Genomic DNA, 229,325 nt, shown 5'->3' with positions numbered 1-229,325 from the left:
GTGCTGCGGTTCAGGCCCTGACCCCGGGCACGGCGAAGGGCCCGCTCCGGTGTTTCCCGGGGCGGGCCCATCCGCGTACGTCGCCGGGCGGGGCCGGGTCAGTTGTGGCTGTGCAGCACCTCGTTGAGCCCGCCCCACACCGCATTGTTCGGCCGGCCCTCGACCTTCCCCGTCAGGGAGTTGCGGCGGAAGAGGATGTTCGAGGCGCCGTTCAGTTCGCGGGCCTTGACGACCTCGCCGTCGGGGAGGGTGACCAGGGTGCCGGCGGTGAGGTAGAGGCCGGCCTCGACCACGCACTCGTCGCCGAGGGCGATGCCCACGCCCGCCTCGGCGCCGATCAGGCAGCGTTCGCCGAGGGAGATGCGGACGTTGCCGCCGCCGGAGAGGGTGCCCATGGTGGAGGCGCCGCCGCCGATGTCGGAGCCGTCGCCGACGACGACGCCGGCCGAGATGCGGCCCTCGACCATGGAGGTGCCGAGGGTGCCGGCGTTGAAGTTGACGAAGCCCTCGTGCATCACGGTGGTGCCCTCGGCGAGGTGGGCGCCGAGGCGGACGCGGTCGGCGTCGGCGATGCGGACGCCCTTGGGGGCCACGTAGTCGGTCATCCGGGGGAACTTGTCCACCGAGGTGACCTGGAGGTGCAGGCCGGCGGCGCGGGCGTTGAGGCGGGCCTGCTCCAGGTAGTCGACCGGGACCGGGCCGAGCGAGGTCCACGCGACGTTGGCGAGGTGGGCGAAGATGCCGTCCAGGTTCTGGCCGTGCGGGCGGACCAGGCGGTGGCTGAGCAGGTGGAGCCGCAGGTAGACGTCATGGGCGTCGAGCGGCTTGTCGTCGAGCGAGGCGATGACCGTGCGCACCGCGACGATCTCCACCCCGCGGCGCGGGTCCTCGCCCAGCGCCTGGGCCGCGGCCTCGCCGAGGAATTCGGCGGCCTGCGTCGCGGTGAGCCGTTCGGTGCCGGCCGGCCCGGGGGTCTCGGTCAGTTCGGGCGCCGGGAACCAGGTGTCGAGCACCACGCCGTCGGCGGAGAGCGTGGCCAGGCCGGCGGCGACGGCGCCGGTGGTGCGAGTAGCAGTCGAGTCGGTCATGAGGGCAACCTAACCGGCCCCACCCCGCCCGGGCCAACCGAGCCAGGGACCCGGACGAAAAGGCGGGGTCCACCGGCCGTGACCGGTGGACCCCGCCTCCCGCGGACGCGCCGTGGCGCGCCCGGAACTCAGACGTTGAAGCCCAGTGCCCGCAGCTGCTCGCGCCCGTCGTCGGTGATCTTGTCGGGACCCCACGGCGGCATCCAGACCCAGTTGATCCGCAGCTCACTGACGATGCCGTCGGTGGCCGACTTGGCCTGGTCCTCGATGACGTCGGTCAGCGGGCAGGCCGCCGAGGTCAGGGTCATGTCGATGGTCGCGATGTTCGCGTCGTCGACGTGGACCCCGTAGATCAGGCCCAGGTTGACGACGTCGATCCCCAGCTCGGGGTCGACGACGTCCAGCAGCGCCTCGCGGACCTCCTCCTCGGAGGCGGGCTTCAGAGTGGCCTCCGCGTTCTCGCTCATGCCGTCCTCCTCGCAGTCGTGTCGCTCGCGTCCTCGCCCAGGGCCTGGGCGGTCGCGTCCTTCCACGCCATCCAGCTCAGCAGCGCGCACTTGACGCGTGCCGGGTACTTGGAGACGCCGGCGAACGCGACCGCGTCCTCCAGCACCTCCTCCATGGCGTCGTCCGGCTCGATCTGGCCCTTGGACTGCATCAGCTCCAGGAAGGTGCCCTGGATCTTCCGCGCCTCGGCCAGTTCCTTGCCGACCAGCAGGTCGTTCAGCACCGAGGCGCTGGCCTGGCTGATGGAACAGCCCTGCCCCTCGTAGCTGACGTCGGCGATGCGCTCGCCGTCGTACTTGACCCGCAGGGTGATCTCGTCCCCGCACGTGGGGTTGACGTGGTGCACCTCGGCGTCGCCGTCGCGCAGCCCCCGCCCGTGCGGGTTCTTGTAGTGGTCCAGGATCACGTCCTGGTACATCGAATCCAGCTTCACGACACGTCCCTCAGCCGAAGAAGTTCCGTACGTGCTCCAGACCGTTCACCAGGGCGTCGACCTCGGCGGGCGTGGAGTACAGATAGAACGACGCCCGCGTGGTCGCGGGAATTCCGTACCGCAGGCAGACGGGGCGCGCGCAGTGGTGTCCCACGCGGACCGCGATGCCCTGTTCGTCGAGGACCTGCCCGACGTCGTGCGGATGGATGTCGCCCAGCGTGAAGGAGATCGCCGCACCCCGGTCCTCGGCCGAGGCCGGGCCGATGATGCGCAGGTCGGGGACCTGGAGCAGCCGCTCGACGGCGTACTCGGTGATCGCGTGCTCGTGGGCGGCGATCTTCTCCATGCCGATGGAGCTGAGGTAGTCCACCGCCGCGCCCAGGCCGATGGCCTGGGAGATGGGCGGCGTGCCGGCCTCGAACTTGTGCGGCGCGGGAGCGTACGTCGAGGAGTGCATCGAGACGGTCTCGATCATCTCGCCGCCGCCGAGGAAGGGCGGCAGGTCCTCCAGCAGCTCCTGGCGGCCCCACAGGACGCCGATGCCGGTCGGCCCGCACATCTTGTGGCCGGTGAAGGCCACGAAGTCGGCCTGGAGCGCCTGGACGTCCAGGGGCATGTGCGGGGCGGCCTGCGAGGCGTCGATGAGGACCAGGGCGCCGACCTGCTGGGCGCGCCGGACGATCTTCTCGACCGGGTTGACCGTGCCCAGCAGGTTGGAGACGAGGGTGAAGGAGACGATCTTCGTCTTCTCGGTGATGATCTCGTCGATGTCGGAGAGGTCGAGGCGGCCGTCGTCGGTCAGCCCGAACCACTTCAGCTTCGCGCCGGTGCGCTGCGAGAGCAGCTGCCACGGCACGATGTTGGAGTGGTGCTCCATCTCCGTGATGACGATCTCGGTGTCGGCGTCGACGCGGTAGGGCTCGTCGGCCCAGCCCAGCATGTTCGCGACGAGGTTGAGCGACTCGGAGGCGTTCTTGGTGAAGATCACCTCGTCGCGGCTCGGGGCGTTGATGAAGGCGGCGACCTTGTCGCGGGAACCCTCGTACAGCGCCGTTGCCTCCTCGGCGAGCACGTGCACGCCGCGGTGGACGTTGGCGTTGTGCTGCTCGTAGTACTCGCTGAGCACGTCGAGCACCTGGCGGGGCGTCTGGGAGGTCGCCGCGTTGTCCAGGTAGACGAGTTTCCTGCCGTCGTGGATCTCCCGGTGGAGGATCGGGAAGTCCTTGCGGATCGCCTCGGTGTCGAGGAGGCCGGAGAGCCCCTGATGGGCCACAGTCACGCGGATGCGCCACCCTTCACGTAGGACTCGTAGCCCTCCGCCTCCAGCTTGTCGGCCAGCTCCGCGCCGCCGGACTCGGCGATGCGGCCGCCCGCGAAGACGTGGACGTGGTCGGGCTTGATGTACCGCAGGATGCGGGTGTAGTGCGTGATCAGCAGGGTGCCGACCTCGCCGCCCTCACGGACGCGGTTGACGCCCTCGGAGACGACGCGCAGGGCGTCGACGTCGAGGCCGGAGTCGGTCTCGTCGAGGATGGCGACCTTGGGCTTGAGCAGCTCCAGCTGAAGGATCTCGTGGCGCTTCTTCTCACCGCCGGAGAAGCCCTCGTTGACGTTGCGCTCGGCGAAGGCGGGGTCCATGTGGAGACGCTCCATGGCCTCCTTGACCTCCTTCACCCAGGTACGCAGCTTGGGGGCCTCGCCGCGCACGGCGGTGGCCGAGGTGCGCAGGAAGTTGGAGACGGAGACGCCGGGGACCTCGACCGGGTACTGCATGGCGAGGAAGAGGCCGGCGCGGGCCCGCTCGTCGACGGACATCTCCAGGACGTCCTCGCCGTCGAGGGTGACGGTGCCGCCGGTGATCGTGTACTTGGGGTGGCCTGCCAGCGAGTAGGCGAGCGTCGACTTGCCGGAGCCGTTCGGGCCCATGATGGCGTGCGTCTCGCCCTGCTTCACGGTCAGGTCGACGCCCTTGAGGATCTCCTTCGTGGCGTTGTCGGCCTCGACGGTGACGTGCAGGTCGCGGATTTCAAGCGTTGCCATGGTGCCTCAGGACTCCTGGGTGAGGGAGACGAGCACGTCGTCCCCTTCGATCTTTACGGGGTATACGGGGACGGGGCGCGTGGCCGGCAGCCCGGAGGGCTTGCCGGTGCGCAGGTCGAAGGCGGAGCCGTGGAGCCAGCACTCGATCTGGCAGTCCTCGACCTCGCCCTCGGAGAGCGAGACGTTGGCGTGCGAGCAGATGTCGTTGATCGCGAACACCTCGCCCTCCGTGCGCACCACGGAGACCGGCGTGCCGTCGAGTTCCACCCGCTTGGGGGTGTCCTCCTCCAGCTCGCTGAGCCCGCACGCCCTCACGTACGCGATGGCCATCAGACCGCGGCCTCCAGTTCGGCCTCGATCTTGGCGAGCAGCCGCTCCTCGACGTCGGGCAGGCCGATCTGCTGGACCAGCTCGGCGAAGAAGCCGCGGACCACCAGGCGGCGGGCGTCGGCCTCGGGGATGCCGCGGGCCATCAGGTAGAAGAGCTGCTCGTCGTCGAAGCGGCCGGTCGCCGAGGCGTGGCCGGCGCCGACGATCTCGCCGGTCTCGATCTCGAGGTTCGGCACCGAGTCGACCCGCGCGCCGTCGGTGAGGACGAGGTTGCGGTTCATCTCGTAGGTGTCGGTGCCCTCGGCGGCGGCCTCGATGAGGACGTCGCCGATCCAGACGGCGTGCGCGTCGTCGCCCTGGAGCGCGCCCTTGTAGACGACGTTCGAGGTGCAGTGCGGCTGGTTGTGGTCGACCAGCAGACGGTGCTCCTGGTGCTGGCCCCGGTCGGTGAAGTACAGGCCGATCAGCTCGGCCGAACCACCGGTGGACGCGTAGGTGACGCGCGGGTGCAGCCGGACCAGGTCGCCGCCGAAGGTGACGACGACGGACTTGAACGAGGCGTCGCGGCCGACCAGCGTGTTGTGCTGGGCGACGTGGACTGCGCGGTCGTCCCAGTCCTGGACGGCGACGACGGTCAGCTTGGCGCCGTCACCGAGGACGTAGTCGACGTTGGCGGCGAGGACCGCGTCACCGGTGTGGTCGATGACCACGACGGCCTCGGCGAAGGCGCCGAGCTCGATCACCTGGTGGGCGTAGGCGGTGCCGCCCTCGCCGTGCACGGTGATCCGGATCGGCTCCTCGGGGCGCGCTTCCTTGGGCACGGTGACGACCGACGCCTTCTCGAAGGCGCTGTACGCCTGGGCGGCGACGCGGTCGACGGGCTTGCCGGCCCGGCCGACGCGGGCGTCGTCACGGCCGACGGTCTCCTGGGTGACCCCGTCCGGGGTGGAGATCTCGACGCGGATGCCGCCGTCGGCGACGGCGCTGCCGTCGTGCAGGCCGCGCAGCCGCTCCAGCGGCGTGAACCGCCACTCCTCCTCGCGGCCGTGCGGGACCGGGAAGTCCGCCACGTCGTACGAGGGGGGCGCGCTCATGCGCGTGGCGACGGTCGACTCGGCGGCCACCGCGATCTGACCGGCGGTGGTGGAACCCGTCGGCACGGTGCCCCCCTGGACGGGGGCGTTCTGGGCCTCAGCCATGGCTGTCGTGGTGCTCTCTCTCTGCGTCGGACTCAGCGAACCGAGCCGGAGGACTTCGTGTGCTGCGGGCTCGGCGTCAGCCGACGGAGCCTTCCATCTGGAGCTCGATCAGCCGGTTGAGTTCCAGGGCGTACTCCATGGGGAGCTCCTTGGCGATCGGCTCGACGAAGCCGCGCACGATCATCGCCATCGCCTCGAACTCGGTGAGGCCGCGGCTCATCAGGTAGAAGAGCTGGTCCTCGGAGACCTTGGAGACGGTCGCCTCGTGGCCCATGGACACGTCGTCCTCGCGGACGTCCACGTAGGGGTAGGTGTCCGAGCGGGAGATGGTGTCGACCAGCAGCGCGTCGCACAGGACGTTCGACTTGGCGCCCGGGGCACCCTCGCCGATCTCGATGAGACCGCGGTAGGAGGTGCGGCCGCCGCCTCGCGCCACCGACTTGGAGACGATGTTGGAGGAGGTGTTGGGGGCCATGTGGACCATCTTGGCGCCCGCGTCCTGGTGCTGGCCCTCGCCGGCGAAGGCGATGGAGAGCGTCTCGCCCTTGGCGTGCTCGCCCATCAGGTAGACGGCCGGGTACTTCATGGTGACCTTGGAACCGATGTTGCCGTCGATCCACTCCATGGTCGCGCCCTCGTACGCCACGGCGCGCTTGGTGACCAGGTTGTAGACGTTGTTCGACCAGTTCTGGATGGTCGTGTAGCGGCAGCGGCCGCCCTTCTTGACGATGATCTCGACGACCGCGGAGTGCAGCGAGTCGGTCTTGTAGATCGGCGCGGTGCAGCCCTCGACGTAGTGGACGTAGGCGTCCTCGTCGACGATGATCAGCGTCCGCTCGAACTGGCCCATGTTCTCGGTGTTGATCCGGAAGTAGGCCTGGAGCGGGATCTCGACGTGCACGCCCTTCGGCACGTAGATGAAGGAGCCGCCGGACCACACGGCCGTGTTGAGCGCGGCGAACTTGTTGTCACCGGCGGGGATGACGGTGCCGAAGTACTCCTGGAAGAGCTCCGGGTGCTCCTTCAGCGCGGTGTCGGTGTCGAGGAAGATGACGCCCTGCTCCTCCAGGTCCTCGCGGATCTGGTGGTAGACGACCTCCGACTCGTACTGCGCGGCGACGCCGGCGACGAGGCGCTGCTTCTCCGCCTCGGGGATGCCGAGCTTGTCGTACGTGTTCTTGATGTCCTCCGGCAGGTCCTCCCAGGACTCGGCCTGCTTCTCGGTGGACCGCACGAAGTACTTGATGTTGTCGAAGTCGATGCCGGAGAGGTCCGAGCCCCAGTTCGGCATGGGCTTCTTGCCGAAGAGCTTCAGGCCCTTGAGGCGGAGCTTGGTCATCCACTCCGGCTCGTCCTTCTTGGCCGAGATGTCGCGGACGACGTCCTCGCCGATGCCACGCCGGGCGGAGGCTCCGGCCGCGTCGGAGTCGGCCCAGCCGTACTCGTACGTACCCAGGCCCTCGAGTTCGGGGTGGGCAGTCTCCGTGGGGAGCGTCATGCGGGGTTCCTCCCGGCCGTGCTTGCTGATGTGTCGGTGGACTGATGTGCCGTGGTCTGCGGGGTGGCGCGCGGGATGAACGTCGTGCAGACGCCGTCTCCGTGCGCGATGGTCGCGAGGCGCTGGACGTGGGTGCCCAGGAGCTGGGAGAAGACCTCGGTCTCCGCCTCGCAGAGCTGTGGGAACTGCTCGGCCACGTGCGCGACCGGGCAGTGGTGCTGACAGAGCTGTTCGCCCTGCTGCGGCTCGGGGGCGCTACGCGCCGTAGCAGCGTACCCGTCGGCGCTCAGCGCCTTCGCCAGCGCGTGGGCGCGGTCCGCCGGGTCCGCGTCGTCCATGGCGGCGCGGTACTGCTCCGCCTGGGCGGCCACCCTGGCGCGGGCGAAGGCGGCCACCGCGTCGGGTCCTGCCGTCTCCGCGATCCAGCGCAGCGCGTCGGCGGCGAGGGAGTCGTAGGACTGGTCGAAGGCGTCGCGTCCGCAGTCGGTGAGGGCGAAGACCTTGGCGGGCCTGCCCCTGGTCCGGGCGCCGTAGACGCGCTGTTCGCGGGGTTCGACGACGCCGTCGGCGCCGAGGGCGTCGAGGTGCCTGCGGACGGCGGCCTGGGTGAGCCCGAGCCGCTTCGCGAGGGCGGCGACCGTGGAGGGGCCGTGGTCCAGGATGGAGCGCGCGACACGGTTGCGGGTGGACCGCTCACCGGTCGCGAGTTCCTCCTGCGGAGCCTCGCCAGCCTTTTTCACAACGCCATTGTTGCGTAATTCGTCCGGGAGCGACAACCGCCCAGGTGGCAGCCTCAGGGTGGCATCAATCACTTAGGGTTACCTAACCGAGCGTGCTGTGGTAGTGGCCCCAGGGGCCTCGCGGGCCCCGGGAGACTCGGCCCGTGTGCCGGTGTGCGGCGGCCCGTCCCTAGACTCTCCGGTATGCGCAGCACCCCACCGGGCGAGATCCCCCGGCCCACCCCGCCGGAGCCCGTTCTCCAGGTGCGGGGCCTGATCAAGCGGTACGGCACCAAGACGGCCGTCGACGGCCTCGACCTCACCGCCCGGGCCGGCGTCACCGCCGTCCTCGGCCCCAACGGCGCCGGCAAGACCACCACGGTCGAGACCTGCGAGGGGTACCGCAGGCCCGACGCCGGCACCGTCCGGGTCCTCGGCCTCGACCCGGTCCGCGAGGCGGCCGCGCTGCGCCCGAGGATCGGCGTGATGCTCCAGTCGGGTGGCGTCTACTCCGGCGCCCGCGCCGACGAGATGCTCCGCCACATGGCGAAGCTGCACGCCCACCCGCTGGACGTGGACGGGCTTGTCGAGCGCCTCGGCCTCGGCTCCTGCGGCCGCACCACCTACCGGCGCCTCTCCGGCGGGCAGCAGCAGCGGCTCGCGCTCGCCATGGCCGTGGTGGGCCGTCCCGAACTGGTCTTCCTCGACGAGCCGACCGCCGGGCTCGACCCGCAGGCCCGCCGCTCCACCTGGGAGCTGGTGCGCGAGCTGCGCGCCGACGGCGTCAGCGTGGTGCTGACCACCCACGCGATGGACGAGGCCGAACAGCTCGCCGACGACGTGGCGATCATCGACGCCGGGCGTGTCGTGGCCCAGGGCAGCCCCGAGGAGCTGTGCCGGGGCGGCGCGGAGAACACCCTGCGCTTCACCGGCCGCTCCGGCCTGGACCTGGCCTCGTTGCTGAAGGCACTGCCCGCGGAGACCGCCGCCGTCGAGCTGGCCCCCGGCTCGTACCGGCTGACCGGCACCGTCGACCCGCAGCTGCTGGCCACCGTCACCTCCTGGTGCGCCCAGCACGGGGTCATGCCCGACCAGCTCTCGGTGGAGCGCCACACCCTGGAGGACGTCTTCCTCGAACTGACCGGCAAGGAGCTGCGCGCATGAGGACCGGTACCTACGCCCCGAAGCCCGGGGCGGCGCCGGTGGGCCGCATGATCGCCGCCCAGGCCGCCTTCGAGACCAAGCTGCTGCTGCGCAACGGCGAGCAGCTGCTGCTCACCGTGATCATCCCCTCGCTGCTCCTGGTGCTCTTCTCGACGGTCGACGTCGTCGACACCGGCGAGGGCGAGCCGGTCGACTTCCTCGCCCCGGGCGTCCTCGCGCTGGCGGTGATGTCGACCGCCTTCACCGGCCAGGCCATCGCCACCGGCTTCGAGCGCCGCTACGGCGTCCTCAAGCGGCTCGGCGCCTCCCCGCTCCCCCGCTGGGCGCTGATGACCGCGAAGACGCTGGCGGTGCTGGTGACCGAGGTGCTCCAGGTGGTGCTGCTGGCGGTGATCGCGCTGGCCCTCGGCTGGTCCCCGCACGGCAACCCCTTTGCCGTGCTCCTGCTGCTGGCGCTCGGTACGGCTGCCTTCTCCGGGCTCGGCCTGCTGATGGCGGGCACGCTGAAGGCGGAGGCGACGCTGGCCGCCGCCAACCTGGTCTTCCTGCTGCTGCTGGTCGGCGGCGGGGTGGTCGTGCCGCTGTCGAAGTTCCCCGACCCGGTGGGCGCGGCGCTGGGCTGGCTGCCGATCTCGGCGCTCTCCGAGGGGCTGCGGGCCGTCCTCCAGGACGGTGCCGGGCTGCCTCTCGCGCAGGTCGGCATCCTCGCGGTGTGGGCGGTGGCCGCGCTGGCGGCGGCGGGGCGTCTCTTCCGCTGGGAGTGAGCCGCCGACCCGCCGGCACCCCAAGTGAAACCGTGCACAAGCTTCCGCCTAGCATGTCCTCCGTGCCTGAGAAGACCCGTGCCAGCGCCGTCGAGGCCGCACGCAACCCGCTCGCCTTCATCGCCGCCCGGTGGACCCCGTCCCCCGGGATCGTCCGCCGGGCGGCGCTCACCGCCCTCGTGATGGCGGTGGTCATCGTGGTCACCGGCGGCGCCGTCCGCCTGACCGGCTCGGGCCTGGGCTGCCCGACCTGGCCCAAGTGCACCGAGGACTCGCTGACCTCCACGCGCGAGATGGGGCTGCACGGCGCCATCGAGTTCGGCAACCGGATGCTGGCCTACGTGCTCTGCGCCGCCGTCGGCTGGGCCATCATCGCCGCCCGCGCGGCCAAGCCCCGCCGCCGCGCCCTCACCCGGCTCGGCTGGGCGCAGTTCTGGGTGGTCATGGGCAACGCGGTCCTCGGCGGCATCGTCGTCCTGGTCGGCCTCAACCCGTACACCGTCGCCGCGCACTTCCTGCTCTCCACCGTGCTGATCGCGGTGGCGACCGTGATGTGGCAGCGGACCAAGGAGGGCGACGAGCCGGCCCGGCCGCTGGTCGGCAAGCCGCTGCGCCAGCTGGTCCAGGTGATGGTCGGGGTGACCGCCCTGCTGATCGCGGTGGGCACCGTGGTGACCGGCGCCGGTCCGCACGCGGGCGACTCCAGCGACGTCCCCCGGATGCCGCTCGACTGGGAGATGGTCAGCCGCGTGCACGCGGTGCTGGCCTGGGTCGTGGTGGCGCTCGCCTTCGCCCTGTGGTTCGTCCTCAAGGCCGTCGACGCGCCCTCCGGTCCGCTGGCCCGCACCCGCGAGTTCTTCGTGATCCTGCTCCTCCAGGGCGCCATCGGCTACGTCCAGTACCTCACCGACCTGCCGGAGATCCTGGTCGGACTGCACATGCTGGGCTCGTGCCTGGTGTGGATCGGGGTCGTGCGCCTCCTGCTCTCCCTGCGCGAGCGCCCGTACGCCACGCCCGGGCAGGTCCCGGCCCAGCCGGAGAACCCGGTCGCGGCAGCCCGCTGAACCCCGCTTTCGGCGCCCCCGTTCCCCGTCCGTGGGTGCGGGGGCGCCACCGTGTCCGGGCTCCTTCAGCCGAGCCCGTAGACCCGCCGCGCGTTCTCGGCGGCGATCATCCGGGCGACCCGGCGGCCGTCCCGCGCGGACCAGGCGCCCTGGGCGACCTTGCCGCCGATCACCTCGTCGAGCGCCTGGTGGAACTCGCGGGCGGCCACCACGTGCAGCTCCGGCAGGCCGCCCGCGCCGCTGGCGTACATCAGCTTGCCGAAGGGGGCCCGCTCCAGCGCACCGGCCAGCGCGTCACGCACCGGCGGCCCGCCGTACGGGTCCACCGGGCCGATCCCCGCGTAGACGTGCGGGTGGAGGGCGGCGAGCCGCGCGGTGTGGTCGTGCGGCCCGCCGCCGCCCAGCAGGACCACGTCGGTGCCGAGCCCGGCCGTGGCTTCGGCGAAGGCGGTGAGCGCGGCGGCCCGGCGCGGCCCGGGCAGCGCGTGCAGCTGGAGCGGCCGGCCGGTGGTCAGCGCGACCCAGCACAGATGGGCGACGAGCACCGGTTCGGCGAGCCGGGCGCCCGCCGCCCGCCCGGCCAGCCAGGTGGCGGCGGCGGCCCGTACGGCGCCGGGGCCGGGCGGGGTGCCCGCGCTCGCGGCGTCCTCGCCGGGCCCGCTGACGCAGGTGAAGGCGGCGGCGGTGGCGGAGACGGCGTGCACCGCCTCGGAGAGGTTGGCGAGGAAGGCCTCGGCGGTGCCGGAGGTGTCGGCCACCTGTTCGGCGAGGTGTTCCAGGCGCACCACCTCGCGCGCCACCGTCCCGCCCGCGGCCGCCAGTTCCGGCGGCCCGGTCAGCTCCTCGGCGGTCCCCGTGTCGACCAGGTGGGCGGCGATCCCGCCGGCCCGCAGCAGGCGCCGGCCGGACTCCAGGACGCCCAGTTCACGGCGGCGGGCCAGGTAGGCGGCGGGCGGGCAGTGCGGGTCCAGGCCGAGCAGGGGCGGGCACCAGCGGCGCACGGCGAAGCCGGTGCGGCTGTCGAAGAAGGTGGTCCCCTGGGCGGGGCTGCCGCGCCCCAGCCGGGCCTCGAAGGTGGCCAGCCCCAGTTCCTCCCGGACGAGTCCGTGGCAGTACTGGTCGACCAGGTGCGGCGTGTCGGCCACCAGGAGCGGCGGTGTGTCGGTCATGGGTTCCCCCCGTCGGCGCGGCGCTGCCGCGGTGCCTAACGGGCGGAGGGGGCCTCAGGTGTCGCCCGGCCCGCCCCGGGAGCGGGGCGGGCCCTCGCCGTCTCAGGCGGCGGAGCGGCCGGGGCGCGGGTGGCTGGGGCTGCCGATCTGGATGCCGGCCATCCGGCTCCACTCGTAGGGGCCGGTGACGACCTTGGCGGCGAACTCGCCGCTGAACTCGTCATGGACGGTGACGCCGGCCTTCTCGGTGGCGGCGCGGGCCACCTCCATGCTGGGCACCACCACGTCGCCCCAGGCGCCGTCGCCGCAGACGAGGACGATGCGGGCGCCCTTCTCTCCGAGGTGGGCGAACTGGGCCTCGGCGCCGCCGTGGGCCGCGGCGAAGGCGGTGATGGACTTGGCGGCCTTGGCCGCGCGGCGCGCGTCGCGGGTGTTCGGCTTGGTGTCGTCCTGCTGTGTGTTGGCCATGGCCAGATGCTACCGAGCGGTAGATCACGCGGCGACGGGCGGGGCGGGTGGCCTTGGCCACGCGCCCCGCCCGTCGGCGAGGGTGCTGAGAGGTGCTGCCGCGCGGGCGGTCAGCGCAGGAACGGGTCGACGGCCACCGCGACGAAGAGCAGCGAGACGTAGGTGATGGACCAGTGGAAGAGGCGCATCTCCTTGAGCTTGGCGCCGGTGGTGCCCTGCCGGGCGCGGTTCTGGAGACCGTGCGCCTCCCAGAGCCACCAGCCGCCGGTGGCCAGCGCGACCGCCGTGTAGAACCAGCCGGTGTAGCCGAGCGGCTGGAGCAGCAGCGAGACACCGACCATGACCCAGCTGTAGATCACGATCTGCCGGGCGACCACCCGGTTGGAGGCGATCACCGGGAGCATCGGCACGCCGACCCGGGCGTAGTCCTCCTTGACCTTCATCGACAGCGGCCAGTAGTGCGGCGGCGTCCAGAAGAAGATGACGAGGAAGAGGATGACGGCGGCCCAGGAGACCGTGTTGGTCACCGCCGACCAGCCGATGAGGACCGGCATGCACCCGGCGATGCCGCCCCAGACGATGTTCTGCGCGGTGCGCCGCTTCAGGATCATCGTGTAGACGACCACGTAGAAGAGGAGGGCGCCCAGCGAGAGCCAGGCGGAGAGCCAGTTGACCAGCAGGCCGAACCAGAGCGTCGAGATCACGGCGAGCGCGAGGCCGAAGACCAGGCCCTCGCGGGGGCTGATCATGCCGGTGACCAGCGGACGCTGCGAGGTCCGCTCCATCAGGGCGTCGATGTCCCGGTCGATGTACATGTTCAGGGCGTTGGCGCCGCCCGCCGAGAGGTAGCCGCCGAGGCAGGTCACCAGGACCAGCGACAGCGAGGGGACTCCCTGCTCGGCGAGGAACATCACCGGGACGGTGGTGATGAGGAGCAGTTCGATGATCCGCGGCTTGGTCATCGCCACGAATGCCTTGGCGCGGGCCCCGAACGGCCGATGGCCTGGGCTGGACCCGAGCGCTCCCGCAGGACGGGATTCAACGGCCGTCACGCACACCCCTGACAGAGACATTTCCAGCAAGTCACCGGCCATAAAGGACCGGTTAGGACTCGCGCCTTCCTGGTCACTTTAGACGTTGCTGTCCCCCGCCCCTCGCGGGGGGTCCGTCGTGTTGGCGCCCGCCCCCGGTGCACGGAGCGTGTCCGGCGGGCGCCCGTACGGGCCCGCGGGCGCCACCCGGTTGACGGAACGTGTTCGTCCGGGCCCGGGCGGGGCGCGCGCCGGAGGTGCCCGGCAGGCGCGCGGCGCCGGGCCCCGGCAAGCTGGTGGAGAGGGCGGGGCGACGGCGGCGGTGAACGGAAGGATCAGCACCTTCCGTCACCGGTAGGCTCGACCGCGTCCGGTGTCCCGACGTCACCGGCGTTCGACATGTGGAGAGGAGCCCTGACCCAGGGTGAGCACCAAGCCGACCACCACAGACTTCGAGTGGACCGCAGAGGACCAGCGGGCCGTCGACACCGTCCGCGTCCTGGCCGCAGACGCCGTACAGAAGGTCGGCAACGGCCATCCCGGTACGGCGATGAGCCTCGCGCCGGCCGCGTACACCCTCTTCCAGAAGGTGATGCGGCACGACCCGGCGGACGCCGACTGGACGGGGCGCGACCGCTTCGTCCTCTCCGTGGGCCACTCGTCCCTGACCCTCTACATCCAGCTCTACCTGGCCGGTTTCGGCCTGGAGCTGGACGACCTGAAGGCCTTCCGCACCTGGGGCTCGAAGACCCCCGGGCACCCGGAGTACGGCCACACCACCGGCGTGGAGACCACCACCGGCCCGCTCGGGCAGGGTGTGGCCAACGCGGTGGGCATGGCCATGGCCGCGCGGTACGAGCGCGGGCTGTTCGACCCGGAGGCCGCCGAGGGCACCTCCCCGTTCGACCACCACATCTACTGCATCGCCGGTGACGGCTGCCTCCAGGAGGGCATCTCCGCCGAGGCCTCCTCCACCGCCGGCCACCAGAAGCTCGGCAACCTGATCATGCTGTGGGACGACAACCACATCTCGATCGAGGGCGACACCGAGACGGCCGTCTCCGAGGACACCCTCAAGCGGTACGAGGCGTACGGCTGGCACGTGCAGCGGGTGGCGCCCAAGGAGAACGGCGACCTGGACCCGGCCGCCCTGTACGCGGCGATCGAGGCGGCGAAGGCGGAGACGGAGCGTCCCTCCTTCATCGCGATGCGCTCGATCATCGCCTGGCCGGCCCCGAACGCGCAGAACACCGAGGCCGCGCACGGCTCGGCCCTCGGCGACGACGAGGTCGCCGCCACCAAGCGCGTCCTCGGCTTCGACCCGGAGAAGAGCTTCGAGGTCTCCGACGAGGTCCTGGCCCACACCCGTGGCGCGCTGGACCGCGGCCGCGAGCTGCGCGCCGAGTGGGAGAAGGGGTACGCCGCCTGGCGCACCGCCAACCCGGAGCACGCCGCGCTCTTCGACCGTGTCGCCGCCGGTGAGCTGCCCGAGGGCTGGGAGGACGCGCTGCCGGTCTTCGAGACCGGCAAGGCCGTCGCCACCCGTGCCGCCTCCGGCAAGATCCTCCAGGCGCTCGGCGCGGTCGTGCCCGAGCTGTGGGGCGGCTCCGCCGACCTGGCCGGCTCGAACAACACGACGATCGACAAGACCTCGTCGTTCCTGCCCGCCGGCAACCCGCTGCCGGAGGCCGACCCGTACGGCCGGACCATCCACTTCGGCATCCGTGAGCACGCGATGGCCGCCGAGATGAACGGCATCCAGCTCCACGGCAACACCCGCATCTACGGCGGCACGTTCCTGGTCTTCTCCGACTACATGCGCAACGCGGTGCGGCTGTCCGCGCTGATGCACCTGCCGGTGACCTACGTGTGGACGCACGACTCGATCGGCCTCGGCGAGGACGGCCCGACCCACCAGCCGGTGGAGCACCTGGCCGCGCTGCGCGCCATCCCGGGCCTCAACCTGGTCCGCCCGGCCGACGCCAACGAAACGGTCGTCGCCTGGCGGGAGATCATGCGCCGGTGGACCAAGGTGTACGGCAAGGGCGCCCCGCACGGTCTGGCGCTGACCCGGCAGGGCGTGCCGACCTACGAGCTGAACGAGAACGCGGCCCGTGGCGGCTACGTCCTCGCGGAGGCCGAGGGCGGCGAGCCGCAGGTCATCCTGATCGGCACCGGCTCCGAGGTGCAGCTGGCCGTGGGCGCCCGCGAGCAGCTCCAGGCGGCCGGCGTGCCCACCCGGGTGGTCTCCGTGCCGTGTGTCGAGTGGTTCGAGGAGCAGGACGAGGCGTACCGCGAGTCGGTGCTGCCGCGTGCCGTGCGCGCGCGGGTGGCGGTCGAGGCCGGCATCGGCCTGACCTGGTACCGCTTCGTGGGCGACGCCGGCCGGATCGTCTCGCTGGAGCACTTCGGTGCCTCGGCGGACGCGAAGGTGCTGTTCCGCGAGTTCGGCTTCACCGCGGACGCGGTCGCCGAGGCCGCCCGGGAATCCCTCGCCGCCGCTCAGCGCTGACGACGGCACACCACTCTGTAGCTGTAGGAGATGTTTTTTCCATGGCAGACGCACTGAAGCGCCTCTCGGACGAGGGCGTGGCGATCTGGCTGGACGACCTGTCGCGCAAGCGCATCACGTCCGGCAACCTCGCCGAGCTCATCGACGAGAGCAACGTCGTCGGGGTCACCACCAACCCGTCGATCTTCCAGAAGGCGATCTCGCAGGGCGACGGCTACGAGTCGCAGCTCGCCGACCTCGCCGCACGGGAGGTCTCGGTCGACGAGGCCGTCCGCATGATCACCACCGCCGACGTCCGCGACGCCGCGGACATCCTGCGGCCGGTCTTCGACGCCACCGACGGCCAGGACGGCCGGGTGTCGATCGAGGTCGACCCGCTGCTGGCGCACAACACCAAGGCCACCGTCGCCGAGGCCAAGCAGCTGGCGTGGCTGGTGGACCGGCCGAACACGCTGGTGAAGATCCCCGCCACCCGCGCCGGCCTGCCCGCCATCACCGAGGTGATCGGCAAGGGCATCAGCGTCAACGTCACGCTGATCTTCTCGCTGGAGCGCTACCGCGAGGTGATGGACGCCTACCTGGCCGGTCTGGAGAAGGCGAAGGCCGCGGGCCTGGACCTCTCGAAGATCCACTCGGTGGCGTCCTTCTTCGTCTCGCGTGTCGACACCGAGATCGACAAGCGGCTCGACGCGATCGGCACCGACGAGGCCAAGGCGCTGAAGGGCCGCTCCGCCCTGGCCAACGCCCGTCTCGCCTACCAGGCGTACGAGAAGGTCTTCGGCTCGCTGGACGGCACCACCCCGGCCTCCGCCCGCTGGGCCGAGCTGGAGAAGGCGCACGCCAACCGGCAGCGCCCGCTCTGGGCCTCGACCGGCGTCAAGGACCCGGCGTACAAGGACACGATGTACGTCGACGACCTGGTCGCGCCGGGCACCGTCAACACGATGCCGGAGGCGACCCTGGAGGCCGCCGCCGACCACGCCGAGATCACCGGGGACGCCGTCTCGGGGACGTACGAGTCGGCGCAGGGCGTGCTCGACGCCGTGGCGAAGCTGGGCATCGGGTACGACGAGGTCGTCCAGCTCCTGGAGGACGAGGGCGTCGACAAGTTCGAGGCGTCCTGGAAGGACCTCCTCACCTCGACCAAGGCCGAGCTGGACCGGCTCGCCTCCTCGGAGGGCTGATCCCCTTGACCGCACTGCACGGAGCGAACCCGCTTCGTGACGCCGCGGACCGACGGCTCCCGCGTATCGCGGGGCCGTCGGGCCTGGTCATCTTCGGCGTCACCGGCGACCTGTCCCGCAAGAAGCTGATGCCCGCCGTCTACGACCTGGCCAACCGCGGCCTCCTGCCCCCGGGCTTCTCCCTGATCGGGTTCGCCCGGCGCGAGTGGCAGGACCAGGACTTCGCCGAGGTCGTCCACGACGCCGTCAAGGAGTACGCCCGTACGCCGTTCCGCGAGGAGGTCTGGCAGCAGCTGGCCCAGGGCATGCGGTTCGTCCAGGGCACCTTCGACGACGACGCGTCGTTCGAGACCCTCAAGGCGACCATGGAGGAGCTGGACAAGGAGCAGGGCACGGGCGGCAACTTCGCCTTCTACCTCTCCGTCCCGCCGAAGTTCTTCCCCAAGGTCGTCCAGCAGCTCAAGAAGCACGGCCTGGCCGACGCCCCCGAGGGCTCCTGGCGCCGCGCCGTCATCGAGAAGCCGTTCGGCCACGACCTGGCCTCGGCCCGCGAGCTCAACGAGATCGTGCACGAGGTGTTCGCCCCGGACCAGGTGTTCCGGATCGACCACTACCTCGGCAAGGAGACCGTCCAGAACATCCTGGCGCTCCGCTTCGCCAACACCATGTTCGAGCCGCTGTGGAACCGGTCGTACGTCGACCACGTGCAGATCACCATGGCGGAGGACATCGGCATCGGCGGCCGGGCCGGCTACTACGACGGCATCGGCGCCGCCCGCGACGTCATCCAGAACCACCTGCTCCAGCTGATGGCGCTGACCGCCATGGAGGAGCCCGCCTCCTTCGAGGCCAACGCGCTGGTGGCCGAGAAGGCCAAGGTCCTCGGCGCCGTCCGGCTCCCCGAGGACCTGGGCAAGGACACGGTCCGCGCGCAGTACTCGGCGGGCTGGCAGGGCGGCGAGAAGGCCGTCGGCTACCTGGAGGAGGAGGGCATCAACCCCCGCTCCAAGACCGACACCTACGCCGCCGTGAAGCTGGAGGTCGACAACCGCCGCTGGGCGGGCGTCCCCTTCTACCTGCGCACCGGCAAGCGGCTGGGCCGCCGGGTCACCGAGATCGCGGTGGTCTTCCAGCGCGCCCCGCACTCCCCGTTCGACACCACGACCACGGAGGAGCTGGGCCACAACGCCCTGGTCATCCGGGTCCAGCCGGACGAGGGCGTGACGGTGCGGTTCGGCTCGAAGGTGCCCGGCACCTCGATGGAGGTCCGGGACGTGTCGATGGACTTCGCCTACGGCGAGTCCTTCACCGAGTCCAGCCCCGAGGCGTACGAGCGGCTCATCCTCGACGTGCTGCTCGGCGACGCCAACCTCTTCCCACGCACCGAGGAGGTCGAACTCTCCTGGCGCATCCTCGACCCGATCGAGGAGTACTGGGACACCCACGGCAAGCCGGCGCAGTACCCGGCCGGCAGCTGGGGGCCCAAGGAGGCGGACGAGATGCTCGCACGAGACGGACGGAGCTGGCGCCGGCCATGAAGATCGATCTGACGGACACCACCTCCAGCAAGATCAACAAGGCGCTGGTGCAGGGTCGCCGGGCGATCGGCACCCCTGCCGTCGGCATGGTGCTGACCCTGGTCATCGTCACCGACGAGGAGAACGCCTACGACGCGCTGAAGTCGGCCAACGAGGCGTCGCGCGAGCACCCCTCGCGCACCCTGGTCGTCATCAAGCGGGTCTCGCGCTCCCCGCGCAACCGCACCACCTCGCGGCTCGACGCCGAGATCCGGGTCGGCGCCGACGCCTCCACCGGCGAGACGGTCATCCTCCGTCTCTACGGCGAGATCGTCGACCACGCCCAGTCGGTGGTGCTGCCGCTGCTCCTGCCCGACGCGCCGGTCGTCGCCTGGTGGCCGGTGAACGGCCCGCTGGACCCGGCCAAGGACGCCCTGGGCGCCCTCGCCCAGCGCCGGGTCACCGACACCTACGCCGGTGAGCAGCCCATCAAGGAGCTGGCCGAGCGGGCCGCCTCCTACACCCCGGGCGACACCGACCTGGCGTGGACGCGGATCACCCCGTGGCGCTCCATGCTGGCCGCCGCGCTCGACCAGGTGGTCTGCCAGGTCACCGCCGTCGAGGTCGAGGGCGAGGAGTTCAACCCCAGCTGCGAGCTGCTCGCCATGTGGCTCGCCGAGCGGCTCCAGGTGCCGGTGGCCCGCAAGGCGTCCCCGGGCCCCGGGCTGACCGGGGTGCGGATGGAGACCGACTGCGGCCCGATCGTCCTGGACCGGGCCGACGGGGCGCTGGCCACCCTCTCCATCGAGGGCCAGCCGAAGCGGGCGGTCGCCCTCAAGCGCCGCGAGACCGCCGAGCTGATCGCCGAGGAGCTGCGCCGCCTCGACCCGGACGACACCTACGCGGCCGCCCTGCGGTTCGGGGTGGAGCGCCTGGACGAGCACGAGGTGCCCCGGGTCGCGGACGCGCCGGACGCCCCGCACCGGGCGGAGGGCCACAAGGACGCGCCGGTGAAGCGGACGACCAAGGCCACGGCCGCGAAGAAGGGCGCCAAGTGACCCGTACGCCGCAGCTGGTGGTCCACCGGGACAAGGAGCTGATGGCCGAGGCGGCCGCCGCCCGGCTGATCACGCACGTGGTCGACGCCCAGGCGGCGCGCGGCCACGCCTCGCTGGTCCTCACCGGCGGCCGCAACGGCAACGGCCTGCTCGCCGCGCTCGCCGCCTCCCCGGCGCGGGACGCGGTGGACTGGCGCCGGGTCGACCTGTGGTGGGGCGACGAGCGGTTCCTGCCCGAGGGCGACCCCGAGCGGAACGTCACCCAGGCCCGTGCGGCCCTGCTCGACGCCGTCCCGCTCGACCCGGGCCGGGTCCATCCGATGCCGGCCTCGGACGGGCCGTGGGGCAATGACCCGGAGGCGGCCGCCGAGGCGTACGCCGCCGAGCTGGCCGCCGCGGCCGGGCACCACGACCACGGCCGGGTGCCCGACTTCGACGTGCTGATGCTCGGCGTCGGGCCGGACACCCATGTCGCCTCGCTCTTCCCGGAGCTGCCGGCGGTGCGGGAGACGGAGCGCACGGTGGTCGCGGTGCACGGCGCGCCCAAGCCGCCGCCGACCCGGGTCACCCTGACGCTCCCGGCGATCCGCGCGGCCCGCGAGGTGTGGCTGCTCGCGGCGGGCGAGGACAAGGCCAACGCCGCGGCCATCGCCCTCTCCGGCGCCGGGGAGATCCAGGCTCCGGCGGCCGGCGCGTACGGCTGGTCGCGGACGCTGTGGCTGCTGGACGGCGCGGCCGCCTCGCAGCTGCCGCGCGAGCTCTACCCGCAGGCGTCCGCCTGAGCCGGGCGGGAGCCGCACGCGCCCGGGCCCGGTCTCCCCGAGGGGAGGCCGGGCCCTGGCGCGTGCCGGGTCAGCGGCCGCGCAGCGCGCGGTAGCGGGCGACGAGGGCGGCGGTGGAGCTGTCCAGGGAGTCGCTGGAGCGCTCGCCGTCCTTGGCGGTCAGCAGCGGCTCGACCTCCTTGGCGAGGACCTTGCCGAGCTCCACGCCCCACTGGTCGAAGGAGTCGATGCCCCAGACGGCGCCCTGCACGAACACCTTGTGCTCGTAGAGGGCGACGAGCTGGCCGAGGACCGAGGGGGTCAGCTCGTCGGCCAGGATGGTGGTGGTGGGCCGGTTGCCGGGGAAGGTGCGGTGCGGCACCAGTTCCTCGGGGACGCCCTCGGCGCGGACCTCCTCGGCGGTCTTGCCGAATGCCAGCGCCTGCGTCTGGGCGAAGAAGTTGGCCATCAGCAGGTCGTGCTGGGCGGCGAGGCCGTCCGGCAGCTCCTCGACGGGCCGGGCGAAGCCGATGAAGTCGGCCGGGATCAGCTTGGTGCCCTGGTGGAGGAGCTGGTAGTAGGCGTGCTGGCCGTTGGTGCCCGGCGTGCCCCAGACCACCGGGCCGGTCTGCCAGGCGACGGGCTCGCCGTCGCGCTGGACGCGCTTGCCGTTGGACTCCATGTCGAGCTGCTGGAGGTAGGCGGCGAAGCGGGAGAGGTAGTGCGAGTAGGGCAGCACCACGTGCGACTGGGCGTCGTGGAAGTTGCCGTACCAGATGCCGAGCAGCCCCAGCAGCAGCGGCACGTTCTCCTCGGGGGGCGCGGTGCGGAAGTGCTCGTCGACCAGGTGGAAGCCGTCGAGCATCTCGCGGAACCGCTCCGGGCCGATGGCGATCATCAGCGAGAGGCCGATGGCCGAGTCGTAGGAGTAGCGGCCGCCGACCCAGTCCCAGAACGCGAACATGTTGGCCGGGTCGATGCCGAACTCGGTGACCTTCTCGGCGTTGGTGGAGAGCGCCACGAAGTGCCGGGCGACGGCCTCGGGGCCCGCGCCGAGGCCGTCGAGTAGCCAACGGCGGGCCGAGGTCGCGTTGGTGACGGTCTCGATGGTGGTGAAGGTCTTGGAGGCGACGATGAAGAGGGTCTCGGCCGGGTCCAGGTCGCGGACCGACTCGTGGAGGTCGGCGCCGTCGACGTTGGAGACGAAACGCACCGTCAGGTCGCGGTCGGAGAAGGCGCGCAGCACCTCGTAGGCCATGGCGGGGCCGAGGTCGGAGCCGCCGATGCCGATGTTGACGATGTTCCGCAGTGGGCGTCCGGTGGCGCCGGTCCACGCGCCGGAGCGCACCTGGTCGGCGAAGTCGGCCATGCGGTCGAGGACTTGGTGGACCTCGGGGACGACGTTCGGGCCGCCGGGCCCGCCGTCCTCGACGACGGCCCCGCGCGGGGCGCGCAGCGCGGTGTGCAGGACGGCGCGGTTCTCGGTGGTGTTGACGCGCTCGCCGCGGTACATCGCGTCGCGCCACCCGGCCACGTCGGTGGCCTCGGCCAGCTCCCGCAGCAGCGTCAGCGTCTCGTCGGTGACGAGCTGCTTGGAGTAGTCGATGTGCAGGTCGCCGACGCGGAGGGTGTACCGCTCACCGCGGTCCGGGTCGTCGGCGAAGAGCTGACGCAGGCTCACCTCGCCGAGCGCCACGCGGTGGTCGGCGAGCGCGGTCCACTGCGGCCGCTGGGACAGCCCGGTTCGGCTTGCTGGGTTCATCGGTGACTTTCCGCCTTCTCTCGTCTGGGCTTGCCCCGCTGCCCCACCAACCTAATTGATGGCGGGGCGCTCGCGGTGGTGCCACAGAGAGGCCGGGAGACGGCCACCGGGACAACGGCCGGTGGCCGGGCGGCGCGCGGCTCAGATCTCGCCGCGGAGCTTGGCCAGGGCCTCGGCGAGGATCGCCTCCCCGTCGGCGTCGGAGCGCCGTTCACGGACGTAGGCGAGGTGCGTCTTGTACGGTTCGGTGCGCGGCGGCGCCGGGGGGTCGTCCCGGTCCTGGCCGGCGGGGAAGCCGCAGCGGGGGCAGTCCCAGGTGTCGGGGACCTGCGCGTCGCTGGCGAAGCTCGGCTGGGTCTCGTGTCCGTTGGCGCACCAGAAGGAGAGCCGCAGGCGCGGTGCGGACTCGCCCCGCTCGGCCTCCCCCATGGGCCCCGCTCCGACCCGGCTGCCGCGGATCGCGTTGCCACTTGCCACAGTCGTCACTCCCTGCGTGATGGTGCCGCGAAGCGTGACCGGCTCCGCCGCGGGCGCACCAGTGTACGGATGCCGCGACGGGCGTCCAGGGAGCGGAGTTGAGGGCTCCGCGGACGCGGCACCCGCCGGGCGCACGCCTCATGATAGGCGGCGCGCCCGGATCGGGACCGGCGTCGACGGTGCCGGGTGGCTCAGTCCAGCTTCATCAGCAGGCCGAGCACCACGATGCAGGCGAACCAGAGCAGGCTGACGACGACCGTGATCCGGTCGAGGTTCCGCTCGGCGACCGAGGAGCCACCCACGGAGGACTGCATGCCGCCACCGAACATGTCGGAGAGGCCGCCGCCCTTTCCCTTGTGCATCAGCACCAGCAGCATCAGCAGCAGGCTGAAGACGATCAGGGCGATCGAGAACCCCATAACCACGGCTGGACCAACTTCCTCGGAACTGGATGGACTGCGGGGGCCGGGTGTCCCCGGCCCCCGCAAGGGTACGACGATTCCGCTCTACCGCATACTCACTGGTCGCGGAAGCGCGGGCTCACTGGTCGCGGAAGCGGACGATCTTGACGAACTCGTCCGTGTCCAGCGCGGCACCGCCCACCAGGGCGCCGTCCACGTCGGGCTGGGCCATGATCGCCGCGACGTTGCCGCCCTTGACGGAGCCGCCGTACTGGATGCGGACCTTGTCGGCCAGCTCCTGGGAGTACAGCTCGGCCAGCCGGCCGCGGATCGCCCCGCAGACCTCCTGGGCGTCCTCGGGCGTGGCGACCTCGCCGGTGCCGATGGCCCACACCGGCTCGTAGGCGATGACGATCGTCTCGGCCTGCTCGGCGGGGACGTCCTTGAGGCCGCCGTCGACCTGGGCGAGGGTGTACGGGACCTGCTCGCCGGCCTTGCGGACGTCGAGGCCCTCGCCGACGCAGAGGATCGGGGTGATGCCGTACTTGAAGGCGGCCTTCACCTTGGCGTTGCAGAGCTCGTCGGTCTCGTGGTGGTACTGACGGCGCTCGGAGTGGCCGACGGCCACGTAGCTGCACTTGAGCTTGGCCAGCATCGGGCCGGAGATCTCACCGGTGTAGGCCCCGGAGTCGTGGGCCGAGATGTCCTGGGCACCGTACTTGATCTTGAGCTTGTCGCCGTCGACCAGGGTCTGGACCGACCGGAGGTCGGTGAAGGGCGGCAGGACCGCGACCTCGACGGCGTCGTAGTCCTTGTCGGACAGGGCGAACGCCAGCTTCTGGACGTGGGCGATGGCCTCCAGGTGGTTGAGGTTCATCTTCCAGTTGCCCGCCATGAGCGGGGTGCGTCCCTGGGTGTCAGTCACGGTGGTTCAGTCCTCCAGTGCGGCGAGGCCGGGGAGCGTCTTGCCCTCGAGGTATTCGAGGCTGGCGCCGCCGCCGGTCGAGATGTGTCCGTATGCGTTTTCGTCGAAGCCCAGCAGCCGGACGGCCGCGGCGGAGTCGCCGCCGCCGACGACCGTGAAGGCCGTGGAGTCGAGCAGGGCCTGGGCCACTGCCCGGGTGCCGCCAGCGTAGTCGGGGTGCTCGAAGACCCCCATCGGCCCGTTCCAGAAGATGGTGCGGGCGTCGGCGAGCTTGGCGGCGTACAGCTCCGCGGTGGCGGGGCCGATGTCCAGGCCCATCTGACCGGCGGGGATGGCGTCGGCGGGGACGGTGTCGGGGTGGGTGGGCTCCTTGGCCTTCAGGTCGGGGAAGCCGCCGGAGACGACCACGTCGACGGGGAGGACGAACTCCACCCCCTTCTCCTCGGCGCGCTTCAGGTACTCCTGGACGACCGGGATCTGGTCCTCCTGGAGCATCGAGGCGCCGACCTCGTACCCCTTGGCCTTGAGGAAGGTGAAGACCATGCCGCCGCCGATCAGGATGCGGTCGGCCTTCTCCAGCAGGTTGTCGATGACGCCGAGCTTGTCGGAGACCTTGGCGCCGCCGAGGACCACCGCGTAGGGGCGCTGGACCTCGTCGGTCAGCTTCTTGAGGACGCCGACCTCGGTGGCGATGAGGTAGCCGGCGTAGTGCGGCAGGCGGGCCGGGAGGTCGTAGACCGAGGCGTGCTTGCGGTGCACGGCGCCGAAGCCGTCGCCCACGTAGACGTCGGCCAGCGCGGCGAGTTCGTCGGCGAAGGTGGCGCGCTCGGCGTCGTCCTTGCTGGTCTCGCCCGGGTTGAAGCGGAGGTTCTCGACGACCGCGACCTGGCCGGGCTCCAGCCCGTCGACGGCGGCGTGGGCGGCGGGGCCGACGGTGTCCTGGGCGAACGCCACCGGCTTGCCGAGGAGTTCACCGAGCCGCTCGGCCGCGGGCAGCAGCGAGAAGGCCGGGTCGGGGGCGCCCTTGGGGCGGCCGAGGTGCGAGGCGACGATCACCTTGGCGCCGGCACCGGCGAGGGCCTCCACGGTGGGCAGGACGGCGCGGATGCGGCCGTCGTCGGTGATCTGCCCGTCGGCGAGGGGGACGTTGAGGTCGGCGCGGACGAAGACCCGCTTGCCGCTCACGCCCTCGGCGAGAAGTTCGTCGATCGTCTTCATGACTGCTCTCCTGGACTCGTGGCTCTGCTCTCGTGCTGCATGGTCGTGGGGGCGGGCGTCCGGCGTGCGACAGGGCCCGGACCGCGCTGCGTCGCGCGGGTCCGGACCCTGTCACTCATCGTGCGGTGCTGCCTGCCGTGCGGGGAGCGGTCAGAGCCGCTCGCCCACGAAGACGGTGAGGTCGACGAGGCGGTTGGAGTAGCCCCACTCGTTGTCGTACCAGCCGATGATCTTGGCCGTGGTGCCCTCGGCCATGGTCAGCAGCGAGTCGAAGGTGCAGGAGGCCGGGGTCGAGACGATGTCCGAGGAGACGATCGGGTCGGCCGTGTAGACCAGCTTGCCCGCGAGCTGCCCCTCCTGGGACGCCTTCTCGAACGCGGCGTTGATCTCGTCCCTGGTGACCTCGCGCTTCAGCTCGACGACCAGGTCGGTCACGGAGCCGGTGGGGACCGGGACGCGCATCGCGATGCCGTCGAGCTTGCCCTTGAGCTGCGGCAGGACCAGCGCGGTGGCCTTGGCGGCGCCCGTGGTGGTCGGGATGATGTTCTCCGCGGCGGCGCGGGCGCGGCGCAGGTCCTTGTGCGGGAAGTCCAGGATGCGCTGGTCGTTGGTGTACGCGTGCACCGTCGTCATCAGACCCTTGACGATGCCGAAGTTCTCGTCCAGAACCTTGGCCATCGGCGCCACGCAGTTGGTGGTGCAGGAGGCGTTGGAGATGACGTTGTCGGTGGCGGGGTCGTACTTGTCCTCGTTGACGCCCATCACGATGGTGATGTCCTCATCCTTGGCCGGAGCCGAGATGATGACCTTCTTGGCGCCGCCCTGGAGGTGCTTCTCCGCGTCGGCCTTCTTGGTGAAGATGCCGGTCGACTCGATGACGATGTCGACGCCCAGCTCACCCCAGGGGATGTCGGCCGGGTTGCGCTCGGAGAGCACCTTGACGGTCTTGTCGCCGACCGTGATGGTGTCCTCGGTGTGCGAGACCTCTTCGGAGAGCTTGCCGAGGATGGTGTCGTACTTCAGCAGGTGTGCGGTGGTCGCGGTGTCACCCAGGTCGTTGACAGCCACGATCTCGATGTCCGCGCCCTGGTCCAGAAGCGCGCGGAAGTAGTTGCGACCGATGCGGCCGAAGCCGTTGATGCCTACGCGGATCGTCACGAGCCGATCTCCTCGTTGGTACGCCGGTTTTCGACGCCGGCGAGCTGTATGGGATGTCCCCGACCGCCTCCGACCCTACCTCTCCGGGGCCCGGGGGGTGACATCGGAGGAGACCGCCCGGGGCTCCCCCGGCGCTACTGTCCGGTAGCCGGTACGGCGGTTGCGCGCACCCCCACGACGGCCCTTCCGTCACGCTCCGTCAACCCGCCGCAGGGTACGCGCGGTTGCCCCCGTCCGCGAGCGGAACGGCCCCGCTCTCCCGTGTCGGGAGGCGGGGCCGGTCGGTGCGTCATCCGTACGGGCGAGCCGGGGCCGCCCGCGTTGACCAGGGGGGTGCGTCAGCCGACGAGGTGGTCGGCCAGGTCCTCGCTGAGACCGGCCTCGGTGCCGGCGATGCCCAGGTCCTGGGCGCGCTTGTCGGCCATGGCCAGCAGGCGCCGGATGCGTCCGGCGACAGCGTCCTTGGTGAGTGGCGGGTCGGCGAGGGCGCCCAGTTCCTCCAGCGACGCCTGCTTGTGCTCCATGCGGAGCCGGCCGGCGGCGGCGAGGTGCTCGGGGACCTCCTCACCCAGGATCTCCAGGGCGCGCTGGACCCGGGCGCCCGCGGCGACGGCGGCCCGCGCCGAGCGGCGGAGGTTGGCGTCGTCGAAGTTGGCGAGGCGGTTGGCGGTGGCGCGCACCTCGCGCCGCATCCGCCGCTCCTCCCAGGCGAGGACCGACTCGTGGGCGCCGAGGCGGGTCAGCAGGGCGCCGATGGCGTCGCCGTCGCGGACCACGACGCGGTCCACGCCGCGCACCTCGCGGGCCTTGGCGGCGATGGAGAGCCTGCGGGCCGCGCCGACCAGGGCGAGGGCCGCCTCAGGACCGGGGCAGGTGACCTCCAGGGAGGAGGACCGGCCGGGCTCGGTGAGCGAGCCGTGGGCGAGGAAGGCGCCCCGCCAGGCGGCCTCGGCGTCGCAGGTGGCGCCGGAGACGACCTGCGGCGGCAGCCCTCTGATCGGGCGGCCCCGGCCGTCGACCAGCCCCGTCTGCCGGGCGAGCTGGTCACCGCCGGCCACCACCCTCACCACGTACCGCGAGCCCCGGCGCAGCCCGCCGGGGGCCATCACGATCAGTTCGGAACTGTGCCCGAAGATCTCCAGGATGTCCCGCTTGAGGCGCCGGGCGGCCATCGCCGTGTCCAGCTCCGCCTCGATCACGATGCGGCCGCTCACCAGGTGCAGCCCACCCGCGAACCGCAGGACCGCGGAGACCTCCGCCTTCCTGCAACAGGTGCGGGTGACGGGAAGCCGGGAGACCTCGTCCTTCACCGCTGCCGTCATCGCCATGGGCCGATCCTTCCATGCATCCGAAAAATACGGTCGTACGCGGCCGCCAGCAGCTCCGGGTCGTGCCGGGGGCTGCCGTCGGGGCGGGCCACGGGCGCCAGCTCGACCGTCGCCCCCAGACGCCGGGCGGCGTCGTCGAGGGAGATGCGGTCGGGCACGGCCGCCTCGTCGGCGAGCACCACGTCCAGGGCGAGTTTAGGGGCGTGTCGGGCCAAAACCTCCAAATGACGCTGCGGGGAGAACCCCTCGGTTTCTCCGGGTTGCGGCGCGAGGTTGAGCGAGAGGACCCGGCGGGCCTTGGTGGAGAGCAGCGCGTCGAGCAGTTCGGGCACCAGCAGGTGCGGGATGACCGAGGAGAACCAGGAGCCCGGACCGAGCACCACCCAGTCCGCGTCGAGGACCGCCTCGACCGCCTCCGGCACGGCCGGCGGGTCGTGCGGCACCAGGTGCACCGACTGGACCTCGCCGGGGGTCAGCGCCACGGTCGCCTGGCCGCGCACCGTGTCCACGTCGTCCGGGCGGGCCGGGTCGTGGCCCCGCACCAGCGCCTGGAGCTCCAGGGGGACGGCGGACATGGGCAGCACCCTGCCGTGCGCGCCGAGCAGGGTGCCGACCAGGTCCAGCGCCTGGACGTGGTCGCCGAGCTGCTCCCAGAGGGCGACGATCAGCAGGTTGCCCACGGCGTGGTCGTGCAGGTCACCGCGGGAGTGGAAGCGGTGCTGGATCACCCGGGACCAGGTCTGGCCCCAGTCGTCGTCCCCGCAGAGCGCGGCCAGCGCCTTGCGCAGGTCACCCGGGGGCAGCACGCCCAGTTCGTCGCGGAGACGGCCGCTGGAGCCGCCGTCGTCGGCGACGGTGACGACGGCGGTCAGGTCCCCGGTGATGCGGCGCAGCGCGGTCAGCGAGGCGGACAGACCCATGCCGCCGCCGAGGGCGACGACCTTGGGCTGGGCGCCGCGGCCACGCGGGCGCGGGCGGGGCGTCCACCCCGGAGGGGTCGCGGGCGGGGTGGTCCGCCGCATCCGCCGCAGGCGCGAGGGGCGGCCGGTCATTCCCGGCCCATGTCGCGGTGGACGACGACGGTCTCGACGCCCTCGGAGGCGAGACGCGAGGCGAGCTTCTCGGACATGGCCACGGAGCGGTGCTTTCCGCCGGTACACCCGACCGCGATCGTCACGTACCGCTTGCCCTCGCGGCGGTACCCGCGGGCGATCAGCTGGAGCAGCTCCGTGTACTGGTCCAGGAACTCCTTGGCGCCGGGGCGGCTGAAGACGTAGTTGGAGACCTCTTCGTTCAGGCCGGTGAAGGGGCGCAGCTCGGGGACCCAGTGCGGGTTGGGCAGGAAGCGGCAGTCGACGACGAGGTCGGCGTCGACGGGCAGGCCGTACTTGTAGCCGAAGGACATCACCGTGGCCCGCAGCTCGGGCTCCTCGTCGCCCGCGAACTGGGCGTCCATCTTGGCGCGCAGCTCGTGGACGTTGAGGCTGGAGGTGTCGATGACCAGGTCGGCGTCGCCGCGCAGCTCGCGCAGCAGGTCGCGCTCGGCGGCGATGCCGTCGACGATGCGGCCGTCGCCCTGGAGGGGGTGCGGGCGGCGCACCGACTCGAAGCGGCGCACCAGCGCGTCGTCGGAGGACTCCAGGAAGACGATCCGCCGGGTGACGTTCTTGACGTCGAGGTCGGCGAGGGACTCGCGGAGGTTGTCGAAGAAGCGGCGGCCGCGCACGTCCACGACGACGGCGATCCGGGCGACGTTCCCCTGGGAGCGGGCGCCCAGCTCCACCATGGTGGGGATGAGGGCGGGCGGCAGGTTGTCCACGACGAACCAGCCGAGGTCCTCCAGGCACTTGGCGGCGGTGCTGCGCCCGGCGCCGGACATCCCGGAGATGATCACCAGCTCGGGGATGGCCGTCTCGGTGGCCTCCACCGTTTCGCCGGTCGTGCCCGTACCCACCTGTGCCTCGTCTCCGTCGTGCTCGGTCATGTCTGCTGCCCCCGGTTCTTCCGTGCGGTCTGCGGCGGCGCCTGGTCAGGTCCGCCGTCCGGTGCTGTCCGGTCGCCCGGCCTCTCCTGCTCGGCCGGGCCGGACACCTCCGGATCTCCAGTCTGTCCCGCCGCACCGCCGTCCGGGGAACCGGCCGCGCGGTGCGGGCCCGGGGAATTGCCGCCCGGCCCGGTCTGGGCGCCCTCGCCCCGGCCCGCTTCCCCCTCGGCGGGCTGCGGAGCCACCCCCTGGATCGGCGCGGCGTCTCCCTCCCCGGGCACCCGCGCGGTCTCGGCGTCGCCCGGCTGAGGCGCGGACGGGGCCGGATGGACGAGCGGACGCGCCTCGCCGTGCGACCGGGGCCCGTCCTGCGGCAGGCCCGGGGTGAGCGGTGCCGGGGCCGACTGACCGGCGCCCTCGTCACCAGGCTCCGCCCCGCCGGGCCCGGCGGGCTCACCGTGCACGGGCTCCGCAGGGCGTCCGTCGCTCCGGCCCGAGCCGTCCGCCGGACTTTCGGTGGCCGGGCCGTCGCTCTCCCCCGGTGTCGCGGGAGCCTCCCCGCTCTCCGGCGTCTCCTCCGTGTCGTCGTCCCCGACGATCTCGCCGGTGGCGGTGTTGACCGCGACCGAGGGGGTGGACCGGGCCAGGGTGGCGGCGACGGCGAGGGCGGTCTTGCGGCCTATGCCGGGGACCTCGCAGATCTGCTCGACGGTGGCGGCCCGGAGTTTGCGGACCGAGCCGAAGTGCTTGACCAGAGCCTGTTTGCGGGTCTCGCCGAGACCGGGGACGTCGTCGAGGGGGCTGGTGCGGATGCGCTTGGAGCGCTTGGCGCGCTGGTAGGTGATGGCGAAGCGGTGGGCCTCGTCGCGGATGCGCTGGAGGAGGTACAGGCCCTCGCTGGTGCGGGGCAGGACGACCGGGTCGTCCTGGCCGGGCACCCAGACCTCCTCCAGGCGCTTGGCGAGGCCGCAGACGGCGATGTCGTCGATGCCCAGCTCGTCCAGGGCCCGCTGCGCGGCGGCGACCTGGGGCTGGCCGCCGTCGACCACGACGAGCTGCGGCGGGTAGGCGAACCGCTTGGGGCGGCCGTCCTCGTCGGTGAGGGAGGCCGTGACCTCGCCGCCCTCCGTGGCGTCCTGCTCCTCGGTCCACTCGCCGGTGCGCTCGCGGTCGCTGAGGTAGCGGCGGAATCGGCGGGTGATCACCTCGTGCATCGAGCGGACATCGTCCTGACCCTGGCCGTGCCAGAGCTGGGTGTCCCCGGCCCGTCCCTTGATCTGGAAGCGGCGGTACTCGCTCTTGCGGGCCAGTCCGTCCTCGAAGACCACCATCGAGGCCACCACGTCGTCGCCCTGGAAGTGCGAGATGTCGTAGCACTCGACGCGCAGCGGGGCGCTCTCCAGCTCCAGCGCCTCGGCGATCTCCTCCAGGGCACGGGAGCGGGTGGTGAGGTCGGAGGCGCGCTTGGTCTTGTGCAGGACCAGGGACTGCTGGGCGTTCCGCTGGACCGTCTCCATCAGGGACTTCTTGTCGCCGCGCTGCGGGATGCGCAGGGAGACCTGGGTGCCGCGCCGGTCGCCGAGCCACTGGGAGACGGCCTCGGTGTTGTCGGGGAGGGCGGGGACCAGGACCTCCTTGGGGACGCCCTCGCCCCGCTCCTCGCCGTAGAGCTGCTGCAGTGCGTGGCCGACGAGGCCGGCGGTGTCGACCGCCTCGACCTTGTCGGTGACCCAGCCGCGCTGGCCCCGGACCCGGCCGCCGCGCACGTGGAAAATCTGGACGGCCGCCTCCAGCTCGTCCTCGGCGACGGCGATGAGGTCGGCGTCGGTGGCGTCGGCGAGGACGACGGCGGACTTCTCCATGGCGCGGCGCAGCGCCTCGATGTCGTCGCGCAGGCGCCCGGCCCGCTCGTACTCCATCTCCTCGGCGGCCTCCTGCATCTGCCGCTCCAGGCGGCGCAGGTACGCCCCGGTGCGGCCGGCCATGAAGTCGCAGAACTCCTCGGCCAGGTCGCGGTGGTCCTCGGGGCTGATGCGGCCGACGCAGGGGGCGGCGCACTTGCCGATGTAGCCCAGCAGGCAGGGGCGGCCGGTGCGGGCGGCGTTCTTGAAGACGCCGGCCGAGCAGGTGCGGACGGGGAAGACCCGCAGCAGCAGGTCGACGGTGTCGCGGATGGCCCAGGCGTGGCCGTACGGGCCGAAGTACCGCACCCCCTTCTTCTTCTGGCCGCGCATGACCTGGACGCGGGGGAACTCCTCGTTCATCGTCACCGCGAGGTACGGGTAGCTCTTGTCGTCGCGGTACTTGACGTTGAACCGGGGGTCGAACTCCTTGATCCAGGTGTACTCCAGCTGGAGCGCCTCGACCTCGGTGGAGACCACCGTCCACTCCACGGAGGAGGCGGTGGTGACCATGGTGCGGGTGCGCGGGTGGAGGCCGGCCAGGTCCTGGAAGTAGCTGGAGAGGCGCTGGCGCAGGCTTTTCGCCTTCCCGACGTAGATCACCCGGCGGTGGTCGTCGCGGAAGCGGTAGACGCCCGGGGAGTCAGGGATCTGCCCCGGCTTCGGACGGTAGCTGGAGGGGTCGGCCATGTCAGACACCCTACTGTCGGCCACCGACACTCCGGCGTCACCCGCAGTGACGGGCCCGGGACGAAGGGCGGGCGGGGTCAGGCGGGCCGGGGGCGGGCGACGAGGCGGCCGCCGTCGGCGGAGACGTCGAGTTCGGTGAGCGGGGCGACGGCGGGGCCTTGCAGCACCTCGCCGGTGGTGACGTCGAACCGGCTGCCGTGGCAGGTGCAGGTGGAGACGGTGCCCTTGATCTTGTGCAGCGGGCAGGACCGGTGGGTGCAGACGGCGCTGAAGGCGCGGTACTCCCCCTCCTCGGAACGGCTCACGACCACGTGGTGCTCGCGGAAGATCTCCGCCCCGCCCTTCGGCACGGCCTCGGCGGCGCCCAGCTCGACCGGCTCGGCGGGCCCCTCGGCGCGCCCGTCGTCCGGCGGGGCGCAGGCCGCCGCGCCGAGCCCCGCGGCCGGGACCAGGGCCGCGCCCCGCAGGACGGTGCGGCGGGAGAGGGGGTGGGCGGACATGGTGCCTCCGCTGAGGTCCGTGGGCGGCTCGGTGCGGTCCCGACCCTAGCCGGGACCTCTCCGGGCCCCGGTCAGTAGGGGGTGTCCCGGGAGGCGATGAAGTCGTGCAGGCGGCGGGTGTCGGCGTCGGTCCAGCCTTCGCGGGGCGCCACCGCCGCCCAGCCGTCCACGGGGCTCGCCCCGTACCGGTGGCCGTGCGGCGCCTGGACGCCGTAGCTGACGGCCATGTCCACGCTGGTCTGCCAGAAGGTGACGAAGGGGAACCAGGTGATCTCGGGGGTGATGTCGGGGCCGAGCGGGTCCTCCAGCCACTCGGGGCGCTGGAGGAGGAGGTCGTAGGACCACCAGACGACGGGGTCGGAGGCGTTCTGGAGGTAGACGACACGTGGCTCCTTCCAGGGCCCGGCGGGGCGGGCGAGGTCCCGGCGGGGGAACTGGGCGAAGCGGAAGTGGCGCCCCTCCTCGTAGAGGGGCCGCCAGACGGGGCTGGACGGGTCGCGGTGGGCGCGGATCTCCCGCGAGATCGGCGAGAAGTTGGGCGAACCGAGCAGCAGGGCCCCGTCGACGTTGTCCAGCAGTTCGCCGGGCCGCTCGTAGGAGGCTTCGACGGCGTACGCGCCGAGGCTCTCGCCGGTGACGACGAGGCGGGGACGCTCGTCCGGCGGCAGGGCGGCCCAGCGGGCGCGCACGGCGTCGACCAGTTCGCGGGTGGCGTGTGCGGCCTTCTCCTTGTCGACGAGGAAGGAGAGCCAGCTCGGCAGGTAGGAGTACTGGAGGGCGACGGTGGCGGTGTTGCCGTCGTGCATGTACTCGAGGGGTTCCACGACGTTGGCGTTGACCCAGCCGGTGCCGGTGGTCCCGGCGATGGCGAGCACGTCCCGCTCGAAGGCGCGGGTCCGGTCCAGCTCCTTCATGGCGAGGTCGACCTGGGCGGCGACCGGGTCCTCGTCGTAGGCGAAGGCTTCCGGGGCGGCCGAGCCGGCGTAGATCCGGACGGGGTCCACGGCGTCCCGCCCGGTCCAGTCGGTGATCTCCTCGCTGGTGAGGACGGAGCCGGCGAAGTTGCGCCCCTGGAAGCCGAGGTCCCGCCAGCGGATGTACGAGCCGGGGCCGCCGGAGACCAGCCGGGAGGTGGGCGGGGTCACGCCCTCCTTGGTGCCGCCGTCGGTGGCCTTGGAGATGCGGTCGGCGACGTCGACCACGCCGCGTTCGAAGACCAGGTCCTGGACGCAGAAGAGGACGGCGAGGCTGGAGAGGAGCAGTCCGAGCCCGACGGCGGCGGGCCGGGGCAGGAGCCGCCCGAGGAGCCGGATGAGGCGGCTGGCACCGAGCCGCACGGCGCGGGCCAGCAGGAGCAGCACCGCCCAGAGCGCGACGGTGATCAGGGCGATCATCGGGGCGTGCCAGGTCAGCGAGGGCGGCAGCCCTTGCAGGACCCGGAGCTGGCGTTGCAGGTGGGCGCTCTCGGAGATCAGCCAGACCGCGCAGACGGGGCTGATCAGGAAGTACGCCTGCCAGGCGTGGGCGCGGACGGCCTGGCTCGGCCGGCGCGCGACCAGGAGCCGGAAGAGCCAGCTGAGGGTCACGCCGAGGGCGTAGCCGATGGCGGCGTTGATGCCGCCGATGAGCCCCTGGAGGAACCAGGGGCGGGGCACCAGCGAGGGGGTCAGGGAGAACCAGAAGAAGACCGTGGCCACGCAGGTCGCGGTCAGGTCCGGCCAGCGGCGGACCAGATGGGCGGGGCCGGGGCGTTGCCAGTAGGGCTTGCGCGCGGCGGCGCCGATGCGCCCGGCCAGGGAGCGGGCGGTACTCCCCATCGCGATCATGAATGTCACATTAGCGGCTGTTCACCCCGCTTCCCGCGGGGCGGCCGGGCAGGCCGCCGCCGCCCCCGCGCCGGTGAGGACGCGGAGGCGGCGGGAGGCGTTGCGCGGACGGGCCGGGGAGCGACGCGGGGTGGTGGTTTCCGGTCACCCCGCCGCTGCTCCCCCGGCCGTCACTTGGTGGTGCGCGGCGCCTTCTTGGCCACGGTCTTCTTGGCAGCCGTCTTCTTCGCGACCGGCTTCTTGGCCGCGACCGCCTTGCGGGTGGCCCCCGTCTTGCGGGCACCGCCGGAGCGGGGCGCGGCCGAGGCCTCGCTGATCCGGTCGGCGCCGAGGACGTCCTGGAGGAACTTGCCGGTGTGGCTGGCGGGGACGGCGGCCACTTCCTCGGGGGTGCCTTCGGCGACGACCAGGCCGCCGCCGTTGCCGCCCTCGGGGCCCATGTCGACGACCCAGTCGGCGGTCTTGATGACGTCGAGGTTGTGCTCGATGACGATGACCGAGTTGCCCTTGTCGACCAGACCGGAGAGGACGGTGATCAGCTTGCTGATGTCCTCGAAGTGCAGGCCGGTGGTGGGCTCGTCCAGGACGTAGACCGTGCGCCCGGTGGAGCGCTTCTGGAGCTCGGCGGCGAGCTTGACGCGCTGCGCCTCGCCGCCGGAGAGGGTGGGCGCGGGCTGTCCGAGGCGGACGTACCCGAGGCCGACCTCGTTGAGCGTGCGCAGGTGGCGGGCGATGGTGGGGACGGCCTCGAAGAAGCCGAGCGCCTCCTCGATGGGCATGTCCAGCACCTCGGCGATGGACTTGCCCTTGTAGTGGACCTCCAGGGTCTCCCGGTTGTAGCGCGCCCCGTGGCAGACCTCGCAGGGGACGTACACGTCGGGCAGGAAGTTCATCTCGATCTTGATGGTGCCGTCGCCGTGGCAGTTCTCGCAGCGGCCGCCCTTGACGTTGAAGGAGAAGCGGCCGGGGAGATACCCGCGGACCTTGGCCTCCATCGTCTCGGCGAAGAGCTTGCGGACGTTGTCGAAGACGCCGGTGTACGTGGCCGGGTTGGAGCGGGGGGTGCGGCCGATCGGCGACTGGTCGACGTGCACGACCTTGTCGACGAGGTCGTCGCCCTCGACCCGGGTGTGGCGGCCGGGGACGCTCTTGGCGCCGTTCAGCTCGCGGGCCAGGTGGGTGTAGAGGATGTCGTTGACCAGCGTCGACTTTCCGGAGCCGGAGACTCCGGTGACGGCGGTGAGGACGCCGAGCGGGAAGGAGACGTCGATGTCGCGGAGGTTGTTCTCCTTGGCACCGATCACCGTCAGCTGCCGCGCCGGGTCGACCGGGCGGCGGATCTCCGGCACCGGGATGGAGCGCTTGCCGGCGAGGTACTGGCCGGTGATCGACTCCTTGTTGGCGAGCAGCTCGTCCAGCGAACCGGAGTGGACGACCTTGCCGCCGTGCTCACCGGCGCCCGGGCCAATGTCCACGATCCAGTCGGCGACCTTGATGGTGTCCTCGTCGTGCTCCACCACGATCAGGGTGTTGCCCATGTCGCGCAGGCGGACCAGGGTCTCGATCAGCCGGTGGTTGTCGCGCTGGTGGAGGCCGATGGAGGGCTCGTCCAGGACGTAGAGCACGCCGACCAGGCCGGAGCCGATCTGGGTGGCCAGCCGGATGCGCTGGGCCTCACCGCCGGAGAGGGAGCCCGCCGGGCGGTTGAGGGAGAGGTAGTCGAGGCCGACGTCGACCAGGAAGCGGAGGCGTTCGTTGACCTCCTTGAGGACGCGCTCGGCGATCTTGAGGTCGCGGCCGGAGAGGGTGAGCTTGTCGAGGAAGTCGGCGCAGTCGGTGATCGACATGGCGGAGACCTCGGCGATGGACTTGCCCATCACCGTGACCGCCAGGACGATCGGCTTGAGCCGGGTCCCCTCGCAGGTCGGGCAGGGGACCTCCCGCATGTACCCCTCGAACCGCTCCCGGCTGGAGTCGCTCTCCGCCTCGGAGTGGCGCCGCTTGACGTACGGCACCGCGCCCTCGAAGGCGGTGGTGTAGACCCGCTCACGGCCGTAGCGGTTGCGGTAGCGGACCTCGATCTGGGTCTTGTGGCCCTGGAGCAGGGCCTTCTTCGCGCGCTGCGGGAGCGCGGCGAAGGGCACGTCGGTGCGGAAGTTCAGCGCGTCGGCGAGGGCGCCGACCAGCCGGCCGAAGTACTCCTTGGTGTGCCCGTGCGACCAGGGGTGGATGGCGCCCTCGTCCAGGGACTTGTCCTCGTCCGGGACGATCAGCTCCGGGTCGACCTCCATGCGGGTGCCGATGCCGGTGCAGTCGGGGCAGGCGCCGAAGGGCGAGTTGAAGGAGAAGGAGCGCGGCTCCAGCTCCTCGAAGGAGAGGTCGTCGTACGGGCAGTAGAGGTGCTCGGAGTACATCCGCTCGCGCTCGGGGTCGTCCTCGGGGAGGTCGACGAAGTCGAGCACGACCATGCCCCCGGAGAGGCCGAGGGCGGTCTCCACGGAGTCGGTCAGGCGGCGCTTGGCGCTCTCCTTGACCGTGAGGCGGTCGACGACCACCTCGATGGTGTGCTTCTCCTGCTTCTTCAGCTTCGGCGGGTCGGAGAGCTGGACCGTGGTGCCGTCGACGCGGGCGCGGCTGTACCCCTTGGTCTGGAGGTCGGCGAAGAGGTCGACGAACTCGCCCTTGCGCTCACGGACCAGCGGGGAGAGCACCTGGAAGCGGCTGCCCTCGGGCAGGCCCAGCACCTTGTCCACGATGGCCTGCGGCGACTGGCGGGAGATCGGGCGGTGGCAGACCGGGCAGTGCGGCTTGCCGATCCGGGCGAAGAGCAGGCGGAGGTAGTCGTAGACCTCGGTGATGGTGCCGACCGTGGAGCGCGGGTTGCGCGAGGTGGACTTCTGGTCGATGGAGACCGCGGGCGAGAGGCCCTCGATGAAGTCGACGTCGGGCTTGTCCATCTGGCCGAGGAACTGCCGGGCGTACGAGGAGAGGGACTCGACGTACCGCCGCTGGCCCTCGGCGAAGATCGTGTCGAACGCGAGCGAGGACTTGCCCGACCCGGAGAGCCCGGTGAAGACGATGAGGGAGTCACGCGGCAGGTCGAGCGAGACATTCCTCAGATTGTGCTCGCGGGCACCACGGACGATGAGACGGTCGGCCACGCCGGTCCGCACCTTTCTGGAGTGAAGCGGGAGCGGAACCCCCGAGAACAACGTACGGGAGTGCCGCGGCAGCGGTGGAGGGGATGAGCGATCGGGGGCGGGGGACTTCGGACCGAGGGCGGCACCGGGCCGTCGTCGGGGGATCGCATCCCGGCTACATCCAGGATGCCTCTTCCGAGAACCGAGCGTATAGCACGTACATTCGATTCCCGGGATTGCGGCGCTCCCTTCACCCGAACGAGTGGACCGATCCGGTGCCGCTAGGGTCGTCCCATGACTGATCCTGTGCGCGATCTCACAAGGCTGGACGAGGCCACCGCCCGGCTCCTCACCGTCGCGGGCACGCTGGACGACGCGGCGCTGGCCGAGCCCTCACGGCTGCCGGGCTGGACCCGCGGCCACGTCCTCAGCCATCTCGCCCGCAACGCCGACGCCCTGCTCAACGTGGTCGCGGGCCGCCCCATGTACGCCAGCGCCGAGGCCCGCGACGCCGACATCGAGGCGGGCGCCACCCTGCCCGCCGAGGCCCTCGCAGAGGAGGTGCGGCTGAGCGCCGCCCGGCTCGCCACCGCCCTGGCCGAGCCCGGCGACTGGGAGCGCGTGGTGGAGCTGCGCAACGGCGTCACCGACCGGCTCGCCCGCGTGCCCTTCCGGCGGCTGGTCGAGGTGGAGCTGCACCAGGTCGACCTGGGCGCCGGGCGCGAGCTGGAGGACCTGTCGACGGAGTTCACCGACGCCGAGAACGCCTTCCTCGCCGACCGCTTCACCGGCCACCCGGACGTACCACCGCTGCTGCTCCGCCCGGCCGGCTCCCCCGCCCTCACCAGCGGCCGCGCCCCCGCCCCCGGCGAGGAGCCGCTCACCGTGACCGGCACCCCGGCCGACCTGCTCGGCTGGCTCGCCGGACGCCGCGCCCCGGACGGCCTGAAGACCGACGGCGGCCCGCTGCCCGCCCTGCCGCCGCTGTGAGCCCCGCGGGAGCCGGGGCGGCGGCACCCGCGTCGGTAGGGTGACGGCCATGACGTACAGCGGAGCGGTGAAGGTCGGCGGACCCGCCGACGTGCACGAACTGACCGGGCTGATGATCTCCAAGGTCGCCGTGGGCCCCATGGACAACAACGCCTACCTGCTGCGCTGCCGGGCCACCGGCGAACAGCTCCTGATCGACGCGGCCGCCGAGCCCGAGACCCTGCTGCGACTGATCGGCCGGGACTCGGTCGTCTCCGTCGTCACCACCCACCGCCACGGCGACCACTGGCAGGCGCTGGCGGAGGTGGTGGCCGCGACCGGGGCGCGGACCCAGGCCGGGCGGTTGGACGCGGAGGGGATTCCGGTTCCCACCGATGTGCTGCTGGACGACGGGGACACCGTGCGGGTCGGGCGGGTGGAGCTGACCGTGCTCCACCTGGTCGGCCACACCCCCGGCTCGATCGCCCTGGTCTACGACGACCCGCACGGCCATCCGCACGTCTTCACCGGGGACTGCCTCTTCCCCGGCGGGGTGGGCAACACCCACCAGGACCCGGATGCCTTCGCCCAGCTGCTGGGCGACGTGGAGACCAAGATCTTCGCTGCGCTGCCGGACGAGACCTGGGTCTACCCCGGGCACGGGGACGACACCACGCTGGGTGCGGAGCGGCCGCAGTTGCCCGCCTGGCGCGAGCGGGGGTGGTGAGCGGCCCTTGGGCCGCGGCCGGCCGCCTCCAGTCCGGCCGGCGTTTGAGGGCGATGAGCCGCCGAGCGGCGAGTCTTCCGCCCGGGCGGTCCGGGTGGCCTCAAGCGCCGGCCGGGCTGCGTTTTGGTGCGGACACGTCCGACCGTGCCGGTCACCGATGGCCTCAAACGCCGGCCGGGCTGGAGGGGGCGGCCCCGGCTGTATGTGGCGGCCCGGCCGGAGGTGGTGGCCCGGCTCAGCTCGGGTCGGCCAGGAGGGTGGCGATGCGGCGGACTGCGAAGGCGTAGCCCTGGACGCCGCAGCCGGCGATGACCCCGTCGGCGCGCAGCGAGACGTAGCTGTGGTGCCGGAACTGTTCGCGGCGGTGGATGTTGGAGATGTGGACCTCGATCACGGGGAGCCCGTCGCAGGTGTGGAGCGCGTCGAGCAGGGCGACGGAGGTGTGCGAGTAGGCGGCGGGGTTGATGACGAGGCCGGCCGCGCCGGTGCGGGCCTCGTGGACCCAGTCGACCAGGACGCCCTCGTGGTTGGACTGGCGCAGGTCGACGGTGCCGCCGAGCGCCGCCGCCTCCTCGGCGCAGAGCCGCTCGACGTCGGCCAGCGTCTCGGACCCGTAGATCTCCGGCTGCCGCTGCCCCAGCAGGTTCAGGTTCGGGCCGTTGAGGATCATGATCGGCGCGGTGGCGAGGGTGTGGGCGGGGCGGGTCATCGCGGTCCTCCGGAAACGGGTGCGCCCGCGCCCCCCGGAGGGGACGCGGGCTCATTCGGCCTGGGCCGACATCTATCACGACGGGCGGGCGGGGCCCGCCGCACCCGTCAGCTCTCGCTGTCCTTGCGGCTGTCGTCCTCGCCGCCGGCACCGGTGACGGCACCGGCCTTCTCGGCCTCCGCCTGCTTCCGCGAGGCGTAGAGGCTGGTGATCGTGGTGACCACCAGGACGGCGCAGATCACGCCCAGCGAGACCGGGATGGAGATCTCCGGGACGTGGACGCCCGACTCGTGCAGCGCGTGCAGCACGAGCTTGACGCCGATGAAGCCGAGGATCACCGACAGGCCGTAGCTGAGGTGGACCAGCTTGCGGAGCAGGCCCCCGAGGAGGAAGTACAGCTGTCGCAGGCCCATCAGGGCGAAGGCGTTGGCGGTGAAGACGATGTACGGGTCCTGGGTCAGGCCGAAGATCGCCGGGATCGAGTCGAGGGCGAAGAGGAGATCGGTGGTGCCGATCGCCAGCATGACGACCAGCATCGGCGTCATGATCTTCTTGCCGTTCTTCTCGATGAACAGCTTCGTGCCGTGGTAGCGGTCGGCCACGCCGAACCGCCGCTCGGCCGCCTTGAGCAGGCGGTTCTCCTCCCAGTCCTCGTCGTCGTCGCCGGCCCTGGCCTCCTGGATGAGCTTCCAGGCGGTGTAGATCAGGAACGCGCCGAAGATGTAGAAGACCCACGAGAAGTTGGCGATGATCGCCGCGCCGGCCGCGATGAAGATCGCGCGCAGGACGAGGGCGATCAGGACGCCGATCAGCAGCACACGCTGCTGATACTGCGAGGGGACCGCGAACTTCGCCATGATCAGCACGAAGACGAAGAGGTTGTCGACGCTCAGCGACTTCTCGGTGATGTAACCGGCGAAGAACTCACCGGCCTGCTGCCCGCCTCCGAAGAAGAGCAGGCCCACGCCGAAGAGGGCGGCCAGGACGATCCAGACGATCGTCCAGATCCCGGCTTCCTTGATGGACACGTCATGGGGCTTGCGCCCGATGAAGAAGTCGGCCCCGATCAGCACGACTAGGCCGACGATGGTGAGGACCCATAGGGTCACGGAAACTTCCACTGCGCCTCCGGCAGTACGTAACGGCATCTCTCAGCGTCATCGCTGCCGGAGGTCTCTTCCACCCGAGGAACCGCGCGAGGCGCGCGGTCATCGGATCGACGGCCCGGGATCGGGCCGGAATATCCGTACCGATCCGTATTGACGGGCTCGCCGCGCCAGGAGTACTCCCCTCCGCACCGGGAAGCGTACGCGAATTGCCAACGGTTGGTAAAGACGGGGCTGAGCGATCAGCAACATCGCAGCTCAGGGCCGTATCGCGACCCATGGGACACAGCCGTGTCAGCGGCTTCCGCGTCGGGCCCGCGCCGTGGCGCCGACCACCGTCTCCAGCACCGCGCTGCCCGTCGGCACACACGGCGGCGTGAATGTCCAGAGGTGGTGGACCCAGGGATCGGCCAGGTGGCCGTCGGGGAGCGGGGTGATCCGCAGCAGCCCGCGCCAGAGCGGGTCGAGCAGCGGGCCGTACGCGGCGGCGTCGTCGCGGTCGGCGACCAGCAGCAGGTGGACGCCGACCGCCGGGCCCTCGTCGGCGAGGTACCGGAGCCGGGTGACGGCCCGGTCGTCGAAGCCGTGCGGGAAGTCGTGGACGACCAGGAGCTGCTCGGCGGTGTCGAGGCCGGGCGGCAGCGCCTCGCGGGCACCGCCGCGCACCGCCATCTGCACCAGGTCGACCCGCCGGGTCAGCCGCTCCAGCACCTCGGCGACCCCGGCCGTCCCGGCGGGCGGCGCGGGCGCCAGCAGCCCGGCGCTCCGCAGCCCGGCGAAGGCGGCCGCGCCGGAGCCCGCCGGGTCGAGCAGGTGGACGGTGAGGCCGCCGGGCGGGTGCACCGCCAGCAGCCGGGTGGTGTGCAGCGCGGCGGAACCGGCGGCGAGCGCCCGCAGCCCGGCGGGCCGGGACTCCCCCTCCCCGTCGCTCAGCCGCCCGGCGTTGATCCACAGCCCACGCTCCAGCGGGAGCCGTACCAGCATCGGGATGCGCAGCTCCGGCGCCTCGGGCAGCCGCAGGTCACCGAGGCGCACCGCGAACGGCGGCTGCTCCGGCGGCCGGTACGCGTGCCAGACGGTGCTCTCCCAGCCCGCCATGGCGGGAGGCAGCGCCGGCTCGACCACCCGGGACTCGGCGGCGAGTTGGGCGAGGTCGCGGTCGAGCGCCTCCTGGGCCCGGGCGACCAGCGTCTCGTACCGCTCGGAGGCCGCCGCGCGGGCGTCCGCCGCTCCCTGGCCGGTACGGGTCCGGGGGTCCTCGAGTACGGCGTCCAGCTCGCGTTCGCGGCGGTCCTCGGCGAACTCGACGGCCCCGCGGTACGCGGCCACGGCGCGGGCCAGGTCCTCGAACATGCCCCAGACCTGGTTGTGGAGCCGCTCCTCCATGCTCCAGCCGGAGGCGTCCCCGGCCACGGGCACGGCCGGGGCGGCGGGCGGCGCGGGGGCGGCCGGTGGCGGTGTGGCGTAAGGATGGCCACCGACCGGGGCGGCGGGGCGGCGGCCCGGGTGGGTGTAGTCCACGCGGCCGCCAAAGGGCGCGGCGGGGCCGGGGCCGGCCGGGGTCGGGGGCGGCTCCGGGTCCGGTCGGGGCGCGGCGGGAACGGGGACGGTGTGGGCCTGCGCGGTGCCGCCGAGGCGCAGGGCGGTCTCGGGGTCGATCCCCCGGTCGGTGAGGAGCGCGGGGACGCCGCCCTGGTAGCCCTGGCCGACGGCGCGGATCTTCCAGACGCCGTTCCTGCGGTACAGCTCGACGGCGACGACCGCCGTCTCCTCGGCGAGCCCGGTGACCGCGAACCCGGCCGCCTGCTCGCCGCCCGGCCCGAGCAGGAGCGCGCGCGGGGCGGCCAGCGCGCCGAAGCGGGCGGGCGCGTCGGGGCCGTCGGGCAGGGCGAGGAAGAGGTCGACGCGGGTGGCGGCGGCGGGCAGCGCGCCGAGGTCGACGGCGAGGCGGTGGGTGCGGGCGGGCGGTCCCGGTGCGGCGAGGCCGGGAGGCGGCGGGGCGCCGGGCAGGGCGACCCCGTCCGCTCCGTCGAGGGCGTGGCCCGCCTCGCCGACGAGTACCGCGCCGAGTGCCAGCGCCCGGTCGGCCTCCACGCCGATCTCCAGCCGGGTCCACGGCAGGGCCTGGTTCTGCCCTCGGACCAGCTCAGCCGTCATCGTCCCCTGTCCCCCTGCTGTGCCCCGGGTGCGTCGCCGGTCCCCGGCTCGTGCGGTGTGCGTGTCTGCGGTGCGCGTGGTGGTGGTGTGGTGCGTGGTAGCCGGGGCGGAGCCGGTGTCCGGTGCCGCCGGTGTCACGGACGGCGGAGGCGGTGCCCTCCCCAGGCCCCGCCTCCGCCTTCGGTGACGTCCGGGTGGGTCAGAGGAGCGGCAGGATCGACGGCATCAGGTCCTGGAAGGTCCGGCCGTTGGCCGGGGTGCCCAGTGCCGTCATGCGCCAGCCGCCGTCGGCCCGGTGGACCTTGGCCATGATCTGGGCGGTGTACTGGCCGCCGCCGTCCAGGGTGTAGCGGGCCAGCTCCTGGCCGTTGGACTCGTCGACCAGGCGGCAGAAGGCGTTCTGCACCTCCTGGAAGGTCTGCCCGGTGAAGGAGTTCACCGTGAAGACGATCTGGTCGATGTGGACGGGCACGCGCTGGAGGTCGACGAGGACCGACTCGTCGTCGCCGCCCTGGCCGGCGCCGCCGACGAGGTTGTCGCCGGTGTGGCGCACGGAGCCGTCGTCGCTGACGAGGTGGCGGAAGAACACCACGTCGACGGGCTGCTTGTCCGCGAAGAGGACCGCGGAGGCGTCGAGGTCGATCTCACGGGTGCGGCTGCCGAAGAGTCCGCGCCGGGGGGCCGCCTGCCAGCCGAGCCCCATGCGTACCGCGGAGAGGACTCCCCCGTCCTTCTTCTCCAGGCTGATGCCCTGGCCCTTGTTCAGGTTGACCGTCACGCGCGTGTCCCCTCTTCTACGCAATCCCCGGCCGCCAGGTCCGGGCGGCCGCCACGTCGCACCCTACGCACCGGTCGGCCGGGGCCCGTCCCCCCGGCCACGCATTGTGTCGGTCTTGCAACACACCCCGGGGCCGGCTCAGGCGAGGCCGGCCTCCTTCATCTGCCGCAGCTCCTTCTTCATCTCGCCCACCTCGTCGCGCAGCCGGGCGGCGACCTCGAACTGGAGGTCGGCGGCGGCGGCCCGCATCCGGTTGGTCATCTCCTCGATCTGCCCGGCCAGCTCGGCCGCCGGGCGGTCGGTGGGCGTGCCGGCGGCCTTCTTGGCCGCCTTCTTGCCGCCCTTGGCCGCCTTCGGGGCCTCGTACCCGCCGCCGAGGTCCGGGACGGGGGCCTTGGCCTTGCCGTCCTTCGTCTGGCGGTAGCCGGTGCCGAGCAGGGCCTCGGTGTCGACGTCCTCGCGGGCGATGGTGGCGACGATGTCGTTGATCTTCTTGCGGAGCGGCTGCGGGTCGATGCCGTTCTCGGTGTTGTAGGCGATCTGCTTCTCGCGGCGCCGGTTGGTCTCGTCGATGGCCTTCTCCATCGCCGGGGTGATCCGGTCCGCGTACATGTGGACCTGGCCCGAGACGTTGCGCGCGGCGCGGCCGATGGTCTGGATCAGGGAGGTGCCCGAGCGCAGGAACCCCTCCTTGTCGGCGTCGAGGATGGCGACCAGGGAGACCTCCGGCAGGTCGAGCCCCTCGCGGAGGAGGTTGATGCCGACCAGGACGTCGTACTCCCCGGCGCGCAGCTCGCGCAGGAGCTCGACGCGGCGCAGGGTGTCGACGTCGCTGTGGAGGTAGCGGACCTGGATGCCGAGTTCCAGGAAGTAGTCCGTGAGGTCCTCGGCCATCTTCTTGGTGAGGGTGGTGACGAGGACCCGCTCGTCCTTCTCGGTGCGGGTGCGGATCTCGTGCACCAGGTCGTCGATCTGGCCCTCGGTGGGCTTGACGACGACCTCCGGGTCGACGAGGCCGGTGGGGCGGATGATCTGCTCGACGAAGCCGTCGGAGCGGGAGAGCTCGTAGTTGCCCGGGGTCGCCGAGAGGTAGACCGTCTGGCCGACCCGCTCCTGGAACTCCTCCCACTTCAGGGGGCGGTTGTCCAGGGCGGAGGGGAGCCGGAAGCCGTGGTCGACGAGGGTCCGCTTGCGGGAGGCGTCGCCCTCGTGCATCGCGCCGATCTGCGGGACGGTGACGTGCGACTCGTCGATGACCAGCAGGAAGTCCTCGGGGAAGTAGTCGAGGAGGGTGTGCGGTGGGGTGCCGGGCTCGCGGCCGTCGAAGTGCATCGAGTAGTTCTCGATGCCGGAGCAGGAGCCGATCTGGCGGAGCATCTCGATGTCGTAGGTGGTGCGCATCCGCAGCCGCTGGGCCTCCAGCAGCTTGCCCTGCTTCTCCAGGACGGTGAGCCGCTCGCCCAGCTCCTGCTCGATGTCGTTGACCGCGCGCTCCATGCGCTCGGGGCCCGCGACGTAGTGCGAGGCGGGGAAGACGTAGAGCTGCTGCTCGTCGCTGATGATCTCGCCGGTGAGCGGGTGGAGCGTGGTGAGCGTCTCGATCTCGTCGCCGAACATCTCGATGCGGACGGCCAGCTCCTCGTAGACCGGGAAGATCTCGATGGTGTCGCCGCGGACGCGGAAGGTGCCGCGGGTGAAGGCGAGGTCGTTGCGGGTGTACTGGATCTCGACGAAGCGGCGCAGCAGGGCGTCGCGGTCGATCTCCTCGCCGACCTTGAGGGGGACCATCCGGTCGACGTACTCCTGCGGCGTGCCCAGGCCGTAGATGCAGGAGACCGAGGCGACCACGACGACGTCGCGGCGGGTGAGCAGGGAGTTGGTCGCGGAGTGGCGCAACCGCTCGACCTCCTCGTTGATCGAGGAGTCCTTCTCGATGTAGGTGTCCGACTGCGGGACGTACGCCTCGGGCTGGTAGTAGTCGTAGTACGAGACGAAGTACTCGACCGCGTTGTTCGGGAGGAGCTCGCGGAACTCGTTGGCGAGCTGGGCGGCGAGGGTCTTGTTGGGAGCCATCACCAGGGTGGGGCGCTGGAGCTTCTCGATCATCCAGGCCGTGGTGGCGGACTTGCCGGTTCCGGTGGCGCCGAGCAGGACGACGTCCTTCTCACCGGCGCGGACCCGGCGGTCCAGGTCGGCGATGGCTGCGGGCTGGTCGCCGCTGGGCTGGTAGGGGCTGACGACCTCGAAGGGCGCCACCGTGCGTTCGATCTTCGATACAGGCCGCATGGAATCCACCGTACGACCCCCCACCGACAACCGTCGGTCTCAGCGCCGCTGCCCGGCGTGCGGGCCCGTCCTGCGCCGGGCGCCGGGGCGGGCCGGGGGCCGGGCGGCGCGGTGGTCGCGGGAGGCGCGGGCGGGCCGCTCGGGGCGGGCGCAGGGCGCGGCGCGGTGGTCCTCAGCGGGTGGCAGGCGGTAGCTGTCGCGGACCGGGACGCGGTAGCCGGGCGGCGAGGGGAGGACGGGGGCGACGGCGCCGCTGACCATGCGGGGGTCGAGCACCACCACGACGCCGGCCAGGAGCAGGAAGAGCAGCGGGCCGATCATGAGCGGGGCGATCAGTCGCCCGGGCGGGTCACCCGCGGTGTCGGCGACCGGGTGAAGATGGACGGTCGCGGCGGCCATCCCGACGTAGTGCATGCCGCTCACGCCGACCCCCATGAGCAGGGCGGCCCCCACGCTCCAGCGGAATCCGCGGACCTGGACGGCGGCCCAGAGGGAGGCGGTGGCGGCGGCGACGGCGATGAGGACGGAGGCCGTCACGAGCGGAATGGAGTACTCCAGGCTACCGTTGAGACGCATTCCGGCCATCCCCAGATAGTGCATGGAGGCAATGCCGAGACCGGTGATCGTGCCGCCCGTGAACAGGGCGGAGCCGGTGGCGCCTCGATAGCCCACGACGAAGATCCCGATGCCGACCATGACGATGGCGACGCCCAGACTGGCGAAGGTCGTCGGTACGTCGTAGCGGACCGGGGTCCCGGTGACGGAGAAGCCCATCATGGCGATGAAGTGCATGGTCCAGATACCGGAGCCGATCGCTCCGGTGCCCAGCGCCAGCCAGCCCGGCCGCCAGGTCCGGGTCACCAGCAGCGACCTGGTGGTGCAGCGCAGCCCGAGCGCCCCGCCCAGGCAGGCCATGAGGTACGCCGCCACGGGCGTCACCAGGCCGTAGCTGAATCCGTCGACCGTCCCCTGCATACCGGTCTGCCTTTCCTCCCCCGTGAGAGATCCTTCCGGTTCCTGTCCACTCCGCGCGACGGCTGCGCGGCGAAGTGTTCGCGCCATCATGCGCCCTGGCCCCGACAGTCCGGCACGGCCCCCCGGCCGCGCGTGTCCCTCCGCATCGTCCCAGGCGGCGGGCGTGGCGTACTGCGGCAGAGAGTATGACGCACAGCGAACGTACGACCGATTTTGCGGCAAAGAATCGCAGCTCCGACACACCTTCATCGCCTCACCGCACCGAGACGCACCACTTTGTTCAACGTGTGGCCATCCCGCACCTGCCCGCAATTGGCCCCCGGCTGTCACTCTCGAGCGGTCCACGATCACATTGAGTGAGGAGTCCCCCCGTGTTCGCTCGCCCCCTCTCCCTCACGGCCGCCCTGCTGATGGCAGGCACCGCGCTGGTCGTCCCCGCCCGCGCCGCGACCGCCGCCACCCCCACCGCCCAGGCGTCCTCCGGGACCCCGGCGAACCCCCGCTTCTCCGTCCGCCCCGTCGCCGCCGCCCCGGACGGCGGCGGCCCCGTGCTGGTGGCGCACCGCGGCGCCTCCGGGCACGCCCCGGAGAACACGCTTGCGGGCGTCGACAAGGCGCGCGAGCTCGGGGTGCGCTGGGTGGAGAACGACGTGCAGCGCACCAAGGACGGGGTCCTGGTGGTGCTGCACGACACGACACTCGCCCGCACCACGGACGTCGAGGAGGTCTTCCCCGACCGCGCGCCGTGGAACGTGAAGGACTTCACCGCCCGGGAGATCGCCCGGCTGGACGCGGGCAGCTGGTTCGGCCCCCAGTTCAAGGGCGCCAAGGTGCCCACCCTCGACGAGTTCCTGAAGCGGATGAGCCGGCACCGCCTCAGCCTCCTGCTGGAGCTGAAGGCGCCCGAGCTGTACCCGGGGATCGAGCGGGAGACGCTGAACGCGCTGCGGCGGGCGGGCTGGCTGGACCGGGGGCACGTGCGGGACCGGCTGGTCGTGCAGAGCTTCGGCGCCGACGCGGTCCGCCGCGTCCACCAGCTGCGGCCCGACGTGAAGACCGGCTTCCTCGGCACCCCGGCCGAGGCCGAGCTGCCCGCGTACGCCGCCTTCGCCGACCAGATCAACCCCACCCACTCGACGGTCACCTCCTCCTACGTGGACGCCGTCCAGGCCCTCAAGGGCCCGCACGGCAAGCGGCTGGAGGTCTACACCTGGACCGTCAACGACGCCGCCACCGCCCGCAAGGTCCGTGACGCCGGGGTCGACGGCGTCATCACCAACTTCCCGGACGTCGTGAAGGACGCGATCGGCTGACCCGGCTGTCGGTGGCCGCCCGTACCGTGGACGCGTGACCGACGACTCCCGGGACCTTCCCGCGCGACGGGCCGACTGGACGGTGCTCGACACCCCGGTCGGCCCGCTCCTGCTCGCCGCGACCGACCGCGGCCTGCTCCAGGTGGCCTTCCACGCCCGGGGGGCGGTGCTCCGGCGCGTCCTCACCCGTCTGGCCGCACACCTGGGCACCGATCCGGTCGAGGCACCGGACGCGCCCTCGCTGGCGGCCCCGCGCGAGCAGCTGGCGGGGTACTTCGCCGGACGGACCCGGGACTTCCGCCTCGACCTGGACTGGTCGCTGACCGAGGGATTCACCCGGGAGGCCCTGCGCCTGCTCGCCACCTCCGTGCCGTACGGCACCGTCACCGGCTACGGCGACCTGGCCCGGCGCGGCGGCCGCCCGGGCGGGGCGCAGGCGGTCGGCGCGGCGATGGGCTCCAATCCGCTGCCGGTGGTGGTCCCCTGCCACCGGGTGGTGGAGAGCGACGGCGGGCTCGGCGGCTTCAGCGGCGGCCTGGAGACCAAGCGCCACCTGCTCGCCCTGGAAGGGGTGCTCCCGGCCCCGCTGTTCTGAGCCGCGACATCGCGTTCCCCTCCGCCGGGAGCACTGCCACACTGCTGCGGTGGACATAGCCGACGGCCTCGCAACCAGCCCGCACCGCCCCGCGCCGCCCGGCCCCGAGGAGCTGGCCGCCCTGCGCCGCCGGACGACCGGGGTCCTGGTGGCCGGGCAGATCCTCGGCGGGCTCGGGGTCGCCGTGGGGGTGGCGCTCTCCCCGCTGCTGGCCAGGCAGGTCGGCGGCACCGAGGCGGTGGCCGGGCTGGCACCGACCGCCACCGTGGCGGGCACGGCCCTGCTCTCGGTCCCGCTGGCCGCGCTGATGACGGCGCGCGGCCGCAGGCCGGGGCTGGTGCTGGGCTATCTGATCGGCGCGGCCGGCGCCGGGGTGGTCGTGGCGGGAGCGGTGCTGGAGCACTTCGCCCTGCTGCTGGCGGGCATGGCCGCCTTCGGCGCCTCGTCCTGCGCCAATCTCCAGTCCCGGTTCGCCGCCGCCGACCTCGCCGAGCCCGGCCGCCGGGCCAGGGCGATCTCACTGGTCGTCTGGGCGACCACGATCGGCGCGGTGCTCGGCCCCAATCTGGCCGCCCCGGCGGGCCGCAGCGTCGCGGGGCTCGGGGTGCCGGAGGCGGCGGGCCCGTTCCTGTGGGCGGGGGTCGTCTTCCTCGCCGCCGCCCTGCTGGTCGCCGTGCTGCTGCGGCCCGATCCGCTGCTGACGGCCCGCGCGCTGGCCCCGGAGGCGGACCGGGCGCCGAAGGGCCGGTCGTTCCGGGCGGCGGCCGCCGCCGTACGCACCTCGCCCCAGGCGCGGCTGGCGCTGGCCGTCATCGCGGTCAGCCACACCGTGATGGTCTCGGTGATGTCGATGACCCCGGTGGAGCTGGGTCACCACGGCGCCGGGATCGAGCTGATCGGCCTGGTGATCAGCGGGCACATCGCGGGGATGTACGCGTTCTCACCGCTGATGGGCCGGCTCGCGGACCGGGGCAGGCTGCCGGTGATCGGGCTCTGCGTGGCCCTGCTGGGCTGCGCGGCCCTGCTGGCGGGGACCGCGGGGGCGAGCCACGGGCGGACGGCGGCCGGGCTGTTCGTGCTGGGGCTCGGCTGGTCGGCCGGGCTGGTCGCGGGGTCGGCGCTGCTCACCGACGCCGTGCCGCAGGCGGTACGCCCGGCGGTGCAGGGCCTGTCGGACCTGACCATGAACGCCTCGGCCGGGATCGGCGGAGCCGTCGCCGGGCTGGTCATGGCGGGAGCCGGGTACGGCGTGCTGAACCTGCTGGCGGCCCTCCTGCTGCTGCCGCTGACGGCGCTCACCCTGTTCACGGCGCTGACCCGGGCCCCCGCCGGGGAGGGCCCCGGGCGCGCCGGCGGCCTGTCCGGACCGGCTCAGGCCCCGGCGTCCTCGCCGGAGGAACCGGCGGCGCCCGGCTCCTCGTCGTAGTGGCGGGCCTCGATCACGTTCCCGTCCGGGTCGCCGAAGTAGAAGCTGCGGGTCGCCGCGCCCCGGGCGCCGAAGGAGCCCCGGCCGGTCTGGGAGACGGGGGCGCCCAGCCGCTCCAGCCGGGCCGCCAGGGCGTCGAACCCGGCGCCGGTGAGGGCGACGCAGAAGTGGTTCAGGGGGTGGCCTGAGCCGGTGTGGGCCCCGGGGAAGACCTCGGTGCGCGGGACCATGGTGTGCGGCATCAGGTCGAGGAGGGTGTCGTCGTTGAGCCGGACCGAGGGGAAGGGGACCTCGCCCGCGGTGAACTCGGCGAGGCGCACGGGCTGGGCGGCGAGCGCCTCCTGGTAGAAGACGGCCGAGGCGGCCGGGTCGGCCACCCACAGCACCAGGTGGTCGAGGCGGGGGCGCGGTCCGGCGGCGGACGGTTCGGTGGTCTGGGACATGGCGCTCAGTCTGGGGCGCCGGGGTGCGCGCCACAAGGCGATTCACCGCGACGTTCGGCCATCAGGCGCCGAAGGGCCACCTCCTGACGTCCGGTCAGCCCGTCCAGGCCGGGCGCTCGGGGTCGTCGAGGCGGACCACGACGTCGGCGGCGGAGGTGGGCTCCGCCTCCTCGGCGTAGCGGGCGAGGGCGGGCAGGGTCCACTGTTCGTCCGCCGGGGTGCGGCGGCGCAGGGCGGCGGGCGTCAGGTGCAGGTGGACGGTGAGGTCGAAGGGGAACCAGCGGCCCAGCAGCATCGGCCCGGACAGCAGCAGGACACCGCCCGGGGGCAGGGCGCGGCGGGCGCTGCGGGTGGCCCGGTCGGTGACGGGGTCCCAGAGGTCGGGCAGGACGGTGCCGCTGCCGCCGGTCTCCAGCGGGCCGAACACCTCACGCCACAGGGCGCCTTCGTCGAACCAGCCGTCGCGGTAGCTGTCCGGGTCGCGGTGGCCGTACTCGTACCGCAGGGAGGCGGGGCGCAGGAAGCCGTGGGCGGGGACGGTGAGGACGGGCCGGCCGCGGGCGCGCAGCCGCTCGGCGAGTTCGGCGGCGAGCCGTCCGGGGTCGGCGGCGTCCGCGCCGTCGACGCCGACCCGGGTGCGGGTGGCGTCCTCGGCGGGGGTCAGGTCGTCCAGGCGGGCGGCGAGGAGGCCGGCGAGGCGGTCCCGGCTGATCGGTTCGAAGCGCACGGTCCCATCCTGCCCCGGCGGGCGACGGGACCCGCCGGGCCCTTGCCGGGGAGAGGCCGGCGGGTGAGGATGCTGAGCCGTCGATCCGAGGCTCCGACAGGGGCCGTCCCACCGAGGAGCCGCCATGTCCGAGGGAACCTTCGCCGCGCTGACCGTGGTCGCCGCGGTGGGCAGCGGCGTGGTGGCGGGGGTCTTCTTCGCCTTCTCGACCTCGGTGATGCGCACGCTCGCCGGGCTGCCCGCGCCGCAGGGCATCGCGGCGATGCAGCGGATCAACGTGGTGATCGTGAAGGGCTGGTTCCTGGCGGCCTTCCTCGGCACGGCGGCGCTCTCGGCGGTGCTGGCCGTGCTGGCGCTGGTCTCCCGCCCGGAGAACGGCCCGGTCGTGACGGTTCTCGGCGCGGCCCTCTACCTGATCGGCGGGTTCGGGGTGACGGTCGCGGCCAACGTCCCGCGCAACGACCGCCTGGCCGCCCTGGACGCCGAGGACCCGGGCAGCGAGGCGCCGTGGCGGGAGTTCGTCGCCGAGTGGACGGTGTGGAACCACGTCCGGGGTGCCGCCTGCGCGGCCGCCTGCGCCTGCTTCGCGGCGGCCCCGCTCGGCTGAGGCACCGCCCGCGCGGCGTGGCGCGGGCGGTCCCTGAGCTACGCGGCCGTCAGGGCTTGCGGGCCACCGCGACCCAGCCCGGGATCGGGTCATCGCCGGTCACCTCGACACGTTCGCCCAGCTCGGGGCGCCATTCGGCGGCGAGCGAGACACCGGGCTCGACCAGCTCCAGCCCGTCGAAGAAGCGGCTGAACTGCTCGCGGGTGCGCGGGGCCAGGGTCAGGCCGCGCTGGGCGTAGAGCTGCCGGGCCTTCTCGGCGCCCTCCGGGTCGAAGTCGGAGGCGACGTGCGAGAGGGCGAGGTGGCTGCCGGGGGCGAGCGGTGCCATCAGGTCGCGGACCAGCTCGTAGGCGCCGTCCTCGTCGGAGACGAAGTGGAGGAGGGCGTTGAGCGAGAGGGCGACCGGCTGCGAGAAGTCGAGGACCTTGGCGGCCTGTTCGATGATGCTGCGGGGCTCCCTGGCGTCGGCCTGGAGGTACTCGGTGACGCCCTCGGGCGTGGAGCGGAGCAGCGCCTCGGCGTGGCGCAGGACGATCGGGTCGTTGTCGGTGTAGACGATCCGCGAGTCGGGGGCGGTCTGCTGGGCGAGCTGGTGGAGGTTGGGCTCGGTGGGGATGCCGGTGCCGATGTCGAGGTACTGGCGCATCCCGCCGGGCCCGGCCAGCCACCGCGTGGAGCGGTGCATGAACGCCCGGTTGGTTCTGGCCATGTCGCGGCCGCGGGCGTCGAGGGTGAGGAGCTGGCGGGCCATCTCCTCGTCGACCGGGTAGTTGTCCTTGCCGCCCAGGAACCAGTCGTAGATGCGTGCCGGGTGGGGCTTCGTGGTGTCGATGTACACGGAGTTCTGGTCCTGCCCGGTCATGCACGCTCCCTGAGGACGAGGATCAACGATCGGACGCGGGCCGGCGGCGGGGCCGGTGCGCAGGAGCCGAGTACACGTGATCGGCCCGGGGACGGCAAGGGCCCTCGGGCACCTGGCCGGTTCACGACGGTGGGTGGCGCACGAGGGCCCGTGGGGGCGAGGAGGACGGGGGTCAGGAGATCAGGAAGTCGGCCTTGCCGGTCTTGGCTCCCTGGATGAAGGCGCTGATCTCGCCGTGGGTGTAGATGAGCGCGGGCCCGTCCGGGTCGGCGGACTGGCGCACCGCGACGCGCCCGTCGTCCAGCCGCATGGCCTCCACGCAGTTGCCGCCGTTGCCGCCGCTCCAAGGCTTGCGCCAACCGGAGGTGCCGAGCTCGCGGGCGGGCATGCCGCTGTATATGGGGGACCGGTCCATTAGTACTCCTTGCGGAGATCCTTGAGGATTTCCTTGGTGCGATGTGCTGTCGCGGCATGCGCCGCCATGCGGTCCATGACCTCCAGGTAGGTGACCACCTCGGCGCGGGCGTCGAGATAGACGGCACCGGTCAGGTACTCGCTGTAGACCATGTCCGGGAGTTCGGGCTCGCCGAACCGGAAGAGGACGAAGGGGCCGTACGTGCCCGGATGGGGTCCGGACGCGAACTCGCTGATCTGCAAGGTGATGTGCGGCCGTTCGGCCACGTCCAGCAGTCGGTCGATCTGGGCCCGCATCACGGCTGGTTCGGCGACGGGCCTGCGCAGCGCCGTCTCGTCCATCACCACCCAGAGCCGGGGCGCGTCCTCGCGCTCCAGCAGGCCCTGCCGCTGCATCCGCAGGGCGACGTGGCGTTCGATGTCGTCCGGGCTGGTCTGCCCGACCGCCCCCGAGACCAGGACGGCCCGGGCGTACTCCTCGGTCTGGAGGAGGCCGGGGACGAAGTGCGGTTCGTAGCTGCGCAGGAGGGTCGCGGCGCCCTCCAGGCTCACGTACATGCTGAACCAGCCGGGCAGGATGTCGTGGTACCGCTGCCACCAGCCGGGGCGGTTGGACTCCTCGGCCAGCGTGATGAAGGCTTCCGCCTCCTCGTCGCCGACGCCGTACGCCTTCAGCAGGAGGTGCAGGTAGGGGATCTTGAGGGCGACCTCGGCGGTCTCCATCCGGCGCACGGTGGCGGGGGCGACGCGCAGGACGCGTGCCGCCTCCTCCCTCTTCAGTCCCGCGCCCTCGCGCAGGTCCTGCAGGCGTCTGCCCAGCACGACCTGGCCGACGGTCGGTGCGGACCGCGGTTCGCTCACGTCGACCTCCACTGACGAGCTGTTAGCGAGCAGTGTGCCATGCGCATCGCCCTCAGGACACTGCACTGTGAACTTTTCAGAGTGACCCTTGCCAAGTGTCTGTGGCGGGGCGATAGTGGCTGTCGTGACTCCGCCCGCCCCCTTAGCTCCCGCCGCCCTTCCCCCGCAGGGCGCCACCGCCGAACGCTGCAGCAGCTTCGACGTGGCCTCCCATCCGCGCTCGGCCTCCGAGGCCCGCAGACTGACCCGCGAGCGACTGGCGGGCTGGCCGGTGTGCCCGGACACCCGCGAGGCGGCCGACCTGGTCGTCTCCGAGCTGGTGACCAACGCGATCGTGCACACCACGAGCCGCCGCATCACCTGCGAACTGCGCAGCCTGCGCGAGGGCGAGTGCCTGCGGATAGCCGTCCGCGACGAGGGGCACGCCGGCTCAGGACCGCGCCCCGCCGAGGGCAGACCGGCCGAGGAGCACGGCCGGGGCCTGCTGCTGGTCGCCGCCCTCTCCACCGCATGGGGGGCGCTGGAGGCGGAGACCGGCACGGGGCTCACCGTCTGGGCGGAACTACCGGCGCGACCGTCGCACGACCTGGGAAGCGGGGCCTGAAACTTGCGGACACTCACATCGCGACGGCTGAGCATGGACACGCTGACGCGGCTCTCCCGGACCCGGCAGAGCGTCCCCCCGCCGCCCCGGCGCCTGGAGCTGCCGCCGGGCATGCGCACCCAGCTGGGCTGCGACGCGGTCGGCATCCCGGAGGACTTCTCGCACCGGATCATGACCCGCCTCCCCCGCGTCGGCTGCGTCTACGCCGACCAGGGCCTGTGGTGGTGGGTGGTCCCCGCCGGCTCGGACGTCGCGCTGGAATGGCCGATGCCCTCGTACTACTCGCCCGGCGCGCTGCTCCCGGAGACCGACGCCGCGCCGGTCCTGCTGCACTGCCCCGACGGTGACGCGCCGTACACCCCACCCATCCCGCTCTACCTGGCGCTCTGCCGGCTCACCGGCACCACCCCCGCGTGGTCGCGGACGGTCGGCGCCGGCCACCTCCCGCCGCCCCGGCGCGGCGAGGACTGACCCACGGGACCCGCGCCCCGAGCGCGGCGGTACGGATGCGAGCATGGCTCCTCGTGACCGAGCAGCTCTCCGCCCGCCAGGACGGCCCCGCCGAGGAGAACGGCTGGGGCGACCGCGCCGGGGACACCGCGCTCACCATCCCGCTCCCGGAGCTGGACCCGCTGGTGACCACCGGCATCCGCGCCCACACCACGGTCCTCTACCCCTTCCTCCCCGTCACCCGCGTCCGCCCCGGCTCGGCGGACCCCGGCGGCACCGACGCGACGCTGCGCACCCTCTTCGCCTCGCACGCCCCCTTCATGCTCCGCTTCGCCGCTTTCCACGAGGAGCCCGGCGTGCTCTTCCTCGCCCCCGAACCCCCAGGACCGCTGGCCGCCCTCACGGGTGCCGTACGCGCCCACTGGCCCGAGGCCGTGCCGTACCGGGGGATCTTCGGGCCCGAGGGGCTGGACCCGCACGTCACGGTGGCCCACGGCGAACAGTTCGACGCGGTCCGGGCGCGGCTGGCCCCGGCCCTGCCCGTCACCTGCCGTGTCACCGGCGTCCGCCTGATCGTCCACGACGGGCACGGCTGGCGGGACCGGGTCACCTATCCGCTCGGGACGCCGGGCAGGGTCAGCTGAGCGCGGCCCCCAGCGCCAGGAACCCGCAGATCAGCACGGCGAGGACGGCGAGCAGGGGCGCGGCGAACCGCAGGTAGCGGTGGTAGCCGACCTTGGCCAGCGCGACCCCGCCGATGGTGACGGCGGTGGTCGGCACCCACAGGTTCATCCAGCCGCTGGCCGACTGCCAGGCGGTGACCACGACGGCCCGGGAGACGCCGGCGAAGTCGGCGAGCGGCGCGAGAATCGGCATCGAGAGCGTGGCGTGGCCCGAGCTGGAGGGGATCAGGAAGGCCAGCGGGAGGTTGACGACGAAGACGATGACCGCGAAGAGCGCCGAGGAGGTGCCGCGCACGGCGCTCTCCACCGAGTGCAGCACGGTGTCGGTGACCCGCGCGTTGTTCATGATCACCGTGACGCCGCGGGCCAGCACGATGACCAGGCCCGGGGAGATGAAGTCCCCGGCGCCCTGGACCAGGGTCGCGCTCAGCCGCTGCTCCCCCATCCGCGCCACCAGCCCCACCAGCACGGCGGCGGCCAGGAAGAGCGCGGCGAGGTGCGGGAAGGACCAGCCGAGTTCGAAGCCGTACGGCTCGGCGTCGGCGTCCCCGGTCAGCGCACTGGACCAGGGCACCACGGAGAAGACCATGAAGGCGAAGACCAGGGCGACCACGACGAGCACGGCCCGGTGCGTCCCGGTCAGTCCCGGCGGCTCCCCCGCCGCCTCGGCCGCCTGCTCGCGGTCGCCGGGCAGGAAGCCGCTGAGCGAGCGGGCCGGGTCGCGCCGTACCCGGCCCGCGTACCGGGCGACGTAGGCGATGGTGACGGCGGTGAGCGCCAGCCACATCGCGGCGCGCAGCACGATGCCGTCGCCCAGCGAGATGCCGGCGGCCGAGGAGGCGACGCCGGTGGCGAAGGGGTTGACCGTGGAGCAGAGCACGCCGACGCCGGAGCCGAGGATGATGGTGCCGGTGGCCACCATCCGGTCGTAGCCGAGGGCCAGCATCAGCGGGACGATCAGGCCGTAGAAGCCGAGGGTCTCCTCGGCCCAGCCCTCGACCGTCCCCAGCAGCGAGAAGATCCCCATGATCCCGGCGATCAGCAGGGTCCCGCGCCGGCGCAGCCGGTGGGCGAGGCGGCTGATGCCCCGGTCGAGGGCGCCGGTGGCGAGGACGACGGTGATGAAGGCGCCGATGGCGAGGACGAAGAGGAAGACGCCCGCGCTGCCGTACAGCTCGCCGCTGAAGTCGGGGCCGACCTCGCCCGAGCCGGCGTCCTGGATGCCGTAGAGGCCGTTGACCGGGGCGAGGAAGAGGTCGTCGAACCGGTCGGTGAGGCTCTGCCCGCTGTCGACCCGCTGGTACGTCCCCTCGACCGGCGCGCCGTCGGCGTCCCGCTCGTACTGGCCGGAGGGGATGAGGAAGGCCAGCAGCCAGACGGCGAGGGTGACGGCGGCCAGCACGGTGATCGCGCTGGGGAAGGTGAACTTCCGCGCGCTCCTGCTCCCCGGTCCCATTCCGCCCCCTCACCGGCCCGCCACCCATGACGGGATTGCCTGCTTCGTCCGGAACAGCCCGCATTATCCGCAGGGGCCCACGGCGGCAGGGGGACGGCACGCCGAGGCCGCCGTTCTATGCTCGACGCATGGCTACGGAGGCTTCGCAGGGCGGCGGTTCGGTACGAGTGGACGCCTGGATCTGGGCGGTGCGGCTGGTCAAGACCCGGTCGGCGGGGGCGGCCGCGTGCCGCGCCGGGCACGTCCGGGTCAACGGCGAGCGCGCCAAGCCCGCCCAGCCGGTCCGCGTCGGCGACGAGGTCGCCCTGCGGTACGGCGGCCGGGACCGCCTGGTGAAGGTGAGCGCCGTGCTGCGCAAGCGGGTCGGCGCCCCGGTCGCCGTCACCGCCTACGTCGACAACAGCCCGCCCCCGCCGCCGCGCGAGGCGGTCGCCCCCGCCGGGGTACGCGACCGGGGCGCGGGCCGCCCCACCAAGCGGGACCGCCGCGAGATGGAACGGCTGCGCGGCATGGACGGCTGAGCCACTCCCGCCACCCCCTCCCCGAGGTGCACCATGGGAAGGGGACGGAGGTGAGAGCGATGCGCACAGGCCGCAGGGGAACCGAACCGACGACGGCACGCAGTCCACTCCGCATGCGCCGGGCCCTCGGCATCTTCGGCGTCGTCTGGACCCTGGCCGGGGTGATCGCCTTCGCCCTCGTCGACGAGCCCCGCTGGGCGGCGCTCTGCGCCATCCTCTGGCTGGTCGCGGTCCTCGACCTCGCGGTGGTCACCCGCCGCATCCGCCACCACACCCAGCCGCCCCAGCTCATCCCGCCGGGCCGCTCGACCCGGCCGCCGGAGAAGCGGCGGGGTGATCGGTGAACGAGGCCCGGCGGTTCCTCCAGCCACCCATCAGCCGTGTGAACAACGCTGCGGCTCAAGACAGCTAGTCGTCGAAGCGGGCCGCCGCCAGGTAGTCGGGCCGGGGGTCGAGGGCGGCGGCGAGGCGGAAGTGGCGGCGGGCCTGTTCGGGGCGGTTGGCGCGTTCGTAGGTGCGGGCGAGGGCGAAGTGGGCGAAGGCGTTGTCCGGCTCGCGCTCCAGCACCACGGTGAACTCCAGCTCCGCCGCGCGCAGCTGCGCCGAGAGGAAGAAGGCCCGGGCGCGCAGCAGCCGGGCCGCCGTGTGCTCGGGATGGCGGGCGATCACCGAGTCCAGCAGCTTCACGGCGCCCCGGGGGTCCCGGGCCGCGAGCAGCTGCTCGGCCGCCCGATAATCGATGACATCCGTCTCCGGACTACCCTCGGCCACCCCGGCCCCTTTCCTCGTCCTTACCCGCGAACACGCCCCCGCGCCGGAATGTTCCCCCCGCCGGGGCGGAGGGTCAGCGGCCGGCCTTGGCCCGGGCGTCGAGCTCGGCCCACACCTCAGCGACCCTCCCCCGCAGCGCGTCGAGCGACACCTCGTTGTCGATCACGATGTCGGCGACGGCGAGCCGCTCCTCGCGTCCGGCCTGCGCGGCCATCCGCGCCCTGGCTTCCTCCTCGCTCATCCCCCGCGCCCGCACCAGCCGCTCCACCTGCGTCTGGGGCGCGACGTCCACCACGATCACCAGGTCGTAGAGCTCGGCCAGCCCGTTCTCGGTGAGGAGCGGTACGTCGTGGACGACCACGCCGTCCTCGGGGGCCTGGCTCTGGAGCTCGGCCGAGCGCGCCCCCACCAGCGGGTGGACGATCCCGTTCAGCACGGCCCGCCGCTCGGGGTCGGCGAAGACGATCTCGCCCAGCCTGGGGCGGTCCAGCGAACCGTCGGCCGCGAGCACCGACTCCCCGAACGCCTCGGCCACGGCGGCCAGGCCCGGCGTCCCGGGCTCCACCACCTCGCGGGCGATCCGGTCCGCGTCCACCAGGTGCGCCCCGTGCTCCACCAGCAGCCGGGACACCTCGCTCTTGCCGGCCCCGATCCCGCCCGTCAGCCCCACGATCAGCACGCCGCGTCTCCTCACGCTCACACGACCCCGCACCGACGGCAGGGCGGGGGCAGCCTAACGTCCGGCCGCGCCTCGCGGGCTACTCCCCCTCGCGCTCCGCGAGGAACTTCTCGAACTCGCGCCCGATCTCGTCGGCGGAGGGCAGGTCGGCGGGCTCGGCCAGCATGTTGCCGCGCGCGCCGGCACCGGCCACCGCGTCGTACTGGTGCTCCAACCCCCGCACCAGCGCGACCAGTTCCTCGTCGCCCTCGCCGACCTGCCGCTCGATCTCGGTCTGGGTGCGCTGCGCCTCGGTGCGCAGGGTGTGCGCGACGGTGGGCAGCACCAGGCCGGTGGCGGCGGTGATCGCCTCCAGGGCGGTCAGCGCGGCGTCCGGGTAGGCGGACCGGGCGACGTAGTGCGGGACGTGGGCGCCGACGCCGAGGACGTCGTGGCCGGTCTGGATGAGGCGGTACTCGATGAGCGCCTCGACGCTGCCGGGCACCTGCGCCTGGTCGAACGGGGTCGGGTGGCCGGGGACCAGATCGGTGCGGTTGCCGTGCGGGGTGAGGCCGACGGGACGGGTGTGCGGGACGCCCATCGGGATGCCGTGGACGCTGACGGTCAGCCGCACCCCGAGCCGCTCGACCACCTGCTGGACGGCGGCGGCGAACCGCTCCCACTCCACGTCCGGTTCGGGTCCGGAGAGCAGCAGGAAGGGGGCGCCGGTGGCGTCCTGCACCAGGTGGAGTTCGAGCGCGGGAACCTCGTAGTCGGTGTAGCGGTCGCGTTTGAAGGTGAGCAGCGGCCGACGGGCGCGGTAGTCGATGAGCCGGTCGTGGTCGAAGCGGGCGACGGGCTGGTGCGGGAGGTTCTCCAGCAGCTCGTCGACGATCTGCTCCCCGGTCTGCCCGGCGTCGATGTATCCCTCGAAGTGGTAGAGCATGACGAGCCCGGCCGACTCCTGGGCCAGCGCGGTGTCCACCGCGGCGAGCCCCTTCGGCTCCCATGCGTACAGATCCTGCGGGTCTCGATCCTGCACTGTGACCGTTCCTCCTCGTGTCCCTAGTGCAGAACGTCCCACAGGGCACCGTCATTCCCGGCCCCGGTCGCCTTTCACCGGGTGAAGGCACCCCGTCCGCCCGGGCATTGGTCCAGACCTTGACAGGGTCACGTCCCGTCCCTAGCGTCACCGCCCGACGCGGCCACCAGCCCCGCACCTCCCCCCGACAGGTCCGACGGAAGGCATCCCCCCATGCGCACCGCCCCTGCCCTGCTGTCCACGGCCCTCGCCTCGGCGGCCCTGCTGATCCCGGGCACCGCGACGGCCGCCCCCGCCGCCGTGACCGAGGTGACCACGACCAAGGAGCTGAAGGCGGCGCTCACCGCCGTCCGCCCCGGCGACACCATCCGCCTCGCCGACGGCACCTACACCGGCAACTTCAAGGCGACCGTCCCCGGCACCGCCGGCGCCCGCATCACCCTGACCGGCTCTCCGCGCGCCGTGCTGACCGCCTCCGGCGGGTACGGGCTCCACCTGAACGGGGCCGCGCACTGGACGGTGGAGAACCTGACCGTCACCGGCGGGCAGAAGGGAATCATGGTGGACGCGGCGGACGGCGTCCTGGTCACCGGGGTCACCGTCCACGGCCTGACCATGGAGGGCGTCCACTTCCGGCAGTCCAGCAGCGACGGCACCCTGCGCGACTCGCGGATCTACGACACCGGACGCGACGGCCGCGGCATGGGCGAGGGCGTCTACGTCGGCACCGCCAACACCCTCACCGACCGCAGCGACCGGATCACCGTCGAGAACAACACCATCGGCCCGGACGTGCGGGGCGAGTCCGTCGACATCAAGGAGGGCACCACCGGCGCCCGCGTCCTGGGCAACACCTTCGACGGGCGGGGCCTGACCGGCGCCAACTACGACGACTCGTGGGTGGATGTGAAGGGCAACGGCGTGCTGGTGGCGGGGAACACCGGCCGCAACACCACCAACAGCGGCTTCGAGACCCACCAGCAGCAGCCCGGCTGGGGCTGCGGCACCGTCTTCCGGGACAACCACAGCGATCTGACCGGCGCCACCGGCCCGCACCAGCTCGCCGTCAACGTCACCCACCGCTCGGCGGAGTGCCCCACCACCGTGCACGCCTCCAACACGGTGACCGGCGGCAAGGGACTCACCAACATCCCCGTCACGCCGTAACCGCCACCGCCTCTCGCCTCCGGAAACGGCGGAAGGCCCGCCCCCCGAGGGGAGCGGGCCTTCCGTGCGGGCTTGTCAGCCGGTCAGAGCGTGATGCTTCAGCTCTGGCCGCCGGCCAGCTTCTCGCGCAGGGCAGCCAGGGCCTCGTCCGACGCCAGGGCGCCGGAGTTGTCCGCGGACTCCGAGGAGTACGAGCCGCCGCCGCCACCGGTGCCACCGGAAGCGACCGGAGCCGCACCAGCGGTGTCGGTGCCCTCGGCCGCCGCCTGGGCGTCGGCCTCGCGGGACTTGATGACCTGGGCCTGGTGCTGCTCGAAGCGCTGCTGCGCCTCGGCGTACTGGGTCTCCCACGCCTCGCGCTGGGTCTCGTAGCCCTCGAGCCAGTCGTTGGTCTCGGGGTCGAAGCCCTCGGGGTAGATGTAGTTGCCCTGGTCGTCGTAGGACGCGGCCATGCCGTACAGGGTCGGGTCGAACTCGACGACCGACGGGTCGGCGCCGAAGGCCTCGTTGGCCTGCTTCAGCGAGAGGCTGATGCGGCGGCGCTCGAGGTCGATGTCGATGACCTTGACGAAGATCTCGTCGTTGACCTGGACGACCTGCTCCGGGATCTCCACGTGGCGCTCGGCCAGCTCGGAGATGTGGACCAGACCCTCGATGCCCTCGTCGACGCGGACGAACGCGCCGAAGGGAACGAGCTTGGTGACCTTGCCGGGAACGACCTGGCCGATCTGGTGCGTCCGGGCGAACTGCTGCCACGGGTCTTCCTGGGTCGCCTTCAGCGACAGGGAGACGCGCTCGCGGTCCATGTCGACATCGAGGACCTCGACGGTGACTTCCTGGCCGACCTCGACAACCTCGGACGGGTGGTCGATGTGCTTCCAGGACAGCTCGGAGACGTGGACCAGACCGTCGACGCCACCCAGGTCCACGAAGGCACCGAAGTTGACGATCGAGGAGACGACGCCGGAACGGACCTGACCCTTCTGGAGGGTCGTGAGGAAGGTCTGGCGGACCTCGGACTGGGTCTGCTCCAGCCAGGCGCGGCGGGACAGGACCACGTTGTTGCGGTTCTTGTCCAGCTCGATGATCTTGGCCTCGAGCTCCTTGCCCACGTAGGGCTGGAGGTCGCGGACGCGGCGCATCTCGACGAGGGAGGCCGGCAGGAAGCCACGGAGGCCGATGTCGAGGATGAGACCACCCTTGACGACCTCGATGACGGTACCGGTGACGATCCCGTCCTCTTCCTTGATCTTCTCGATCGTGCCCCAGGCACGCTCGTACTGAGCGCGCTTCTTGGACAGGATCAGGCGGCCTTCCTTGTCCTCCTTCTGGAGAACCAGGGCCTCGATCTCGTCGCCGACGGCGACGACCTCGTTGGGGTCGACGTCGTGCTTGATCGAGAGCTCGCGGCTCGGGATCACGCCTTCGGTCTTGTAACCAATGTCGAGCAGGACCTCGTCCCGGTCGACCTTCACGATGACGCCGTCGACGATGTCGCCGTCGTTGAAGTACTTGATCGTCTCGTCGATCGCGGCGAGGAAAGCTTCCTCGTTACCGATGTCGTTGACCGCAACCTGCGGGGTGGTGGCGGTGGTCTCGGTGCTGCTCGTCATGTGGGAAAGGGCTCCGGTACGGACATGAAGTCGTAGGTACTGCCGCGCACGGAGCCGGTTTCACTCTGCAGCAGTCGGACAGCCTTCAGAGGCGCGACCTCCGGGAATCCGGGGGCCCTCGCCTCGTACAACCGAGGGGACACACAACAGAAGCGAGCACATCCTGCTAGGTCTGAGGAGCGCAGGCTCGCAGCGCAACTTGTAGCATACGGGGGCAGCCGGACAGGGTCAATGCGCGAAGGCGCACACCCGGGGCGCAAGCCGCAAACCCGGCACAATTCCCGTTGCCTGAGGCCACACGGCCCGTCCCGCGCCCGGCCGCCGCACCGGGGCGCGGCTCCGGTGGAAGTACGGAGAGTACGACGAGGGAGCCGATCATCCAAGAGCCCGTAGCGCCCCGGTCCGCCGCCGACGAGGCCCCGGAACCGGAGGCGACCCGCCGCACCGCCTCCCCCGCCGAGAGCAGCCGGGCCAGCCGCGGCTGGTGGGACGGCAACGCCGACGAGTACCAGCGCGAGCACGGCGCCTTCCTCGGCGACGACCGCTTCGTCTGGGGCCCCGAGGGACTCGACGAGGCCGAGGCCCGCCTGCTCGGCCCCGAGGGGAGCCTGAAGGGGCTGGACGTCCTGGAGATCGGCGCCGGCGCCGCCCAGTGCTCCCGCTGGCTCGCCGCCGAGGGCGCCCGCCCCGTCGCCCTGGACCTCTCGCACCGCCAGCTCCAGCACGCCCTGCGGATCGGCGGCGAGGTGCCGCTCGTCGAGGCGGACGCCGGGGCGCTGCCCTTCGCGGACGGCTCCTTCGACCTCGCCTGCTCCGCCTACGGGGCGCTCCCCTTCGTCGCCGAGCCGGTCGAGGTGGTGCGCGAGGTGCGCCGGGTGCTGCGGCCCGGCGGCCGCTTCGTCTTCTCGGTGACCCACCCGGTCCGCTGGGCCTTCCCCGACGAGCCGGGCCCCGAGGGGCTCTCCGTCGCCGCCTCCTACTTCGACCGCACCCCCTACGTCGAGCAGGACGAGCACGGGCAGGCCGTCTACGTCGAGCACCACCGCACCCTCGGCGACCGGGTGCGCGACGTGGTCGGCGCCGGGATGCGCCTGGTGGACCTGGTCGAGCCGGAGTGGCCGGCCTGGAACACCCAGGAGTGGGGCGGCTGGTCCCCGCTGCGCGGCAACCTGATCCCGGGCACCGCCATCTTCGTCTGCGCCCGCGACTGACCGGCCCGGGCGCCCGTACGAGACTGGGGGCATGATCCGTACCGACGCCCTGGCCCAGTTGCCCGTCCGCTCCGTGCTGCCCGCGCTGCGCGAGGCGCTGGACGGGCCGGGTACGGCCGTGCTGTGCGCGCCACCCGGCACCGGCAAGACGACGCTGGTCCCGCTCGCCCTCGCCGGGCTGCTCGGGGACGGGCCGCCGCGCCGGGTGCTGGTCGCCGAGCCCCGCCGGATCGCCGCGCGGGCCGCCGCCCGGCGGATGGCCTGGCTGCTCGGCGAGGAGCCGGGGCGCAGCGTGGGGCACACCGTGCGCGGCGAGCGGGTGGTCTCGCCGAAGACCCGGGTCGAGGTGGTGACCACGGGGGTGCTGGTCCGCCGCCTCCAGCGGGACCAGGAGCTGCCCGGCGTCGACGTCGTGATCATCGACGAGTGCCACGAGCGGCACCTCGACGCGGACACCGCCGCCGCCTTCCTGCTGGACGTACGCGCGGCGCTGCGGCCGGAGTTGCGGCTGGTGGCGGCGTCGGCGACCACCGACGCCCAGGGGTGGGCGCGGCTGCTGGGCGGGGCGCCGGTGGTGACCGCCGAGGGGGTGAGCCACCCGGTGGAGACGGTGTGGGCGCCGCCGCCCGGGACGGTCAGGCCGCCGCACGGGATGCGGGTCGACCCCGCGCTGCTGAGCCATGTCGCGGCGACGGTGCGGCGGGCGCTGGCCGAACGCGAGGGGGACGTGCTGTGTTTCCTGCCCGGGGTCGGGGAGATCGGGCGGGTGGCCGGGGAGCTGGGGGCCCTGCCGGGGGTGGAGGTGCTCCAGGTGCACGGGCGGGCGCCGGGCGCCGTGCAGGACGCGGTGCTCGCCGGGTCGGCCGGGCGCCGGGTGGTGCTGGCCACCTCGGTCGCCGAGTCGAGCCTGACGGTGCCCGGGGTGCGGGTGGTGGTCGACTCGGGGCTGGCCCGCGAACCGCGTACCGACCACGCGCGCGGCCTCGGCGCGCTGACCACGGTCCGGGCCTCGCAGGCGTCGGGGCGCCAGCGCGCGGGCCGGGCGGGACGGGAGGCGCCGGGGTGGGTGTACCGCTGCTGGGCCGAGGCGGAGGACGCCCGGCTACCGCGCTTCCCGCCGCCGGAGATCAAGGTCGCCGACCTCACCGACTTCGCCCTCCAGGCCGCCTCCTGGGGTGATCCGGACGCCTCGGGCCTGGCCCTGCTCGACGCGCCGCCCGCCGGGGCGATGGCCGCCGCCCGCGAGGTGCTGACCGCCCTCGGCGCGGTGACGGAGCAGGGCGCCGTCACCGCGCGGGGCGAGCGGTTCGCCGGCGTCGGGGTCCACCCCCGGCTGGCCCGGGCGCTGCTCGACGGGGCGCTGGAGGTCGGCGGCGCGCGGGCGGCCGAGCTGGTCGCCCTGCTGAGCGAGGAGCCGCCGCGCGCCTACGGCGACGACCTGGCCGCCGCCTGGCGGACCGCGCGCCGGAGCCAGGACGCGTACGCTGCCCGCTGGCGCCGCGAGGCGAAGCGGCTGGCGTCGTCGGTACGCCGGGCCCCACGCGAGGGCGCGGCCGGTGACGACGCGGCGGCCGGGCTCGTCGCGGCGCTGGCCTTCCCCGAACGGCTGGCGCGGGCCCGCGGCGGCGACGGCTACCTCATGGTCTCGGGCACGGGCGCGGAGCTGGGTCCCGGTTCGGCGCTGCGGGAGAGCCGCTGGCTGGCGGTGGCGGTCGCGGACCGGCCGGTGGACCGGGCGAGGGCCCGGGTGCGGCTGGCGGCCCCGGTCGACGAGGCGACGGCCCGGTGGGCGGCGGCGCCGCTGCACCGGGACGGCGAGGAGATCGGCTGGACCGGCGGCGACGTGGTCGCCCGCCGGGTGGAGCGGCTGGGCGCCGTCGAACTGGCGGTACGGCCGCTGACCGGCACGGGCGGTGCCCGACAGGTCCGGGCGGCGCTGCTGGCGGGCCTGGGACGCGAGGGGCTCGGGCTGCTGCGCTGGAGCAGGGAGGCCGCCGAACTGCGGCAGCGCCTCGCCTTCCTCCACCGGGCGGTGGGCGGCGCCTGGCCGGACGTCACGGAAGAGGCCCTGCTGGCCCGCGCCGAGGAGTGGCTGGAGCCGGAGCTGGGACGGGCCCGGCGCCGCGCCGACCTGGCCCGCGTCGACGCGGGTGCCTGCCTGCGCCGCCTGCTGCCGTGGGCGGGCGGTGAGGCGGGCCGCCTGGACGAACTGGCCCCGGAACGGCTGGAGGTGCCGAGCGGCTCCCGCGTCCGCCTCGACTACACCGACCCGGAACGTCCGGTCCTCGCCGTCAAGCTCCAGGAACTCTTCGGCCTCACCGGGACCCCGGTGGTCGCCGGCGTCCCCGTCCTCGTCCACCTCCTCTCCCCGGCGGGCCGCCCCGCCGCCGTCACCGCCGACCTGGCCTCCTTCTGGGCGGACGGTTACCGCGCGGTCCGCGCCGAACTCCGCGGCCGCTACCCGAAACACCCGTGGCCCGAGAACCCGGCCACGGCCACGGCGACCCGGTACACCAAGGCGCGGGCGGAGCGGGAGGGGCGGGGCGGAGGCTGAGCCCCGGCTGCGACAAACCGGCCGTGCACGAAGGTCCCGCCGGAACAGAGACCGCCCGCTGCTATCGGGGCCGCATGGTCACAGGCCCCCTTCGTGCCCTTCGGCCTGGCCGAACTCGCCCAGGAGGGCCCCCAGCCGTCGGTCGACAGGGTGTCACCGCCGTCGTCGCGGGCCACCGGGACCTCTCCCCCGGTGCGGAAGGCCGCCCGCACGCCGCCGTCCACGGGATTCCTCTGGCCGGCTACGTCACCGACCACGTACGTCCCGAGGTGGCCACCGGCTTCGACGCATGGCTGTACGCGGGGCTGCCGGGATGGCGGGGCCGGGAGTGGGCGGACGGCCGGTTCGCGTGGCCATGCCCTGCCACGGGAACGGGTGGGCCCGTACCGGCAAGGGTACGGGCCCGTTCGCTCAGGCCGCCTCGGTCACCTTCAGTTCCAGCACCACGACCGCCCCGCCCGTCGTCTCCACGCGGAGGCGGAAGGTGCCGGTGGTGTCGTCGGTGTGGAGTTCGGGGAGGAGGAGGTTGCCCTTGGCGTCGGTGGTGAGGGGGAGTTCGCGGGTGCGGCGGTCCTCGGCGGGCTCGTCGCCGGGGGTGAGGAAGTAGGGGCCCTTGTCGGCGGCCTTCTCGCCGTCGGCGGGGTCGGCACCGGCGAGGACGGTGGCGGTGGCGGCGACGCCCGGGGCCGCCTCGCCGTCCCGGGTGGCGGTCAGGGCGATGCGGCCCTCGAAGGTGGTTCCCGCTTCGCAGGTCAGTTCCGTCTCGTCGGTGCGGACCAGCTTGTCGGCGCGGGGAGCGGTGACCTCGCCGCGCAGGCCGAGGGTGACGGGCTTGGTGGTGCCGAGGAGGGTGGCCTTGACGGTGAGGGCGCCGGGCTTGCCGCCGGCGAGCAGGGCGGGGGCCTTGGCGACGCCGTCGGCCTTGGTGGTGACGGTGACGGTGGTGGCCCCGCCCTCGAAGGTGGTGCCGGTCCCCCCGGTGACGGTGAAGCGGACCTTGGCCTGGGCGGCCGGCTTCTTGTCGGCGCGTTCGGCCCGCACGGCGGGGCGGTCGGCGAACCGTTCACCGGCGGGGGCGGTGAACTCGCCGTCGCCGAGGTCGACCAGGCGGGTGGCCGGCGCGGGCGTCGTGGGCGGCGGGGTGGTCGGGGGCGGCGTGGTCGGCGGGGGCGTGGTCGGGGGCGGCGTCGGCTTGGACGAGCCGCCGTCACCGGGCTTGTTGGGCTTGTTGGGCTTGTCGGGCTTGCCCGGCTCGGTGGGTGACGGGCTCGGCGTGCCGGGGCGGCCGGGGCGGACCGGGTCGGGCGACGGGGTCGTGCCGCCGGTGCCGGCCGGGGCGCCCGGGGCGGGCTGGCTGCCGTCGGGGACCTCGTGGGCGTCCTTGCGGTAGTGGTCGTACCAGCGCAGGACCGTCCGCAGGTACTCCTGCGAGCGGTTGTAGCCGAGGATCGCCTGGTGCAGGTCGCGTTCGACGGTCAGGTCGCGGTCGTGGGCGCAGAGGTAGCTGCCGGCGGCGAGGGCGGCGTCGTAGATGTTGTTCGGGTCGCGCCTGCCGTCGCCGTTGCCGTCGCGGCCCCAGCTCTCCCAGGTCTGCGGGATGAACTGCATGGGGCCGACGGCGCGGTCGTGGAGGGTGTCGCCGTCGTAGGCGCCGCCGTCGGTGTCGGAGATGTTGGCGAAGCCGACGCCGTTGAGGACGGGGCCGAGGATCGGGGAGGGCGTGGTGCCGTCGGCGTCGAGGCGGCCGCCGCGGGCGTGGCCGGACTCCACCTTGCCGATGGCGGCGAGGAGTTCCCAGGGCACGCGGCAGCGGGGGTTGCTGGCGGCGAGGGAGGCTTCGGCCTTGCGGTAGGCGTCGAGGACGGTCGCGGGTATCCCGGACTCGGCGGAACCGGTGGTCGGCGTCTCGTCCGGCGGATCGTTCCGCCCCGGGCCCTTCAGGTCCGGCAGCTCGGTGTAGTACGGGGAGTCGCCGGTGATCGACGGGTCCTCCTGGCCGGGCGCACCCGCCGAGGGCCGGTCGGCGGCCGCGGCCGCCGGCTGCTCACTCACGGCCGAGGGGGCTCCGGAGGCGGAGAGAGCCGCCATCGCCGCCGCCGCGACGGCCGTACTGGCCGCTCCCCGCCGCATCCGCCGTCCGAACAGTGCCGCCATTGTCTGGAACCCCTCCCGCATCGACGAACCGTCCCCGGGGCGCCGGCGCCCGGCCGGACGGCTCTGGCGACCCTACGGGACCCTGCCGCGCACAGGCACCCGTCGCTGACCGGTATTCACCACTTGGCCACATGCGCGTGGTCGGCACGTCAGCTACGCACCGGCCGACCCTTTCGACACGGCAGCACACAGGAGGGTTGTACGCGGGCGGGGAACCGGCACGATTCCTCCACCGGACCGGGCCGCGGGAACACCGAAGGGCCGCCCGCCGGGAGCTCCTCCCGGGCGGGCGGCCCTTGGGCACTCTGGCCCACGGCGCGGCCGCGTCAGTGCGCGGCGGCCTCCCAGTTCTGGCCGACGCCGACCGAGACGTCCAGCGGGGCGCGGAGCCGCACCGCGTCCGCCATCTCGCGGCGGACGATCTCCTCGACCCGCTCCCGCTCGCCCGGGGCGATCTCCAGCACGATTTCGTCGTGCACCTGGAGGAGCATCCGGCTGCTGAGCCGGGCCTCGGTCAGGGCGCGGTGGACCCGCAGCATGGCGATCTTGACGATGTCGGCGGCGGTGCCCTGGATCGGGGCGTTGAGCGCCATCCGCTCGGCGGTCTCGCGGCGCTGGCGGTTGTCGCTGTTGAGGTCCGGGAGGTAGCGGCGGCGGCCGAGCATCGTCTCGGTGTACCCCGTGGCGCGGGCCTCGTCCACGGCGTGCCGCAGGTAGTCGCGGACGCCGCCGAACCGCTCGAAGTAGGTGTCCATCAGCGCGCGCGCCTCGCCCGCGTCGATGTTCAGCTGCTGGGAGAGGCCGAAGGCGGAGAGTCCGTACGCCAGGCCGTACGACATGGCCTTGATCTTGCGGCGCATCTCGGCGTCGACGGCGTCCCGCTCGACGCCGAAGACCTGGGAGGCGACCGTGGTGTGCAGGTCCTCACCGGAGGTGAACGCCTCGATGAGGCCCTCGTCCTGGGAGAGGTGGGCCATGACGCGCAGCTCGATCTGGCTGTAGTCGGCCGTCATCAGCGACTCGTACCCCTCGCCGACCACGAAGCCGCGGCGGATGGCGCGGCCCTCGTCGGTGCGGACGGGGATGTTCTGGAGGTTCGGCTCGGTGGAGGAGAGCCGGCCGGTGGCGGCGACGGTCTGGTTGAAGGTGGTGTGGATGCGGCCGTCGGTGGCGATCGACTTGATCAGGCCCTCGACCGTGACGCGGAGCTTGGCCTGCTCGCGGTGGCGCAGCATGATCACCGGCAGCTCGTGGTCGGTCTGCGCGGCGAGCCAGGCGAGGGCGTCGGCGTCGGTGGTGTAACCGGTCTTGGTCTTCTTGGTCTTCGGGAGGTTCAGCTCGCCGAAGAGGACCTCCTGGAGCTGCTTGGGCGAGCCGAGGTTGAACTCGCGGCCGACCGCGTCGTGCGCCTCCTTCACCGCCTGCTGGACGGCGGCGGCGAACTGCTGCTCCATCGCCTCCAGATGGGCCCGGTCGGCGGCGATACCCGCCCGCTCCAGGCCGGCCAGCAGGATCGAGGTGGGCAGCTCGACGTCGGCCAGCAGCCCCGTCGCGCCGACCTGCTCCAGCCGCTCGCCGAAGGCCGCGCCGAGGTCGAGGACGGTGCGGGCCTGCACCATCAGGGCGTGCGCCTCCGCCTCGTCGTCGGCGCCGAGGGTGAGCTGCCCGTCGGCGGTGGCCGGGGCCAGCTCGCGGCCCAGGTACTCCAGGGAGAGGGCGTCCAGCGCGAAGGAGCGGCGGCCCGGCTTGACCAGGTAGGCGGCGAGGGCCGTGTCCATCGTGACGCCTTCGACGCGCCAGCCGTGCTCGGCGAAGACCCGCATGACGCCCTTGGCGTTGTGCAGGATCTTCGGCCGGTCGGCGGCGGCCAGCCACTGGGCGAACGCCTTCTCGTCGGCCTCGTCCAGCCGCGCCGGGTCGAACCAGGCGGCGGCCCCGCCGGGCGCGGCCAGCGCGACCTCCGTGACCGAGCCCTCGCCGAGCTTCCAGGTGTCGACGGTGGCCATGCCGAGCAGCGCCGCGCCGTGCTCGCCGAGCCACGGCTCCAGCTCGCCCGCGCCGAGGACCGTGCCGTCGATCTCCACGGCCGGCTCGGCGGCGGTCTCCTCCTCGGCCGCCCCCGGGTCGACGGCGAGCAGCCGCTCGCGCAGCGAGGGGTTGCGGATCTCCAGGGTGTCCAGGACCAGGGTGAGGGCCTTGCGGTCGTAGGGGGCGCGCTCCAGGTCGGCGACGGTGCGGTCCAGCTCGACGTCGCGGATCATCCCGGTGAGGCGGCGGTTGAGCTTCACCGCCTCCAGGTGGTCGCGGAAGTTCTGCCCGGCCTTGCCCTTGACCTCCTCGGCTCGCTCCACCAGCTCGGCGAAGGAACCGAACTGGTTGATCCACTTCGCGGCGGTCTTCTCGCCGACGCCGGGGATGCCCGGGAGGTTGTCCGAGGGGTCGCCGCGCAGGGCGGCGAAGTCCGGGTACTGGGCGGGGGTCAGCCCGTACTTCTCGAAGACCTTCTCCGGGGTGAAGCGGGTCAGCTCGGAGACGCCCTTGGTCGGGTAGAGCACCGTGGTGTGGTCGCTGATCAGCTGGAAGGAGTCGCGGTCGCCGGTGACGATGAGGACCTCGAAGCCCGCCGCCTCCGCCTGGGTGGCGAGGGTGGCGATGACGTCGTCGGCCTCGAACCCGTCCACCGCGAAGCGCGGGGCGTGCATCGCGTCGAGCAGCTCCCCGATCAGCTCGACCTGGCCCTTGAACTCGTCGGGGGTCTTGGAGCGGTTCGCCTTGTACTCCGTGAACTCCTCGGACCGCCAAGTCTTGCGGGAGACGTCGAAGGCGACGGCGAAATGCGTCGGCTGCTCGTCACGCAGGGTGTTCGCCAGCATGGACGCGAAGCCGTAGATCGCGTTGGTCGGCTGGCCGGTCACGGTCGTGAAGTTCTCCGCGGGCAGCGCGAAGAACGCCCGGTACGCCAGGGAGTGCCCGTCCATGAGCATGAGGCGGGGGCGGTCGGCTGCCGGATCGGCGACCACTGCGGACTTCTTCTTCGATGCTGTCTCTGCCACGCCTCCGATCCTGCCACGCCGCTGTGACAACCGGCCCCGCGCCGCCGCTCCCCGGCCTCCTCACCACAAGCTCACCGCAGGTCACTGACGGCCGCCGGACCGGCATGACAGGATCGTCCACGGTCCAGCACAGAAGGCGCCCGGTCCGGCCCGCGCCGGACCGGCACCACGCTCGAAGGGGAGCGCAGCATGGCAGCCAAGCCGCCCACCGGTGACCCCGTCCAGGACGCCCCCGAGGTCGGGGAGGTCCAGCACGCCGCGGCGGGTCTGCCCGCGGTCGCCCATTCCCTGCGGATGTCCGCCCGGCAGATGGGGGTGCGCCGCACCGCCCTGACCCTGCTCCGGGTCAACCAGAAGGACGGCTTCGACTGCCCGGGCTGCGCCTGGCCCGAGCCGGACAAGCGGCACGCGGCGGAGTTCTGCGAGAACGGCGCGAAGGCCGTCGCCGAGGAGGCCACCCTGCGCCGGGTCACCCCGGCCTTCTTCGCCGAGCACTCCGTCGCCGACCTCGCGGGGCGCAGCGGCTACTGGCTGGGCCAGCAGGGCCGCCTCACCGAACCGATGCACCTGGCCGAGGGTGCCGACCACTACACGCCGGTCAGCTGGGAGCGGGCCTTCGAGCTGATCGCCGGTGAGCTGAAGGCCCTCTCCTCCCCCGACGAGGCCCTCTTCTACACCTCGGGCCGCACCAGCAACGAGGCCGCCTTCCTCTACCAGCTCTTCGCCCGCGAGTTCGGCACCAACAACCTCCCCGACTGCTCGAACATGTGCCACGAGTCGTCCGGCTCCGCGCTGACCGAGACCATCGGCGTCGGCAAGGGCAGCGTGCTCCTGGAGGACCTGTACCAGGCCGACCTGATCATCGTCGCCGGGCAGAACCCGGGCACCAACCATCCCCGGATGCTCTCCGCGCTGGAGAAGGCGAAGCAGGGCGGCGCGAAGATCATCACGGTCAATCCGCTGCCCGAGGCCGGCCTGGAGCGGTTCAAGAACCCGCAGACCGTCAAGGGCATGGCCCGCGGCACCGCGCTGACCGACCTCTTCCTCCAGATCCGCCTCGGCGGCGACCAGGCCCTGTTCCGCCTGCTCAACTCGCTCATCCTGAAGACGCCGGGCGCCGTCGACGAGGAGTTCGTCGCCGCCCACACCCAGGGGTACGAGGAGTTCGCCGCCACCGCCGCCGAGGCCGACTGGGAGGAGACGCTGACCGCGACGGGCCTCCAGCGCGCCGAGGTCGAGGAGGCGCTGCGGATGGTGCTGGCCTCCGAGCGGACCGTCGTCTGCTGGGCGATGGGCCTCACCCAGCACAAGCACTCCGTGCCCACCATCCGCGAAGTGGTCAACTTCCTCCTGCTCCGCGGCAACATAGGCCGCCCCGGCGCCGGCGTCTGCCCCGTCCGCGGCCACTCCAACGTCCAGGGCGACCGCACCATGGGCATCTTCGAGCGCCCCGCCCCCGCCTTCCTGGACGCCCTGGAGCGCGAGTTCGGCTTCACCCCGCCCCGCCACCACGGCTACGACGTGGTCCGCGCCATCCGCGCGCTGCGCGACGGCGAGGCCAAGGTCTTCCTCGCCATGGGCGGCAACTTCGTCGCCGCCTCCCCCGACACCGAGGTCACCGAGGCGGCGATGCGCGGGGCGCGCCTGACCGTCCACGTCTCCACCAAGCTCAACCGCTCGCACGCGGTCACCGGCGCCCACGCCCTGATCCTGCCGACGCTCGGCCGCACCGAGCGGGACGTCCAGGCGGGCGGCGAGCAGTTCGTCACCGTCGAGGACTCGATGGGCATGGTCCACGCCTCCCGCGGCCGCCTGGAGCCGGCCGGGCCCGCGCTGCTCTCCGAGACCGCCATCGTCTGCCGCCTCGCCCGCGCCGTCCTCGGCGAGAAGTCGGCCACCCCGTGGGAGGACTTCGAGGGGGACTACGCCCTGATCCGCGACCGGATCGCCCGCGTCGTCCCCGGCTTCGAGGAGTTCAACGCCAGGGTCGCCGACCCGGCCGGCTTCGCCCTGCCGCACGCCCCGCGCGACGAGCGCCGTTTCCCCACCCCCAGCGGCAAGGCCCACTTCACCGCCGCCCCGGTCGAGCACCCGCACCTCCCCGAGGGCCGCCTGCTGCTCCAGACCCTGCGCTCGCACGACCAGTACAACACCACGATCTACGGCCTCGACGACCGCTACCGCGGCATCCGGGGCGGCCGCCGGGTCGTCCTGGTCCACCCGGACGACGCCCGCGAGCTGGGCTTCGCCGACGGCGCGTACGCCGATCTGGTCGGCGAGTGGAAGGACGGCGTGGAGCGGCGCGCGCCCGGGTTCCGGGTCGTGCACTACCCGACGGCGCGCGGCTGCGCCGCCGCCTACTACCCGGAGACCAACGTCCTGGTGCCGCTGGACTCCACCGCGGACACCTCGAACACCCCGGCCAGCAAGTCGGTGGTGATCCGGCTGGAGCCGTCCGGCAGCTGAGCGCCCGGCCCCGGAGGCCGCCCGGCGGGACCCCCTGCCGCGTCGGCCCTCCGGCGGTTACGGTAGCCGTGAATGAGCGCTTGCTCAGAGCATCTTTCGTGAACGGAGCCGGACCATGGGTGAACAACAGACCGTCAAGTTCCCGCAGGAGGTTCTCGACGAGTACGCGTCGCTCGGCGTCGACCTTCCCGCCCTCTTCTCCGCCGGGCACCTCGGCACCCGGATGGGCGTCCAGATCCTGGAGGCCAGTGCCGACCGCGTCGTCGGCACCATGCCCGTCGAGGGCAACACCCAGCCCTACGGCCTGCTGCACGGCGGCGCCTCCGCCGTCCTCGCCGAGACCCTCGGCTCGGTGGGCGCCATGCTCCACGGCGGCCCCCACAAGCTCGCCGTCGGCGTCGACCTGAACTGCACCCACCACCGCGGCGCCCGCTCCGGCCTGGTCACCGGCGTCGCCACCCCCGTGCACCGCGGCCGCTCCTCCGCCACGTACGAGATCGCCATCACCGACGACCAGGGCAAGCGCCTCTGCTCCGCCCGCCTCACCTGCATGCTCCGCGACGCGGGCGGGGCCGCCCCGCAGAGCTGAGCCGCAACCTCCGCCGGCGGGGGCCGCCCGAAATCGGCGGCACCCCGCCCGGCCGCTTGGGCAGACTCCCGGCCCATGTCCTCACCCGCGCCGGTGACCGGCCCCCTCAACACCCGCGCCTCCCTCGCCGCCGCCCTGCGCGACCTGGGCGTACGGCCGGGCGAGACCCTCCTCGCCCACACCTCCCTCAGCTCCCTCGGCCGGGCCGGCGGCGGCGCCGTCGCCCCCGTCCAGGCCCTGCTCGACGCCCTCGGCGAGGACGGCACCCTGGCCGCCCCACGCATTCCGGCGACAACTCCGGCCCGTCGGGCCGGGGCAACCCGCCCGTCCCCCAGTCCTGGTGGCCCGCGATCCGCGCGACCATGCCGCCGTACGACCCGCGCACCACCCCGAGCCACGGCGTCGGCGTCGTCCCGGAGACCGTCGCACCTGGCCCGGCGCCCTGCGCAGCACCCACCCGCAGACCTCCTTCGCCGCCCGTACTTCCTCGGGGCCGGTCTGGACGACCGTGACCGACACCTCGGTCAGCGACGAGGGGTTCGCCGAGCTGGGGGCCGGCTTCGAGCGGAGCCACCCGGTGGTGCGCGGCACCGCGGGCGGGGCCACGGCACGGCTCTTCCCGCTGGCCGCCGCCGTCGCCCACGCCGAACGGTGGCTGCCCGTGCACCGGCCCCGCGCCGCATGAATCCCGGATTCCGAATACACCTCTCCGGATATCGGACACTCCGCTTCGCCGCCCCGCAAACCTCTATCCGCCCCTCTCCACCCGCCTGCCCCTTTTCTCCGGCGGAGGAAAAGCCCCGCCCACTCCCCATAGGTGCGCATGAGAGCAATTGCGACACAGCGACCCGGAATGCAAGCGTCCATTTTCCGGGTGTAACACTAGGTAACCTCCACGCAATACGGCGCTCCGGAATCCACCTCCCCCGGCAGGACCGAAACGCCCCATTCGCGGACCACCCCCGGGCGGTCCACCCCAACTCCCCGCCCCCGCAAGCCCGTAACCCGGCCCACTCTGCCCGTTCTCATCATCCGGACAAACAGAAGAGGGGGATTTTTCCCTTTACCGCCCTCCCCGGACCTCTCCGCATTACGCCCCCGTCATAACAAGAGAGTCACATCATTGGCCTGACCTCTCCACCATGCCCACCTGCGCGCTTAGAGTCACGGCCAGTCACCGCGCCACCGGATTTCCATTCACTTCGGTCTGCGCAGGACCGGCGTTCCACGACGGAAACGCCGTGTTAGGGGAGAGGACTGATCGTGCGCCACCGTTCCTTGCTCGTCATCACCACCGCCGTCACCGCCGGGGCTCTGACCCTGTCCGCCTGCGGGTCCCGCGACGACAGCGCCGGAGGAGGAGGCGGTGGCGGTGGCAAGCAGACTGTCGTCATCGGCCTCGACGCGCCGCTGACCGGCGACCTGTCCGCGCTCGGCCAGGGCATCAAGAACTCCGCCGAGCTGGCCGTCAAGACGGCCAACAAGAACAACGAGGTCGACGGCGTCACCTTCAAGCTCCAGGCCCTCGACGACGCCGCCCAGGCCGCCACCGGCCAGCAGAACGCCACCAAGTTCATCGCCGACGACAAGGTCCTCGGCGCGGTCGGCCCGCTCAACTCCGACGTCGGCCAGTCCATGCAGAAGGTCTTCGCCGACGCCAACATGGTGCAGGTCTCCCCGGCCAACACCAACCCCGAGCTGACCCAGGGCAAGGACTGGCAGTCCGGCAAGAAGGCCCGGCTGTACGACACGTACTTCCGCACCTCCACCACCGACGCCATCCAGGGCCCGTACGCGGCGAAGTACATGTACGAGGAAGAGGGACTCAAGTCCGTCTTCGTCATCGACGACAAGAAGACCTACGGCGCGGGCCTCGCCGGCACCTTCGCGGCGGAGTTCAAGAAGCTCGGCGGCAAGGTGGTCGGCTCCGACCACATCAACCCCGAGGACCGCGACTTCTCCTCCGTCGCCAGCAAGGTCGCCAAGTCCAAGGCCGACTTCGTCTACTACGGCGGCGAGTACCCGGCCGGCGCCCCGCTGGCCAGCCAGATCAAGAACGCCGGCGCCAAGATCCCCACCGTCGGCGGTGACGCGCTCTTCAGCGGCGAGTACATCAAGCTCGCCAAGAAGAACGCCGAGGGCGACTTCGCCAGCTCCGTCGGCGCCCCCCTCGACACCCTCGACACCGCCAAGGAGTTCATGAAGAACTACAAGGCCGAGGGGTACGAGAACACCTGGGAGGCCTACGGCGGCTACGCCTACGACTCCGCCTGGGCCATCATCCAGGCCGTCAAGGCCGTCGCCGAGAAGAACGACGGCAAGCTCCCCACCGACGCCAAGGACGCCCGCAAGCAGGTCACCGAGGCCATGCAGTCGGTCAAGTTCAGCGGCGTCACCGGCGAGGTCGGCTTCGACGAGTACGGCGACACCACCAACAAGCAGCTCTCCCTCTACCAGGTGACCGACGGGGCCCACAAGCCGGTCAACAGCGGCGAGTACGAGGGCTGATCCTCTCCACACCGCCCCGGAACGAACATCCCTGAACCGCGCGGGGGCGCCACCAGCGCCCCCGCGCGGCCGTATCTGACCACACTCACTCGGAGGCCCCGCGGTGCACGATCTGCCGCAGCAACTTGCCAACGGCCTGCTACTCGGCGCGCTGTACGGACTCATCGCAATCGGTTACACGATGGTCTATGGCATCGTTCAGCTCATCAACTTCGCCCACGGCGAGATATTCATGATCGGAGGCTTCGGAGCCCTCACCGCCTGGCTCTGGCTCCCCGACGGCACCGGCGTCCTCGTCGCCCTCCCCGTCATGATCCTGCTCGGCATGGTCTTCTCCGTCACCGTCGCCATCGGCGCCGAACGGTTCGCCTACCGGCCTCTGCGCGGCGGCCCCCGCCTCGCCCCGCTCATCACCGCGATCGGCCTCTCGCTCGTCCTCCAGCAACTCGTCTGGTCCTTCTACCCCAAGGCCCGGGACGGCGCCCTCAGCTTCCCCCACTTCGAGGGCGGACGCATCGACCTCGGCGCCTTCTCCATCAGCCGCGGCGACCTCTTCCTCCTCATCGCCGCCCCCGTCTGCATGATCGCCCTCGGCGTCTTCGTCTCCAAGACCCGCACCGGCCGGGCCATGCAGGCCACCTCGCAGGACCCCGACACCGCCAAGCTCATGGGCATCAACACCGATCGCATCATCGTCACCGCGTTCGGCATCGGCGCCGCCTTCGCCGCCATCGCCGCGGTCGCCCACGGTCTCAAGTACGGCGAAGTCCAGTTCCGCATGGGCTTCATCGCCGGCCTCAAGGCGTTCACCGCAGCCGTCCTCGGCGGCATCGGCAACATCTACGGCGCCATGATCGGCGGCCTCGTCCTCGGCGTCGCCGAAACCCTCGCCACCGCCTACATGGAGAACGTGCCCGGCATGAGCATGTTCGGCGGCGGGGCCTGGAAGGACGTCTGGGCCTTCGTCCTGCTGATCCTGGTCCTCCTCCTGAGGCCCCAGGGCATCCTCGGCAGCCGCGGCGCGGATCGGGCGTGATACAGATGACCACCCAGACCACCACCGAAACCCAGGCACCCGCCACCCCCAAGGCCCCCAAGGCCCTGAGCTACGCCACCCTCGGCGGCGCCGTCCTCTCCTTCGCCAGCACCTTCCTGGCCTGGACCTGGACCGCCGAGTTCCCCGGCAACCTCACCGTCACCGGCTACCCCGGCGGCCTCCAGCTCCTCACCCTCACCGGCGCCCTGCTCACCGCCGTCCTCGTACTCGGCGGACTCGGCATCCCCGGCCTGCGCTGGGCCACCCCCGGCGGCAAGTACGCCTCCGTCCGCTTCATGGCGCTCGCCACCTTCGCCACCACCTGGTTCACCGTCATCGCCATCGCCGTCGAACTCGGCGGCCTGGTCAACCTCGAACCCGGCGCCTGGCTCGCCGCCGTCGCCACCGCGCTGACCGTGGCCGTCTCCTTCGCCCTCCCCCGCGAGGCCGAACCCACCGGAACCAGCGGCTGGGCCACGTTCGCCGCCCTCTTCAAGGCCCCGGCCCCCGGCCGCGCCAAGGAACTCCCCGGCTGGGCCGAGATCCTCCTCATCGCCGTCGCCTTCGGCATCGGCCTGCTGGCCTTCACCTACGGCATCGGCACGGAAGGCGCCGAGGACTTCCTCGGCTTCCTCCTCCTGATCGGCTTCGGCGTCGCCGCCCTCGCCAAGTCCGGCCTCAGCCGCCGGCTCACCGGCCTCACCGTCAAGCACAAGAACGTGACGGTCACCGCCGCCTTCGTGTCGGCCTTCGCCTTCCCGTTCACCCAGACCAGCGACGCCTACACCAGCGTCGGCACCAACATCCTCATCTTCGCCACCGTCGCCCTCGGCCTCAACATCGTCGTCGGCCTCGCCGGCCTCCTCGACCTCGGTTACGTCGCCTTCCTCGGCGTCGGCGCCTACACCGCGGCCCTGGTCTCCGGCTCCCCCAACTCCCCCTTCGACATCCACGTGCCGTTCTGGGCCGCCGTCCTCCTCGGCGCCCTCGCCTCCCTGATCTTCGGCGTCATCATCGGCGCCCCGACGCTGCGGCTGCACGGCGACTACCTCGCCATCGTCACCCTCGGCTTCGGCGAGATCTTCCGCATCGGCATGCAGAACCTCGACGGCACCAGCGGACCCGACATCACCAACGGGCCCAACGGCATCCCCAACATCCCCGACCTGGAGATGTTCGGCTTCAACTTCGGCGAGAGCCACACCGTCCTCGGCGTGGAACTCGGCAGGTTCTCCAACTACTACCTGCTGATGCTGCTGGTCACCATCGTCGTCGTCCTCGTCTTCCGCCGCAGCGACCAGTCCCGCATCGGCCGCGCCTGGGTCGCCATCCGCGAGGACGAGACCGCCGCCCGCGCCATGGGCATCAACGCCTTCCGGCTCAAGCTCCTCGCCTTCGCCCTCGGCGCCACCCTGGCCGGCCTCGCCGGCACCGTACAGGCCCACGTCACCTACACCGTGACCCCCGCCCAGTACAAGTTCGTCGAGTCGATGCCGCCCAACTCCGCCTTCCTCCTCGCCGCCGTCATCCTCGGCGGCATGGGAACGGTCAGCGGACCGCTCATCGGCGCCGCCCTGCTCTACCTGATCCCGGCCAAGCTCCAGTTCATGGCCGACTACCAGCTGCTCCTCTTCGGCATCGCGCTCGTCCTCCTGATGCGCTTCCGCCCCGAGGGCCTCGTCGCCGACCGGCGCAAGCAGCTGGAGTTCAAGGAGACCGGCCAACTAGACACACCCAAGGGCGATACCGGCCTCAGCAAGGCGGGGGTGTAACCACCATGACCACCAGCACCAATCCGGCACCGGCCACCACCCCGGTCCTCGACGCCAACGGCGTCATCATGCGGTTCGGCGGCCTCACCGCCGTCAACGACGTCTCCCTCCAGGTCAACGCGGGCGAGATCGTCGGCCTCATCGGCCCCAACGGCGCCGGCAAGACCACCTTCTTCAACTGCCTGACCGGGCTCTACGTGCCCACCGAGGGCACCGTCTCCTACAAGGACAAGGTGCTCCCGCCCCGCTCCCACCTGGTCACCCAGGCGGGCATCGCGCGGACCTTCCAGAACATCCGGCTCTTCGCCAACATGACCGTCCTGGAAAACGTCCTCGTCGGCCGCCACACCCGCACCAAGGAGGGCCTCTGGTCGGCCCTCCTGCGCGGCCCCGGCTTCAAGAAGGCCGAACGCGAGTCCCACGAGGCGGCGATGGAACTCCTGGAGTTCACCGGCCTCGCCCACAAGCGCGACCACCTCGCCCGCAACCTCCCCTACGGCGAGCAGCGCAAGCTGGAGATCGCCCGCGCCCTGGCCAGCCAGCCGGGCCTGCTCCTCCTGGACGAGCCCACCGCGGGCATGAACCCCCAGGAGACCCAGGCCGCCCAGGAACTGGTCTTCGCCATCCGCGACCAGGGCATCGCCGTCCTCGTCATCGAGCACGACATGCGGTTCATCTTCAACCTCTGCGACCGCGTCGCCGTCCTCGTCCGCGGCGAGAAGCTCGTCGAGGGCACCCCCGACGTCGTCCAGGCCGACGAACGCGTCGTCGCCGCCTACCTCGGCACCCCCTTCGAGGGCGCCCCCGGCGACGAGGAGGTGGCCGAGGTCCGCGCGGCCGAGGCCAAGGCCGGCGGCGCGACCCCGGCCGACGACGCCGCCAGCACCACCAGCAAGCCCCGCACGGAAGAAGAAGGGGACACCGAATGACCGCCCTGCTGGAGGTCAAGGACCTCAAGGTCGCCTACGGCAAGATCGAGGCCGTCAAGGGCATCTCCTTCTCCGTCCACGCCGGGGAGATCGTCACCCTGATCGGCACCAACGGCGCCGGCAAGACCACCACCCTGCGCACCCTCTCCGGACTCCTCAAGCCGGTCTCCGGCTCCGTCGTCTTCGACGGCGAGGAGATCACCGGGGTCGGCGCCCACAAGGTGGTCGCCAAGGGCCTCGCCCACTCCCCCGAAGGCCGCAGGATCTTCCCGAACCTCACCATCGAGGAGAACCTCAAGCTCGGCGCCTTCCTCCGCAAGGACGCCGACGGCATCGAGCGCGACATCGAGAGCTCCTACGAGCGCTTCCCCATCCTCGGGGAGCGCCGCAGGCAGGCGGCGGGCACCCTCTCCGGCGGTGAGCAGCAGATGCTGGCCATGGGCCGCGCCCTGATGTCCCAGCCCAAGCTGCTGATGCTGGACGAGCCCTCGATGGGCCTCTCCCCGATCATGATGCAGAAGATCATGGAGACCATCGCGGAGCTGAAAGCCCAGGGCACCACGATCCTGCTGGTCGAGCAGAACGCCCAGGCGGCGCTCTCGCTGGCCGACCAGGGCCACGTCATGGAGATCGGCAAGGTCGTCCTCTCCGGGACCGGCGCCGACCTCCTCCACGACGAGTCCGTCCGCAAGGCGTACCTCGGCGAGGACTGACCCCACGGCCGTACGCGAGCGGGCCCGCACCCTCGGGGGTGCGGGCCCGCTCGTCCGCGTACGGCGCCGGGGCTCAGCCCTTGGCGGCGCGCTTCTCCTCGTCGTCCTCGATGACCGCCTCGGCGACCTGCCGCATCGACATGCGGCGGTCCATGGAGGTCTTCTGAATCCACCGGAAGGCGGCCGGCTCGGTCAGCCCGTACTGGGTCTGGAGGATCGACTTGGCCCTGTCCACCAGCTTGCGGGTCTCCAGGCGCTGGGAGAGGTCCTCGACCTCCTTCTCCAGCGTCCGCAGCTCGGTGAAGCGCGAGACGGCCATCTCGATCGCCGGCACCACGTCGCTCTTGCTGAACGGCTTCACCAGGTACGCCATGGCTCCGGCGTCCCGGGCGCGCTCGACCAGGTCGCGCTGGGAGAAGGCGGTGAGCATGAGCACCGGGGCGATGGACTCCTCGGCGATCTTCTCGGCCGCCGAGATGCCGTCCAGCACCGGCATCTTCACGTCGAGGATGACCAGGTCGGGGCGGTGCTCCCGGGCCAGCTCGACCGCCTTGGCCCCGTCACCGGCCTCCCCGACGACGGAGTACCCCTCCTCCTCCAGCATCTCCTTGAGATCGAGCCGGATCAGCGCCTCGTCCTCGGCGATCACCACGCGGGTCGTCAGCGGAGGGACGTGCGACACGTCACCGTCTGAGACGGGCTGGGACTCGGGCTCGGGGACGCTCACGGGGGTGCTCCTTGGCTCAGGGCGGGGGCATGGGGCAAATGCCGGTGCTGCTATGGAGAGCGTACCTAGCTGAGGTAGGCTTAGATGCAGCGGGTCGAGGCAAACCTTCGATTCGTAGGCCCCGGTAGCCCAATCGGCAGGAGGCAATGGATTCAAAACCCATCCAGTGTCGGTTCGAATCCGACCCGGGGCACTTGCCTTAATCTTAAAGGTTCACCAAAAAGCCCACTCTTTCACTCGAAAGGGTGGGCTTTTCGCGCATTCGGCCTCATTCGAAAGCCATGGCGCAAGATCGCTTGCATGTACGACCGCGCCACTCGAACGCACGCCCTCTCCCTCCTCACCACGGGGATGAGTCTCAACAGCGTGAGCAAACAGACAGGTATCGCCCGCGCCACGATCCGCAGCTGGACCGTGCGTGTGGAACCCTTGCCCCACATACGTCCCGCCACCTGCTGCCGTTGTGCGGACGCCCCCGCCCTCCCCGCCGACCAGGCCGCCTACGTCTACCTCCTCGGCCTCTACCTGGGCGACGGCTGCCTCAGCCCGGCCCGGAAGGGCGTCTACGTCCTGCGCATCGCCTGCGCCGACGCCTGGCCGGGGCTCATCGACGCCTGCGCCGATGCCATGGGCAAGGTGCTGCCGAACAATGTCTGGCGAACCCAGTGCCCCGGGTGCGTGGCCGTCTCCAGTTCCAGCAAGCACTGGCGCTGTTTCTTTCCGCAGCACGGGCCGGGGCGTAAGCACGAGCGCTCCATAGTCCTGGAACCCTGGCAGCGACAGCTCGTCGACGCCCACCCCTGGGAGTTCGTGCGCGGTCTCTTCCATTCCGACGGCTGCCGCTTCACCAACTGGACCGAACGCACGCTGGCGAGCGGGGAACGCCGCCGGTACGAATACACGCGGTACTTCTTCACCAACCGCTCGGACGACATCCGCCGCCTCTACAGCGACACGCTGGACGCGCTCGGCGTCGAATGGGGCGTCCTGCGCCACTCGGGCAGGGAGCTCAACATCTCCGTAGCCCGCAAACCCTCCGTAGCCCTCATGGACGCCCACGTGGGGCCGAAGTACTGACCTGTCCCCAGCACCCCGGCCCGTGCGGCGGCGGCCCCGGGTGGGGTCAGGGGCGGGTGGCGGGGGCGGTGTCGTCCTCGCCGATGTGGTGGACGCGGACCAGGTTGGTGGAGCCGGAGACGCCGGGGGGCGAGCCGGCGGTGATGACGACGGTGTCGCCGCGCTGGCAGCGGCCGACCTTCAGGAGATACTCGTCGACCTGGTCGACCATGGCGTCGGTGGAGTCGACGTGCGGCCCGAGGAAGGTCTCGACGCCCCAGGTGAGGTTGAGCTGGGAGCGGGTGGCCGGGTCGGGGGTGAAGGCGAGCAGCGGGATCGGCGAGCGGTAGCGGGAGAGGCGGCGGACGGTGTCGCCGCTCTGCGTGAAGGCCACCAGGAACTTGGCGCCGAGGAAGTCGCCCATCTCGGCGGCGGCCCGGGCCACGGCGCCGCCCTGGGTGCGGGGCTTGTTGACCTCGGTGAGCGGCGGGAGGCCCTTGGCGAGGATGTCGCTCTCGGCGGCCTCGACGATGCGGCCCATGGTGCGGACGGTCTCGACCGGGTACGTGCCGACGCTGGTCTCGCCGGAGAGCATCACGGCGTCGGTGCCGTCGATGACGGCGTTGGCGACGTCGGAGGCCTCGGCGCGGGTGGGCCGGGAGTTGTCGATCATCGAGTCGAGCATCTGGGTGGCGACGATGACCGGCTTGGCGTTGCGCTTGGCGAGCTTGACGGCGCGCTTCTGGACGATCGGCACCTGCTCCAGGGGCATCTCCACGCCGAGGTCGCCACGGGCGACCATGATGCCGTCGAAGGCGGCGACGATGGATTCGATGTTCTCGACGGCCTGGGGCTTCTCGATCTTGGCGATGACGGGGAGGCGGCGGCCCTCCTCGTCCATGATCCGGTGGACGTCCTCGATGTCGCGGCCGCTGCGGACGAAGGAGAGGGCGATGACGTCGGCGCCGGTGCGCAGGGCCCAGCGGAGGTCCTCGATGTCCTTGTCGGAGAGGGCGGGGACGGAGACGGCGACGCCGGGGAGGTTGAGTCCCTTGTGGTCGGAGACCATGCCGCCTTCGACGACGGTGGTGCGGACGCGGGGGCCGTCGACGGCGGTCACTTCAAGAGTGACGCGTCCGTCGTCGACGAGGATGCGTTCGCCGGGGGTGACGTCGGCGGCGAGGCCGGGGTAGGTGGTGCCGCAGCTGTGGCGGTCGCCCTCGGCCTCGGGTTCGACGGTGATGGTGAAGTCGTCGCCGCGTTCGAGGAGTACAGGTCCTTCGGTGAAGCGGCCGAGGCGGATCTTCGGTCCTTGAAGGTCGGCGAGGATGCCGACGCTGCGGCCGGTCTCGTCGGAGGCCTTGCGGACGCGTGCGTAGCGTTCTTCGTGCTCGGCGTGGAGGCCGTGGCTGAGGTTGAGGCGGGCGATGTCCATTCCGGCTTCGACGAGGGCTTTGATCTGCCCGTACGAGTCGGTGGCCGGTCCTAGGGTGCAGACGATTTTTGCTCGGCGCATGGTTCGACCCTAGGGCCTACCGGCGGGTAGACGATTGGCCGCGCATGACTGGTCAACGACCTTTTGGCGAAAGGGTATTGACAACTGTTGAATTGTGCGCGGGCTCGCTCCGATGAGCGTTCCCGGACCGTTCCGCACCCCCTTTCGAGCGAAAGGGCGAAGGTGTGGACGAATGGGTTCCGCGTCACCGGGTGGAAACCTGACAGGGGTGTTGCGGAGGGGGCCTCTGCGCCAGAATCTACGCGCGTTGTCTCAGCGAACGAGGAGTGGATGATGGCGGTCAACCGCAGGGGATTCGTGGGTGGTTCGGCGGCGGTGGGCGCGGGGCTGGCGCTCGGCGCGGGGGCGGGTACGGCCTCGGCGGCGGGCGGTTCGGGGCAGGGCCCGGGCCAGGGCGGGCACGGTCGTGAGCGGCGGCACGCGTTCACCGTGCTGGGCACGACGGACCTGCACGGCAACGTCCTGAACTGGGACTACTTCACCGACGCGGAGTTCGACGACGCGGACCACAACGACGTCGGCCTGGCCAAGATCTCCACGATGGTCGAGGAGATCCGCGAGGAGCGCGGCCACCGCAACACGCTGCTGATCGACGCGGGCGACACGATCCAGGGCACCCAGCTGTCGTACTACTACGCGAAGGTCGACCCGATCACGGAGCGCCGGGGTCCGGTGCATCCGATGGCGCGGGCGATGAACGCGATCGGGTACGACGCGGCGGCGCTCGGCAACCACGAGTTCAACTACGGGATCGAGGTGCTGCGGAAGTTCGAGGAGCAGTGCCGTTTCCCGCTGCTGGGGGCCAACGCGCTGGACGCGAAGTCGCTGCGGCCGGCGTTCGCGCCGTACGTGATCAAGCGGATGCGGACGCCGTTCGGGCGGGACGTGCGGGTGGCGGTGCTGGGGCTGACCAACCCCGGGGTGGCGATCTGGGACAAGGTGAACGTGCAGGGCCGGATGGTCTTCCCGGGGCTGGTGGAGCAGGCGGCGAAGTGGGTGCCGAAGCTGCGGTCGATGGGCGCGGACGTGGTGCTGGTGTCGGCGCACTCGGGGACGAGCGGTACGTCGTCGTGGGGCGACCAGCTGCCGTACGTGGAGAACGCGGCGGCGCAGGTGGCCGAGGAGGTGCCGGGGATCGACGCGATCCTGGTGGGTCACGCGCACCGGGAGATCGCCGAGTACGTGGTGGAGAACAAGGAGTCGGGGCGGCCGGTGGTGCTCTCCGAGCCGCTGAAGTGGGGGCAGCGGCTGACGCTGTTCGACATCGAGGTGGTGTGGGAGCGGGGCCGCTGGGTGGTGGAGCGGGTGGCGTCCGAGGTGCGGAACTCCAACACGGCCGAGGAGGACCCGCGGATCGTGCGGCTGCTGGCCGAGGAGCACAGGAAGGTGGTCGCCTATGTGAACCAGGTGATCGGGACGTCGGTGGAGGAGATGTCGGCGGCCGAGGGTCCGGTGAAGGACGTGCCGATCATCGACCTGATCAACCATGTGCAGACGGAGACGGTGCGGGCGGGTCTCGCGGGCGGTGCGTACGCGGAGCTGCCGGTGGTCTCGCAGGCCTCGTGTTTCTCGCGGACGGCGCGGATGCCGGCGGGTGAGGTGACGATCAAGGACGCGGCGGGGCTGTACCCGTTCGAGAACACGCTGGAGGCGCGGGTGCTGACGGGTGCCCAGCTGAAGGAGTACCTGGAGTTCTCGGCGCGGTACTACGTGCGGACGGCGCCGGGTGCGCCGGTGGACCCGGCGGCGCTGACCAACGCGGACGGGATTCCGGACTACAACTACGACGCGTTGTCGGGGGTGACGTACGAGGTGGATGTGGCGCAGCCGGTGGGTTCGCGGATCGTGGGGCTGGCGTTCGAGGGGGAGCCGGTGGCGGCGGACGCGCGGTTCGTGCTGGCGGTGAACAACTACCGGGCGAGCGGGGGCGGGGCGTTCCCGCACGTGGCGTCGGCGGAGCAGGTGTGGGCGGACCCGGAGGAGATCCGGAACACGATCATCGAGTGGGTGCGGGAGAAGGGGACGGTGGACCCGGCGGAGTTCGCGTCGGTGGGGTGGCGGCTGACGCGGGAGGGTGAGCCGGTGTTCTGAGCCGGGTGAACGGGGGTGCGCGGCCGGGGGCGGGGTCTGCCTCCGGCCGCGTGGCGGTCAGCGGGGTTCGGCGAGGGGGGTGAGGGTGTGCCGGGGGTGGGGTCCGGCGCCGGGGCGTTCCAGGCCGAAGGTGGTGAAGGCGGTGCGGTCGGGGAGGGGGTAGGGCCGGGTGCCGGTGAGGGTGTTGAGGATGGTGGCGGAGCGCCAGGCGGCGAGGCCGAGGTCGGGGGCGCCAACGCCGTGGGTGTGGCGTTCGGCGTTCTGGACGTAGACGGCGCTGCCGGTGCGGCTGATGGCGGGGTCGAGGTGGAGGCGGTAGTGGTCGTCGACGCGGGGGCGTGCGGCGTGGTCGCGGCGGAGGTAGGGGTCGAGGGCGGCGAGGAGGCGGTCGAGGGGGCGTTCGCGGTAGCCGGTGGCGAGGACGACGGCGTCGGTGGTGAGGCGGGTGCGGGTGCCCTGGGTGAGGTGTTCGAGGTGGAGTTCGACCTGGGTGGTGGCGACGCGTCCGGCGGTGCGGACGGCGACGCCGGGGGTGAGGGTGGCGTCGGGCCAGCCGCCGTGGAGGGTGCGGCGGTAGAGCTCGTCGTGGATGGCGGCGATGGTCTCGGTGTCGATGCCCTTGTGGAGCTGCCACTGGCGGGGCAGGAGCTGGTCGCGGGCGGTCTGCGGGAGGGAGTGGAAGTAGCGGGTGTAGTCGGGGGTGAAGTGTTCGAGGCCGAGTTTGGAGTACTCCATGGGGGTGAAGGCCTCGGTGCGGGTGAGCCAGTGGATTTTTTCGCGGCCTTCGGGGCGGGCTCGTAGGAGGTCGAGGAAGATCTCGGCGCCGGACTGGCCGGAGCCGATGACGGTGATGTGGTCGGCGCCGAGGAGCCGTTCGCGGTGGGTGAGGTAGTCGGCGGAGTGGACGACGGGGACGACGGGTGCGTCGGCGAGGGGTTTGAGGGGTTCGGGGATGTGGGGGGCGGTGCCGACGCCGAGGACGAGGTTGCGGGTGTGGACGCGGCCGAGGGCTTCGGCTTCGCCGTCGGCGCCGGTCTGGGTGTAGTCGACTTCGAAGAGGGCGCGTTCGGAGTTCCAGCGGACGGCGTCGACCTGGTGGCCGAAGTGGAGTCCGGGGAGGTTCTCGGCGACCCAGCGGCAGTAGGCGTCGTACTCGGCGCGGTGGATGTGGAAGCGCTCGGCGAAGTAGAAGGGGAAGAGGCGCTGGCGGTGGCGGAGGTAGCTGAGGAAGCTCCAGGGGCTGGCGGGGTCGGCGAGGGTGACGAGGTCGGCGAGGAAGGGGACTTGGAGGGTGGCGCCGTCGATGAGCATGCCGGGGTGCCAGTGGAAGGCGGGGCGTTGTTCGAAGAAGGCGGTGCGGGGGGTGTCGGGGATGCCGTGGGCGAGGGCGGCGAGGGAGAGGTTGAAGGGGCCGATGCCGATGCCGACCAGGTCGTGGGGCTGGTCGTGGTCGGGGGTGTGCTGGGCGGTCATCGGGGGGTGTGTCCTTCCACCATTTTCAGCATCCGGTCGAGGTCGCTGGGTTGGGTGTGCGGGTTGAGCAGGGTGGCTTTGAGCCAGAGGCGGCCCTCCGCGCGGGCGCGGCCGAGGACGGCGTGGCCGTCGTCGAGGAGGGTGCGGCGGACGGCGGCGACCTGGTCGTCGTCGGCGTCGGTGGGGCGGAAGAGCACGGTGCTGAGGGCGGGCCGTGCGTGGAGGGTGAGGGCGGGGTGGTGGTGGATCTTGTCGGCGAGGGTGGCGGCGAGGTCGCAGACCTGGTCGACGAGGGCGCCGAGTCCGTCGCGGCCGAGCGCGCGGAGGGTGACGGCCATCTTGAAGGCGTCGGGGCGGCGGGTGGTGCGCAGGCTGCGGCCGAGGAGGTCGGGGAGGCCGGCTTCGGTGTCGTCGTGGGAGTTGAGGTAGTCGGCGGTGTGCTGGAGGGGGTCGAGGCGGCCGGTGTGGTGGACGGCGAGGATGCCGGCGGCGACGGGTTGCCAGCCGAGTTTGTGCAGGTCGAGGGTGACGGAGTGGGCGCGGTCGAGGCCGTGGAGGGCGTGTTTGCGGCGGTCGCTGAAGAGGAGGGGGCCGCCGTAGGCGGCGTCGACGTGGAGGTCGGCGCCGTGGGCGGCGCAGACGTCGGCGAGGGCGGGGAGGGGGTCGATGGCGCCGGAGTCGGTGGTTCCGGCGGTGACGGCGACGAGGACGGGGTGGCCGGTGAGGGCGGCGAGGGTGTGGTGGAGGGCTTCGGGGTCGAGGGTGCCGGTGGGGGTGGGCACGGTGTGGCTGGCGGGGAGGCCGAGGAGCCAGGCGGCGCGGGGGAGGCTGTGGTGCGCGTTGGCGCCGTGGACGAGGTGGAGGGGGGTGCGGTGGCGTTCGCGGGCGAGGAGGAGGGCGAGCTGGTTGGCCTCGGTGCCGCCGGTGGTGAGGAGGGCGTCGGGTTGGTCGGCGGCGGGGTAGGTCTCGCGGGCGAGGGTGCGGGTGAGTTCGGCTTCGAGGGCGGAGGCGGCGGGGGCCTGGTCCCAGGAGTCGAGGGAGGGGTTGAGGACGGAGGCGGCGAGGTCGGCGGCGGCGGCCAGCGCGAGGGGCGGGGCGTGGAGGTGGGCGGCGCAGAGGGGGTCGGCGGGGTCGGCGGCGCCCTGGGCGAGGGCGTGGACGAGGGGGCCGAGGGCGGCTTCGGGGCCGGTGCCGTGGTCGGGCAGGAGGGGGTGGGCGGCGGTGTGGACGCGGCGGGCGGTGGTGGTGGGGCCGCCGGCGGGGAGGGGCCCGCCGCGGTCGAGGGCGCCGGCGCGCAGGGCGTCGAGGACGGCGGCGAGGAGGGGCGCGAGCGCGTCGGGTCCTGCGGTGCCTCCGGCGAGGGGCGGGGTGTTCATGTTTCTGCTGGTCCTTCAGGCGCGCGCGGGCGGGGAGTTCCAGCTTGTTGGGGGGTGCCGGGCCGTCGGGCGGGGAGTGCGGGGAATGGGTCCGAAAGGGGGATTACGGCGGGGTTGGCGGGCGGGTCGCGGGGTGGGTCTGGTAGGAGGCCGGGCGTACGGAGGAGGGCGGCGGGGTGTGCTTCCCCGCCGCCCTCCTCCGTACCGGTCGTGGGTCAGCCGGTGGCGGCTCCGGCCTGGCGGTCGCGGACGCGCAGGGCGCGGGCGAGGTCGTCGAGCTGGTCGGCGAGGCGGCGGCGGAGGGCGGGGACGAGGTCGTCCTGGGCGAGGGCGGCGCGGCCGAGGGCGAGGGCTTCGTCGTCGACGGCGTACGCGGGGAAGGCGGCGGCGCCGGCGGCGGTGGCGAGGGCGGCGCCGCGGCGGCGGGCGAGGGCGGGGGCTTCCTGGTAGTAGCGGTGGACGTAGGGGCGGACGAGGGCGGTCTGTTCGGGTTGCCAGAAGCCCTGGGCTGTGGCGGTGAAGAGGTAGGTGGAGAGGGTGTCGTCCTCGAACATGGCCTCCCAGGCGCGACGTTTGGCGTCGAGGTCGGGGAGGGCGGCGCGGCAGCGGGCGGCGCCTTCCTGGCCGGTGGCGCTGGGATCGGCGGTGAGTTCGGCGTCGATGGCGGCTTCGTCGACGGCGCCGAGGACGGCGAGGCGGCCCAGGACGCGCCAGCGCAGGGCGGGGTCGAGGGTGGGGCCGCCGGGGACGAGGCCGTCGTCGAGCCAGGCGGTGAGGGTGGCGGGCTGGGTGGCGCTGTCGATGAAGTGGCGGACGGCGACGAGGCGCAGTCCGGGGTGGGCGTCGGTGCGGTGGGCGCCGCCCTGGCCGCGGGTCCAGTCCTCGGTGCTGAGTCCTTCGGTGCGGCGGAGCAGGTCGCGGCAGAGGGCGGTGAGGGTGGCGAGGGCGGCGGGCCGGTCGTCGGGGTGGGTGTAGACGCCTGCGACGTGGCGGGAGGCGAAGCCGAGGACGCCGGTGGTGACGGCGAGGTCGTTCTCGTGCGGGAGGTGGGTGCGGGCGGCGTCGAGGTAGGCGGCGGGGGCCAGTTCGCCGTCGCGGACGAGGTCGCGGGCGGTGTTCCACAGGACGGCGCGGGTGAGGGGGTCCGGGAGGGTGGCGAGGGTGGCCGTCGCGGTGGTCCAGGAGGTGGGGTCGAGGCGGAGTTTGGCGTAGGTGAGGTCCTGGTCGTTGAGGACGACGAGGCCGGGGCGGTGGCCGGGGAGGGTGAGGGGCCGGTCCTGGGGGAGGTCGAGGTCGAGGTGGTCGCGGCGGGTGGGGGGGCCGGTCTCGGGGGTGTGGTCCCAGGTGGTGACGGTGATGCGGTGGGGGCGGGTGCCGTCGCGGTCGACGGTGAGCTGCCAGGTGGGGGCGGCGGGGGTGCCCGTGTCGGTGGCGTGTGCGGTGAGGGTGTCGACGCCGCTGGTGCGCAGCCAGGCGGCGGCCCAGCTGTGGACGTCCCGGTCGGTGGCGGAGGCGAGGTTGTCGAGGAAGTCGGCGAGGGTGGCGTTGGCGAAGCGGTGGCGGGTGAAGTGGCGGTTGATGCCGGCGAGGAAGTCCTTCTCGCCGAGCCAGGCGGTGAGCTGGCGCAGGGCGGCGGCGCCCTTGGCGTAGGAGATGCCGTCGAAGTTGAGGAGGGCGGAGGCGGTGTCGGGGACGGCGTCGGGGTCGGGGGCGACGGGGTGGGTGGTGGGGCGCTGGTCGGCGTCGTAGCCCCAGTCCTTGCGGCCGGCGGCGAAGTCGGTCCAGACGTGGGTCCAGCGGGTGGCTTCGGCGACGGTCTGGTAGCCCATGTACTCGGCGAAGGACTCGTTGAGCCAGATGTCGTCCCACCAGGTGAGGGTGACGAGGTCGCCGAACCACATGTGGGCCATCTCGTGGGCGATGGTGACGGCGCGGGAGCAGCGTTCGGCGTCGGTGACGGCGGAGCGGAAGACGTAGGTGTCGCGGAAGGTGACGAGGCCCGGGTTCTCCATGGCGCCGGCGTTGAACTCGGGGACGAACGCCTGGTCGTAGGAGTCGAAGGGGTAGGGCTCGTCGAACTTCTCGTGGTAGCGGTCGAAGAGGGCGGTGGTGGTGGAGAGGAGTTCGGTGGCGTCGGCGTCGAGGTGGGGGGCGAGGGAGCGGCGGCAGTGGATGCCGAAGGGCAGGCCGCGGTGGTCGGTGCGGACGGTGTGCCAGGGTCCGGCGGCGACGGCGACGAGGTAGGGGGAGATGAGAGGGGTGGTGGTGGCGGTCCAGCGGCCGTCGCCGTGGTGGGTGGTGGTGCCGTTGGCGAGGACGGTCCAGTGCGTCGGGGCGGTGACGGTGAGGTCGAAGTGGGCTTTGAGGTCGGGCTGGTCGAAGGCGGCGAAGACGCGGCGGGCGTCGTCGAGGAAGAGCTGGGTGTAGAGGTACGTCTCGTCGTCGGCGGGGTCGGTGAAGCGGTGCATGCCTTCGCCGGTGCGGGAGTAGGCCATGTCGGCCTCGACGGTGAGTTCGTGGGGGCCGGGGGTGAGGCCGGTGAGGGGGAGGCGGTTGCCCTCCAGGGTGGCGGGGTCGAGGGGGGCGCCGTCGAGGGTGACGGTGTGGAGGCGGGCGGGGTTCAGGTCGATGAAGGTGTCCCCGGCGGCGCGCGCGGTGAAGTGGACGCGGGTGCGGGAGGCGAAGGTGGTGTCGCCGGTGGTGAGGTCCAGGTCGACGGCGTAGCGCTGGACGTCGAGGAGCTGGGATCGGGTCTGCGCTTCGTCGCGCGTCAGGAGGGACATGCGGGCCATGCTGCCCGATGGCGCGGGGCGGGCACAGGGGGGTCCGGCGGGGGCGCGGGGGTACACCCCCGGGGGCCGGCTCCTCCGGGGGCGTGGGGTGGTGCGGGGTGTGGGTTCTGGGGTGTCAGCCGGTTTCGCCGGTGGGGTTGTCGAGGAGGGCGCTGATGGTGCGGACGATTTCGGTCTCGGCGGCTTCGGGGTCGGCGCCGAGGGTGGTGAGGGGGCCGCCACCGCTGAGGTTCTCGTGTTCGAGGAGAGCGAGGAGGAGGTGTTCGGTGCCGATGAAGTTGTGGCCGAGGCGCAGGGCGACGCGGAAGGTGAGTTCGAGGGCCTTGCGGGCGGCGGCGTCGTAGGGGATGAGGTCGGGGAGGGTGTCGGCGGGCGGCTGTTCGCCCGCGGCGACGGCGGTGCGTAGTGCGTCGGCGGTGATGCCCTGGCCGGTCAGGAGGTGGGCGGCGACGGAGTCGGGGTCGGCGAGGAGGCCGAGGGCGAGGTGGCCTGGGGCGATGTGGGACTGGCCGGCGGTGCGGGCGGCTTCCTGGGCGGCGACGACGGCGTTGCGGGCGCGGGGGGTGAAGCGGCTGAAGCCGTCCTTGGGGTCGAGGTCCCCGCTGCCCTTGGGGACGAACCGCTTCTGGGCGGCCTGCTTGGTGACGCCGAGGCCGGTGCCGATCTCGGTCCAGGAGGCGCCGGAGCGGCGGGCCTGGTCGACGAAGTGGCCGATGAGGTGGTCGGCGACGTCACCGAGGTGTTCGGCGACGACGACGGCTCCGGAGAGGCGCTCCAGGGGGTCGGTGTGGCTGCTCTTGATGGCGTCGATGAGGTCGTCGAGGCGTACGGACCGGGAGGGTGCGCTGAATTCGGTCATGCGTCAACCTTAGGTTGACGCATCCTAAATCGTCAACCCTCGGTTGACGATCAAGCCTCCTCGTCCCCCTCCCCCGCCCCGGCGTTGGCGTTGAGGATCAGCCCGGAGAGTTCCAGCAGCCCGCCGATCCGGAAGCCGGGCAGCGCGCGGGCCTCCTCGGACTCCCGGTCGAGCACCGCCCACGGCCCGCGCCGCACCAGCGCGGTACGCAGCCCCGCCTCGGCGGCGGGCCGCACGTCGTACGCCCACCTGTCGCCGACGTGCAGCATCTCCCCCGGCGCGAAGGGCAGCGCCCCGGCCAGCCGCCGGAAGAAGGCCGGGTCCGGCTTGGCCACGCCCCACTCCCCCGAGGCCGCGACCAGCTCCGTCTCCTCGGCGAGCAACCCGCGCAGCACGTCCGCGCCGCGCGCCGTCAGATTGTCCGCGACCCCCACCACCAGCCCGTCGGCCCGGAGCGCCGCGAGCGCGGGCCGGGCGTCGGGGTACAGGTCGGCCTCGGTGTACGTGTCCTCCGGCACGCCCGCCTCGGCGCGGGCCGCCCGCTCCGCCGCCGCGTCGAAGCCGGGCCGGATCGCGGCGCACGCCTCGTCGAAGCCGCCCCCGGCGGCGAGGACGGCACCGAGGACCGCCGAGAAGGTGTGCGGGGAGACGCCCAGCCAGCCGGCCCAGGCCGCGTACCGGCGGGTCTCGTCCACCAGGCACTCACCGACGTCGAGGACCACCGCACGGATCATGGGGTAGAGCGTAGGGGGCCCGTGCGCGGGCGGCCGGGAGCCTCGCCCACGCACCCCGTACGGCGTGGTGGCGGGTACCCGGGCGGCCCGTTCCGCCGTGCGGTGCGGGTCGGGCGACCGCACCCTGGAGGTGGAATGTCCCGCTTGACGAGAGGAAGTCCGCCATGGGCGAGTCCGCGATGGACAAGATGAAGGGCAAGGCCAAGGAGGCCGTCGGCAAGGTCACCGGTGACCGCCGCGCCGAGTCCGAGGGCAAGACGGACCAGGCGAAGGGCGACGCCAAGGACGCCACGGACCAGCTCCGCGAGCGCGCCAAGGGAGTCGGTGACTCCATGAAGCGCGACGACCGCTGACGCCCCTGGCGCACGGACGAGGTGAGGCCGGCCCCCGCTCGGGGACCGGCCTCACCGCTGTGCGGGGGCAGGGGGTCAGCCGGCCGCCTGCGACACCCCGGGGGCGTCGGCGCCCTCACCGGTCACCACCTCGTCCGCGATGCGCTCGTGGTGGCGGATGACCTCGGCCACGATGAAGTTGAGCAGCTTCTCGGCGAAGGCCGGGTCCAGGTGGGCGCTCTCGGCAAGCGCGCGCAGCCGGGCGATCTGCTGGGCCTCGCGGTCCGGGTCGGCGGGGGGCAGCTGGTGCTCGGCCTTGAGGTGGCCGACCTGCTGGGTGCACTTGAACCGCTCGGCGAGCATGTGCACCACGGCGGCGTCGATGTTGTCGATGCTCTCGCGCAGCCGCTGGAGTTCGGCGAGGACAGCCGTGTCGCCCGCGCCGGAGCGGCCCGTTCCGGTGTTGCTGGGGGTCATGGTGGGTCAGCCTACGCGGCCCGCGCCGCCGCCGGAGGGGTGCCCGAGGAGTGGGACGGCGCCTCACCCGTACCGGTCGTGACCAGCGATTGGCGTTGCGGCACCGGCCCGCTGCGGGGATCGTCGCCTTATGGGTGAGACGTACGCGGAACACGGCACGGACCCGGCGAACGCCGCCGCCGAGGAACTCTTCTCGGCGCTGTACGAGGCCGACGAGGACCTGGTGGCCGCGCTGCTCGGCGCCGGGGTGAGTCCCGAGGCCGACGACGGCGGGGGCGGCACGGCGCTGCACAGCGCGGCGGTCGACGGGCGGGCGGCCGTCGTCCGGCTGCTGCTGGCGGCCGGCGCCGACCCGGACCGGCGTACGGCCGAGGGCGAACTGCCGCTCTGCGGCGCCGCCTGCTGGGGCCGCACGGCGGTGGTGCGGGCGCTGCTCGCGGCGGGCGCCGACCCCGGGGGCGCCGACGAGCCGGGGCCCACCGCCCTGGTGTGGGCGGCCCAGGGCGGGCACGCGGGGGCAGCGTCGGCGCTGCTGGAGGCGGGCGCCGAGCCGGTGGCCGAGCGGGGTGATCCGCTGCTGGTGCGGGCGGCGCGGCAGGGCTCGCTGGAGACGGTCCGGGTGCTGCTGGAGCACGGGGCGGACGGCCGGGAGGCGGCGCTGGAGGAGGCGCTGCGGTGGTCGGTGGGGCTGGCGGACCGGCTGCGCGAGGAGCTGGTGGGCGCCGGGGAGGGCGAGGAGGCTGCGGGAGAGGTGGAGGTGGTCGTCCGCGAGGTGCGGCGCGGGTCGACGACGCTGCTGGCGGCGGTGGTCCTGCGCGACGGGGACCCGGGCGAGAGCCAGGAGCGGTTCACCTCGCACGCCGCCGTCGCCACCGTGCTGGAGGAGGAGCTGGGGCGCACCACCTCGTACGAGGAGCTGAGCGCCCGGGCCCTGCGGCGCGGGGAGCCCTGGCACGACGACTGGCGGGAGCCGGTGCGGGTGCTGGGCGCGCGCGGCGACGAGGAGACGTACGCGGCGGCGGCAGCCCGGCTCGGGGAGGCGGCGGACTCCCCGGAGGCGCTCTTCGCGGTGGAGGCGCTGGGGCGGCTCGGCGTCGGGCGGCTGACGCCCCGGGTGGTGCCGCTGCTGCGGGAGCTGGCGCGGGAGGCGGTCGACGCCCAGCTGCTGGCGGCGGTGGTCCGGGGCCTGGGCCATCACGGCGATCCCGGGGCGCTGCCGGAGGTGTACGAGGCGGCCGGCCACTCCTCGGCGGAGGTCCGCGAGGCGGCGGCCCGAGCCCTGTTCGGCCTGGTCCCCGCCGACGACGCGCAGGGCGTCGCGGTACTGGTGGCGCTGTCGGCGGACGCCTGGCCCCGGGTCCGCGAGTGGGCGGTGACCGCGCTGGCCGCCCTGGCCTCGGACACCGAGGAGGTCCGCGAGGCGCTGGCGGCCCGGCTGGCCGACGAGGACCCCGCGACGGTCGCCGAGGCCGCGGCGGGCCTGGTCCGCCGGGGCGCGGGCGCCCGGGCCGAGGAGGCGCTGGGCCTGCTCCTGACGACGGAGCCGGAGGGTTCTCCGGTACGGGAGAAGGCGCTGGAGACGGTGGAGCAGCTCACCGACCCGGCGGTGCGGCGACGGCTGGAGGGGGTCCTGCCGCTGGGGTGACGGGCCTGCGGACACGGTCTCCCGGCGCCGGGTCCGTGCCGCGGAACGCCGACGCCGCCCGGGCCAGGAGCCCGGGCGGCGTCGGCGTCACTCCCCTGCTTACGTCAGGCCGCCGCCCCGGAGCCGCGGCCGCCGCCACGGGCGCGGCGCGGCGCGCCGCCGGTGCCCCGGGCGGGCGGCGCGCCCGGCCGGAGCCGCCGCCCCCGCGTCCCGCCGCGCCACGGCCGGTGCCGCCGGTACGGGCGCCACCGCCGGTACGGGCCGTGCCCGCGCCGGCCGCGGCGCGAGAGCCGGTGCCGGGCTGGGTGGCGGTGCGGCCGGTGGCGGTGGCGGTGGCCGACGGGCGGCCGCCGCCGGAGCGGCCGCGGCGGGAGCGGCCGCCGGACTTGGCCTTGGGCGGGGTGGGCTGCTGCGGGATCTCGACCGTGACGGGCACGCCGGAGGGCTCGCGGGCGCCGGTGAGGCGGGCGAGTTCCTCGTCGCTGGACTTGACCCGGGCGGTCTGCGGCGTGATGCGGGCCGCCGACATCAGGCGGGTCATCTCGCGCTTCTCCTCGGGGAGGACGAGCGTGACGACGCTGCCGGACTCGCCCGCGCGGGCGGTTCGGCCGCCGCGGTGCAGGTAGTCCTTGTGGTCGGTGGGCGGGTCGACGTTGACGACCAGGTCGAGGTCGTCGACGTGGATGCCGCGGGCCGCCACGTTGGTCGCGACCAGGGCGGTGACCTGGCCGTTCTTGAACTGCTCCAGGGTGCGGTTGCGCTGCGGCTGGGAGCGGCCGCCGTGCAGCGCCGAGGCGCGGACGCCGTTGGCGAGGAGCCGCTTGGCGAACCGGTCGGCGGAGCGCTTGGTGTCCACGAACATGATCACGCGGCCGTCGCGGGCGGCGATGCGCAGGGCGACCGCCTTCTTGTCGGTGTCGTCGGCGACGTAGAGCACGTGGTGCTCCATGGTCGTGACGGCGCCCGCCGAGGGGTCGACGGAGTGCACCACCGGGTCGGAGAGGTAGCCGCGCACCAGCCGGTCGATGTTGCGGTCCAGGGTGGCGGAGAAGAGCATCCGCTGCCCGTCGGGGGCGGTGCGGTCCAGCAGGGCGGTGACCTGCGGCATGAAGCCCATGTCGGTCATCTGGTCGGCCTCGTCGAGGACGCTGACCGCCACCTGGTCGAGGCGGCAGTCGCCCCGGTCCAGGAGGTCCTTGAGCCGCCCCGGCGTGGCGACGACGACCTCGGTGCCCCGGCGCAGCGCATTGGCCTGCTTGTTCAGCGAGAGCCCGCCGACGACGGTGGCCATGCGCAGCCCGAGGGCCTTGGCGTACGGCGTGAGGGCGTCGGTGACCTGCTGGGCCAGTTCGCGGGTCGGGACGAGGACCAGGGCGAGCGGCGCCCCGGCCTCGGCGCGGCGTCCGGCGGTGCGGGCCAGCAGGGCGAGGCCGAAGGCGAGGGTCTTGCCGGAGCCGGTGCGGCCCCGGCCGAGGATGTCGCGGCCGGCCAGCGAGTTGGGGAGCGTCGCGGCCTGGATGGGGAACGGCTCGGCCATGCCCTCGGCGGCCAGCGCGGCGAGCAGCGGCTCGGGCAGGTCCAGCTCGGCGAAGGCGGCGACGGCCGGCAGGGCCGGGGTGCGCGTCTCGGGGAGGGCGAAGTCGCCGCCCTGCGGGGCGGCGGGGGTGCGGGAGGTGGTGGGGCGCCCGGTCCGTCGGCCCCCTCGGGAGCGTCCGGGGCGGCTGCCGCCGGAGTCCTGGCCGGGTCGGCGGCCGGTGCGGGCCTGGGGGTTCCCCTGGGCCGCGCGGTTCCCCGCTGCCTGGCGGTCGGGGCGTTCGGATCGAGTCATGGGGCGGTCTCTGCCTTCCTGGGGACAGCACAAACCGGGGCCCGCACCGAGCGTGGTGCGGGCCCCGGTCAGGAGGTACGCGTCGGGGCTGGAATCAGCCGGCGACGATGTTCTCCGCCTGCAGGCCCTTCTGGCCCTGCGTGACGTCGAAGGTGACCTTCTGGCCTTCCAGGAGCTCACGGAAGCCCCGGCCGGCGATGTTGGAGTAGTGGGCGAAGACGTCGGGGCCGCCGCCGTCCTGCTCGATGAAGCCGAAGCCCTTTTCGGCGTTGAACCACTTCACGGTTCCGGTGGCCATATGCACTCCCTGGGGTGTTGAGGGGCCGGTATTCCTTCCGCGGGTCCGCGGGAAGAAGTGTCACAAAAGAGCCCCACACCGGAGAGCCGGCAAGGCCGGAGGGCCGGGAAACAATAATGCGCCTGAGCGAGTTCTCGTCAGGCGCACATAAAGATCATGGGTACCACAACTGCAACGTCCCCCAGCCTAACACGGTCACCCCTGCTCGCGGAGGAGCGCCGGGCGCGGGTACGGGAGGCGGCGGGGCGGCCCGGGAGCGGGGTGCGTACCGGATCGGTCAAGATCACCCGGGGCGGCCGGAGGGGCGGGTGAAGGTCCGTACGCTTGGGCGAATGAAGCGTGTTGGTTGTGTGTTGCTGGCCCTCGCCCCGCTGGCGACGGCGGCCGTCTTCCTCCTCGGTCCGGACCCCGAGGCGGACCGGATACCCGGCGAGTCGGGCCCCTCGTCCTCGGCCGCCGCGGACGGTGCGGCCAGGACCGGCCGGGACGGCGGCCCGGACGACGCCGACCGGGAGACGGAGGAGCGCATCGCGAAGATGCCCGCCGGTCTCGCCGCGCCGGAGAAGAAGGAGCTGGCGCTCCAGCTGGCGGCGAGCGCCGACAACTCGACGCTGAAGTGGCGCACCCTCTACGGCTACATCGAGGACCTGGAGGACGGGCGCGGCTACACGGCCGGCATCGCCGGTTTCTGCACCGGCACCCACGACCTGCTGGGCCTGGTCGAGCGGTACAGCAAGGCCCACCCGGACAACGGCCTGGCCGCGTACCTGCCGGCGCTGCGCGAGGTGGACGGCTCGGACTCCCTGGAGGGGCTGGAGGGCTTCCCCGAGGCGTGGGAGGCGGAGGCGGAGGTCCCGGCGTTCCGCGAGGCGCAGGAGCGGGAGCGGGACGAGCGGTACTTCGACCCGGCGGTGCGGATGGCGAAGATCGACGGCCTGGGCACGCTCGGCCAGTTCGTCTACTACGACGCGATGCTGCTGCACGGCCCCGGCAAGGGCGCCGACAGCTTCTACGGCATCCGCGCGGCCGCGCTGGAGAAGGCGGAGACGAAGGCGGCGGGCGGCGACGAACGGACGTACCTGGAGGCGTTCCTCGACGCGCGGCGGGCGGTGATCCGGGAGGGGAAGCGGTTCCAGCGGGACACCTCGCGTGTCGACTCCGCGCAGCGGGTCTTCCTGCGGAACGGCAACCTCTCCCTGTCGACGCCGCTGACCTGGGAGATCTACGGGGAGCGCTTCCACCTTCCCGGGTGAGGGAAAAGCGCGGCGCCCGCCAGGTGTCCGGTCGGGGACGGGCGGGCGCCGCGTTCAGATCCGTACGCCTTTGTACGGAACAGGTGGGGGCACCGCGAGGGGTGCCTGGGGGAGGCTATCCGGCCCCCGTCGCCGCCGTGGCGGCGGGGGCCGGTCGCGCTCAGACGGTCAGCGACCGGTCGGTCGGGCGGATCGGGGCGTGCAGGGAGCTGGCGCCGGTGAGGAAGCGGTCCACGCCGCGGGCGGCGGAGCGGCCCTCGGCGATGGCCCAGACGATCAGCGACTGGCCGCGGCCGGCGTCGCCGGCGACGAAGACGCCGGGGACGTTGGTCTCGTAGTGGTCGTCCCGGGCGATGTTGCCGCGGGCGTCCAGCTCCAGGCCGAACTGGGAGACGAGGCCGTTCTCCTGGTCGGTGCCGGTGAAGCCCATGGCGAGGGTGACCAGCTGGGCCGGGATCTTCCGCTCGGTGCCGGGCTTCTGCTCGAGCTTGCCGTCCTTGAACTCGACCTCGGCGAGGTGGAGCCACTGGACGTTGCCCTCCTCGTCGCCCTCGAAGTGGGTGGTGGAGACGGAGTAGACCCGCTCGCCGCCCTCCTCGTGGGCCGAGGTGACCTTGTAGAGCATGGGGAAGGTCGGCCAGGGCTGGTTCGCGTTCCGCTCCTCGCCCGGGCGGGGCATGATCTCCAGCTGGGTGACGGAGGCCGCGCCCTGGCGGTGGGCGGTGCCCACGCAGTCGGCGCCGGTGTCGCCGCCGCCGATGACGACGACGTGCTTGCCCTCGGCGGTGATCGGCGGGGTGACGTAGTCGCCCTCCTGCACCTTGTTGGAGAGCGGCAGGTACTCCATCGCCTGGTGGATGCCGTTCAGCTCGCGGCCGGGGACGGGCAGGTCGCGGGCGGTGGTGGCACCGGCGGCGACGACCACCGCGTCGTAGCGGCGGCGCAGGGCGTCGGCGGGCAGGTCGCGGCCGATCTCCACGCCGGTGCGGAACTTGGTGCCCTCCGCGCGCATCTGCTCTATGCGGCGGTTGATGTGCCGCTTCTCCATCTTGAACTCGGGGATGCCGTACCGCAGGAGTCCGCCGACGCGGTCGGCGCGCTCGTAGACGGCGACGGTGTGCCCGGCGCGGGTGAGCTGCTGGGCGGCGGCGAGTCCGGCCGGGCCGGAGCCGATCACGGCGACGGTCTTGCCGGAGAGCCGCTCGGGGGCCTGCGGGAGGACGTTGCCGGTCTCCCACGCCTTGTCGATGATCGAGACTTCGACGTTCTTGATGGTGACGGCCGGCTGGTTGATGCCGAGCACGCACGCCGACTCGCAGGGGGCGGGGCAGAGGCGGCCGGTGAACTCCGGGAAGTTGTTGGTCGCGTGCAGCCGCTCGCCGGCGGCCTGCCAGTCCTCGCGGTAGGCGTAGTCGTTCCACTCGGGGATGAGGTTCCCGAGCGGGCAGCCGTTGTGGCAGAACGGGATGCCGCAGTCCATGCACCTCGACGCCTGCTTGGAGATGATCGGCAGCAGGGAGCCGGGGACGTAGACCTCCTTGAAGTCGCGGACCCGCTCCTCGACGGGACGGGACTGAGCGACCTCGCGGCCGGTGGTGAGAAAGCCCTTCGGGTCAGCCATGGGTCGCCGCCTCCATCATCTTCTCGGTGGTCTCGGTCTCGGTCAGACCGGCCAGCTCGGCGGCGTCCTTGGCGGCGAGCACTGCCTTGTACGTGGTCGGGATGATCTTGCTGAAGCGGGCCAGCGCGTTCTCCCAGTCGGCGAGGAGCTTCCCGGCGACGGTGGAGCCGGTCTCCTCCTGGTGGCGGCGCACCACGTCGTGCAGCCACCGGCGGTCGGTGTCGTCCAGCCCCTCGACGGCCGCGGCGTTGCCCGCGTTGACCCGGTCGGGGTCGAGGTCGATGACGTAGGCGATGCCGCCGGACATGCCGGCCGCGAAGTTGCGGCCGGTCTCGCCGAGGACCACGGCGTGGCCGCCGGTCATGTACTCGCAGCCGTGGTCGCCGACGCCCTCGGAGACGACGGTGGCACCGGAGTTGCGGACGCAGAACCGCTCGCCGGTCCGGCCGCGCAGGTAGATCTCGCCGCCGGTGGCTCCGTAGCCGATGGTGTTGCCGGCGATGGTCGAGTACTCGGCGAGGTGGTCGGCGGCGCGGTCGGGGCGGACCACGATGCGGCCGCCGGAGAGGCCCTTGCCGACGTAGTCGTTGGCGTCGCCCTCCAGGCGCAGGGTGACGCCGCGCGGGACGAAGGCGCCGAAGGACTGGCCGGCGGAGCCGGTGAAGGTGAGGTCGATGGTGTCGTCGGGCAGCCCCGCGCCGCCGAACTTCTTCGTCACCTCGTGGCCGAGCATGGTGCCGACGGTGCGGTTGATGTTGCGGATGGCGACCTGAGCGCGGACCGGCCGGGCGTCCTCGGCGGTGTGTGCGGACAGGGCGTCGGCGGCGAGCTTGATCAGCTCGTTGTCGAGCGCCTTCTCCAGGCCGTGGTCCTGGGTGGTGATCTGGTGCCGGACGGCGCCGTCGGGCAGGTCGGGGACGTGGAAGAGCGGCTCCAGGTCGAGCCCCTCGGCCTTCCAGTGGGCGACGGCCCGCTCGGTGTCGAGGAGTTCGGCGTGGCCGACGGCCTCCTCGACGGAGCGGAAGCCCAGCTCGGCGAGAAGTTCGCGGACTTCTTCGGCGATGAACTCGAAGAAGTTGACGATGAACTCGGCCTTGCCGGAGAACCGCTCGCGCAGCACCGGGTTCTGGGTGGCGATGCCGACCGGGCAGGTGTCCAGGTGGCAGACGCGCATCATGACGCAGCCGGAGACGACCAGCGGCGCGGTGGCGAAGCCGAACTCCTCGGCGCCCAGCAGGGCGGCGACGACCACGTCGCGGCCGGTCTTGAGCTGGCCGTCGGTCTGCACGACGATGCGGTCGCGCAGCCCGTTGAGGAGCAGCGTCTGCTGGGTCTCGGCGAGCCCCAGCTCCCAGGGGCCGCCCGCGTGCTTGAGGGAGGTCAGCGGGGAGGCGCCGGTGCCGCCGTCGTGGCCGGAGACCAGGACGACGTCGGCGTGGGCCTTGGAGACCCCGGCGGCGACGGTGCCGACGCCGACCTCGGAGACCAGCTTCACGTGGATGCGGGCCTGCGGGTTGGCGTTCTTCAGGTCGTGGATCAGCTGGGCGAGATCCTCGATGGAGTAGATGTCGTGGTGCGGGGGCGGCGAGATGAGGCCGACGCCGGGCGTGGAGTGCCGGGTCCTGGCGACCCACGGGTAGACCTTGTGGCCGGGGAGCTGGCCGCCCTCGCCGGGCTTGGCGCCCTGGGCCATCTTGATCTGGATGTCGTCGGCGTTGACCAGGTACTCGCTGGTGACGCCGAAGCGGCCGGAGGCGACCTGCTTGATGGCGGAGCGGCGGGCCGGGTCGTAGAGCCGCTCGGCGTCCTCGCCGCCCTCACCGGTGTTGGACTTGCCGCCCAGCTGGTTCATGGCGATGGCGAGGGTCTCGTGCGCCTCCTGGGAGATGGAGCCGTACGACATGGCGCCGGTGGAGAAGCGCTTGACGATCTCGGAGACCGGCTCGACCTCCTCGACGGGGACCGAGGGACGGTCGCTCTTGATACCGAAGAGGCCGCGGAGCGTCATGAGCCGCTCGGACTGCTCGTTCACCCGGCCGGTGTACTGCTTGAAGATGTCGTAGCGCCGGTTGCGGGTGGCGTGCTGGAGGCGGAAGACGGTGTCCGGGTCGAAGAGGTGCGGCTCGCCCTCGCGGCGCCACTGGTACTCGCCGCCGATCTCCAGCGCGCGGTGGGCGCGGGCGATGCCGGTGGCGGGGTACGCCTTGGCGTGGCGGGCGGCGACCTCGCGGGCGACGACGTCGATGCCGACGCCGCCGATCTTGGAGGTGGTGCCGGAGAAGTAGGTGCGGACGAAGTCGTCCTTCAGGCCGACCGCTTCGAAGACCTGGGCGCCGCGGTAGGAGGCGACGGTGGAGATGCCCATCTTCGACATGACCTTCAGCACGCCCTTGCCGAGGGCGTGGATGAGGTTGCGGATGGCGGTTTCGGCCTCGATGCCGGGCAGGAAGGTGCCGGCCCGGACGAGGTCCTCGACGGACTCCATGGCGAGGTAGGGGTTGACCGCGGCGGCGCCGTAGCCGATGAGCAGCGCGACGTGGTGGACCTCGCGGACGTCTCCGGCCTCGACGAGCAGCCCGACCTGGGTGCGCTGCTTGGTGCCGATGAGGTGGTGGTGGACGGCGGCGGTGAGCAGCAGCGAGGGGATCGGCGCGTGCTCGGCGTCGGAGTGCCGGTCGGAGAGGACGATGAGGCGGGCGCCGGCCTCGATGGCGGCGTCGGCCTCGGCGCGGATCTCCTCGATGCGCTCGGCGAGGGCCTCGCCGCCGCCGGAGACGCGGTAGAGCCCGGAGAGGGTGACGGCCTTCATGCCGGGCATGTCGCCGTCGGCGTTGATGTGGACGAGCTTGGCCAGCTCGTCGTTGTCGATGACCGGGAACGGCAGGGTGACGGAGCGGCAGGAGGCCGCGGTGGGCTCCAGCAGGTTGCCCTGCGGGCCGAGCGTCGAGTACAGCGAGGTGACCAGCTCTTCGCGGATGGCGTCCAGCGGCGGGTTGGTGACCTGCGCGAACAGCTGGGTGAAGTAGTCGAAGAGGAGCCGGGGGCGCTTGGAGAGCGCGGCGATGGGCGTGTCGGTGCCCATGGAGCCGATCGGCTCGGCGCCGACCTTGGCCATCGGGGCGAGGATGACGCGCAGCTCCTCCTCGGTGTACCCGAAGGTCTGCTGGCGGCGGGTGACCGAGGCGTGGGTGTGGACGATGTGCTCGCGCTCGGGCAGGTCGTGCAGCTCGATGGTGCCGGTCTCGAGCCACTCCTCGTAGGGCTGCTCGGTGGCGAGCGTGCCCTTGATCTCGTCGTCCTCGATGATGCGGTGCTCGGCGGTGTCGACGAGGAACATGCGGCCGGGCTGGAGGCGGCCCTTGCGGACGACCTTGGCGGGGTCGATGTCGAGGACGCCGACCTCGGAGCCGAGGACGACGAGGCCGTCGTCGGTGACCCAGTAGCGGCCGGGGCGCAGGCCGTTGCGGTCGAGGACCGCGCCGACCTGGGTGCCGTCGGTGAAGGTGACGCAGGCCGGGCCGTCCCAGGGTTCCATCATCGCCGCGTGGTACTGGTAGAACGCCCGCCGGGAGGCGTCCATGGAGGCGTGGTTCTCCCAGGCCTCGGGGATCATCATGAGCACGCTGTGCGGGAGCGAGCGGCCGCCGAGGTGGAGGAGTTCGAGGACCTCGTCGAAGGAGGCGGAGTCGGAGGCGTCCGGGGTGCAGACCGGGAAGATCCGCGAGAGGTCCTTGTCGCCGCCGCCGAAGAGCTCGGAGGCGAGCTGGGACTCGCGGGCGCGCATCCAGTTGCGGTTGCCCTTGACCGTGTTGATCTCGCCGTTGTGGGCGACGAAGCGGTACGGGTGGGCGAGCGGCCAGCTCGGGAAGGTGTTGGTGGAGAACCGCGAGTGGACCAGGGCGATGGCGCTGGCGAAGCGGCGGTCGGAGAGGTCCGGGAAGAACGGCTCCAGCTGGCCGGTGGTCAGCATGCCCTTGTAGACGAGGGTCCGCGAGGAGAGCGAGGGGAAGTAGACGCCGGCCTCGCGCTCGGCGCGCTTGCGCAGCACGAAGGCGAGGCGGTCCAGCGCGATGCCGGTGGCGTTCTCGGCGGCGACGAAGAGCTGCCGGAAGGCGGGCATGGTGGCGCGGGCGGTGGCGCCGAGCAGGGCGGGGGCGACGGGGACCTCGCGCCAGCCGAGGACGGTCAGGCCCTCCTCGGCGGCGAGGGCGTCGATGCGGGCCGCGGCCTCGTCGGTGCCGGCCTCGGGGAGAAAGGCGATGCCGACGGCGTAGGCGCCGGCCTCGGGCAGCTCGAAGCCGGCGGTCTCGCGGAGGAAGGCGTCGGGGACCTGGGTGAGGATGCCCGCGCCGTCGCCGGAGTCGGGCTCGGAGCCGGTGGCGCCGCGGTGTTCCAGGTTCCGCAGAACGGTGAGTGCCTGGTCGACCAGCGTGTGGCTCGGCTCACCGGTGAGCGTGGCCACGAAGCCGACGCCGCAGGCGTCGTGCTCGTTGCGCGGGTCGTAGAGGCCCTGCGGGGCAGGGCGAGCGTCCATGTGGGACCAGGCGGACTCGGTGGTGGCCGAGTTCACGGAAGCCTGGGACGGCTGGCGCGGCGTACGCATCGGCTCTCCCGTCGTCGTCAGTGGCATATGCAAGGTGCCGAGGGACGACGTTGGCCCTCTGCGAAATTTCCAGCAAGTTACATGATGAAGCGCATCTCGTTAAACGGATAACACGTTCCAGCATGCGGACGCCGGGGGGGGCGGGCGTCCGGGGAGGGACCTGCGCGGCGGTACGACGCCTCGGTCCGGCTGCGAGGGGCTTCGTTGCCCGCGGCGCGTACGGCTCATGCCCCGTCGTCAAACAATTGAAACCGCCGAGTAACGAAATATTATGCGGCCCCCTGTATAGCCATCATCCTAGGCTCGCGCCGAATAGGCCGCCAAGGAGGTACGTCACACCGGCGGCGGCAGCCCCCAGGGCCAGCTGGCGCAAGCCGCTGAACCACCAGCTGCGCGCCGTCACCCGGGCCACCAGCGCCCCGCAGCCGAACAGCCCGGCCAGCGCGAGGGCCACCGACGGCCACAGCGCGTGCGCGCCCAGCAGGTAGGGCAGGACCGGCAGCAGGGCGCCGACCGCGAACGCCCCGAACGAGGAGACGGCGGCCACCGTCGGCGAGGGCAGGTCGCCCGGGTCGACGCCCAGCTCCTCGCGGGCGTGTATCTCCAGCGCCTGCTCCGGGTCGGCCGACAGCTGCCGCGCCACCTCCCGGGCGAGCTTCGGCTCGACGCCGCGCGAGACGTACAGCTCGGCCAGTTCCGCCTCCTCGTCGCGGGGGTGTTTGCGCAGCTCACGGCGTTCCACCGCGACCTCCGCCTCGACCAGCTCCCGCTGGGAGGCGACCGAGGTGTACTCCCCCGCGGCCATCGAGAAGGCGCCCGCCGCGAGCCCCGCGAGGCCGGTCAGCACGATCGTCTGCTGCGCCACCGAGCCGCCCGCGACCCCCGTGATCAGCGCGAGGTTCGAGACCAGGCCGTCCATCGCGCCGAACACCGCGGGACGCAGCCAGCCGCCGTTGACGTCGCGGTGGGTGTGGTTGTCCCGGTGCGCCCCGTGGAGCGGTGCCTCGTTGTCGATGAACGCCACTGCCGTGAGCCCCTCTCTCGCCGGCCGGACGCGCTGTTCGCGACCCGGCCCTCACGGGTGCGAAAGTACGCCCGAAAACCGGCCGCTGCCAGCAAGGAAGGCCGTACTTACCTGCGCTTTCGCACGCTCGGCGAGCAGCCGGTGACCGGCCGTACGCACCCCTGGGAGGGTGTCGAAGGAGTGACAAAACGCCCTGTGGCGCGGCAGCCGGACCGTCCGCGTGGCAGAGATCGCCCGAAGGCCACGAAGCCCGCGTTCCGCGCGCGCCCGCTCCCCGAGTCCGCGCGGCCCGTCCGAGAGAGGCCCGCGATGGCACCGACCCGCCCGACCCTCCCGCTCCCCGCCGCCCTGCGCGAACGCGGCCGGGGCGCCCTGCTCGGCCTCGCCGTCGGCGACGCGCTGGGCGCCCCCGCCGAGAACCTCAAGCCCTCCGAGATCCGCCGCCGCTGGGGCCGCATCACCGGGTACGTCGCCGAGCACCCGGCCGGGACCGACGACACCGAGTACGCGATCTTCTCCGGGCTGCTGCTGGCCCGGTACGGGTCGGGGCTGACGACCGCCCGGGTGGAGGCGGCCTGGCACCGGTGGATCGCCGACCTGGACGAGGGCCCGTTCCGGGGCGCCGGGTTCAGCGAGCGCGGCACGCTGGAGAACCTGCGGCGTGGCCTGACCGCCCCGATCACCGCTCAGCACCGGCACGCCTGGAGCGACGGACTGGCGATGCGCGCGGCCCCGTTCGGCGTCTTCGCGGCGGGGAGCCCCGAGGAGGCGGCCCGGCTGGTCGCGGTCGACGGCACCGTCAGCCACGACGGGGAGGGCATCTACGGCGGCCAGGCCGTCGCCGCCGGGGTCGCCGCGGCGATGGGCGGCGCGCACACCGACGGGGTGGTCGCCGCCGCCCTCTCGGTGATCCCCGCCGACTCCTGGACCGCCCGCTCGCTCAGGCGGGCGGTGGCCGCGGCCGACCGGGGCGAGAAGGCGGTCCGCTCCGCGGTCGTCATCGGCGGCTACCCGTGGACCGACCTCGCCCCCGAGGCGGTCGGCCTCGCCTTCGGGGCGCTGGCCGCCGCCCGCGGGGTCTTCCCGGCCGCCGTACTGACCGCCGTCAACATGGGCCGCGACGCCGACACCACCGCCGCCGTCGCGGGTGCCCTCGCCGGGGCGCTGGGCGGGGAGGGCGCGGTACCCGCCGAGTGGGCGGCGCGCATCGGTCCGGTGCGCGGCTCCTGCCTGCCCTCCATGGCGGGCCTGCACGTCCTGGACGTCGCCGGCCTGCTCACCCCGGACCCGGAGGAACCGGCCCGCCACTCCCCCGCCGGGTACTGCCCCGACCTGCCCGGGGAGACCCCGTCCGATCGGGCCGGCCTGGCGCTGCGACGGCTCGGCGCGAGCGGGCCGCCGGAGTGCGCCGTGGCCGTCCCCGCCGCCCCCGCCGCCGCCTCCGGCCTCGATGCCGCCGGAGCCCGCCGGTGAGCCCGCTGGAGGGGCCCGCCCCCGTCTCCGGGGAGCCCGTGATGACCACCGCCGTCGCCTCGGCGTCCCCGCTCCCCGCCGCCCCGAACCTGGCCGCCCGCGCCGAGGCGATGCTGCTGGGGCTGGCGGCCGGGGACGCGGCGGGGTGGCCCGCCGCCCGGCACCGGGCGGCCCGGATGCCGCGCTGGACCCGGCGGCTCACCCGGGAGCTGGACACCTTCGCGGAGGAGAACGCGACCACCACCCTGCCGGTGCCGATCGCCCTCAACCAGCCGCCCGAACCGCTCCGGCTCGGCCCCTCCGACGACGCCGAATGGGCCGCGTTCACCGCGCTGACCCTGGTGGCCGGGCGGGGGGCGCCCGGCGGGGTGCGGGCCGCCGTCGACGCCGCCTGGCGCCGGCTCGCCGCAGAGGTGGCCGAGGCGTCCGCCGACGCCCCCGAGGTCGAGTCGGCGGTGCTGCCGCTGCGGGCCCGCATCTCGGTCCGCGCCGGGCTCGGCAACCTCGCGGCGGGGCTCGGTCCGCCCGCCACCGGCCACGACAACCCGCACTACTTCGACGACGCCGCCTGTGTGCGGGCCTGTGTCCTCGCCCTGGCCCATCCGGGTGATCCGGCGGCCGCCGCCGGCCTCGCGGAGCTCGACGCCCGCTACACCCAGGACGGCGACGGGGTGCACGGCGCGCGGGCGATGGCGGCGGCACTGGCGGGCGCCCTCGCCGGAGCCGGGCCCGGGGAAGCGGTCCGGCTCGCCCTCGCCCAGCTGCCCGCCGCCACCGAGATCGGCCGCAACGCCCGCCAGGCCCTGCACCTCGCCGAGCGGGCCCGGGACGACGGTGGCGCCTTCGGCCTCGTCCCGCTGCTGGAGCACCGGATCGTCGACCACGTCTACAGCTACGGCATCGCCGCCGCCGAGACGGTGCCGGTGGCGCTCGCCCTCGCGGTGGCGGCCGGCGGCTCGCCCGCCGGGGCGGTCCCGGCAGCGGCCTGCCTCTCCCGGGTGGCCGACTCGGCGCCCGCCCTGACCGGCGCGCTGACCGGGGCGCTCGCGGGCCCGGCGGCCGTGCCGGAGAGCTGGCGGCAGGCGTGCCGGACGCTGTCGGGGTGCGCGCTGCCGTGGCTGGCCGGCACCGATCTGGTGGAACTCGCCGGGCGGCTCGTGCCGGGGGACGGGGGCACCCCGGGGGGATGATTCGGGCATGACGCTCACATCGACCCTGGACGACCGGATCACGGGCAGCCTCCTCGGCGCGGCCGTCGGCGACGCGCTGGGCGGCCCCGTCGAAGGCTGGACGCCCGAGCAGATCAGCCAGCGGTACGGCGGCCGGGTCCACGGCATCGTCGGCCCCTGGCACGAGGAGTGGCGCACCGCCCGGCCCATCGCGCCATACCACAAGGGCGACGGGCACGTCACCGACGACACCTTGATGACCCGTCTGCTGATCGAGGTCTACGAGGAGGTCCGCGACCACCTCGACGCGTATGCCGTCGCCGCGCACCTGGTGCCGCGGATGATCGGCGAACCCCGGTGGATTCCGGAGCTGGAGGCGGAGGCGCTGCCGCTCCAGCGGGTCTTCCTCGCCGAGAAGTGGCTGGTGGCCCGGGTGCACTACGGGCACGTCGACCCGCGCGAGGCGGGCGCGGGCAACATCGTCAACTGCGGGGCGGCGATGTACATGGCGCCGGTCGGGCTGGTCAACGCCGCCCGCCCGGAGGCCGCGTACGCCGAGGCGCTGGAGGTGGCGGCGCCGCACCAGTCCTCGTACGGGCGGGAGGCGGCCGGGGTCTTCGCGGCGGCGGTGGCGGCGGCCTGCGCGCCCGGCGCCACCGTCACCTCGGTGGTCGACACCTGCCTGGCGCTGGCCAAGGACGGCACCCGGGCCGCGATCGAGGCGGTCTGCGAGGTGGCCGCCGCGCACCGGGACTTCGAGACGGCGCTCGCGCCGCTGCGGCGGGCGGTCGCCCCCTTCGACACGGTCGGCCCCGACTACCGCGCCCCTTCGCTCGGCGCGCGGCGCCCCTCCCGGCTGCACGCCATCGAGGAACTGCCCGTCGCGCTCGGCATGCTGGTGGTGGGGGAGGGCGACTACCGGCGCACCGTGCTGGGCTCGGTCAACTACGGGCGGGACTGCGACTCGATCGCCACCATGGGCGGCGCCGTGGCGGGCGCCCTCGGCGGGGCGGCGGCGGTGCCCGGGGAGTGGGCCAAACGGGTCGCCGAGGCGAGCCGGCTCGACCTGCACGGCCCGGCGGCGCGCCTGGCCGAGGTGGCGCGGGAGGTCTTCGCCCGGGACCAGGCCAGGAACCGGGCGCAGGCGGAGGCGTTCGCGGCGCTGGCCGGCGAGGGCCTCGCGGACGGCGGGCCGGAGGCGTGAGCGGGCCGCTGCGGGTCACCTGGACGCAGCCGGAGGACCTGATCGGGCACGAGCTGCGCCAGTGCGACGAGGAGGGCCGCGACACCACCGAGGCGCGGGCCCGCTGGGTGGCGGCGGGCGGGCCCGAGGTGCCCGAGCGGGGCGGCGCCTCCCCGGTGCCGGCCTCGCCGAGGCTGCGGGCGCTCGCCGGTGAACTCCTCGACCAGCTCGACGCGTTGCCCCGCTCGACCGAGACGCGCGAGCCGACCGCCTTCCCCGCGATCCGCGCCGCCTGCCCGCTGTGGCCCGGCGCCTGGGGCCCCGAGCGCGTCGCACCCGGCCTCGGCGACCGGCTGCACGCGGCGTGGCTCGGGCGGGCGGCGGGGTGCCTGCTCGGCAAGCCGGTGGAGAAGCTGGAGCTGTCCGCGATCCGGGCACTGGCCCGGGCCACCGGGAACTGGCCGCTCGCCGGGTACTTCACCGCGCGCGGGCTGCCGCCGGAACTGGCCCGCGCCCACCCGTGGAACCGGCGCAGCGCCGCCACCTCGCTGGCCGAGAACATCGACGGGATGCCGCCCGACGACGACCTGGACCACGCCCTGCTGGCCCTGGTCCTGATCCGGCGCCACGGGCGGGAGTTCACCACCGGAGACCTGGCGCGGCTCTGGCTGGACGAACTGCCCGCCGGGCGGACCTTCACCGCCGAGCGGGTCGCGTACCGCAACCTGCTGTCCGGGGTGGAGCCACCCGACACCGCGCGGCGGCGCAACCCGTTCCGCGAGTGGGTCGGCGCGCAGATCCGGGCCGACGTGCACGGCTGGACCCGGCCGGGCGATCCGGCGGGCGCGGCCGAGCAGGCGCACCGGGACGCGGTCCTCACCCACACCGGCAACGGCGTCTACGGGGCGATGTTCGCGGCGGCGGTGATCGCCGAGGCGGCGGGCGGCCGCAGCGACGTGCACGGCTGCCTCGACGCGGGGCTCGGCGTGGTCCCGCCGGAGTCGCGGCTGGCCCGCGCGGTCCGGCGCGGCCGTGAACTGGCCTCGGCGGAGCGCGACTTCGAGGTGGTGGTGGACCGGCTGCACGAGGAGTACGGGGCGTACCACTGGGTGCACGTGGTGCCGAACGCGGCGCTGGTCGCGGCGGCGCTGACCCATTCCGGCGGCGCCTTCGCCGGGGCGGTGACCCGGGCGGTCTCCGGCGGCTGGGACACCGACTCCAACGGCGCCACCGCCGGTTCGGTGGCCGGGCTGCTCGCCGGGCACCCGGACGCGCTGGGCGAGCGGTGGACCACGCCCCTGAAGAACCGGCTCAGCACGGCCGTCGCCGGATTCGACGGCGTCGGCTTCGACACCCTCGCGGCACTCACCCTCCAGGAGGCCAGGACCGTATGACCCACATCGTGGTGTTCGGCAGTGTGCAGAGGGAACTGGTCACCCACGCGGAGCAGGCGCCCGGCCCCGGACAGGCCGTGTCCGGGCGGGAGTTCCACGCCGTGCCCGGCGGCAGCGGCGGACGCCAGGCGGTGGCGGCGGTCCGCGCGGGAGCGGTGGTCTCGGTGGCGGGGGCCGTGGGCACCGACGCGTACGGGGAGCAGCTGCGGGCCGGGCTGGTGCGGGAGGGCGTCGACGTGGATCTGCTGCGGACGGTGCCGGGTCCCAGCGGTACCGCGCAGGTCACCGTGGACGCCTCGGGCTCCCCCACGGTGGTGGCGGTGCCGGGCGCCAACGCGGCGCTGACCGTGGCGACCCCGGGCGACGTGGCGCTGATCGGCACCGGGGACGCGCTGCTCCTCTCGTCCGGGACGCCGATGTCCGGGGTGACGAGTGCGGCGCTGGCCGCCCGCGAACGCGGGGTGCGGACCGTGCTGGCACCGTCCCAGGCGGGCCCCCTGCCGGACGAACTGCTGGCGGCGACCGGCCTGTTGGTGGTGGACGAGGACGGAGCGGCGGCGCTGACCGGACGGCACGAGCCCTACCGGTCGGTGCGGGCGCTGCTGGAGCTGGTCCCCGAGGCGGTGGTGACGCTGGGGGCGGCGGGGTGTCTGTGGGCGGCGCGCGGCGGGGAGCCGATGGTGGTCCCGGCGCCTCAGGCGGCGGCGGTGGAGAGGACGGGCGCCGGGGACGCCTTCGCGGGCGCGCTCGCGGTGGCGCTCTGCGAGGGGAGGCCCACGGCACGGGCGCTGGAGTGGGCGTCGGCGGCGGCCACGCTGTCGGTGGCCCGGCCGGGCCCGGCCGCCTCGCTGCCGTACCGCTCCGAGATCGACGCGGCCTGCCCGGCGGTGGCCTCGTGACGGCGGCGCCGGGGTGCGGGGAGCGGCCGGCGGGCACGGCGCACGGCCCGCTGACCGGCCTGCGGGTGCTGGACCTGGCCACGCTCTTCGCCGGTCCGCTGGCCGCCACCCTCCTCGGGGACTTCGGCGCGGACGTGGTGAAGGTCGAGCATCCGCGCCGCCCCGACCCCTCCCGCGGCCACGGCCCGGCCAAGGACGGCCAGGGCCTGTGGTGGAAGCTGCTCGGCCGCAACAAGCGCACCCTCACGCTGGACCTGAAGACGGACGGGGGCCGCGAGGCCCTGCTGCGGCTGGTGGCCGGTGCCGACGTGGTGGTGGAGAACTTCCGGCCGGGCACCCTGGAGCGCTGGGGGCTGGGCTGGGAGGAGCTGAGCGCGGCCAACCCGCGGCTGGTGCTGGCCCGGGTGACGGCCTTCGGCCAGTTCGGGCCGTACGCGCACCGGCCGGGGTTCGGGACGCTGGCGGAGGCGATGAGCGGTTTCGCGGCGATCACCGGGGAGGCGGACGGGCCGCCGACGCTGCCGCCGTTCGGTCTCGCCGACTCGATCGCGGGCATCGCCTGCGCCTACGCGGTGATGGCGGCGCTCGCCGGGCGGGACCGCACCGGCGAGGGCCAGGTGGTGGACCTCGCCCTGATCGAGCCGATCCTCACCGCGCTCGGGCCGCACCCCCTCTGGTACGACCAGCTCGGCCACGTCCAGCCGCGGACCGGCAACCGCTCGGTCAACAACGCGCCCCGCAACACCTACCGCACCGCCGACGGCTCCTGGGTGGCCGTCTCCACCTCGGCCCAGTCGGTGGCCGAGCGGGTGATGGCGCTGGTCGGGCGGCCCGAGCTGAGCGCCGAGCCGTGGTTCGCGGACGGCGCGGGCCGGGCGGCGCACGCCGACGAGCTGGACGAGGCGGTCGGCTCGTGGATCGCCCGGCACACCCGGGACGACGTGCTGGCCGCCTTCGACAAGGCGGAGGCGGCCGTGGCGCCGGTGCAGGACGTGCGGGAGGTGATGACCGACCCGCAGTACGCGGCGCTGGGCACCCTCGCCGAGGTGGACGACCCGGAGCTGGGGCCGCTGCGGATGCAGAACGTGATGTTCCGGCTGACCGGCACACCCGGTGCGATCCGCTGGAGCGGCCGGGCGCACGGCGCCGACACCGACGCGGTGCTGGCCGAGGCCGGGTACGCCCCGGCCGAGGTGGCGGCGCTGCGGGCGGCGGGGGCGGTATGAGCACCGGCCCGGCGGAACCCTGGCTGACCTGGCTCTACGCCCCCGGGGACCGGCCCGACACCGTCGCGAAGGCGCTCCGCTCGGGCGCGGACGTGGTCCTCGTCGACCTGGAGGACGCCGTCGCGCCCGGCCGCAAGGAGTACGCCCGCCGGGCCACGGCCGAACTGCTCTCGGCGCCGCAGCCGGTGCCGGTCCACGTCCGCGTCAACCCGCTGGCCGGCGCCTGGGGCCAGGCGGACGTACGGGCGCTGGCCGGGCTGCCGGGGCTGGGCGGGCTCCGGCTGCCGAAGGTCGCCTCGCCGCAGGACGTGGTGGCGTACGCGGAGCTGGCGGCGCTGCCCCGGGAGGCCGACGGGTCGGGCGCCGGTCACCGGGTGCCGCCGCTGTGGGCGCTGCTGGAGTCGGCGCTCGGCGTCGAGCAGGCCTACGCCGTGGCCCGGGCCCATCCGGCGGTGCGCGGGCTGGCGCTGGGCGAGGCCGATCTGCGGGCCGACCTCGGGATGCGGGAGGAGGCGGGGCTGGACTGGGCGCGCGGCCGGGTGGTGGTGGCGTGCCGGGCGGCGGGGCTGGACGCGCCGGTGCAGTCGGTCCACCCGGACGTCCGGGACGAGGCGGGACTCGCGGCCTCCTGCGCGCGGGGGCGGGCGCTGGGTTTCCTGGGGCGGGCGGCGATCCATCCGCGGCAGCTGCCGGTCATCGAGCGGGCGTACCTGCCGCTGCCGGCCGAGGTCGCGGCGGCCGAGGAGATCGTCGCGGCGGCCGCCGCCGAGGCGGGGGCGCAGGCCCTCCCCGACGGCCGGTTCGTGGACGCGGCGGTGGTCGCGGCGGCCCGGCGCACGCTGGCGCTGGGGGCGCGCCGGGGCTGAGCCGGGCGAGCCCCTGCGACGGCGAAGGCCGCCGCTTCCCCGGCGGGGGAGGCGGCGGCCTTCGGCAGGTCGGTCCGGGTCAGTCCTTGCCGGTCTTCCCCGGGCTCTTGCGGAGGCCCTTGCCGCTGCCCGCGCCCGCCCCGGCGGTGTCGGCGGACTCGGTGCCGGCGGAGTCGGCGTCCTGGTCGCCGGAGCCGGTGATCCCGTCGTCCTCGGCGGCGGCCGGCTCGACGATCTCCTCGCGGCCGGGGCGCAGCCGGGCGGAGACCACGAGGTAGGCGACGGCCAGGACGAAGACGATGATCGCCGTCCAGACGTTGAGCCGCAGGCCGAGGATGTGGTGGGCCTCGTCGACGCGCATGTACTCGATCCAGGCGCGCCCGGCGCAGTAGGCGGCGACGTACAGGGCGAAGGCACGGCCGTGGCCGAGCTTGAAGCGGCGGTCGGCCCAGATGACCAGGAGGGCGACGCCGATGCACCACAGCGACTCGTAGAGGAAGGTCGGGTGGTAGGTGCCGGGGACCCGGCCGCCGTCGACGCTGGTGATCTTCACCGCCCAGGGCAGGTCGGTGGCGCGGCCGTAGAGCTCCTGGTTGAACCAGTTGCCCCAGCGGCCGATGGCCTGGGCGAGGGCGATGCCGGGGGCGAGGGCGTCGGCGTAGGCCGGGAGCGGGATGCCGCGGCGGCGGCAGCCGATCCAGGCGCCGACGGCGCCGAGCGCGATGGCGCCCCAGATGCCGAGGCCGCCCTCCCAGATCTTGAAGGCGTCCACCCAGTCGCGGCCCTCACCGAAGTACAGCTGGTAGTCGGTGACGACGTGGTAGAGGCGTCCGCCGACGAGGCCGAAGGGCACCGCCCACACGGCGATGTCGGCGACGGTGCCGGAGCGGCCGCCGCGGGCGACCCACCTCCGGTTGCCGTACCAGACGGCCACGAAGACGCCGATGATGATGCAGAACGCGTAGCCGCGCAACGGTACGGGGCCCAGGTAGAGCACACCGTGCGAGGGGCTGGGGATATAGGCAAGGTCCATGGCAAGACCCGACGCTACCGTGCCCGGCGCGGGGACGGGGTCCCCGGCCGGGCAACGGCTCCATAACGGGACCGGCGCGTCCCCCGTGTGGCGCCGGGGGACACACGTGCCGGTCCCGGGTCAGGCCCCGGCCTTCTCCTCGACGAGCTGCTTGAGCTTGGCGGGGGTCAGCGGGTCCTTCTGGTCGCCGAAGACGCTCTTGCCGTTGAGCAGCACGGTCGGGGTGCCGGGGAAGTTGCCCTTCTGGAACGCCTTGTGGGACTCGGCGACCCAGGCGTCGTGCGCGCCGTCCTCGACGCAGGAGCGGAACTCCGGGGTGACCAGTCCGTCGACCTTGCCCGCCAGCTCCAGGAGCCGGTCGGTGCTGGCGAAGTCGTCCTCGGTCTCCAGCGGCTGGTTGGCGAAGAGGACGTCGTGGTACTCGGGGAACTTCCCGGCGTCCTGGGCGCAGACGGCGGCGTTGGCGGCGCGCTGCGAGCCCTCGCCGCGCATGTTGCCGTCGATGAGGGTGGCGAGGTGGTACTCGACCTTCAGCAGGCCCTTCTCGGTCAGCTCGTGGATGGTCGAGCGGTAGGCGTTCTCGAAGTTGGCGCAGGCCGGGCAGCGGAAGTCCTCCCAGATGACCAGGGTGGACTTGGCGGAGGCGTCGCCGACGGGGACGGCGAGGCCGTCCTCGCCGGCGGCGCCCTTGGGGGCGACGACCGGGCCGGCCTGCTTCTCGGTCTCGCCCGAGTTGGCCGCGATGACGCCGACGGCGGCGGCCAGGGCGAGCACCCCCACCACGGCACCGCCGACCACCAGGCCCCGGCGGCGCTTGGTCCGCGCCTCCTCCTTGGCGCGCTCGGCCTTCAGCCGCTCGCGGGCGGCACGCTTTCCCTCACGGTTCGTCTCACTCACGCCCGGACAAACGACCCGGACCGGCGCGTATGCGCCTGTCCGGGTCGAGGTCCACCCATAAGGGTGAGGGGCGCGCCGGGCGTACGAACGCCCGGCCACCGGTTCAGCCGGTGCGGCGGACGCCCTCGGCCAGCTCGGCGGCGAGCGCGCGGACCGCCTCGACGCCGGCGGCGGCGTCAGGGGCGTCCAGCATCCGCTTGACGAAGGCGGAGCCGACGATGACGCCGTCGGCGAAGTCGGCGACCTCGGCGGCCTGGGCCGCGGTGGAGACGCCGATGCCGACGCAGACCGGCAGCTTCCCGGCGGCCCGGGTCCGCTCCACCAGGGCGCGGGCCTGCTCGCCGACGGAGTCGCGGGTGCCGGTGACGCCCATCAGGGAGGCGGCGTAGACGAAGCCGGAGCCGGCCGCGGTGATCTCCGCGAGCCGGGCGTCGCGGCTGCTGGGGGCGACGACGAAGACGGTGGCGAGCCCGTGCTTGGCCGCGTGCTCCCGCCACAGGTCCGCCTCCTGCACCGGCAGGTCGGGCAGGATGCACCCGGCCCCGCCGGCGTCCGCCAGCTCCTGGGCGAACCGGTCGACGCCGTAGCGGTCGACCGGGTTCCAGTACGTCATGACGAGGACGGGCTTGCCGGTGGCCTGGTGGGCCTCGCGGACGGTGCGGAGCACGTCCGCGATCTTCAGGCCGCCGCGCAGGGCGATGTCGTCGGCGGTCTGGATGACCGGCCCGTCCAGGACCGGGTCGCTGTGCGGCAGCCCGACCTCGACGACGTCGGCGCCCGCGTCGAGGACGGCCTTGATCGCCTCGATGGAGCCCTCGACGGTGGGGAACCCGGCCGGGAGGTAGGCGATGAGGGCGGCGCGGCCCTCCTCGCGGGTCCGGGCCAGGGTGTCGTCCAGCAGCTGGATGTTCCCGCTCACTTGGTGCCCTCCTCGTCGGCCGCGACCTCGGCGTCCACGTCGTACAGCCCGAAGTAGCGGGCGGCGGTGTCCATGTCCTTGTCCCCGCGTCCGGAGAGGTTGACGACGATCACGCCCTCGGGGCCGAGTTCCCGGCCCACGTCGAGGGCGCCGGCGAGGGCGTGGGCGCTCTCGATGGCCGGGATGATGCCCTCGGTGCGCGACAGCAGCCGCAGCGCCTCCATGGCGGCGGCGTCGGTGACGGCCCGGTACTCGCCGCGTCCGGTGTCCTTGAGGTGGGCGTGCTCGGGGCCGATGCCCGGGTAGTCGAGCCCGGCGGAGATCGAGTAGGGCTCGGTGATCTGGCCCTCCTCGTCCTGGAGGACGTAGGAGCGGGAGCCGTGCAGGATGCCGGGCTCGCCGGCGGTGAGGGTGGCGGCGTGCTCGCCGGTCTCCACGCCGTGCCCGGCGGGCTCGCAGCCGATGAGGCGGACGCCGGTGTCGGGCAGGAAGGCGTGGAAGAGGCCGATGGCGTTGGAGCCTCCGCCGACGCAGGCCACCGCGGCGTCGGGCAGCCGCCCGGCGCGCTCCAGGACCTGGCGGCGGGCCTCGACGCCGATGACCCGGTGGAAGTCGCGGACCATGGCGGGGAAGGGGTGCGGCCCGGCGACGGTGCCGAAGAGGTAGTGGGTGGAGTCGACGTTGGCGACCCAGTCGCGGAACGCCTCGTTGATGGCGTCCTTGAGGGTGCGGCTGCCGGACTTCACGGCGACCACCTCGGCGCCGAGCATCCGCATCCGGGCGACGTTGAGCGCCTGGCGCTCGGTGTCGATCTCGCCCATGTAGATGGTGCAGTCCAGTCCGAAGAGGGCGCAGGCCGTGGCGGTGGCCACGCCGTGCTGGCCGGCGCCGGTCTCGGCGATGACGCGGGTCTTGCCCATGCGGCGGGTCAGCAGCGCCTGGCCCAGCACGTTGTTGATCTTGTGGGAGCCGGTGTGGTTGAGGTCCTCGCGCTTGAGGAAGACCCGGGCTCCCCCGGCGTGCTCGGCGAAGCGGCGCACCTCGGTGAGGGGGCTGGGGCGGCCGGTGTAGTGGACGAGCAGGCCGTCCAGTTCGGCGGCGAAGGCCGGGTCGGACTTGGCCTTGTCGTACTCGACGGCGACCTCGTCCACGGCGGCGACCAGCGCCTCCGGGATGAACTTGCCGCCGAAGGGGCCGAAGTAGCCCCGGGCGTCGGGGCTGAGCCCCTCGGGGTCGGGAAGGAAGTACTCGCTGGGCATGACGGAACTCCTGAGCGAGGCGGACGGATCGGTGGGATGCGTGGGACCGCCTCCGGGCGCGCGGCGGCCGGGCGCGCGGGTGCGCCGGGGCCGGAAGAGGGGGGCGGTCGCTGAGCTGTCGCTCAGCGGCACCATCGCATGCCGTTGACCTGTCCGGGCTCGTCCCCGATGACGTACCGCACCCTGCGCCCGTGGACCCGGCGGGCGGGCGCGCGGCAGCCTCGCGGACGGCAGCCGCGCATCAGGCGCGGCGGTCCGCAGGCGGCCGGCGTGGCACGCCGGGGTCGGGCCAGGGGCATGGGGTGGGTCAGCTCCGTCCGTGCCGCAGCGCCGGGTGGGCGCCGGCGGCGACCAGGTCGGCCACGGCGGCCTTCGGGTCGCGGCCGGTGACCAGCGACTCGCCGACCAGGACGGCGTCGGCGCCGGCGTTGGCGTAGGCGATGAGGTCGTGCGGGCCGCGGACGCCCGACTCGGCGATCCGGACGCGGTCGGCGGGGATCTCGGGGGCGACGCGCTCGAAGGTGTCGCGGTCGACCTTGAGGGTCTTGAGGTTGCGGGCGTTGACGCCGATGACGCGGGCGCCGGCCTCCAGGGCGCGCTCGGCCTCCTCCTCGTCGTGCACCTCGACGAGCGGGGTGAGCCCGATGGACTCGGCGCGCTCGATCAGGGAGACCAGCGCGGGCTGGTCGAGGGCGGCGACGATCAGCAGTGCGAGGTCGGCGCCGTACGCGCGGGCCTCCCACAGCTGGTAGGCGGTGACGATGAAGTCCTTGCGCAGGACGGGGATGTCGACCTTGGCGCGGACCGCCTCCAGGTCGGCCAGCGAGCCGCCGAAGCGGCGCTGCTCGGTGAGGACGGAGATGACGGAGGCACCGCCCGCCTCGTAGTCGGCGGCGAGGCCGGCCGGGTCGGCGATGGCGGCCAGCGCGCCCTTGGAGGGGCTGGACCGCTTGACCTCGCAGATGACGCTGACGCCGTCGCCGCGCAGCGCGGCGTAGCCGTCGCGGGCCTGGGGGGCGGCGGCCGCGCGCTCCTTGAGCTCGTCGAGGCTGACGCGCGCCTGCCGCTCCGCGAGGTCGGCACGGACTCCGTCGATGATCTCGTCGAGCACACTCACGCGAGCGGCCCCCTTTCCCGGACGGTAGTGCTGGTGGTCTCGGTGACCCCCCGCCCCGATCCGGACGCGTCCGGTCATGACGCCGCGGAGGGGGAGGCACCTGCGATGGTAACGGCCGGGGGGCGGTAGAGGCGCATCCGGTTGGCTCCGGTCCCACCCCGTGGACAGGCCGGGCGACCGGACCGCACGGTCGCGCCGCAGCTCAGCGGGGGTGTGCCGGGGCGGGTCAGGGGTGCAGCCACGCCCCTTGGGGGAGGTTTCGGGCCACGCCGAAACTGAGCAGGACCACCCCGGCGGCCCAGGCGTGCACCCGCCCGAACACGAGCCGGAAGGGCCGTCCGCGGGCCGCGCTCACCGCCCACACCAGCCAGCCGGCGGCGAAGAGCGCGTACCCGGCGACGGCGAGCGCGTTGGCGGTCAGGGCGGTGGCCAGCTCGCCGTGCCAGACGGCGTGGGCGCTGCGCAGCCCGCCGCAGCCCGGGCACCAGATCCCGGCGTACGTCAGCAGCGGGCAGGCCGGGTAGTGGCCGGGTTCGTTGGGGTCGACGGTGCCCACGTAGGCGAAGGCCGCGACGACGCCGGCCAGCACGCCGGCGGGGACGGCGAGCCTGCGGGCGGGGCCGGGAGGCTTCGGGGCGGTGGGCGGCGGGGCGGCCGGGTCGGCGGGAGCGCTCACGCGGGCATTGTGGCCCGGCGCCTCGCCCGGTGCCCACCGTGCCGCGCCCGACGCTGGGCCGAACGGGCCGGAACGCGCGGGGGCCCCGCCGGACGTACCGGCGGGGCCCCGCTGCGCGTGCGGCGGCCGCTCAGGCGCCGGCGGTCTTCTGCTCGACGGCGGCGCGGCTCATCCGCTTCTGGCCGAGGCCCATCAGGTGCATGATGCCGCCGACGGCGGCACCGGCCACGGTGATGACCATTCCGGCCCAGAAACCGACGACGTTGGCCATCACCATGAAGACACCGGCCACGCAGAAGCCGATGAAGGAGATGATGACGCCGGTCCATGCGGCCAGAGTGTGGCCGTGGCTGCTGCCCGACATGTCTTGCTCCTCGGTTGCTGTAAAGGGTTACGGGGTGAACCCGGCGCCGCGTCGTGACGGCGGGTCCCGGCGCTCATTGTTCCGTACGGCGGCGGGTGCGGCGCGCTCGGGGTGCGGCGCGGCCCGGTCAACTCTCGCGGGTCGGGTCCTCGCCGCGGTCCAGGGCCTTCCACAGGTCCTCGGGCCGGTCGGGGTCGACGGCCGGGGCCGCCTTGCGGGCACGCGGGGAGCCGTCCCGCTCGTAGCGGCCGGACATGGCGGGCCAGCGGCGGCCGAACCAGAGGGCGAGCAGCCCGGCGGCGAGCAGCAGGGCGCCGCCGGCGACGGCCGCGTACGGCCATCCGGTGTGGGTGAGGCCGGTGACGGCGGCGGCGGTGTCGCCGCTGGTCTCGGCGGCCTTCTCGTCCAGGGCGGCGGAGTCGCCGACGCCCAGCAGGGCCGCGGCGACGGTGCCGGCGCCGGAGAGGGCGAGGAGGCCGGAGACCAGGTAGCGGCCGGCGCGGCGGACCGCGAAGACGGCGACGAGCGCGGCCAGGCCGACGACGGCCAGGGCGGCGGGGACGCCGGTGACGTCGCTGCCGGTCGCGGTGAGCGGGAAGTCCCCGCCGGCCACCGCGACGCTGCCGCGCGCCCAGGTCTGGCGGGTGGCGAGCAGGGAGACCGCAGCGCCGACGGCGCCGAGCAGCAGCGCCAGGGCGAGGCTGCGCCGGGCACCGCGGCGTCCGGCGGGCCCGCCGGACGATGCGGCTTCGGTTCGGGGCTGGGGTACGGCTGAAGTCACCCCTCCACTATCCCTCACGCACGCCCCGGCCGGACCGGGCGGGGGCGCGCGGGTGAGGGAGGGGGCCGCTCAGGCCGTGCCGAGCCGGTTGGCGGTGTGCACCGCGCGCAGCACGGCCGCCGCCTTGTTGCGGCACTCGGTGTCCTCGGCGACCGGGTCGGAGTCGGCGACGACCCCGGCCCCGGCCTGGACGTATGCGGTGCCGTCGCGGAGCAGGGCGGTGCGGATGGCGATGGCGGTGTCGGAGTTCCCGGCGAAGTCGAGGTAGCCGACGCAGCCCCCGTACAGGCCGCGCCGGGCCGGCTCCAGCTCGTCGATGATCTGGAGGGCGCGGGGTTTGGGCGCGCCGGAGAGGGTGCCGGCCGGGAAGCAGGCGGTGAGCACGTCGAAGGCGGTGCGGCCGGGCGCGACCTCGCCGGTGACGGTCGAGACGATGTGCATGACGTGGGAGTACTTCTCGACCGACATGAAGTCGACCACCTCGACGCTGCCGGGCGAGCAGACCCGGCCGAGGTCGTTGCGGCCGAGGTCGACGAGCATCAGGTGCTCGGCGCGCTCCTTGGGGTCGGCGAGGAGTTCCTCGGCGAGCGCCTGGTCGGCCTGGGGGGTGGCGCCGCGCGGCCGGGTCCCGGCGATGGGGTGGACCATGGCGCGGCCGTCCTCGACCTTGACCAGCGCCTCCGGGCTGGAGCCGACGATGTCGAAGCCGTCGAGGCGGAAGAGGTACATGTACGGCGAGGGGTTGGTGGCGCGCAGCACCCGGTACACGTCGAGGGCGGAGGCGGTGCAGGGCGTCTCGAACCGCTGCGAGGGGACGACCTGGAACGCCTCCCCGGCCCGGATGCGCTCCTTGATGTCCTCGACGGCGGCCCGGTACGCCTCGCCGCCCCACTCGCCGGTGAAGGCGGGCAGCTCGGACTCGGGCAGGGCCAGCGGCGGCGCCGAAACCGGGCGGGCGAGATCGGCCTCCATCGCGTCGAGCCGGGCGACGGCGTCCGCGTACGCCTCGTCCACGCCGGTGTCGAGGTCGTTGTGGTTGATGGCGTTGGCGATCAGCAGGACCGAGCCGTCCCAGTGATCGAGGACGGCGAGGTCGGAGGTGAGGAGCATGGTCAGCTCGGGGACGCGCAGGTCGTCGCGGCCGCCGTCACCGACCTTCTCCAGGCGGCGGACGATGTCGTAGCCGAGGTAGCCGACCATGCCGCCGGTGAAGGGCGGCAGGCCGGCGGCGAGGTCACCGGGGGTGTGCAGGATCTCGATGGTGGCGCGGAGCGCGGCCAGCGGGTCGCCGTCGGTGGGGACGCCGGCGGGCGGCGCGCCGAGCCAGTGGGCCTCGCCGTCGCGGGCGGTGAGGGTGGCGGCGCTGCGGACCCCGACGAAGGAGTACCGCGACCAGCTCCGGCCGTTCTCGGCGGACTCCAGGAGGAAGGTGCCGGGGCGTTCGGCGGCGAGCTTGCGGTAGAGGCCGACCGGAGTGTCGCCGTCCACCAGGAGCTTGCGGCTGACGGGGATGACCCGGCGGTCCTGGGCGAGCTTGCGGAACGTGTCGAGATCCATGCGCGGAAGGATAGAGGCAACCAGCACACGGTCACGGTGCGTTCCGTGTCGCGGACCGTGCGCACGGTCCCGGGCCGCTAGACATGGTCCATGACTGTTCAGCACTCCCCCGCCTCCGTCCCCGCTCCCTCCACCCCCGGCGCCCGCCGCGCGCTGCCGCTGGTGCGCCGTACGCTCTGCGCGGCCTCGCTGGCGCTGCTGCTGGCCGCGGGGCCCGCCGCCGCCGTGGCGGGCGGGGTGGAGTGGCCGGCGGCGAAGAACACGGCGGCCCAGGTGGAGAAGGCCGGCCTGACGATGCTCGACACGGAGCAGCTGGCCATGCACATCCACACCACGCTGGAGGTGTTCGCCGACGGCGAGCAGGTGACGGTCCCCGCCGACATCGGCATCGACCGCTCGGGTCCCACCCCGCGCTACAGCCCGCTGCACACCCACGACGAGACCGGCACCATCCACGTGGAGTCGGCCGAGTGGCGCGACTTCACCCTCGGCCAGCTCCTCACCGAGTGGGGAACGCCGCGCGAGGACACCCGGTTCGGGGCGCCGCTGGCCTGGGTCGACGGCCGGCTGTGGGCGGGCGACGCGGACGACATCGTCTTCCGTGACGGCGAGACGATCACCCTGCGCTACACCTCCCGTTAGGACCTTCCGTCAGGAGGCGGGGAGCAGCACGTCCTCGTCGAAGCACGTCCGGGCCCCGGTGTGGCAGGCCGCGCCGACCTGGTCGACCTTGACCAGCAGGGTGTCCCCGTCGCAGTCCAGGGCCACGGACCTGACGTGCTGGACGTGGCCCGAGGTGTCGCCCTTGACCCAGTACTCGCCCCGGCTGCGGGACCAGTAGGTGCAGCGGCCGGTGGTGAGGGTGCGGTGCAGGGCCTCGTCGTCCATCCAGCCCATCATCAGCACCTCCCCGGTGTCGTACTGCTGGGCGATGGCGGGGACCAGACCGTCGGCGGTGCGCTTGAGGCGGGCCGCGACGGCCGGGTCGAGTCCGGCCGAGGGGCCGGGTGTGCTGCTGCTCATGGCATCCATTGTGCCGGGCCCGTGGACATGCCCGTGCGGGTGAGTGGGCGCGGCTGCCGTGGCCAGGCGGCGGGGGCGGCCGTAGGCTTGGCCCATGTCGACTCATGCGAAGCGTGAACGCCTGCTCCTGGCCGATCTGTTGGAGTCCGCGGGCCCGGACGCCCCGACGCTCTGCGAGGGGTGGCGGACCAGGGACCTCGCCGCCCACGTGGTGCTCCGCGAGCGCCGTCCCGACGCGGCCGGCGGCATGCTCGTCAAGCCGCTGGCGGGCCGCCTGGAGCGGGTGCAGGCCGAGTTCACCGCCAAGCCCTACGACGAACTGGTCCAGCTGATCCGCACCGGCCCGCCGCGCTTCTCGCCCTTCGGTCTCAAGCAGATCGACGAGGCGGCCAACACCGTCGAGTTCTACGTGCACGCCGAGGACGTCCGCCGGGCCCAGCCGGAGTGGACCGGCCGCGAGCTGGACCCGGTCTTCTCCGACGTGCTCTGGTCCCGGCTGGAGAAGATGGCCCGGGGGCTGGGCCGCAAGGCGCCGGTGGGGCTGGTGCTGCGCCGTCCGGACGGGCGGACGGCGGTGGCGCACCGGGGGACGCCGGTGGTCACGGTCACCGGGGAGCCGGGCGAGCTGACCCTCTTCGCGATGGGCCGCCAGGCGCACGCCGAGGTCGCGCTGGACGGCGAGGAGGACGCCGTCGCCAAGGCGCAGGCCACCAAGGAGCTCGGCTTCTGAGACCCGGTAGGGGCGCGGGCGGGGCCTCTGGCACCCTGCTCCCATGAACACACGAGCGACGACGGAACAGAACCCCGCCCCGTGGACCGTGGCGGTCCTCGGCCCCGGCGGCATCGGCGGCCTGGTGGCCTCGCTGCTGGCCCGCCGGGGGCACCGGGTGATCGTGGTGGCGGGCGAGCAGACCGCCCGGACGCTGAACGAGCGGGGCCTGACCCTGCGCAGCGGCCAGTTCGGGGACGGCACCCTGCCCGTCGAGGCGGTCACGGAGCTGACCGAGCCGGTCGACCTGTGCGTGGTCGCCACCAAGGAGACGGGGCTCGCCGAGGCGCTCCAGCGGGTTCCGGCGGCGGCCCTCGGCTCCGGCCTGGTCCTGCCGCTGCTCAACGGCTTCGAGCACGTCGCCCTGTTGCGGGAGACCTACCCGGCCGGGCAGGTCGTCCCCGCCGTCATCTGGGCGGAGTCGACGCGGACCGCGCCCGGCGTCATCGAGCACACCACCCCGTTCTGCCGGGTCGAGCTGGCCAGTGCCGCCGCCCCGGCCGCCGGGGTCGCGGCGCTCGGCGCGCTCCTGGAGGACGCCGGCATGGGCGGCCTGGTCCGCGAGGACGAGACCGCCCTGCTCTGGGACAAGCTCACCTTCCTCGCCCCGTTCGCCCTGCTGACCACCCGGCACGCCGCCCCGGTCGGCACCGTACGCAGCGAGCACCGCGAGGAACTCACCTCCGTGCTGGCCGAGTTGGCGCTTCTCGCGGCCACCGTCGACGTACCGACGGAAGCGTCCGCGCTGCTGGCCAAGTTCGACAACGCCCCGGAGGGGATGCGCTCCTCCATGCAGCGGGACGCCGCCGCCGGCCGCCCGGTGGAGATCGAGGCCATCGGCCGCGCCCTGCTCCGCCAGGCCGACCGCTCGGGCACCCCGGTACCGGCGCTGACCGCGCTGGTGACCTCGGTGGCGAAGGCGCACGGCGCCTCCTGAACCGGGCCCCGGCCTGCCCTGCGAGGGGGGCGGGCCGGGTCGGTCCGGCCGCGGGCTCCCACAAGGGCCCCGCTCCCCCGTTCCGCGGCACCGGGGAGGGGCGTGCTCAACGCACCGGGCGGCCCGCGTCCTTCAGGGCGCCCTTGACGTCACCGATGCGCAGGTCGCCGAAGTGGAAGACCGAGGCGGCGAGGACCGCGTCGGCGCCGGCCTCGACGGCGGGGGCGAAGTCGGTGACCCGGCCGGCGCCGCCGGAGGCGATGACGGGGACGGAGACGTGGCGGCGGACCTCGGTGATCATCTCCAGGTCGTAGCCGTCCTTGGTGCCGTCGGCGTCCATGGAGTTGAGCAGGATCTCGCCGGCGCCCAGTTCGGCGGCCCGGTGGGCCCACTCGACGGCGTCGATGCCGGTGCCGCGGCGGCCGCCGTGCGTGGTGACCTCGAAGCCGCCGCCCTCGGCCCGGCGGGCGTCGACGGAGAGGACGAGGACCTGGCGGCCGAACCGCTCGGCGATCTCGCGGATCAGCTCGGGGCGGGCGATGGCGGCGGTGTTGACGCCCACCTTGTCGGCCCCGGCGCGCAGCAGCTTGTCGACGTCCTCGGCGGTGCGGACGCCGCCGCCGACGGTGAGCGGGATGAAGACCTGCTCGGCGGTGCGGCGGACCACGTCGTAGGTGGTCTCGCGGTTGCCCGAGGAGGCGGTGATGTCGAGGAAGGTCAGCTCGTCGGCGCCCTCGGCGTCGTAGACCTTGGCCATCTCGACGGGGTCGCCCGCGTCGCGCAGGTTCTGGAAGTTGACGCCCTTGACGACGCGGCCGCTGTCCACGTCCAGGCAGGGGATGACTCGGACCGCGAGGGTCATCGGGCAGCTCCTCGGTACGCCTCGACCTCGACCTCGACGACCAGCCGGGGGTCGATGAAGCCGGAGACGATGATCATGGACGCGGCGGGTCGGACCGCGTCGAACAGTTCGTGGTGGGCACGCCCGACGGCTTCGGTGTCGCGGGCGTGCGAGAGGTACATGCGGGTGCGGACCACGTCCTCGGCAGTCAGGCCGAGTTCGGCCAGGGCGTCGAGGGCGGTGCGGAAGGCGGTCCGGGTCTGCTCGTACGGGTCGCCCTCGTGGGCCGGTTCGCCGTCCACGACGGAGGTGCAACCGGCCACCAGGGCGAGCCCGTTGGGGAGCAGGACGGCGCGGGAGTAGCCGACGGTGTCCTCCCACGGGCCACCCGACGAGATGCGGCGTATCCGCTCCCGGCCGCCTTCCGCCTCGGTCATGCCACGGCCTTCAGGGCCTCTTCGAGGGTGAACGCCTTGGCGTAGAGGGCCTTGCCGACGATGGCGCCCTCGACGCCCTCGTCCACCAGGGAGGCGAGCGCGCGCAGGTCGTCCAGGGAGGAGACGCCGCCGGAGGCGACGACGGGCCGGTCGGTGGCGGCGCAGACGTTCTTCAGCAGCTCCAGGTTGGGGCCCTGGAGGGTGCCGTCCTTGGCGATGTCGGTGACCACGTACCGGGCGCAGCCCTCGGAGTCGAGGCGGGCCAGGGTCTCGTAGAGGTCGCCGCCGTCGCGGGTCCAGCCGCGGCCGCGCAGGGTGGTGCCGCGCACGTCGAGGCCGACGGCGATGCGGTCGCCGTGCTCGGCGATGACCTTGGCGACCCACTCGGGGGTCTCCAGGGCGGCGGTGCCGAGGTTGACGCGGGTGCAGCCGGTGGCGAGGGCGGCGGCGAGGGTGGCGTCGTCGCGGATGCCGCCGGAGAGTTCGACCTTGATGTCCATGGCACCGGCCACCTCGGCGATGAGCTGCCGGTTGTCGCCGGTGCCGAAGGCGGCGTCGAGGTCGACGAGGTGCAGCCACTCGGCGCCGGAGCGCTGCCAGGCGAGGGCGGCCTCCAGCGGCGAGCCGTAGGAGGTCTCCGTACCGGACTCACCGTGGACCAGGCGGACGGCCTGGCCGTCGCGGACGTCGACGGCGGGGAGGAGTTCGAGCTGCTTGGCCATGATCAGAGGGTCTCGATCCAGTTGGTGAGGAGCTGGGCTCCGGCGTCGCCGGACTTCTCGGGGTGGAACTGGGTGGCCCACAGGGCGCCGTTCTCCACGGCGGCGACGAACGGCTCGCCGTAGGTGGACCAGCTGACGTGCGGGGCGCGGATCGCCGGGTTGGTGACCTCCAGCGTCCAGTCGTGGACCGCGTAGGAGTGGACGAAGTAGAAGCGCTCCTCTGGGTCGACGCCCTGGAAGAGGCGCGAACCGGCGGAGGCCTGCACGGTGTTCCACCCCATGTGGGGGACGACCTCGGCCTTCAGCGGGCCGACCGTGCCGGGCCACTGGTCCAGGCCCTCGGACTCGACCCCGTGCTCGATGCCGCGCTCGAAGAGGACCTGCATGCCGACGCAGATGCCCATCACGGGCCGGCCGCCGGAGAGGCGACGGCCGATGATCCAGTCGCCGCGGGCCTCCTTGAGCCCGGCCATGCAGGACGCGAAGGCGCCGACGCCGGGGACCAGCAGGCCGTCGGCGTTCATGGCGCGGTCGTAGTCGCGGGTGATCTCGACCTCGGCGCCGGCCCGGGCGAGGGCCCGCTCGGCGGAGCGGACGTTGCCGAAGCCGTAGTCGAGGACGACGACGTTCTTGGTGGTCATGACGTCACCCCCAGACGTCCAGGCGGAGCACGCCCGCCGTGAGGGACATGGCGGCGCCGACCCCCAGCACCACGAGGATGCCGGTGGGCAGCTTCTGCTTGTAGAAGGAGTAGACGCCGCCGAGGAAGAACAGGCCGAGCACGATCAGCGCGGTGGAGACACCGTTCACGGTTAGAGGGCACCCTTCGTGGAGGGGAGGATTCCGGCCGCGCGGGGGTCGCGCTCGCTGGCGTACCGCAGGGCGCGGGCCAGCGCCTTGAACTGGCACTCCACGATGTGGTGGGCGTTGCGGCCGTACGGGACGTGGACGTGCAGGGCGATCTGCGCCTGGGCGACGAACGACTCCAGGATGTGCCGGGTCATCGTGGTGTCGTAGGAGCCGATCATCGGCGCGATGTTCTCGGGCTCGGTGTGCACGAGGTACGGGCGGCCGGAGAGGTCGACGGTGACCTGGGCGAGGGACTCGTCCAGCGGCACGGTGCAGTTGCCGAAGCGGTAGATGCCGACCTTGTCACCGAGGGCCTGCTTGAAGGCGGCGCCGAGGGCCAGCGCGGTGTCCTCGATGGTGTGGTGGGTGTCGATGTGCAGGTCGCCGTCGGTCTTGACCCGCAGGTCGAAGAGGCCGTGGCGGCCGAGCTGGTCGAGCATGTGGTCGTAGAAGCCGACGCCGGTGGCGACGTCGACCTGCCCGGTGCCGTCGAGGTCGATCTCGACCAGGACCGAGGTCTCCTTGGTGGTGCGCTCGACGCGCCCGACGCGGCTCATACTTGCTCCTTGCTCATGAGGCCGTCTGCGACGACCTCGCGTACCGCTTCGAGGAAAGCGGTGTTCTCTTCGGGGGTTCCGGTGCTGACGCGCAGCCGGCCCGGGACGCCGTTGTCGCGGACCAGGACTCCGTGGTCCAGGAGGCGCTGCCAGACGGCGTGCTGGCCGCCGGGGCCGTCGAAGCGGCCGAACTGGACGAAGTTGGCGTCGGAGTCGGTGACGTCGAGGCCGAGGGCGCGCAACTCGGTGACCACGCGGTCGCGTTCGGCCTTGAGGCGGTCGACGTAGCCGAGCAGCGTGTCGGTGTGCTCCAGGGCGGCGAGCGCGGTGGCCTGGTTGACGGCGGAGAGGTGGTACGGCAGGCGGACCAGCTGGAGGGCGTCGACCACGGCCGGGTCGGCGGCGAGGTAGCCCAGGCGGAGCCCCGCGGCGCCGAACGCCTTCGACATCGTGCGGGAGACCACGAGGTGGGGGCGGCCCTCCAGCAGCGGCAGCAGCGAGGCGCCGTGGCTGAACTCGACGTACGCCTCGTCCACCACGACCATGGCCGGCTTGACGGCCTGGGCCGCGTCGTGGAGGGCGAGGATCGTCTCGCGGTCGACGGCGGTGCCGGTCGGGTTGTTGGGCGAGGTGATGAAGACCACGTCGGGCCGGTGCTCGGCGATGGCCTCCCGCGCCGCCTCGACGTCGACGGTGAAGTCCTCGCGGCGGGGCCCGGAGATCCAGCCGGTGTTGGTGCCGCGCGCGATGAGGCTGTGCATCGAGTACGAGGGCTCGAAGCCCAGGGCGGTGCGGCCGGGTCCGCCGAAGGCCTGGAGGAGCTGCTGGAGCACCTCGTTGGAGCCGTTGGCGGCCCAGACCTGCTCGAAGGCGACCGGGTGGCCGCCGGTGCGGGTGAGGTAGCGGGCCAGCTCGGTGCGGAGTTCGACGGCGTCGCGGTCCGGGTAGCGGTTGAGGTCGCGGGCGGCCTCGGCGACCCGCTCGGCGATCCGCGCCACCAGCGGCTCGGGCAGCGGGTACGGGTTCTCGTTGGTGTTGAGCCGGACCGGCACGTCGAGCTGGGGGGCGCCGTACGGGGACTTGCCGCGCAGTTCCTCGCGGACGGGGAGCTGGTCCAGGGAGAGGGTGGTGCTCACTGCTGGGGGACCTTCCAGTCGAACCGGGCCTTCACCGCCGCGCCGTGCGCGGGCAGGTCCTCGGCCTCGGCGAGGGTGACGACGTGGTGGGCGACGTCGGCGAGGGCGTCGCGGCTGTAGTCCACGATGTGGATGCCGCGCAGGAAGGACTGCACGGACAGGCCCGAGGAGTGGCAGGCGCAGCCGCCGGTGGGCAGCACGTGGTTGGAGCCCGCGCAGTAGTCACCGAGGGAGACCGGGGCCCACGGGCCGACGAAGACCGCCCCGGCGTTGCGGACCCGGTCGGCGACGGCGGCGGCGTCGGCGGTCTGGATCTCCAGGTGCTCGGCCCCGTAGGCGTCGACGACCTTGAGGCCGTCCTCCAGGTCCGCGACGAGGACCAGGGCGGACTGGCGCCCGGCGAGGGCGGGCGCGATGCGGTCCTCGACGTGCCGGGTCGCGGGGACCTGGACGGCCAGCTCCTTCTCGACGGCGTCCGCGAGGGCGTCGGAGTCGGTGACCAGGACGGCGGCGGCCAGCGGGTCGTGCTCGGCCTGGCTGATCAGGTCGGCGGCGACGTGCACCGGGTCGGCGGTGTCGTCGGCGAGGACGGCGATCTCGGTGGGCCCGGCCTCGGTGTCGATGCCGATGAGCCCGGTGAAGTAGCGCTTGGCGGCGGCCACCCAGATGTTGCCGGGGCCGGTGACCATGCGGGCCGGCGGGCAGGACTCGGTGCCGTACGCGAACATCGCGACGGCGGTGGCGCCGCCCGCGGCGTAGACCTCGTCGATGCCGAGGAGGGCGCAGGCGGCGAGGATCGTCGGGTGCGGCAGGCCGCCGAACTCGGCCTGCGGCGGCGAGGCGAGCGCGATGGAGGGGACGCCGGCCTCCTGCGCCGGGACCGCGTTCATGATCACGGAGGAGGGGTAGACCGAGCGGCCGCCGGGGGCGTACAGCCCGACGCGGTCGACGGGGACCCACTTCTCGGTGACGGTGCCGCCGGGGACGACCTGGGTGGTGTGCGGGGTACGGCGCTGGGCGCGGTGGACGGTGCGGGCGCGGCGGATCGACTCCTCCAGCGCGGCGCGGACCTCGTCGGTGAGCCCGGCGAGCGCCTCGGTGAGGGCCTCGGCGGGGACCCGGACCTGCTCCAGGGTGACCTGGTCGAACCGCTGGGCGTACTCGATCAGCGCCGCGTCGCCGCGATGGTGCACGTCCTCGCAGATCGGCCGCACCTTCTCCAGGGCGGCCGTCACGTCGAAGTCGGCACGGGGCAGCAGAGCGCGCAGGGCCGGGCCCTCGGGGAGGGCCTCGCCGCGCAGGTCGATTCGAGAGATCACACGGCAATTCTCTCAGACCGCCTCGCGTCACCGGCGCCCCGTATCACCGTCTGATACGCCCGGCGGACACATTCCGTGACGATGAGCGTTCAATTCGTCACTCAGCGGGCATCACCGGGGTGGGAGCCCGCCCCGGTGGGCACACGGGCCCCGTCCCCGTCGGCGCCGCGCGCGGGGCGGGCCCGCCCCGTCGAGGAGTCCGCGGCACAGCACGGGGAGGCAGGGGCGTGTCCACCGAACAGGGCGGTGAGCCGCCGGAGGGCCTGACGGCCGCCGAGTACGGCATGTGGCAGGCGTTCCGCAACGGCAGCACCTACGACCTGCGGGCCGGTGAGGCCGCGCTGGACGATCCGCACGGCGGGCTGCCGTGGGGCGAGGAGCGCAGCGTCCGCGCCCGCGTCGTCAGCCTCCTGCTGCTGCACGGCCCCGAGCCGCTGCCCGGCCGGGTCTCCTCGCTGAAGCTGGCCGGGGTGCAGATCACCGACGTGCTGGACCTGGCGGGCGGCACCGTCGAGCCGTACGTGGAGCTGATCGGCTGCCGGTTCGAGAAGGAGGTGCTGCTGCCCGAGGCGCGGTTCACCACGCTGCGGCTGGTCGACTGCTCGCTGCCGCGCCTGGAGGCGGCCCGCCTCTCCACCGAGGGCGATCTGCACCTGCCCCGCTGCCGGGTGCACCGCGGGGTGCGGCTGACCGACGCCCAGATCGGCACCGACCTGCTGCTGAACCAGGCGGTGGTGCACCGGGACCGGCGGGGCACCTCGCTGCTGGGCGACGGTCTCTCGGTGGGCCAGGACTTCCAGGCGGAGATGATGGAGGCGCACGGCGAGGTGAGCCTGCGCGGCGCGCAGATCGGGGTCTCGCTGAGCCTGCGCGGCAGCCGCCTGGCCAACCCGTACGGCCGCCGCGCGCTCAACGCCCCGCAGCTGACCGTGGGCCGCACTCTCTACCTCACCCCGGCGGGCGTCGGGAACCCGGCGCTGACCAGCGGCACCACCCCGGCGCGCGGCACCCGCGTGCAGCGCTTCGAGTGCCGGGGCGGGGTGCGCCTCGACGACGGCCGGGTCGGCGACGCCGTCGACCTGGACCAGGCCCGGTTCGTGATGGAGGAGTACCAGGAGCTGTCGCTGCGCCGGGTGCAGACCCCGGAGCTGCGGTTCCTGTGCGAACGCCCGGCACAGGGCCGGGTGGTGCTGTCCGGGGCCAAGGTCGGCAACCTGATGGACCAGACGCCGAGCTGGCCGGGGCCCGGCGGCCTGGCGATGGGCGGCTTCACCTACGACAACCTGGTGCCGCGCGGCCGCTTCACCCTCGCCGAGCGGCTGACCTGGGTGGAGGCGGCCACTCCCGAGTACAACCCGGAGCCGTACGAGCTGCTGGCCACCGTGCTGCGGGCCGGCGGGGAGGACGCGGACGCCCGCGAGGTGCTCCTCGCCAAGCAGCGCCGCCGCCGCGAGACCCTCGGCCTCGCCGGGACCCTCTGGGGGTACCTCCAGGACTGGACGGTGGCGTACGGCTACCGGCCCGGTCGGGCGGCGCTGTGGATGGCGGTGCTCTGGGCGGTCAGCGCGCTGCTCTTCGCCCAGATCGACCCGGCGCCGATCAAGGACGACGAGCATCCCCCATGGAGCTCCTCGCTCTTCACCCTCGACCTGCTGCTGCCCGTCATCGATCTGGGCCAGACCGGCTACTGGCACCTGGACGGCGGGTGGCAGTGGGTGACCGCCCTGCTGATCCTGCTCGGCTGGATTCTCGCCACGACGGTGGCGGCGGGAGCGACGCGGTTGCTGCGCCGCAGCTGACCCAGGGTGGCGCGCCGCTGAACTCCGCGCGCCCCCGGGGTGCCTCAACTCGCCCCACCCCACCCTTCTTTACCTTCTCTTGACCTTTCCCCAGGCAACCCTTTGACCGATACGAAAGCGTCACCCGGACTCTCTGGCCCCGGCCCGACCTGCGGTTTTCAATGGTCGGCACGATGGCCCTGCTGCAAGCCCTGATCCGGACGGCCCGGATGGTGACCCACACGCCCCGCCTCGCCACCGGGCTGCCTCCCGACGAGGAGGTCTACCTCGACCTGCCCGACGACCGGCTGGCCCCGGCCCTCGCGGCGGCGGGGCTCGGCGACCACCGCCCGGCGGCCGAGGTGCTCGCCGCCAGCCGCGAGGCGGCCGCCTGGGAGACCCGCGACCGGCAGGTCCAGCGGCTCGCCGCCTTCGCCCGCAACCGGCCGGAGTGGTTCGACGCCTGGAGCTACGCGGCGCCGCACGACCCCGACGTGGCGCTGATCCGCGCCGAACTCGCCGTCCGGCGCGGCTGGGAGTCACCGGCCCGGGCCGAACTCCTCCACGACGTCACCCCGCTCATCGCGGCCGCCGCCCGGGCCGAGCCCGCCGACCCGGTCCCCTGGCGGATCGCGCTCGACCACGCCCGGGGCACCGGCGCCCCGCACACCGAGTTCGAGGCGCGCTGGGAGCAGGCGGTGCGCCGCTCCTCGTACCACTACGGCTGCCACGTGGCCGCCCTCCAGTACCTGTCGGCCGCCTGGTTCGGCTCGCACCGCGAGTCCTTCGCCTTCGCCGAGCGCGCGGCCGAGGACGCGCTGCCCGGCTCCCTCGTCCGCGGCCTGCCGGTGCGGGCCGCCTTCGGGGCGCTGCACCGGGGGCCCGACGCGCCCGGGCGGGGCGGCCCGGTTCTGCGCGAGCGGCTGGAGGCGGCCGCCGACACCGCCGTCGCCCTCTCCGCCGAGTACCCGGCGGGCGACCCGTGGCCCGCCGAGGTCCGCAACGTCCTCTTCTACGTGCTGATCCGGCTCGAACGGTGGGCGGACGCACTGGAGCAGGCCCGGCTCATCGGCACCCGCGCCACCTCCTTCCCGTGGGACCGGATCAGCGACGATCCGCTCGGTCAGTTCCTCCAGGCGCGCGACGGGGTGCGCATCGAAGTGGCCGCGGGCCTGCCCCTGCGGGGGACGCGGCGGCGCGAGAAGGCCGGAGACCATTAGGCTTGCCGGTCGTGACCACCGTCCGGCTGCCGCTCTTCCCGTTGAACACGGTCCTCTTCCCGGGGCTCGTGCTGCCCCTCAATGTCTTCGAGGCGCGCTACCGCGCCATGATGCGCGACCTCCTGGACTCCCTCCCGGAGGACCCCGAGTCCGACGAGCCCTGCCAGTTCGTCGTCGTCGCCATCCGCGACGGCCACGAGGTGGCGCCCAGTGAGCCGGGGATGCCCGACGACGCCGGGCGCCCGGAGGCCGGGCCCATGACGGGCTTCGGGGACGATCCGGCCCGCTCCCTGCACGCCGTCGGCTGCGTCGCCGACGCCGCCACCATCCGCGAACGCGAGGACGGCGGCTACGAGGTCCTGGCCACCGGCACCACCCGGGTCCGCCTCCACTCCATCGACACCTCGGGGCCGTACCTGACCGCCGAGGCGGAGGCGCTGCCCGAGGAGCCGGGCGACGAGGCGGGCGCGCTCGCCGAGGGCGTCCTGCGCGCCTTCCGCTCGTACCAGAAGCGTCTGGCCGGGGCGCGTGAGCTGACCCTGACCTCCAACGCCGACCTGCCCGACGAGCCCTCCGTCGTCTCCTACCTGGTCGCCGCCGCCACCGTCCTGGACGTGCCCACCCGGCAGCGCCTGCTCCAGGCCCCCGACACGGCCTCCCGGCTCCGCGACGAACTGGCGCTGCTGCGCCGCGAGACGGCGGTCATCCGGCACCTGCCCTCGCTCCCCGCCGCCGAGCTGACCCGCACGCCCACCAGCCTCAACTGACCGCCCGGAGCAGGCATCCATGGCCAAGAAGCAGAAGAAGCAGTCCGGCGGCACGCCCGCGACCGTGGCCCTGACCGCCGCCGGCGCCGCCTTCACCACCCACGCCTACGAGCACGACCCCGCGCACCCCTCGTACGGCGAGGAGGCGGCCGAGGCCATGGGCGTCTCCCCCGACCGCGTCTTCAAGACCCTGGTCGCCGAGGTCGACGGCCGGCTCACCGTCGCCGTGGTCCCCGTCTCCGGCAGCCTCGACCTGAAGGCCCTGGCGACCGCGGCCGGCGGCAAGAAGGCCGCCATGGCCGACCCGGCCGCCGCCGAGCGCACCACGGGGTACGTCCGCGGCGGCATCTCCCCGCTGGGCCAGCGCAGGGCCCTGCCGACCGTCCTGGACGCCTCGGCCGCCGGCCACGCCACGATCTGCGTCTCGGCGGGCCGGCGCGGCCTGGAGGTGGAGCTGGCCCCGGCGGTACTGGCCGAGCTGACCGGCGCCGTCACGGCACCGATCGCCCGCTGAGGCCGGCACACGCCGCCACGGGACCCGCGCTCAGCCCTCGTACGTCTGCCAGTGGTGCGCCTGCGGCTCCTCCCGGGGCCCGAAGAGCGCCGTCAGTCCCAGGTGGACCAGGAGGGCGGCGACGGGCCAGGCGACCAGCACGCCGAGGGCGCCGAGTTCCAGCGGGGCGTCGAAGGTGACACCCTGCCCGGCGGTGCGGGCGTGGCCCACCACGTCGCCGCTGGGGCCGAGGGCCGTGCCGAGCTGCCAGGCGACGGCGGCGCCGCCCAGCGAGCCGAAAGCGAGACCGCAGACCATGGCGATGCCGCCGGCGCGGTGGACCAGGAAGGCGGCGAGGCCGGTGACCACGCCGAAGCCCAGGGCGAGGAGGGCGAAGGTGCCGTCGGCGCCGATGGCCTGCTCGCCCTCGGTGTCCTTCAGGTAGACGGCCTCACCGTCGGAGACCAGCGGCACGTGCGGAGCCAGCCGGGACCAGAGGAAGCCGAGCAGCAGTCCCAGGACGACCACGGCGAGGCCCGTCAGCGCGGCCCGCCGGATCTCCCGGCCGAGCGGCTCGTCCCGCTCCGTACCGGGATGGTGGTCCGGGTGCGCCCCCTCGGGCAGCTGCCACGGGTCGTACCCGGGGCGTCCGTGCGGCGGCGTGGGCGGGTTCAGCGGTGCGGTCACCCGGACATCGTGCCAGGCCCGGACCTGCGCGCGCGGGCCGGGAGGGCCGATCGTGGCCCAGGGGGCGTCAGCGGACGGCGGCCCGGCGGTACGCCCAGGTGGCGAGGGTGAGCGAGACCACGCCGACGCCCGCGCAGACCCCGAGGTCGACGAGGACCGCCGCCCAGTCGGGGTGCGGCGCGAAGGTCCGGGCGAAGGCTTCCACGCCGTAGGTGGAGGGGAGCAGGTCGCGGGCGAGGACCAGCAGGGCGGGGAGCCGGTCGGGCGGCAGCACGCCGAGCAGGAGCGCGGCGGACATGCCGAGCTGGCCGAGGAGGGTGGCCAGTTCCGGGCGGGGCGCGAGCAGGCCGAGGGCGGCGCCGAGGCCCGAGAGGGCGGCGCCGGCCAGCGGGATGACCGCGACCAGCACCCAGAGCTGGGCCAGCGGCAGCTGGAAGAGGACGCAGCCGACCAGCGCGGTGACCAGGGTCCCGGGGACGGTGAAGGAGGCGTACGCCCCGGCGGCGCCCAGGACGACGGCGGCGGGCGGCACGGGCAGCGTCGCGTAGTGGTCGAGGCCGCCGCCCGCGCGCAGCTGCCCGAAGTACTGGGCGAGGAGGTTGAGGGCGACGAAGGCGACGACGAGGACGCTGGAGCCGGCGACGACCGCGTGGCCCTCGCTGCCGCCGTCGACGACGCCCCGCATGAGGATCATGATGCCGACGGACTGGAAGGTCGCGACGAAGAGCAGCGGGATGCGGGCGACCCGCGCCCGGGAGAGCTGGGCCCGGTAGACGGCGGCGAGGGAGGGCAGCAGCCTGGCCCGGGGGGCGAGCGCGGCGGGGGCGGCGACGGCGCGGGGGGCGGCCGTGCGGGCGGTGGTGCTCATGCCGGGTCCCGTTCCGTGGGCGGCGCGGCCGGGCGCGGGGGCCCGGCGGTCGGTCGTGGGGGTCGCGGGGCCGCCTGTCATGTCTTCACCAGTCCCGTTCCGCTGCCGCCGAGTGCCAGGTAGACGTCTTCGAGGCTCGGCGTGGCCAGGGTGAAGTCGTCCAGGGCCGCGAAGGCCGAGCCGCCGGTGACCGCGGCGACGGCGGCGCGCGCCTCGTCGGGGGCGAGCCGCAGCACCCAGCGGCGGCCGGACTCGGCGGCGGAGTCCCGCAGGGCGGCGACCTCGGGCACGTCGAGCGGCGGCCGCTCGCGCCACAGCAGGTCGAGGCGGACCTCGTGGGCGACGTGCGCCTTGAGCCCGGAAGGGGTGTCGCAGGCGATGACGCGGCCCTGTTCGAGGACGGCGACCCGGTCGAGAACGGTCTCGGCCTCGATGACGTTGTGGGTGACGAGCAGCACCGTGGTGCCCTCCTCGGCCCGGCGCCGGTCGACGGCGGACCAGACGGCGCGGCGGGCGACGGGGTCCATGCCGGTGGTGGGCTCGTCCAGGACGAGCAGGGGCCGGCGGCCGACCAGGGCGGTGGCGAAGCAGGCGAGCCGGCGCTGTCCGCCGGAGAGCTTCTTCAGCGGGCGGGAGGCGAGCGGGCCGAGGCCGAGTTCGTCGAGGACGGCGTCGCGCTGGGCGCGGGCGGCCGGGGCGTCGAGGCCGCGCAGCCGGGCGGTGGTCTCGGCGGCGAGGGAGACGGTCAGCTCGTCGAGCGCGGTGGACTCCTGGCCGAGGTAGGCGAGGAGCCGGGCGGCGCGCTCGGGATGGCGGACCACGTCGTGGCCGAGGAGGCGGACGCTGCCGGAGTCGGGCCGCATCAGCCCGGTGAGCTGCCGGACGAGGGTGGACTTGCCGGCCCCGTTGGGCCCGAGCAGACCGAAGATCTCCCCGCCGCGCACCTCGAGGTCGATGTGGTCGGTGGCGCGGACCTCGGGGATCGCGGGGGCGCCGCGTCTGCCCCGGGTCGCCGGGTACGTCTTCACGAGGTCACGCACGACGCAGACGGCTTCCCCCTCGGGGACGGGTGCGGAGTCCGTGCGGTCCATGCTCACGAGGGACGAGCCTACGGGGTGGCGTTGCCTGCTTTGTGCCCGGGTCCGGGGCCCCGGGCGGCGTGGCGCCGGCGTCAGGTCAGCGGGCGGGCGGACTGGAGGGGGTGCGGGGCGGTGGGCTGGCCGGTGGCGGGCAGGTCGATCTCGCGCCAGAACCCGGCCCGGATCGCGTACCGGTCGTGTTCGTCGATCTGGTCGTCCTTGTGGGCGAGGAGGCCGAACCGGGCGGCGTAGCGCAGCAGCTCGCCGTCGATGCGGTGCGGGATGCGCGGGTAGAGCGCGGCGAGGCGCGGCAGCAGGGTGCGGTCGCCGAGGCGGGAGAGCCAGCGGCGGGCGAAGACCTGGCCGACCTCGAAGGGGTCGCCGCCGACGGTGGTGATGTCCTCCTCGCGGTCGGCCCACCGCTGTTCGGCCGTGGTGAGCTGGGCGAGGGTGGGCAGCGCGGTGTCGTCGGGCGAGTCGGCGGGGCCCTGGCGTTCGACGAGCCCCTTGTCGGAGGACCACCGCAGGGTGGCGGTGGCGGGCTGCTCCTTGACGGGGGCCGGCCGGTCGGCGGCGCGCAGGGCGGCCAGGTCCTTCGGGGTGGGGACGGCGCGGGCGGTGCCCGCCGCGGTGCCGTTGGTCTCGGCGGGGGCCGGGGTGTGCTCGGGCTCGGGGTCGCGGGCGGGCCGGGCGGCGGTGTCGGGCAGCGGGGCGGAGAGGATGGCGGCGATCTCGGGTCCCGGCGCGGGCTGCGGGGCGCAGGTGCCGGCGGTGTCGCGGGCGCGGATGGCGCGGGTGATCCAGGCCCGGTCGAGCAGGCGGCGTTCGTCGGCCTCGGCGACGAGGTCCTCGGACTGGTTGTAGTCGCCGCCGGCCGCCTGCACGGCCCAGAGGTGGACGGCGACGCCGTGCTCCTTGGCGGCGGTCATGCCGGGCAGCAGGTCGCCGTCGCCGGTGACCAGGACGATGTCGGAGCAGGCCTTGTTGCGGGCCAGTTCGGTGAGTTCGGCGTGCATCGCGGCGTCGACGCCCTTCTGCGCCCACCGCCCGTCGCTGCGGGTCAGGGCGCCGAGGCGGACGGTGACCCGGGGCATGACGCGCAGCCGGCGGTGCTCGGGCTGGGGGACGCGGTCGGGGGCGCCGTCGAACCAGTAGATACGCAGCAGGGGCTGGGCGGTCTCGGCCTCGGCGCGTTCGCGGAGCTGCCGGACGAGGGTGGCGTGGTCGACGGAGATACGGGACCGGGAAGGGTCTCCGGCGAGCAGGCTGGCGGCGGCGCCCAGCAAGTATCCGGCGTCCACCAGGACGACGCAGCGGTCCACGCGTACCACCTCTATTCCCTCGGTCCCGGGGCGGGCGGGGGCCCGGTGCCGGGTTTCCTTCGAGTCTGCCCGACCCGGTGGGCGTTAACGGCCCGAACTCGATCTTCGGCGTGGCGTATCGGACCGGGGACGTACCACACACCCCCTCACGGACGGTAATTGCCCGACATGCGCGGAGTGTCCGGCCGTGTGAATCTGGAGTCGGCCCCGGACCCACACCTTTTCGGGAGGCAGATTTCCATGGCCAAGAACAAGAACCGCAAGCAGAGCGGCAGTAAGGCGGCGGAGACCGCGTCGCAGCAGGCGAAGGAGAAGTCGACCGAGGCGATCTCCTCGATCCAGTCCTCGGCGCAGGGCAGCCCCGCCGACGTGGCCCGCAAGCACCAGCGCAAGTTCGGCCACAACTGATCCGGAGGCCACGGCCCATGAGGCCGAGCTGACACGAAGGGGCGCACCCGCCACCGCGGGTGCGCCCCTTCGTCGTAGGAACAGGCCGGCCTCAGCCCGCCAGGCAGGAGGCGCCGAGGAGCACCTTCAGGTCGCCGAAGAGCGAGGGGTCGGGCTGGACCCGGTGCCGGTCGAGCCGGAGCACGGTGGTCTTGCGGGGGCCCTGGAGCTTGATCCGCACCTCGGAGTTGCCACGGTGGGAGTCGAGCACCTCACCGAGGCGGCTGACCATCGGCGGGGTCACCTTGACGGCGGGGATCGTGATGATCACCGGGGCGTTGGTGCCCGCGTTGGAGAGGTCGGGCACTTGGAGCTCCATCGCGACCAGCCGCGGGATGTCCTCCCGCTTGTCCAGCCGCCCCTTGACGAAGACGACGGCGTCCTCGACGAGTTGCGTGGAGACCAGCTGGTAGGTGGCGGGGAAGAACATGCACTCGATGGAACCCGCGAGGTCCTCGACGGTGGCGATGGCCCAGGCGTTGCCCTGCTTGGTCATCTTGCGCTGGAGACCGGAGATGATGCCGCCGACCGTGACGACCGCGCCGTCCCCGAAGTCGCCGCCGGTGAGCTGCCCGATCCCGGCGTCGGCCTTGTCGGAGAGGACGTGCTCCAGCCCGAAGAGGGGGTGGTCGGAGACGTAGAGGCCGAGCATCTCGCGCTCCTGGGCGAGGAGGTAGGTCTTGTCCCACTCCTCGTCGGTGAACTCGATGTCGAGTCCGAAGCCCGGCTCGTCGGCACTGTCGTCGCCCATGCCGCCGAAGAGGTCGAACTGCCCCTCGGCCTCCTTGCGCTTGACCGCCACCACGTTGTCGATCATGGGCTCGTAGTGCGCGGTGAGCCCCTTGCGGGTGTGGCCGAGCGCGTCGAAGGCACCGGCCTTGATCAGCGACTCGGTGGTCCGCTTGTTGCAGGCCTGCGCCTCGATCTTGTCGAGGTAGTCGGGGAAGGAGGAGAACTTCCCCTTCGCCTTGCGGGCGCGGATGATCGACTCGACCACGTTGGTGCCGACGTTGCGGACCGCTTCGAGGCCGAAGAGGATCACGTCGTCGCTCTGGGCGGCGAAGTTGTGCACCGACTCGTTGACGTCCGGCGGCAGCACCTTGATCTTCATGCGCCGGCACTCGTTCAGATAGACGGCCGACTTGTCCTTGTCGTCCTTGACCGAGGTGAGCAGCGCCGCCATGTACTCGGCCGGGTAGTTGGCCTTGAGGTACGCGGTCCAGTAGGTGACCAGGCCGTACGCGGAGGAGTGCGCCTTGTTGAAGGCGTAGCCGGCGAAGGGCACCAGGACGTCCCAGAGCGCCTGGATCGCCTCGTCGGAGAAGCCGTTCTTCCGGGCGCCGGCCTGGAAGAGGACGAAGTTCTTCTCCAGCTCCTCGGGCTTCTTCTTGCCCATCACACGGCGCAGGATGTCGGCCTCGCCGAGCGAGTACCCGGCGATGATCTGCGCGGCCTTCTGCACCTGCTCCTGGTACACGATGAGGCCGTAGGTGAGCCCCAGGACCTCCTTGAGGGGCTCCTCCAGCTCCGGGTGGATCGGGGTGATCTCCTGCTGGCCGTTCTTGCGCAGGGCGTAGTTGGTGTGCGAGTTCATGCCCATCGGGCCCGGCCGGTACAGGGCCGAGACGGCGGAGATGTCCTCGAAGTTGTCGGGCTTCATCAGCCGCAGCAGGGACCGCATGGGCCCGCCGTCGAACTGGAAGACACCCAGGGTGTCACCGCGGCAGAGGAGTTCGAAGGTCTTCGGGTCGTCCAGCGGCAGAGCGAGGAGGTCGAGGTCGATGCCCTTGTTGGCCTCCACCATCTTCCGCGCGTCGTCCATGATGGTGAGGTTGCGCAGGCCGAGGAAGTCCATCTTCAGCAGGCCGAGCGACTCGCACTGCGGGTAGTCCCACTGCGTGATGGTGACGCCGTCGGTGTGCCGGGTCCACAGCGGGGCGTGGTCGACGATCGGCTCGCTGGACATGATCACGCCGGCCGCGTGCACACCCATCTGCCGGACCAGGCCCTCGACGCCCTTGGCGGTGTCGATGACCTTCTTCACGTCCGGCTCGTTCTCGTACATCCCCCGGATCTCGCCCGCCTCGCTGTAGCGCGGGTGCTTCGGGTTGGTGATGCCGTCGAGGTCGATGCCCTTGCCGAGGACGTCGGCGGGCATCGCCTTGGTGAGCCGGTCGCCCATCGCGTACGGGTACCCGAGGACGCGGGCCGAGTCCTTGATGGCGTTCTTCGCCTTGATCTTGCCGTAGGTGCCGATCATGGCGACCTTGTCGGCGCCGTACTTCTCCGTGACGTACCGGATCACCTCGACGCGCCTGCGCTCGTCGAAGTCGATGTCGACATCGGGCATGGAGACGCGCTCCGGGTTGAGGAAGCGCTCGAAGATCAGGCCGTGCTCGATCGGGTCGAGGTCGGTGATGCCCATGGCGTACGCGACGATCGAACCGGCCGCGGAGCCACGGCCGGGGCCGACCGCGATGCCGTTGTTCTTGGCCCACATGATGAAGTCGGCGACGACGAGGAAGTACCCCGGGAACCCCATCTGGATGATGACGTCCATCTCGTACTCGGCCTGCCGCTGCCGGTCCTCGGGGACGCCGCCGGGGAAACGGCGCGCCATGCCCCGGCGCACCTCCTCCTGGAACCAGGTGACCTCGGTGAAGCCGTCCGGGATGTCGAACTTCGGCATCAGGTCGCGCTTCTCGAACATGCCGGTGGTGTCGATCTGCTCGGCGACCAGCAGCGTGTTGCGGCACCCCTCCTGCCAGGCGTCGGAGGAGTCGATGGCGTACATCTCCTCCGTCGACTTCAGGTAGTAGCCCGTGCCGTCGAAGCGGAAGCGGTCCGGGTCGGAGAGGTTCTTGCCGGTCTGGATGCAGAGCAGGGCGTCGTGGGCGACCGACTCGTGCGAGTACGTGTAGTGCGAGTCGTTGGTGACCAGCGGGGGGATGCCGAGCTTCTTGCCGATGTCCAGCAGGCCCTGGCGGACCCGGCGCTCGATCTCGATGCCGTGGTCCATCAGCTCCAGGAAGTACCGGTCCTTGCCGAAGATCTCCTGGTACTCGGCGGCGGCCCGCAGCGCCTCCTCCTCCTGGCCCAGCCGCAGCCGGGTCTGCACCTCGCCGGAGGGGCAGCCCGTGGAGGCGATCAGCCCCTCCGACCACTGCGAGATCGACTCCTTGTCCATCCGGGGCCACTTCTGGAGCCAGCCCTCGGAGTACGCGTCGGAGGAGAGCCGGAAGAGGTTGTGCAGGCCGGTGGAGTTGGCCGCCCAGATCGTCTTGTGGGTGTAACCGCCGGAGCCCGAGACGTCGTCGCGCTTCTGGTGCGGCTGGCCCCACTGGATCTTCCGCTTGGTCCGCCGGGACTCCGGGGCCACGTACGCCTCGATGCCGATGATCGGCGTGACCCCCGCCTTCTCGGCACTGTGGAAGAAGTCGTACGCGCCGTGGAGGTTGCCGTGGTCCGACATGGCGATGTGGGTCATGCCCATCTCGTTGCACGCGTCGAACATGTCCTTGAGCCGCGCGGCGCCGTCCAGCAGGGAGTACTGCGTGTGGACGTGCAGGTGCGTGAAGGGCGGCTTGGACGTGGCAGACACGTGGCCTCCGGGGCGTCGGCGTGGTCGGGGTTTCGGCTCCGGAGTCTACGTCCCCCCACCGACACCCCGCGGCCCCCGCCGCGACCGGGCTCCCCTTCCCACGTGCCCCGACCCGGGCACGCCCCCGGGGGGCCTCAAACGCCGGCCGGGCTGAGGTTCACCTGCCCCCAGGACCCCGACCGTGCCGGTCACAAACGGCCTCAATCGCCGGCCGGGCTGTGGACGCTGGGGCCCGCCTCGACCGTGCCGGTCACCTATTGGCCTCAATCGCCGGCCGGGCTGTCAGGGTCGCGGTTCCTCCGGTGCGTGGGTGGGGCGGGGCCGCGCCGGGGTACCTCCTCACAAACTGCATGGTGCGGGGTCAATTGGAGCATGGCGGCCTCGTGTGCAGTTTGCTGCGGGGGCACCCCGACACGACCCCACCCCACGGTCTCGTACGCGGCCGACCGCCGGAGGGGCGGACGAGGCCGTCACCGATGGCTCCCTCCTCCACAGTCACCACCGTCGTCGCTTCAGCTCGCCACAAAGATCAATTGGCGACGGTCTGTCTTTTCCCTCCACCGGCGGGACGACGCCGACGAAACGGAAGGGCGGGGACGGGTCGGGGTGCCCCCGCAGCAAACTGCACACACGGCCGCCTTGAAGCGACTGACCCCGCACCATGCAGTTTGTGAGGAGGTACCCCGACCCGGCCCCGCCCGACCCAGACGGCGAACGAACCGCGAACCCCACAGCCCGGCCGGCGATTGAGGCCAATCAGTGACCCGCAGGGTCGAGAACCGGCAGGTCAGGGCGGAGCCCAGCCACAACAGACAGCCCGGCCGGCGATCGAGGCCACCCGTGACCGGCACGGGCGAGACGGGAGGCGGCCCGAGGAAGCCCCGCCGGAGCCAGGCCCCGCTCAGAGGGCGAGGGGCGCTTTAGGCGCCCCTTATCGGCCCCCGTGGCAGACTCGAAGGCACAATGGCCGGGTAGCCCGTGCGCCCCGGCGCACCCCCCGGAAAACCGCGCGCCCCGGCGCGCATCGCATCGTGGACGGACAACCCCCCTGGTGAACACCCCGATAGCCGAAACAGCGCCCCGCGCCCTGCGCGCGGCGCTGTTCACCGTGCTCGCGGTCACCCTGTCCACCACCTCCCACGTCCTCCTCTCGGGAGCCCCGCTCCCCCTCCCCACAGTGGCCCTGGTGACCGCCACCGTCTTCGCCCTGGCCTGGTCCCTCGCGACCAGCGAACGCAGCTTCGGCCGCATCGCGGCCCTGCTGGTCCCGCTGGAGCTGGCGGCGGACACGGTCTTCACGGCGGGCCAGCACGTCTGTTACGGCGCGACGGGCGGCCCGGTCGCGGGCCCCCTGCGCACGGTGGGCGTCGACCTGCTCTGCGGCGGCGGCGCCCTGGGCGCCCCCCTGGCGAGACTGCTGGGAGCGCCCGCCGAGGCCCCCGCGGCGTTCACGGCGCACCCCAGGCCCGAACTGGCCTGGCTCCTCCTCGGCGCCCACGTGGGCGTGGGCCTCCTGGCCGCCGCCTGGCTGCGCTACGGCGAGCGGGCCCTGGCCCAGCTGCTGCGGGCCGCCGCCGCACAGGCGTTCCGCCCGCTGGCGCTGGCCGTGGCCAGGGTCCCCGCGCCGCACGCCCCGCGTACCGCCCGGCTGCGCCCCGAGGCGGCCCCGGCCGGGCGCCCGGCGCTGCTGATCGCGCACTCCGTGGGCCGCCGGGGCCCGCCCGCCGGGCTCCTCCCCGCCTGACGCGGGGCCCTCGGGCCCATGGCGCGGCGGGGCTCTTTCCGGTCATCATCCGGTCACCCCAAGCCACGTCCCACACGGAGAGCACACCCACATGAGCAAGCGGAACAGCCAGGCGGCGAAGAGCGCGGCGCGCGAGCGGCTGCGGATCGAGCGCGAGAAGCAGGCGAAGAAGGACAAGGCGCGGCGGCAGCTGATCGTCGCCGGTTCGGTCGTCGGTGTCCTGGCGATAGCCGGCGGCGTCGGTTTCGCCGTGGTCAAGGCGAACGAGCCCGGCTACTGGGAGAAGGCGGCCGACCAGAAGCTGGTCAAGCCGGCCAACACCTCGGGCGCCCAGGGCACCACCGTCGTCATCGGCAAGGACGACGCCGCCAAGACGCTGAAGATCTACGAGGACCCGCGCTGCCCGGTCTGCGCCTCCTTCGAGCAGAACGTCGGCGAGACGATCGACCAGGACCTCAAGGACGGCAAGTACAAGCTCCAGTTCGTCGGGGCCTCCTTCCTCGACCGGGGCCTCGGCGGCGAGGGCTCCAAGAACGCGCTGAGCGCGCTGGGCGCGGCGCTGAACGTCAGCGACGAGGCGTTCATGGCGTACAAGTCGGCGCTCTTCTCGGTGGAGAACCACCCGGAGGAGTCCAAGGACGAGTTCGCCAAGGACAGCAAGCTGATCGAGATCGCCAACCAGGTGCCGGAACTGAAGGGCAACAGCGCCTTCAAGAAGGACGTGGAGAACGGCACCTACGACAAGTGGGCGCTGGAGATGTCGAAGGTCTTCGACGACAACAAGGACGGCGTCGAGGGCACCCCGTCGCTGGTGATGGACGGCAAGAAGGTCACCGCCGAGGGCAGTGAGAACGCCCCGCAGACCCCCGAGCAGTTCAACGCCGCCGTCGACAAGGCGCTGAAGGGCTGACCCGGCCGCTCCCACGGCGCGGCCCGCGCCGTGGGAGCGACATCCGGCCGACGAGCGGGCGAACTTTCCCCACCAGGCCATTTTTGGCGTGTACGGGACATCAATGCGCGTCTACGGTACTCAGCCGTGACCAGTCGAACCGAGCACCACCCCAGACCCGCGAACCCCAGCCGCCGCACCGTCGTCCTGGCGGCCGCCGCCACCGGCGCCCTGCTCCCGCTGGGAGCGGCCACCACCGCCACCGCCGCGGCCACCCCCCAGTTCCTGCACGGCGTCGCCTCGGGCGATCCGCTCCCCGACGGCGTCCTGCTGTGGACCCGCGTCACCCCCACCGAGGAGGCGCAGCCGGGCTCCGGCGCGGGCCCGGACACCGAGGTCGGCTGGGAGATCGCCGCCGACGCCGCCTTCTCCTCGGTCGTCGCCCGCGGCACCGTCACCGCGCGGGCCGCCACCGACCACACCGTCAAGGCCGACGTGCGCGGCCTCTCCCCGGCCACCGGCTACTGGTTCCGCTTCACGGCCGGTTCCACCGTCTCGCCCGTCGGCCGTACCCGCACCGCCCCCGCCGCCTCGGCCTCCCCGGCCGGACTGCGGTTCGGCGTCGTCTCGTGCGCCAACTGGGAAGCCGGCTGGTTCTCCGCCTACCGCCACCTCGCGGCCCGCGGCGACCTGGACGCCGTCCTGCACCTGGGTGACTACCTCTACGAGTACGCCACCGGGGACTACCCGGCCAGCCCCGTCCGCCCGCACCGCCCGGCGCACGAGATCACCACCCTCGCCGACTACCGGCTGCGCCACGCCACCTACAAGACCGACCCCGACCTGGCCGCCCTCCACGCCCGCCACCCGGTCATCGCCATCTGGGACGACCACGAGTTCGCCAACGACGCCTGGTCGGGCGGGGCGGAGAACCACACGCCCGGCGCCGAGGGCACGTGGAGCGAGCGGTCGGCGGCGGCCCGGCAGGCGTACTTCGAGTGGATGCCGGTCCGCGCCTCCACCGAGGGCACCGTCTTCCGGCGGCTGCGCTTCGGCGACCTGGCCGACCTGCACCTGCTGGACCTGCGCAGCTTCCGCTCCGAGCAGGTCTCCATCGGCAACGGCCAGGTCGACTCCAAGGACCGCACCATCACCGGACGCGCCCAGCTCGACTGGCTCAAGGCCGGGCTCTCCGGCTCGCAGGCCGCCTGGCAGCTGGTCGGCACCTCGGTGATGATCTCGCCGGTCGCCTTCGGCTCCGTCCCCGCCCACCTGCTGAAGCCGCTCGCCGAACTCCTCGGCCTGCCCACCCAGGGCCTCGCGGTCAACGTCGACCAGTGGGACGGCTACACCGCCGACCGCACCGAGCTGATCCGCCACCTGCGGACCGCCGGCATCCGCGACACCGTCTTCCTCACCGGCGACATCCACATGGCCTGGGCCAACGACGTGCCGGTGACGGCGGCGACGTACCCGGTCTCGGAGTCGGCGGCCACCGAGTTCGTCGTCACCTCGGTCACCTCCGACAACCTCGACGACCTGCTGAACGTCGCCCCCGGCACGCTGTCCACGGTGGCCGAGGGTGCGATCAAGGCCGCCAACCGGCACGTGAAGTGGCTCGACATGGACGGGCACGGCTTCGGCGTCCTCGACGTGACGGCCGAACGCTCCCAGATGGACTACTACCTGCTCTCCGACCGGGCCGACCCGGGCGCCACGGCCTCCTGGCTCCGTTCGTACCGCACCCGGCGCGGCACCCAGCGGGTCGAGCGGGCGGACGCGCCGGTGGCCTGACCCGGCCCGGCCGCCCTGCCCCAGCCCCGGACCCCCGACGGAGGACCGTGCACGGAATGTGATGTTCCGTCAGGGGGCCGTCACCGCCTGCCCCGTGCTCTATACGCTGGGTCCCATGAGTGCACCGGGGGAGAGGATCGGCGGCCGTTTCACCTTGCTGGGGCCGCTGGGCAGTGGCGGCATGGGCACGGTCTGGCGGGCCAGGGACGAGGTGCTCCACCGCGAGGTGGCGCTCAAGGAGGTACGGCCGCCCGACCCGGCGCTGACCGGCCCCGAGGCCGCCGCCACCCTGCGCGAACGCGTCCTGCGCGAGGCCCGGGCGCTGGCCCGGCTCAGCCACCCGCACGTCGTCACCATCCACCAGATCGTGGACGCCGGGCCGGACACCCACCCCTGGATCGTCATGGAGCTGGTCCCCGGCGAGAGCCTCGCCGACCGGCTCCAGCACGGCCCGCTCCTGCCGCAGGAGGCGGCCGCCCTCGGCCGGCAGATCCTCGCCGCGCTGCGCTCCGCGCACGCCGCGGGCATCCACCACCGCGACGTGAAGCCCGCCAACATCCTGCTCCGCACCGACCCCGGCGTCCCCGGCCCGCCCAGCGCCGTCCTCACCGACTTCGGCATCGCCGCGCTCCAGGGCTCCACCGCGCTGACCGCCACCGGCGACCTGATCGGCTCGCCCGAGTACATCGCCCCCGAACGCGTCCGGGGCCGCGACGACCACCCCGCCTCCGACCTGTGGTCGCTCGGCCTGGTCCTCTACGTCGCCGTGGAGGGACACAGCCCGCTGCGCCGGGCCACCACGCTCGCCACCCTGGCCGCCGTCCTCGACGAGCCGGTGCCGCCGCCGGTCCGCTCGGGCCCGCTCGCCGGCGTCCTCGGCGCTCTGCTGGTCCGCGACCCCGAGGCCCGCCCCGACGCCGCCACCCTGGACCGCCTCCTCACCGAGGCCGCCTCGGGCAGCGCCCCCTCCTGGGCCGAGCCGACCGTCTCCGGCCCCCGCCCGGTTCCGTCCACCCCCGTCGCCCCTCCCCCGCCCGCACCGCCGACCCCGCCGCCGGGCGCGCCGGCGGCGAGCACCCGGGCGCCGGGCACCCCGGCGCCCGCGCCGTACCGGCCGCCGCTGCCCACCCCGACCACGGCGGTCACCCGCCCCCGCCGTCGTACGGGGGCTCTGGTCGCGGGCGCCGCCGCCCTGGTCGCCGTGGCGGTGACCGCCACCGTCCTGTTCCTCAACCCTTGGAAGAGCGACGACCAGGCCGCCCCGTCCCCGTCCCCCTCACCGACCGCCACCCAGCCCCCGGACGGCGAGAAGGACCCCAAGCCCTCCCCCGACGCGGACCGCAGCACCGAAACGGACCCGGTCGACGACGACAAGGGCGACGACAGGAACGGAACCGGCGAGGAGGACGACCGGTCAGGCCAGGACGACGCCCCCCCGTCGCCTTCGGACACCCCACAACCCCCCTCCGGCGGTTCGTGGATCGCCCAGCTCTTCTCCGAGCCGGTCTCCACCGGCACCGCCACCCGCGACCGCCGCCTGGCCGCCGTGCGCGCCGAGGTTCCCGAGGCCCGCTACCTCCGCAGCGACGACTACGCCTCGCTCCGTCCCGGCTACTGGGTCTTCTACGTCCCCGGCCCGTTCGACGACGGGCGGGCTGCCCTGCGGTTCTGCGCCGAGAACGGCCGGACCAGCGGCAACGAGTGCGTCGGCCGCTACCTCAGCGACGACGGGGCCGACGCCGCCGCCATCTGCCACCCGCCCGCCGCCGCCCCCAAGGGCCGCTGCACCCGGTCGTAGCCGGAACCTCCCGGTCAGAGCGAGTCGAGGAACCCCTGGACCGTCCGCCAGGTGGCCTCGGCCGCCTCGGCGTCGTAGTCGGGGAGTTCGGGGTCGGTGTACAGGTGACCCGCGCCCGGGTGGCGGTAGACCTCGACGTCGGCGCCGGCCCGCTGCATCCGCAGGTACCAGGCGTTGAGCCAGTCGTGCGGCTCGAAGGGGTCGTTCTCGGTGACGTGCAGCTGGACCGGCAGCTCCTCGGCACTGGCGTCGTCCGGCAGGTCCGAGGTCCCGGAGAACAGCACCAGGCCGCGCGCCTTCTCGTCGGCGAGGGCGAGGTTCTGCGCGATGGCGCCGCCCAGCGAGAACCCCGCGTAGACCAGCCCCTTGTCCGAGTACGGCGCGGCCGCCCGCACCGCCCGCTTCAGCAGCTCGTCCGTCCCGATCTCGTCCCGCAGCGCCAGCCCTTCCTCCATGTCCGCCGGCCTACGCCCCTCGAAGAGATCAGGCACATGCACCTCGTGCCCACCCTCCCGCAACCGCTCCGCCGCCTGCTCCAACGCCGGCCGCACCCCGTACACGGAGTGGATCAACAAAATCTCCATACCCGCATCCTCCCACCCACGGACCACCCCGGCCCGACCGGGACATCCAGCACGAAAACATCCAGTACGGGAACATCCAGCCCGGCCAAAATCCAGCCCGGCCGGCGCTTGAGGCCACCTGTCTCAGCCCGGCCGGCGCTTGAGGCCATCCCACAGCGGCCCAGCCGGGGCCGCACCATGCCGAACCCCCGGGCCCCAACCCAACCCAAGCCTGAGCTCAGCGAAGGCTGCGCACATCGAGCTGCCGCAGCACCCGGTCCACCACCTCGGGATCAGCCCCAGGCTCGTTCCGAGCCGACAACACCTCACGCCGCGCGGCGGACATCATCTCCCGCTGCACCCGCGACATCGCGGCCACCCTCTCGGCCCGCTGCACCCACCACTCGCGCCGCTCGTCGTCGAGCAGATCGGGACTGATCCGCACCCCGATGTCCAGCGCCCCGCGCTGCAACCGCTCGCTGATGTCCTCGGGCAGCTCCTCGGTCGCCTCGATCTCCTTGAGCCGCCGCCGCGCGGCCTTGGCGGCCCGGACCGCCAGGTCGTGCTCCAGCTTGTGCTCGGCGTCGGTGTCGGCCTTGACCCCGAGCTTGCGCACCAGCCACGGCAGGGTCAGCCCCTGCACCAGCAAGGTCGCCATGATCACGCAGAAGGCGATGAAGATGATCTCGTCGCGGGCCGGGAAGGGCTTCCCGTCCTCGGTGGTGAGGGGGATGGCGAGGGCCAGCGCGACCGAGGCCACCCCCCGCATCCCGGACCACCACATGACGACGGTCTCGCGCCAGGAGGTGGGGATCTCCTCGTTCTCGTCGCGCAGGCCGTGCATCTTCTGGGCGAGCCAGGTGGTCGGCAGCAGCCACAGCAGGCGGACGCCGACGACGACGGCGACGATCGCCACGCCCCAGCCGATCATCTGCCCCTCGCGGCCCTCGGCGGCCCGGATGACGGTGTGCAGCTCCAGCCCGATGAGGCCGAAGGCGATCCCGGTGACCAGGGTGTCGACCACGTGCCAGAAGGTCTGCCCGGTGATGCGGCCCAGTACGTCGTCGGCGTCGAGGGCGGTGCCGGCCAGCAGCAGCGCGGTGGTGAGGACGGCGAGGACGCCGGAGCCGTGCAGCTCCTCGGCGAGGATGTAGCTGGCGAACGGCACCAGCAGGGTCAGCCCCGTCTGGAGCGTGGCGTCGCCCAGCATCGACATCATCTTCTTGCTGACCCAGCCGAGCACCAGACCGACCGCGACGGCGACCGCCGCCGACAGGAAGAACTGCCCGACGGCCCCGCCCCAGGAGAAGGTCCCGGTGACCGCCGCGGCGATCGCCACGTGGTAGAGGACGATCGCGGTGACGTCGTTGAAGAGCCCCTCGCCCTCCAGCACGGAGACCAGGCGCCGGGGCAGCCCCAGCTGCCCCGCGACGGCGGTGGCGGCGACCGGGTCGGGCGGGGCGACCAGCGCGCCGAGCGCCACGGCGGCGGCCAGCGGCAGCCCGGGCACGATGGCGTTGGCGACGCCCGCGACGGCCGCGGTGGTGATGAAGACCAGGGCGACGGCGAGCAGCAGGATGGGCCGGTAGTTGGCGGTGAACTGCCGCCAGGAGGTCCGTTGGACGGCCGCGTAGAGCAGGGGTGGCAGGACCAGCGGGAGGATGTACTCCGGCGGCACGTTCACGTTGGGCACGAACGGCAGCAGGGCGAGGACGATCCCGCCGAGGGTCATCAGCACCGGGGCGGGCAGCCCCAGTCGGTCCCCCAGCGGCACCGTGATCACGGCGCCGAGGAGGAGCAGGAGCAGCAGCGCCAACTGGTCCACGGTGTGGCCTCCGGCAAGGTCGGTACGTCAGGAAAACGTCCCCACTCTGCCACCCCGCCGCTCCCGCCGGTCCCCCGGCCCCCTGACCTGCCTGGCCGCACCGCAGGTCAGGGGGTACGCGGCCGGGCTGTCACAGCTTCCGGCGCATCGCCCGGTGCGGCATGCCCGCGTCCTCGAACTCCGGTCCGTACGCCTGGTATCCGAGCCGCTCGTAGAAGCCGAGGGCGTGGGTCTGGGCGTGCAGGTCGACCGCGCGCAGCCCGAGCTGTGCCGCCGCCTCCTCCAGCCCGCGCACCAAGGCCGCGCCGACGCCCAGTCCCCGCGCCACCTGGCGGACGGCGAGCCTGCCGAGGGAACCCACGCCCGGGTCGCCGCCGGTCGCGCCCGCCGCGGCCGGACCGTAGAGCAGCCGCCCGGTGCCGAGCGGCCCGTCGGGGCCTTCGGCGAGGACGTGCACGGTGTCGCTGCCGGTGTCGTGGGCGTCGTACTCGATGGCCTCGTCGACGCCCTGCTCGACGACGAAGACCTCCTTGCGGACCGCGAAGCACGCCTCACGGTCGGCGGGGCCCTCGGCGACGCGTACGCGCACGTCGGCAGGGGTGGTCTGGCTCATGCGGGCTCTCCTTGGCCGGTCGGGGCGGGAACGGTCAGGCGTTGCTCTCGACGCGCACCGTGTCCAGGGCGTGCTGGAGGTCGGCCGGGTACTCGCTGGAGAACTCCACCCAGCTGCCGTCGGCGGGGTGCTCGAAGCCGAGCCGCACCGCGTGCAGCCACTGCCGGGTGAGGCCGAGCCGCTTGGCGAGGGTGGGGTCGGCCCCGTAGGTGAGGTCACCGACACAGGGGTGGCGGTGGGCCGACATGTGCACCCGGATCTGGTGGGTGCGGCCGGTCTCCAGCTTGATGTCGAGCAGGGAGGCGGCGCGGTACGCCTCGATCAGGTCGTAGTGGGTGACCGAGGGCTTGCCCTCGGCAGTGACGGCCCACTTGTAGTCGTGCTGGGGGTGGCGGCCGATCGGGGCGTCGATGGTGCCGCTCATCGGGTCGGGGTGGCCCTGGACGAGCGCGTGGTAGCGCTTGTCGACGGTCCGCTCCCGGAACTGCTGCTTGAGCAGCGTGTACGCCCGCTCGGACTTGGCGACCACCATCAGGCCGGAGGTGCCGACGTCGAGGCGGTGGACGATGCCCTGGCGCTCGGCGGCGCCGGAGGTGGAGATGCGGTAGCCGGCGGCGGCGAGGCCGCCGATGACGGTGGTGCCGGTCCAGCCGGGGCTGGGGTGCGCGGCGACGCCGACCGGCTTGACGATGACGACGATGTCGTCGTCGTCGTGGACGATCTCCATGCCCTCGACGGGCTCGGCGACGATCTGGACGGGTGCGGGGGCGGCCGGCATCTCGACCTCCAGCCAGGCGCCGCCGTGCACGCGCTCCGACTTTCCGACCGCGGCGCCGTCGACCAGCACCTTGCCTGCTGCGGCCAGCTCGGCGGCCTTGGTGCGGGAGAAGCCGAACATCCGGGAGATGGCGGCGTCCACGCGCTCGCCCTCCAGGCCGTCCGGCACGGGCAGGGTGCGGATCTCGGGAATCGTGCTCACCCGTCGAGTATGCCGGACGGCGGCGGCGCGCCGGACGCCGCCGTCGGACAGAGGTACGACGGCGGCCGCGCGGACCGGGCGGTTCAGTCCTTGTGGACGGTGCCGTCCGGGTCGAGTCCGCGGAAGGAGAGGATCACGATCAGGATGCCGCCGCAGACGATCGCGGAGTCGGCGAGGTTGAAGACCGCGAAGTTCTTCGGCGCGAGGAAGTCGACCACGGCCCCCTCCAGGACGCCGGGGGCCCGGAAGACGCGGTCGGTGAGGTTGCCGAGGGCGCCGCCGAGCAGCAGGCCGAGCGCGAGGGCCCACGGCAGGCTGTAGAGCTTGCGGGCGAGCCGGGCGATGACCACGATCACGGCGGCGGCGATCACCGTGAAGATGATGGTGAAGGCCTCACCGAAGCCGAAGGCCGCGCCCGCGTTGCGGATGACGCGCAGCTCGAACCAGTCGCCGAGGACCTGGATGGGCGCGTGGTGCTCCAGCTTCGCGACGACCAGCAGCTTGCTGCCGAGGTCCAGCAGGTACGCCACGACGGCGACGGTGAAGAGCACGGCGACCCGGCGCGGACCGCGCGGCGCGGCCGCGGTGGCCCCGCCCTCCTGCTCGTCCCCGCCCGGCTCCGGCGGCTCGGCCTGCTCCGGCTCGCGCGCTTCAGGGGTCTCAGGCATACCGATGATGCGCTCCGCCTCTGCCACGTGTGTCCCTCGACGATGGGATAGATGCCCCGAGGGTACGACACGGACGGGCGCGCCCGGGCGCCAGTACGCCCCCGGAGCAGCGCGGGGGCACGCGCGGCCGGCACGCGTGCCCGCGAGCCCCCGCGCCCGGCGGTGGCGGCTCAGCCCCGGCGTTCCTGCTTCTGCTTGCAGTCGACGCAGAGGGTGGCCCGCGGGAACGCCTGGAGGCGGGCCTTGCCGATCGCGTTGCCGCAGTTCTCGCAGGTGCCGTAGGTGCCCTCGTCGAGCCGGACCAGGGCCTGTTCGGTCTGGCGGAGCATCTCGCGGGCGTTGGCGGCGAGCGAGAGTTCGTGCTCGCGGGTGATGTTCTTGGTGCCGGTGTCGGCCTCGTCGTCCCCGGCCCCGCCGCCGCTGTCGCGCATCAGCCCGGCCAGCGCCTGGCCGGACGCGTCGATCTCGGTGCGGATGCGCTCGGCGTCGGCGCGCAGTCCCGCGCGGGCCTCCTCGGCCTCGGCCTCGGTCCAGGGGTCCTCACCCGGCCGTACCGCCAGCGCCTCGGCCCCGGCGCGTGCCTGCGGCACCGGCCCGGACTTCTCCGCCGTACCCGTCTTCTTCGCCACCACGGAGCCGGCCTCCTGCGTCTCGTCGGCCGGCGCCCGGGGCGGCGGCCCTCCTGCCCGGGGACGTGGCCGTCCTCCCGGGTCCTGCCCGCGGCACCCGCACCCGCGTTCCCACCGCCGCGCGCCGGCCCGCTCCACCGGGTGTGACCTGCTCGCGCGTCGTGCTGGGACGATAAATCGACTTCCGGCGGTCGGCAACGGGGCACGCCGCCTCCCGCCGGACGCCCCTCAGGCGCCCGAAGTCCTTTGTGCCCCCACCACCCGCCGGATATGCCCCCGGCCCGCCGACCGGCCCCGGACGGCGGGCCCCGCGCCCCGAGTAATCCGGTCGGCCACGGCGCCCGCGCGCCGTACACTGGCGGCAGCGAGAAGCGACGATGGGGACGAGTAGCGTCGTCAGCGGCCGTGAGCGACCCGGGGACGGTGGAAGCCCGGGGGCCCGCCCGACGTGAAGATCACCCCGGAGCCGCCGGAGGAAAGCCCGGTCCGGGTGAGTAGAACCGGCATCGCGCCCCCAATGAGTGGGCGGCGCCGTCCCGGTGACGGCGCAGGCCAAGGAGGGTGGTACCGCGGCGGTCCGCAAGGCCGTCGTCCCTCCGACGGAATGCAGCAGTCCGTTGGAGGAGCGCCTCGATGACAGCCCCGGTGAACCCGCCCCAGTACCGCCAGGTACCCGCCCAGGTCGACCTGCCCGCGCTGGAGCACGCGGTCCTCGACTTCTGGCGCGAGAACAAGATCTTCGCCAAGACCCTGGAGCAGTCCGAGGGCCGCCCGGAGTGGGTCTTCTACGAGGGCCCGCCGACCGCCAACGGCATGCCCGGCGCCCACCACATCGAGGCCCGGGTCTTCAAGGACGTCTTCCCCCGCTTCCGCACCATGCGCGGCTACCACGTGGGCCGCAAGGCCGGCTGGGACTGCCACGGCCTCCCCGTCGAGCTGGCGGTGGAGAAGGAGCTGGGCTTCAACGGCAAGAAGGACATCGAGGCGTACGGCATCGCCGCCTTCAACGCCAAGTGCCGCGAGTCGGTGACCCGGCACACCGACGCCTTCGCCGAGCTGACCACCCGCATGGGCTACTGGGTCGACATGGACGACGCCTACCGCACCATGGACCCCTCCTACGTCCAGTCGGTCTGGTGGTCGCTGAAGCAGATCTTCGACAAGGACCTGCTGGTCCAGGACCACCGCGTCGCCCCGTGGTGCCCGCGCTGCGGCACCGGCCTCTCCGACCACGAGCTGGCACAGGGGTACGAGACCGTCGTCGACCCCTCGGTCTTCGTCCGCTTCCCGCTCACCTCGGGCCCGCTGGCCGGCCAGGCGTCCCTGCTGGTCTGGACGACGACGCCGTGGACCCTGGTCTCCAACACCGCCGTCGCCGCCCACCCGGACGTCCGGTACGTGGTCGCCACCGACGGCACGGAGAAGCTGGTCGTCGCCGAGCCGCTGCTGGAGAAGGCGCTCGGCGAGGGCTGGGAGGCGACGGGTGAGTCCTTCACCGGCCGCGAGATGGAGCGGTGGAGCTACCAGCGCCCCTTCGAGCTGGTGAAGTTCCCGGCCGAGGCACACTACGTCGTCAACGCCGAGTACGTCACCACCGAGGACGGCACCGGTCTGGTCCACCAGTCCCCCGCCTTCGGTGAGGACGACCTCCAGGTCTGCAAGACGTACGGCCTGCCGGTGGTCAACCCGGTCCGCCCCGACGGCACCTTCGAGGAGGAACTGCCGCTGGTCGGCGGGGTCTTCTTCAAGAAGGCCGACGAGGCGCTCACCGCCGACCTGGACGCCCGCGGCGTCCTCTTCCGTCACGTGCCGTACGAGCACAGCTACCCGCACTGCTGGCGCTGCCACACCGCGCTGCTCTACTACGCGCAGCCGTCCTGGTACATCCGCACCACCACGGTCAAGGACCGGCTGCTGGAGGAGAACGAGCGGACCAACTGGTACCCCGACTCCGTCAAGCACGGCCGGTTCGGAGACTGGCTCGAGAACAACATCGACTGGGCGCTCTCCCGCAACCGCTACTGGGGCACCCCGCTGCCCATCTGGCGCTGTGAGGAAGGGCACCTGACCTGCGTCGGCTCGCTGGCCGAGCTGAGCGAGCTGACCGGCACCGACCAGTCGGAGCTGGACCCGCACCGCCCGTACATCGACGAGATCACCTTCACCTGCACCCACGCCAACTGCCAGCTGGAGGCGTACCGGGTGCCGGAGGTCATCGACGCCTGGTACGACTCGGGCTCGATGCCGTTCGCGCAGTGGGGCTACCCACACCAGAACAAGGAGCTGTTCGAGCAGCGCTACCCGGCGCAGTTCATCTCCGAGGCGATCGACCAGACCCGCGGCTGGTTCTACACGCTGATGGCCGTCGGCACCCTGGTCTTCGACAAGTCCAGTTACGAGAACGTCGTCTGCCTCGGCCACATCCTGGCCGAGGACGGCCGGAAGATGTCCAAGCACCTGGGCAACACCCTCCAGCCCATCCCGCTGATGGACCAGCACGGCGCCGACGCCGTCCGCTGGTTCATGGCGGCCGGCGGCTCCCCCTGGGCGGCCCGCCGGGTCGGCCACGGCACCATCCAGGAGGTCGTCCGCAAGACGCTGCTGACCTACTGGAACACCGTCGCCTTCCAGGCCCTGTACGCGCGGACGGCCGGCTGGGCTCCGTCCGCCGCCGACCCGGCCCCGGCCGACCGCAGCGTCCTGGACCGCTGGCTGCTCGGCGAGCTGAACACCCTGGTCGAGGGCGTCACCGAGGCACTGGACAACTACGACACCCAGCGCGCCGGCAAGCTCCTCTCCGCCTTCGTCGACGACCTCTCCAACTGGTACGTCCGCCGCTCGCGCCGCCGCTTCTGGCAGGGCGACGCCGCGGCGCTGCGCACCCTGCACGACGTGGTGGACACGGTGACGCGGCTGATGGCGCCGCTGGTGCCGTTCATCACCGAGCGGGTCTGGCAGGACCTGGTGGTGCCGGTCACCCCGGACGCCCCCGAGTCGGTCCACCTCGCCGCCTGGCCCCAGGCCGACACCGCCGCCGTCGACCCGGAGCTGTCCCGGCAGATGGCGCTGGTCCGCCGCCTGGTGGAACTGGGCCGGGCCACCCGCGCCGAGTCGGGCGTCAAGACCCGCCAGCCGCTCTCCCGGGCGCTGGTCGGCGCCACCGGCTTCGCCGAGCTGCCGGCCGAACTGCGCGCCCAGATCACCGAGGAGCTGAACGTCTCCTCCGTCGAGTCCCTCTCGGAGGTCGGCGGCTCGCTGGTCGACACCACCGCCAAGGCCAACTTCCGGGCGCTCGGCAAGCGGTTCGGCAAGCGCGTCCAGGAGGTCGCCAAGGCGGTCGCCCAGGCCGACGCGGCGGCGCTCTCGCTCGCCCTGCGCGAGGGGAACGCCACCATCACCGTGGACGGCGAGGTGATCGACCTGGCCCCCGAGGAGGTCATCGTCACCGAGACGCCGCGCGAGGGCTGGTCGGTCGCCTCCGACGCGGGCGCCACCGTCGCCCTCGACCTGGAGATCACCGAGGAGCTGCGCCGGGCGGGCCTCGCCCGCGACGCGATCCGGCTGATCCAGGAGGCCCGGAAGAACAGCGGCCTGGACGTGGCCGACCGGATCGCGCTGCGCTGGACCGCGGCCGACCCGGCCGTGGCGGAGGCGCTCGGCGAGCACGCCGGGCTCATCGCCGACGAGGTCCTCGCCACCGACTTCGCCACCGGTACGGGTGACGAGTCGTACGGCGAGCCGTTCGCCGACGAGGCCCTTACCCTCACCTTCCAGCTGCGCCGCGTCTGACCGGCACCGCACCCGGCCGAAGAGCCGGGCGGCCCTCCCCGGAGGACCGCCCGGCTCTTCGCCGTCATGCTCGGTCCCGACCCAGGCGGCGTCCGCACGCAGAGTGTTGCCCCGGAGGCCGGCCCGGCGGGGGGCGTCGCTTCGTCCTGGAGGACCGCGCCTCACCCCGCGCCCGAGACCTGCCGCCCAAGTCCGCGTACGACGACGCGGGCCCGGCCCCCACCGAGGGGGGCCGGGCCCGCGTCTGAATGCCTAGGACACCCTAGGGCGCCGTCAGTTGTCGTCCTCGTCGATGAGGAAGCCGCGCATCGGGGCCGGAGCCTGCTGCATCGGAGCCGGAGCCTGCGGCCGGACCGGAGCCATCGGCTGGGTCATGGCCGGGGACATCTGCTGCTGGCCGCCGCCGTAGGAGGGGCCGCCCTGCTGCTGGTTGCCGCCCATCGACTGGTTCGGGTGACCGCCCATGCCACCGGCACCGGCTCCCGCCATGGACCCGCTCATCTGCGGGGCCGGCGGCAGCGAGGCCGCGGCAGGGGTGCGCGGGGGCGCCAGCGAGTCGTCGGACTGGGTCTCCAGCTGACGCAGCTGGCTCTCCAGGTACGACTTCAGGCGGGTGCGGTACTCGCGCTCGAAGCCGCGCAGGTCCTCGACCTTGCGCTCCAGCGTCGCGCGGGCGGACTCCAGGGAGCCCATCGCGACGCGGTGCTTCTCCTGCGCGTCCCGCTCCAGGGCGTCGGCCTTGGCACGGGCGTCCCGCTCCAGACCCTCGGCACGGCTGCGCGCCTCACCGACGATCTTGTTGGCCTCGGAGCGCGCCTCGGCGATGGCCTGGTCGGCCGTCTGCTGGGCGAGCGAGAGCACCCGGGCGGCGCTGTCGCCACCGGGACCCTGCCCGGGCTGGGGCAGTTGTGGACCGCCGTGGCCGCCCATGGGGCCGCCCATCGGACCGCCCTGGCCCATCGGGCCGGGACCCTGCTGACCCATCGGACCGCCGGGGCCCTGCTGGCCCATGGGGCCGGGACCCTGCTGACCCATCGGGCCCGGGCCGTGCTGACCCTGGGGGCCGGGACCGTGCTGGCCCTGCGGGCCGGGACCGTGGCCGTGGCCGCCGGGGCCTGCCGGAAGCTGCGGGGCACCGCCCGGAAGCTGCGGCGGGCCACCCATGTGCTGCTGCTGTTGCTGCTGCTGGGGCGGCACCGGCTGCGGTCCCGATATGGCGGCGGGCACCGGAGCGCCGGGACGATCCTGCTGCTCCTGCGGCTTGCGCATGCCCTGCTGCTGCTGGTTCTGCGCGGCCGCCCGCGTGGCGGCGGCGAGTTTGGCGCGCAGGTCCTCGTTCTCACGGAGCAGGCGCGTCAGTTCGGACTCGACCTCGTCGAGGAAGGCATCGACCTCGTCCTCGTCATAGCCTTCTCGGAGGCGGACGGTCGTGAACTGCTTGTTCCGCACGTCCTCGGGGGTCAACGGCATCTCTTCACCTCAACGTAGTCGTCGGCATTCGGCAAGAACGTAGCTGACATCACGCTCACAGCAGACTCACGACGGAGATCAAGATGTAGACGATGATCATCAGTACGAAGAAGGACAGGTCGAGCGCTACGCCCCCGAGACGGAGAGGCGGGATGAACCGCCGCAGAAGCTTGAGCGGTGGATCGGTGACAGTGTAGGTCGCCTCCAGAAGCACGACCATCGCCTTGCCCGGTTGCCACGAGCGGGCGAACTGAAACACGTAGTCCATGACCAAACGGAAGATCAGCACGATGAGGAAACACATCAGCGCGATGTAGAGCACATCCCCGAAAACGCTCATTGCCGCGCTGCCCTCTCCCCTGACTCATGCTGTCCGTCTTCTCGTCGGCGTCTCAGCTCTGGTTGAAGAACCCGCCCTCTGCGATGCGAGCCTTGTCCTCCGCCGTGACATCGACGTTAGCAGGCGACAACAGGAACACCTTCTGCGTCACCCGCTCAATGCTTCCATGAAGACCGAAGACCAAACCCGCGGCAAAGTCGACAAGTCGCTTCGCGTCGGTGTCGTCCATCTCCGTGAGATTCATGATCACCGGAGTGCCCTCGCGGAAGTGTTCCCCGATGGTACGGGCTTCGTTGTAGGTCCGGGGGTGCAGAGTCGTGATGCGGTAGGGCTCACGCTCGGAGACAACCTTGGGCATGATCACCGGGGCGTTCTTCTCCAGGCTCTGACGTTCAGGTGTGATGGATGCCACGGGGGCGATTCGGGCGGGTCGTCCGGATTCCGCCGGCAGCGGAACGGGTTCGCGCTCGCGCTGCGCCGGCGGCTGGGGGGCACGGGCCGGCTCCTCGGCCTGCTCCTGGTGCGCCGGTGCGTGCCGGCGCCGGTCGCGCTCGGGCTCCGGCTCGGGCTCGAACTCGTCGTCGGGGTCGAACCCCGGGCCGTCGTACCCATCGTCCTCCACGAGGCCGAGGTAGACCGCCATCTTGCGCATCGCGCCGGCCATGCTCTGAGTCCTCCGCTCTGTGGTGGATCAACTGACGTCGAACGTGCCCGCGATCCACGAAGTCACCCCGCCGAACTGCGGGAATGACCATATTTTCTGCTGTGGTCCGACTTGCTTCGCGACGTTACCCGAGCGCGGGTCGGACTCCGAGTACCGCACTGCCGACGCGTACATGTGTCGCCCCGGCGGCCACGGCGTGTTCGAGGTCCCCGCTCATCCCCGCGGAAACCATGGTGGCAGCAGGCCAGGCCGCGCGCAGGGAGGTTGAGATTTCCCTCAGTCGTTCGAAGGCCGCCGCGGGCTGCCCGGCGTACGTGCCGGACAGAGGTGCGACGGTCATCACGCCACCGAGCCGGAGCCCGGGCGCCGCCTCGATCAGACCGGCCAACTCCTCGACACCGTCCGGCGCCACGCCGCCCCGGTCGCCGCGGCCGCCGGCCTCCGCGTCGAGGGCGACCTGGACCAGGCAGCCCAGTTCGCGCCCGGCGCGCTCGGCGGCCGAGGAGAGAGAGGTCACCAGCTTCGCGCGGTCGACCGACTGCACGAAATCGGCGTAACCCGCCACGGAACGGGCTTTATTGGTCTGCAACTGGCCCACGAAGTGCCAGGTCAGGTCAAGGTCCGCACAGGCCGCCGCCTTGGGGGCGGCGTCCTGGTCACGGTTCTCGGCGACCTCCCTGACCCCCAGTTCGGCCAGCAGCCGCACGTCGGAGGCCGGGTAGGTCTTGGTGACCACGATCAGGGTCACCTCGTCGCGGTCCCGTCCGGCCGCCGCGCAGGCACCGACGATCCGCTGCTCCACCCGCTCCAGATTGGCGGCGAGTTCGGTCTTTCGGTCGGTCATCTCTTCCAGTCCGCCCATGCTCATCGGTCCAGTGCCTCGGAAGGCGCGGCGAACCCCGCCTTCCGAGGCGCCAGCCACACATAACCGGCGAGCCGTCCCGTGGTCCCCTCGCGCCGGTACGAGAAGTGGTCGGCCGACTCCAGGGTGCAGACCGGCGACGCCTGCCGGTCCGTCACCCCGAGCCGCCCCAACTGGGCGTGGACGCCGGCGACCACGTCGACCGCCGGGGTACCCCAGCTCGTCTCGGCGTACGCCGCCGGTTCCACCGCGGCCACCTCGGCACGCAGCGCCTCGGGCACCTCGTAGCACCGGCCGCAGACGGCGGGACCGGTACGGGCGGTGATCCGGGCGGGGTCGGCGCCGAGCCGTACCATCGCCTGCACCGTGGCCGGGACCACGCCCGCCGCCATGCCGGGGCGTCCGGCGTGGGCGGCGGCGCAGACCCCGGCGACGGGGTCGGCCAGCAGCACGGGGACGCAGTCGGCGGTGAGGACGGCGAGGGCGAGGCCGGGCCGGGCGGTGACCACGGCGTCCACCTCGGGGACGGGCCGCTCGCCCCAGGCTCCTTCGACCACGGCGACGTCCCGGCCGTGCACCTGGTTCATCCAGACGACGTCGGCGGCGTCGAGGCCGAGGGCCCCGGCGGCGCGGACCCGGTTGGCACGCACCGCGGCGGGGTCGTCACCGACGGCCCCGCCGAGGTTCAGCTGCGCGTACGGAGCGGCGCTCACTCCGCCCCACCGGTCGGTGAAGGCGAAGTGGGCGCCGCCCGCGGTGCCGTGCTCCCCGGACGCGGGTCCGGGCACCGGCGATATCACTTGAGGAAGTCCGGCACGTCCAGTTCCTCGGCCTGGCTGTCGTACCGGGCCGGGGGAACCTGCGGGGGTGCCACCGGGGTGGTGGGCAGCTCGGCGGCCGGGGCCGGCTCGGGTTCCGCGGCGGCCGGCTGCTGGGACGGCTCCTCGCGCGGGGTGACGCTGCCGAGGCCGCCGAAGGCCGGGCGGGCCGGTTCGGCGGCCGCCGCCGGGCGGGCGGCCGGTGCCGGCTCCTCGCGCTTGGCGGAGGAGGAGCCGAGGACGTTGTCCCGCTTGGCCGGCGGCTGGCCGCCGTCGAAGCCGGCGGCGATGACGGTGACCCGCACCTCGTCGCCGAGCGCGTCGTCGATGACGGCGCCGAAGATGATGTTGGCCTCCGGGTGGGCGGCCTCGCTGACCAGCTGGGCGGCTTCGTTGATCTCGAACAGACCGAGGTCGGAGCCGCCGGAGATGGAGAGGAGGACCCCGCGGGCGCCGTCGATCGACGCCTCCAGGAGGGGGGAGGAGATGGCCATCTCGGCCGCGGCCACCGCGCGGTCGTCGCCGCGGGCGGAACCGATCCCCATCAGGGCCGAACCGGCCTCGGACATGACCGACTTGACGTCGGCGAAGTCGAGGTTGATCAGGCCGGGGGTGGTGATGAGGTCGGTGATGCCCTGGACGCCGGAGAGGAGCACCTGGTCCGCGGACTTGAAAGCGTCGAGAACGCTCACCTGACGGTCCGAGATGGACAGCAGGCGGTCGTTGGGGATGACGATGAGGGTGTCGACCTCTTCGCGGAGTTCGGCGATGCCGTCCTCCGCCTGGTTGGCCCGGCGGCGTCCCTCGAAGGTGAACGGGCGGGTGACCACGCCGATCGTGAGGGCGCCGAGCGAGCGCGCGATGTTGGCCACGACGGGGGCGCCGCCGGTGCCGGTGCCGCCGCCTTCGCCCGCGGTGACGAAGACCATGTCGGCCCCCTTGAGGACCTCCTCGATCTCCTCGCGGTGGTCCTCTGCCGCCTTGCGGCCGACGGCCGGGTTGGCTCCGGCGCCGAGTCCGCGGGTGAGTTCCCGGCCGACGTCGAGCTTGACGTCGGCGTCGCTCATCAACAGCGCCTGGGCGTCCGTGTTGATGGCGATGAACTCGACGCCCTTGAGACCGACCTCGATCATCCGGTTGATGGCATTGACACCACCGCCGCCGACACCGATGACTTTGATGACTGCGAGGTAGTTCTGCGGTGCTGCCACGTCGAAGGCCTCTCGCCTCGATTACGTGTCGCCGCCGGGCGATGCCGCTCGGCGGACGACTGATGTCGAATGGGGACGGTCCGAACGCCGACCCGAACCCTAACGTTGACGTTCAGGGTTACCAGTGTGCCTGTTTCCTGGACTGTTCCGGACAGGACACTAAGTCGACAAGCGGCGCGCGTTCAACGAACACGCCGAACCTCCCGTTTTTCTTTTCACCCTATGTGATCACCCGTAGCACGGGCCAACCAGGGTGCTGGCCTGCGGATCTTCCGTCAACCGTCCGATGCCGCAGGGGCGGTGGGCACGCTCACGTCGAAGTGACGGGCCTTCGGCTCCGCTTTCAGGAGTGCGGCGAGCGCCTTCGCCTTCGTATCACCCTTCTCACCACTTCCCCAGACAACCGTGCGGTTTCCGCTCAACTCCAGCGAGATGGCGTCGAAGGACCGCACCCGGACGGCCCTCAGCTCCCCCCGCACCGACGCGGGGACGTCGGCGGCCGCGGTGACCGCCTCGGCCCGGAGCCTGCTCGCGGGAAAGCGTTTCAGGCTCGGGGAGCGGGCGGCGTCCAGCTTCAGCAGGGGCACGCCCTTCGGCCGCGTACCCACCGTCGCGAACCGCACGCCTTCCCGGTCCACTTCACCATATTGTCCGTTCTTCGCGATGATCAGAACGGGCCGGCGCTCGCTCACCCGCAGCTCGATGCCGTGGGGCCAGGAGCGTTCCACCTCGGCGGTGCGCAGGCGGGGCAGTTCGGCCAGGAGCCGGGCGGCGACGGCGTCGGTGTCGACGGAGGCGAGCGGGACGCCCTTCGGCACGGCGGCGGCCTTCTCGACCTGTGCCGGGGTCAGTACCCGGGTGCCCTCGGCGGTCACGGACTCGACCCGCAGCCACGAGGAGCCGTAGAGAGCCCAGACGGCCGCCCCGCCCAACAGGGCGGCGGCGGCCGCGAGAAGCAGGAGGAGGCGTCCGCGGCGCGGCCCGGAACCCGGTGCCTTCGCGGACCGCGCGGGCGGCTCCTCGGTCCCGGAGTTCCGCCCGCGCCGGGCGGTCGTCGTTGCGGCCACGCTCCCTGTCGCCTCCTGCGTCATGGGGGGCGTGGGCCGCCCCCTCAGTGGTTGGCGCGCCGTGCGGCGATCGCCTCGTACACCATGCCGACGAGCAGGTCGTCGGCGTCCCGGCGGCCGAACTCGGAGGCCGCGCGGGACATTTCGTACAGCCGGTGCGGGTCCGCGAGGACCGGCAGCACATTCTGCTGCACCCACTCCGGCGTCAGTTCCGCGTCGTCGACGAGGAGTCCGCCGCCGGCCTTGACCACCGGCTGGGCGTTGAGCCGCTGTTCGCCGTTGCCGATGGGCAGCGGGACGTAGGCGGCCGGGAGCCCGACGGCGGAGAGTTCGGCGACGGTCATGGCGCCGGCGCGGCAGAGCATCATGTCCGCCGCCGCGTAGGCGAGGTCCATGCGGTCCACGTACGGTACCGGGATGTAGGGCGGCATCCCGGGCATGTTGTCGACGTGCGGCAGTTCGTTCTTCGGGCCGACCGCGTGCAGGATCTGGATGCCCGCTCGCTGGAGCGAGGCGGCGGCCTGCTGGACGACCTCGTTGAGGCGGCGGGCGCCCTGGGAACCACCGGAGACCAGCAGGGTCGGCAGGTTGGGGTCGAGGCCGAAGGCGGCGCGCGCCTCGGGGCGGACCCGGGCGCGGTCCAGGGTGGCGATGGCGCGGCGCAGCGGGATGCCGATGTAGCGGGCGTCCCGCAGCTTGCTGTCCGGGGTGGAGACGGCGACGCCGTGGGCGTACCGGGAGCCGATCTTGTTGGCCAGGCCCGGGCGGGCGTTGGCCTCGTGGACGACGATCGGCACGCCGAGCCGCTTGGCCGCCAGGTAGCCGGGGAGGGCCACGTAGCCGCCGAAGCCGACGACCGCGTCCGCCTTGGTGCGCTCCAGGACCTGCTCGGCCGCCTTGATCGTGCCGCGCAGCCGCCCGGGGACGGTGATCAGCTCGGGGGTGGGCTTGCGGGGCAGGGGGACGGCGGGGATCAGCGCCAGTTCATAGCCGCGCTCCGGCACGAGCCTGGTCTCCAGGCCGCGTTCCGTGCCCAGCGCCGTGATCCCCACGGTCGGGTCCTGCCTGCGCAGGGCGTCCGCGAGGGCAAGCGCCGGCTCGATATGACCGGCGGTCCCCCCACCGGCGAGTACGACATGCACCGAAATTCACCGCTCTCCGGACGAGCGCCCGCGGGCGCGCCGTCGCATCGTGTTCCATCTCACCGCTGCCCGCTTCCTGCCGGGCAGTCTCATGTCCAGTGCCGCCCGTGCGGCCGGGTCCGCCCGCGCGAACGCGATGAGCAGCCCGATGGCGGCCATGGTCGGCAGCAGGGCGGACCCACCGTAGGAGAACAGCGGGAGCGGGACACCGGCGATCGGCAGCAGGCCGAGCACCGCACCGATGTTGATCACGGCCTGCGCCATGATCCAGGTGATCACACCTCCCGCGGCGTACCTCACGAAGGGGTCCTCCGTGCGTCCGGCCACGCGGATACCCGCATAGCCTAGAGCCGCGAAGAGCGCGAGTACCGACAGTGTCCCGGCGAGGCCGAGTTCCTCCCCCGTGATGGCGAAGATGAAGTCGGTGTGCGCTTCCGGCAGTTGACCCCATTTTTCCACACCCGCACCGAGACCGGAACCGAAGAATCCGCCGGACGCGAGCGCGTAGCTGCCGTGCAGCGGCTGGAGGCAGATGTCGGCGGGGCCGGCGTCGGTCGCCCCGAGGCAGCTGAGCCGCGCCATGCGGTTGGGGCTGGTCCAGATCAGCAGGGCGCCGATGGCGGCGGCCACCGCGAGGACCGAGGCGAAGAGGCGGGTGGGGGCGCCGGCGATCCACAGCAGCCCGAAGAGGATCGCGGTGAGGATCACCGCGGTGCCCATGTCGCCGCCGAGCATGATCAGGCCGAGCAGGATGAAGGCGGCCGGGACCAGCGGGACCAGCAGGTGCTTCCACTGGGCCAGCAGCCGCCGCTCCTGTTTGCGGGCGAGGAGGTCGGCGCCCCAGAGCACCAGGGCGAGCTTGCCGAACTCGCTGGGCTGGATTTGGAAGGGGCCGCCCAGAGAGATCCAGTTGGTGTTGCCGTTGATCTCCTGGCCGATGCCGGGGACCTGGACCAGGGCCATCAGCGCGACCGAGCCGACGATGATCGGGTAGGCCAGCGCCCGGTGGAGCTTGACCGGCATCCGGGCGGCGATCACCAGCAGCACCCCGCCGGCGAGGGCGGCGACGAGCTGTTTGGAGAAGAAGTAGGAGCTGCCCAGGCCCTTGTTGATGGCATACACCATCGAGGAGGAGTACACCATGATCAGCCCGAGCACGATCAGGAGCACACTGGCGCCGGCGATGACGTAGTACGCGGTCAGCGGGCGGTCCCAGGCGCGTTGCACGCGGCGGCGGAAGCGGGTGACCGGGTTGTCGCGCAGGCGGGCGCCGAGGGGGCGCCCGGCCGGGGGCGCGGTGGTGCGCGGGCGCGGCGCGGTGCGCCGGCTCCGGTCGGTGTCGGCCGGCATGGTCGCTGTCCCCTCCAGTCGTCCCCGGCGCGGCGGTTCCTCGCACCGGCCCGCCCCGCCCTCGGCGGGCGGCGGCGGGCCGGAGGCGGGGTGCGGGCGTCAGGCGCCTGTGGCCAGGGCCCGCACGGCCTCGGCGAACGCCTCGCCGCGCCGGTTGTAGTTGGTGAACATGTCCATCGAGGCGCAGGCCGGGGCCAGCAGCACGGTGTCGCCCGCCTCGGCGAGGTCCCGGGCGGCGGTGACCGCCGCGGACATCGCCCCAGTGTCGGTCCGGTCCAGGTCGACGACCGGGACGTCGGGGGCGTGTCGGGCGAGCGCCTCGCGGATCAGGGCGCGGTCCTGGCCGATGAGGACGACGCCGCGCAGCCGGTCGGCGGCGGAGGCGACCAGGTCGTCGAAGACGGCGCCCTTGGCGAGCCCGCCGGCGATCCAGACGATCGGCCGGTAGGCGTTCAGGGAGGCTTCGGCGGCGTGGGTGTTGGTGGCCTTGGAGTCGTCGACGTAGGTGACGCCGTCGATCTCGGCGACCTTCTCGATCCGGTGCGGGTCCGGGGCGAAGGCGCGCAGGCCGTCGCGGACGGCTCCGGCCTCGACGCCGTAGGCGCGGGCGAGGGCGGCGGCGGCGAGGGCGTTGGCGATGTTGTGCGGGGCGGGCGGGTTCACGTCGGCGACCTCGGCCAGTTCCTGGGCCTGCCGGTGCCGGTCGGGGACGAAGGCCCGGTCGACCAGGAGCCCTTCGACGACACCCAGTTCGGAGGGGCCGGGGGCGCCGAGGGTGAACCCGACGGCACGGCAGCCCTCCTCGACGTCGGCGGCGCGGACCAGGGCCTCGGTGGCCGGGTCAGCGGTGTTGTAGACGCAGGCGACCCGGTTGCCCTCGTAGATCCGGCCCTTGTCGGCGGCGTACGCCTCCATGGAGCCGTGCCAGTCGAGGTGGTCGGGGGCGAGGTTGAGGACGGCCGCGGAGTGGGCGCGCAGGGAGGGCGTCCAGTGCAGCTGGTAGCTGGAGAGTTCGACGGCGAGGACGTCGTACGGCTCCTCGGCGAGGACCACGTCGATCAGCGGGGTGCCGATGTTGCCGACGGCCTCGGTGCGCAGGCCGGCCGCGGTGAGGATGGCGGCGAGCATCCGGGTGGTCGTGGTCTTGCCGTTGGTGCCGGTGACGCAGAGCCAGTCGGCGGCGCCCTCGGGCCGCAGCCGCCAGGCGATCTCCACGTCGCCGACGACCTCGACGCCCGCCTCGGCGGCGGCCGCGAAGAGCGGCGAGTCCGGCTTCCAGCCCGGCGAGGTGACGACCAGGTCGGTCGGCTCGGGGAGGGTGTCGGCGTCGCCGAGGCGGACGGTGACGGTGCCGGGGGTGTCCGACGCGTCGAAGGCGGCGGCGAGCTGGGCGGCGCGCGCCAGGTGCTGTTCGCTCTCGCCGCCGTCGACGACGGTGACGTGCGCGCCGAGGCCGGCCAGGGCGCGAGCGGCGCTGATGCCGCTCACCCCGAGGCCGGCCACGGTGATGTGCTGGTCCTGCCAGGTCACTTGATGGCTGCCCATCCTGCGTAGAAGATGCCGAGGCCGACGATGACGCACATGCCCTGGATGATCCAGAAGCGGACCACCACAAGGACTTCGGACCACCCCTTGAGTTCGAAGTGGTGCTGGAGTGGTGCCATCCGGAACACCCGCTTGCCGGTGAGGCGGAACGAGCCGACCTGGATCACCACGGACATGGTGATGAGGACGAAGAGGCCGCCGAGGACGGCGAGCAGCAGCTCGGTGCGGGAGCAGATGGCGAGACCGGCGAGGGCGCCGCCGAGGGCGAGCGAACCGGTGTCACCCATGAAGATCTTGGCGGGCGACGTGTTCCACCAGAGGAAGCCGAAGCAGGCGCCCATCAGCGCGGAGGCCACCACGGCGAGGTCGAGCGGATCTCGTACCTCGAAACAGGCCGCCGGGTTGGTGAGGACCTCCGCGTTGGCGCAGGACTCCTGGAACTGCCAGACGCCGATGAAGGTGTACGCGCCGAAGACCATGACGGAGGCGCCGGTGGCGAGGCCGTCGAGGCCGTCGGTGAGGTTCACGCCGTTCGACATGGCGAGGATCATGAAGAGCGCCCAGATGACGAAGAGCACCGGGCCGATCTTCCAGCCGAAGTCGGTGATGAACGACAGGCGGGTGGAGGCCGGCGTCTGGTCCCGGTTGTCGGGGAACTGGAGCGCCAGCACGGCGAAGGCGATGCCGACGATGAGCTGTCCGGCCATCTTCGCCTTGGCCCGCAGGCCCAGCGAACGCCGCTTCACGATCTTGATGTAGTCGTCGAGGAACCCGACGAGGCCCATGCCCGCCATCAGCCCGAGCACCAGGAGACCCGAGAAGGTCACCGAGTAGCCGGTGATGAGCTTGGACAGGAAGTACGCGATGATCGTCGCGAGGATGAAGGCGATACCGCCCATCGTCGGCGTCCCGCGCTTGGAGTGGTGCTCGCGCGGACCGTCGTCGCGGATGTACTGGCCGTAGCCCTTCTTGGCCAGCAGCTTGATCAGCAGTGGTGTGCCGATCAGCGTCAGGAACAGTCCAATGACGCCGGAGAGCAGGATCTGCTTCATCATCGGGCGGCGACCTCACCCTCGCCCGTACCGTCCGCCAGCAGAGCGGCGGCGACCTTCTCCAGTCCCACGGACCGGGAAGCCTTCACGAGTACGACATCGCCTGGGCGCAGCTCGCTGCGCAGCAGGTCGACCGCCGCCTGTGCGTCGGACACGTGCACCGACTCCTCACCCCACGAACCCTCGTTGTATGCGCCCATCTGCAGCCAGGCCGCTTCCCTGCCGCCGACTGCCACGAGCTTGCTCACGTTCAGCCGGACGGCGAGCCGCCCGACGGCATCGTGTTCGGTGAGCGCCTCGTCCCCCAGCTCGGCCATCTGTCCGAGCACCGCCCAGGTGCGGCCCCCCTCGCCGCGGCGGGCGCCGCCCATCGCCACGAGCGCGCGCAGGGCGGCCCGCATGGATTCGGGGTTCGCGTTGTAGGCGTCGTTGACGATCGTCACACCGTCCGGGCGCTCGGTGACCTCCATCCGCCACCGGGACAGGGACTCCGCCTCGGAGAGCGCTTGGGCGATCTCGTCCACGGGCATGCCCAGTTCCGATGCGACGGCGGCGGCGGCGAGCGCGTTCGACACGTGGTGCTCACCGTACAGGCGCATGGTCACGTCGCCGCACCCGGAGGGTGTGTGCAGCGTGAAGGCGGGGCGGCCGTTCTCCGTGAGACGGACATTCTCGGCGCGGATGTCCGCTTCGGGCGCTTCGCCGAAGGTGACGACCCGTGCCTTGGTGCGTGACGCCATGTCACGGACGAAACGGTCGTCGGCGTTGAGGATCGCGACACCGTCCTCGGGGAGCGCCTCGACCAGTTCGCCCTTGGCCTGGGCGATCTGCTCGCGGCCGCCGAACTCGCCGATGTGGGCGCTGCCGACGTTGAGGACGACACCGATCCGCGGCGGGGTGAGGCCGGTGAGGTAGCGGATGTGGCCGACGCCGCGGGCCCCCATCTCCAGGACGAGGTGGCGGGTGTCCGCTTCGGCGCGCAGCGCGGTGAGCGGCAGCCCGATCTCGTTGTTGAGGGAGCCGGGCGTCCACACCGTGGGCGCGACGCGCGTCAGGAGCTGCGCGACGAGGTCCTTGGTGGAGGTCTTGCCCGCGGAGCCGGTGAGGGCGACGACGGTGGTGCCCAGGCGCTCGACGACGGCGCGCGCGAGCGCGCCGAGGGCGCGCTCCACGTCGTCCACGACGAGGGCGGGCACGCCGACGGGGCGGGTCGCGAGGACGGCGACCGCTCCGGTCTCGACGGCGGTGGCCGCGTAGTCGTGGCCGTCGGCCCGTTCACCGGCGAAGGCGGCGAAGAGGCTGCCTGGGGAGGCGAGCCGGGAGTCGATCACGACCGGTCCGGTGACCTGGGCGTCCAGGTCCGGTATGTCGGCGGGTTGCCCGCCGACGATGCTGCTGATCTCGGCCAGGGAGAGGGCGATCACAAGTTCATCCCGCGTTCTTCTGAGGGGTTGCCTGTGCGCCAGCGGCCGCCTCGGCGGCCTGCTGGGTGGTACCCGGCAGGTCCGCGGCGGCCCGGCGGGCCTCGGCCCGCTCGATGGCGGCACGCAGCACCAGCCGGTCGTCGAAGGGGCGGACCACGCCGTTGATGTCCTGGCCCTGTTCGTGGCCCTTGCCGGCGACCAGGACGGTGTCCCCGGCCTCGGCGCGGACGACGGCCTCGGCGATGGCTCCGGCCCGGTCGGCGTCGATGATGACGTCGCCCCGCTCGTGGATGGGCACCTCGGCGGCACCGGCGAGCATGGTGGAGAGGATCGCGAGGGGGTCCTCGGAGCGCGGGTTGTCCGAGGTGAGGACGGCGAGGTCGGCGAGGCGGGCGGCGGCGGCGCCCATCGGGCCGCGCTTGGTGGTGTCCCGGTCGCCGCCGCAGCCGAGCACGATGTACAGCCGCCCCTCGGTGACCTTGCGCAGGGCGCGCAGCACCGATTCGACGGCGTCGGTCTTGTGGGCGTAGTCGACCACCGCGAGGTACGGCTGTCCGGCGTCGACGCGCTCCAGGCGGCCGGGGACGCCGGGGACGGCGGCGATGCCGTCGGCGGCGGTCTGCGGGTCGACGCCCGCGGCGGCGAGCGCGACGACGGCGGCCAGGGTGTTGGCGACGTTGAAGGGACCGGCCAGCGGCGAACGGGCGCTGATCCGCTCGCCCCCCGGGCCGACCGCGACGAAGGTGGAGTCGAGGCTGCCGACGAGCACGTCCTCGGCGCGCCAGTCGGCGTCGGGGTGGCCCTCGGCCGAGAAGGAGATGACGGGCACCTCGGACTCGGTCAGCAGGCGGCGCCCGTACTCGTCGTCGTAGTTGACGACGCCGAGTTTGGAGCGGGCTTTGGTGAAGAGCTGTGCCTTGGCCCGGAAGTAGTCCTCCATGTCGGAGTGGAACTCCATGTGTTCCGGGCTGAGGTTGTTGAAGACGGCGACGTCGAAGACGCAGGCGTCGACGCGGCCGAGGACCAGTGCGTGGCTGGAGACCTCCATGGCCAGGGCGCGGACGCCGCGTTCGCGCATGACGGCGAAGAGCGCCTGGAGGTCGGTGGCCTCGGGGGTGGTGCGCTCGGACTTGATGCGCTCGTCGCCGATGCGCATCTCGACGGTGCCGATGAGTCCGGTGGGCGGGATCTCCTCGCCGGTCTCCTTCGCCCGGGCCTCCTGGGCGGCGCGCAGGCCCCCCTCGATGAGGTAGGCGGTGGTCGTCTTGCCGGAGGTGCCGGTGATGCCGATCTGGAGCAGGTCGCGGCCGGGGTGCCCGTACAGGGTGGCGGCGACCTCGCCCATGCGGCCGCGCGGGTCACCGACGACCAGCACGGGCAGCCCGGTCGCGAGGGCGGGGCCCGCGCCGGCCGGGTCGGTGAGGATGGCGGCGGCGCCGAGGCTCGCGGCCTGGGCGGAGAAGTCGGCGCCGTGGACGCGGGCGCCGGGCAGGGCGGCGTAGACGTCGCCGGGGCGCACGGCGCGGGAGTCGTGGGTGATGCCGCTGAGCGCGATGGCGGCGCCCTCTTCGCCTGGGACACGGGCCTCGGCCCCTCGGGCGTCGACGCCGAGCTGATCGGCCAGTTCCTCCAGCGTGGTGGCGGGAACCTGGAGCGGGCGCGGAGGCCCCGGGTAGGTCACGGGAGCACCCTTCAGTGCGGCCTGCGGTGTTTCGGAGTGATCAGCGTGTGGCACGGCGGTGAGCGTACCGGGCGCACCCCTCCGGTCGCGAAATGAGGGGGCGGCGGGTCCGGTGGCGTCGTCGCCTTCCGGGCGGTGGTTCCCCGGTTCGGGGGTGATCGTATCCACGTGGTTCCTGGTCAGTCCTCGGGGGTGAAGGTGACGGGCAGTCGGGCCTGCTTGGCGCCGCTGGGCGGCACCTGGAGGGTCTTCAGGGCGAACTCCATGACCTGCTTGTAGACGGGGCCGCAGATCTGGCCGCCGAAGTAGCTGCCCTTGGTGGCGTCCTGGATGGCGCAGTAGACGGTGACGCGGGGCTTGTCGGAGGGGGCGAAGCCGGCGAAGGACGAGGTGTAGCCCTTGTAGCGGCCGGTCTCGGGGTCGACGCGGTTGGCGGTGCCGGTCTTGCCGGCGACGCGGTAGCCGGGGATGCGGGCCTTGACCCCGGTCCCCTCCTCGTCGTCGACGACCGACTCCAGCATGAGGGAGAGGGTCTTGGCGGTCTTCTCGCTGACGACCCGGGTCTTCTCGGGCTCGGGCGCGGGGGTGAACGCCTCGCCGTCGTGGGTGCCGCGGACCAGGGTCGGGGCGACGCGGACGCCGCCGTTGGCGATGGTCGAGTAGACCGAGGCGGCCTGGAGGGCGTTGATGGAGACGCCCTGGCCGAAGGGGATCGTGTACTGCTGCGAGGTCGACCAGTCCTGGGGCGGGGCGAGGATGCCGGGGGTCTCGCCGGGGAAGCCGAGGCCGGTGGGGCGGCCGATGCCGAACTTCCTGAGGTAGGAGTGGAGGACCTTGTTGGCCTCGGGCTGGGTCTTGCCGAGCTGTTCGACGGCGAGGATGGTGCCGATGTTGCTGGACTTGGCCAGGACGCCGTTGAGCGTGAGGTACCAGGTGGGGTGGTCGACGTCGTCCTGGAAGAGGCGGTCGCCCCGGTGGAGCCGGTTGGGGACGGTGACGTGGGTGCCGGGGGTGGCGGCGTTCTCCTCCAGCACCGCCGCCATCGACATGACCTTGGCGGTGGAGCCGGGCTCGTAGGCGTCCTGGACGGCGGCGTTGCCCAGGGAGGTGGCGGCGGCCTTGGTGAGGTCGTTGGGGTCGAAGCCGGGGGCGTTGGCCAGCGCCAGGATCTCGCCGGTGGCGGTGGACTGGACGATGACGTAGCCCCGGGCCGCCTTGGACTTGGTGACCTGTTCGGAGATGGCGTTCTGGGCGGCCCACTGGATGTCGCGGTCGATGGTGAGTTCCAGGCCGGAGCCGGGGACCGCGGGGTCCTCCTCGCTGCCGGCGGTGGGCACCTGGCGGCCGCCCGCCTGGGCGTAACTGATCCGGCCGTCCTCGCCGGCCAGCTTCTTGTCCCACTGCGCCTCGATGCCGCCGGCGCCCTTGCCCTCGGCGTTGACCCAGCCCAGTATCCCGGCGGCGAGGTCGCCGCCCGGATAGACCCGCTTGCTGGTGGCCGCGGGGAAGATGCCGGCGAGGACGCTGTTGGTCTCCGGGTCGGCGGACCGGCGCCCGCTCTTGTCGAACTCCTCGGCGAAGCTGGTCTTCAGGTCCTTGATCTGCTTCCACACCTGCGGGGTCTGGCGCCGGGCCAGCACCACGTACCGGGTGTCGTCGCGCCGCAGCTTGGCGGTGATCTCCTCGGCCTCGGCGCCGAGCACGGGGGCGAGGATCTGCGCGGCCTGGAGCGGCGCGTCCTTCACGCCGGTCCGCTCCGGGGTGAACATCGAGGGGTCGGCGGTGATGTCGTACGCGTCGACGCTGGAGGCGAGTTCGACGCCGTTGCGGTCGGTGATCGCACCGCGCTCGGCGGCGAGCACCCCGCTGTACGAGCGGCTGGCGGCGGCAGCCGCGCCGTACGCCTGGGGGTCGACGGCCTGGAGCTGGAGGAGCCGTCCGACGAAGACCGCCATCACCAGGGTCAGCGCGAACCCGATCAGCCGCAGCCGGGGCCGGGGTCTGCCGAGCCTGAGGCCCGGCCGGCGCGGCGGGTTCCCGGGCGTACGGGGCCGGGACGCGGGCCTGCCGGAGCCCTGCCCGGCGCGCGGGGTGCGGCGCTCGGCGGGTCTGCGGGCCGTGCCCTTGGCCGCCTTGGCTTTGGCGGCCGCGCCCTTGGCCGCCGTACCGGAACGGGCCGCCCCGCCGGAGCCGCCGGCCGGGCGGGCGGGGCCGGGGACGCGGCGGCGCGGGGGTTGCCTGTCGGACACGGCGTCACCTGCCAGGGGTCGGGGCGGTGGGGGCGGGGGTGTCGGTAGGGGCGGGGGCGTCCGGCTCGGGCGCCGGGCTTGTCCCGGAGGCGCCGGGGGACGGGCTCGCGCCCGGCGAGGGGGGCGCCTCGGCGGACGGGGACGGCGAGGCGGAGGGGGACGGCTTGACGACGACCGGGGTGGGGGCCGGGCTCGGCACGCCGCGGACGGTGCCGTCCGGGTCGAGGAAGACCGGGATGCCGCCGGGGACCAGGCCGAGGGTGTCGGCCCGGCGGCGCAGCGCGTCCGGCCGGGCCTGGGCGTCGACGTCGCGCTGGAGCTCCTGCTGCTCGTCGGTCAGCTCGGTGTTCTCACGCTTCAGCTCGCTGAGGGTGAAGGAGCCTTCGTTGAGCGCGGAGTTGAGCACCAGCAGGGTGATCAGGCCGCCGCCGAGCAGCACCACGACCAGCAGCACGAACGGGGTCCGGGCGGCGTTCGCCGGACCGGCGGGCAGCAGCCGCGCCAGCCGGGCGGCGCGGCCGCGGAGTTCGGGCCTGCCCACCTGGCGGCTCACTCCTGGTGCTCCTCGCGGATGCGCTGGGCGCCGCGCAGTCGGGCGGGGGCGGCACGCCGGTTCTCGGCGACCTCCTCCTCGGTGGGGAGTTCCGCGCCCCGGGTGAGCAGCTTCAGCCGCGGCTGGTAGCGCTCGGGGACGACCGGCAGGCCGGGCGGGGCGGTGGAGGCGGCCCCGGCGGCGAGGACCTGCTTGACCAGCCGGTCCTCCAGCGAGTGGTACGACAGGACGGCGAGGCGCCCGCCGACGGCGAGGGAGGCGACGGCGGCCGGGATCGCCCGCTCCAGGACGGCGAGTTCGCCGTTGACCTCGATGCGCAGGGCCTGGAAGGTGCGCTTGGCCGGGTTGCCGCCGGTGCGCTTGGCGGCCTGCGGCAGGGCGTCGCGGATGACCTCGACCAGGCGGGCGCTGGTGGTGAAGGGCTCCTTGGCCCGCTCGTCGACGACGGCGGAGACGATGCGGCGGGCCTGCTTCTCCTCGCCGTAGGCGCGCAGCACCCGGACCAGGTCGCCGGGGGCGTAGGTGTTGAGGACCTCGGCGGCGCTGATGCCCGTCGTCTGGTCCATCCGCATGTCGAGCGGGGCGTCCTGGGCGTAGGCGAAGCCGCGGTCGGCCTCGTCGAGCTGCATGGAGGAGACGCCGAGGTCGAAGAGGACGCCCTGGACGCGGGGGATGCCGAGCCGGTCCAGGACCTCGGGCAGTTCGTCGTAGACGGCGTGGACGAGGGTGGCGCGGTCGCCGTAGCGGGCGAGGCGTTCGCCGGAGAGGCGCAGTGCCTCCTTGTCGCGGTCGAGGGCGACGAGGCGGGCGGCGGGGAAGGTGGCGAGCAGGGCCTCGCTGTGGCCGCCGAGGCCGAGGGTGCAGTCGACGACGACGGCGCCCGGTTCGGCGAGAGCCGGGGCGAGGAGGTCGAGGCAGCGGCGGAGCATCACGGGGACGTGGCGGGTGTTGCCGTCCCCGGGGGCCGCGGCCTGGTGGCCGGCAGCGCTCGGCGCGCCGCTCGTCTCGTCTGCGTCGCGCACCGGCATTGCGCCCTCTCGGTCCGGTGCGGGGCGTCGCGGCCGGGCCGGGTGTCCGCCGGGGGCGGCGCCGCCCGGCGCGTGGCCGGTCCCGGATGCCGCCGGCCGGAGGGCGGCCGGGAGCCGCCGTACGCGCACCGCACGCGTGGGTTTCTCTGCGGGGGCCGTTCGATGGTCCCCCGGCGCGGCGAGGGCGTGTCGCCCCGGCCACTTCGCGTCACTTTAGTCCACTCGTCCCGCCGGTCAATCAGCCGCTCCGTGCGTCGCCCGGGGCGGTGAGGACGGCCGGGAGGCCGGGTGTGGATTACCTCACAAGGGGTGCCACGAGGGCTCTTCGTCCCCCTCCGGGCGCACCGCGGGGCCCGGCGCGCATTACCGTCGTAGCCATGTCGACTCCCGCTCACACCGAAGGCCGCCCGACCCAGGCCGGCTCCCATGTCACCGACCGCCTCGTGGAGGCCAACGGCCGGTACGCGGCCAAGTTCACCGACCCGGGCATGGACGCGCGCCCGGTCCTCAAGGTGGCCGTGGTGGCGTGCATGGACGCCCGCCTCGACCTGCACGCCGCGCTCGGCCTGGACCTCGGCGACTGCCACACCATCCGCAACGCGGGCGGTGTGGTCACCGACGACGTGATCCGCTCGCTCACCATCAGCCAGCGCGCGCTGGAGACCCGCGGCGTGGTCCTCATCCACCACACCAACTGCGGTCTGGAGAGCCTGACCGAGGAGTTCCGCCAGGACCTGGAGGCGGAGGTCGGGCAGCGGCCGACGTGGGCGGTGGAGTCCTTCCGCGACGTCGAGCAGGACGTGCGCCAGTCGATGCAGCGGGTGCGGACCTCGCCGTTCCTGCTCCACACCGACGACGTGCGCGGCTTCGTCTTCGACGTGAAGACCGGCGCCCTCACGGAGATCGACCCGGCCTGACGGCGGGTCAGCCTCGGCCCTCCCCGACGAAAAACGGCAATTCACCTCGAACCGGCACCAGTTGCCCGGATGCGAGTGACACATGCCCTGGGCGGCAACAAGAATGCGCAGGAGGCATCGCGCGACGGCCCCCGGCCGTACGCGCTGCCCACTGATCGGGGAGGGTCCGGCCGCGCCGTCGCGCACCGGCCCGACAACGGGCCGAGGAGGGCCGGGTGACGACCTATGACGGGCGAGCGAGCCTCACAGATCTGACCGCCACAGCGGAACGGGTGCGCAGGTCGGTCGAGGGGGTGATCGAGGGCAAGCCGGAGGTCGTACGGCTCTCGCTGACCGTCCTGCTGGCCGAGGGCCACCTCCTCATCGAGGACGTGCCCGGGGTCGGCAAGACCATGCTGGCCAAGGCGCTGGCGAGATCGGTGGACTGCTCGGTCCGCCGCATCCAGTTCACCCCCGACCTGCTGCCCTCGGACATCACCGGCGTGAGCGTCTACGACCAGCAGCAGGCCGAGTTCGAGTTCAAGCCCGGGGCGATCTTCGCGCAGATCGTCATCGGCGACGAGATCAACCGCGCCTCCCCCAAGACCCAGTCGGCGCTGCTGGAGTCGATGGAGGAGCGCCAGGTCACCGTCGACGGCCACAGCTACGCGCTGCCCGGCCCGTTCATGGTGGTCGCCACCCAGAACCCCGTCGAGATGGAAGGCACCTACCCCCTCCCGGAGGCGCAGCGGGACCGCTTCATGGCCCGCGTCTCCATCGGCTACCCCTCCCCCGACGCCGAGCTGCGGATGCTCGACGTGCACGGCGCCACCTCGCCGCTGGACGACCTCCAGCCGGTGGCCCACGCCCACGACATCCTCAAGCTGGTGGAGACGGTCCGCGAGGTCCACGTCTCGGACGCGGTGCGCCGCTACGCCGTCGCCCTGGTCGGCGCCACCCGCAGCCACCCCGAGCTGCGGCTGGGGGCATCCCCGCGCGCCACCCTGCACCTGGTGCGGGCCGCCAGGGCCGCCGCCGCGCTGGCGGGACGCGAGTTCGCGCTCCCCGACGACGTGCAGGCGCTGGCGGTGCCGGTCCTCGCGCACCGGCTGCTGCCGACCGCCCAGGCCCAGCTGGCCCGCCGCACCTCCGAGCAGCTGGTCCACGAGATCGTCCAGGGCACGCCCGTCCCCGGCTCGTCCAACGGCTCGGTGCCGCACGTCCGGCGCCCGTACTCCGCGCCCCGGGGCATGTGATGCCCGGCGCCGACGGGGCGCGGGAGCGGGGCGGGCTGCGCGGGGCGCTCGGCGGGCTCACCACCCGGGGCCGCTCGTTCCTGGCCGCGGGGCTGGCCGCGGCCTTCTGCGCCTACCTGCTCGGCCAGGGCGACCTGCTCCGGGTCGGTCTGCTGCTGGCCGTCCTGCCGCTGCTCTGCGTCCTGTTCCTGCACCGCACCCGCCACCGCGTCGAGGGCAGCCGCCGGCTGACCCCGGCCCAGGTGCCGGCCGGCTCCGAGGCGCGGGTGACCCTCCGGGTGGACAGCGTCTCCCGCCTCCCCACCGGCGTGCTGATGCTCCAGGACAAGGTGCCCTACGTGCTCGGGCCGCGCCCCCGCTTCCTGCTGGACCGGGTGGAGCCGGGCGGCCGCCGCGAGGTGTCGTACCGGGTCCGCTCCGACCTGCGCGGCCGGTACCAGCTGGGCCCGCTCCAGCTGCGGCTGACCGACCCGTTCGGCATGTGCGAGCTGGACCGGGCCTTCTCCGGGCAGTCCACGCTGACCGTGGTGCCGCGCGTCGAGCGGCTGCCCCCGCTGCGGCCCGGCGGTGAGGCGCGCGGCTTCGGCGAGGGGCGGCAGCACACGCTGGCGCTGGCCGGGGAGGACGACCTGATCCCGCGCGGCTACCGGCACGGCGACGACCTGCGCCGGGTGCACTGGCGCTCCACGGCCCGCCTGGGCGAGCTGATGGTCCGCCGTGAGGAGCAGCCGCAGCGGACCGGCTGCACGGTCCTGCTGGACACCCGGGCCGCCGGTTACGCCGGTTCGGGCCCGGGCTCGGCATTCGAGTGGGCGGTGTCGGGGGCGGCCTCGGCCCTGCTCCACCTGCTGGAGAAGGACGTCCCGGTCCGGCTGGTCACGGACACCGGCGACGCCGTCCCCGCCGAGGGTTCCGCCACCTCGCACGGCGGCCGGTCCGGGCAGACGGCGGCGCTGATGATGGATCTGCTCGCGGTGGTCGGACACTCCGACGGCGCCGGGCTCTCGCGGGCCCACGCGGCGCTCGGGGAGAGCGGCGAGGCCCTGCTGGTGGCCTTCCTCGGCGACCTGGACGAGGAACAGACCACGCTGACCGCGCGGATGAGGCGGCCCGGTTCGACCGCGGTGGCCTTCCTGCTGGACTCCGCCCTCTGGGCGGGTGGCGGCGGCTCGGCGCTCGACGCCCGCGCCCGGCGGCTGCGGGAGGCGGGCTGGGCCGTGGTGCCCGTCCCGCCGGGTGCCCCGCTGGCCCCGTTGTGGGGCGGCGCCGGGACGCCCGGCCCGGCCGCCGCTCCGCGGCCACGTACCGCTTCGACTTCCTCGGGGGGTGCCGCGTGAGCGGACGGATCGGGATCGCCCTCGCCTCGTGGGCGGCGACGCTGCTCGCCTCGGCCTCGCTGCTGCCGCTGGTGGACCGCTCGGTCTGGCTGGTGCAGGCCGCGATCCTGCTGGGGCTGACGGCGGGCGCGGGCGCGGCGGCCCGCCGGGTGCCGCTGGCCCGGCCGCTGACGGCGGGCGCCCAGTTGATCACCGGGGTGCTGCTGCTGACCCTGCTCTTCGCCCGCGAGGAGGCGTTCCTCTGGTTCCTGCCGAGCCCGGACGCGGTGCGCGAGCTGGGGACGCTGATCGGGAACGGCGTCGGGGACGTGGGCCGGTTCACCAGTCCGGCGCCGCTGACCGACGGCATCGCGCTGCTGCTGGTGGGCGGGGTGCTGCTGGTCGGCCTGCTGGTCGACACCTTCGCGGTGACCTACCGCCTCGCCGCCCCGGCGGGACTGCCGCTGCTCGCGCTGTACTCGGTGGCGGCGGGGCTCTCGGACGGCGGCGCGGGCGCGCTCTGGTTCGCGCTGGCCGGCGCCGGGTACCTGGTGCTGCTCCTCGCCGAGAGCCGTGACCGGCTGGCGCAGTGGGGCCGCGTCTTCGGCGGCCCGGCCCGCGGCGGCTTCGCCCCCAGGGAGAGCGTGGGCACCCCCACGGCGCCGATGCGCTCGGGCCGCCGGATCGGCGCCGTCGCGCTGGGGCTGGCCCTGGTGGTGCCGCTGGTGCTGCCCTCGCTCGGCGCGGGGCTGCTCGGCGGCACGGGTCCAGGGCCGGGCGGCGGAAGCGGCGGCGGCGGCACGATCTCCGCGGTCAATCCGCTGGTCTCGCTCCAGAACAGCCTGAACCAGCCGGAGAACCGCGAGGTGCTGAAGTACCGCACCAACGCCGCCGACACCGACGACCTCTACCTGCGGATCGTCTCCCTGGACGAGTTCGACGGGACTTCCTGGAAGCCCGCCTCCCGCAACGTCTCCGAGGTGCCCGAGCGGCTGCCGCCCCCGCCGGGGCTCGCGGCCGAGGTCCCGTTCACCGAGGTCTCGACCAACATCTCGGCGGCCGGCTGGTACGCCCAGGACTGGCTGCCGATGCCGTACCCGGCGACCCGGGTCGAGGTGCCGGGCGACTGGAGGTTCGAGCGGGTCAACCGGACCCTGGTGGGCGACGGCGCCCAGAACACCCGGGGCGTCCAGTACTCCGTCGACAGCCTCCTGGTGCGCCCCGGCGCCGAACAGCTCTCCGTCGCGGACTCGGCGGCGGCCGCCCCGACCCTGCCCGACGAGTTCTCCTCGGTCCCCGACTCCCTCCCGGCCGTGGTCGAGCGCACCGCCCGCCAGGTGACCCGGGGCGCGGACAACGACTACGAGCGGGCGGTCCGGCTCCAGGACTGGTTCGCCCAGGAGGGCGGCTTCACCTACGACACGCAGGTGCGGGCGGGCAGCGGCTCGCAGGCCATCGCCCGGTTCCTCCGCGACAAGGAGGGGTTCTGCATCCACTTCTCCTTCGCGATGGCCTCGATGGCCCGCACCCTCGGGATGCCCTCCCGGGTGGCGGTCGGCTTCACCCCGGGGACGGCGAAGAGCTCCGGCGAGATGTCGGTGGGGCTGCGGGACGCCCACGCCTGGCCCGAGCTGTTCTTCGAGGGGATCGGCTGGACCCGGTTCGAGCCGACCCCCAACCGGGGCTCGGTGCCCGAGTACACCCGGCCCGACGTCCCCGACAGCGAGGTCGACGACCCCGAGCAGCCCGAGGAGTCGGCCTCCGACGCCCCCTCCACCCGGCCCAGCGACAACCCGGAGTGCCCGCGCGCTGAGCGGGCGCTCGGCGAGTGCGGCTCCGAGGAGCCGGACGCGGGTGCCGCCGCGGGCTCCGGCGGCCCGCCCTGGGGCACCCTGCTCGGCACGGCCGGCGGGCTGCTGCTCCTGGCGGCGGTGGTGCTGGCCCCGCTGCTCTGGCGGCGCCGGGTGCGCGGGCTGCGGCTGACCCCGGTGGGAGGCGGCGCGGGCCCCCGGGGGGTGCCCCCGCTCGCGGCCTGGCAGGAGCTGACCGACACGGCCTGGGATCACGGCATCCCGCCGGACGAGGCGCTGACCCCGCGCCGGGCCGCCGGCCGTCTGGTGGAGCTGGCCGATCCGGGCCCGGAGGCCGCGGAGGCGGTGCACCGGCTGGCCGGAGCGGTGGAACAGGAGCTGTACGCGCCGCGTCCGGTCCCGGTGGCGGGTCTCGCCGAGGACGTGGAGCGGTTCCGGGCCGCGCTGCACGCCCGGGCCTCGCGCCCCACCCGGCTGCGCGCCCTGCTGCTGCCGCGTTCCGCCGTCCGGGTGACGTGGGCGGCGTCCGACCGCTGGGAGCGGCTGCGGGAGCGGGGCCGGGCCGAGGCCGGACGCCTCCCCCGGCTGCCCCGCCTCCGGGACAGGGACGCACGGAGCGGCTGACCGGCACGGCGACGTGAAGTGAGGAGGGCCCGCACGACGGGCCCCCCTCACTGCCGTACGGCGGCCGGCGGTCCGGGCGCAGGCAGGTGTACGGCACACGCGTTCACGCACAACGGTGTGGGGTCCGCCCCGGAAGGCGGACCCCACACCGTCACTGCTGCTCGGGACCGGCCCTGAGGCCGGTCCCCGCGTCTACTGCCCTTGTCCGTCCCGGCGCTGCTGCCAGCGCTGTTCGATACGGTTCATCACGGAGCGGCGCTGTCTGCCTTGTTTGCCCTGACGTCGCTTGGCGCCGGCGCCCGCGGGGTCCGCGGAGCCAGGGGCCGGCTGCTCGCCCGGCTTCGGCGCCTTGCGCCAGCCGGTGACCGCGAGTACCGCGCAGCCCAGCATGACGAGGAATCCCACCACGCTGACCCAGATCTGCTGCGCGACCATCCCGGCCATGAGGAGCACGATTCCCACCAGGAAGCCCACCACTGCCTGGTACACCCGGCGACGGGTGTACGTACGCAGCTTGCTTCCCTCAAGCGCTGTCGCGAACTTGGGATCTTCGGCGTACAACGCTCGCTCCATCTGCTCGAGCATGCGCTGCTCGTGCTCTGAGAGCGGCACGGAGTCCTCCTCATCGTGCAGTCGCCGAGGCGACAGGGGGGTCCCCTTCAGGATAGGCAGGGAATCGCCCCCGTGAAACCCGCCCCTCTGCGCCAATTCGCCATCCGGTTCGAGCCGACACACCGATTCACTGAGGCGTCCATTCCCCAGGAAGCGGCCCGCCATGCCTTACCGGACTCCCTCGATCATACGGCGCCGACCGCCCGAACGGGTTCCCGTGCCGTACTCCGTCCGGACCGGGTGCCCTGATCACAGGGGTGCGCGGGTGGGACGGAGGGACTAGTCCCCTTGGGTGTCCCCCTGGGCGGGGGTCTTCTCGCCGAGGACGTGGAGCTGGGTGGCGACGGCGTGGAAGGCGGGTTCCTCGGCGGCGGCGGCCTCCAGCTTGAGGAGGGCGTCGAGGGCGCCCGGCTCGGTGTCGACCAGGACGCCGGGGACCAGGTCGGCGAAGACCCGGACGCCGTGGACCGCCCCGACCCGCACCCCGGCGGCCTCCACCAGGCCGGTGAGCTGGTCCGGGGTGAAGCGGTGCGGCACCGGGTCGGCCTCGCCCCAGCGGCCCGCCGGGTCGCCGAGCGCGGTACGGGCCTCGGTGAAGTGGCCGGCCAGGGCGCGGGCGAGGACGGCCCCGCCGAGTCCGGCGGCGAGCAGGCTGAGGGTGCCCGCGGGGCGCAGGGCGGCGGCGACGCTGGCGACGCCTTCGGCCGGGTCGTCCATGTGCTCCAGGACACCGTGGAGCAGGACCGCGTCGTAGGCGCCGCGGTCGACCACGTCGAAGAGGCCCAGGGCGTCGCCCTGCACGCCGGTGACGAGGTCGGCGACGCCGGCCTCGGCGGCCCGGCGCTCCAGGGCGAAGAGGGCGTTGGGGCTGGGGTCGACGACGGTCACCCGGTGGCCGAGGCGGGCCACCGGCACGGCGAAGTTGCCGCTGCCGCCGCCGGAGTCCAGGACGTCCAGCGAGCGCCTCCCCGTGGTCTTCACCTGGCGGTCGAGGGCGTCCTTGAGGACCTCCCAGACCACGGCGGTACGGAGAGAAGCGCGGGGGCGCATCGGGTCCGACACGGCAGTTGACTCCTCGGCACGGCACCGCCGCTCGGGGCGGCGGGCGTCTATCGGGTGCAGTGGGCTCCCACCCTATTGCCTCCACGCCACCGCCCCGCCCGGGGCGTCGGGCCCTCCCCGGCCGGTCAGCGGGGTGCGGGCCCGTCCGTGCGCGGGACGGGGCCGGGGCGGCGGGGGCGGCCCCGGCGGGCGGCCGTGAGGTACACCACGGGCAAATCACCACCGGGCGGGGCACTTCCCCCGGCCGCCACCCCTCGGCCGCGCACCGGCGGCGGGGGCGGATTGCGGCACGGCGCGGGCCCGGCATAGTTTCTGTACTGACCAGTCAGTTCAAAAGCTACGCCGAGGAGGGGACGGGCCGTGACCCGCCACCAGCCGGAACCGGAGCCCCACCGCCACCCGGAACCCGCCGACAGCAGAGGCCCCGCCTCCCCGGCCGAGGAGGCGCCCGCCCCGGACCCGGACCCGGACCTTCCTGCGGGCGCCGCCGTCGAGGCCGAGGGGATCGGGCTGAAGGGCCCGCGCGGCTGGGTCTTCCGGGAGGTGACCGCCGAGGCGGCCCCCGGCTCGGTGGTGGCGCTGACCGGCGCCTCCGGCACCGGCCGCACCTGCCTGCTGCTGGCGCTCACCGGGCGGATGAAGCTCACCGAGGGCGAGGCCCGGATCGGCGGGCTGCGGCTGCGCAAACAGGCCGCGGCGGTCCGGCGTACGGCGGCCCTCGCCCACGTACCCGGCGTCGACGACCTGGAGCCCTCCCTCACCGTCGGCGAGCACCTGCGCGAGCGGGTGCTGCTCCAGCGCCGGTACGGGACGGCGCCGCTCGCCGCGCTCAAGGCGGCGCTGCGCCCGCCCCGGCAGCGGCGCGCGGACGCCCGCCGGGTCCACGACGAGGCGCTGGAAGCAACCGGGCTGGACCTGGCGACGCTGCCGAAGGGGCCGCGGACGGCCGTACGGGACCTGGAACGCCTGGAGCGGCTGCGGCTCTGCGTGGCGCTGGCGCTGATCGGGCGGCCCCGGCTGATCGCCGTGGACGACGTCGACCTGAAGCTGTCGGCGCCGCTGCGCGAGGAGGCGTGGGCGCTGCTGGCGAGCGTGGCCGCCTCCGGCGTGACCGTGCTCGCGGTCTGCGGCGAGCCTCCCGCCGGACTGCCCGGCGATGTCCCCCTGGTGGTGGTCGTCACCGACCGGGCCACCGGCGCCCGTACCGCCGAGGACGCCGAACCGGCCCGGAAGACCGACGGCACCGACGAGACCGAGAACGAGAAGGAGACGGCGGATGCGCTCGCCGAAACTGGCCGCGCTTGAGCTGAAGCGCTTCGGCAGGGGACGCCTGCCCGCCGCCGCTCTGGTGGCCCTCCTGCTCCTGCCGCTGCTCTACGGCGCGCTGTACCTGTGGTCCTTCTGGGACCCGTACGGCCGTCTCGACCGCATACCGGTCGCCCTGGTCAACGAGGACCGGGGGGCGGAGATCGGCAAGGAGGAGCTGCGGGCCGGGGACGACATCACCGAGGGGCTGCACGAGAGCGAGGTGTTCCAGTGGCACGAGGTCGGTTCCGAGGAGGCGCGGCGCGGCGTCGAGGACGGCACGTACTACCTCTCGCTGACGATGCCGAAGAACTTCAGTGAGCGGATCGCCTCCAACTCCGGCGACCACCCGGAGACCAGCGCGCTGAAGGTGGAGACCAACGACGCCAACAACTACATCGTCGGGCAGATCTCCCGGACCGTCTTCACCGAGGTCCGCACCTCCGCCTCGGCCAAGGCGTCCCGCTCGTTCCTGGACCGGATCTTCCTCTCCTTCTCCGACATCCACGGCGCCACCGCCGAGGCGGCCGACGGCGCGGACGAGCTGAAGAAGGGCATCGGCAAGGCCAAGGACGGCTCCAAGGACCTGGTCGACGGCTTGAAGGAGACCCGTACCGGCAGCACCGACCTGGCCTCCGGGGTCAAGCGGCTCGACAAGGGCGCGGGAGACCTGGAGAAGGGCTCCGCGCAGGTCGCCGCGGGGACCAAGCTCCTGGCGTCGAAGGTCGACTCCACCTCCGCGAAGGTCCAGCCGTACCTGGAGAAGGACGGCAAGTTCATCGGGGACACCGCGCGGCTGGTCGCCGACTCCACCAAGATCGTCCGCGCCAACCTGGCCGAACTCGTCAAGGCCGCCCCTAGCGCGCACGCCGCATCCGAGACGCTCGACAAGGTCTACGCCGCCCGCTGCGAGGGCGCCCTCGGCGAGCTGGGCGACCCGGCCTGCCCGGACCTGAAGAAGGCGAAGGACGCGGCGGCCGACGTCGCCAAGGTCGCCGACGACCTGGAGACGGTGATCGGCGACGCCGACCTCGCCGCCCTCGACGGCCACCTCGCCACCCTCCAGAAGCAGGCGGACGCCCTGGCCAAGAGCGCGCCCACCCTCGGCGACGACCTGAAGGAGGCCGTCGCCAGGGTCAACGCGCTCGACAAGGGCGCCCAGCAGGTCGCGGCCGGCGCCAAGAAGCTCCACACCGGCCTCGGCGCCGCCCGTACCGGCGCCTCGGACCTCGACACCGGCATCGGCAAGGTCCAGACCGGCGCCAAGAACCTGAACGGCGGCATGTTCCGGCTCGCCGACGGCTCCGGACAGCTCGCGGGCGGCCTGCACGACGGCGTCGAGAAGATCCCCGACTACGACAAGAAGGACCGCGACGACCGCACCGAGGTGATGGCCGACCCGGTCCGCCTCGCCTCCCAGTCGATGCACGCCGCCCCCAACTACGGCACCGGCTTCGCCCCGTACTTCATCCCGCTCTCCCTCTGGGTCGGCGCGATGGTCGCGTTCATGGTCATCCCGCCGCTCAGCCGCCGCGCGCTGGCGGTCGGCACCTCCGCCTGGCGCACCGCGCTCTCGGGCTGGCTGCCGGTGGCGGGGCTCGGGGTGCTCCAGGTCGCCGCGCTGATGTCGGTGCTGCACTGGGGGCTGGGGCTGGAGATGGCCAGGGCGGCCGGCACGATCGGCTTCCTGGTGCTGGTCAGCGCCTGCTTCACGGCGATCGTCCAGTGGCTCAACGCCCGCTTCGGCGCGGCGGGGCGCATCCTGGTGCTGGCCGTGCTGATGCTCCAGCTCACCTCGGCGGGCGGCACCTACCCGGTGCAGACGAGCCCCGGCTTCTTCAACGCGATCCACCCGTTCCTGCCGATGACCTACGTGGTCGAGGCGCTGCGGCTGCTCATCACCGGCGGCCCGCTCGGCCCGGTGTGGCAGGCGTGCGCCGTGCTGGCGGCCTTCACGGCGGGCGCCCTGGCGCTCACCGCGCTGGCCGCGCGCGGCCGGCAGCAGTGGACCGTGGACCGCCTCCACCCGGAGCTCAGCCTGTGAGCGCCGGGCGCGCGGCACCCGCCGCACCTGCGAAAATCGGGACCATGGACAGCAGCACACGGCGCCAGGCGACCCGGCAGAAGCTCTACGAGGCAGCCGTCACCCTCATCGCCGAGCAGGGCTTCTCCGCGACCACGGTCGACGAGATCGCCGAGCGGGCGGGAGTCGCCAAGGGCACCGTGTACTACAACTTCGCCAGCAAGACGGTGCTGTTCGAGGAGTTGCTGCGGCACGGGGTGGGGCTGCTCACCGCCTCGCTGCGCACGGCGGAGCAGGAGACCGCCGCGCGCGGCGGCAGCCGGGTCGACGCGCTGGACGCCATGATCCGCGCCGGGCTGGTCTTCATCGACCGCTACCCGGCCTTCACCCAGCTGTACGTCGCCGAGCTGTGGCGCACCAACCGGGCCTGGCAGGACACCCTGCTGGTGGTCCGGCAGGAGGCGGTCGCGGTGGTCGAGGAGGTGCTCAGGGAGGCGGTGGAGTACGGAGAGCTGAGCCCCGAGGTGGACATCCCGCTGACCGCTCCGGCCCTGGTGGGGATGGTCCTGGTGGCCGCCCTGGACTGGCAGTCCTTCCAGCGCGGACGCTCCATCGACGACGTCCACGCCGCCCTCTCGCTCCTCCTCCAGGGCCGGGTCGGCGGCCTGGGCCCGGCCCGCCCCTGACCGCCGGCACACGAGACCCGCCGGCACACGAGACCGGGCGGGGCCCCGGAAGACCTCTCGGCCCCGTCCGTCCCGCCGCCCCGTGTCGGCGGCACGGACACGTCACCGCACGACCCCGCCCGGCGCGCTCCACTCTTCCCGCCACCGGCCCGGGACGCCTCCGCGCCCGTACCCAGGGGGTGCTGAGTAGGGGTACTCAGCCGGCATCCGACCGCCCCCGCTCCTCCCCCGGCCCCCGCCATAGAATCGGGCCCATGGCAAGAATCGCGGTGATCGGCGCCGGTATGGGGGCCATGGCGGCGGCGGCCCGGCTGGCGGTGGCGGGGCACGACGTGGAGGTGCACGAGCGTACGGAGACGTACGGCGGGGCCCTCGGGCAGTACCGGCGGGAGGGGTTCACCTTCGACACCGGGCCCGGGCTGCTGACCCTCCCGGCGGTCCCCCGCGACCTCTTCCTGAAGACCGGCCGCGAGGCCCTGGAGGACCGGGTCCACCTCACCGAGACGGAACCGGCCGTCCGCCACGTCTTCGCCGACGGGGTCCACGCCGACCTGCCGCACACCTCGCGCGCCCAGGTCGCCGCCGCGCTCGACGCGGCCCTCGGCGACGGGGCGGGGCAGCGGTGGGGCGCCTTCCTGAACCGCGCCAGGGACACCTGGGACCGCTCCCGGCGCCCTCTGCTGGAGGAGACCCTCTGGCCCAACTGGCAGGTCCTGGCCGAGCGCGAGCCGTACCCGGCCGAGCCCTGGCGGCGTCCGCTGCGGCGCGAGCGGCGTGCCACCACCCTCGCCGAGATCGGCGCCTGGGAGCTGCGGGACGCACGCCTCGCCGCGCTCCTCGGGCAGTACGCGCTGGCCGCCGGGCTCGACCCGCGGACCGCCCCCGCCGGCGCCGCCGTCCTGCCCTACCTGGAGCAGACCTTCGGGCTCTGGTCGGTGCGGGGCGGGATGCGGGCGCTGGCGACCGCGCTGTACGAGCGGTGCGTGGAGCGGAGGGTGCGGTTCGTCCTGGGCTCCGAGGTCACCGCGATCCGTACCGAGGAGGGGCGCGCGGCGGGGCTGGTGACCGCCGACGGGACCCGCGTCGACGCCGACCACGTGGTGGCCGGTGTCCCGCCGTCCGTCCTCGACGCCCTGCTCGGCTCCCCCGCGCGCACCGCCGGCGAGGTCCCGGCCCAGCGGGAGACCGACCGCGCCTCGCGCCTGCTGGTGCTGTTCGCCCTGGACGGCGAGCGACCGCCGGGCACCGTCCACCGCACCGTGGTGCACAGCCGCGACGCGAAGGCCGAGGCCGCCCATGTCTTCGGCGGGGCACCGGGGGTGGCGGCCGACCCGACCCTGACGGTGGACCGCCCCGAGGACCCCGGCCTGGTCCCGGGCCCCGGCCACGAGGCGGTGACGGTACGGCTGACCGTCGCGCCCGGCACCGAGCCCACCGAGGCCGACCTCGACCGGATCACCGCCCGCGCCGAGGCCGCCGTGCCGGGCCTCGCCGGGCGGGTGCGGTGGCGCCACGCTCTCACCCCGGCCGACATCGCCCACGCCACCGGCGCCCCGGGCGGCGCCGTCCCCGCCCCCGCGCTGGCGGCGGCGGACGGGAAGCTGCTCCACCCGGCCAACTCCACCCGCGTTCCCGGCCTGTTCACGGTCGGTGGCTGGTCCCACCCGGGCGGCGGGCTGCCGCACGCGGGAATGTCGGGCGCCCTGGTGGCCGGACTGATCGTCGAGGGCCCGGAGTTCACCGGCTCCACCTGAGCGGACCCCCGCCCCTCGGTGGCCTCCCCTGGCATCGGTGGCGTCAGTAGCGGTACTGCTGGCCGCCCTGGTCCGGCGCGCCCTGCCCCCGCGCCGGGGGCTGCTCCTGCGACTGCCCGCCGTACCCCTGCTCCTGGCCCTGCCACTGGTCGTAGCCCTGCTGCGGCACGTAGGTGCCGTCCGGCTGCTGCTGCGGCGGGAGGCCCGCGGCGTCGTAGGTGCCGTATCCGGCGTCGTAGCCGCTCTCCCCGTCGCGCTGCTGGGGGACCCAGACGCCGCCGGGCGGGGTGTCGGTGTAGCCGGTCTGGCTGTACGTCTCCTGCGGGTAGCCGTAGGCGTCCTGTCCCTGCTGGTGGGCCTGCTGGCCGCTCCAGTCGCCGTAGTCGCCCTGGGTGGTCTGGTCGTACCCGGCGGTGGCGGCGTACGGGTCGGCGTGGCCGGAGTACTGGCCCTGGCCGGTGTCGTAGCCGTATCCCTGGGAGGCGTAGTCGTAGTCGTACCCGGACTGGGCGGCGGCGTACGGGTCCTGCGGGGCGTACCCGGATTCCTGGGCGGCGTACGGGGTTTCGTAGCCGGCGGGGTCGGTGGCGGGCTTGGCGGGGCCGTCGTCGTAGACGCCGTACTGGCCGGTGTCGTCGGGCATCGGCTCGACGGTCGCGTAGACCGGCGGGGCCTCGGGGGGCTCCGGCAGGTCCGGAGTCTCCTCCTGGAGGCCGGAGACCTCCAGGGTCGGGTCCTGCTCCGTCGCCCCCGGGGTACGGCGGCGGCGCGAGGCGCCGGGCCGGCCGCCGACCGCCCAGCCGGTGGAGAAGCCCCGGCGGAAGGAGAGCGTCACGAAGGTCTGCCCGACCGCGAAGGCGATGGCGCCGAGCGCGATCACGATCACGAGTGAGGTCAGCACGCCGAGGACGACGCAGGAGAAGCCGGCGAAGGCCAGCAGCCGCCACCGCAGCCGCGCCTTGTACTGGAGCAGTACCTCGCCGAGGAGCCACAACGCCACTACCCCGAACGCGATGTAGAGGACCGTCCAGCCCATGTACGCCCCTCTCCCGCGGTCGCCCTCACCGGCGGCCGCGGATCAGCCCTTGTCGTCGTGCAGGCCCAGATTCTCGTGGATCTCCAGTGTCGCCGTGGAGTTGTTCAGGGTGATGAAGTGGAGTCCGGGCACACCTTCGGCCAGCAGCCTCGCACAGAACTCCGTGGCGAACTCGATCCCCATGGAGCGTACCGCCGCCGGGTCGTCGGCCGACGCACGCATGCGCTCCTCCAGCTTCCGGGGGAAGACCGCGTTGCTCAGCTGGGCGAACCGCTCGATCTGGCGGAGGCTGGTGACGGGCATGATCTCCGGGATGATCGGCGTCGCGCAACCGGCCGCGGCCACCCTGTCCCGCAGGCGCAGATAATCCTCCGGATCGAAGAACATCTGGGTGATGGCGTAGTCGGCGCCGGCACGGCACTTGTCGACGAAGTGCCGGATGTCCGTGTCCCAGTCCGCGGACCTGGGGTGCCGCTCGGGGAAGGCGGCGACGCCCACGCAGAAGTCGCCGGACTCCTTGATGAGCCGGACCAGCTCGGCGGCGTAGGTGACGCCCTCGGGGTGGCGCACCCACTCCCCCATCGGGTCGCCGGGCGGGTCGCCCCGGACCGCCAGCATGTTGCGGATACCGGCGTCCGCGTACTGGCCGATGATGTTGCGCAGCTCGGCGACCGACTGGTTCACCGCGGTGAGGTGGGCGACCGGGGTGAGCGTGGTGTCGTCGGCGATCTGCCGGGTGGCACGGACGGTGCCCGAACGGGTCGAGCCGCCCGCGCCGTACGTCACCGAGACGAAACTCGGCGCGACCGCCTCCACCCGGCGCAGGGCGTCCCACAGATTGCGCTCGCCCTTCGGGGTCTTCGGCGCCCAGAACTCGAAGGAGTACGAGGTCTTGCCGGAGGCGAGCAGATCACGCACGGTCGCGGCGTGGTCAGTCCTGGTGGAAGCGGTACCTAGGGCCATACGGGCAGGTTAACCAGGGCGAGGGGGCGAGCGGGCCGAAGCTGGTCGTTTCGCCCCCTTCAACCGATTCTTGTCCACCCCTTGGACAGGCGTGGACACCCCGGAAGGGACCGGCTCAGAGGGCGCGCAGACGGCGGGCGAAGTCGGCCGCCGCGGCCTTCGGGTCGTCGGCCTCCGTCAGCGCCCGGACCACGACGACCCGGCGGGCGCCCGCCTCGGTCACCGCGTCGAGGTTGCCCGCGTCGATGCCGCCGATGGCGAACCAGGGGCGGTCGGTGGTGAGGGTCGCGGCGTAGCGGACCAGGTCCAGGCCGGGGGCGTGGCGGCCCGGCTTGGTGGGGGTGGGCCAGCAGGGGCCGGTGCAGAAGTAGTCGACGCCGGGCTGGGCGGCCGCGGCCGCCGCCTCGGCCTCGCTGTGCGTGGAGCGGCCCACCAGCGGGGCGCCGCCGATCACCGCGCGGGCCGCGGGGACGGGCAGGTCGCCCTGGCCCAGGTGGAGGACGTCGGCCTTGGCCGCGTGGGCCACGTCGGCGCGGTCGTTGACCGCCAGCAGCTTGCCGTGGCGGCGGCAGGCGTCGGCGAAGACCTCCAGCAGTTCCAGCTCCTCGGCGGCCTCCAGCGACTTGTCGCGGAGCTGGACGAGGTCGACGCCGCCGGCCAGCACGGCGTCCAGGAACTCCGGGAGGTCGCCCTGGCGCTTGCGGGCGTCCACGCAGAGGTAGAGGCGGGCGTCGGCGAGGCGGGCGCGGGCGGTGTCGGACATGGGGTCCCCCCTGACAGCGGTGTGCGGGCCGCGTTCGCGACGCGGCCCGCATCCGGATGGGCTCCCGGGCTGGCGCCCGGAGTGGGCCGGGCTGGTGCCCGGACTGGGCTGGTGCCCGGTTGCGAGCGGGGCCCGGGTGGGCCGTGCCCGCCGTGTGGCTGGGTCAGACGGCGAGCGCCTGGGCGCGGCGCTTCACCTCTGTCCCGCGATTCTCGTTCAGTGCCTGGGCCGGGGTGCCCGGCAGGGTCTCGTCGGGCGTGAACAGCCACTCCAGCATCTCGTCGTCGGCGAAGCCGTCGTCCCTGAGGACGGTCAGCAGGCCGCTGAGGCCCTTGACCACCTTGTCGCCGTCGATGAAGGCGGCGGGAACCATCAGTACGCGGTTCTCGCCCCGGCGGACCGCCAGGAGCTGGCCGTCCTTCACCAGCTGGCGGACCCGGGTCACCTCTACGTCGAGCTGTTCGGCGATGTCGGGGAGGGTGAGCCACTCGGGGACGAGAGCATCGATCTTTGCGTCAATCTCGGTCACGTACCCAAGAGTGCCATGGCGGCACGGGGGCCGCCGGGTCGGCAGGGGGTGCGCTTGTTTGCCTGGGGCCTTGTCGTGCCTTCGCGATCTGTCGGGGGTGGCCCCGGCTGGGCCGTTTTCGCTGGGCTTCGCCCGATGTGCGGGGGATTTGTCCTTGCCGGTCACTGATCGGCCTCAAGCGCCGGCCGGGCTGCTTTGTGGCTGGGCTCCGCACTGGGCTTCCGACCATGACCCTGCCGGTCAAAGACGGCCTCAAACGCCGGCCGGGCTGTAGGGGTTCGCGGTTCGTTCGCCGTCTGGGTCGGGCGGGGCCGCACCGGGGTACCTCCTCACAAACTGCAGGGTGCGGGGTCAGTCGCTTCAAGGCGGCCGTGTGTGCAGTTTGCTGCGGGGGCACCCCGGCACGACCCCGCCCTTCCGTCTCGTCGGCGTCGTCCCGCCGGTGGGTGAGGAAAAGACAGACCGTCCCCGATTGATCTTTGTGGCGAGCGAGAGCGGTCACAGTGGTCGCTGTGGAGAAGCCCGGTATCGGGGACGGCCTCATCCACCCACCGGCGGTCGGCCGCGTACGAGACCGTGGGGTGGGGACGTGCCGGGGTGCCCCCGCAGCAAACTGCACACGAGGCAGCCATACTCCAACTCACCCCGCACCATGCAGTTTGTGAGGAGGTACCCCGGCGCGGCCCCGCCCCACCCCCGTGCCGGAGGAACCGCGAACCCCTACAGCCCGGCCGGCGTTTGAGGCCAGTCAGTGACCGGCACGGGCAGCGGCCGGCAGGTCGGGACGGAGCCCAGCCAGAACAGCCTGGCCGGCGCTGAGGCCGTCGGTGACCCGCAGGGTCAAGACGCGGAAGGCCGGGGCGGAGCCCAGCCCCACCGAACCCCAGCCCGGCCGGCGTTTGAGGCCAAATCGGTGACCGGCAGGGCAGCGGCCGGCACCCCCAGACGCGGCGCAGCCACACCCCGGCGGGGGTCAGGCCGTGGCGGACTTCAGGGGGACGGCGGGGTCGGCGACGAGGGAGGGGGTCAGCACCGCGCCGGAGGCGATGAGTTTGCGGCCCTGGGTGAGGTCGCGGGGCCGGCCCACGGTGAGAACGGCGCGCAGCGCCCCCGCAGGGGAGAGCCAGCAGAGGGACCAGGCGGCCTCGTGGGGGTCGCCCCGGTGGACGAGGAGGTCCTCGGGCGCGTGGTGGCCGGCGTACTGGACGAAGCGGCCGAACTGCTCGGACCAGAAGTAGGGCACCGGGTCGTAGGGGGCGGGCTCCTGCCCGGTGAGGGCGGCGGCCACGGTGCGGGGCCCCTGGAGGGCGTTGTCCCAGTGGTGGACGAGGAGACGGCGCCCGTACCGCGCCGAGGGGAAGGAGGCGCAGTCCCCGACCGCGTACACGTCGGGGACGGAGGACCGCAGCAGCCCGTCCGCCAGGACGGCCCCGTGGGCGTCGAGGGCGATGCCGGAACCGGCGAGGAACCCGGTGGCGGGCCGCGCCCCGATCCCGACGACGACGGCGTCGGCGGGGAGCAGCCGCCCGTCGGCGAGCCGCACCCCGTGGTCCTCGACCCGGGAGACGGCCACCCCGGTGAGCAGCTCGACACCCTGCTCGGCGTACCAGCCGGCCATCGGCCCGGCCGCCTCGGCGGGCAGCACCCCGGCAAGCGGCCGGTCGGCGGCCTCCACGACGGTGACGTGGCACCCGGCCTCCCGCGCGGCGGTGGCGAACTCGGCGCCGATCCAGCCGGCGCCGACCACGACGACGGTGCGCCGGTCGGCGAGGACGGGCCGCAGCCGGGTGGCGTCGTCGAGGGTGCGCAGCAGATGGACGGCGGGGTGGTCCTGGGTGCCGGGGAGGGCGAGGGGTTCGGCGCCGGTGGCGAGGACGAGGGCGGTGTACGGGACGGGGCCCGCGTCGGTGTCGACCAGGTGCTCGGCCGGGCGGACCCCGGTGACGGCGACGCCGAGCCGCAGCCCGATGCCGAGCCCCTCGAAGTCCACGTCGAAGGCTGAGCCCTCGGCGGTGCCGAGCAGGACGGCCTTGGAGAGCGGCGGCCGGTCGTAGGGCGGATGGGGTTCGGCGCCGAGCAGCGTCACCGGGCCCTCGTGCCCCTGTTCGCGCAGCGCCACCGCCGTCTGCACCCCGGCCATGCCCGCGCCGACGACCACCACGCCGGGAACCTGCTGATGCGTCTCGCTCACCGGGCCACTGTAGATCTCCGGGCGGGCGACGGGACGAGGAGGGCGGGGGTCTAGGCTGGCCGCAGACCAATCGCGGGAGCCCGGCGGACCGGGCTGAGAGGGAGGCTGCGGCCTCCGACCGTACGTACCTGATCCGGGTCATGCCGGCGAAGGGAGGGGCTGGGAGCCCATGGACAGCAGCGACAGCAGGGGTGACGAGGGGACGGGTGCGGCCACGTCCGGGGCTCCGGTGGGGCCCGAGGCCGTACCCGTCGCCGAGGCCGTACGGAGCACGGCGGTGTACACGGCAGGTGGCGCGCGCAATGTCGTGGTGGCCGGCGGCGGGATCATCGGGCTGGTCACGGCGTGGCGGGCGGCCCAGCGGGGGCTGACGGTGACCGTGGTGGACCCGGCGCCGGGAGGCGGGGCGGCGCGGGTCGCGGCGGGGATGCTGGCGGCCGTGACCGAGCTGCACTTCGGCGAGGAGCGGCTGCTGGCCCTGAACCTGGCGTCGGCGGAGCGCTATCCGGCGTTCGCGGCGGAGCTGGCGGAGGCGAGCGGGCAGGAGCTGGGGTACCGGCGCTGCGGCACGCTGGCGGTGGCGCTGGACGCCGACGACCGGGCGTACCTGCGGGAGTTGCACGCGCTGCAGCTCCGGTCGGGGCTGGAGTCGGAGTGGCTGTCGGGCCGGGAGTGCCGGCGGCTGGAGCCGATGCTGGCGCCCGGGGTGCGGGGTGGCCTGCGGGTCGACGGGGACCATCAGATCGATCCGCGGCGGCTCGCCTCGGCGCTGGTGGCCGCCTGCGAGCGGGCCGGGGTGGCCTGGTGCCGGTCCACCGCCGGGCGGCTGGTGGTGCGCGGCGGCCGGGCCGTGGGTGTGGAGCTGGCCGACGGCACCCTCGTGGAGGGCGGGCAGACCGTGCTGGCGGCGGGGAGCCGCAGCGGGCTGCTGGCGGGGCTGCCCAAGGAGGTGGCGGTGCCGGTGCGGCCGGTGAAGGGCCAGGTGGTGCGGCTGGCGGTGCCCGAGGCGTATCGGCGTGGGGCGGCGTTCCTCGGCCGGACGGTGCGGGCGGTGGTGCGCGGCAGCCACGTGTACCTGGTCCCCCGGGAGAACGGCGAGCTGGTGATCGGGGCGACCACGGAGGAGCTGGGCTGGGACACCACGGTGACCGCCGGCGGCGTCTACGAGCTGCTGCGGGACGCCCACGAGCTGGTGCCGGGCCTGACCGAGCTGCCGTTCACCGAGGTGCGGGCGGGGCTGCGGCCGGGCTCGCCGGACAACGCGCCGCTGCTGGGGCCGACCGCCCTGCCGGGGCTGCACCTGGCCACCGGCCACCACCGGAACGGGGTGCTGCTCACCCCGGTGACCGGAGACGTCCTGGCGGACGTGCTGACCACGGGCGCGCTGCCCGGGTACGCGGACGCCTTCACCGCGCGGCGGTTCGAGGCCGCGCCCGTCCAGGAGGGGGCCCGATGACGACCGAGGGCACGAGGAGCGAGGCGGGGACGTACGCCGTCTCCGTCAACGGCGAGCGGCGTGAGCTGGCGGCCGGGACGACGCTGGAGGCGCTGGTGGCGGAGTTGACCTCGGCGCCGCGCGGGGTGGCGGCGGCCGTCAACGAGGCCGTGGTGCCGCGCGGGGCGTGGACCGCGACCGTGCTCGGCGAGGGTGACCGCGTCGAGGTGCTCACCGCTGTGCAGGGAGGCTGACCGTGGCGGACGACACGTTCACGATCGGGGGGACCGAGTTCGGCTCCCGGCTGATCATGGGGACTGGCGGGGCGCCGAGCCTGGAGGTGCTGGAGCGGGCGCTGACCGCCTCGGGCACCACGCTGACGACGGTGGCGATGCGGCGGCTGGACCCGGGGGTGGCCGGTTCGGTCCTCTCGGTGCTGGAGCGCCTGGCGATCCAGGTGCTGCCGAACACCGCCGGCTGCTACACGGCGGGCGAGGCGGTGCTCACCGCGCGCCTGGCCCGCGAGGCGCTCGGCACCGACCTGGTGAAGCTGGAGGTCATCGCCGACGAGCGGACCCTGCTGCCGGACCCGGTGGAGACGCTGGAGGCGGCCGAGGTGCTGGTCGACGACGGGTTCACGGTGCTGCCGTACACCAACGACGACCCGGTGGTGGCGCGGCGCCTGGAGGAGGCGGGGTGTGCGGCGGTGATGCCGCTGGGCTCGCCGATCGGGTCGGGGCTCGGTATCCGCAACCCGCACAACTTCGAGCTGATCGTCGAGCAGGCCGGGGTCCCGGTGATCCTCGACGCGGGCGCGGGGACCGCCTCGGACGCGGCGCTGGCGATGGAGCTGGGGTGCGCCGGTGTGATGCTCGCCTCGGCGGTGACCCGGGCGCAGGAGCCGGAGCTGATGGCCTCGGCGATGCGGCACGCGGTGGAGGCGGGCCGCCTGGCGTACCGGGCGGGGCGTATCCCGCGCCGCCACTTCGCGCGGGCGTCGTCGCCGGTGGAGGGCGTGGCGCACCTCGATCCGGAGCGCCCCGCGTTCTGACCGGGCGGTCCGCGGGACGGGGCCGGCCGCACGGCGGTGACCAGGGCGTCACAGCTTGGCTGCGGTCGGTTCCGGAGTCTTCGGCGCGGCCGCGTGGCTCGTAGACTCCGGGGCGTGGATACGCCGCTTCCCGACACTTCGCCCCGGCCCGCGGGCACCGCCCCGCTGGGGCTGGTGCTCGACGGGCGCTACCGCGTCGACGCGCTGATCGCCGTCGGCGGCATGGCCACGGTCTACCGCGCCCTGGACACCCGCCTGGACCGGGTGGTGGCGCTCAAGGTGATGCATCCGGAGCTGGCGGCCGACGCCTCCTTCGTGGAGCGGTTCATCCGCGAGGCCCGCTCGGTGGCCCGCCTCTCCCACCCCAACGTGGTCGGCGTCTTCGACCAGGGCGCCGAGGGCGCGTACGTCTATCTGGCGATGGAGTACGTGCCGGGGTGCACCCTGCGGGACGTGCTGCGGGAGCGGGGCGCGCTGACGCCGAGGGCGGCGCTGGACGTGCTGGAGCCGGTGCTCGCGGCGCTCGGCGCCGCCCACCGGGCCGGGTTCGTGCACCGGGACATGAAGCCGGAGAACGTCCTGATAGGCGACGACGGCCGGGTCAAGGTCGCGGACTTCGGCCTGGTCAAGGCCGTGGACACGGTGACGAACACCACGGGCGCGGTACTGGGCACGGTCGCGTACCTGGCGCCGGAGCAGATCGAGCAGGACGACGTCGCCGACGCCCGCGTGGACGTGTACGCCTGCGGGGTGGTGCTCTACGAGATGCTGACGGGCGGGCGCCCGCACTCCGGGGACTCCCCGGCGCAGGTCCTGTACCGGCACCTGAACGAGGACGTGCCGCCGCCGTCGGCGGCCGTGCCGCACCTGGGTCCGGAGCTGGACCGGCTGGTCGCGGTGGCGACCTCGCGGGCGCCCGAGGGGCGGCCCGAGGACGCGGTGGCCCTGCTGGCGCTGGCCCGGGACGCTCGGGCCGCGCTGGACGACGCGGCGCTGGACGCCGTACCCCCGGCGGCGCTGGCCGGCGACCGCAGCATCGCGGAGGACCGGACCAGCGTCATCCCCCGTTTCTCGACCCCGGCCCGGCCCGCCGCCGACGACGGCGTGCAGCGGACCAGCGTGCTGGCCGCCGCCCCGCCGGAGCCCCCGGCGCCCGCCCGGCGCAGCCGCTTCGGCAACCGGCGCAAGGGCGGGCTGGCGGCGCTGGTCGCGGTGCTGCTGGTGCTCTGTGTGGGCGCGGGGGTCTGGTACATCAACTCGGGGCAGTTCACGCGGGTGCCGCCGCTGCTGGCCAAGACCGAGGACGAGGCGCGGCAGCGGCTGGCGGACGCCGGGCTGAAGGTGGGCGGTGTCGACAAGGCGTACAGCGACACGGCCGACCGGGGCACGGTGACCAAGACCGACCCGGGCACCGGTGAGCGGGTGCGGGGCAACGGCTCGGTGAACCTGACCGTCTCGCTCGGCCCGCGCAAGGTGACGGTGCCCCGGGTCGAGGGGATGTCGCTGGCCAAGGCCAAGGCGCGGCTGCGGGACGCCGGGCTGGAGCCGGGGATGGTGACCCGGGCCTTCAGCGAGTCCGTCGCGAAGGGGGACGTGGTGAGCACCGACCCGGCCGCCGGGACCGAGCGGCGCGGCGGCTCGGCCGTGGCGCTGGTGGTCAGCAAGGGCGCGCCGGTGGAGGTGCCGGACGTGGCGGGCTCCTCGCTCCAGGAGGCGACCGAGGCGCTGAAGGAGGCCGGGCTGAAGGTGAGCACCGCCGACGAGCGGGTCTTCTCCGAGCACGAGAAGGGTGCCGTGGCGGCCCAGTCCCCGGAGCCCGGGACGGAGCTGGCCGAGGGCGGCGAGGTGGAGCTGACGCTCTCCAAGGGCCCGGACCTGGTCGAGGTCCCGGACGTGACCGGGCAGAAGGAGGAGGAGGCGCGGAAGACGCTGGAGGGGGCCGGGTTCAAGGTCGACGTCTCCCGCTGGTTCTTCGGCGACACGGTGTGGGACCAGTCGGTCGAGGGCGGCGAGACCGCTCCGCGCGGCTCGGAGATCACCATCCGGGTCCGCTGACCCCAGGGTCTCGGGGCTAGGGCCGTCCGGCGGGGAACGCGCCCCGCCGTGCGACCCTTGACCTCGTGAACAAGAGCAGCATCGGTGCCCACATCCCCGTCGCGGGCGGCCTCGCCAGGACCGGCCTCGCCTACGCCCAGGACCTCGCCGCCGAGGCGGTGCAGGTCTTCGTCGCCAGCCCGCGCGGCTGGGCGACGCCCGCCGGCGACCCGAAGCAGGACGAGGAGTTCCGCCGGCTCTGCGCCGAGCGGGAGATACCGGCGTACGTGCACGCGCCGTACCTGATCAACTTCGGCTCGCACACCGAGGCGACCGCCGCGAAGTCGGTGGACTCGCTGCGGCACTCGCTGCGCCGGGGCCGGGAGATCGGCGCCCTCGGCGTCGTCGTGCACACCGGTTCGGCGACCGGCGGCCGCTCCCGCGAGACGGCGCTGGCGCAGGCGCGTGAGCTGATGCTGCCGCTCCTGGACGAGCTGGGCGACGACGACCCGTACCTGCTGCTGGAGTCGACGGCCGGACAGGGCGCCTCGCTCTGCGCCGAGGTCGACGACTTCGGCCCGTACTTCGACGTGCTGGAGCGGCACCCGAAGCTCGGCGTCTGCCTGGACACCTGCCACATCCACGCCGCCGGTCACGACCTGGCGGCGCCCGGCGGGGTGAAGGAGACGCTGGACGCGCTGGTGGCGACGGTCGGCGAGGGCCGGCTGCGGCTGATCCACGCCAACGACTCCAAGGACGTAGCCGGCGCCCACAAGGACCGGCACGAGTCGATCGGCTCGGGCTCGATCGGCGCGGACCCCTTCGGCGAACTGCTGGCCCATCCGGCGGTGGCCGGGGTCCCCCTGGTCATCGAGACGCCGGGCGGCAAGGAGGGCCACACCGCGGACGTGGCCCGGCTGAAGGAACTGCGGGACGTGGCACAGGGCGGCTGAGCGCCAGGTCCCCGGACACACGCGTCCTACAGCCCGGGGCCGTCCCCCGGTTCCTCCTGGTAGGAGTAGCGCTGCTCCCGCCAGGGGTCGCCGACGTTGTGGTAGCCGCGTTCCTCCCAGAACCCGCGCCGGTCGGCCGTCATGTACTCGATGCCGCGCACCCACTTGGGGCCCTTCCAGGCGTACAGGTGGGGGACGACCAGGCGGAGCGGGAAGCCGTGTTCGGCGGTGAGGAGTTCGCCGTCCTTGTGGGTGGCGAAGACGGTGCGGTCGTCGAGGAAGTCGCTGAGCCGCAGGTTGGAGCTGAAGCCGTACTCGGCCCAGACCATGACGTGGGTGACGTGACCGGCGGGGGGCGCGGCCTCGGCGACCGTGCGGGCCAGCACCCCGCCCCACTCGGCGTCGAGCATGCTGAACTTGGTGACGCAGTGCAGGTCGGCGACGACGGTGGTGTACGGCAGGGCGGTGAACTCGTCGTGCGTCCAGGTGTGCTTGCCCTCTTCGGCGGTGGCGCCGAAGACCCGGAACTCCCAGCGGTCGGGGCGGAAGCGCGGCACGGGCCCGTAATGGGTGACCGGCCACCCGCGCTGGAGCCGCTGTCCGGGAGGGAGCTGTGGCTGCTGCGCCTCGCGGCTTTCCGGCTGTCCCATGCCTTCCATCCTGACAGACCCGGGCGGCCGGAAATGACCAGGGCGGTCCCGATTCGGGCATCTGCCACTAAGCCTGCACTTACTGGACCAGGGGTCACGGCTTTGCGAGGATGCGCGCATTCCTGCCCCGTCCGCACCCTGGAAGGAGCCCTTGCCATGCAGGGCGATCCCGAGGTCATCGAGTTTCTCAACGAGCAGCTGACCGCCGAGCTGACGGCGATCAACCAGTACTGGCTGCACTACCGGATCCAGGACAACAACGGCTGGTACAAGCTGGCCAAGTACACGCGTGCCGAGTCCATGGACGAGATGAAGCACGCGGACAAGCTCACCGAGCGCATCCTCTTCCTGGACGCCCTCCCCAACTACCAGCGGCTCTTCCACGTCCGGGTGGGCCAGACGGTGACGGAGATGTTCGAGGCGGACATGCAGATCGAGCTGGAGGCGGTGGACCGGCTCAAGCGGGGCATCGAGGTGATGCGGTCCAAGGGCGACCACACCTCGCGGCGGCTCTTCGAGGAGATCCTGGAGGACGAGGAGCACCACATCGACTATCTCGAAGCGCAGTTGGCGCTCATCGAGAAGATGGGTGAGGCGCTGTACATCGCCCAGCAGATCGAGCAGCCCGACAGCTGAGCGCTACGGGCTCCCGGGCTCAGGCCGCTTCGTCGAGCGGCGCGGCGCTCTCGGCGACGCCCCGGCACCCCGCGGCGTGGCGACGGGGGGCGGCGCCCCGGCCCAGCAGGGCCTGGATGCGGCGCACACAGGAACCGCAGTCGGTCCCGGCCTTGCACGCGGAGGCGATACTGCGCGGCGTACCGGCGCCCGCGGCCGCACGTTCCCTGACTTCTTCCTCGGTGATGCCGAAGCAGGAGCAGACGTACACGCGGTTCACCTCCCCGGAAATACGGCGGTCGGACGGCCCCGCACCGACCGATCGAACCGACCCTTCGGTGAGGCTAACCTAACCTTACCCACCAGGGGATGTCCGGAACAGCCCGGGTAAGCCGCTGGGGCGCGGATCACAGATCAATCCGCGCCCCACTTCCGCAGCCACTCCTTCTCAGCCCGGCGGCCACGTCCGAGCCGACCGGCACACTCCCAGCCCGACCGGCACATCCAGCACACCCCGAGCCCGACTGCCACGCCCCCAGCCCGACGGGCACACCCCCAGCTCGGCCGACGCACTTCAAGCCCGGCCGGCGTTTGAGGCCACAGTTCAAGCCCGGCCGGCGTTTGAGGCCATCTTTGACCGGCACGGTCGAGACGACGCGAGACCCATTGCAGCCCGGCCGGCGCTTGAGGCCAAACCCAGCCCGGCCGGCGCTTGAGGCCAAACCAGGAACGGCCGCAGGGCCCGGCCGAAGCCGAGCCCCACACAAAACCGGGCCGGAGGCCCTCACTGCCCCCGGTACATCTCCGCCACCAGGAAGGCGAGGTCCAGCGACTGACTCCGGTTGAGCCGGGGGTCGCAGGCCGTCTCGTACCGCTGGTGAAGGTCGTCGACGAAGATCTCGTCCCCGCCGCCGACGCACTCGGTGACGTCGTCACCGGTCAGCTCGACATGAATCCCGCCGGGGTGCGTCCCGAGCTCCTTGTGGACCTCGAAGAACCCCTTCACCTCGTCGAGCACGTCGTCGAACCGCCGGGTCTTGTGTCCGGAGGCCGCCTCGAAGGTGTTCCCGTGCATCGGGTCGGTGACCCAGACGGGCTGCGCGCCGGAGGCGGTGACCTTCTCCACCAGGGTGGGCAGCCGGTCACGGATCTTGTCCGCGCCCATCCGCACGATGAAGGTGAGCCGCCCGGGCTCGCGCTCCGGGTCGAGGCGCTCGATGTACTCCAGCGCCTCCTCCGGGGTGGTGGTGGGGCCGAGCTTGATGCCGATCGGGTTGCGCACCTTGGAGGCGAACTCGATGTGGGCGCCGTCCATCTGCCGGGTGCGCTCACCGATCCACACCATGTGGCCGGAGACGTCGTACAGGTGGCCGGTGCGCGAGTCGGTGCGGGTCAGCGCCGTCTCGTAGTCCAGGAGCAGCGCCTCGTGGGAGGCGTAGAACTCGACGGTGCGGAACTCCTCCGGGTCGGCGCCGCAGGCCCGCATGAAGCTCATCGCGTTGTCGATCTCGCGGGCGAGCTTCTCGTACCGCTGGCCGGACGGGGAGGACTTCACGAAGTCCTGGTTCCAGGCGTGGACCTGGCGCAGGTCGGCGTAGCCGCCGGTGGTGAAGGCGCGCACGAGGTTCAGCGTGGAGGCGGAGGCGTGGTACATCCGCTTGAGGCGCTCGGGGTCGGGGACCCGGGCCTCCTCGGTGAAGTCGAAGCCGTTGACGGAGTCGCCCCGGTAGGTGGGCAGCGTCACGCCGTCGCGGGTCTCGGTGGGCTTGGAGCGCGGCTTGGAGTACTGGCCGGCGATGCGGCCGACCTTCACCACCGGCACGGAGGCGGCATAGGTCAGGACGGCGCCCATCTGGAGGAGCGTCTTGACCTTGGCGCGGATGTCGTCCGCGCCCACGCCGTCGAAGGACTCCGCGCAGTCGCCGCCCTGGAGGAGGAACGCCTCGCCCCGGGCGACGGCACCGAGACGGGCCCGCAGCTGGTCGCACTCGCCCGCGAAGACGAGCGGCGGGAAGGACTCCAGCTCCGTGACCACCCGCGCCAGGGCTTCCTGGTCGGGATACTCGGGCTGCTGCGCGGCAGGCAGGGCTCGCCAGGACGGCACACGGGCAGCTGAGTTCTCAACAGTCGATGTCACGAGAGCCAGGGTACGGCCTCGGCCCGGGGCGTCCGGCGCTCTGCCCACAGTGTGGGACGAGCGACACACACGGTGCGGAAAGCGCACCCGGTGGCCGTGGCGGGTGCGCTAGGCTCCGCCCCATGACTGCGCAGCAGACCCAGAACTGGTGGTGGACCGCTCATCCGGCGGCCCGCTGACTGACGCGCTCAGACTTCACCCAGGCCGCCCCGAGGGGCGGCCTTTCGCATGTCCGGGGCCGTTCCTCCCACCTCACCCCTGAGGAAAGGAACACCCTTGCCTTCGACAGCGCCCACCCCGCCCGAAGCCCCCTTCGACCTGGCCCGGCTGACCGCGCCGGACGCCCCGCCCTTCGCCCTGCTGCGGCGCTCCGCCCCCGGTCTCGACGGGCGGACCGTGGAGGTGCTGACCGGCCCGGTGCGCGAGGTGCACCACCTCGCCGACCTGCCCGTGGACGAACGCCCCGCCCTCGCCCTGGTGCCCTTCCGCCAGATCCGGGAGCGCGGCTTCGACGTACGCGACGACGCGACCGGGCTGGTGGTGCTGCACGCCGACGCGGTGCGCCAGATGCCGGTGGAGGAGGCGCTGGCCGCCCTTCCCGCTCACCCGGTGGAGGTGGCGGACGGCGGTTTCGACCTGGGCGACGGGGCGTACGAGGAGGTGGTCCGCCGGGTCGTCGCGGACGAGATCGGCGGCGGTGAGGGCGCCAACTTCGTGATCAGCCGCACCTGGGAGGGGAGGATCGAGGGGTACTCACGCGCCGACGCGCTGGCCCTCTTCCGCCGCCTGCTGGACCAGGAGCGGGGCGCCTACTGGACGTACGTGGTGCACACCGGCGAGCGGACCCTGGTCGGGGCCAGCCCGGAGGTGCACGTGCGGATGTCGGGCGGCGGCCGGGACGAGGCGGGCGGCACGGTGGTGATGAACCCGATCAGCGGGACCTACCGCTACCCGGCCGAGGGGCCGACAGCGCAGGGCCTGCTGGACTTCCTCGACGACGCCAAGGAGCGCGACGAGCTGTCGATGGTGGTCGACGAGGAACTGAAGATGATGTGCGCCGTCGGCGACCTCGGCGGGGTGGTGGTCGGCCCCCGGCTGAAGGAGATGGCGCACCTGGCGCACACCGAGTACGAGCTGCGCGGCCGCTCCACCCTGGACGTGCGCGAGGTGCTGCGGCAGACCATGTTCGCGGCGACGGTGACCGGCTCGCCGGTGCAGAACGCCTGCCGGGTCATCGAGCGGTACGAGCCGGGCGGGCGCGGCTACTACGCGGGCGCCCTCGCCCTGCTGTCCACCGACGCCTCGGGTGCCCAGAGCCTGGACTCGCCCATCCTCATCCGTACCGCCGACGTGGACGCGGCCGGGCTGGTCAAGGTCCGGGTCGGCGCCACCCTGGTCCGGGGTTCGGACCCGGCGGGAGAGGTCGCCGAGACGCACGCCAAGGCGGCGGGGGTGCTGGCGGCGCTCGGGGTGCGGCCGGCCCGGCCGAAGGCGGGTCCGGCGCCGGTGCGGTTCGCCGACGACATCCGGGTGCGGGCGGCGCTGGATGCCCGCCGGGAGCGGCTCTCCCCGTTCTGGCTGCGGATGCGCGAGCCCGTGGCCCCGGTGGCCGGGGAGGCGCTGGTGGTGGACGCCGAGGACACCTTCACCTCGATGCTGGCCCATGTGCTGCGGGCGGCGGGGCACCGGACGACGGTGCGCCGTTTCGACGAGCCGGGGCTGCGCGAGGCGGTGGCGGCGCACCGGGGAACGGTGGTGCTCGGCCCCGGCCCCGGCGACCCCTCGGACCCCGCCGATCCCCGGATGCGGCTGCTGCGCGAGGTGACGGCGGACGTACTCGACGCGCGGCACGGTGGGCGCGGGGTGCTCGGGGTCTGCCTGGGCCACGAACTGATCGCCGCGGAACTGGGCCTCCCGCTGGTCCGCAAGCGGGTGCCGTACCAGGGGGCGCAGGTGCGGATCGACCTGTTCGGGCGGCCGGAGACGGTCGGCTTCTACAACAGTTACGTGGCCTCGTGCGACGACGAGGCGGCCGCGGAGCTCGCGGCGCACGGCATCGAGGTGAGCCGGGACGCGGCCGGGGAGGTGCACGCGCTGCGCGGTCCTGGGCTCGCGTCGGTCCAGTTCCACCCGGAGTCGGTGCTGTCGCTGCGCGGGCCGGCGCTGGTGGCCGAGCTGCTGGCGGGGGTGCCGGTCCAGGCGGGCTGAGGTGGCCGGGGCCGGGGTCCGCCGCCGTGCGGTGGCGGACCCCGGCGGGGTCAGCGCGTCGGGAGGGCCGGGACCAGGACGTTCTCGCTGCGGCGTCCGGCGAGGTAGTCGCGGATGTTGCGGACGGTGGTGCCGATGATCTCGGTGACGGCGTCCTCGGTGTAGTACGCCTGGTGGGAGGTGACGACGACGTTGGGGAAGGTCATCAGGCGGGCCAGCACGTCGTCGGTGACCACGTCGAGGGACTTGTCGTAGAAGAAGAGGCCGGCCTCGGCCTCGTAGACGTCGAGGCCGACGCCGAGGAGGCGGCCGGCGCGCAGGACGTCGACCAGGGCGCGGGTGTCGACGAGGCCGCCCCGGCTGGAGTTGACGAGGATCGCGTCGTCCTTCATCAGGTCGAGGGCGTGGGCGTCCACGAGGTGTTCGGTGGCGGGCAGCAGTGGGACGTGCAGGCTGACCACGTCGGCCTCGCGGAACAGCTCCTCGCGCTCGACGTAGCGCATGCCGAGCTCGCGGCAGGCGGGGTTCTCCGCCACGTCCCAGCCCAGCAGGTTCATCCCGAAGCCGTGGGCGATCCGGGTGAACGCCTCGCCGATGCGGCCGGTGCCGATCACGCCGACGGTGCGGCCGCGCAGGTCGCGGCCCATCAGCCCCTCCAGCCGGAAGTCGAAGTCGCGGGTGCGGTTGGCGGCCCGCACGATGCGCCGGTTGACGGCCATCGCGAGGGTCCAGGCGAACTCGGCGACGGAGTACGGCGAGTAGGAGGAGACCCGGGCGACGGTCAGGGCGAGGCGTTCGGCGACGTCGAGGTCGATGTTGTTGAAGCCGGTGGAGCGCTGCGCGACGAACTGGGTGCCGCCGGCCGCCAGGGTCTGGAGCACGGGGCCGCCGAGGTCGGCGTTGACGCTGGTGGAGACGGCCTCGTAGCCGCGGGCGATGGCGGCGGTGTCCCGGTTGAGGAAGACGTCGACGCACCGCACCTCGTGCTCGCCCGCGAAGGCGTCGGCGAAGGCCCGTTCGATCAGCGGCCGCTCGTCGTCCTGCACGCCGAATGCCAGGATCTCCACGCCGTCTCCCCGGGTCGCTGGGCTGGTGGGCCGCCTCAGCGTGAGGATACGGCGGGTCAGCGCTCCGCGCCCGGGGTCCCCTCGGCCTCGTCCTCCTCGTCGAGCCCGGCCTCGATGGCGTACCGGACCAGTTCGACGCGGTTGTGGAGCTGGAGCTTGCCGAGGGTGTTCTGCACGTGGTTCTGGACGGTGCGGTGCGAGATGACGAGCCGCTCGGCGATCTGCTTGTAGCTGAGCCCCTTGGCGACCAGCCGCAGCACCTCCGTCTCGCGGGCGGTCAGCCGGGGCGCGTCGGGCTTGCCCCGGGTGGGGGCGGGTCCGGCGGCCAGTCTCCGGTACTCGCCGAGGACGAGCCCGGCCAGGCCCGGGGTGAAGACGGCGTCGCCGCGGGCGGTGCGGTGGACGGCGTCGATCAGCTCCTCGGTGCCGGCGGACTTCACCAGATAGCCGGTGGCGCCGGCCTTGACCGCCTCCAGCACGTCGGTGTGCTCACCGCTGGCGGAGAGGACCAGCACCCGCGGCCCGCCCTCGCCGGCGACCTCCTGGCAGACCCGGGCGCCGGGCAGCCCCGGCAGGTTCAGGTCGAGGACCAGCACGTCGGGCCGGGTGGCCCGGGCCCGGCGGACCGCCTGCGGCCCGTCCCCGGCGGTGGCCACCACCGCGAACCCGGCCTCGGCCAGGTCCCGGGCTACCGCGTCCCGCCACATCGGGTGGTCGTCCACCACCATGACCCGCACCCGCGCGCCGGGCGCCTGCTCTTCGGTCGTCACTGCGTCCCCTCCCCCGCCTGGGCCGGGTACCGGCGGCTCGTCGCCGCCTCCCCGCCGCCCTCGTCCTGCTTCGGTACGGTCAGCTCCACCTCGGTGCCCTGCCCCGGCACCGAGACCAGCTCGGCGGTGCCGCCGAGGTCGCGCAGGCGGCCCTGGATCGACTGGGCCACGCCGAGCCGCCCCTCCTCGGCCGCCTCGGCCAGCCGCCCCTCGGGGATGCCGGGCCCCTCGTCGCGTACGGAGACCAGCACCTGGTCCGGCTCGTCCTCCACCAGGACCCAGGCGCGGGCGCCGGGGCCGACGTGGGTGCGGACGTTGTCCAGGGCGGCTCCGACGGCGGCGGCCGTCTCGCGGGCGGCGTGCGGGGCCAGCTCCACCGGGGTGCCGGGGCCCGAGAGGGTGACGCGGGCGTCGGCGTGGCGGCCGAGCAGCGCCATCAGGTCCTGGGGCCGCGTGCCGTCCTCGGGCACCGTGTCCGGGCCGGGGGCCGTACGCGGCTCCGGGACCGGGCCCTGGGTGATCAGGCGGCGCAGCGCCGCCTCCTGCTCGCCGGCGAGGCGGCCGAGTTCCGCGGCCTCGCCGCCCACCGCGGTGCCCCGGCGCTGGACCATGGCGAGGACCTGGAGGACCCCGTCGTGGATGTCGCGCGCGAGGCGTTCGCGTTCGCGGGTGGCGGCCTGGATCTCCAGGGCGCGGGCGAGGGCGCGCTCGGAGGCACGGGCGACCTCGACCACGTAGCCGATCGCGATGGCGGCCACCCAGACCAGCAGCACGTTGTGGAGGGTGTTGGGGCTGGCCTCGCCGCGCTGGGCGAGGTTGGCGGCGCCGACCAGGGTGGAGGCGGCCGCCGCCCAGCGCCAGCCGCCCTTGAGCGCGCAGGCGAGGACGGCCCCGGCGGTCCAGATGGAGGGCAGCGTCGGGCCGTCGGCGGCGTGCCGTCCGGCGCCGTCGGCGAGCGGGGTGAGCAGGATGCCGGCCAGCGCGAGGCCGGTGTCCACGGCGAGGAAGGGGCGGGTGCAGCGGGCGGCGCCGGTGAAGCGGGGCAGCGTCGCCAGCGTCCACACCAGCAGGACCGCGAGGTAGCCGAAGGCCACCTGGGGGCGCTCGTAGGAGTCGCGGGCGACGACGGCGATGGCGACCGCGTAGACGGCGGTCAGCGCGCGGTACGCGGTCAGCGCGCGCCACAGCGGTTGCTCCACCGACATGCTCATGGCGGCCGCCTCACGTCTCATTCCCGCGCCCCCGTCTCCCGGCCGCCAGGACCGGCGGCCTCTTCCGCCGACAAAAGTAACCGGAAACGGGGTGCGGGCGCGGAGGACGTCTCAGGCGGCCCGGCCGCTGTCGTCCTGCTCGCGGGCGGTGGCGGCCTTGGCGGCGGCCTTCTCCGCCTTGGCGATGGCCTTCTCCTCATCGGCCCGCTTCTTGGCGTCCTCGGCCATCTGCCGCCTGGCGACGGTGGCGTAGACGTCGACGTACTCCTGGCCGGAGAGCTTCATGATCTCGTACATGACCTCGTCGGTCACCGCGCGCAGCACGAAGCGGTCGTGGTCCATGCCCTCGTACCGGCGGAAGTCCAGCGGCTTGCCGATGCGGATGCCGGGGCGCATCAGCTTGGGGCGGACCTGGCCGGGGGGCTGGATCTTCTCGGTGTCGATCATCGCGACGGGGATGACGGGGGCGCCGGTGGCCAGCGCCACCCGGGCCAGGCCGCCGGGCTTGCCGCGGTAGAGGCGGCCGTCCGGGGAGCGGGTGCCCTCCGGGTAGATGCCGAACAGCTCGCCGCGCTCCAGCACCTCGATGCCGCTGCGGATGGCGGCCTCGCCGGCGCCCCGGCCGCCGGAGCGGTCGACGGGGAGCTGGCCGACGCCCTTGAAGAAGGCGGCGGTCATCCGGCCCTTCACGCCCGGCGTGGTGAAGTACTCCGCCTTGGCGATGAAGGTGACCTTCCGGTCGAGCATCGTGGGCAGGAAGAAGGAGTCGGAGAACGACAGGTGGTTGCTGGCGAGGATCGCCGGACCGTCGGCGGGAATGTTCTCGATGCCCTCCACCCACGGCCGGAAGGCGACCTTCAGCGGCCCACCGATGACGACCTTCATGGCTCCGTAGATCAAGGGTCTTCCTCCTGCCGGGTATGTCGCCAGAGACCTTAACCCGTGGCGGGCGCGGTGCCCTCCTCGGCAGCGGCCGGCCGGCGGTGGCCGCGGGACGTCACGGAACCTGGTCGGTACAGGCCCGGTCGCGTACGGTGAAGACCACACCAGCCCGCACCGGCGGCGGCCGCGACGCCCCCTCCGGAGCCGTCTGCCCCCGTCCGCGCCTCACGAACGGAGACCGAAGGTGCCGGTCCTGCCTGGAGCCGAACCGTACCGCCACGACGGCGGCCCCACGGGTGTCCTCCTCTGCCACGGCTTCACCGGAACACCCCAGTCGATGCGCCCCTGGGCCGAGGACCTCGCCGCCCGCGGCCACACCGTCTCCCTGCCGCTCCTCCCCGGCCACGGCACCCGCTGGGAAGACCTCCAGCTCACCGGCTGGCAGGACTGGTACGCGGAGGTCGACCGGGCCCTCGGCGAACTCCTGGCCCGCTGCGAGCGGGTGTACGTCGCCGGGCTCTCGATGGGCGGCGCGCTGGCCCTGCGGCTGGCCGCCCGGCACGGGGACGCGGTGCGCGGCGTGGTCGTCGTCAACCCGGCCAACAAGGTGCACGGCCTGAGCGCCTACGCGCTGCCCGCCGCCCGCCACCTGGTGCGCACCACCAAGGGCCTGGTCTCCGACATCGCCCTGGAGGGCTCCGAGGAGGTCGGCTACCACCGGGTGCCGCTGCACGCCGCGCACTCCCTGCGGAACTTCTTCCGGCTGGTCGACGCGGAGCTGCCGCAGGTCACCCAGCCGCTGCTGCTCCTGCGCAGCCCCCGCGACCACGTGGTGCCGCCCGCCGACTCGGCGCGGGTGCTGGGCCGGGTCTCCTCGCGGGACGTGACGGAGATCCTGCTCCAGAACAGCTTCCATGTGGCGACACTGGACCACGACGCACCGCGCGTCTTCGAGGAGAGCGCCGCCTTCCTCGCCCGCACCGGGGCGAACGGAGCGGACAGCAGGCCGGAAGGGGAGGCCGTCAGTGGCTGAACAGGGCGCGGGCCGCGAGGAGAACTGCGAGCCCGACGAGCAGAAGCCCCCGCTGGACGAGAAGGCCGCCTGGGAGGCGATCGTCGCCGGGTACGGCGAGGAGCCGGCCGACCCGCCGGGCGCCCGGCCCTTCAAGTCGGTCGAGGAGATGGCCGACCTGGACCGCGAGCTGCCGTCCGTCACCACGGACCCGGCCGGGGGCACCGACACCCTGGAACCGGAACGGCCGCCGCTGGGCGGCTCGGTCTCCTTCGCCCCGGGCATCGGACCGCGCGACTACCGGCTCGCCGAGGAGAACACCCCGGCGGGCAAGGACGGCAAGGGCAGCAAGGGCGACGAGAAGGGCGGCGCCACCGAGGACGACGACGAGGGCCACTTCGTCCCGCCCGAGCCGCCGCCGCTGCCGGAGGCCGACACCACCACCCGCTTCGCCTGGATGGCCGTCCTCGGCGGCCCGCTCCTGCTCCTCCTCGCGGTCCTGCTGGACTGGGACATGACCTGGTGGCTGACGACCCTCGGCGTCGGCGGCTTCCTCGGCGGCTTCGCCACCCTGGTCGTCCGCATGAACGACGGCGACGAGGACGAGGACGACCCGGGGCGCGGGGCCGTGGTCTGACAGGCCCGGACCGCCGGGCAGGGCCCGGGCTCAGCGCCCGGCACCGGGCACCCGCAGGGCCGCCAGCACCGGCAGATGGTCGGTGGCCCGGACCAGGTCGTCCTCGGTGAACGGCGGTACGCCCGAAGCGGCCGTGCCCGGCGCGGGGACCCCGCAGCCCAGCACCTCGATGCCCGGGGTGGCGAAGACCGCGTCGATCCGCTGGTGCGGGTCGGCCGGGGTCGAGGTGTACTCACCGCCCCAGGGCCGCACCGCCCAGCCGTCCTGGAGCTCCGAGGCCAGCCGCCGGAAGGTGCGGCCCTTGGGGCGCTCGTTGACGTCACCCCCGGCCACGGCGTGCTCCACCCCCATCGCCGCCAGCCGCTCCAGCACCATCCCGCCCTGCGCGTACCGCTCGTCCTTCTGAAGACTCAGGTGGTAGCTGAGCACGCCCAGCCGGACCTGGCCGAACCGCACCACCGCCGTGGAGAACCCTCGCCGGTGCAGCCCCGGAGTGAGCGGCAGCAGTTCGTCGTGGGCCGACTCCACGGTGGCCCGCAGCGAGCAGAGCAGCGCCGGGCCGGCCGCCGGGGCGCCGCCGGACAGGACGACGAGCCCCGAGGCGGCCGCCAGCCGCCCCAGCGGTTTGCGCCAGCGGAAGAACCGGGGCGCCTCCTGCACCAGGACGAGGTCGGGGGCGCAGGCCCGCACCACACGCGCGACGGCCGCCGGATCGTCCCTCAGCGACCGCACGTTGTAACTGAGCACCCGCACCACGGCGTCCCCGCCCACCTGCCCGGACGCGGGCAACTCCCCCGGCCCGGACCGCACCATGTCGACCATGCCCCCAAATTAACCGTCCCCCGACGACTCAGCGTTCACTGTCGACCTGGGCGAGTTGCGTCGCGGCGTACGGGTCCCCGGCGACGGCCACACCTCCAGCCCGGCCGGCGCTTGAGGCCACACCTCCAGCCCGGCCGGCGCTTGAGGCCACACTTCCAGCCCGGCCGGCGCTTGAGGCCATCGGTGACCGGCACCGCAAGCCGGCCCGCACCCGACCGAAGCCCGGCCGGCGCCTGAGGCCAGAAAGGGGGCCCGGCCCACCGGGCCGAACCCCCGAGAGCGAGCCGAGCGCCGGCTCAGCCCTGACGGGCAAGGTCGGCCGCACCGACCAGCCCGGCCTTCCCGCCCAGTTGAGCGGCGAGCACCTGCGCATGAGGCCGCCAGGCCCCCCCGATGAGCCACCGCCGGAACGACTTCCGGATGGGATCAAGCACCAGCTCCCCCTCGTCGGAGACGCCCCCTCCGACGATGAACGCCGAGGGGTCGAAGAGCGAGGCAAGATCGGCCAGCCCGGCCCCGGCCCACCGCGCCAGCTCCCGGAACGAGTCGACGGCGACAGGGTCCCCCTGCCGCGCGGCCTCCGAGACGTGCTTCCCCTGAATCCCCTCGGTGGTCCCGTCCCCGAGCGACAGCAGCAGCACCGCGTTCTCGGGCGTGGCCGCCGCCCGCTGCCGCGCGTACCGCACGAGGGCCCGCCCGGAGGCGTACTGCTCCCAGCACCCCTGGCTGCCGCAGCCGCAGAGCAGCCCGTCGGGGACGACGCGGATGTGGCCGAACTCGGCGGCGACGCCGAACCGGCCGCGGCGCAGCTTGTTGCCGATGATGATGCCGCCGCCGAGGCCGGTGCCGAGCGTGATGCAGATGACGTCGTCGTGGCCCTTGCCCGCGCCGAAGCGGTACTCGCCCCAGGCGGCGGCGTTGGCGTCGTTCTCGACGACGACGGGCAGGCCGACGCGCTGCTCGACCTTGTCCTTGAGCGGCTCGTGGCGCCAGTCGATGTTGGGCGCGAAGAGGACCGTGGCGCGCTTGTCGTCGACGTATCCGGCGGCGCCGATCCCGACGGCCTCGATCTCGTGGCCCTCGCGGGCCCCTTCGACCGCGGAGGCGATGGCGTCCACGATGGCCTCGGCGGTCGCAGGTGTCGGCACCGTGAAGGTGTTGAGGATCGCGCCCTCTTCGTCCACGACTCCGGCCGCGATCTTCGTGCCGCCGATGTCGACGCCGATGGTCAGTCCCATGTGTCCCTCAGTTCAGGTCGAGCCCCGCTGCGGGCCACGGTACCCGAGGGGCGGGCGTCGTCCGGGAGTTCGGGACGGGTTCAGTCGAGGTCGATGTGTTCGGCGGGGCCGGGGCCCTCGTCGTCCGGGCGGCCGCCGGGGCGCGCCTCGCCGGTGGGCTCCTCGGGCCTGCGCGGTGGCGGGGTGGCGGCGCCGGTGCCCTTGGTCCAGCCGCTCTCCTGCTTCTCGACGGCGGAGCGGTAGGCGGCGAGGAGTTCGGAGCCGGCGGCGGCGAGGTGGCCGAAGACCTCCGGGTTGCGGGCGATGACCGGTTCGGCGGCGGCGCGGGCCTGCCGTACGGCCTGTTCGGCGCCCTGGACGGCGGCGCCGAGGAGGTTGCCCTCGGCGAGCTTGCCGGTGACGGCCTCCATCAGCTTGCGCAGTTCCTCGGCGGCGGAGCCGGGCGGGGTGCCGTACCGGGCGCGGCGGCGCTCCCGCTCGGCGGCGAAGTCCTCGGCGCACGCCTGCCCCCAGGCGTCCTCGTCGGCGCCGGGTCGGTCGGTTCCGGGGCGCTCGGTGGCGTCGCTCATGGGCCAGCTCCTGCGGCGGGTGAAGGGAGGGGTACTCCCTTCCGACGGTACCGGAACGGCGGCCTCGGGGCGGGGTTCAGCGGCCCTGCGGCCACTGGGCGGGGTCGGGGGTGAAGCGGACGGTGAGCGCCCCGTCGCGCAGGGCGGCCCCGGCGACGGTGCAGCGGCGCAGGACGGCGGGGAGCGGGAGGATGCGGCGGAACGGTCCGGCGGTGACGACCAGTTCGTCGGAACGGCGCACCAGGTCGAGCTGGTCCCGGGTGGCACCGGGCAGCTCCAGGCGCCACAGCAGCACCCCGTCCTCGGCGAGCCGGTCCTCGACGCGCGGTTCCACTGCGGCGGGTACGGGTCCGGGCGCGGGCACGCCGAGGGCGTCCAGGTCCTCGGGGCCGCGCGGGTCGTGGCCGAGATGCGGGACGCGGACGGCCGGGCCGCCGGGGTCCTGGTCCCAGGCGTCGAGGGTCTTGGCCTGCTGGGCGAGGAGCGGCGCGGCCCAGGCTCCGGTGCCCTCGGCGGGCAGCACCCGGTTGGCGAGGACGGGGCCGGCGGGCAGGGCGTGCAGGGCGAGGGCGGTGCGGGCCTCGCGGAGGGCGTCGGCGGCGGCGGGGCCGGGTTCGGCGACCAGGGTGACGCTGGTGCCGGGCCTGGTCAGGGCGGCCTGGGCGGCGGCCAGCTCGGTGTCCCAGCGGGCGGCGGCCGCGTACAGGCCCTCGCCGGGGAGCGGGAGTCCGGCGAGGCGGCCGAGGAAGGGGCGCAGGGCACGGGCGGCCTGGCGTTCGGCGGGCAGGAGCCGGGCGAGGTAGCGGCGGAGTTCGCCGGGGAGGGAGAGCAGGGCCAGCGCGCGGGGGGCGGCGGGCAGGTCGACGACGACGAGGCCGGGGCGGGCGGGGTCGCCGTCGGGGAGGGCGGCGAGTTCGCGCAGGGCGCGGAGCAGGGCGAGTTCCTCGGCGCCGGGGAGCGGGGTGAGTTCGTCGGCGGCGAGCGGGGTGGCGCCGAGCGCGTCCAGGGCGGTGGCGGCGCGTTCCTGGAGGGCGAGGAGGTCGGCGCGGAGCCGGTCGGCGGCGTCCAGGCGCAGGGCGTGCAGGCCGGGGGCGGCCTCGACGGGTGCGGGGCCGAGCGGGGTGCCGAGGGCGGTGCCGAGGCGGTCGCCGGGGTCGGCGGTGAGCAGCAGGACGCGGGTGCCGGTGCGGGCGGCGGCCCGGGCGGTGGCGGCGGCGAGGGTGGTGCGGCCCGCGCCGCCGGGTCCGGTGACGAGGACCGTGCGCACGGTCGTCCTCCCTGTTCGGGGGTAGTGCCCTTGGTGGGGCGGGCGGGTCAGGCGTCCGGTTGGGACTCGACGCGCTTCTTCAGCCCGGCGAGGGCGCGGTCGATGATGACCTTCTCGGCCTTGCGCTTGATCATGCCGAGCATGGGGATCTTGACGTCGACGGTCAACTGGTAGGTGACCTCGGTGCGGCCCTCGCCGAGGGCGGCGAGGGTGTAGGAGCCGTCCAGTTCGCGGAGCATCTGCGACTTGACCAGGGTCCAGCGGACCTGGTCGGGGCCGTTCCAGGTGTAGGCGAGGGTGTGGTCGTCCTTGATGGCGCCGGCGTCGAGGACGAGGCGGACCTGTTCGGCGCGGCCCTGCTCGTCGGTGGCGAGGACGTCGGCCTCCTTCACCTCGCCGGTCCACTCCGGGTAGCGGGCGAAGTCGGCGATGACGGCCATGACCTCGGCCGGGGCCGCGTCGATCGTGATGCTAGAGCTGGTGTGTTCCGCCATCGCCGTGGCTCCTCCATGCTGAACGGTGCGGCCGGGCCCGTCCGGGTGCGGCCTCGGCCGGGTGCTGTCGGGCGTCCCGCCGCGTGCAGGCTACCGCGCGCCGGGGTGGGCGAGGTCACGTGGCTCCCCCGGCGCCGGGCGGGGCCGGGTCACCAGGTGAGGGCCCAGGGCTTGCCGGTGCCGGCGAAGTGGCCGACGTTGACGCACTCGGTGGCGCCGATCCGCATCCGGCGGGCCAGCGGCTGGTGGACGTGGCCGAAGAGGGCGTACCGGGGGCGGGTGCGGTGGATGGCGTCGAGCAGGGCGGAGCTGCCGCGTTCGAAGCGGCGGGCGACGGTGTCGTAGAGGAGTTCGGGGACCTGGGGCGGGATGTGGGTGCAGAGGACGTCGACCTCGCCGAGGGCCTCGATCTTGGCGGCGTACTCCTCCTCGGGAATCTCGTACGGGGTGCGCATCGGGGAGGGCAGGCCGCCGCCGACGAAGCCGAAGACGCGGCCGCCGATCTCGGTGCGGGTGCCGTCGAGGACGGTGGTGCCGGGGCGGGCGTACTCGGGCCACAGGCGGGGCACGTCGACGTTGCCGTAGGTCGCGTAGGTGGGGGTGGGGAAGGCGGCGAAGAGTTCGGCGTACTGGCGGCGGACCGCCTCCTCCAGGGCGCTCTCGCGGTCGATACCGGCCCACAGGGTGCGCTGGAAGGCGCGGGCCTCCTCGAAGCGGCGGGCGGTGCGCAGCTCGACGACGCGGGTGGCGGCCTCGGCGCCGAAGAGGTCGGGGAAGATGCCGCGCGCGTGGTCGCGGTAGTCGAGGAAGAGGACCAGGTCGCCGAGGCAGATCAGGGCGTCGGCGCCCTCGCCCGCGCGGGCGAGGTCCTTCGCGTTGCCGTGGACGTCGCTCACCACATGGACTCGTGTACCCGCCATGTCTGCCACCCTAGAACCACGGGCCCGTGCCGGGTAGACCCGGCCGGACCTGCGCTTACTTCACAGTGGCAAAGGCGGTGGACTAGGGTGCCCGGAGCATCGCCGCGCCGTGTGATGGATCAGACAGATCTCCCGGACCCCCTATCGGAACCGTCGTACCGGTGGGTAACGTCCGGGCAGTCCAGTTGTGCTCACCCCACTGAGCACCTGCCCGATCTTGGACCGCACCGTCGCATCGCACAGTGTCGTGGCGCCGGCGCCCTATGAGGAGCAGCAGTCTTGCGCGAGTTCAGCCTTCCGGCCCTGTACGAGGTACCAGCGGACGGAAATCTCACCGACATCGTCCGGCGCAACGCGGAGCGGCACCCGGATGTGGCCGTGATCGCCCGGAAGGTGGACGGCGCGTGGGAGGACCTGACCGCCACGGCCTTCCTCGCCGAGGTCCGCGCCGCCGCCAAGGGCCTGATGGCCTCCGGCGTCCAGCCCGGCGACCGGGTGGGGCTGCTCTCCCGGACGCGGTACGAGTGGACGCTGATGGATTTCGCGATCTGGAGCGCCGGCGCGGTCACCGTCCCGGTGTACGAGACCAGTTCGCCGGAGCAGATCGAGTGGATACTCGGTGACTCGGGCGCCGTCGCCTGCGTCGTGGAAACCCCGGCGCACGCCGCCTCGGTCGAGTCGGTCCGCGGCGCCCTGCCCGCCCTCAAGCACGTCTGGCAGCTGGACGCCGGCGGCGTGGCCGAGCTGGAGCGGGCCGGGGCCGGCCTCAGCGACGAGGCCGTCGACGAGCGCAGTGCGCTGGCCGGGGCCGACGACCCGGCGACGATCGTCTACACCTCGGGCACCACGGGCCGCCCCAAGGGCTGCGTGCTGACCCACCGCAGCTTCTTCGCGGAGTGCGGCAACGTGGTGGCACGGCTCAAACCGCTCTTCCGCACCGGCGAGTGCTCGGTGCTGCTCTTCCTCCCGGTGGCGCACGTCTTCGGCAGGCTGGTGGAGGTCGCCGCGCTGATGGCGCCGATCCGCCTGGGTCTGGTCCCGGACATCAAGCACCTCACCGACGAGCTGGCCTCGTTCCGCCCGACCATGGTCCTGGGCGTCCCCCGCGTCTTCGAGAAGGTCTACAACTCGGCGCGCGCCAAGGCCCAGGCCGACGGCAAGGGCAAGATCTTCGACAAGGCCGCCGACACCGCGATCGCCTACAGCCGCGCGCTCGACACCCCCCAGGGCCCCTCGCTGGGCCTCAGGCTCAAGCACAAGCTCTTCGCCAAGCTGGTCTACAGCAAGCTCCACACGGTCCTCGGCGGCCGCGGCGAGTACGCGATCTCCGGCGGCGCCCCGCTCGGCGAGCGGCTCGGCCACTTCTACCGCGGCATCGGCTTCTCGGTGCTGGAGGGGTACGGCCTCACCGAGTCCTGCGCCGCCACCGCCTTCAACCCGTGGGACCGTCAGAAGATCGGCACGGTCGGCCAGCCGCTGCCCGGCTCGGTGGTCCGCATCGCCGACGACGGCGAGGTCCTCCTCCACGGCGAGCACCTCTTCGACCGGTACTGGAACAACGAGGCGGCCACCCGCGAGGCGCTGGCCGACGGCTGGTTCCACACCGGGGACATCGGCACCCTCGACGAGGACGGCTACCTCGCGATCACCGGCCGCAAGAAGGAGATCATCGTCACCGCCGGCGGCAAGAACGTCGCCCCGGCCGTGATCGAGGACCGCATCCGCGGGCACGCCCTGGTCGCCGAGTGCATGGTGGTCGGCGACGGCCGGCCGTTCGTGGGCGCGCTGGTCACCGTGGACGAGGAGTTCCTGGTGCGCTGGGCGGCCGACCACGGCAAGCCGGAGGGCTCGACGGCGGCCTCGCTGCGGGAGGACCCGGAACTGCTCGCGGAGATCCAGCGCGCGGTGGACGACGGCAACGCGGCGGTCTCCAAGGCCGAGTCGGTCCGCAAGTTCCGGGTGCTGCCCTCGCAGTTCACCGAGGAGTCGGGCCACATCACGCCCTCGCTGAAGCTGAAGCGCGGCGTGGTCCTCAAGGACTTCGCCGACGAGATCGAGGCGATCTACGCCCGCTGATCTCCGGCGCGTGTACGGGACGAGGGTCCGCCCCCTGCCACAGGGGGCGGGCCCTCGGCGTACCGGCTCGGGGCTCGGGGCTCGCGGCTCAGAGCAGTGCGCGGAGCCGTTCGGCGAGGAGGTCCCAGCGCCAGGTGGACTCGACCCAGGCGCGGCCGCGTTCGCCCATGGCGGCACGGAGGGCGGGGTCGGCGAGGAGGGTGGTGAGCCGGTCGGCCACGTCCTCGGGGCGGGTGCCGCGCACCACCCAGCCGGTCTCGCCGTCGAGGACGGCGTCGGGGGCGCCGCCGGAGTCCCCGGCGACCACGGGCAGCCCGGTGGCGGAGGCCTCCAGGTAGACGATGCCGAGCCCTTCGACGTCCAGGCCGCCGCGCCGGGTGCGGCAGGGCATGGCGAAGACGTCGCCCGCGCCGTAGTGGGCGGGGAGTTCGGACCAGGGGACGGGGCCGGTGAAGTGGACGGAGCGGGCCACGCCGGTGGTCTCGGCGAGGGCGCGCAGCTCCTTCTCGTACGGCCCGCCCCCGACGATCAGCAGGACCGCGTCGGGCTGCGCGGCGAGCACCCGGGGCATCGCCTTGATCAGCGTGTCCTGGCCCTTGCGGGGGACCAGGCGGGAGACGCAGACGACGACCGGCCGGTCGGTGAGGCCGAGGCGGGCGCGGACGGCGTCGCCGCCGCTGTCCGGGTGGAAGGTCTTCTCGTCGACGCCCGGCGGCAGGTGCGCCATGCGGGCGGCGGCCTCGGGGGTGAGCGCCCGGGCGATCCGCGAGCGGGTGTACTCGCCGAGGTAGGTGATCGTGTCCGTGGACTGGCCGATCCGCCGCAACAGGCCGCGTGCGCCCGGCAGTTGGGCCCAGCCCGCCTCGTGGCCGTGGGTGGTGGCGACCAGCCGCCCGGCGCCGGCGCGGCGCAGCGCGGGCGCCATCAGCCCGAGCGGGGCGGCGGCGCCGAACCACACCGAGGTGCAGCCGTGTTCCCGCAGCAGCCCGGTGGCGCGCCGGGTGGCGGCCGGGGTGGGCAGCAGCATCGTGGTGCGGTCGCGGACGACGGGGAAGGGCTGTTCGGCGTCGAAGGCGGCGGTGGCCTCGGCCCCCTCCCGCCCGCGCTTCCAGGTGGAGGCGTAGACGACGATCCGGTCCGGGTCCAGGCGCAGCGCCATGTTGTGCAGGAACGCCTGGATGCCGCCGGGGCGCGGCGGGAAGTCGTTGGTCACGATCAGGGTCTTGTCCATCGCGCCCGACAGTACCGAACGGCTCCGGGCGCGGTGCCACGGCCGTGTCCGATGGTGGCCCGGGCGGCCCGGCGGGCATCATGGCTGGTCCCGTACGGCGACGAGGGGACGAGAGGGCATGACGGCGACGACGGACGCCACCGCGACGAGGGGTGCGGCAGGCGGGGACCGGCCCCCGCCGACGGCCCAGATCCTGGCCCCGGTGGCGGCCTGGGTGGCGACCAGGATGGCGCTGCTGCTCTGCGTCCTCCAGGTCTGGGTGGTGCCGGGACCGGACGTCACGGTCGACGTGTCGGTCATCTACCGGAACTGGTACGGGGTGCTCTCCACCGGCGCCTTCCCGGCCGACGACGTCACCTGGCAGTACCCGCCCGCGGCGGCGCTGGCGATCCTCTCCCCCGCCCTGCTGCCGTTCCTGGAGTACGCGCACGCCTTCTTCGTCCTGGTGCTGCTGGCCGACGCTGCGGTCCTCACGCTGCTGCTGCGGGCCTCGCACGGCCCGGACCGCTCGCGGCGCGGGGTGTGGGTCTGGGTGGCCGGGGTGGTGCTGCTCGGCCCGACGGCGTACGCGCGCTACGACCTGATGGTGGCGGCGGTCGCGGTGGCGGCGCTGCTGGCCGGGGTGGGCCGGCCCCGGCTCATGGGGGCGCTGGTGGCGTTCGGGGCGCTGCTGAAGGTGTGGCCGGCGCTGCTGCTGATCGGGGTGGCGCGGGGCGCGGTGCGGCGGGTCTGGGTGGCGGCGGCGGTGACCGGCGCGGTGGTGCTGGCGGCGTTCGCGGTCGCGATGCCTAACGCGCTGGGGTTCCTGACGGCCCAGCGCGACCGGGGCACCGAGGTGGAGTCGCTGGGGGCACTGGTCTTCCATGTGGCGCGGTACTTCGGCTGGGAGGGCGAGGTGCGGCTGCACTACGGCTCGCTGGAGTTCCTGGGGCCGGGAGTGGCCGGGGTGAGTGTGGCGGCGCAGCTGCTGTCGGTGGCGGCGCTGGGGTGGCTGGTGTACTGGCGGCTGCGGGCGCGGGTGTCCACGGCGGGCACGACGGCCGACGCGGCGTTCACGGCGGTCCTGCTCTTCACCACGACCAGCCGGGTGATCAGCCCGCAGTACCTGCTGTGGCTGGTGGCGCTGGCGGCGGTCTGCCTGCTCTTCGCCGGGAGCTGGATGACGCGGCCCGCCGTGCTGGTGGTGGCCGCCTCGGCGGTGACGGTGCTGGAGTTCCCGGTCTTCTTCGGCGACGTGGTGGGCAGCACGCCGCTGGGGGTGGGGCTGATGCTGCTCCGCAACGGCCTGCTGGTGGCGGCCTGCCTGCTGGCGGGCCGGGCGCTGTGGCGCCGTACGGTGCCCGGGGCGGCCGGTGCCGCGCCGGACGGGCTCAGCCCAGCCGCTCCCGGAGGTACGTCCGCCAGGCAGCCGTGAACTCCGCCCGGGTGGTGCCCAGCACCTCGCGGAAGGCGGCTTCCCCGGCGCGGGTCCCGGCGGCCCGGTAGAAGGCGCGTAGCCGCTCCTCGCCCCACCGCTCGGCCATCAGGCGGCAGGCGAGCCAGCCGCCCTCGTAGGCCCGGTCCAGCGCGCCGCTGTCCCCGTCGAAGGCGAAGGCGGCGTCGTCCGGGAGGGCGCGCGGCACCTCGCCCCGGGCCACGGCGGCGCTCAGCGCGGGCGCGGCGGCGGCCAGGGGGCGCGGGGCGGCCCGGTGCGCGGCCCGGTCGGCGAAGCCCTCGGAGAGCCAGAGCGGGGTGGCGGGGCCGGTCGCGCTCCGGGTGGCGACGTGCACGGTCTCGTGGGTGAGGACGAACTGCTGTCCCCGGGCGCCCAGTTCGCGGTACGCCTCGGGGTTGGCGACGATCCGGTCGGCGGGGGTGCCGGGCTCGGGCGATCCGGTGGTGACGGCGGCGACGCCCCGGTAGCCGTCGGGCTCCCCGCCGAGCAGCGCGGCGGTCCCGGCGAGCGAGCCGGGGACGAGGACGACGACCCGGCGGGGCCAGTCGCCGCCCCAGGCCTCGTCGGCGACGGGTACGGCCCGCTCGGCGAGCCGGGCGAACTCCCGGACCTCCCCTGCGCTCCCGGTGCCGAGGACCAGCCCCCAGCTCCCCCGCCGGGCGCGGACGGTCCCCTGGTCCCAGAGGAGCTGGGCGGTGCCCGGGGCGGCTTCTTCGGAGCGGACCCGCCAGCGGCCCTCGTGGCGGACGAGGCCGAGGAGGCGGCGGGCGGTGGCGGGGGCCGGGTCCTCGCCCCGCAGGCGGTACCGCAGGGTGGCCTCGACGGTGGCGGTGGCGGTGGCGGAGCCCGCCTCGACCCCGGTGACCCGGTACGCCCACCCCGCGAGCGGGACCTCGGCGAGCCGGGCCCAGAGGCTGTCCTGTCCGGTGCCGCCGGTGCTGGTGGCGCTCCAGGCGGCAAGGTCGCGCTCCCGCAGGGCGGTGGCGCGCCGGCCGAGCAGGGCGGTGGCCTCTGCCCGGTCGAGCGGGGGCGGGCCGGAGGTGGGGGCGCACCCCGCCGCCAGCAGCGCGGCGAGCCCCAGCCGGGCCGCCCGGCGCCGCCCGACGGCGCCCTGAGCTTCGGTCACGGTCGCCGATCGTACGGGCCGCGCGGGCCCGGCCGGTGGTCAGACCCGGGTGACGGAGGCGATCGGCATCATGCCGACCGGGTCGTAGCGGACCGAGGCGCCCGGGTAGGGGGCGTGGATGACCTGGCCGTTGCCGACGTACATGCCGACGTGGCTGGCGTCGGCGCGGTAGGTGACGAGGTCGCCGGGGCGGGCCTGGGAGAGCGGCACGTGCTGTCCGGCGTACCGCTGGGCCTGCGAGGTGCGCGGGAGTCCGACGCCCGCCTGGGCGTAGGCCCACTGCATGAGGCCGGAGCAGTCGAAGCCGCCGGGGCCGTTGGCGCCCCACACGTAGGGCTTGCCCAGGGCCCGCTGGGCGGCGGCCACGGCGGTGCCGGCGCGGCCGGAGAGGGCGATCCCGCCGAGATCGGGCCGGCCGGAGCGGGAGGCGCGCCGGTCGTGGGCGTCGCGCTCGCCGTCGGGCAGCGCCGCCAGCAGGGCGCGGGCGCGGGCCAGTTTGGCCTCGACGGTCCGCTTGTGGCGGGCGGTGGCGTCCCGGCTGCGGGTGAGTTCGGCGAGGGTGGCGGCGGCCTCGGCGCGCTCCTGGGTGAGGAGGCGCTGGGCCTGGGTGAGGCGGTTGAGTTCACCGGCCCGGCGCAGGCTGATCCGGTCCAGGGTGGCGGCCTTCTCCAGGTACTGCTCGGGGTCGGAGGAGAAGATCAGCTCCAGCGCCGGGTCGACGCCGCCGCTGCGGTACTGGGCCCCGGCGAGCGCGCCGAGGGCGCCGCGCATGGTGTTGACCCGGTCCTGGCCGCGTGCCACCCGGTCCTGGGTGCGGCGGAGTTCGGCGCGCAGGGCGCCGGTGCGCTCGTCGGCCTTGTTGAACGCCTCCGTGGCCCGCTCGGCCTCGGTGAGCAGCCGCTCCACGGAGGCGCGGGTGGCGGCCGGCTCGGGCTTGGCCTCGGCCGGGGCGGCGCCGCCGAGCGTGGCGGCCGCGGTGGCCGCCGCCGCGGACAGCGCGGTGGCGGCGGTGACGCCTCTGGCGTGGCGTGCGGTGTGCGACGTACCGGTGTGTCGGTGGGACCCCACTGGAAGCCGTTCTCCCCTCCGCTGAAGTCTCCCCCGGCTCTGGCGGGGAAGTGCGCGGCAGACAGTAGCGGGGCGATCACCCGCGCTCCAACGACCTCGGATGGGGCAAATGGGGGTGTTGTGCGACATCCGCAGGTCACCGGCGGAGTCGCGGGGGGACACGAGCCACGGGGATTCCCTCGTTCGGGCGGTGTCGGCCGTCGGTGGGGCGGGGAGGCGGCGCGGTGCGAACGGCCGCGAGCCGGAGAGGCCCTGGCCCCTCCGGCTCGCGTGGTGTCCGTGGTGTCCGTGCGTCAGATACGGACGCCGAACATGTACGGCATGTTGTTGATCGACTCGTAGCGCACGTTGGCGCCGGGCTTCGGGGCGTGCAGCACCTGGCCGTTGCCCGCGTAGAAGCCGACGTGGTGCAGGTCGCTGTAGAAGATGACCAGGTCGCCGGGCTTGAGGGCGCTCTGCGAGGCGATCCGGGTACCGGCGTTGGCCTGGTCCTGCGACATGCGCGGGATGGTGTAGCCGGCCTGCGAGAAGGCCCACGAGGTGAGGCCCGAGCAGTCGAAGGAGTTGGGGCCGGTGGCGCCCCACACGTACGGCGTGCCGACCTTGGACTTGGCGGCGGCCAGCGCGGCGGCGCCACGGTTCGAGGCGGGGACGGCGTCTCCGAGCTCCACGCGGTCGCCGGCGGAGCGGCTGGCGCGCTCCTCCTCCTGCTGGATCTCGGCGCGCTCGGCGGCGGTGAGGCTGTTGAGGAGCTTCTGCGCGTCGGCGAGCTTCCCCTGGACCTGCTTCTTCTTGTCGCCGAGTTCCTTGCGGGTGTCGCTGAGGTCCTGGAGCTTGGCCTGGGCCTCCTGGCGCTGCTGCGCGAGGTCGCGCTGCTTGGCCTGGATCTTCTTGACGCCCTCGGCCTGCTTGGAGCTGAGCTGGTCGAGCGCGGACGCCTTGTCCAGGTAGTCGTCCGGGTCGGCGGAGAGGAAGAGCTGGAGCGAGGGGTCGATGCCGCCGGTGCGGTACTGGGCGCTGGCGGCCGAACCGAGCGCCTGGCGCAGCTCGTTCAGCTCCTCCTGGCCACGGGCGACCTTGTCCTGGAGGTTGCCTATCTGGCCCTCCAGCTTGTCCTGCTTCTCCTTGGCGCCGTTGTACTTCTCGGACGCCTTCTCGGCCTCCTCGTACAGCTTGTCGACCTTCGCCTTGACCTCTGCCTTGGACGGCTTGGGGTCGGCGTGCGCGGTCTGGGAGGTGAGTGCCACGGCAGCGGCGGCGGTCGCGGTGAGCACGGTCACGCGGGTGCGGCTCGGCTGCTTGGGTCGACGGTGGGACGCCACGAAGGCGAGCTCCTTCTTCCTTCAGCCGCCTACCGACGAACCCGGTGGGCGGGTACCTCCGCTGTCACCCCGGGTGGGTGATCAACCGATCGGAGGTTCGGGCCGACCTTAGTGACCTCCTTGTGATCAGTTCAAATCCTGTGAGGAAAAATCTCGGCCACATCCTGGCTTGGTTGCGAAGAATCCACCGTCAGTCATGGGGGGTTGACAGGGCGTCGCGTGAAGGGCCTGTCAAAGTCGGTCATTTGCGCCCGGCTGCCACTTAGCCGACTTACGGGACACCGGCGGAAGTTGGCGGTACGCGGCGTCACGGCGCCCCCGTCGCCCGCCCCGCCCTCAGCCGCGCGAGAGCCGCTTGAGGAGGACCACGGAGGCGACCGGCCGGGCCCCCGCCGCGGCGATCCCGTCGGCCACCTCGCGGTCGGTGGAG

The 229,325-nt window shown here is 73.3% G+C and carries 201 protein-coding genes, 1 tRNA gene, 2 pseudogenes and 1 riboswitch (2 of these 205 only partly in view); of the genes and pseudogenes, 77 read left to right on the top strand and 127 right to left on the bottom strand.

All coding sequences use genetic code 11. The annotated features are described in order from the left end of the window. On the top strand, positions 1-21 hold the 3' end of the coding sequence (locus tag OIM89_RS24490; protein ID WP_264491620.1) for an endonuclease/exonuclease/phosphatase family protein. 1,839 nt of this gene lie to the left of the window's left edge; only the last 21 of its 1,860 coding nucleotides appear in the window; the start codon falls outside the window, past its left edge; the stop codon is at positions 19-21. A 77-nt stretch (positions 22-98) separates the two neighbouring features. Here the strand turns inward: OIM89_RS24490 and dapD are convergent, their stop codons facing one another. From dapD to OIM89_RS24445, 9 genes are all read right to left on the bottom strand, one after another. Next, positions 99-1,088 (bottom strand): 2,3,4,5-tetrahydropyridine-2,6-dicarboxylate N-succinyltransferase, encoded by a 990-nt coding sequence (gene dapD, locus OIM89_RS24485; RefSeq protein WP_030695110.1) that lies wholly within the window; start codon positions 1,086-1,088, stop codon positions 99-101. Between the two features lie 128 nt (positions 1,089-1,216). Then, complete coding sequence (locus OIM89_RS24480; protein ID WP_003947436.1) at positions 1,217-1,555, bottom strand: metal-sulfur cluster assembly factor; 339 nt, start codon at positions 1,553-1,555, stop codon at positions 1,217-1,219. Further along, positions 1,552-2,028 carry a Fe-S cluster assembly sulfur transfer protein SufU gene (gene sufU / locus OIM89_RS24475; RefSeq protein WP_037664954.1) on the bottom strand — a complete coding sequence of 159 codons (477 nt, stop codon included), beginning with the start codon at positions 2,026-2,028 and terminating at the stop codon, positions 1,552-1,554. Before sufU ends, OIM89_RS24480 begins: the two co-directional genes overlap by 4 nt. A gap of 10 nt (positions 2,029-2,038) precedes the next feature. Then, the gene (locus OIM89_RS24470; protein WP_030695112.1) at positions 2,039-3,307 is read right to left on the bottom strand and encodes a cysteine desulfurase; all 1,269 of its coding nucleotides are present in this window, start codon (positions 3,305-3,307) and stop codon (positions 2,039-2,041) included. Then, positions 3,304-4,068 (bottom strand): Fe-S cluster assembly ATPase SufC, encoded by a 765-nt coding sequence (gene sufC, locus OIM89_RS24465; protein WP_003947439.1) that lies wholly within the window; start codon positions 4,066-4,068, stop codon positions 3,304-3,306. The genes OIM89_RS24470 and sufC overlap by 4 nt, the downstream gene beginning before the upstream one ends. Positions 4,069-4,074: 6 nt before the next feature. Further along, positions 4,075-4,392, bottom strand: coding sequence for a bifunctional 3-phenylpropionate/cinnamic acid dioxygenase ferredoxin subunit (locus OIM89_RS24460; RefSeq protein ID WP_030695113.1), 318 nt, complete (start codon positions 4,390-4,392; stop codon positions 4,075-4,077). 5 nt (positions 4,393-4,397) lie between these two features. Next, positions 4,398-5,597, bottom strand: coding sequence for a Fe-S cluster assembly protein SufD (sufD, locus tag OIM89_RS24455; RefSeq protein WP_030695114.1), 1,200 nt, complete (start codon positions 5,595-5,597; stop codon positions 4,398-4,400). Positions 5,598-5,673: 76 nt separating this feature from the next. Beyond that, positions 5,674-7,095, bottom strand: a complete 1,422-nt coding sequence (sufB, locus tag OIM89_RS24450) for a Fe-S cluster assembly protein SufB (RefSeq protein WP_023419998.1) — start codon at positions 7,093-7,095, stop codon at positions 5,674-5,676. Then, positions 7,092-7,835, bottom strand: a complete 744-nt coding sequence (locus OIM89_RS24445; RefSeq protein ID WP_030695115.1) for a helix-turn-helix transcriptional regulator — start codon at positions 7,833-7,835, stop codon at positions 7,092-7,094. The genes sufB and OIM89_RS24445 overlap by 4 nt, the downstream gene beginning before the upstream one ends. Before the next feature lie 183 nt (positions 7,836-8,018). Here OIM89_RS24445 and OIM89_RS24440 point away from each other — a divergent pair, with 183 nt between their 5' ends. The 3 genes from OIM89_RS24440 to OIM89_RS24430 are packed head-to-tail and all read left to right on the top strand — an operon-like array spanning position 8,019 to position 10,806. Beyond that, positions 8,019-8,978, top strand: coding sequence for an ABC transporter ATP-binding protein (locus OIM89_RS24440; protein ID WP_052231081.1), 960 nt, complete (start codon positions 8,019-8,021; stop codon positions 8,976-8,978). Continuing rightward, positions 8,975-9,742 (top strand): ABC transporter permease, encoded by a 768-nt coding sequence (locus OIM89_RS24435; protein ID WP_047469031.1) that lies wholly within the window; start codon positions 8,975-8,977, stop codon positions 9,740-9,742. Before OIM89_RS24440 ends, OIM89_RS24435 begins: the two co-directional genes overlap by 4 nt. A 53-nt stretch (positions 9,743-9,795) precedes the next feature. Continuing rightward, positions 9,796-10,806 carry a COX15/CtaA family protein gene (locus tag OIM89_RS24430; protein ID WP_047469033.1) on the top strand — a complete coding sequence of 337 codons (1,011 nt, stop codon included), beginning with the start codon at positions 9,796-9,798 and terminating at the stop codon, positions 10,804-10,806. A 65-nt stretch (positions 10,807-10,871) separates the two neighbouring features. Here OIM89_RS24430 and OIM89_RS24425 read toward each other — a convergent pair whose 3' ends face one another. From OIM89_RS24425 to OIM89_RS24415, 3 genes are all read right to left on the bottom strand, one after another. Continuing rightward, the gene (locus OIM89_RS24425; RefSeq protein ID WP_078858168.1) at positions 10,872-11,975 is read right to left on the bottom strand and encodes an amidohydrolase; all 1,104 of its coding nucleotides are present in this window, start codon (positions 11,973-11,975) and stop codon (positions 10,872-10,874) included. A 102-nt stretch (positions 11,976-12,077) separates the two neighbouring features. Further along, entirely contained in the window at positions 12,078-12,443 is a 366-nt protein-coding gene (locus OIM89_RS24420) for a hypothetical protein (RefSeq protein WP_047469035.1), read from the bottom strand. Between the two features lie 110 nt (positions 12,444-12,553). Next, positions 12,554-13,516, bottom strand: coding sequence for a heme o synthase (locus tag OIM89_RS24415; protein WP_087777957.1), 963 nt, complete (start codon positions 13,514-13,516; stop codon positions 12,554-12,556). 382 nt (positions 13,517-13,898) lie between these two features. Between OIM89_RS24415 and tkt the strand changes: the two genes are divergently transcribed. From tkt to pgl, 5 genes are read left to right on the top strand one after another with little or no spacing between them, the layout of a single operon-like run. Further along, positions 13,899-15,986: a transketolase gene (gene tkt, locus OIM89_RS24410; RefSeq protein ID WP_047469039.1), complete on the top strand. Its 2,088-nt coding sequence runs from the start codon at positions 13,899-13,901 to the stop codon at positions 15,984-15,986. Between the two features lie 41 nt (positions 15,987-16,027). Next, positions 16,028-17,170 (top strand): transaldolase, encoded by a 1,143-nt coding sequence (gene tal / locus OIM89_RS24405; protein ID WP_030695118.1) that lies wholly within the window; start codon positions 16,028-16,030, stop codon positions 17,168-17,170. Positions 17,171-17,184: 14 nt separating this feature from the next. Then, positions 17,185-18,708, top strand: a complete 1,524-nt coding sequence (gene zwf, locus OIM89_RS24400; RefSeq protein ID WP_107049050.1) for a glucose-6-phosphate dehydrogenase — start codon at positions 17,185-17,187, stop codon at positions 18,706-18,708. After that, positions 18,705-19,745, top strand: coding sequence for a glucose-6-phosphate dehydrogenase assembly protein OpcA (gene opcA / locus OIM89_RS24395; protein ID WP_030695120.1), 1,041 nt, complete (start codon positions 18,705-18,707; stop codon positions 19,743-19,745). Before zwf ends, opcA begins: the two co-directional genes overlap by 4 nt. Further along, positions 19,742-20,527, top strand: coding sequence for a 6-phosphogluconolactonase (pgl, locus tag OIM89_RS24390; RefSeq protein ID WP_151169829.1), 786 nt, complete (start codon positions 19,742-19,744; stop codon positions 20,525-20,527). The genes opcA and pgl overlap by 4 nt, the downstream gene beginning before the upstream one ends. Before the next feature lie 70 nt (positions 20,528-20,597). Here the strand turns inward: pgl and pgi are convergent, their stop codons facing one another. The 13 genes and pseudogenes from pgi to uvrA all read right to left on the bottom strand — a co-directional run bounded on the left by pgi (position 20,598) and on the right by uvrA (position 37,837). Then, positions 20,598-22,268 carry a glucose-6-phosphate isomerase gene (gene pgi, locus OIM89_RS24385; RefSeq protein ID WP_030695122.1) on the bottom strand — a complete coding sequence of 557 codons (1,671 nt, stop codon included), beginning with the start codon at positions 22,266-22,268 and terminating at the stop codon, positions 20,598-20,600. 141 nt (positions 22,269-22,409) lie between these two features. Continuing rightward, on the bottom strand, positions 22,410-22,745 hold the full coding sequence (locus OIM89_RS24380) for an RNA polymerase-binding protein RbpA (protein ID WP_003947458.1): 336 nt from the start codon (positions 22,743-22,745) through the stop codon (positions 22,410-22,412). Positions 22,746-22,936: 191 nt separating this feature from the next. Continuing rightward, on the bottom strand, positions 22,937-23,164 hold the full coding sequence (gene secG / locus OIM89_RS24375; RefSeq protein WP_008406068.1) for a preprotein translocase subunit SecG: 228 nt from the start codon (positions 23,162-23,164) through the stop codon (positions 22,937-22,939). Positions 23,165-23,285: 121 nt separating this feature from the next. Beyond that, positions 23,286-24,041, bottom strand: coding sequence for a triose-phosphate isomerase (gene tpiA / locus OIM89_RS24370; protein WP_030695123.1), 756 nt, complete (start codon positions 24,039-24,041; stop codon positions 23,286-23,288). A gap of 36 nt (positions 24,042-24,077) precedes the next feature. Beyond that, positions 24,078-25,289, bottom strand: coding sequence for a phosphoglycerate kinase (locus tag OIM89_RS24365; RefSeq protein WP_264491619.1), 1,212 nt, complete (start codon positions 25,287-25,289; stop codon positions 24,078-24,080). A 150-nt stretch (positions 25,290-25,439) separates the two neighbouring features. Beyond that, a complete protein-coding gene (gap, locus tag OIM89_RS24360) occupies positions 25,440-26,447 on the bottom strand; it encodes a type I glyceraldehyde-3-phosphate dehydrogenase (RefSeq protein ID WP_030695125.1) in 1,008 nt (335 codons plus the stop codon). Positions 26,448-26,785: 338 nt separating this feature from the next. Next, the gene (gene whiA, locus OIM89_RS24355) at positions 26,786-27,775 is read right to left on the bottom strand and encodes a DNA-binding protein WhiA (protein WP_030695126.1); all 990 of its coding nucleotides are present in this window, start codon (positions 27,773-27,775) and stop codon (positions 26,786-26,788) included. Beyond that, positions 27,766-28,827, bottom strand: coding sequence for a gluconeogenesis factor YvcK family protein (locus OIM89_RS24350; protein WP_030695127.1), 1,062 nt, complete (start codon positions 28,825-28,827; stop codon positions 27,766-27,768). The genes whiA and OIM89_RS24350 overlap by 10 nt, the downstream gene beginning before the upstream one ends. Beyond that, the gene (gene rapZ, locus OIM89_RS24345; RefSeq protein WP_030695128.1) at positions 28,824-29,759 is read right to left on the bottom strand and encodes an RNase adapter RapZ; all 936 of its coding nucleotides are present in this window, start codon (positions 29,757-29,759) and stop codon (positions 28,824-28,826) included. The genes OIM89_RS24350 and rapZ overlap by 4 nt, the downstream gene beginning before the upstream one ends. A 524-nt stretch (positions 29,760-30,283) precedes the next feature. After that, positions 30,284-32,350, bottom strand: a pseudogene (gene uvrC / locus OIM89_RS24340) (excinuclease ABC subunit UvrC); the annotation flags it as partial. 77 nt (positions 32,351-32,427) lie between these two features. After that, the gene (locus tag OIM89_RS24335) at positions 32,428-32,850 is read right to left on the bottom strand and encodes a Rieske (2Fe-2S) protein (RefSeq protein WP_047469051.1); all 423 of its coding nucleotides are present in this window, start codon (positions 32,848-32,850) and stop codon (positions 32,428-32,430) included. A 71-nt stretch (positions 32,851-32,921) separates the two neighbouring features. After that, a complete protein-coding gene (locus tag OIM89_RS24330; protein ID WP_030695131.1) occupies positions 32,922-34,676 on the bottom strand; it encodes an alpha/beta hydrolase in 1,755 nt (584 codons plus the stop codon). Between the two features lie 170 nt (positions 34,677-34,846). After that, complete coding sequence (uvrA, locus tag OIM89_RS24325) at positions 34,847-37,837, bottom strand: excinuclease ABC subunit UvrA (protein ID WP_030695132.1); 2,991 nt, start codon at positions 37,835-37,837, stop codon at positions 34,847-34,849. 273 nt (positions 37,838-38,110) lie between these two features. On the opposite strand from uvrA, the gene OIM89_RS24320 reads away from it, so the two are divergent. Continuing rightward, entirely contained in the window at positions 38,111-38,806 is a 696-nt protein-coding gene (locus OIM89_RS24320; protein WP_030695133.1) for a maleylpyruvate isomerase family mycothiol-dependent enzyme, read from the top strand. Positions 38,807-38,855: 49 nt separating this feature from the next. Further along, positions 38,856-39,512: an MBL fold metallo-hydrolase gene (locus OIM89_RS24315; RefSeq protein ID WP_030695134.1), complete on the top strand. Its 657-nt coding sequence runs from the start codon at positions 38,856-38,858 to the stop codon at positions 39,510-39,512. Between the two features lie 235 nt (positions 39,513-39,747). On the opposite strand, the gene aroQ is transcribed toward OIM89_RS24315, so the two are convergent. The 6 genes from aroQ to OIM89_RS24285 all read right to left on the bottom strand — a co-directional run bounded on the left by aroQ (position 39,748) and on the right by OIM89_RS24285 (position 47,523). Next, the gene (aroQ, locus tag OIM89_RS24310; RefSeq protein WP_030695135.1) at positions 39,748-40,221 is read right to left on the bottom strand and encodes a type II 3-dehydroquinate dehydratase; all 474 of its coding nucleotides are present in this window, start codon (positions 40,219-40,221) and stop codon (positions 39,748-39,750) included. Positions 40,222-40,328: 107 nt separating this feature from the next. Next, complete coding sequence (locus tag OIM89_RS24305) at positions 40,329-41,342, bottom strand: TerC family protein (protein ID WP_151169823.1); 1,014 nt, start codon at positions 41,340-41,342, stop codon at positions 40,329-40,331. Between the two features lie 279 nt (positions 41,343-41,621). After that, on the bottom strand, positions 41,622-43,484 hold the full coding sequence (locus OIM89_RS24300) for a TerD family protein (RefSeq protein WP_257381292.1): 1,863 nt from the start codon (positions 43,482-43,484) through the stop codon (positions 41,622-41,624). Positions 43,485-43,683: 199 nt separating this feature from the next. Next, a complete protein-coding gene (locus OIM89_RS24295; RefSeq protein WP_047141985.1) occupies positions 43,684-44,262 on the bottom strand; it encodes a TerD family protein in 579 nt (192 codons plus the stop codon). 138 nt (positions 44,263-44,400) lie between these two features. Beyond that, a complete protein-coding gene (gene uvrB / locus OIM89_RS24290) occupies positions 44,401-46,548 on the bottom strand; it encodes an excinuclease ABC subunit UvrB (protein WP_047141984.1) in 2,148 nt (715 codons plus the stop codon). A 39-nt stretch (positions 46,549-46,587) separates the two neighbouring features. Further along, positions 46,588-47,523, bottom strand: a complete 936-nt coding sequence (locus tag OIM89_RS24285; RefSeq protein WP_030695140.1) for an MHYT domain-containing protein — start codon at positions 47,521-47,523, stop codon at positions 46,588-46,590. 371 nt (positions 47,524-47,894) lie between these two features. On the opposite strand from OIM89_RS24285, the gene OIM89_RS24280 reads away from it, so the two are divergent. Genes OIM89_RS24280 through OIM89_RS24270 form a run of 3 tightly spaced genes read left to right on the top strand, consistent with a single transcriptional unit; the run spans position 47,895 to position 50,857 of the window. Next, positions 47,895-48,836, top strand: a complete 942-nt coding sequence (locus tag OIM89_RS24280; RefSeq protein ID WP_047469063.1) for a glycerophosphodiester phosphodiesterase — start codon at positions 47,895-47,897, stop codon at positions 48,834-48,836. Between the two features lie 34 nt (positions 48,837-48,870). Continuing rightward, the gene (locus OIM89_RS24275; RefSeq protein ID WP_030695142.1) at positions 48,871-49,431 is read left to right on the top strand and encodes a methylated-DNA--[protein]-cysteine S-methyltransferase; all 561 of its coding nucleotides are present in this window, start codon (positions 48,871-48,873) and stop codon (positions 49,429-49,431) included. 49 nt (positions 49,432-49,480) lie between these two features. Then, a complete protein-coding gene (locus tag OIM89_RS24270; protein ID WP_175458299.1) occupies positions 49,481-50,857 on the top strand; it encodes an MFS transporter in 1,377 nt (458 codons plus the stop codon). On the opposite strand, the gene OIM89_RS24265 is transcribed toward OIM89_RS24270, so the two are convergent. Together OIM89_RS24265 and OIM89_RS24260 are read right to left on the bottom strand one after the other, a co-directional pair. Next, positions 50,803-51,300: a VOC family protein gene (locus tag OIM89_RS24265; protein ID WP_030695144.1), complete on the bottom strand. Its 498-nt coding sequence runs from the start codon at positions 51,298-51,300 to the stop codon at positions 50,803-50,805. The two genes, OIM89_RS24270 and OIM89_RS24265, sit on opposite strands and share 55 nt — an antisense overlap. A gap of 94 nt (positions 51,301-51,394) precedes the next feature. Further along, positions 51,395-52,027 carry a uridine kinase gene (locus tag OIM89_RS24260; RefSeq protein WP_047469069.1) on the bottom strand — a complete coding sequence of 211 codons (633 nt, stop codon included), beginning with the start codon at positions 52,025-52,027 and terminating at the stop codon, positions 51,395-51,397. A 124-nt stretch (positions 52,028-52,151) separates the two neighbouring features. On the opposite strand from OIM89_RS24260, the gene OIM89_RS24255 reads away from it, so the two are divergent. Then, positions 52,152-52,634, top strand: a complete 483-nt coding sequence (locus OIM89_RS24255; protein WP_264491618.1) for a DUF1772 domain-containing protein — start codon at positions 52,152-52,154, stop codon at positions 52,632-52,634. Positions 52,635-52,683: 49 nt separating this feature from the next. On the opposite strand, the gene OIM89_RS24250 is transcribed toward OIM89_RS24255, so the two are convergent. The 3 genes from OIM89_RS24250 to OIM89_RS24240 all read right to left on the bottom strand — a co-directional run bounded on the left by OIM89_RS24250 (position 52,684) and on the right by OIM89_RS24240 (position 54,771). After that, on the bottom strand, positions 52,684-53,496 hold the full coding sequence (locus OIM89_RS24250; RefSeq protein ID WP_030695147.1) for an SAM-dependent methyltransferase: 813 nt from the start codon (positions 53,494-53,496) through the stop codon (positions 52,684-52,686). Positions 53,497-53,668: 172 nt separating this feature from the next. After that, entirely contained in the window at positions 53,669-53,911 is a 243-nt protein-coding gene (locus tag OIM89_RS24245) for a DUF397 domain-containing protein (RefSeq protein ID WP_003947485.1), read from the bottom strand. Next, a complete protein-coding gene (locus tag OIM89_RS24240) occupies positions 53,911-54,771 on the bottom strand; it encodes a helix-turn-helix domain-containing protein (protein WP_023419960.1) in 861 nt (286 codons plus the stop codon). Before OIM89_RS24240 ends, OIM89_RS24245 begins: the two co-directional genes overlap by 1 nt. A gap of 124 nt (positions 54,772-54,895) precedes the next feature. Here OIM89_RS24240 and OIM89_RS24235 point away from each other — a divergent pair, with 124 nt between their 5' ends. Genes OIM89_RS24235 through OIM89_RS24225 form a run of 3 tightly spaced genes read left to right on the top strand, consistent with a single transcriptional unit; the run spans position 54,896 to position 56,469 of the window. After that, positions 54,896-55,375, top strand: coding sequence for an ATP-binding protein (locus OIM89_RS24235; protein WP_229360131.1), 480 nt, complete (start codon positions 54,896-54,898; stop codon positions 55,373-55,375). Between the two features lie 33 nt (positions 55,376-55,408). Then, complete coding sequence (locus tag OIM89_RS24230; protein ID WP_010637114.1) at positions 55,409-55,846, top strand: hypothetical protein; 438 nt, start codon at positions 55,409-55,411, stop codon at positions 55,844-55,846. Between the two features lie 53 nt (positions 55,847-55,899). Then, entirely contained in the window at positions 55,900-56,469 is a 570-nt protein-coding gene (locus OIM89_RS24225; RefSeq protein WP_195731162.1) for a 2'-5' RNA ligase family protein, read from the top strand. Here OIM89_RS24225 and OIM89_RS24220 read toward each other — a convergent pair. Next, on the bottom strand, positions 56,462-57,964 hold the full coding sequence (locus tag OIM89_RS24220; RefSeq protein ID WP_030695150.1) for a YfcC family protein: 1,503 nt from the start codon (positions 57,962-57,964) through the stop codon (positions 56,462-56,464). The two genes, OIM89_RS24225 and OIM89_RS24220, sit on opposite strands and share 8 nt — an antisense overlap. A 26-nt stretch (positions 57,965-57,990) precedes the next feature. Here OIM89_RS24220 and OIM89_RS24215 point away from each other — a divergent pair, with 26 nt between their 5' ends. Next, positions 57,991-58,485, top strand: a complete 495-nt coding sequence (locus OIM89_RS24215; RefSeq protein WP_374113468.1) for an RNA-binding S4 domain-containing protein — start codon at positions 57,991-57,993, stop codon at positions 58,483-58,485. A 113-nt stretch (positions 58,486-58,598) separates the two neighbouring features. Then, positions 58,599-58,829: a DUF6343 family protein gene (locus OIM89_RS24210; RefSeq protein WP_037664959.1), complete on the top strand. Its 231-nt coding sequence runs from the start codon at positions 58,599-58,601 to the stop codon at positions 58,827-58,829. Positions 58,830-58,893: 64 nt separating this feature from the next. On the opposite strand, the gene OIM89_RS24205 is transcribed toward OIM89_RS24210, so the two are convergent. The 3 genes from OIM89_RS24205 to OIM89_RS24195 all read right to left on the bottom strand — a co-directional run bounded on the left by OIM89_RS24205 (position 58,894) and on the right by OIM89_RS24195 (position 60,956). Then, positions 58,894-59,256 carry a tetratricopeptide repeat protein gene (locus OIM89_RS24205; RefSeq protein ID WP_008405210.1) on the bottom strand — a complete coding sequence of 121 codons (363 nt, stop codon included), beginning with the start codon at positions 59,254-59,256 and terminating at the stop codon, positions 58,894-58,896. Positions 59,257-59,329: 73 nt separating this feature from the next. Beyond that, positions 59,330-59,935 (bottom strand): dephospho-CoA kinase, encoded by a 606-nt coding sequence (gene coaE / locus OIM89_RS24200; protein WP_175458792.1) that lies wholly within the window; start codon positions 59,933-59,935, stop codon positions 59,330-59,332. A 79-nt stretch (positions 59,936-60,014) separates the two neighbouring features. Then, positions 60,015-60,956 (bottom strand): PAC2 family protein, encoded by a 942-nt coding sequence (locus OIM89_RS24195; protein ID WP_030695154.1) that lies wholly within the window; start codon positions 60,954-60,956, stop codon positions 60,015-60,017. A gap of 213 nt (positions 60,957-61,169) precedes the next feature. On the opposite strand from OIM89_RS24195, the gene OIM89_RS24190 reads away from it, so the two are divergent. Further along, entirely contained in the window at positions 61,170-62,123 is a 954-nt protein-coding gene (locus tag OIM89_RS24190; protein WP_030695155.1) for a right-handed parallel beta-helix repeat-containing protein, read from the top strand. Positions 62,124-62,221: 98 nt separating this feature from the next. Here the strand turns inward: OIM89_RS24190 and rpsA are convergent, their stop codons facing one another. Further along, entirely contained in the window at positions 62,222-63,736 is a 1,515-nt protein-coding gene (rpsA, locus tag OIM89_RS24185) for a 30S ribosomal protein S1 (protein ID WP_030695156.1), read from the bottom strand. 284 nt (positions 63,737-64,020) lie between these two features. Between rpsA and OIM89_RS24180 the strand changes: the two genes are divergently transcribed. Further along, positions 64,021-64,947, top strand: a complete 927-nt coding sequence (locus OIM89_RS24180; RefSeq protein ID WP_030695157.1) for a class I SAM-dependent methyltransferase — start codon at positions 64,021-64,023, stop codon at positions 64,945-64,947. 31 nt (positions 64,948-64,978) lie between these two features. Next, positions 64,979-67,501 (top strand): ATP-dependent helicase HrpB, encoded by a 2,523-nt coding sequence (gene hrpB / locus OIM89_RS24175; protein WP_264491617.1) that lies wholly within the window; start codon positions 64,979-64,981, stop codon positions 67,499-67,501. 411 nt (positions 67,502-67,912) lie between these two features. On the opposite strand, the gene OIM89_RS24170 is transcribed toward hrpB, so the two are convergent. Together OIM89_RS24170 and polA are read right to left on the bottom strand one after the other, a co-directional pair. Then, the gene (locus OIM89_RS24170) at positions 67,913-69,655 is read right to left on the bottom strand and encodes a lytic transglycosylase domain-containing protein (RefSeq protein ID WP_264491616.1); all 1,743 of its coding nucleotides are present in this window, start codon (positions 69,653-69,655) and stop codon (positions 67,913-67,915) included. 326 nt (positions 69,656-69,981) lie between these two features. Further along, the gene (gene polA, locus OIM89_RS24165) at positions 69,982-72,708 is read right to left on the bottom strand and encodes a DNA polymerase I (protein ID WP_413747422.1); all 2,727 of its coding nucleotides are present in this window, start codon (positions 72,706-72,708) and stop codon (positions 69,982-69,984) included. Positions 72,709-72,897: 189 nt separating this feature from the next. On the opposite strand from polA, the gene OIM89_RS24160 reads away from it, so the two are divergent. The 8 genes and pseudogenes from OIM89_RS24160 to OIM89_RS24125 all read left to right on the top strand — a co-directional run bounded on the left by OIM89_RS24160 (position 72,898) and on the right by OIM89_RS24125 (position 82,721). Then, complete coding sequence (locus tag OIM89_RS24160; RefSeq protein ID WP_175458642.1) at positions 72,898-75,174, top strand: FdhF/YdeP family oxidoreductase; 2,277 nt, start codon at positions 72,898-72,900, stop codon at positions 75,172-75,174. 115 nt (positions 75,175-75,289) lie between these two features. Further along, a complete protein-coding gene (locus OIM89_RS24155) occupies positions 75,290-75,763 on the top strand; it encodes a PaaI family thioesterase (RefSeq protein WP_030695162.1) in 474 nt (157 codons plus the stop codon). A gap of 75 nt (positions 75,764-75,838) precedes the next feature. After that, positions 75,839-76,448: pseudogene (locus OIM89_RS24150) on the top strand (aminoglycoside N(3)-acetyltransferase). A 578-nt stretch (positions 76,449-77,026) separates the two neighbouring features. Beyond that, entirely contained in the window at positions 77,027-78,271 is a 1,245-nt protein-coding gene (locus OIM89_RS24145; RefSeq protein ID WP_030695163.1) for a branched-chain amino acid ABC transporter substrate-binding protein, read from the top strand. A 103-nt stretch (positions 78,272-78,374) separates the two neighbouring features. After that, on the top strand, positions 78,375-79,307 hold the full coding sequence (locus tag OIM89_RS24140) for a branched-chain amino acid ABC transporter permease (protein WP_003947506.1): 933 nt from the start codon (positions 78,375-78,377) through the stop codon (positions 79,305-79,307). A 5-nt stretch (positions 79,308-79,312) separates the two neighbouring features. After that, positions 79,313-81,079, top strand: coding sequence for a branched-chain amino acid ABC transporter permease (locus tag OIM89_RS24135; RefSeq protein WP_175510621.1), 1,767 nt, complete (start codon positions 79,313-79,315; stop codon positions 81,077-81,079). A 5-nt stretch (positions 81,080-81,084) separates the two neighbouring features. Beyond that, positions 81,085-82,008, top strand: a complete 924-nt coding sequence (locus OIM89_RS24130) for an ABC transporter ATP-binding protein (protein ID WP_264491615.1) — start codon at positions 81,085-81,087, stop codon at positions 82,006-82,008. Next, positions 82,005-82,721: an ABC transporter ATP-binding protein gene (locus OIM89_RS24125; RefSeq protein ID WP_030695166.1), complete on the top strand. Its 717-nt coding sequence runs from the start codon at positions 82,005-82,007 to the stop codon at positions 82,719-82,721. The genes OIM89_RS24130 and OIM89_RS24125 overlap by 4 nt, the downstream gene beginning before the upstream one ends. 73 nt (positions 82,722-82,794) lie before the next feature. On the opposite strand, the gene OIM89_RS24120 is transcribed toward OIM89_RS24125, so the two are convergent. Continuing rightward, a complete protein-coding gene (locus OIM89_RS24120; protein ID WP_010637162.1) occupies positions 82,795-83,448 on the bottom strand; it encodes an ANTAR domain-containing response regulator in 654 nt (217 codons plus the stop codon). A gap of 118 nt (positions 83,449-83,566) precedes the next feature. Between OIM89_RS24120 and OIM89_RS24115 the strand changes: the two genes are divergently transcribed. Then, positions 83,567-83,641: transfer RNA gene (locus OIM89_RS24115), tRNA-Leu, on the top strand. A gap of 107 nt (positions 83,642-83,748) precedes the next feature. Continuing rightward, positions 83,749-84,525, top strand: coding sequence for a hypothetical protein (locus OIM89_RS24110; RefSeq protein WP_047469090.1), 777 nt, complete (start codon positions 83,749-83,751; stop codon positions 84,523-84,525). 46 nt (positions 84,526-84,571) lie between these two features. Here the strand turns inward: OIM89_RS24110 and pyk are convergent, their stop codons facing one another. Then, positions 84,572-86,020 (bottom strand): pyruvate kinase, encoded by a 1,449-nt coding sequence (pyk, locus tag OIM89_RS24105; RefSeq protein ID WP_030695167.1) that lies wholly within the window; start codon positions 86,018-86,020, stop codon positions 84,572-84,574. Between the two features lie 273 nt (positions 86,021-86,293). Between pyk and OIM89_RS24100 the strand changes: the two genes are divergently transcribed. Further along, a complete protein-coding gene (locus OIM89_RS24100) occupies positions 86,294-88,111 on the top strand; it encodes a bifunctional metallophosphatase/5'-nucleotidase (RefSeq protein WP_264491614.1) in 1,818 nt (605 codons plus the stop codon). Positions 88,112-88,168: 57 nt separating this feature from the next. Here OIM89_RS24100 and OIM89_RS24095 read toward each other — a convergent pair whose 3' ends face one another. From OIM89_RS24095 to OIM89_RS24075, 5 genes are all read right to left on the bottom strand, one after another. Then, a complete protein-coding gene (locus OIM89_RS24095) occupies positions 88,169-89,584 on the bottom strand; it encodes a lysine N(6)-hydroxylase/L-ornithine N(5)-oxygenase family protein (RefSeq protein ID WP_030695169.1) in 1,416 nt (471 codons plus the stop codon). Then, positions 89,581-90,960, bottom strand: a complete 1,380-nt coding sequence (locus OIM89_RS24090) for a pyridoxal phosphate-dependent decarboxylase family protein (RefSeq protein ID WP_151169805.1) — start codon at positions 90,958-90,960, stop codon at positions 89,581-89,583. Before OIM89_RS24090 ends, OIM89_RS24095 begins: the two co-directional genes overlap by 4 nt. A gap of 215 nt (positions 90,961-91,175) precedes the next feature. Beyond that, complete coding sequence (pepN, locus tag OIM89_RS24085) at positions 91,176-93,743, bottom strand: aminopeptidase N (RefSeq protein WP_226965108.1); 2,568 nt, start codon at positions 93,741-93,743, stop codon at positions 91,176-91,178. 124 nt (positions 93,744-93,867) lie between these two features. Then, complete coding sequence (locus tag OIM89_RS24080; protein WP_175457204.1) at positions 93,868-94,611, bottom strand: Clp protease N-terminal domain-containing protein; 744 nt, start codon at positions 94,609-94,611, stop codon at positions 93,868-93,870. Positions 94,612-94,661: 50 nt separating this feature from the next. Further along, positions 94,662-95,345 (bottom strand): HAD family hydrolase, encoded by a 684-nt coding sequence (locus OIM89_RS24075; RefSeq protein WP_226965109.1) that lies wholly within the window; start codon positions 95,343-95,345, stop codon positions 94,662-94,664. A 164-nt stretch (positions 95,346-95,509) separates the two neighbouring features. Here OIM89_RS24075 and OIM89_RS24070 point away from each other — a divergent pair, with 164 nt between their 5' ends. After that, positions 95,510-95,698, top strand: a complete 189-nt coding sequence (locus tag OIM89_RS24070) for a CsbD family protein (protein ID WP_023419933.1) — start codon at positions 95,510-95,512, stop codon at positions 95,696-95,698. Positions 95,699-95,773: 75 nt separating this feature from the next. On the opposite strand, the gene OIM89_RS24065 is transcribed toward OIM89_RS24070, so the two are convergent. Then, positions 95,774-96,154 carry a chorismate mutase gene (locus tag OIM89_RS24065; RefSeq protein ID WP_030698565.1) on the bottom strand — a complete coding sequence of 127 codons (381 nt, stop codon included), beginning with the start codon at positions 96,152-96,154 and terminating at the stop codon, positions 95,774-95,776. 130 nt (positions 96,155-96,284) lie between these two features. Between OIM89_RS24065 and OIM89_RS24060 the strand changes: the two genes are divergently transcribed. Continuing rightward, positions 96,285-97,799 carry an ankyrin repeat domain-containing protein gene (locus tag OIM89_RS24060; RefSeq protein WP_047469100.1) on the top strand — a complete coding sequence of 505 codons (1,515 nt, stop codon included), beginning with the start codon at positions 96,285-96,287 and terminating at the stop codon, positions 97,797-97,799. Here OIM89_RS24060 and OIM89_RS24055 read toward each other — a convergent pair. Together OIM89_RS24055 and OIM89_RS24050 are read right to left on the bottom strand one after the other, a co-directional pair. After that, complete coding sequence (locus OIM89_RS24055) at positions 97,747-99,627, bottom strand: DEAD/DEAH box helicase (protein ID WP_264491613.1); 1,881 nt, start codon at positions 99,625-99,627, stop codon at positions 97,747-97,749. The two genes, OIM89_RS24060 and OIM89_RS24055, sit on opposite strands and share 53 nt — an antisense overlap. A 94-nt stretch (positions 99,628-99,721) precedes the next feature. Next, positions 99,722-99,925, bottom strand: coding sequence for a cold-shock protein (locus OIM89_RS24050; RefSeq protein WP_003947520.1), 204 nt, complete (start codon positions 99,923-99,925; stop codon positions 99,722-99,724). Between the two features lie 332 nt (positions 99,926-100,257). Between OIM89_RS24050 and OIM89_RS24045 the strand changes: the two genes are divergently transcribed. Beyond that, entirely contained in the window at positions 100,258-101,178 is a 921-nt protein-coding gene (locus OIM89_RS24045; RefSeq protein ID WP_226965111.1) for a chitosanase, read from the top strand. Between the two features lie 160 nt (positions 101,179-101,338). On the opposite strand, the gene OIM89_RS24040 is transcribed toward OIM89_RS24045, so the two are convergent. The 3 genes from OIM89_RS24040 to OIM89_RS24030 all read right to left on the bottom strand — a co-directional run bounded on the left by OIM89_RS24040 (position 101,339) and on the right by OIM89_RS24030 (position 108,426). Further along, positions 101,339-102,799 carry a glutamate synthase subunit beta gene (locus tag OIM89_RS24040; protein ID WP_030698561.1) on the bottom strand — a complete coding sequence of 487 codons (1,461 nt, stop codon included), beginning with the start codon at positions 102,797-102,799 and terminating at the stop codon, positions 101,339-101,341. Then, a complete protein-coding gene (gene gltB, locus OIM89_RS24035) occupies positions 102,792-107,402 on the bottom strand; it encodes a glutamate synthase large subunit (RefSeq protein ID WP_264491612.1) in 4,611 nt (1,536 codons plus the stop codon). The genes OIM89_RS24040 and gltB overlap by 8 nt, the downstream gene beginning before the upstream one ends. 292 nt (positions 107,403-107,694) lie before the next feature. Beyond that, complete coding sequence (locus OIM89_RS24030; RefSeq protein ID WP_030698559.1) at positions 107,695-108,426, bottom strand: VIT1/CCC1 transporter family protein; 732 nt, start codon at positions 108,424-108,426, stop codon at positions 107,695-107,697. A 309-nt stretch (positions 108,427-108,735) separates the two neighbouring features. On the opposite strand from OIM89_RS24030, the gene OIM89_RS24025 reads away from it, so the two are divergent. The 7 genes from OIM89_RS24025 to OIM89_RS23995 are packed head-to-tail and all read left to right on the top strand — an operon-like array spanning position 108,736 to position 116,636. Further along, positions 108,736-109,899: an ADP-ribosylglycohydrolase family protein gene (locus tag OIM89_RS24025; protein WP_030698558.1), complete on the top strand. Its 1,164-nt coding sequence runs from the start codon at positions 108,736-108,738 to the stop codon at positions 109,897-109,899. Continuing rightward, the gene (locus OIM89_RS24020) at positions 109,896-111,089 is read left to right on the top strand and encodes an ADP-ribosylglycohydrolase family protein (RefSeq protein ID WP_413747421.1); all 1,194 of its coding nucleotides are present in this window, start codon (positions 109,896-109,898) and stop codon (positions 111,087-111,089) included. The genes OIM89_RS24025 and OIM89_RS24020 overlap by 4 nt, the downstream gene beginning before the upstream one ends. 7 nt (positions 111,090-111,096) lie before the next feature. Further along, complete coding sequence (locus OIM89_RS24015; protein ID WP_264491611.1) at positions 111,097-112,272, top strand: ADP-ribosylglycohydrolase family protein; 1,176 nt, start codon at positions 111,097-111,099, stop codon at positions 112,270-112,272. Continuing rightward, a complete protein-coding gene (locus OIM89_RS24010) occupies positions 112,269-113,645 on the top strand; it encodes an ADP-ribosylglycohydrolase family protein (protein WP_175457209.1) in 1,377 nt (458 codons plus the stop codon). The genes OIM89_RS24015 and OIM89_RS24010 overlap by 4 nt, the downstream gene beginning before the upstream one ends. Beyond that, positions 113,642-114,544: a PfkB family carbohydrate kinase gene (locus OIM89_RS24005; RefSeq protein WP_175457210.1), complete on the top strand. Its 903-nt coding sequence runs from the start codon at positions 113,642-113,644 to the stop codon at positions 114,542-114,544. The genes OIM89_RS24010 and OIM89_RS24005 overlap by 4 nt, the downstream gene beginning before the upstream one ends. Continuing rightward, entirely contained in the window at positions 114,541-115,770 is a 1,230-nt protein-coding gene (locus tag OIM89_RS24000; protein WP_238470534.1) for a CaiB/BaiF CoA transferase family protein, read from the top strand. Before OIM89_RS24005 ends, OIM89_RS24000 begins: the two co-directional genes overlap by 4 nt. Then, positions 115,767-116,636: an HpcH/HpaI aldolase/citrate lyase family protein gene (locus tag OIM89_RS23995; RefSeq protein WP_030698552.1), complete on the top strand. Its 870-nt coding sequence runs from the start codon at positions 115,767-115,769 to the stop codon at positions 116,634-116,636. The genes OIM89_RS24000 and OIM89_RS23995 overlap by 4 nt, the downstream gene beginning before the upstream one ends. A gap of 79 nt (positions 116,637-116,715) precedes the next feature. On the opposite strand, the gene lgt is transcribed toward OIM89_RS23995, so the two are convergent. From lgt to OIM89_RS23950, 10 genes are all read right to left on the bottom strand, one after another. Beyond that, positions 116,716-117,669 carry a prolipoprotein diacylglyceryl transferase gene (gene lgt, locus OIM89_RS23990; protein ID WP_030698551.1) on the bottom strand — a complete coding sequence of 318 codons (954 nt, stop codon included), beginning with the start codon at positions 117,667-117,669 and terminating at the stop codon, positions 116,716-116,718. A gap of 120 nt (positions 117,670-117,789) precedes the next feature. After that, positions 117,790-118,566: a DsbA family protein gene (locus OIM89_RS23985; RefSeq protein WP_264491610.1), complete on the bottom strand. Its 777-nt coding sequence runs from the start codon at positions 118,564-118,566 to the stop codon at positions 117,790-117,792. Positions 118,567-118,669: 103 nt separating this feature from the next. Continuing rightward, positions 118,670-119,485 (bottom strand): tryptophan synthase subunit alpha, encoded by an 816-nt coding sequence (gene trpA, locus OIM89_RS23980; protein ID WP_030698549.1) that lies wholly within the window; start codon positions 119,483-119,485, stop codon positions 118,670-118,672. Continuing rightward, a complete protein-coding gene (gene trpB, locus OIM89_RS23975) occupies positions 119,482-120,744 on the bottom strand; it encodes a tryptophan synthase subunit beta (protein ID WP_003947536.1) in 1,263 nt (420 codons plus the stop codon). The genes trpA and trpB overlap by 4 nt, the downstream gene beginning before the upstream one ends. A 122-nt stretch (positions 120,745-120,866) precedes the next feature. Beyond that, positions 120,867-121,043 (bottom strand): tryptophan biosynthesis modulator TrpM, encoded by a 177-nt coding sequence (gene trpM, locus OIM89_RS30080; protein ID WP_087776441.1) that lies wholly within the window; start codon positions 121,041-121,043, stop codon positions 120,867-120,869. 8 nt (positions 121,044-121,051) lie between these two features. Further along, on the bottom strand, positions 121,052-121,861 hold the full coding sequence (gene trpC, locus OIM89_RS23970) for an indole-3-glycerol phosphate synthase TrpC (protein WP_047469120.1): 810 nt from the start codon (positions 121,859-121,861) through the stop codon (positions 121,052-121,054). 226 nt (positions 121,862-122,087) lie between these two features. Next, positions 122,088-122,537, bottom strand: coding sequence for a DUF2752 domain-containing protein (locus OIM89_RS23965; protein WP_030698546.1), 450 nt, complete (start codon positions 122,535-122,537; stop codon positions 122,088-122,090). A gap of 130 nt (positions 122,538-122,667) precedes the next feature. Beyond that, complete coding sequence (locus tag OIM89_RS23960) at positions 122,668-122,901, bottom strand: HGxxPAAW family protein (RefSeq protein ID WP_047142584.1); 234 nt, start codon at positions 122,899-122,901, stop codon at positions 122,668-122,670. A 127-nt stretch (positions 122,902-123,028) separates the two neighbouring features. After that, the gene (locus tag OIM89_RS23955; RefSeq protein ID WP_030698544.1) at positions 123,029-123,682 is read right to left on the bottom strand and encodes a TIGR02234 family membrane protein; all 654 of its coding nucleotides are present in this window, start codon (positions 123,680-123,682) and stop codon (positions 123,029-123,031) included. A 69-nt stretch (positions 123,683-123,751) separates the two neighbouring features. Then, positions 123,752-125,239, bottom strand: coding sequence for an anthranilate synthase component I (locus OIM89_RS23950; protein WP_030698543.1), 1,488 nt, complete (start codon positions 125,237-125,239; stop codon positions 123,752-123,754). A 90-nt stretch (positions 125,240-125,329) separates the two neighbouring features. Here OIM89_RS23950 and OIM89_RS23945 point away from each other — a divergent pair, with 90 nt between their 5' ends. Further along, positions 125,330-125,881, top strand: a complete 552-nt coding sequence (locus OIM89_RS23945) for a hypothetical protein (RefSeq protein WP_030698542.1) — start codon at positions 125,330-125,332, stop codon at positions 125,879-125,881. Between the two features lie 9 nt (positions 125,882-125,890). Here OIM89_RS23945 and hisI read toward each other — a convergent pair whose 3' ends face one another. Next, complete coding sequence (gene hisI / locus OIM89_RS23940) at positions 125,891-126,262, bottom strand: phosphoribosyl-AMP cyclohydrolase (protein ID WP_008408746.1); 372 nt, start codon at positions 126,260-126,262, stop codon at positions 125,891-125,893. Positions 126,263-126,356: 94 nt separating this feature from the next. On the opposite strand from hisI, the gene OIM89_RS23935 reads away from it, so the two are divergent. After that, entirely contained in the window at positions 126,357-126,992 is a 636-nt protein-coding gene (locus tag OIM89_RS23935; protein WP_030698541.1) for a TIGR03085 family metal-binding protein, read from the top strand. 43 nt (positions 126,993-127,035) lie between these two features. After that, positions 127,036-127,968 carry a ketopantoate reductase family protein gene (locus tag OIM89_RS23930; RefSeq protein ID WP_051727231.1) on the top strand — a complete coding sequence of 311 codons (933 nt, stop codon included), beginning with the start codon at positions 127,036-127,038 and terminating at the stop codon, positions 127,966-127,968. Positions 127,969-128,074: 106 nt separating this feature from the next. On the opposite strand, the gene hisF is transcribed toward OIM89_RS23930, so the two are convergent. The 8 genes from hisF to hisD are packed head-to-tail and all read right to left on the bottom strand — an operon-like array spanning position 128,075 to position 133,829. Next, on the bottom strand, positions 128,075-128,830 hold the full coding sequence (gene hisF, locus OIM89_RS23925; RefSeq protein WP_030698539.1) for an imidazole glycerol phosphate synthase subunit HisF: 756 nt from the start codon (positions 128,828-128,830) through the stop codon (positions 128,075-128,077). Further along, positions 128,827-129,246 carry a RidA family protein gene (locus tag OIM89_RS23920; protein ID WP_175457212.1) on the bottom strand — a complete coding sequence of 140 codons (420 nt, stop codon included), beginning with the start codon at positions 129,244-129,246 and terminating at the stop codon, positions 128,827-128,829. Before OIM89_RS23920 ends, hisF begins: the two co-directional genes overlap by 4 nt. Next, on the bottom strand, positions 129,243-129,968 hold the full coding sequence (gene priA / locus OIM89_RS23915; RefSeq protein WP_030698537.1) for a bifunctional 1-(5-phosphoribosyl)-5-((5-phosphoribosylamino)methylideneamino)imidazole-4-carboxamide isomerase/phosphoribosylanthranilate isomerase PriA: 726 nt from the start codon (positions 129,966-129,968) through the stop codon (positions 129,243-129,245). Before priA ends, OIM89_RS23920 begins: the two co-directional genes overlap by 4 nt. A 2-nt stretch (positions 129,969-129,970) precedes the next feature. Beyond that, positions 129,971-130,609 carry an imidazole glycerol phosphate synthase subunit HisH gene (gene hisH / locus OIM89_RS23910; RefSeq protein ID WP_030698536.1) on the bottom strand — a complete coding sequence of 213 codons (639 nt, stop codon included), beginning with the start codon at positions 130,607-130,609 and terminating at the stop codon, positions 129,971-129,973. A gap of 4 nt (positions 130,610-130,613) precedes the next feature. Further along, positions 130,614-130,778, bottom strand: a complete 165-nt coding sequence (locus OIM89_RS23905) for a hypothetical protein (protein WP_030698535.1) — start codon at positions 130,776-130,778, stop codon at positions 130,614-130,616. 2 nt (positions 130,779-130,780) lie between these two features. Next, complete coding sequence (gene hisB / locus OIM89_RS23900) at positions 130,781-131,374, bottom strand: imidazoleglycerol-phosphate dehydratase HisB (protein WP_003947550.1); 594 nt, start codon at positions 131,372-131,374, stop codon at positions 130,781-130,783. After that, positions 131,371-132,510 carry a histidinol-phosphate transaminase gene (locus tag OIM89_RS23895; RefSeq protein WP_175457214.1) on the bottom strand — a complete coding sequence of 380 codons (1,140 nt, stop codon included), beginning with the start codon at positions 132,508-132,510 and terminating at the stop codon, positions 131,371-131,373. The genes hisB and OIM89_RS23895 overlap by 4 nt, the downstream gene beginning before the upstream one ends. Continuing rightward, positions 132,507-133,829: a histidinol dehydrogenase gene (gene hisD / locus OIM89_RS23890; RefSeq protein WP_030698533.1), complete on the bottom strand. Its 1,323-nt coding sequence runs from the start codon at positions 133,827-133,829 to the stop codon at positions 132,507-132,509. The genes OIM89_RS23895 and hisD overlap by 4 nt, the downstream gene beginning before the upstream one ends. Before the next feature lie 227 nt (positions 133,830-134,056). Between hisD and OIM89_RS23885 the strand changes: the two genes are divergently transcribed. From OIM89_RS23885 to ybaK, 4 genes are all read left to right on the top strand, one after another. After that, positions 134,057-135,628: a hypothetical protein gene (locus tag OIM89_RS23885; RefSeq protein ID WP_047469133.1), complete on the top strand. Its 1,572-nt coding sequence runs from the start codon at positions 134,057-134,059 to the stop codon at positions 135,626-135,628. A 161-nt stretch (positions 135,629-135,789) separates the two neighbouring features. Next, positions 135,790-136,827 (top strand): hypothetical protein, encoded by a 1,038-nt coding sequence (locus OIM89_RS23880; protein ID WP_030698531.1) that lies wholly within the window; start codon positions 135,790-135,792, stop codon positions 136,825-136,827. An 11-nt stretch (positions 136,828-136,838) separates the two neighbouring features. Beyond that, positions 136,839-137,594 carry an LON peptidase substrate-binding domain-containing protein gene (locus OIM89_RS23875; protein ID WP_030698530.1) on the top strand — a complete coding sequence of 252 codons (756 nt, stop codon included), beginning with the start codon at positions 136,839-136,841 and terminating at the stop codon, positions 137,592-137,594. A gap of 19 nt (positions 137,595-137,613) precedes the next feature. Continuing rightward, on the top strand, positions 137,614-138,108 hold the full coding sequence (ybaK, locus tag OIM89_RS23870; protein WP_030698529.1) for a Cys-tRNA(Pro) deacylase: 495 nt from the start codon (positions 137,614-137,616) through the stop codon (positions 138,106-138,108). Between the two features lie 30 nt (positions 138,109-138,138). On the opposite strand, the gene OIM89_RS23865 is transcribed toward ybaK, so the two are convergent. From OIM89_RS23865 to OIM89_RS23850, 4 genes are all read right to left on the bottom strand, one after another. Continuing rightward, positions 138,139-138,774 carry an AAA family ATPase gene (locus tag OIM89_RS23865; RefSeq protein WP_257203539.1) on the bottom strand — a complete coding sequence of 212 codons (636 nt, stop codon included), beginning with the start codon at positions 138,772-138,774 and terminating at the stop codon, positions 138,139-138,141. 67 nt (positions 138,775-138,841) lie between these two features. Next, on the bottom strand, positions 138,842-139,642 hold the full coding sequence (locus OIM89_RS23860; protein ID WP_264491609.1) for an ABC transporter permease: 801 nt from the start codon (positions 139,640-139,642) through the stop codon (positions 138,842-138,844). Positions 139,643-139,719: 77 nt separating this feature from the next. After that, positions 139,720-140,733 (bottom strand): ABC transporter ATP-binding protein, encoded by a 1,014-nt coding sequence (locus tag OIM89_RS23855; protein WP_195731517.1) that lies wholly within the window; start codon positions 140,731-140,733, stop codon positions 139,720-139,722. A gap of 80 nt (positions 140,734-140,813) precedes the next feature. After that, entirely contained in the window at positions 140,814-142,043 is a 1,230-nt protein-coding gene (locus OIM89_RS23850) for an NYN domain-containing protein (RefSeq protein ID WP_030698525.1), read from the bottom strand. 240 nt (positions 142,044-142,283) lie between these two features. Here OIM89_RS23850 and OIM89_RS23845 point away from each other — a divergent pair, with 240 nt between their 5' ends. Further along, positions 142,284-142,451, top strand: coding sequence for a hypothetical protein (locus tag OIM89_RS23845; protein WP_175457215.1), 168 nt, complete (start codon positions 142,284-142,286; stop codon positions 142,449-142,451). A gap of 91 nt (positions 142,452-142,542) precedes the next feature. Here the strand turns inward: OIM89_RS23845 and dnaE are convergent, their stop codons facing one another. Then, on the bottom strand, positions 142,543-146,091 hold the full coding sequence (gene dnaE / locus OIM89_RS23840) for a DNA polymerase III subunit alpha (protein WP_030698524.1): 3,549 nt from the start codon (positions 146,089-146,091) through the stop codon (positions 142,543-142,545). 1,051 nt (positions 146,092-147,142) lie between these two features. Here dnaE and OIM89_RS23835 point away from each other — a divergent pair. From OIM89_RS23835 to OIM89_RS23820, 4 genes are all read left to right on the top strand, one after another. Beyond that, positions 147,143-147,835 (top strand): hypothetical protein, encoded by a 693-nt coding sequence (locus OIM89_RS23835; RefSeq protein ID WP_030698523.1) that lies wholly within the window; start codon positions 147,143-147,145, stop codon positions 147,833-147,835. 91 nt (positions 147,836-147,926) lie between these two features. Next, a complete protein-coding gene (locus OIM89_RS23830; protein WP_030698522.1) occupies positions 147,927-148,745 on the top strand; it encodes a thioredoxin domain-containing protein in 819 nt (272 codons plus the stop codon). A 126-nt stretch (positions 148,746-148,871) separates the two neighbouring features. Then, a complete protein-coding gene (locus OIM89_RS23825) occupies positions 148,872-150,518 on the top strand; it encodes an alkaline phosphatase D family protein (RefSeq protein WP_195731147.1) in 1,647 nt (548 codons plus the stop codon). A 115-nt stretch (positions 150,519-150,633) separates the two neighbouring features. Beyond that, a complete protein-coding gene (locus tag OIM89_RS23820; RefSeq protein ID WP_264491608.1) occupies positions 150,634-152,316 on the top strand; it encodes a serine/threonine-protein kinase in 1,683 nt (560 codons plus the stop codon). Between the two features lie 14 nt (positions 152,317-152,330). On the opposite strand, the gene OIM89_RS23815 is transcribed toward OIM89_RS23820, so the two are convergent. The 6 genes from OIM89_RS23815 to OIM89_RS23790 all read right to left on the bottom strand — a co-directional run bounded on the left by OIM89_RS23815 (position 152,331) and on the right by OIM89_RS23790 (position 157,596). Beyond that, a complete protein-coding gene (locus tag OIM89_RS23815) occupies positions 152,331-152,900 on the bottom strand; it encodes a dienelactone hydrolase family protein (protein ID WP_030699560.1) in 570 nt (189 codons plus the stop codon). A 217-nt stretch (positions 152,901-153,117) separates the two neighbouring features. Further along, positions 153,118-154,704, bottom strand: coding sequence for a Na+/H+ antiporter (locus OIM89_RS23810; protein ID WP_030699561.1), 1,587 nt, complete (start codon positions 154,702-154,704; stop codon positions 153,118-153,120). Positions 154,705-154,834: 130 nt separating this feature from the next. Beyond that, positions 154,835-155,317: a GNAT family N-acetyltransferase gene (locus tag OIM89_RS23805; protein ID WP_175457217.1), complete on the bottom strand. Its 483-nt coding sequence runs from the start codon at positions 155,315-155,317 to the stop codon at positions 154,835-154,837. A 34-nt stretch (positions 155,318-155,351) separates the two neighbouring features. Further along, positions 155,352-156,296, bottom strand: a complete 945-nt coding sequence (locus OIM89_RS23800) for an RluA family pseudouridine synthase (RefSeq protein WP_030699563.1) — start codon at positions 156,294-156,296, stop codon at positions 155,352-155,354. Positions 156,297-156,379: 83 nt separating this feature from the next. Then, positions 156,380-156,964 carry a signal peptidase II gene (gene lspA, locus OIM89_RS23795; protein WP_078858172.1) on the bottom strand — a complete coding sequence of 195 codons (585 nt, stop codon included), beginning with the start codon at positions 156,962-156,964 and terminating at the stop codon, positions 156,380-156,382. A gap of 170 nt (positions 156,965-157,134) precedes the next feature. Continuing rightward, positions 157,135-157,596 (bottom strand): TraR/DksA family transcriptional regulator, encoded by a 462-nt coding sequence (locus OIM89_RS23790; RefSeq protein ID WP_030699565.1) that lies wholly within the window; start codon positions 157,594-157,596, stop codon positions 157,135-157,137. Between the two features lie 642 nt (positions 157,597-158,238). On the opposite strand from OIM89_RS23790, the gene ileS reads away from it, so the two are divergent. Beyond that, positions 158,239-161,382, top strand: a complete 3,144-nt coding sequence (ileS, locus tag OIM89_RS23785) for an isoleucine--tRNA ligase (RefSeq protein WP_264491804.1) — start codon at positions 158,239-158,241, stop codon at positions 161,380-161,382. Positions 161,383-161,655: 273 nt separating this feature from the next. Here ileS and OIM89_RS23780 read toward each other — a convergent pair whose 3' ends face one another. The 16 genes from OIM89_RS23780 to rsmH form a co-directional block, all read right to left on the bottom strand. After that, positions 161,656-162,852: a DivIVA domain-containing protein gene (locus tag OIM89_RS23780; protein WP_003947574.1), complete on the bottom strand. Its 1,197-nt coding sequence runs from the start codon at positions 162,850-162,852 to the stop codon at positions 161,656-161,658. Between the two features lie 55 nt (positions 162,853-162,907). After that, positions 162,908-163,192, bottom strand: coding sequence for a YggT family protein (locus OIM89_RS23775; RefSeq protein WP_003947575.1), 285 nt, complete (start codon positions 163,190-163,192; stop codon positions 162,908-162,910). 52 nt (positions 163,193-163,244) lie between these two features. After that, positions 163,245-163,856, bottom strand: coding sequence for a cell division protein SepF (locus OIM89_RS23770; RefSeq protein WP_030699567.1), 612 nt, complete (start codon positions 163,854-163,856; stop codon positions 163,245-163,247). Between the two features lie 124 nt (positions 163,857-163,980). Beyond that, positions 163,981-164,700 (bottom strand): YggS family pyridoxal phosphate-dependent enzyme, encoded by a 720-nt coding sequence (locus OIM89_RS23765; protein ID WP_264491607.1) that lies wholly within the window; start codon positions 164,698-164,700, stop codon positions 163,981-163,983. Between the two features lie 20 nt (positions 164,701-164,720). Beyond that, complete coding sequence (gene pgeF, locus OIM89_RS23760; protein ID WP_151169773.1) at positions 164,721-165,506, bottom strand: peptidoglycan editing factor PgeF; 786 nt, start codon at positions 165,504-165,506, stop codon at positions 164,721-164,723. Positions 165,507-165,514: 8 nt separating this feature from the next. After that, positions 165,515-166,747, bottom strand: a complete 1,233-nt coding sequence (ftsZ, locus tag OIM89_RS23755; protein WP_195731143.1) for a cell division protein FtsZ — start codon at positions 166,745-166,747, stop codon at positions 165,515-165,517. Positions 166,748-167,022: 275 nt separating this feature from the next. Beyond that, positions 167,023-167,814 (bottom strand): cell division protein FtsQ/DivIB, encoded by a 792-nt coding sequence (locus OIM89_RS23750; protein ID WP_030699571.1) that lies wholly within the window; start codon positions 167,812-167,814, stop codon positions 167,023-167,025. 44 nt (positions 167,815-167,858) lie between these two features. Beyond that, positions 167,859-168,956 (bottom strand): undecaprenyldiphospho-muramoylpentapeptide beta-N-acetylglucosaminyltransferase, encoded by a 1,098-nt coding sequence (gene murG / locus OIM89_RS23745; RefSeq protein WP_030699572.1) that lies wholly within the window; start codon positions 168,954-168,956, stop codon positions 167,859-167,861. Between the two features lie 6 nt (positions 168,957-168,962). Beyond that, the gene (gene ftsW / locus OIM89_RS23740; RefSeq protein WP_030699573.1) at positions 168,963-170,306 is read right to left on the bottom strand and encodes a putative lipid II flippase FtsW; all 1,344 of its coding nucleotides are present in this window, start codon (positions 170,304-170,306) and stop codon (positions 168,963-168,965) included. Positions 170,307-170,405: 99 nt separating this feature from the next. After that, on the bottom strand, positions 170,406-171,851 hold the full coding sequence (murD, locus tag OIM89_RS23735; RefSeq protein ID WP_047469155.1) for a UDP-N-acetylmuramoyl-L-alanine--D-glutamate ligase: 1,446 nt from the start codon (positions 171,849-171,851) through the stop codon (positions 170,406-170,408). Next, positions 171,833-172,906: a phospho-N-acetylmuramoyl-pentapeptide-transferase gene (gene mraY, locus OIM89_RS23730; protein ID WP_003947584.1), complete on the bottom strand. Its 1,074-nt coding sequence runs from the start codon at positions 172,904-172,906 to the stop codon at positions 171,833-171,835. Before mraY ends, murD begins: the two co-directional genes overlap by 19 nt. Beyond that, entirely contained in the window at positions 172,903-174,327 is a 1,425-nt protein-coding gene (locus tag OIM89_RS23725) for a UDP-N-acetylmuramoyl-tripeptide--D-alanyl-D-alanine ligase (protein WP_030699575.1), read from the bottom strand. Before OIM89_RS23725 ends, mraY begins: the two co-directional genes overlap by 4 nt. 4 nt (positions 174,328-174,331) lie before the next feature. After that, entirely contained in the window at positions 174,332-176,176 is a 1,845-nt protein-coding gene (locus OIM89_RS23720; protein ID WP_078858174.1) for a UDP-N-acetylmuramoyl-L-alanyl-D-glutamate--2,6-diaminopimelate ligase, read from the bottom strand. 11 nt (positions 176,177-176,187) lie between these two features. Continuing rightward, complete coding sequence (locus OIM89_RS23715; protein ID WP_030699577.1) at positions 176,188-178,257, bottom strand: peptidoglycan D,D-transpeptidase FtsI family protein; 2,070 nt, start codon at positions 178,255-178,257, stop codon at positions 176,188-176,190. Between the two features lie 4 nt (positions 178,258-178,261). Next, complete coding sequence (locus OIM89_RS23710) at positions 178,262-178,810, bottom strand: septum formation initiator family protein (protein WP_226965119.1); 549 nt, start codon at positions 178,808-178,810, stop codon at positions 178,262-178,264. Further along, complete coding sequence (rsmH, locus tag OIM89_RS23705; RefSeq protein ID WP_151169769.1) at positions 178,807-179,838, bottom strand: 16S rRNA (cytosine(1402)-N(4))-methyltransferase RsmH; 1,032 nt, start codon at positions 179,836-179,838, stop codon at positions 178,807-178,809. Before rsmH ends, OIM89_RS23710 begins: the two co-directional genes overlap by 4 nt. A gap of 377 nt (positions 179,839-180,215) precedes the next feature. Here rsmH and OIM89_RS23700 point away from each other — a divergent pair, with 377 nt between their 5' ends. The 4 genes from OIM89_RS23700 to OIM89_RS23685 all read left to right on the top strand — a co-directional run bounded on the left by OIM89_RS23700 (position 180,216) and on the right by OIM89_RS23685 (position 185,741). Further along, the gene (locus OIM89_RS23700) at positions 180,216-180,755 is read left to right on the top strand and encodes a beta-class carbonic anhydrase (RefSeq protein ID WP_003947589.1); all 540 of its coding nucleotides are present in this window, start codon (positions 180,216-180,218) and stop codon (positions 180,753-180,755) included. Positions 180,756-180,970: 215 nt separating this feature from the next. Further along, on the top strand, positions 180,971-181,990 hold the full coding sequence (locus OIM89_RS23695; protein ID WP_030699829.1) for an AAA family ATPase: 1,020 nt from the start codon (positions 180,971-180,973) through the stop codon (positions 181,988-181,990). Beyond that, positions 181,990-183,327 carry a DUF58 domain-containing protein gene (locus OIM89_RS23690; protein WP_264491606.1) on the top strand — a complete coding sequence of 446 codons (1,338 nt, stop codon included), beginning with the start codon at positions 181,990-181,992 and terminating at the stop codon, positions 183,325-183,327. Before OIM89_RS23695 ends, OIM89_RS23690 begins: the two co-directional genes overlap by 1 nt. Then, positions 183,324-185,741: a DUF3488 and DUF4129 domain-containing transglutaminase family protein gene (locus OIM89_RS23685; RefSeq protein WP_264491605.1), complete on the top strand. Its 2,418-nt coding sequence runs from the start codon at positions 183,324-183,326 to the stop codon at positions 185,739-185,741. The genes OIM89_RS23690 and OIM89_RS23685 overlap by 4 nt, the downstream gene beginning before the upstream one ends. A gap of 192 nt (positions 185,742-185,933) precedes the next feature. On the opposite strand, the gene OIM89_RS23680 is transcribed toward OIM89_RS23685, so the two are convergent. After that, a complete protein-coding gene (locus OIM89_RS23680) occupies positions 185,934-186,353 on the bottom strand; it encodes a DUF3040 domain-containing protein (protein WP_023419860.1) in 420 nt (139 codons plus the stop codon). Between the two features lie 279 nt (positions 186,354-186,632). Next, positions 186,633-187,415 (bottom strand): methyltransferase, encoded by a 783-nt coding sequence (locus OIM89_RS23675; RefSeq protein ID WP_030699826.1) that lies wholly within the window; start codon positions 187,413-187,415, stop codon positions 186,633-186,635. Positions 187,416-187,775: 360 nt separating this feature from the next. On the opposite strand from OIM89_RS23675, the gene OIM89_RS23670 reads away from it, so the two are divergent. The 4 genes from OIM89_RS23670 to OIM89_RS23655 all read left to right on the top strand — a co-directional run bounded on the left by OIM89_RS23670 (position 187,776) and on the right by OIM89_RS23655 (position 193,183). Next, a complete protein-coding gene (locus OIM89_RS23670; RefSeq protein WP_195731140.1) occupies positions 187,776-188,720 on the top strand; it encodes an ATP-binding cassette domain-containing protein in 945 nt (314 codons plus the stop codon). Then, entirely contained in the window at positions 188,692-190,764 is a 2,073-nt protein-coding gene (locus OIM89_RS23665) for a YhgE/Pip domain-containing protein (RefSeq protein ID WP_264491604.1), read from the top strand. The genes OIM89_RS23670 and OIM89_RS23665 overlap by 29 nt, the downstream gene beginning before the upstream one ends. 44 nt (positions 190,765-190,808) lie before the next feature. After that, positions 190,809-191,429, top strand: a complete 621-nt coding sequence (locus tag OIM89_RS23660) for a TetR/AcrR family transcriptional regulator (protein ID WP_030699823.1) — start codon at positions 190,809-190,811, stop codon at positions 191,427-191,429. Between the two features lie 254 nt (positions 191,430-191,683). Next, complete coding sequence (locus OIM89_RS23655) at positions 191,684-193,183, top strand: phytoene desaturase family protein (protein WP_047469177.1); 1,500 nt, start codon at positions 191,684-191,686, stop codon at positions 193,181-193,183. Between the two features lie 43 nt (positions 193,184-193,226). Here the strand turns inward: OIM89_RS23655 and OIM89_RS23650 are convergent, their stop codons facing one another. From OIM89_RS23650 to OIM89_RS23630, 5 genes are all read right to left on the bottom strand, one after another. Next, positions 193,227-194,219: a hypothetical protein gene (locus tag OIM89_RS23650; protein ID WP_264491603.1), complete on the bottom strand. Its 993-nt coding sequence runs from the start codon at positions 194,217-194,219 to the stop codon at positions 193,227-193,229. A gap of 42 nt (positions 194,220-194,261) precedes the next feature. Further along, a complete protein-coding gene (metF, locus tag OIM89_RS23645; protein WP_030699820.1) occupies positions 194,262-195,182 on the bottom strand; it encodes a methylenetetrahydrofolate reductase [NAD(P)H] in 921 nt (306 codons plus the stop codon). A 115-nt stretch (positions 195,183-195,297) separates the two neighbouring features. Then, positions 195,298-195,945, bottom strand: a complete 648-nt coding sequence (gene thiE / locus OIM89_RS23640; RefSeq protein ID WP_047469183.1) for a thiamine phosphate synthase — start codon at positions 195,943-195,945, stop codon at positions 195,298-195,300. 163 nt (positions 195,946-196,108) lie between these two features. Beyond that, a complete protein-coding gene (locus tag OIM89_RS23635) occupies positions 196,109-196,474 on the bottom strand; it encodes an Rv2175c family DNA-binding protein (protein WP_008410462.1) in 366 nt (121 codons plus the stop codon). Positions 196,475-197,447: 973 nt separating this feature from the next. Further along, a complete protein-coding gene (locus tag OIM89_RS23630) occupies positions 197,448-198,635 on the bottom strand; it encodes an NAD(P)/FAD-dependent oxidoreductase (RefSeq protein ID WP_030699818.1) in 1,188 nt (395 codons plus the stop codon). A gap of 92 nt (positions 198,636-198,727) precedes the next feature. Next, a riboswitch (TPP riboswitch) is annotated at positions 198,728-198,839 on the top strand. A gap of 55 nt (positions 198,840-198,894) precedes the next feature. On the opposite strand from OIM89_RS23630, the gene thiO reads away from it, so the two are divergent. The 5 genes from thiO (at position 198,895) to OIM89_RS23605 (ending at position 204,138) form a co-directional block, all read left to right on the top strand. After that, positions 198,895-200,121, top strand: coding sequence for a glycine oxidase ThiO (gene thiO / locus OIM89_RS23625; RefSeq protein ID WP_226965614.1), 1,227 nt, complete (start codon positions 198,895-198,897; stop codon positions 200,119-200,121). Further along, positions 200,118-200,354, top strand: a complete 237-nt coding sequence (gene thiS, locus OIM89_RS23620) for a sulfur carrier protein ThiS (RefSeq protein ID WP_030699816.1) — start codon at positions 200,118-200,120, stop codon at positions 200,352-200,354. The genes thiO and thiS overlap by 4 nt, the downstream gene beginning before the upstream one ends. Positions 200,355-200,356: 2 nt before the next feature. Further along, positions 200,357-201,151, top strand: a complete 795-nt coding sequence (locus tag OIM89_RS23615) for a thiazole synthase (protein ID WP_047469188.1) — start codon at positions 200,357-200,359, stop codon at positions 201,149-201,151. Between the two features lie 114 nt (positions 201,152-201,265). Further along, positions 201,266-203,206: a Stk1 family PASTA domain-containing Ser/Thr kinase gene (gene pknB / locus OIM89_RS23610; RefSeq protein WP_374197966.1), complete on the top strand. Its 1,941-nt coding sequence runs from the start codon at positions 201,266-201,268 to the stop codon at positions 203,204-203,206. 65 nt (positions 203,207-203,271) lie between these two features. After that, positions 203,272-204,138 carry a deoxyribonuclease IV gene (locus tag OIM89_RS23605; RefSeq protein ID WP_217466946.1) on the top strand — a complete coding sequence of 289 codons (867 nt, stop codon included), beginning with the start codon at positions 203,272-203,274 and terminating at the stop codon, positions 204,136-204,138. 26 nt (positions 204,139-204,164) lie between these two features. Here OIM89_RS23605 and OIM89_RS23600 read toward each other — a convergent pair whose 3' ends face one another. After that, positions 204,165-204,788 carry a sulfite oxidase-like oxidoreductase gene (locus OIM89_RS23600; protein WP_179230606.1) on the bottom strand — a complete coding sequence of 208 codons (624 nt, stop codon included), beginning with the start codon at positions 204,786-204,788 and terminating at the stop codon, positions 204,165-204,167. 156 nt (positions 204,789-204,944) lie between these two features. Here OIM89_RS23600 and bfr point away from each other — a divergent pair, with 156 nt between their 5' ends. Continuing rightward, on the top strand, positions 204,945-205,424 hold the full coding sequence (gene bfr / locus OIM89_RS23595; RefSeq protein ID WP_010637326.1) for a bacterioferritin: 480 nt from the start codon (positions 204,945-204,947) through the stop codon (positions 205,422-205,424). Between the two features lie 19 nt (positions 205,425-205,443). On the opposite strand, the gene OIM89_RS23590 is transcribed toward bfr, so the two are convergent. Further along, positions 205,444-205,674, bottom strand: coding sequence for a bacterioferritin-associated ferredoxin (locus tag OIM89_RS23590; RefSeq protein WP_151170474.1), 231 nt, complete (start codon positions 205,672-205,674; stop codon positions 205,444-205,446). 513 nt (positions 205,675-206,187) lie between these two features. Next, positions 206,188-207,507 carry a class II 3-deoxy-7-phosphoheptulonate synthase gene (locus tag OIM89_RS23585; RefSeq protein WP_078858224.1) on the bottom strand — a complete coding sequence of 440 codons (1,320 nt, stop codon included), beginning with the start codon at positions 207,505-207,507 and terminating at the stop codon, positions 206,188-206,190. Positions 207,508-207,533: 26 nt separating this feature from the next. Between OIM89_RS23585 and OIM89_RS30075 the strand changes: the two genes are divergently transcribed. Then, positions 207,534-207,719 carry a trp operon leader peptide gene (locus tag OIM89_RS30075; protein WP_107049086.1) on the top strand — a complete coding sequence of 62 codons (186 nt, stop codon included), beginning with the start codon at positions 207,534-207,536 and terminating at the stop codon, positions 207,717-207,719. Positions 207,720-207,816: 97 nt separating this feature from the next. Continuing rightward, complete coding sequence (locus OIM89_RS23580; RefSeq protein WP_217466947.1) at positions 207,817-209,748, top strand: anthranilate synthase family protein; 1,932 nt, start codon at positions 207,817-207,819, stop codon at positions 209,746-209,748. A gap of 50 nt (positions 209,749-209,798) precedes the next feature. Here OIM89_RS23580 and OIM89_RS23575 read toward each other — a convergent pair whose 3' ends face one another. From OIM89_RS23575 to OIM89_RS23560, 4 genes are all read right to left on the bottom strand, one after another. Next, a complete protein-coding gene (locus tag OIM89_RS23575) occupies positions 209,799-210,815 on the bottom strand; it encodes a 2-hydroxyacid dehydrogenase (protein WP_226965125.1) in 1,017 nt (338 codons plus the stop codon). A 56-nt stretch (positions 210,816-210,871) separates the two neighbouring features. Further along, a complete protein-coding gene (locus OIM89_RS23570; protein WP_030697040.1) occupies positions 210,872-211,585 on the bottom strand; it encodes a response regulator in 714 nt (237 codons plus the stop codon). After that, entirely contained in the window at positions 211,582-212,817 is a 1,236-nt protein-coding gene (gene macS, locus OIM89_RS23565; RefSeq protein ID WP_030697041.1) for a MacS family sensor histidine kinase, read from the bottom strand. The genes OIM89_RS23570 and macS overlap by 4 nt, the downstream gene beginning before the upstream one ends. Positions 212,818-212,907: 90 nt before the next feature. Next, complete coding sequence (locus OIM89_RS23560) at positions 212,908-213,696, bottom strand: lysophospholipid acyltransferase family protein (RefSeq protein WP_030697042.1); 789 nt, start codon at positions 213,694-213,696, stop codon at positions 212,908-212,910. Positions 213,697-213,922: 226 nt separating this feature from the next. Here OIM89_RS23560 and OIM89_RS23555 point away from each other — a divergent pair, with 226 nt between their 5' ends. Together OIM89_RS23555 and OIM89_RS23550 are read left to right on the top strand one after the other, a co-directional pair. Continuing rightward, positions 213,923-214,711, top strand: a complete 789-nt coding sequence (locus tag OIM89_RS23555; protein WP_047141614.1) for an alpha/beta hydrolase — start codon at positions 213,923-213,925, stop codon at positions 214,709-214,711. Continuing rightward, entirely contained in the window at positions 214,704-215,327 is a 624-nt protein-coding gene (locus OIM89_RS23550; RefSeq protein ID WP_195731137.1) for a hypothetical protein, read from the top strand. Before OIM89_RS23555 ends, OIM89_RS23550 begins: the two co-directional genes overlap by 8 nt. A 30-nt stretch (positions 215,328-215,357) precedes the next feature. Here the strand turns inward: OIM89_RS23550 and OIM89_RS23545 are convergent, their stop codons facing one another. From OIM89_RS23545 to OIM89_RS23520, 6 genes are all read right to left on the bottom strand, one after another. After that, the gene (locus OIM89_RS23545; RefSeq protein ID WP_374113526.1) at positions 215,358-216,149 is read right to left on the bottom strand and encodes an endonuclease/exonuclease/phosphatase family protein; all 792 of its coding nucleotides are present in this window, start codon (positions 216,147-216,149) and stop codon (positions 215,358-215,360) included. 296 nt (positions 216,150-216,445) lie between these two features. After that, a complete protein-coding gene (locus OIM89_RS23540; protein WP_003947621.1) occupies positions 216,446-217,387 on the bottom strand; it encodes an ROK family glucokinase in 942 nt (313 codons plus the stop codon). Between the two features lie 80 nt (positions 217,388-217,467). Continuing rightward, complete coding sequence (locus OIM89_RS23535) at positions 217,468-217,956, bottom strand: DUF5304 domain-containing protein (RefSeq protein WP_030697046.1); 489 nt, start codon at positions 217,954-217,956, stop codon at positions 217,468-217,470. 76 nt (positions 217,957-218,032) lie between these two features. Then, positions 218,033-219,223 carry an ArsA family ATPase gene (locus tag OIM89_RS23530; protein WP_226965126.1) on the bottom strand — a complete coding sequence of 397 codons (1,191 nt, stop codon included), beginning with the start codon at positions 219,221-219,223 and terminating at the stop codon, positions 218,033-218,035. 47 nt (positions 219,224-219,270) lie between these two features. Further along, positions 219,271-219,717, bottom strand: a complete 447-nt coding sequence (locus tag OIM89_RS23525; protein WP_195731135.1) for an SRPBCC family protein — start codon at positions 219,715-219,717, stop codon at positions 219,271-219,273. A gap of 149 nt (positions 219,718-219,866) precedes the next feature. Then, complete coding sequence (locus tag OIM89_RS23520; protein ID WP_078858222.1) at positions 219,867-220,637, bottom strand: metallophosphoesterase family protein; 771 nt, start codon at positions 220,635-220,637, stop codon at positions 219,867-219,869. A gap of 279 nt (positions 220,638-220,916) precedes the next feature. Here OIM89_RS23520 and OIM89_RS23515 point away from each other — a divergent pair, with 279 nt between their 5' ends. Further along, complete coding sequence (locus tag OIM89_RS23515; protein ID WP_030697050.1) at positions 220,917-222,713, top strand: AMP-dependent synthetase/ligase; 1,797 nt, start codon at positions 220,917-220,919, stop codon at positions 222,711-222,713. 88 nt (positions 222,714-222,801) lie between these two features. On the opposite strand, the gene OIM89_RS23510 is transcribed toward OIM89_RS23515, so the two are convergent. Next, on the bottom strand, positions 222,802-223,944 hold the full coding sequence (locus tag OIM89_RS23510; RefSeq protein WP_047470777.1) for a glycosyltransferase family 4 protein: 1,143 nt from the start codon (positions 223,942-223,944) through the stop codon (positions 222,802-222,804). A 118-nt stretch (positions 223,945-224,062) separates the two neighbouring features. On the opposite strand from OIM89_RS23510, the gene OIM89_RS23505 reads away from it, so the two are divergent. Then, the gene (locus OIM89_RS23505; RefSeq protein ID WP_030697052.1) at positions 224,063-225,358 is read left to right on the top strand and encodes a glycosyltransferase 87 family protein; all 1,296 of its coding nucleotides are present in this window, start codon (positions 224,063-224,065) and stop codon (positions 225,356-225,358) included. On the opposite strand, the gene OIM89_RS23500 is transcribed toward OIM89_RS23505, so the two are convergent. The 4 genes from OIM89_RS23500 to OIM89_RS23485 all read right to left on the bottom strand — a co-directional run. Continuing rightward, positions 225,315-226,505, bottom strand: a complete 1,191-nt coding sequence (locus tag OIM89_RS23500; protein ID WP_226965127.1) for a hypothetical protein — start codon at positions 226,503-226,505, stop codon at positions 225,315-225,317. The genes OIM89_RS23505 and OIM89_RS23500 overlap by 44 nt on opposite strands. A 39-nt stretch (positions 226,506-226,544) precedes the next feature. Continuing rightward, entirely contained in the window at positions 226,545-227,573 is a 1,029-nt protein-coding gene (locus OIM89_RS23495) for a C40 family peptidase (protein ID WP_047470773.1), read from the bottom strand. A gap of 293 nt (positions 227,574-227,866) precedes the next feature. Further along, positions 227,867-228,895, bottom strand: a complete 1,029-nt coding sequence (locus tag OIM89_RS23490) for an NlpC/P60 family protein (protein WP_226965128.1) — start codon at positions 228,893-228,895, stop codon at positions 227,867-227,869. Positions 228,896-229,231: 336 nt separating this feature from the next. Then, positions 229,232-229,325 carry the final stretch of an NYN domain-containing protein gene (locus OIM89_RS23485; RefSeq protein ID WP_030697056.1) on the bottom strand. Its footprint extends 1,286 nt past the window's final position, so only the last 94 of its 1,380 coding nucleotides appear in the window; its start codon lies beyond the right edge, outside the window; the stop codon is at positions 229,232-229,234.

This window comes from Streptomyces sp. BI87, assembly GCF_025957665.1.
Lineage (GTDB): Bacteria > Actinomycetota > Actinomycetes > Streptomycetales > Streptomycetaceae > Streptomyces > Streptomyces albidoflavus.
This window is presented reverse-complemented; position numbering and strand designations above follow the sequence as displayed.

Coding starts and splice junctions, on each gene's coding strand:
- dapD (WP_030695110.1), bottom strand. CDS start 1,088: ATGACCGACTCGACTGCTACTCGCACCACCGGCGCCGTCGCCGCCGGC.
- OIM89_RS24480 (WP_003947436.1), bottom strand. CDS start 1,555: ATGAGCGAGAACGCGGAGGCCACTCTGAAGCCCGCCTCCGAGGAGGAG.
- sufC (WP_003947439.1), bottom strand. CDS start 4,068: ATGGCAACGCTTGAAATCCGCGACCTGCACGTCACCGTCGAGGCCGAC.
- sufD (WP_030695114.1), bottom strand. CDS start 5,597: ATGGCTGAGGCCCAGAACGCCCCCGTCCAGGGGGGCACCGTGCCGACG.
- sufB (WP_023419998.1), bottom strand. CDS start 7,095: ATGACGCTCCCCACGGAGACTGCCCACCCCGAACTCGAGGGCCTGGGT.
- OIM89_RS24440 (WP_052231081.1), top strand. CDS start 8,019: ATGCGCAGCACCCCACCGGGCGAGATCCCCCGGCCCACCCCGCCGGAG.
- OIM89_RS24435 (WP_047469031.1), top strand. CDS start 8,975: ATGAGGACCGGTACCTACGCCCCGAAGCCCGGGGCGGCGCCGGTGGGC.
- OIM89_RS24430 (WP_047469033.1), top strand. CDS start 9,796: ATGTCCTCCGTGCCTGAGAAGACCCGTGCCAGCGCCGTCGAGGCCGCA.
- OIM89_RS24425 (WP_078858168.1), bottom strand. CDS start 11,975: ATGACCGACACACCGCCGCTCCTGGTGGCCGACACGCCGCACCTGGTC.
- OIM89_RS24420 (WP_047469035.1), bottom strand. CDS start 12,443: ATGGCCAACACACAGCAGGACGACACCAAGCCGAACACCCGCGACGCG.
- OIM89_RS24415 (WP_087777957.1), bottom strand. CDS start 13,516: ATGTCTCTGTCAGGGGTGTGCGTGACGGCCGTTGAATCCCGTCCTGCG.
- tal (WP_030695118.1), top strand. CDS start 16,028: ATGGCAGACGCACTGAAGCGCCTCTCGGACGAGGGCGTGGCGATCTGG.
- opcA (WP_030695120.1), top strand. CDS start 18,705: ATGAAGATCGATCTGACGGACACCACCTCCAGCAAGATCAACAAGGCG.
- pgi (WP_030695122.1), bottom strand. CDS start 22,268: ATGAACCCAGCAAGCCGAACCGGGCTGTCCCAGCGGCCGCAGTGGACC.
- secG (WP_008406068.1), bottom strand. CDS start 23,164: ATGGGGTTCTCGATCGCCCTGATCGTCTTCAGCCTGCTGCTGATGCTG.
- tpiA (WP_030695123.1), bottom strand. CDS start 24,041: ATGGCGGGCAACTGGAAGATGAACCTCAACCACCTGGAGGCCATCGCC.
- OIM89_RS24365 (WP_264491619.1), bottom strand. CDS start 25,289: ATGAAGACGATCGACGAACTTCTCGCCGAGGGCGTGAGCGGCAAGCGG.
- whiA (WP_030695126.1), bottom strand. CDS start 27,775: ATGGCGATGACGGCAGCGGTGAAGGACGAGGTCTCCCGGCTTCCCGTC.
- OIM89_RS24350 (WP_030695127.1), bottom strand. CDS start 28,827: ATGACCGGCCGCCCCTCGCGCCTGCGGCGGATGCGGCGGACCACCCCG.
- rapZ (WP_030695128.1), bottom strand. CDS start 29,759: ATGACCGAGCACGACGGAGACGAGGCACAGGTGGGTACGGGCACGACC.
- OIM89_RS24335 (WP_047469051.1), bottom strand. CDS start 32,850: ATGTCCGCCCACCCCCTCTCCCGCCGCACCGTCCTGCGGGGCGCGGCC.
- OIM89_RS24330 (WP_030695131.1), bottom strand. CDS start 34,676: ATGATCGCGATGGGGAGTACCGCCCGCTCCCTGGCCGGGCGCATCGGC.
- OIM89_RS24320 (WP_030695133.1), top strand. CDS start 38,111: ATGACTGATCCTGTGCGCGATCTCACAAGGCTGGACGAGGCCACCGCC.
- OIM89_RS24315 (WP_030695134.1), top strand. CDS start 38,856: ATGACGTACAGCGGAGCGGTGAAGGTCGGCGGACCCGCCGACGTGCAC.
- aroQ (WP_030695135.1), bottom strand. CDS start 40,221: ATGACCCGCCCCGCCCACACCCTCGCCACCGCGCCGATCATGATCCTC.
- OIM89_RS24300 (WP_257381292.1), bottom strand. CDS start 43,484: ATGACGGCTGAGCTGGTCCGAGGGCAGAACCAGGCCCTGCCGTGGACC.
- uvrB (WP_047141984.1), bottom strand. CDS start 46,548: ATGCGGCCTGTATCGAAGATCGAACGCACGGTGGCGCCCTTCGAGGTC.
- OIM89_RS24285 (WP_030695140.1), bottom strand. CDS start 47,523: ATGCAGGGGACGGTCGACGGATTCAGCTACGGCCTGGTGACGCCCGTG.
- OIM89_RS24265 (WP_030695144.1), bottom strand. CDS start 51,300: ATGTCCCAGACCACCGAACCGTCCGCCGCCGGACCGCGCCCCCGCCTC.
- OIM89_RS24255 (WP_264491618.1), top strand. CDS start 52,152: ATGTCCGAGGGAACCTTCGCCGCGCTGACCGTGGTCGCCGCGGTGGGC.
- OIM89_RS24250 (WP_030695147.1), bottom strand. CDS start 53,496: ATGACCGGGCAGGACCAGAACTCCGTGTACATCGACACCACGAAGCCC.
- OIM89_RS24245 (WP_003947485.1), bottom strand. CDS start 53,911: ATGGACCGGTCCCCCATATACAGCGGCATGCCCGCCCGCGAGCTCGGC.
- OIM89_RS24230 (WP_010637114.1), top strand. CDS start 55,409: ATGGACACGCTGACGCGGCTCTCCCGGACCCGGCAGAGCGTCCCCCCG.
- OIM89_RS24220 (WP_030695150.1), bottom strand. CDS start 57,964: ATGGGACCGGGGAGCAGGAGCGCGCGGAAGTTCACCTTCCCCAGCGCG.
- OIM89_RS24215 (WP_374113468.1), top strand. CDS start 57,991: ATGACGGGATTGCCTGCTTCGTCCGGAACAGCCCGCATTATCCGCAGG.
- OIM89_RS24210 (WP_037664959.1), top strand. CDS start 58,599: ATGCGCCGGGCCCTCGGCATCTTCGGCGTCGTCTGGACCCTGGCCGGG.
- OIM89_RS24190 (WP_030695155.1), top strand. CDS start 61,170: ATGCGCACCGCCCCTGCCCTGCTGTCCACGGCCCTCGCCTCGGCGGCC.
- rpsA (WP_030695156.1), bottom strand. CDS start 63,736: ATGACGAGCAGCACCGAGACCACCGCCACCACCCCGCAGGTTGCGGTC.
- hrpB (WP_264491617.1), top strand. CDS start 64,979: ATGATCCGTACCGACGCCCTGGCCCAGTTGCCCGTCCGCTCCGTGCTG.
- OIM89_RS24170 (WP_264491616.1), bottom strand. CDS start 69,655: ATGGCGGCACTGTTCGGACGGCGGATGCGGCGGGGAGCGGCCAGTACG.
- OIM89_RS24160 (WP_175458642.1), top strand. CDS start 72,898: ATGGCAGCCAAGCCGCCCACCGGTGACCCCGTCCAGGACGCCCCCGAG.
- OIM89_RS24155 (WP_030695162.1), top strand. CDS start 75,290: ATGGGTGAACAACAGACCGTCAAGTTCCCGCAGGAGGTTCTCGACGAG.
- OIM89_RS24135 (WP_175510621.1), top strand. CDS start 79,313: ATGACCACCCAGACCACCACCGAAACCCAGGCACCCGCCACCCCCAAG.
- OIM89_RS24130 (WP_264491615.1), top strand. CDS start 81,085: ATGACCACCAGCACCAATCCGGCACCGGCCACCACCCCGGTCCTCGAC.
- OIM89_RS24125 (WP_030695166.1), top strand. CDS start 82,005: ATGACCGCCCTGCTGGAGGTCAAGGACCTCAAGGTCGCCTACGGCAAG.
- OIM89_RS24110 (WP_047469090.1), top strand. CDS start 83,749: ATGTACGACCGCGCCACTCGAACGCACGCCCTCTCCCTCCTCACCACG.
- pyk (WP_030695167.1), bottom strand. CDS start 86,020: ATGCGCCGAGCAAAAATCGTCTGCACCCTAGGACCGGCCACCGACTCG.
- OIM89_RS24100 (WP_264491614.1), top strand. CDS start 86,294: ATGGCGGTCAACCGCAGGGGATTCGTGGGTGGTTCGGCGGCGGTGGGC.
- OIM89_RS24095 (WP_030695169.1), bottom strand. CDS start 89,584: ATGACCGCCCAGCACACCCCCGACCACGACCAGCCCCACGACCTGGTC.
- OIM89_RS24090 (WP_151169805.1), bottom strand. CDS start 90,960: ATGAACACCCCGCCCCTCGCCGGAGGCACCGCAGGACCCGACGCGCTC.
- pepN (WP_226965108.1), bottom strand. CDS start 93,743: ATGTCCCTCCTGACGCGCGACGAAGCGCAGACCCGATCCCAGCTCCTC.
- OIM89_RS24080 (WP_175457204.1), bottom strand. CDS start 94,611: ATGACCGAATTCAGCGCACCCTCCCGGTCCGTACGCCTCGACGACCTC.
- OIM89_RS24075 (WP_226965109.1), bottom strand. CDS start 95,345: ATGATCCGTGCGGTGGTCCTCGACGTCGGTGAGTGCCTGGTGGACGAG.
- OIM89_RS24070 (WP_023419933.1), top strand. CDS start 95,510: ATGGGCGAGTCCGCGATGGACAAGATGAAGGGCAAGGCCAAGGAGGCC.
- OIM89_RS24065 (WP_030698565.1), bottom strand. CDS start 96,154: ATGACCCCCAGCAACACCGGAACGGGCCGCTCCGGCGCGGGCGACACG.
- OIM89_RS24060 (WP_047469100.1), top strand. CDS start 96,285: ATGGGTGAGACGTACGCGGAACACGGCACGGACCCGGCGAACGCCGCC.
- OIM89_RS24055 (WP_264491613.1), bottom strand. CDS start 99,627: ATGACTCGATCCGAACGCCCCGACCGCCAGGCAGCGGGGAACCGCGCG.
- OIM89_RS24050 (WP_003947520.1), bottom strand. CDS start 99,925: ATGGCCACCGGAACCGTGAAGTGGTTCAACGCCGAAAAGGGCTTCGGC.
- OIM89_RS24045 (WP_226965111.1), top strand. CDS start 100,258: ATGAAGCGTGTTGGTTGTGTGTTGCTGGCCCTCGCCCCGCTGGCGACG.
- OIM89_RS24040 (WP_030698561.1), bottom strand. CDS start 102,799: ATGGCTGACCCGAAGGGCTTTCTCACCACCGGCCGCGAGGTCGCTCAG.
- gltB (WP_264491612.1), bottom strand. CDS start 107,402: ATGCGTACGCCGCGCCAGCCGTCCCAGGCTTCCGTGAACTCGGCCACC.
- OIM89_RS24025 (WP_030698558.1), top strand. CDS start 108,736: ATGGCACCGACCCGCCCGACCCTCCCGCTCCCCGCCGCCCTGCGCGAA.
- OIM89_RS24015 (WP_264491611.1), top strand. CDS start 111,097: ATGACGCTCACATCGACCCTGGACGACCGGATCACGGGCAGCCTCCTC.
- OIM89_RS24005 (WP_175457210.1), top strand. CDS start 113,642: ATGACCCACATCGTGGTGTTCGGCAGTGTGCAGAGGGAACTGGTCACC.
- OIM89_RS23995 (WP_030698552.1), top strand. CDS start 115,767: ATGAGCACCGGCCCGGCGGAACCCTGGCTGACCTGGCTCTACGCCCCC.
- lgt (WP_030698551.1), bottom strand. CDS start 117,669: ATGGACCTTGCCTATATCCCCAGCCCCTCGCACGGTGTGCTCTACCTG.
- trpB (WP_003947536.1), bottom strand. CDS start 120,744: ATGCCCAGCGAGTACTTCCTTCCCGACCCCGAGGGGCTCAGCCCCGAC.
- trpM (WP_087776441.1), bottom strand. CDS start 121,043: ATGCCCCTGGCCCGACCCCGGCGTGCCACGCCGGCCGCCTGCGGACCG.
- OIM89_RS23960 (WP_047142584.1), bottom strand. CDS start 122,901: ATGTCGGGCAGCAGCCACGGCCACACTCTGGCCGCATGGACCGGCGTC.
- OIM89_RS23950 (WP_030698543.1), bottom strand. CDS start 125,239: ATGGATCTCGACACGTTCCGCAAGCTCGCCCAGGACCGCCGGGTCATC.
- OIM89_RS23945 (WP_030698542.1), top strand. CDS start 125,330: ATGACTGTTCAGCACTCCCCCGCCTCCGTCCCCGCTCCCTCCACCCCC.
- hisI (WP_008408746.1), bottom strand. CDS start 126,262: ATGAGCAGCAGCACACCCGGCCCCTCGGCCGGACTCGACCCGGCCGTC.
- OIM89_RS23935 (WP_030698541.1), top strand. CDS start 126,357: ATGTCGACTCATGCGAAGCGTGAACGCCTGCTCCTGGCCGATCTGTTG.
- OIM89_RS23930 (WP_051727231.1), top strand. CDS start 127,036: ATGAACACACGAGCGACGACGGAACAGAACCCCGCCCCGTGGACCGTG.
- hisF (WP_030698539.1), bottom strand. CDS start 128,830: ATGACCCTCGCGGTCCGAGTCATCCCCTGCCTGGACGTGGACAGCGGC.
- OIM89_RS23920 (WP_175457212.1), bottom strand. CDS start 129,246: ATGACCGAGGCGGAAGGCGGCCGGGAGCGGATACGCCGCATCTCGTCG.
- priA (WP_030698537.1), bottom strand. CDS start 129,968: ATGGCCAAGCAGCTCGAACTCCTCCCCGCCGTCGACGTCCGCGACGGC.
- hisH (WP_030698536.1), bottom strand. CDS start 130,609: ATGACCACCAAGAACGTCGTCGTCCTCGACTACGGCTTCGGCAACGTC.
- hisB (WP_003947550.1), bottom strand. CDS start 131,374: ATGAGCCGCGTCGGGCGCGTCGAGCGCACCACCAAGGAGACCTCGGTC.
- OIM89_RS23880 (WP_030698531.1), top strand. CDS start 135,790: ATGGTCGGCACGATGGCCCTGCTGCAAGCCCTGATCCGGACGGCCCGG.
- ybaK (WP_030698529.1), top strand. CDS start 137,614: ATGGCCAAGAAGCAGAAGAAGCAGTCCGGCGGCACGCCCGCGACCGTG.
- OIM89_RS23860 (WP_264491609.1), bottom strand. CDS start 139,642: ATGAGCACCACCGCCCGCACGGCCGCCCCCCGCGCCGTCGCCGCCCCC.
- OIM89_RS23855 (WP_195731517.1), bottom strand. CDS start 140,733: ATGGACCGCACGGACTCCGCACCCGTCCCCGAGGGGGAAGCCGTCTGC.
- OIM89_RS23845 (WP_175457215.1), top strand. CDS start 142,284: ATGGCCAAGAACAAGAACCGCAAGCAGAGCGGCAGTAAGGCGGCGGAG.
- OIM89_RS23830 (WP_030698522.1), top strand. CDS start 147,927: ATGAGCAAGCGGAACAGCCAGGCGGCGAAGAGCGCGGCGCGCGAGCGG.
- OIM89_RS23820 (WP_264491608.1), top strand. CDS start 150,634: ATGAGTGCACCGGGGGAGAGGATCGGCGGCCGTTTCACCTTGCTGGGG.
- OIM89_RS23815 (WP_030699560.1), bottom strand. CDS start 152,900: ATGGAGATTTTGTTGATCCACTCCGTGTACGGGGTGCGGCCGGCGTTG.
- OIM89_RS23805 (WP_175457217.1), bottom strand. CDS start 155,317: ATGAGCCAGACCACCCCTGCCGACGTGCGCGTACGCGTCGCCGAGGGC.
- lspA (WP_078858172.1), bottom strand. CDS start 156,964: ATGCCTGAGACCCCTGAAGCGCGCGAGCCGGAGCAGGCCGAGCCGCCG.
- OIM89_RS23780 (WP_003947574.1), bottom strand. CDS start 162,852: ATGCCGTTGACCCCCGAGGACGTGCGGAACAAGCAGTTCACGACCGTC.
- OIM89_RS23775 (WP_003947575.1), bottom strand. CDS start 163,192: ATGAGCGTTTTCGGGGATGTGCTCTACATCGCGCTGATGTGTTTCCTC.
- OIM89_RS23770 (WP_030699567.1), bottom strand. CDS start 163,856: ATGGCCGGCGCGATGCGCAAGATGGCGGTCTACCTCGGCCTCGTGGAG.
- OIM89_RS23765 (WP_264491607.1), bottom strand. CDS start 164,700: ATGACCGACCGAAAGACCGAACTCGCCGCCAATCTGGAGCGGGTGGAG.
- ftsW (WP_030699573.1), bottom strand. CDS start 170,306: ATGCCGGCCGACACCGACCGGAGCCGGCGCACCGCGCCGCGCCCGCGC.
- murD (WP_047469155.1), bottom strand. CDS start 171,851: ATGGGCAGCCATCAAGTGACCTGGCAGGACCAGCACATCACCGTGGCC.
- mraY (WP_003947584.1), bottom strand. CDS start 172,906: ATGATGAAGCAGATCCTGCTCTCCGGCGTCATTGGACTGTTCCTGACG.
- rsmH (WP_151169769.1), bottom strand. CDS start 179,838: ATGCCGGTGCGCGACGCAGACGAGACGAGCGGCGCGCCGAGCGCTGCC.
- OIM89_RS23700 (WP_003947589.1), top strand. CDS start 180,216: ATGTCGACTCCCGCTCACACCGAAGGCCGCCCGACCCAGGCCGGCTCC.
- OIM89_RS23690 (WP_264491606.1), top strand. CDS start 181,990: ATGCCCGGCGCCGACGGGGCGCGGGAGCGGGGCGGGCTGCGCGGGGCG.
- OIM89_RS23665 (WP_264491604.1), top strand. CDS start 188,692: ATGCGCTCGCCGAAACTGGCCGCGCTTGAGCTGAAGCGCTTCGGCAGG.
- OIM89_RS23660 (WP_030699823.1), top strand. CDS start 190,809: ATGGACAGCAGCACACGGCGCCAGGCGACCCGGCAGAAGCTCTACGAG.
- OIM89_RS23655 (WP_047469177.1), top strand. CDS start 191,684: ATGGCAAGAATCGCGGTGATCGGCGCCGGTATGGGGGCCATGGCGGCG.
- OIM89_RS23650 (WP_264491603.1), bottom strand. CDS start 194,219: ATGGGCTGGACGGTCCTCTACATCGCGTTCGGGGTAGTGGCGTTGTGG.
- metF (WP_030699820.1), bottom strand. CDS start 195,182: ATGGCCCTAGGTACCGCTTCCACCAGGACTGACCACGCCGCGACCGTG.
- thiE (WP_047469183.1), bottom strand. CDS start 195,945: ATGTCCGACACCGCCCGCGCCCGCCTCGCCGACGCCCGCCTCTACCTC.
- thiS (WP_030699816.1), top strand. CDS start 200,118: ATGACGACCGAGGGCACGAGGAGCGAGGCGGGGACGTACGCCGTCTCC.
- OIM89_RS23600 (WP_179230606.1), bottom strand. CDS start 204,788: ATGGGACAGCCGGAAAGCCGCGAGGCGCAGCAGCCACAGCTCCCTCCC.
- bfr (WP_010637326.1), top strand. CDS start 204,945: ATGCAGGGCGATCCCGAGGTCATCGAGTTTCTCAACGAGCAGCTGACC.
- OIM89_RS30075 (WP_107049086.1), top strand. CDS start 207,534: ATGTCACGAGAGCCAGGGTACGGCCTCGGCCCGGGGCGTCCGGCGCTC.
- macS (WP_030697041.1), bottom strand. CDS start 212,817: ATGAGACGTGAGGCGGCCGCCATGAGCATGTCGGTGGAGCAACCGCTG.
- OIM89_RS23545 (WP_374113526.1), bottom strand. CDS start 216,149: ATGGTCGACATGGTGCGGTCCGGGCCGGGGGAGTTGCCCGCGTCCGGG.
- OIM89_RS23540 (WP_003947621.1), bottom strand. CDS start 217,387: ATGGGACTGACCATCGGCGTCGACATCGGCGGCACGAAGATCGCGGCC.
- OIM89_RS23535 (WP_030697046.1), bottom strand. CDS start 217,956: ATGAGCGACGCCACCGAGCGCCCCGGAACCGACCGACCCGGCGCCGAC.
- OIM89_RS23525 (WP_195731135.1), bottom strand. CDS start 219,717: ATGGCGGAACACACCAGCTCTAGCATCACGATCGACGCGGCCCCGGCC.
- OIM89_RS23520 (WP_078858222.1), bottom strand. CDS start 220,637: ATGGCGGGTACACGAGTCCATGTGGTGAGCGACGTCCACGGCAACGCG.
- OIM89_RS23510 (WP_047470777.1), bottom strand. CDS start 223,944: ATGGACAAGACCCTGATCGTGACCAACGACTTCCCGCCGCGCCCCGGC.
- OIM89_RS23505 (WP_030697052.1), top strand. CDS start 224,063: ATGACGGCGACGACGGACGCCACCGCGACGAGGGGTGCGGCAGGCGGG.